This is a genomic window from Bradyrhizobium sp. Ai1a-2 (assembly GCF_000426245.1).
Classification (GTDB): Bacteria; Pseudomonadota; Alphaproteobacteria; order Rhizobiales; family Xanthobacteraceae; genus Bradyrhizobium.
This window is the reverse complement of record NZ_AUEZ01000003.1, coordinates 1-217,988: the sequence shown is the minus strand read 5'-3', so window position 1 is coordinate 217,988 and position 217,988 is coordinate 1. Positions and strand designations below refer to the sequence as shown.

The 217,988-nt window shown below is 63.1% G+C and carries 194 protein-coding genes, 6 tRNA genes and 1 pseudogene; 82 read left to right on the top strand and 119 right to left on the bottom strand.

What is annotated here, in order from left to right; translation table 11 throughout:
- Positions 1 to 413 precede the first annotated feature (413 nt).
- A complete protein-coding gene (locus tag K288_RS0103895; protein ID WP_043159280.1) occupies positions 414 to 968 on the top strand; it encodes a CAP domain-containing protein in 555 nt (184 codons plus the stop codon).
- A gap of 446 nt (positions 969 to 1,414) precedes the next feature.
- Here K288_RS0103895 and K288_RS0103890 read toward each other — a convergent pair whose 3' ends face one another.
- The gene (locus K288_RS0103890) at positions 1,415 to 1,708 is read right to left on the bottom strand and encodes a hypothetical protein (protein WP_027578390.1); all 294 of its coding nucleotides are present in this window, start codon (positions 1,706 to 1,708) and stop codon (positions 1,415 to 1,417) included.
- 105 nt (positions 1,709 to 1,813) lie between these two features.
- Between K288_RS0103890 and K288_RS0103885 the strand changes: the two genes are divergently transcribed.
- From K288_RS0103885 to K288_RS0103870, 3 genes are all read left to right on the top strand, one after another.
- Complete coding sequence (locus K288_RS0103885) at positions 1,814 to 2,779, top strand: helix-turn-helix domain-containing protein (RefSeq protein ID WP_027578389.1); 966 nt, start codon at positions 1,814 to 1,816, stop codon at positions 2,777 to 2,779.
- Between the two features lie 164 nt (positions 2,780 to 2,943).
- Complete coding sequence (locus tag K288_RS0103875) at positions 2,944 to 3,312, top strand: hypothetical protein (RefSeq protein ID WP_152535364.1); 369 nt, start codon at positions 2,944 to 2,946, stop codon at positions 3,310 to 3,312.
- Positions 3,313 to 3,652: 340 nt separating this feature from the next.
- The gene (locus tag K288_RS0103870) at positions 3,653 to 6,808 is read left to right on the top strand and encodes a P-loop NTPase fold protein (protein ID WP_084799461.1); all 3,156 of its coding nucleotides are present in this window, start codon (positions 3,653 to 3,655) and stop codon (positions 6,806 to 6,808) included.
- A 771-nt stretch (positions 6,809 to 7,579) separates the two neighbouring features.
- Here K288_RS0103870 and K288_RS53475 read toward each other — a convergent pair.
- The 3 genes from K288_RS53475 to K288_RS54610 all read right to left on the bottom strand — a co-directional run bounded on the left by K288_RS53475 (position 7,580) and on the right by K288_RS54610 (position 8,065).
- Complete coding sequence (locus tag K288_RS53475) at positions 7,580 to 7,735, bottom strand: hypothetical protein (RefSeq protein WP_160168918.1); 156 nt, start codon at positions 7,733 to 7,735, stop codon at positions 7,580 to 7,582.
- A tRNA-Ser gene (locus K288_RS0103860) sits at positions 7,708 to 7,797 on the bottom strand. The genes K288_RS53475 and K288_RS0103860 overlap by 28 nt, the downstream gene beginning before the upstream one ends.
- A gap of 46 nt (positions 7,798 to 7,843) precedes the next feature.
- Positions 7,844 to 8,065: a tyrosine-type recombinase/integrase gene (locus tag K288_RS54610; protein ID WP_043159278.1), complete on the bottom strand. Its 222-nt coding sequence runs from the start codon at positions 8,063 to 8,065 to the stop codon at positions 7,844 to 7,846.
- A 639-nt stretch (positions 8,066 to 8,704) separates the two neighbouring features.
- On the opposite strand from K288_RS54610, the gene K288_RS50345 reads away from it, so the two are divergent.
- A complete protein-coding gene (locus K288_RS50345) occupies positions 8,705 to 8,989 on the top strand; it encodes a YMGG-like glycine zipper-containing protein (protein ID WP_084799460.1) in 285 nt (94 codons plus the stop codon).
- 147 nt (positions 8,990 to 9,136) lie between these two features.
- Entirely contained in the window at positions 9,137 to 9,610 is a 474-nt protein-coding gene (locus K288_RS50340; protein ID WP_343207735.1) for a DUF992 domain-containing protein, read from the top strand.
- A 276-nt stretch (positions 9,611 to 9,886) separates the two neighbouring features.
- Here K288_RS50340 and K288_RS0103850 read toward each other — a convergent pair whose 3' ends face one another.
- Positions 9,887 to 11,080, bottom strand: coding sequence for a succinylglutamate desuccinylase/aspartoacylase family protein (locus K288_RS0103850; RefSeq protein WP_027578385.1), 1,194 nt, complete (start codon positions 11,078 to 11,080; stop codon positions 9,887 to 9,889).
- A 978-nt stretch (positions 11,081 to 12,058) separates the two neighbouring features.
- On the opposite strand from K288_RS0103850, the gene K288_RS0103835 reads away from it, so the two are divergent.
- From K288_RS0103835 to K288_RS0103805, 7 genes are all read left to right on the top strand, one after another.
- Entirely contained in the window at positions 12,059 to 12,952 is an 894-nt protein-coding gene (locus K288_RS0103835; protein WP_043159277.1) for a septal ring lytic transglycosylase RlpA family protein, read from the top strand.
- Positions 12,953 to 13,192: 240 nt separating this feature from the next.
- Positions 13,193 to 14,452, top strand: coding sequence for a D-alanyl-D-alanine carboxypeptidase family protein (locus tag K288_RS0103830; protein WP_051334334.1), 1,260 nt, complete (start codon positions 13,193 to 13,195; stop codon positions 14,450 to 14,452).
- 1 nt (position 14,453) lies between these two features.
- Positions 14,454 to 15,140, top strand: coding sequence for a dTMP kinase (gene tmk / locus K288_RS0103825; RefSeq protein ID WP_027578382.1), 687 nt, complete (start codon positions 14,454 to 14,456; stop codon positions 15,138 to 15,140).
- Positions 15,137 to 16,177: a DNA polymerase III subunit delta' gene (locus tag K288_RS0103820; protein WP_027578381.1), complete on the top strand. Its 1,041-nt coding sequence runs from the start codon at positions 15,137 to 15,139 to the stop codon at positions 16,175 to 16,177. Before tmk ends, K288_RS0103820 begins: the two co-directional genes overlap by 4 nt.
- Before the next feature lie 56 nt (positions 16,178 to 16,233).
- A complete protein-coding gene (gene metG / locus K288_RS0103815; protein WP_084799458.1) occupies positions 16,234 to 18,249 on the top strand; it encodes a methionine--tRNA ligase in 2,016 nt (671 codons plus the stop codon).
- Between the two features lie 14 nt (positions 18,250 to 18,263).
- Positions 18,264 to 19,055, top strand: a complete 792-nt coding sequence (locus K288_RS0103810) for a TatD family hydrolase (protein ID WP_027578379.1) — start codon at positions 18,264 to 18,266, stop codon at positions 19,053 to 19,055.
- Entirely contained in the window at positions 19,052 to 19,858 is an 807-nt protein-coding gene (locus K288_RS0103805) for an MBL fold metallo-hydrolase (RefSeq protein ID WP_027578378.1), read from the top strand. The genes K288_RS0103810 and K288_RS0103805 overlap by 4 nt, the downstream gene beginning before the upstream one ends.
- A 205-nt stretch (positions 19,859 to 20,063) precedes the next feature.
- Here K288_RS0103805 and K288_RS0103800 read toward each other — a convergent pair whose 3' ends face one another.
- From K288_RS0103800 to K288_RS0103785, 4 genes are all read right to left on the bottom strand, one after another.
- The gene (locus K288_RS0103800) at positions 20,064 to 21,713 is read right to left on the bottom strand and encodes an acyl-CoA synthetase (RefSeq protein ID WP_027578377.1); all 1,650 of its coding nucleotides are present in this window, start codon (positions 21,711 to 21,713) and stop codon (positions 20,064 to 20,066) included.
- A gap of 27 nt (positions 21,714 to 21,740) precedes the next feature.
- Positions 21,741 to 23,639, bottom strand: coding sequence for a TRAP transporter large permease subunit (locus tag K288_RS0103795; RefSeq protein WP_027578376.1), 1,899 nt, complete (start codon positions 23,637 to 23,639; stop codon positions 21,741 to 21,743).
- 45 nt (positions 23,640 to 23,684) lie between these two features.
- Entirely contained in the window at positions 23,685 to 24,713 is a 1,029-nt protein-coding gene (locus K288_RS0103790) for a TRAP transporter substrate-binding protein (protein WP_027578375.1), read from the bottom strand.
- A gap of 544 nt (positions 24,714 to 25,257) precedes the next feature.
- Complete coding sequence (locus tag K288_RS0103785; protein ID WP_027578374.1) at positions 25,258 to 26,349, bottom strand: catalase family protein; 1,092 nt, start codon at positions 26,347 to 26,349, stop codon at positions 25,258 to 25,260.
- Between the two features lie 566 nt (positions 26,350 to 26,915).
- On the opposite strand from K288_RS0103785, the gene K288_RS0103780 reads away from it, so the two are divergent.
- The 4 genes from K288_RS0103780 (at position 26,916) to K288_RS0103760 (ending at position 31,611) form a co-directional block, all read left to right on the top strand.
- On the top strand, positions 26,916 to 27,278 hold the full coding sequence (locus K288_RS0103780) for a response regulator (protein WP_027578373.1): 363 nt from the start codon (positions 26,916 to 26,918) through the stop codon (positions 27,276 to 27,278).
- Positions 27,279 to 27,804: 526 nt separating this feature from the next.
- A complete protein-coding gene (locus K288_RS44545; RefSeq protein WP_043159276.1) occupies positions 27,805 to 28,029 on the top strand; it encodes a hypothetical protein in 225 nt (74 codons plus the stop codon).
- 1,135 nt (positions 28,030 to 29,164) lie between these two features.
- Positions 29,165 to 29,554 (top strand): PRC-barrel domain-containing protein, encoded by a 390-nt coding sequence (locus tag K288_RS0103765; RefSeq protein ID WP_027578371.1) that lies wholly within the window; start codon positions 29,165 to 29,167, stop codon positions 29,552 to 29,554.
- A 179-nt stretch (positions 29,555 to 29,733) separates the two neighbouring features.
- On the top strand, positions 29,734 to 31,611 hold the full coding sequence (locus K288_RS0103760; protein WP_027578370.1) for an autotransporter domain-containing protein: 1,878 nt from the start codon (positions 29,734 to 29,736) through the stop codon (positions 31,609 to 31,611).
- Between the two features lie 86 nt (positions 31,612 to 31,697).
- Here the strand turns inward: K288_RS0103760 and K288_RS0103755 are convergent, their stop codons facing one another.
- The 3 genes from K288_RS0103755 to K288_RS0103745 form a co-directional block, all read right to left on the bottom strand.
- Positions 31,698 to 32,060 carry a hypothetical protein gene (locus K288_RS0103755; protein WP_152535362.1) on the bottom strand — a complete coding sequence of 121 codons (363 nt, stop codon included), beginning with the start codon at positions 32,058 to 32,060 and terminating at the stop codon, positions 31,698 to 31,700.
- Positions 32,061 to 32,173: 113 nt separating this feature from the next.
- Positions 32,174 to 33,604: a S8 family serine peptidase gene (locus K288_RS0103750; protein ID WP_027578368.1), complete on the bottom strand. Its 1,431-nt coding sequence runs from the start codon at positions 33,602 to 33,604 to the stop codon at positions 32,174 to 32,176.
- Positions 33,605 to 33,975: 371 nt separating this feature from the next.
- Complete coding sequence (locus K288_RS0103745; RefSeq protein ID WP_152535361.1) at positions 33,976 to 34,434, bottom strand: hypothetical protein; 459 nt, start codon at positions 34,432 to 34,434, stop codon at positions 33,976 to 33,978.
- A 460-nt stretch (positions 34,435 to 34,894) separates the two neighbouring features.
- Here K288_RS0103745 and K288_RS0103740 point away from each other — a divergent pair, with 460 nt between their 5' ends.
- On the top strand, positions 34,895 to 35,920 hold the full coding sequence (locus K288_RS0103740; protein ID WP_051334339.1) for a histidinol-phosphate transaminase: 1,026 nt from the start codon (positions 34,895 to 34,897) through the stop codon (positions 35,918 to 35,920).
- Positions 35,921 to 35,939: 19 nt separating this feature from the next.
- On the opposite strand, the gene K288_RS0103735 is transcribed toward K288_RS0103740, so the two are convergent.
- The 3 genes from K288_RS0103735 to K288_RS52085 all read right to left on the bottom strand — a co-directional run bounded on the left by K288_RS0103735 (position 35,940) and on the right by K288_RS52085 (position 39,394).
- Positions 35,940 to 36,779 (bottom strand): universal stress protein, encoded by an 840-nt coding sequence (locus K288_RS0103735; protein WP_027578365.1) that lies wholly within the window; start codon positions 36,777 to 36,779, stop codon positions 35,940 to 35,942.
- 91 nt (positions 36,780 to 36,870) lie between these two features.
- On the bottom strand, positions 36,871 to 39,243 hold the full coding sequence (locus K288_RS0103730; protein WP_027578364.1) for an HAD-IC family P-type ATPase: 2,373 nt from the start codon (positions 39,241 to 39,243) through the stop codon (positions 36,871 to 36,873).
- Complete coding sequence (locus K288_RS52085; protein ID WP_043159275.1) at positions 39,206 to 39,394, bottom strand: hypothetical protein; 189 nt, start codon at positions 39,392 to 39,394, stop codon at positions 39,206 to 39,208. The genes K288_RS0103730 and K288_RS52085 overlap by 38 nt, the downstream gene beginning before the upstream one ends.
- 231 nt (positions 39,395 to 39,625) lie before the next feature.
- On the opposite strand from K288_RS52085, the gene K288_RS0103720 reads away from it, so the two are divergent.
- The 4 genes from K288_RS0103720 to K288_RS49395 all read left to right on the top strand — a co-directional run bounded on the left by K288_RS0103720 (position 39,626) and on the right by K288_RS49395 (position 45,046).
- A complete protein-coding gene (locus tag K288_RS0103720) occupies positions 39,626 to 40,717 on the top strand; it encodes an HlyD family efflux transporter periplasmic adaptor subunit (protein ID WP_051334333.1) in 1,092 nt (363 codons plus the stop codon).
- Positions 40,714 to 43,455, top strand: coding sequence for a ribosome-associated ATPase/putative transporter RbbA (gene rbbA / locus K288_RS0103715; protein WP_027578361.1), 2,742 nt, complete (start codon positions 40,714 to 40,716; stop codon positions 43,453 to 43,455). The genes K288_RS0103720 and rbbA overlap by 4 nt, the downstream gene beginning before the upstream one ends.
- Positions 43,456 to 43,459: 4 nt before the next feature.
- The gene (locus K288_RS0103710) at positions 43,460 to 44,587 is read left to right on the top strand and encodes an ABC transporter permease (protein ID WP_027578360.1); all 1,128 of its coding nucleotides are present in this window, start codon (positions 43,460 to 43,462) and stop codon (positions 44,585 to 44,587) included.
- A gap of 117 nt (positions 44,588 to 44,704) precedes the next feature.
- The gene (locus K288_RS49395) at positions 44,705 to 45,046 is read left to right on the top strand and encodes a hypothetical protein (RefSeq protein ID WP_051334332.1); all 342 of its coding nucleotides are present in this window, start codon (positions 44,705 to 44,707) and stop codon (positions 45,044 to 45,046) included.
- A gap of 2 nt (positions 45,047 to 45,048) precedes the next feature.
- On the opposite strand, the gene K288_RS0103700 is transcribed toward K288_RS49395, so the two are convergent.
- On the bottom strand, positions 45,049 to 45,855 hold the full coding sequence (locus K288_RS0103700) for an enoyl-CoA hydratase/isomerase family protein (RefSeq protein ID WP_027578359.1): 807 nt from the start codon (positions 45,853 to 45,855) through the stop codon (positions 45,049 to 45,051).
- Between the two features lie 80 nt (positions 45,856 to 45,935).
- Between K288_RS0103700 and nthA the strand changes: the two genes are divergently transcribed.
- The 3 genes from nthA to K288_RS0103685 are packed head-to-tail and all read left to right on the top strand — an operon-like array spanning position 45,936 to position 47,598.
- Positions 45,936 to 46,562 (top strand): nitrile hydratase subunit alpha, encoded by a 627-nt coding sequence (nthA, locus tag K288_RS0103695; protein WP_027578358.1) that lies wholly within the window; start codon positions 45,936 to 45,938, stop codon positions 46,560 to 46,562.
- Positions 46,559 to 47,218, top strand: coding sequence for a nitrile hydratase subunit beta (gene nthB, locus K288_RS0103690; RefSeq protein ID WP_027578357.1), 660 nt, complete (start codon positions 46,559 to 46,561; stop codon positions 47,216 to 47,218). Before nthA ends, nthB begins: the two co-directional genes overlap by 4 nt.
- On the top strand, positions 47,218 to 47,598 hold the full coding sequence (locus tag K288_RS0103685) for a nitrile hydratase accessory protein (protein ID WP_027578356.1): 381 nt from the start codon (positions 47,218 to 47,220) through the stop codon (positions 47,596 to 47,598). The genes nthB and K288_RS0103685 overlap by 1 nt, the downstream gene beginning before the upstream one ends.
- A gap of 132 nt (positions 47,599 to 47,730) precedes the next feature.
- On the opposite strand, the gene K288_RS0103680 is transcribed toward K288_RS0103685, so the two are convergent.
- Genes K288_RS0103680 through K288_RS44530 form a run of 3 tightly spaced genes read right to left on the bottom strand, consistent with a single transcriptional unit; the run spans position 47,731 to position 52,597 of the window.
- Positions 47,731 to 50,895, bottom strand: coding sequence for an ATP-binding protein (locus K288_RS0103680; RefSeq protein ID WP_027578355.1), 3,165 nt, complete (start codon positions 50,893 to 50,895; stop codon positions 47,731 to 47,733).
- Entirely contained in the window at positions 50,895 to 51,629 is a 735-nt protein-coding gene (locus K288_RS0103675; RefSeq protein ID WP_027578354.1) for a hypothetical protein, read from the bottom strand. Before K288_RS0103675 ends, K288_RS0103680 begins: the two co-directional genes overlap by 1 nt.
- Positions 51,626 to 52,597: a DUF559 domain-containing protein gene (locus tag K288_RS44530; protein ID WP_152535360.1), complete on the bottom strand. Its 972-nt coding sequence runs from the start codon at positions 52,595 to 52,597 to the stop codon at positions 51,626 to 51,628. Before K288_RS44530 ends, K288_RS0103675 begins: the two co-directional genes overlap by 4 nt.
- Before the next feature lie 320 nt (positions 52,598 to 52,917).
- Between K288_RS44530 and K288_RS49390 the strand changes: the two genes are divergently transcribed.
- A complete protein-coding gene (locus tag K288_RS49390) occupies positions 52,918 to 53,667 on the top strand; it encodes a hypothetical protein (RefSeq protein ID WP_152535359.1) in 750 nt (249 codons plus the stop codon).
- A gap of 149 nt (positions 53,668 to 53,816) precedes the next feature.
- The gene (locus K288_RS0103660; protein WP_027578353.1) at positions 53,817 to 53,996 is read left to right on the top strand and encodes a hypothetical protein; all 180 of its coding nucleotides are present in this window, start codon (positions 53,817 to 53,819) and stop codon (positions 53,994 to 53,996) included.
- A 5-nt stretch (positions 53,997 to 54,001) separates the two neighbouring features.
- Here the strand turns inward: K288_RS0103660 and queC are convergent, their stop codons facing one another.
- Complete coding sequence (queC, locus tag K288_RS0103655) at positions 54,002 to 54,730, bottom strand: 7-cyano-7-deazaguanine synthase QueC (protein ID WP_027578352.1); 729 nt, start codon at positions 54,728 to 54,730, stop codon at positions 54,002 to 54,004.
- A 128-nt stretch (positions 54,731 to 54,858) separates the two neighbouring features.
- Between queC and mazG the strand changes: the two genes are divergently transcribed.
- Positions 54,859 to 55,680, top strand: a complete 822-nt coding sequence (gene mazG, locus K288_RS0103650) for a nucleoside triphosphate pyrophosphohydrolase (protein ID WP_027578351.1) — start codon at positions 54,859 to 54,861, stop codon at positions 55,678 to 55,680.
- 30 nt (positions 55,681 to 55,710) lie between these two features.
- Here the strand turns inward: mazG and K288_RS0103645 are convergent, their stop codons facing one another.
- The 8 genes from K288_RS0103645 to dusB all read right to left on the bottom strand — a co-directional run bounded on the left by K288_RS0103645 (position 55,711) and on the right by dusB (position 66,247).
- Positions 55,711 to 56,544, bottom strand: a complete 834-nt coding sequence (locus tag K288_RS0103645; protein ID WP_027578350.1) for a DUF2272 domain-containing protein — start codon at positions 56,542 to 56,544, stop codon at positions 55,711 to 55,713.
- Positions 56,545 to 56,765: 221 nt separating this feature from the next.
- Positions 56,766 to 58,142 carry a GTPase HflX gene (hflX, locus tag K288_RS0103640; RefSeq protein ID WP_027578349.1) on the bottom strand — a complete coding sequence of 459 codons (1,377 nt, stop codon included), beginning with the start codon at positions 58,140 to 58,142 and terminating at the stop codon, positions 56,766 to 56,768.
- An 11-nt stretch (positions 58,143 to 58,153) separates the two neighbouring features.
- Positions 58,154 to 58,402, bottom strand: coding sequence for an RNA chaperone Hfq (gene hfq / locus K288_RS0103635; RefSeq protein ID WP_027578348.1), 249 nt, complete (start codon positions 58,400 to 58,402; stop codon positions 58,154 to 58,156).
- Between the two features lie 261 nt (positions 58,403 to 58,663).
- Positions 58,664 to 60,034: a sigma-54 dependent transcriptional regulator gene (locus K288_RS0103630; RefSeq protein WP_027578347.1), complete on the bottom strand. Its 1,371-nt coding sequence runs from the start codon at positions 60,032 to 60,034 to the stop codon at positions 58,664 to 58,666.
- A gap of 15 nt (positions 60,035 to 60,049) precedes the next feature.
- Positions 60,050 to 62,419 (bottom strand): PAS domain-containing sensor histidine kinase, encoded by a 2,370-nt coding sequence (locus K288_RS0103625; protein WP_027578346.1) that lies wholly within the window; start codon positions 62,417 to 62,419, stop codon positions 60,050 to 60,052.
- A 202-nt stretch (positions 62,420 to 62,621) separates the two neighbouring features.
- The gene (gene ntrC / locus K288_RS0103620) at positions 62,622 to 64,064 is read right to left on the bottom strand and encodes a nitrogen regulation protein NR(I) (RefSeq protein WP_027578345.1); all 1,443 of its coding nucleotides are present in this window, start codon (positions 64,062 to 64,064) and stop codon (positions 62,622 to 62,624) included.
- A gap of 9 nt (positions 64,065 to 64,073) precedes the next feature.
- Positions 64,074 to 65,249 (bottom strand): nitrogen regulation protein NR(II), encoded by a 1,176-nt coding sequence (locus K288_RS0103615; protein WP_027578344.1) that lies wholly within the window; start codon positions 65,247 to 65,249, stop codon positions 64,074 to 64,076.
- Positions 65,246 to 66,247 (bottom strand): tRNA dihydrouridine synthase DusB, encoded by a 1,002-nt coding sequence (gene dusB, locus K288_RS0103610; RefSeq protein WP_027578343.1) that lies wholly within the window; start codon positions 66,245 to 66,247, stop codon positions 65,246 to 65,248. Before dusB ends, K288_RS0103615 begins: the two co-directional genes overlap by 4 nt.
- A 289-nt stretch (positions 66,248 to 66,536) precedes the next feature.
- On the opposite strand from dusB, the gene K288_RS0103605 reads away from it, so the two are divergent.
- Positions 66,537 to 67,733 (top strand): bifunctional 2-C-methyl-D-erythritol 4-phosphate cytidylyltransferase/2-C-methyl-D-erythritol 2,4-cyclodiphosphate synthase, encoded by a 1,197-nt coding sequence (locus tag K288_RS0103605; RefSeq protein WP_027578342.1) that lies wholly within the window; start codon positions 66,537 to 66,539, stop codon positions 67,731 to 67,733.
- 1 nt (position 67,734) lies between these two features.
- Positions 67,735 to 68,337 (top strand): CinA family protein, encoded by a 603-nt coding sequence (locus K288_RS0103600; protein ID WP_027578341.1) that lies wholly within the window; start codon positions 67,735 to 67,737, stop codon positions 68,335 to 68,337.
- Between the two features lie 107 nt (positions 68,338 to 68,444).
- Here K288_RS0103600 and K288_RS0103595 read toward each other — a convergent pair whose 3' ends face one another.
- Together K288_RS0103595 and lipA are read right to left on the bottom strand one after the other, a co-directional pair.
- Complete coding sequence (locus K288_RS0103595; RefSeq protein WP_027578340.1) at positions 68,445 to 68,912, bottom strand: ubiquinone-binding protein; 468 nt, start codon at positions 68,910 to 68,912, stop codon at positions 68,445 to 68,447.
- 7 nt (positions 68,913 to 68,919) lie between these two features.
- Positions 68,920 to 69,879, bottom strand: coding sequence for a lipoyl synthase (gene lipA, locus K288_RS0103590; protein ID WP_027578339.1), 960 nt, complete (start codon positions 69,877 to 69,879; stop codon positions 68,920 to 68,922).
- Positions 69,880 to 70,011: 132 nt separating this feature from the next.
- On the opposite strand from lipA, the gene K288_RS0103585 reads away from it, so the two are divergent.
- Positions 70,012 to 70,623, top strand: a complete 612-nt coding sequence (locus tag K288_RS0103585; protein ID WP_051334329.1) for a DNA-3-methyladenine glycosylase — start codon at positions 70,012 to 70,014, stop codon at positions 70,621 to 70,623.
- A 255-nt stretch (positions 70,624 to 70,878) separates the two neighbouring features.
- Positions 70,879 to 73,128, top strand: a complete 2,250-nt coding sequence (locus tag K288_RS0103580) for a carbohydrate-binding domain-containing protein (protein ID WP_027578337.1) — start codon at positions 70,879 to 70,881, stop codon at positions 73,126 to 73,128.
- 57 nt (positions 73,129 to 73,185) lie between these two features.
- On the opposite strand, the gene K288_RS0103575 is transcribed toward K288_RS0103580, so the two are convergent.
- The 11 genes from K288_RS0103575 to K288_RS0103520 form a co-directional block, all read right to left on the bottom strand.
- Complete coding sequence (locus K288_RS0103575) at positions 73,186 to 76,074, bottom strand: valine--tRNA ligase (RefSeq protein WP_027578336.1); 2,889 nt, start codon at positions 76,072 to 76,074, stop codon at positions 73,186 to 73,188.
- A gap of 230 nt (positions 76,075 to 76,304) precedes the next feature.
- Positions 76,305 to 77,060, bottom strand: a complete 756-nt coding sequence (locus K288_RS0103570; RefSeq protein ID WP_027578335.1) for a DUF2497 domain-containing protein — start codon at positions 77,058 to 77,060, stop codon at positions 76,305 to 76,307.
- 403 nt (positions 77,061 to 77,463) lie between these two features.
- Positions 77,464 to 78,843, bottom strand: a complete 1,380-nt coding sequence (locus K288_RS0103565) for a TolC family outer membrane protein (protein ID WP_027578334.1) — start codon at positions 78,841 to 78,843, stop codon at positions 77,464 to 77,466.
- A gap of 327 nt (positions 78,844 to 79,170) precedes the next feature.
- Positions 79,171 to 79,836, bottom strand: a complete 666-nt coding sequence (locus K288_RS0103560) for a protein-L-isoaspartate O-methyltransferase (RefSeq protein WP_027578333.1) — start codon at positions 79,834 to 79,836, stop codon at positions 79,171 to 79,173.
- A 130-nt stretch (positions 79,837 to 79,966) separates the two neighbouring features.
- A complete protein-coding gene (locus K288_RS44520) occupies positions 79,967 to 80,146 on the bottom strand; it encodes a hypothetical protein (RefSeq protein ID WP_043159273.1) in 180 nt (59 codons plus the stop codon).
- A 228-nt stretch (positions 80,147 to 80,374) separates the two neighbouring features.
- A tRNA-Asn gene (locus K288_RS0103545) sits at positions 80,375 to 80,449 on the bottom strand.
- Positions 80,450 to 80,610: 161 nt separating this feature from the next.
- Complete coding sequence (locus K288_RS0103540) at positions 80,611 to 80,994, bottom strand: RidA family protein (RefSeq protein ID WP_027578332.1); 384 nt, start codon at positions 80,992 to 80,994, stop codon at positions 80,611 to 80,613.
- Positions 80,995 to 81,010: 16 nt separating this feature from the next.
- Complete coding sequence (locus K288_RS0103535; protein WP_027578331.1) at positions 81,011 to 83,359, bottom strand: acetamidase/formamidase family protein; 2,349 nt, start codon at positions 83,357 to 83,359, stop codon at positions 81,011 to 81,013.
- Between the two features lie 132 nt (positions 83,360 to 83,491).
- Entirely contained in the window at positions 83,492 to 84,733 is a 1,242-nt protein-coding gene (locus K288_RS0103530; protein ID WP_027578330.1) for an acetamidase/formamidase family protein, read from the bottom strand.
- 52 nt (positions 84,734 to 84,785) lie between these two features.
- The gene (locus K288_RS0103525; protein ID WP_027578329.1) at positions 84,786 to 86,414 is read right to left on the bottom strand and encodes an amino acid ABC transporter permease/ATP-binding protein; all 1,629 of its coding nucleotides are present in this window, start codon (positions 86,412 to 86,414) and stop codon (positions 84,786 to 84,788) included.
- A complete protein-coding gene (locus tag K288_RS0103520) occupies positions 86,414 to 87,316 on the bottom strand; it encodes an ABC transporter substrate-binding protein (protein ID WP_027578328.1) in 903 nt (300 codons plus the stop codon). Before K288_RS0103520 ends, K288_RS0103525 begins: the two co-directional genes overlap by 1 nt.
- Positions 87,317 to 87,866: 550 nt before the next feature.
- On the opposite strand from K288_RS0103520, the gene K288_RS0103515 reads away from it, so the two are divergent.
- Entirely contained in the window at positions 87,867 to 88,049 is a 183-nt protein-coding gene (locus K288_RS0103515; RefSeq protein ID WP_027578327.1) for a hypothetical protein, read from the top strand.
- 43 nt (positions 88,050 to 88,092) lie between these two features.
- Here the strand turns inward: K288_RS0103515 and K288_RS0103510 are convergent.
- The 6 genes from K288_RS0103510 to K288_RS0103485 all read right to left on the bottom strand — a co-directional run bounded on the left by K288_RS0103510 (position 88,093) and on the right by K288_RS0103485 (position 98,161).
- A tRNA-Cys gene (locus K288_RS0103510) sits at positions 88,093 to 88,166 on the bottom strand.
- A gap of 57 nt (positions 88,167 to 88,223) precedes the next feature.
- Positions 88,224 to 88,946 carry a tRNA-uridine aminocarboxypropyltransferase gene (locus tag K288_RS0103505; protein WP_027578326.1) on the bottom strand — a complete coding sequence of 241 codons (723 nt, stop codon included), beginning with the start codon at positions 88,944 to 88,946 and terminating at the stop codon, positions 88,224 to 88,226.
- Positions 88,947 to 88,980: 34 nt separating this feature from the next.
- A complete protein-coding gene (locus K288_RS0103500; RefSeq protein ID WP_043159271.1) occupies positions 88,981 to 92,091 on the bottom strand; it encodes an efflux RND transporter permease subunit in 3,111 nt (1,036 codons plus the stop codon).
- The gene (locus tag K288_RS0103495) at positions 92,091 to 95,219 is read right to left on the bottom strand and encodes an efflux RND transporter permease subunit (RefSeq protein WP_027578324.1); all 3,129 of its coding nucleotides are present in this window, start codon (positions 95,217 to 95,219) and stop codon (positions 92,091 to 92,093) included. The genes K288_RS0103500 and K288_RS0103495 overlap by 1 nt, the downstream gene beginning before the upstream one ends.
- A gap of 106 nt (positions 95,220 to 95,325) precedes the next feature.
- A complete protein-coding gene (locus K288_RS0103490; protein WP_027578323.1) occupies positions 95,326 to 96,759 on the bottom strand; it encodes an efflux RND transporter periplasmic adaptor subunit in 1,434 nt (477 codons plus the stop codon).
- The gene (locus tag K288_RS0103485; protein ID WP_043159295.1) at positions 96,749 to 98,161 is read right to left on the bottom strand and encodes an efflux transporter outer membrane subunit; all 1,413 of its coding nucleotides are present in this window, start codon (positions 98,159 to 98,161) and stop codon (positions 96,749 to 96,751) included. Before K288_RS0103485 ends, K288_RS0103490 begins: the two co-directional genes overlap by 11 nt.
- A gap of 551 nt (positions 98,162 to 98,712) precedes the next feature.
- On the opposite strand from K288_RS0103485, the gene K288_RS0103480 reads away from it, so the two are divergent.
- Positions 98,713 to 99,747, top strand: coding sequence for a cysteine synthase A (locus K288_RS0103480; RefSeq protein ID WP_027578321.1), 1,035 nt, complete (start codon positions 98,713 to 98,715; stop codon positions 99,745 to 99,747).
- Between the two features lie 53 nt (positions 99,748 to 99,800).
- On the opposite strand, the gene K288_RS0103475 is transcribed toward K288_RS0103480, so the two are convergent.
- From K288_RS0103475 to K288_RS0103460, 4 genes are read right to left on the bottom strand one after another with little or no spacing between them, the layout of a single operon-like run.
- Positions 99,801 to 100,541, bottom strand: a complete 741-nt coding sequence (locus K288_RS0103475; protein WP_027578320.1) for an amino acid ABC transporter ATP-binding protein — start codon at positions 100,539 to 100,541, stop codon at positions 99,801 to 99,803.
- Between the two features lie 11 nt (positions 100,542 to 100,552).
- Complete coding sequence (locus K288_RS0103470) at positions 100,553 to 102,076, bottom strand: amino acid ABC transporter permease (RefSeq protein ID WP_027578319.1); 1,524 nt, start codon at positions 102,074 to 102,076, stop codon at positions 100,553 to 100,555.
- On the bottom strand, positions 102,076 to 103,278 hold the full coding sequence (locus K288_RS0103465) for an ABC transporter permease subunit (protein ID WP_027578318.1): 1,203 nt from the start codon (positions 103,276 to 103,278) through the stop codon (positions 102,076 to 102,078). The genes K288_RS0103470 and K288_RS0103465 overlap by 1 nt, the downstream gene beginning before the upstream one ends.
- Positions 103,279 to 103,296: 18 nt before the next feature.
- On the bottom strand, positions 103,297 to 104,313 hold the full coding sequence (locus tag K288_RS0103460) for an amino acid ABC transporter substrate-binding protein (protein ID WP_027578317.1): 1,017 nt from the start codon (positions 104,311 to 104,313) through the stop codon (positions 103,297 to 103,299).
- A 309-nt stretch (positions 104,314 to 104,622) separates the two neighbouring features.
- Between K288_RS0103460 and metC the strand changes: the two genes are divergently transcribed.
- The 5 genes from metC (at position 104,623) to K288_RS0103435 (ending at position 110,329) form a co-directional block, all read left to right on the top strand.
- Positions 104,623 to 105,816: a cystathionine beta-lyase gene (gene metC / locus K288_RS0103455; RefSeq protein ID WP_027578316.1), complete on the top strand. Its 1,194-nt coding sequence runs from the start codon at positions 104,623 to 104,625 to the stop codon at positions 105,814 to 105,816.
- A 206-nt stretch (positions 105,817 to 106,022) separates the two neighbouring features.
- Entirely contained in the window at positions 106,023 to 106,820 is a 798-nt protein-coding gene (gene cpaB, locus K288_RS0103450) for a Flp pilus assembly protein CpaB (protein ID WP_027578315.1), read from the top strand.
- 14 nt (positions 106,821 to 106,834) lie between these two features.
- Positions 106,835 to 108,298, top strand: a complete 1,464-nt coding sequence (locus K288_RS0103445) for a type II and III secretion system protein family protein (RefSeq protein ID WP_027578314.1) — start codon at positions 106,835 to 106,837, stop codon at positions 108,296 to 108,298.
- Between the two features lie 16 nt (positions 108,299 to 108,314).
- On the top strand, positions 108,315 to 109,049 hold the full coding sequence (locus K288_RS0103440) for a CpaD family pilus assembly protein (RefSeq protein WP_043159270.1): 735 nt from the start codon (positions 108,315 to 108,317) through the stop codon (positions 109,047 to 109,049).
- Positions 109,046 to 110,329, top strand: coding sequence for an AAA family ATPase (locus K288_RS0103435; RefSeq protein WP_027578312.1), 1,284 nt, complete (start codon positions 109,046 to 109,048; stop codon positions 110,327 to 110,329). Before K288_RS0103440 ends, K288_RS0103435 begins: the two co-directional genes overlap by 4 nt.
- An 8-nt stretch (positions 110,330 to 110,337) precedes the next feature.
- Here K288_RS0103435 and K288_RS44515 read toward each other — a convergent pair whose 3' ends face one another.
- Together K288_RS44515 and K288_RS0103425 are read right to left on the bottom strand one after the other, a co-directional pair.
- Positions 110,338 to 111,162 (bottom strand): tetratricopeptide repeat protein, encoded by an 825-nt coding sequence (locus K288_RS44515; RefSeq protein ID WP_051334328.1) that lies wholly within the window; start codon positions 111,160 to 111,162, stop codon positions 110,338 to 110,340.
- Between the two features lie 164 nt (positions 111,163 to 111,326).
- Positions 111,327 to 111,572 carry a PilZ domain-containing protein gene (locus tag K288_RS0103425; protein ID WP_027578311.1) on the bottom strand — a complete coding sequence of 82 codons (246 nt, stop codon included), beginning with the start codon at positions 111,570 to 111,572 and terminating at the stop codon, positions 111,327 to 111,329.
- A gap of 282 nt (positions 111,573 to 111,854) precedes the next feature.
- On the opposite strand from K288_RS0103425, the gene K288_RS0103420 reads away from it, so the two are divergent.
- The gene (locus K288_RS0103420) at positions 111,855 to 113,549 is read left to right on the top strand and encodes a Na/Pi cotransporter family protein (RefSeq protein WP_027578310.1); all 1,695 of its coding nucleotides are present in this window, start codon (positions 111,855 to 111,857) and stop codon (positions 113,547 to 113,549) included.
- 189 nt (positions 113,550 to 113,738) lie between these two features.
- Here K288_RS0103420 and K288_RS0103415 read toward each other — a convergent pair whose 3' ends face one another.
- Both K288_RS0103415 and K288_RS0103410 read right to left on the bottom strand, forming a co-directional pair.
- Positions 113,739 to 114,629: a cation diffusion facilitator family transporter gene (locus tag K288_RS0103415; protein ID WP_027578309.1), complete on the bottom strand. Its 891-nt coding sequence runs from the start codon at positions 114,627 to 114,629 to the stop codon at positions 113,739 to 113,741.
- Positions 114,630 to 114,852: 223 nt separating this feature from the next.
- Complete coding sequence (locus K288_RS0103410; RefSeq protein WP_027578308.1) at positions 114,853 to 115,152, bottom strand: hypothetical protein; 300 nt, start codon at positions 115,150 to 115,152, stop codon at positions 114,853 to 114,855.
- Between the two features lie 444 nt (positions 115,153 to 115,596).
- Between K288_RS0103410 and K288_RS0103400 the strand changes: the two genes are divergently transcribed.
- Entirely contained in the window at positions 115,597 to 117,288 is a 1,692-nt protein-coding gene (locus tag K288_RS0103400) for an arylsulfatase (RefSeq protein WP_027578307.1), read from the top strand.
- 145 nt (positions 117,289 to 117,433) lie between these two features.
- On the opposite strand, the gene K288_RS0103395 is transcribed toward K288_RS0103400, so the two are convergent.
- The 3 genes from K288_RS0103395 to K288_RS0103385 form a co-directional block, all read right to left on the bottom strand.
- A complete protein-coding gene (locus K288_RS0103395; protein ID WP_027578306.1) occupies positions 117,434 to 119,014 on the bottom strand; it encodes a class I adenylate-forming enzyme family protein in 1,581 nt (526 codons plus the stop codon).
- A gap of 289 nt (positions 119,015 to 119,303) precedes the next feature.
- Positions 119,304 to 119,759 (bottom strand): carboxymuconolactone decarboxylase family protein, encoded by a 456-nt coding sequence (locus K288_RS0103390; RefSeq protein ID WP_027578305.1) that lies wholly within the window; start codon positions 119,757 to 119,759, stop codon positions 119,304 to 119,306.
- A 24-nt stretch (positions 119,760 to 119,783) separates the two neighbouring features.
- A complete protein-coding gene (locus K288_RS0103385) occupies positions 119,784 to 120,200 on the bottom strand; it encodes a cupin domain-containing protein (RefSeq protein ID WP_027578304.1) in 417 nt (138 codons plus the stop codon).
- A 90-nt stretch (positions 120,201 to 120,290) separates the two neighbouring features.
- Between K288_RS0103385 and K288_RS0103380 the strand changes: the two genes are divergently transcribed.
- The gene (locus tag K288_RS0103380) at positions 120,291 to 121,703 is read left to right on the top strand and encodes a PLP-dependent aminotransferase family protein (RefSeq protein ID WP_027578303.1); all 1,413 of its coding nucleotides are present in this window, start codon (positions 120,291 to 120,293) and stop codon (positions 121,701 to 121,703) included.
- A 49-nt stretch (positions 121,704 to 121,752) separates the two neighbouring features.
- Here the strand turns inward: K288_RS0103380 and K288_RS0103375 are convergent, their stop codons facing one another.
- The 7 genes from K288_RS0103375 to K288_RS0103345 all read right to left on the bottom strand — a co-directional run bounded on the left by K288_RS0103375 (position 121,753) and on the right by K288_RS0103345 (position 133,973).
- On the bottom strand, positions 121,753 to 122,091 hold the full coding sequence (locus tag K288_RS0103375) for a lipid-A-disaccharide synthase N-terminal domain-containing protein (RefSeq protein ID WP_027578302.1): 339 nt from the start codon (positions 122,089 to 122,091) through the stop codon (positions 121,753 to 121,755).
- Positions 122,091 to 122,936: a glycosyltransferase family 2 protein gene (locus K288_RS44510; protein WP_084799455.1), complete on the bottom strand. Its 846-nt coding sequence runs from the start codon at positions 122,934 to 122,936 to the stop codon at positions 122,091 to 122,093. The genes K288_RS0103375 and K288_RS44510 overlap by 1 nt, the downstream gene beginning before the upstream one ends.
- 19 nt (positions 122,937 to 122,955) lie before the next feature.
- Complete coding sequence (locus K288_RS0103365; RefSeq protein WP_027578301.1) at positions 122,956 to 123,801, bottom strand: phosphatase PAP2 family protein; 846 nt, start codon at positions 123,799 to 123,801, stop codon at positions 122,956 to 122,958.
- 10 nt (positions 123,802 to 123,811) lie between these two features.
- Positions 123,812 to 125,557 carry a glycosyltransferase family 39 protein gene (locus tag K288_RS0103360; protein WP_027578300.1) on the bottom strand — a complete coding sequence of 582 codons (1,746 nt, stop codon included), beginning with the start codon at positions 125,555 to 125,557 and terminating at the stop codon, positions 123,812 to 123,814.
- 171 nt (positions 125,558 to 125,728) lie between these two features.
- A complete protein-coding gene (gene pbpC, locus K288_RS0103355) occupies positions 125,729 to 127,813 on the bottom strand; it encodes a penicillin-binding protein 1C (protein ID WP_244443053.1) in 2,085 nt (694 codons plus the stop codon).
- 23 nt (positions 127,814 to 127,836) lie between these two features.
- Positions 127,837 to 133,044 carry an alpha-2-macroglobulin gene (locus tag K288_RS0103350; protein ID WP_027578298.1) on the bottom strand — a complete coding sequence of 1,736 codons (5,208 nt, stop codon included), beginning with the start codon at positions 133,042 to 133,044 and terminating at the stop codon, positions 127,837 to 127,839.
- A gap of 269 nt (positions 133,045 to 133,313) precedes the next feature.
- On the bottom strand, positions 133,314 to 133,973 hold the full coding sequence (locus K288_RS0103345; RefSeq protein ID WP_027578297.1) for a hypothetical protein: 660 nt from the start codon (positions 133,971 to 133,973) through the stop codon (positions 133,314 to 133,316).
- Between the two features lie 408 nt (positions 133,974 to 134,381).
- Between K288_RS0103345 and K288_RS0103340 the strand changes: the two genes are divergently transcribed.
- Positions 134,382 to 134,458 (top strand) — tRNA-Arg (locus tag K288_RS0103340).
- A 712-nt stretch (positions 134,459 to 135,170) separates the two neighbouring features.
- Here K288_RS0103340 and K288_RS0103330 read toward each other — a convergent pair.
- Positions 135,171 to 135,620, bottom strand: a complete 450-nt coding sequence (locus K288_RS0103330; RefSeq protein WP_027578296.1) for a low molecular weight phosphatase family protein — start codon at positions 135,618 to 135,620, stop codon at positions 135,171 to 135,173.
- 260 nt (positions 135,621 to 135,880) lie between these two features.
- Here K288_RS0103330 and K288_RS0103320 point away from each other — a divergent pair, with 260 nt between their 5' ends.
- Positions 135,881 to 136,219: an H-NS histone family protein gene (locus K288_RS0103320; RefSeq protein ID WP_027578294.1), complete on the top strand. Its 339-nt coding sequence runs from the start codon at positions 135,881 to 135,883 to the stop codon at positions 136,217 to 136,219.
- A 499-nt stretch (positions 136,220 to 136,718) separates the two neighbouring features.
- Entirely contained in the window at positions 136,719 to 136,985 is a 267-nt protein-coding gene (locus K288_RS44505; protein WP_051334326.1) for a hypothetical protein, read from the top strand.
- A gap of 616 nt (positions 136,986 to 137,601) precedes the next feature.
- Here the strand turns inward: K288_RS44505 and K288_RS0103310 are convergent.
- From K288_RS0103310 to K288_RS54020, 4 genes are all read right to left on the bottom strand, one after another.
- Complete coding sequence (locus K288_RS0103310) at positions 137,602 to 138,723, bottom strand: helix-turn-helix transcriptional regulator (RefSeq protein ID WP_027578293.1); 1,122 nt, start codon at positions 138,721 to 138,723, stop codon at positions 137,602 to 137,604.
- Between the two features lie 172 nt (positions 138,724 to 138,895).
- Positions 138,896 to 139,258: a hypothetical protein gene (locus K288_RS0103305; RefSeq protein ID WP_027578292.1), complete on the bottom strand. Its 363-nt coding sequence runs from the start codon at positions 139,256 to 139,258 to the stop codon at positions 138,896 to 138,898.
- A 177-nt stretch (positions 139,259 to 139,435) separates the two neighbouring features.
- The gene (locus tag K288_RS0103300) at positions 139,436 to 139,669 is read right to left on the bottom strand and encodes a hypothetical protein (RefSeq protein WP_027578291.1); all 234 of its coding nucleotides are present in this window, start codon (positions 139,667 to 139,669) and stop codon (positions 139,436 to 139,438) included.
- A gap of 102 nt (positions 139,670 to 139,771) precedes the next feature.
- The gene (locus K288_RS54020; protein WP_201449640.1) at positions 139,772 to 139,948 is read right to left on the bottom strand and encodes a hypothetical protein; all 177 of its coding nucleotides are present in this window, start codon (positions 139,946 to 139,948) and stop codon (positions 139,772 to 139,774) included.
- Between the two features lie 298 nt (positions 139,949 to 140,246).
- Between K288_RS54020 and K288_RS0103290 the strand changes: the two genes are divergently transcribed.
- Entirely contained in the window at positions 140,247 to 140,462 is a 216-nt protein-coding gene (locus K288_RS0103290) for a hypothetical protein (RefSeq protein ID WP_027578290.1), read from the top strand.
- A 209-nt stretch (positions 140,463 to 140,671) separates the two neighbouring features.
- Positions 140,672 to 141,028: a DUF6481 family protein gene (locus K288_RS0103280; protein ID WP_027578289.1), complete on the top strand. Its 357-nt coding sequence runs from the start codon at positions 140,672 to 140,674 to the stop codon at positions 141,026 to 141,028.
- Between the two features lie 110 nt (positions 141,029 to 141,138).
- On the opposite strand, the gene K288_RS0103275 is transcribed toward K288_RS0103280, so the two are convergent.
- Complete coding sequence (locus K288_RS0103275) at positions 141,139 to 141,369, bottom strand: pentapeptide MXKDX repeat protein (protein WP_027578288.1); 231 nt, start codon at positions 141,367 to 141,369, stop codon at positions 141,139 to 141,141.
- A gap of 326 nt (positions 141,370 to 141,695) precedes the next feature.
- Between K288_RS0103275 and dctP the strand changes: the two genes are divergently transcribed.
- Genes dctP through K288_RS0103260 form a run of 3 tightly spaced genes read left to right on the top strand, consistent with a single transcriptional unit; the run spans position 141,696 to position 144,624 of the window.
- Positions 141,696 to 142,718: a TRAP transporter substrate-binding protein DctP gene (gene dctP, locus K288_RS0103270; protein ID WP_027578287.1), complete on the top strand. Its 1,023-nt coding sequence runs from the start codon at positions 141,696 to 141,698 to the stop codon at positions 142,716 to 142,718.
- On the top strand, positions 142,715 to 143,266 hold the full coding sequence (locus K288_RS0103265) for a TRAP transporter small permease (RefSeq protein WP_027578286.1): 552 nt from the start codon (positions 142,715 to 142,717) through the stop codon (positions 143,264 to 143,266). The genes dctP and K288_RS0103265 overlap by 4 nt, the downstream gene beginning before the upstream one ends.
- The gene (locus tag K288_RS0103260; RefSeq protein WP_027578285.1) at positions 143,266 to 144,624 is read left to right on the top strand and encodes a TRAP transporter large permease; all 1,359 of its coding nucleotides are present in this window, start codon (positions 143,266 to 143,268) and stop codon (positions 144,622 to 144,624) included. The genes K288_RS0103265 and K288_RS0103260 overlap by 1 nt, the downstream gene beginning before the upstream one ends.
- A gap of 95 nt (positions 144,625 to 144,719) precedes the next feature.
- Here the strand turns inward: K288_RS0103260 and K288_RS0103255 are convergent, their stop codons facing one another.
- Genes K288_RS0103255 through K288_RS0103245 form a run of 3 tightly spaced genes read right to left on the bottom strand, consistent with a single transcriptional unit; the run spans position 144,720 to position 149,232 of the window.
- On the bottom strand, positions 144,720 to 145,619 hold the full coding sequence (locus K288_RS0103255) for a hydroxymethylglutaryl-CoA lyase (protein WP_027578284.1): 900 nt from the start codon (positions 145,617 to 145,619) through the stop codon (positions 144,720 to 144,722).
- The gene (locus tag K288_RS0103250; RefSeq protein WP_027578283.1) at positions 145,619 to 147,625 is read right to left on the bottom strand and encodes an acetyl-CoA carboxylase biotin carboxylase subunit; all 2,007 of its coding nucleotides are present in this window, start codon (positions 147,623 to 147,625) and stop codon (positions 145,619 to 145,621) included. The genes K288_RS0103255 and K288_RS0103250 overlap by 1 nt, the downstream gene beginning before the upstream one ends.
- Before the next feature lie 2 nt (positions 147,626 to 147,627).
- Positions 147,628 to 149,232, bottom strand: coding sequence for a carboxyl transferase domain-containing protein (locus K288_RS0103245; RefSeq protein ID WP_027578282.1), 1,605 nt, complete (start codon positions 149,230 to 149,232; stop codon positions 147,628 to 147,630).
- A gap of 318 nt (positions 149,233 to 149,550) precedes the next feature.
- Here K288_RS0103245 and K288_RS44495 point away from each other — a divergent pair, with 318 nt between their 5' ends.
- Together K288_RS44495 and K288_RS0103235 are read left to right on the top strand one after the other, a co-directional pair.
- Positions 149,551 to 150,201 carry a TetR/AcrR family transcriptional regulator gene (locus K288_RS44495; protein ID WP_051334325.1) on the top strand — a complete coding sequence of 217 codons (651 nt, stop codon included), beginning with the start codon at positions 149,551 to 149,553 and terminating at the stop codon, positions 150,199 to 150,201.
- Between the two features lie 26 nt (positions 150,202 to 150,227).
- A complete protein-coding gene (locus K288_RS0103235) occupies positions 150,228 to 150,737 on the top strand; it encodes an Lrp/AsnC family transcriptional regulator (protein WP_027578281.1) in 510 nt (169 codons plus the stop codon).
- A gap of 191 nt (positions 150,738 to 150,928) precedes the next feature.
- On the opposite strand, the gene K288_RS0103230 is transcribed toward K288_RS0103235, so the two are convergent.
- A complete protein-coding gene (locus K288_RS0103230) occupies positions 150,929 to 151,237 on the bottom strand; it encodes an ETC complex I subunit (protein WP_043159268.1) in 309 nt (102 codons plus the stop codon).
- A gap of 223 nt (positions 151,238 to 151,460) precedes the next feature.
- On the opposite strand from K288_RS0103230, the gene K288_RS0103225 reads away from it, so the two are divergent.
- A complete protein-coding gene (locus tag K288_RS0103225; RefSeq protein ID WP_027578279.1) occupies positions 151,461 to 152,609 on the top strand; it encodes an OpgC domain-containing protein in 1,149 nt (382 codons plus the stop codon).
- Between the two features lie 155 nt (positions 152,610 to 152,764).
- Here K288_RS0103225 and K288_RS0103220 read toward each other — a convergent pair whose 3' ends face one another.
- Positions 152,765 to 154,576 carry a carbamoyltransferase C-terminal domain-containing protein gene (locus K288_RS0103220; RefSeq protein WP_027578278.1) on the bottom strand — a complete coding sequence of 604 codons (1,812 nt, stop codon included), beginning with the start codon at positions 154,574 to 154,576 and terminating at the stop codon, positions 152,765 to 152,767.
- A 366-nt stretch (positions 154,577 to 154,942) separates the two neighbouring features.
- On the opposite strand from K288_RS0103220, the gene K288_RS44490 reads away from it, so the two are divergent.
- Complete coding sequence (locus K288_RS44490) at positions 154,943 to 155,221, top strand: hypothetical protein (protein WP_051334324.1); 279 nt, start codon at positions 154,943 to 154,945, stop codon at positions 155,219 to 155,221.
- Between the two features lie 158 nt (positions 155,222 to 155,379).
- Here the strand turns inward: K288_RS44490 and K288_RS0103205 are convergent, their stop codons facing one another.
- Entirely contained in the window at positions 155,380 to 156,156 is a 777-nt protein-coding gene (locus tag K288_RS0103205; protein WP_027578277.1) for a cyclase family protein, read from the bottom strand.
- Between the two features lie 176 nt (positions 156,157 to 156,332).
- On the opposite strand from K288_RS0103205, the gene K288_RS0103200 reads away from it, so the two are divergent.
- The 6 genes from K288_RS0103200 to K288_RS0103175 all read left to right on the top strand — a co-directional run bounded on the left by K288_RS0103200 (position 156,333) and on the right by K288_RS0103175 (position 161,868).
- Positions 156,333 to 156,572 carry a hypothetical protein gene (locus K288_RS0103200; RefSeq protein ID WP_027578276.1) on the top strand — a complete coding sequence of 80 codons (240 nt, stop codon included), beginning with the start codon at positions 156,333 to 156,335 and terminating at the stop codon, positions 156,570 to 156,572.
- A 289-nt stretch (positions 156,573 to 156,861) separates the two neighbouring features.
- Entirely contained in the window at positions 156,862 to 159,270 is a 2,409-nt protein-coding gene (locus K288_RS0103195) for a phosphoketolase family protein (RefSeq protein WP_027578275.1), read from the top strand.
- Between the two features lie 31 nt (positions 159,271 to 159,301).
- The gene (locus tag K288_RS0103190) at positions 159,302 to 160,483 is read left to right on the top strand and encodes an acetate/propionate family kinase (RefSeq protein ID WP_027578274.1); all 1,182 of its coding nucleotides are present in this window, start codon (positions 159,302 to 159,304) and stop codon (positions 160,481 to 160,483) included.
- Positions 160,484 to 160,658: 175 nt separating this feature from the next.
- Positions 160,659 to 161,009: a hypothetical protein gene (locus K288_RS0103185; protein ID WP_027578273.1), complete on the top strand. Its 351-nt coding sequence runs from the start codon at positions 160,659 to 160,661 to the stop codon at positions 161,007 to 161,009.
- Between the two features lie 187 nt (positions 161,010 to 161,196).
- Positions 161,197 to 161,355 (top strand): hypothetical protein, encoded by a 159-nt coding sequence (locus K288_RS53470; protein ID WP_160168917.1) that lies wholly within the window; start codon positions 161,197 to 161,199, stop codon positions 161,353 to 161,355.
- Positions 161,356 to 161,538: 183 nt separating this feature from the next.
- Complete coding sequence (locus K288_RS0103175; RefSeq protein WP_027578272.1) at positions 161,539 to 161,868, top strand: hypothetical protein; 330 nt, start codon at positions 161,539 to 161,541, stop codon at positions 161,866 to 161,868.
- An 808-nt stretch (positions 161,869 to 162,676) separates the two neighbouring features.
- Here the strand turns inward: K288_RS0103175 and K288_RS52075 are convergent.
- The 3 genes from K288_RS52075 to K288_RS0103155 all read right to left on the bottom strand — a co-directional run bounded on the left by K288_RS52075 (position 162,677) and on the right by K288_RS0103155 (position 164,398).
- Positions 162,677 to 162,889, bottom strand: coding sequence for a hypothetical protein (locus K288_RS52075; RefSeq protein WP_152535357.1), 213 nt, complete (start codon positions 162,887 to 162,889; stop codon positions 162,677 to 162,679).
- A gap of 691 nt (positions 162,890 to 163,580) precedes the next feature.
- A complete protein-coding gene (locus K288_RS0103160; RefSeq protein WP_027578270.1) occupies positions 163,581 to 163,850 on the bottom strand; it encodes a hypothetical protein in 270 nt (89 codons plus the stop codon).
- Complete coding sequence (locus K288_RS0103155) at positions 163,850 to 164,398, bottom strand: hypothetical protein (protein ID WP_027578269.1); 549 nt, start codon at positions 164,396 to 164,398, stop codon at positions 163,850 to 163,852. The genes K288_RS0103160 and K288_RS0103155 overlap by 1 nt, the downstream gene beginning before the upstream one ends.
- Before the next feature lie 23 nt (positions 164,399 to 164,421).
- On the opposite strand from K288_RS0103155, the gene K288_RS44485 reads away from it, so the two are divergent.
- The gene (locus tag K288_RS44485; RefSeq protein WP_051334323.1) at positions 164,422 to 165,132 is read left to right on the top strand and encodes a tyrosine-type recombinase/integrase; all 711 of its coding nucleotides are present in this window, start codon (positions 164,422 to 164,424) and stop codon (positions 165,130 to 165,132) included.
- A 53-nt stretch (positions 165,133 to 165,185) separates the two neighbouring features.
- On the opposite strand, the gene K288_RS0103145 is transcribed toward K288_RS44485, so the two are convergent.
- The 5 genes from K288_RS0103145 to K288_RS0103125 form a co-directional block, all read right to left on the bottom strand.
- Positions 165,186 to 165,262 (bottom strand) — tRNA-Pro (locus tag K288_RS0103145).
- A 77-nt stretch (positions 165,263 to 165,339) separates the two neighbouring features.
- Positions 165,340 to 165,822 carry a DUF192 domain-containing protein gene (locus K288_RS0103140; RefSeq protein ID WP_027578268.1) on the bottom strand — a complete coding sequence of 161 codons (483 nt, stop codon included), beginning with the start codon at positions 165,820 to 165,822 and terminating at the stop codon, positions 165,340 to 165,342.
- A 126-nt stretch (positions 165,823 to 165,948) separates the two neighbouring features.
- The gene (locus K288_RS0103135) at positions 165,949 to 166,614 is read right to left on the bottom strand and encodes a cold-shock protein (protein WP_027578267.1); all 666 of its coding nucleotides are present in this window, start codon (positions 166,612 to 166,614) and stop codon (positions 165,949 to 165,951) included.
- 196 nt (positions 166,615 to 166,810) lie between these two features.
- Positions 166,811 to 167,572, bottom strand: coding sequence for a Sir2 family NAD-dependent protein deacetylase (locus K288_RS0103130; protein WP_027578266.1), 762 nt, complete (start codon positions 167,570 to 167,572; stop codon positions 166,811 to 166,813).
- A 116-nt stretch (positions 167,573 to 167,688) separates the two neighbouring features.
- Positions 167,689 to 167,925 (bottom strand): hypothetical protein, encoded by a 237-nt coding sequence (locus K288_RS0103125; RefSeq protein WP_027578265.1) that lies wholly within the window; start codon positions 167,923 to 167,925, stop codon positions 167,689 to 167,691.
- Between the two features lie 215 nt (positions 167,926 to 168,140).
- On the opposite strand from K288_RS0103125, the gene K288_RS44480 reads away from it, so the two are divergent.
- Entirely contained in the window at positions 168,141 to 168,341 is a 201-nt protein-coding gene (locus K288_RS44480) for a hypothetical protein (RefSeq protein WP_051334337.1), read from the top strand.
- A 215-nt stretch (positions 168,342 to 168,556) separates the two neighbouring features.
- On the opposite strand, the gene K288_RS44475 is transcribed toward K288_RS44480, so the two are convergent.
- Together K288_RS44475 and K288_RS0103105 are read right to left on the bottom strand one after the other, a co-directional pair.
- The gene (locus K288_RS44475; protein ID WP_043159264.1) at positions 168,557 to 168,928 is read right to left on the bottom strand and encodes a hypothetical protein; all 372 of its coding nucleotides are present in this window, start codon (positions 168,926 to 168,928) and stop codon (positions 168,557 to 168,559) included.
- Positions 168,929 to 169,279: 351 nt separating this feature from the next.
- The gene (locus K288_RS0103105; protein WP_043159262.1) at positions 169,280 to 169,468 is read right to left on the bottom strand and encodes a hypothetical protein; all 189 of its coding nucleotides are present in this window, start codon (positions 169,466 to 169,468) and stop codon (positions 169,280 to 169,282) included.
- Between the two features lie 368 nt (positions 169,469 to 169,836).
- Between K288_RS0103105 and K288_RS53465 the strand changes: the two genes are divergently transcribed.
- On the top strand, positions 169,837 to 170,001 hold the full coding sequence (locus tag K288_RS53465; protein ID WP_160168916.1) for a hypothetical protein: 165 nt from the start codon (positions 169,837 to 169,839) through the stop codon (positions 169,999 to 170,001).
- A gap of 21 nt (positions 170,002 to 170,022) precedes the next feature.
- Here K288_RS53465 and K288_RS0103095 read toward each other — a convergent pair whose 3' ends face one another.
- Positions 170,023 to 170,238, bottom strand: a complete 216-nt coding sequence (locus tag K288_RS0103095) for a hypothetical protein (protein WP_027578263.1) — start codon at positions 170,236 to 170,238, stop codon at positions 170,023 to 170,025.
- Positions 170,239 to 170,729: 491 nt separating this feature from the next.
- The gene (locus K288_RS0103090; protein ID WP_027578262.1) at positions 170,730 to 170,939 is read right to left on the bottom strand and encodes a hypothetical protein; all 210 of its coding nucleotides are present in this window, start codon (positions 170,937 to 170,939) and stop codon (positions 170,730 to 170,732) included.
- Positions 170,940 to 171,146: 207 nt separating this feature from the next.
- Between K288_RS0103090 and K288_RS0103085 the strand changes: the two genes are divergently transcribed.
- Positions 171,147 to 171,599, top strand: coding sequence for a VOC family protein (locus K288_RS0103085; protein ID WP_027578261.1), 453 nt, complete (start codon positions 171,147 to 171,149; stop codon positions 171,597 to 171,599).
- A gap of 384 nt (positions 171,600 to 171,983) precedes the next feature.
- A complete protein-coding gene (locus K288_RS0103075; RefSeq protein ID WP_027578260.1) occupies positions 171,984 to 172,625 on the top strand; it encodes a glutathione S-transferase in 642 nt (213 codons plus the stop codon).
- 7 nt (positions 172,626 to 172,632) lie between these two features.
- Here K288_RS0103075 and K288_RS0103070 read toward each other — a convergent pair whose 3' ends face one another.
- Together K288_RS0103070 and K288_RS0103065 are read right to left on the bottom strand one after the other, a co-directional pair.
- Positions 172,633 to 172,881, bottom strand: a complete 249-nt coding sequence (locus K288_RS0103070) for a hypothetical protein (protein ID WP_027578259.1) — start codon at positions 172,879 to 172,881, stop codon at positions 172,633 to 172,635.
- 31 nt (positions 172,882 to 172,912) lie between these two features.
- Positions 172,913 to 173,170: a PilZ domain-containing protein gene (locus K288_RS0103065; protein WP_027578258.1), complete on the bottom strand. Its 258-nt coding sequence runs from the start codon at positions 173,168 to 173,170 to the stop codon at positions 172,913 to 172,915.
- Between the two features lie 225 nt (positions 173,171 to 173,395).
- Between K288_RS0103065 and K288_RS0103060 the strand changes: the two genes are divergently transcribed.
- A tRNA-Glu gene (locus K288_RS0103060) sits at positions 173,396 to 173,470 on the top strand.
- A 309-nt stretch (positions 173,471 to 173,779) separates the two neighbouring features.
- On the opposite strand, the gene K288_RS0103055 is transcribed toward K288_RS0103060, so the two are convergent.
- The 12 genes from K288_RS0103055 to K288_RS44460 all read right to left on the bottom strand — a co-directional run bounded on the left by K288_RS0103055 (position 173,780) and on the right by K288_RS44460 (position 183,653).
- Positions 173,780 to 173,965, bottom strand: coding sequence for a hypothetical protein (locus K288_RS0103055; RefSeq protein ID WP_027578257.1), 186 nt, complete (start codon positions 173,963 to 173,965; stop codon positions 173,780 to 173,782).
- Positions 173,966 to 174,282: 317 nt separating this feature from the next.
- Complete coding sequence (locus tag K288_RS54015; RefSeq protein ID WP_201449639.1) at positions 174,283 to 174,492, bottom strand: tRNA 5-methylaminomethyl-2-thiouridine synthase; 210 nt, start codon at positions 174,490 to 174,492, stop codon at positions 174,283 to 174,285.
- A gap of 99 nt (positions 174,493 to 174,591) precedes the next feature.
- Positions 174,592 to 175,287: a Crp/Fnr family transcriptional regulator gene (locus K288_RS0103045; RefSeq protein WP_256378811.1), complete on the bottom strand. Its 696-nt coding sequence runs from the start codon at positions 175,285 to 175,287 to the stop codon at positions 174,592 to 174,594.
- A gap of 281 nt (positions 175,288 to 175,568) precedes the next feature.
- Positions 175,569 to 175,736 (bottom strand): hypothetical protein, encoded by a 168-nt coding sequence (locus K288_RS53460; protein WP_160168915.1) that lies wholly within the window; start codon positions 175,734 to 175,736, stop codon positions 175,569 to 175,571.
- A 181-nt stretch (positions 175,737 to 175,917) separates the two neighbouring features.
- Positions 175,918 to 176,607 carry an autotransporter outer membrane beta-barrel domain-containing protein gene (locus K288_RS55490; RefSeq protein ID WP_051334320.1) on the bottom strand — a complete coding sequence of 230 codons (690 nt, stop codon included), beginning with the start codon at positions 176,605 to 176,607 and terminating at the stop codon, positions 175,918 to 175,920.
- Positions 176,604 to 178,529, bottom strand: coding sequence for an autotransporter outer membrane beta-barrel domain-containing protein (locus K288_RS44465; protein WP_160168914.1), 1,926 nt, complete (start codon positions 178,527 to 178,529; stop codon positions 176,604 to 176,606). Before K288_RS44465 ends, K288_RS55490 begins: the two co-directional genes overlap by 4 nt.
- Positions 178,530 to 179,074: 545 nt before the next feature.
- The gene (locus K288_RS0103030) at positions 179,075 to 179,413 is read right to left on the bottom strand and encodes a hypothetical protein (protein ID WP_027578255.1); all 339 of its coding nucleotides are present in this window, start codon (positions 179,411 to 179,413) and stop codon (positions 179,075 to 179,077) included.
- A 157-nt stretch (positions 179,414 to 179,570) separates the two neighbouring features.
- On the bottom strand, positions 179,571 to 180,344 hold the full coding sequence (locus tag K288_RS0103025) for a class I SAM-dependent methyltransferase (protein WP_027578254.1): 774 nt from the start codon (positions 180,342 to 180,344) through the stop codon (positions 179,571 to 179,573).
- A gap of 152 nt (positions 180,345 to 180,496) precedes the next feature.
- On the bottom strand, positions 180,497 to 180,856 hold the full coding sequence (locus K288_RS0103020) for a hypothetical protein (RefSeq protein WP_027578253.1): 360 nt from the start codon (positions 180,854 to 180,856) through the stop codon (positions 180,497 to 180,499).
- Positions 180,857 to 180,965: 109 nt separating this feature from the next.
- A complete protein-coding gene (locus tag K288_RS0103015; RefSeq protein ID WP_027578252.1) occupies positions 180,966 to 181,253 on the bottom strand; it encodes a hypothetical protein in 288 nt (95 codons plus the stop codon).
- Between the two features lie 107 nt (positions 181,254 to 181,360).
- Positions 181,361 to 182,794 carry a multicopper oxidase domain-containing protein gene (locus tag K288_RS0103010; protein WP_027578251.1) on the bottom strand — a complete coding sequence of 478 codons (1,434 nt, stop codon included), beginning with the start codon at positions 182,792 to 182,794 and terminating at the stop codon, positions 181,361 to 181,363.
- A gap of 589 nt (positions 182,795 to 183,383) precedes the next feature.
- Positions 183,384 to 183,653 (bottom strand): hypothetical protein, encoded by a 270-nt coding sequence (locus K288_RS44460; protein ID WP_051334317.1) that lies wholly within the window; start codon positions 183,651 to 183,653, stop codon positions 183,384 to 183,386.
- A 251-nt stretch (positions 183,654 to 183,904) separates the two neighbouring features.
- Here K288_RS44460 and K288_RS0103000 point away from each other — a divergent pair, with 251 nt between their 5' ends.
- The 4 genes from K288_RS0103000 (at position 183,905) to K288_RS0102980 (ending at position 189,205) form a co-directional block, all read left to right on the top strand.
- On the top strand, positions 183,905 to 185,137 hold the full coding sequence (locus tag K288_RS0103000) for a Zn-dependent hydrolase (protein WP_027578250.1): 1,233 nt from the start codon (positions 183,905 to 183,907) through the stop codon (positions 185,135 to 185,137).
- Between the two features lie 1,086 nt (positions 185,138 to 186,223).
- On the top strand, positions 186,224 to 187,258 hold the full coding sequence (locus K288_RS0102990) for a PrsW family glutamic-type intramembrane protease (RefSeq protein WP_027578249.1): 1,035 nt from the start codon (positions 186,224 to 186,226) through the stop codon (positions 187,256 to 187,258).
- A 70-nt stretch (positions 187,259 to 187,328) separates the two neighbouring features.
- Complete coding sequence (locus K288_RS0102985) at positions 187,329 to 187,907, top strand: DUF308 domain-containing protein (protein WP_027578248.1); 579 nt, start codon at positions 187,329 to 187,331, stop codon at positions 187,905 to 187,907.
- Positions 187,908 to 188,119: 212 nt separating this feature from the next.
- Positions 188,120 to 189,205: a 3-deoxy-7-phosphoheptulonate synthase gene (locus tag K288_RS0102980; protein WP_027578247.1), complete on the top strand. Its 1,086-nt coding sequence runs from the start codon at positions 188,120 to 188,122 to the stop codon at positions 189,203 to 189,205.
- Between the two features lie 49 nt (positions 189,206 to 189,254).
- Here K288_RS0102980 and K288_RS0102975 read toward each other — a convergent pair whose 3' ends face one another.
- The 3 genes from K288_RS0102975 to epmA all read right to left on the bottom strand — a co-directional run bounded on the left by K288_RS0102975 (position 189,255) and on the right by epmA (position 191,717).
- Positions 189,255 to 189,506: a hypothetical protein gene (locus K288_RS0102975; RefSeq protein ID WP_027578246.1), complete on the bottom strand. Its 252-nt coding sequence runs from the start codon at positions 189,504 to 189,506 to the stop codon at positions 189,255 to 189,257.
- Positions 189,507 to 189,576: 70 nt separating this feature from the next.
- A complete protein-coding gene (locus tag K288_RS0102970) occupies positions 189,577 to 190,668 on the bottom strand; it encodes a lysine-2,3-aminomutase-like protein (protein ID WP_027578245.1) in 1,092 nt (363 codons plus the stop codon).
- On the bottom strand, positions 190,665 to 191,717 hold the full coding sequence (epmA, locus tag K288_RS0102965; protein WP_027578244.1) for an EF-P lysine aminoacylase EpmA: 1,053 nt from the start codon (positions 191,715 to 191,717) through the stop codon (positions 190,665 to 190,667). Before epmA ends, K288_RS0102970 begins: the two co-directional genes overlap by 4 nt.
- 355 nt (positions 191,718 to 192,072) lie before the next feature.
- Between epmA and efp the strand changes: the two genes are divergently transcribed.
- Together efp and K288_RS44455 are read left to right on the top strand one after the other, a co-directional pair.
- Positions 192,073 to 192,639, top strand: coding sequence for an elongation factor P (gene efp, locus K288_RS0102960; RefSeq protein ID WP_027578243.1), 567 nt, complete (start codon positions 192,073 to 192,075; stop codon positions 192,637 to 192,639).
- Between the two features lie 40 nt (positions 192,640 to 192,679).
- Positions 192,680 to 194,262, top strand: a pseudogene (locus K288_RS44455) (M23 family peptidase).
- A gap of 81 nt (positions 194,263 to 194,343) precedes the next feature.
- On the opposite strand, the gene K288_RS0102950 reads toward K288_RS44455, so the two are convergent.
- Together K288_RS0102950 and K288_RS0102945 are read right to left on the bottom strand one after the other, a co-directional pair.
- The gene (locus K288_RS0102950) at positions 194,344 to 194,841 is read right to left on the bottom strand and encodes a cupin domain-containing protein (protein WP_027578242.1); all 498 of its coding nucleotides are present in this window, start codon (positions 194,839 to 194,841) and stop codon (positions 194,344 to 194,346) included.
- Positions 194,842 to 194,891: 50 nt separating this feature from the next.
- Positions 194,892 to 195,374, bottom strand: coding sequence for a carboxymuconolactone decarboxylase family protein (locus K288_RS0102945; RefSeq protein WP_027578241.1), 483 nt, complete (start codon positions 195,372 to 195,374; stop codon positions 194,892 to 194,894).
- A 50-nt stretch (positions 195,375 to 195,424) separates the two neighbouring features.
- On the opposite strand from K288_RS0102945, the gene K288_RS44450 reads away from it, so the two are divergent.
- Together K288_RS44450 and K288_RS0102935 are read left to right on the top strand one after the other, a co-directional pair.
- A complete protein-coding gene (locus K288_RS44450; RefSeq protein ID WP_051334336.1) occupies positions 195,425 to 196,012 on the top strand; it encodes a MarR family transcriptional regulator in 588 nt (195 codons plus the stop codon).
- A gap of 57 nt (positions 196,013 to 196,069) precedes the next feature.
- On the top strand, positions 196,070 to 197,302 hold the full coding sequence (locus K288_RS0102935; RefSeq protein WP_027578240.1) for a lytic murein transglycosylase: 1,233 nt from the start codon (positions 196,070 to 196,072) through the stop codon (positions 197,300 to 197,302).
- 126 nt (positions 197,303 to 197,428) lie between these two features.
- On the opposite strand, the gene K288_RS0102930 is transcribed toward K288_RS0102935, so the two are convergent.
- Positions 197,429 to 198,238: a glucose 1-dehydrogenase gene (locus tag K288_RS0102930; RefSeq protein ID WP_027578239.1), complete on the bottom strand. Its 810-nt coding sequence runs from the start codon at positions 198,236 to 198,238 to the stop codon at positions 197,429 to 197,431.
- Positions 198,239 to 198,259: 21 nt separating this feature from the next.
- The gene (gene recJ, locus K288_RS0102925; RefSeq protein WP_027578238.1) at positions 198,260 to 200,101 is read right to left on the bottom strand and encodes a single-stranded-DNA-specific exonuclease RecJ; all 1,842 of its coding nucleotides are present in this window, start codon (positions 200,099 to 200,101) and stop codon (positions 198,260 to 198,262) included.
- Between the two features lie 371 nt (positions 200,102 to 200,472).
- Here recJ and K288_RS0102920 point away from each other — a divergent pair, with 371 nt between their 5' ends.
- A complete protein-coding gene (locus tag K288_RS0102920) occupies positions 200,473 to 201,567 on the top strand; it encodes a methyl-accepting chemotaxis protein (RefSeq protein WP_027578237.1) in 1,095 nt (364 codons plus the stop codon).
- Between the two features lie 128 nt (positions 201,568 to 201,695).
- On the opposite strand, the gene K288_RS0102915 is transcribed toward K288_RS0102920, so the two are convergent.
- The 5 genes from K288_RS0102915 to K288_RS0102895 form a co-directional block, all read right to left on the bottom strand.
- On the bottom strand, positions 201,696 to 202,415 hold the full coding sequence (locus tag K288_RS0102915; RefSeq protein WP_027578236.1) for a haloacid dehalogenase type II: 720 nt from the start codon (positions 202,413 to 202,415) through the stop codon (positions 201,696 to 201,698).
- Positions 202,416 to 202,541: 126 nt separating this feature from the next.
- Entirely contained in the window at positions 202,542 to 203,540 is a 999-nt protein-coding gene (glpX, locus tag K288_RS0102910) for a class II fructose-bisphosphatase (protein ID WP_027578235.1), read from the bottom strand.
- A gap of 75 nt (positions 203,541 to 203,615) precedes the next feature.
- Entirely contained in the window at positions 203,616 to 204,935 is a 1,320-nt protein-coding gene (locus tag K288_RS0102905) for a homoserine dehydrogenase (protein WP_027578234.1), read from the bottom strand.
- 20 nt (positions 204,936 to 204,955) lie between these two features.
- Entirely contained in the window at positions 204,956 to 206,176 is a 1,221-nt protein-coding gene (locus tag K288_RS0102900; RefSeq protein WP_027578233.1) for an LL-diaminopimelate aminotransferase, read from the bottom strand.
- 275 nt (positions 206,177 to 206,451) lie between these two features.
- Complete coding sequence (locus K288_RS0102895) at positions 206,452 to 206,721, bottom strand: hypothetical protein (protein WP_027578232.1); 270 nt, start codon at positions 206,719 to 206,721, stop codon at positions 206,452 to 206,454.
- Between the two features lie 286 nt (positions 206,722 to 207,007).
- On the opposite strand from K288_RS0102895, the gene phaC reads away from it, so the two are divergent.
- Both phaC and K288_RS0102885 read left to right on the top strand, forming a co-directional pair.
- Positions 207,008 to 208,813 (top strand): class I poly(R)-hydroxyalkanoic acid synthase, encoded by a 1,806-nt coding sequence (phaC, locus tag K288_RS0102890; RefSeq protein WP_027578231.1) that lies wholly within the window; start codon positions 207,008 to 207,010, stop codon positions 208,811 to 208,813.
- A gap of 95 nt (positions 208,814 to 208,908) precedes the next feature.
- On the top strand, positions 208,909 to 209,307 hold the full coding sequence (locus tag K288_RS0102885) for an MAPEG family protein (protein ID WP_027578230.1): 399 nt from the start codon (positions 208,909 to 208,911) through the stop codon (positions 209,305 to 209,307).
- Positions 209,308 to 209,368: 61 nt separating this feature from the next.
- Here the strand turns inward: K288_RS0102885 and argC are convergent, their stop codons facing one another.
- From argC to K288_RS0102865, 4 genes are all read right to left on the bottom strand, one after another.
- Positions 209,369 to 210,349 carry an N-acetyl-gamma-glutamyl-phosphate reductase gene (gene argC, locus K288_RS0102880; protein ID WP_027578229.1) on the bottom strand — a complete coding sequence of 327 codons (981 nt, stop codon included), beginning with the start codon at positions 210,347 to 210,349 and terminating at the stop codon, positions 209,369 to 209,371.
- On the bottom strand, positions 210,346 to 211,011 hold the full coding sequence (locus tag K288_RS0102875) for an FMN-binding negative transcriptional regulator (RefSeq protein WP_027578228.1): 666 nt from the start codon (positions 211,009 to 211,011) through the stop codon (positions 210,346 to 210,348). Before K288_RS0102875 ends, argC begins: the two co-directional genes overlap by 4 nt.
- A 333-nt stretch (positions 211,012 to 211,344) precedes the next feature.
- A complete protein-coding gene (locus tag K288_RS0102870) occupies positions 211,345 to 212,334 on the bottom strand; it encodes an MBL fold metallo-hydrolase (protein ID WP_027578227.1) in 990 nt (329 codons plus the stop codon).
- A gap of 128 nt (positions 212,335 to 212,462) precedes the next feature.
- On the bottom strand, positions 212,463 to 212,993 hold the full coding sequence (locus K288_RS0102865) for a DedA family protein (RefSeq protein WP_027578226.1): 531 nt from the start codon (positions 212,991 to 212,993) through the stop codon (positions 212,463 to 212,465).
- Positions 212,994 to 213,113: 120 nt separating this feature from the next.
- Between K288_RS0102865 and K288_RS0102860 the strand changes: the two genes are divergently transcribed.
- The 5 genes from K288_RS0102860 to K288_RS0102840 form a co-directional block, all read left to right on the top strand.
- Entirely contained in the window at positions 213,114 to 213,539 is a 426-nt protein-coding gene (locus K288_RS0102860) for a hypothetical protein (RefSeq protein WP_244443048.1), read from the top strand.
- Between the two features lie 142 nt (positions 213,540 to 213,681).
- The gene (gene parE, locus K288_RS0102855; RefSeq protein ID WP_027578224.1) at positions 213,682 to 215,739 is read left to right on the top strand and encodes a DNA topoisomerase IV subunit B; all 2,058 of its coding nucleotides are present in this window, start codon (positions 213,682 to 213,684) and stop codon (positions 215,737 to 215,739) included.
- A 208-nt stretch (positions 215,740 to 215,947) separates the two neighbouring features.
- A complete protein-coding gene (locus K288_RS0102850; RefSeq protein WP_027578223.1) occupies positions 215,948 to 216,727 on the top strand; it encodes an outer membrane beta-barrel protein in 780 nt (259 codons plus the stop codon).
- Between the two features lie 168 nt (positions 216,728 to 216,895).
- Positions 216,896 to 217,672, top strand: a complete 777-nt coding sequence (locus K288_RS0102845) for an SDR family oxidoreductase (protein WP_027578222.1) — start codon at positions 216,896 to 216,898, stop codon at positions 217,670 to 217,672.
- A gap of 69 nt (positions 217,673 to 217,741) precedes the next feature.
- A partial coding sequence (locus K288_RS0102840) for a transposase (protein WP_027578221.1) occupies positions 217,742 to 217,988 on the top strand: 247 nt, incomplete at its 3' end.

The following is a 217,988-nucleotide window of genomic DNA, read 5'->3' as shown; positions in this document are numbered from 1 at the left end:
CTGGCTGGAGCTTTTGTTGCACCAAATCCTGGTCAGGCTCATCCTCCGATTTCAGCTCGTCCCAAGCTGAAATCAGACTTCTTCACGGGCGACTCGTTATTGCGCGGTCGCGGCTGCAAATATTCTTCAAGTATGCCTTGGGCATCACGAACGGCCTGAAGAGCTAGCTGCTCATCCGTCATTCTAGTGGCCTCCCGCAGTGGTGAATGCAACCCAACACAATTGAGCAAAATACAGTTCCATTTTTCTTAATCCGCGTTTGGATGCGCCTTGCCGGCGCCCCGGTTAGCGCGTATCGACACCGCGTTCCCAAAATCGAGTTGGGGTACAGCACAGTCTGGAATAACAAAATCAATGGCTTACGGGCTTTTCTGGTTTCTTTGCTGCCCTGGAAAACCGATTTGGGAACTTGGATGAAATCCCTCCTTTCACTCTGCCTCTGGCTTGCGGCCTGCTGTTACCCGGCGCTTGCGCAAGCGGAATCTCCCGCGACCATGATCTCCGGCTATCGCACCCAGCACGGGGAGGGACGAGTGGTGCTGGATGCGACGCTCACGCGAATTGCGCACGAGCAGGCCGTAGCGATGGCGGCAAAGGACCGACTCGATCACGACGTCCTCGGCCCATTCAACTCGCGCATCAGCCCAGCGGGTGCGGGCCGGGCGGCAGAGAACATCGCGTACGGCTATGACAGCTTCCCAAAGACGCTCGACCAGTGGATCAATTCATCAGGACACCGACGAAATCTCCTGCTGCACAACGCCTCGCGTGTCGGCGTCGCCAGCGTCAAGAGTTCGACCGGGCGCACCTATTGGGCAATGGTGATTGCCGGCGACTATGAACGTCCCAAGGCAACGAAGACCGCAACAAAGACCGCAACGAAGAGCTCAAAGCAGGCAACCGTCGCCAAGCGGAAATCTCACGCTGAGGAGACCTGTCGTCTGAAAATTCTGAGTATCTGCCTCTGATCTCGGTCTACCCGCATATCAACCTCCACCAGGCGAACACGCCCACGAGAGGCGGCGGAGATGTCTGGGAAATTGCCGCGGCTTTTGCGTAGTTGTCGGCGATTTCGAGCATGCCGCTGCGCGGCTCATCGGCAAGGCACAGTGCAGCCTGTTCCCGCGCTATTCCCTCCAGTCGACGAAGCTCTCTTGCCTCATTCCGGGCGGTCCAACTCTGAGGCAAAAGAAGCATTTCCAGATGGTAGATGGGTAGGTCAACCGTACTGTCATAAATCTATCATGAAGCTTCCTCGGGTTCCCAATCTCTTTTTCGTGTTGGATATCGTCCCTTGGGGCACGGGACGATCGGGGCAACCGCGGAGCGGCCGGAAGCAAGCGTGATTTTCATGGCGCCCGTGGCGCCGCCGATGAGGACCGGGCTGCGGTCGTATCGACGGCGCCTCCAGCGCTTACTTGCCCTGGATCAGGAGGCCCAGCGGTGCGAGCGGGCCGACTTGCTGGAAGTCGTACTGCGCGAAGCCCTCAGTGACGAGCGGTAGAGCCTCCACCTTGGACTTGGCCTGTTCGATCGACTCGACATTCATCAGAAAGACCACCCCGGGCTTGTCCTGGCGGAACCAGAACTGCTCTATCGCGCCGTCGAGATAGAGCTTGAGGGTGTCGGGCACTTCCTTTGGCATGATCTGCTGCCGCTGTTCCGGCGAGACCGGCTTAACGATCGATCCAATCGCGAGCACCTTCATGAGTAAACTCCTCGTTTGAGCTGTGATGTCTGACGAGGCCGTATCTAGCGACCGAACCCGAAAGGCGGTATCGTCGTAAATGCCAACTTTGAGGTCATTTACGCCATGCGTATCGCCGTGCTCGCGCTTGAGGGATTGTTCGACACGGGGCTGACCGTGCTTCTCGACGCCTTCGGGCTTGCGAACAAATTCTCAGCCGGACAAACGGGCGGGGCGCCTCGTTTCGAGGTGTCGGTCGTCGGCGTGCGGAAGAAGGTCCGGACCGGCCACGGACTGGCAGTGCCCGTGCAGGTCATAACACCAGACTTGAAGCTGGACTGGGTGATCGTGCCGGCACTGAACACCGGGACGCCGGAGCAACTGGTCCCAGCACTCGAGCGGCCGGATGTAAGGAAGGCCAAGGCGCAACTGCTGAGATGGCACGCCGAAGGCGTGCAGATCGCCGCGTCCTGCATCGGGACGTTCCTGCTGGCAGACACCGGACTGCTCGATCATCGGGAGGCGACGACGACGTGGTGGCTCGCCCCGCTGTTTCGACAACGCTACCCGAAGGTCCTGCTCGACGAGTCCCGCATGCTGGTGCCGTCAGACGCCGGTGTTACGGCAGGCGCCGCGATGGGGCATCTCGATCTCGCCCTCTGGCTGATCCGCAAGGCCAGCCCGGAATTGGCAACCGTCGTCTCCCGCTATCTGCTCGCTGACATCCGCTCCTCGCAAGCGCCCTACATCATCCCCAATCATTTGGCGCAGGCGGATCCTCTCATTCTGCGTTTCGAAAAATGGGCGCGAGACCATCTCAAGACAGGGTTCTCGCTGCAGGACGCGGCCAGTGCGCTGGCGACGAGTGCGCGGACATTGCAACGTCGCTGTGAAGCGGTGCTCGGCAAGTCGCCGCTTTCCTACTTCCAGGACCTCCGGGTCGAGCGCGCGCAATCTCTTCTCCATGGCAGCGGTCTCGACCTCGACGCCATCGCGGCCGAGGTCGGTTACGTCGATGGAGCGACGTTACGGACGCTCTTGCGCGAGCGCCTGGGGCGAGGCGTACGCGAGCTTCGAGCCGACCTGCGCTGACGGGCGCCAGATGAATTTATTATGACGGCTGAGGAAAGAAAACTTGAAGAGCTGCGCGGTCTGGAGCCCGAGCAAATCTACCGGCGCTGTCGTAAGATGGCTGAGCTTCGCAGCGAGGATTTTGTTTAGACGAGAATATCCGCTGACGCCCGATGAGGCTTTTCATGGCCTCGAATTTCGAGAGTTACATCACAACCGATCTTGTGATGCGGGCGCGCAAGGAAGAGATCGATCCCCATGGTCCGCTCATCGTTGGTGTCGACCCCGCAGGCAAAGGCGCAGACTCCACGGCGATCGCGTGGCGTCGCGGTCACCGCATCGTCAAGGCCGAGCGTCGCCGCGGCCTTGATACGATGGAGGTTGCGGGTCGGGTTGCTCAGATTGTCCGCAAGGACAAGCCGGCCAAGATCACTATCGACGTTGGCGGCCCTGGCATTGGCGCTTATGACCGGCTGATGGAGCAGGGGGCTCAGTTTCAGCAGGCACGACGCAGGAGTTTGCTTGGGGCCGCGGCAGCTGTCTCACGATGGTGACCGATAGTGGCTAGGCGCTCCAAGCCAGATAACCGGCACGCGATCCTCGATGCCTCGCTAGGCGCCGCACCGTCCGGTCCAGGCCGCGGTTGTGAGGTAGGTTACATGCACGTCGGGCGCTGATGCGCTAATCTTAGCCGGCCAGCAAGGACGGAGTGCGCCCGGTTTCGGCGAGGTATCCTAAGATCGCCAGGCGAGGCGGTTCCTCCACGGTCGCGTCAGCATTGGACTCCATCTCCGGCAAGCTGAGCAGGCCGCGCAGCAGCCGTCTGGAAGCACGAGGGCACCAGAAGGGATTGCAAGGCGCAGAGGGCCGCAAAGCAGTCCAGGGAGCGAGAACATGGTCGATCCCGTCGCATACACCGAGAGTATTTTGAAGCAATATGGCCCGGGCGGGACAGCCTATAAAAATGAGCGCACCGATACAACGACCGAGAATATCCGAAGCCGGCAGGAACGGGCCGCGCCGGACGAACCAGCTTTGGAGGGTGTCGGCACAGTTCTGGAGGACGCCATTGCCCCTCCGCCCGACCCGTTGGGTCCGGCGCGTGATCGCGGCGCGCGGCTCGACGATCTTCTCGCCTTCACTTGGCCCGAAACACAGGAGCCTTATCTCTCGACCAACCTCGAGCAGCTGCTCCGGATCGCTGCAACCCAGGTCGGCGAGGAGAAGATTCTGCGGCCACGACACGTTTTCGATGCTCTGCTGCATGAGGAGACCGGACGACGCCAGCAGGGCAGGAGGCCAACCCTGCCTAAGATGCGCGACCTCCTGCGCACAGTCGCCGGCGCGGGCGACACCCCGCTCGGTCACTTCGAGTTTCCCTCCGAACAGCTGATTGCGGCGACCGCAACCGGGGTCGCCATCGGCCCAGAGTTGGTGGCCATTCTCTTACGCACGTCGTTGCTGCGTAGAAAGACGAATGCATCGTATCGCGACGCCGGAGTGCGCCACTTCCTTTCCGCGCTCCTGCTTGAGGAGATTGGCCGCGTTGCCTTCGATGCCGCCGGGCTGGCGCGGCCGAGCTTCGCCGACTTGCGCGACGCCTTGACCAGGATGATCGAGAACGACGTACCGTACTATGCCGAGCTCAGCGACGATCCGCAGTCGTGGCTCCCGATCGTTGCCGAGATGCGCGAGGTGTCCCTGCCGCGCCGCCACGCTGGCGAGACCCATGCCTTCACTAACGACCGCACCGATGTCGACTTGCTCGGCACCAGGCGCGATGCCGCCGCGCTGGCCGACCTGCTGTTGCTCGACGACCTCGCGCCGCCTGTCGCAGTCGGCGTTTTTGGTGCGTGGGGCTCGGGTAAGAGCACGCTCATGCGCCTGATCCGGCGGGAGATCGAAGGCCGTACCGCAGCGATGGAGAGAGAGTCCGCTGCGTCCAAGGTGGTGCAGATCAACTTCGATGCCTGGAGCTATGCCGATGCCGAGAACCTTTGGGCCTCCCTCACGGCCGAACTGTTCGAGCAACTCGCCGACAACATTGAAGGCCGCGAGTCGGACGGAAAGCTCAGGACTGGGCTGATCACCGAAATTGCCAAGCGGCTGCGCAAGGACGCGGAAGCTTCGCCGCAGGCAGCGGCCGCCATCGAGTCGCAGCGCTCAGCGGTGCAAGATGCCGAGGCCAAGCTCACCCGCCTCGAACACGAGCCGGTGGCGGCGACGGTGGCGGGCGAGTTGGCCCGGGAGCTCATTGCCAAAGCGACGCCGAAGCCGCTCAGCGAAGATGACAAGAAGAAGCCGGACAAGGTACGCGAGGCCAAGGAAGCCGAAGAGAACAAGAAGCGGCTCGACGAGCTGCTGCAAGCGGTCGGGATGCCGAAGGGCGAGCGCGATCCGGAAAAGCTAGCGCCGATTTTATCGGGCCTGTTCGACCTGCCAAGCCAAGCCACGCTCTTGTTCGTTCTCCTGCGCCGCAGCATCGGGCGCGGGACCGCTTGGGGCATCCTCGTGGTCGCGGCCCTGCTCGCCATCGGCGCCGCGGGAGCGTGGCGGTCTCTCGGCTGGCTCGATATTTGGGCCTATGTCGTCAGCCTCCTTCCGTCGCTCGCCGTGCTCGGACCGCTGATCGGTGGAGCGGTAGCCGTGTTGCGCAGTGCAGCACCGATCTTGCAGCTCGCCGCCGAGTTCCTCGCCCGCAAGGAGAAGCGTGCAGCCGAGCTAAACAGCAAGCGGCGAGAGGCGGCCGAGACCGTTAAGACGCAGCGAGAGAAGCTCGACGCCATGATCGCTGAGCAGAAGAAAGCAACGGAGTTCGCTGCGACCTACAGCGCCGCCGCGGAAGGTCGGTCGCGCGAAGGTCTGCTGCGCTACTTCATCAGCTTTTCGCCCGAGCTTGCCGAGGTGCGCAAGAAGCTCGGCCTGCTCGCCACAGTTCGGCGGTGCTTCGAGACCCTTCAACAGATCATGAACGAAAAGCGCGCAGCGACGCCGGCCTCGGGCGAGCCGGCCGCAGGTACGGCGATGAAGCTCGCCCACGTCGCCGACGTACGGCGCATTATCGTTTATATCGACGACCTCGACCGCTGCTCTGAGCAACACGTTGTGCAAGTGCTCCAAGCTATCTACCTTCTCCTCGCCTTCGAGCTCTTCGTGGTCGTCGTCGCGGTCGATGCCCGGTGGTTGCATCGCGCCGTAGGCCAGGTCTATCGCGGCCAGCTTTCCGAACCTGACCAGCCCATCCAAAGCGCCGGCGCCACTGTCGCGGATTACCTGGAAAAGATCTTCCAGTTGCCCATCTGGATGCGTCCGATTGGTAATCCGGCTGAGGTCTGGCGATTTATCGACGGCATAGACAAGCCCGAGGAGTTCCCCGGCCCGGCGCAGCAAGGCGCCGCGAAGGAACGGGACCGGCAAAGTGGCGGCTCGATTGCGGCAATTGACATCAAGTCCGACCCTGCGCTTCTTCGGAGCGCGGCGCAGCGTCGCGCCACGCTATCGGAGCCGGAGCGACGGGTGCTGGCCTCCATGGTGCAGCTCGCCGGCAAGTCACCGCGCGGATTGAAGCGTCTGGTCAATACCTATCGCCTTATCCGGGTGATGCGCGGTCCGGTCGGTATCGCCGATCTCGAGCAGGGCAGCGCGGGTAAGTCCCCGCTCTATCCTTACCTGCTGTTCGCCCTTGCCTGCGAGGTGGGGCTCAAAACCGAAACCGCGGGGCTGGTCGCCGAGATGGCTCGCCGCAGCGCGCCGCACGGCCAATTCCACCCGCTCGTTGTCTGCCTTTTCCCTGACGGACAACGTGATGACACACAAGCACGATTGCACGGGCATCTTGTCGCCAGCGGGGCCCGGGTCGCGGTTCTCGCCGCGCTGCGAGCGGTCTACATAGCTGCCGCGGGCCGCAATTCGTTCGAGACCACTTTGGACTATGAGGCCGCGTTACCGGGGGAAGATGCGGCCTTCGCGGATCGCGACGCCGCGAGCGAGCGCTTCGCCGAAGCTTTCGCTGAAGCGGCCCGGTTCACCTTCCGTCCTCGCATCCGCTGATCTGCTATGGGCGGCATCGGGCCAACGCCGTTGCGATATGGTGCCGGCGTTGGCGGCTCGCGCCGGCTACTGGCCGGATGATCCAACGCTTGACAAGTGACCCTCGCAGCGCAGTGTTTGCGCCCGACGGCAATCATTCGAAATCATGCCGCCTCTTGCGGGCTCGAGTCCGGCGCCTCGCGGACATGAATGCTCTCACGGCGTAGCCAACCACAGCGCCGACAAAAAAGACGACGACCAACAAAGCCGGTGCAGGCAACTCCACGGGATGGATCCCTGCTGAGTGGCGACAACTGACTAACGGCCGATACGCGCCGAAATTCCGCGCACGCGAGAATTGTACCAAACCAGTGAGATTCTGTCTGTCGTGTGGATGACTTAGTCGTCGTGCCAGTCAATCACGCTCGGGCATCGGTGACCGTGTCGGCCTGACTGAGAGGTCGGCAACCGATGCGCTTGATGCAGTTGCTGACGATAAATCTTCGCCTGCGTGCCATCCGCTGCTGGCTCCGTCTGATGCTTGCGGCGAGGCGGATGCTGCTCCAGTCGTCCCAGAAAGATACGCCGCCGGGCTTGAAATGTGCTGTCCCGGCGGCGCCCTGTTTCAGGCTGGGGCGCTGAAATCCCCATGACGATGCCATCGCAAGCAGCGTGCCGAGTCGAAGCACCAGGCTGGCACCCCGTGCGGCGGTCCTCACTCACATGACGTCGACGGGAGCAAATCGCCGATCAACCAGCGATTCAAACGCTGCTTAGTAGCGTGAGGCCGCGTCAGCTTGCAGCCTTGTTCTCGGTCGGATCTGGCAACGCGCGGCGGATGATCCCGCGCAGTATGCCCGCTGCGATGCCGGCTAGCACAAATCGCAATAACGAAAAAAATTCAATGATTTCAATATGTTTGGCGGAAGGGGTGGGATTCGAACCCACGGTACCCTTGCAGGCACGCCGGTTTTCAAGACCGGTGCCTTAAACCACTCGGCCACCCTTCCTAACCTTGAAATTGTTTAGCTTTTCGTCGCGGCAGAGAGAACAAATCTAGATCGCTGCTACCGCTTTGCTACCCAACGTCGTCGGCCGCTTGTTTATGGCTGCACGCATGACGCCGTCAACCGCTTCGGCGGCTTCTCCCTGCATGTTTGGCAATAGGTGGCTGTAGATGTCCATTGTGATGGCTGTCGAGGAGTGGCCGAGGCGTTCCTGGATGACCTTTGGATGGATCTTGGCCGCCAACATATGGCTGGCATACATGTGGTGCACTGTGCGGGGGCCGATAAACCGCCTTTGCCAACCCGACGGCAGCGTTCGATCGACGTGCCGTAGGCCTCGCTAATCTCGATGGGCTGGTGCTTGGAAAGAAGTTTGGCGCCGATTGGGGGGCGATGTTCCTGCAGAGAAGGTCGCTATAGCGCTCGTGAGTTCTCTTTGAGACGTTAGCCAGCGGTCAAAAAATTGCGGCAGCGTAAGCTTCGAAGGATCAACATGGCTTCCGCCACTGATCTCCGAGATCAACCGCGCGCATTCGACTCGGGCTTGTCGCTTGGTGCCCTTGAATGAATGGGACTTCTAACGATCCTGATTCATTCAACGCCAAAGATGCCAACTCGACGTGGCGACGGCGCCCTCGTTGGAAATACGTTGCAGCTACATCTTGCTCGCGCATCCTGCTCGGTTCGGCGGCGACTGGTTGGACGCTTCGGACAAGATTGACCTTGTCGCCCTGCACGAGAGCGTGAGCGGGAGAAATCATCATGTTGTTGCCTGTCGGCAGAAGATGGCTTGCGTCAGTTCTCGCGTTGGGATTTGGTAGTGCTGCGAACGCAGACAACCCGGCCATTGATCTGTCGTGTGGAAGGGCAGTGCGATTGTTGATCTCACGGTGAAACGGAAAGCATAAAAATGAAAAAATGCCGGGTTACGCTGTTTGTGGTTGGTCTTGCGATACTGGTGCCCTTGGGAGAAACTTACGCGCAAAGCAGCGCGGGGCGGGGCGCCGTATCTGGCGCAATTATTGGCGGTGCCGTTGGAGGCCGACGGGGCGCGGCTATCGGAGCCACGGCCGGGGCGATTGCTGGAGCCAACCGGCACCGGCATTGGCATAACTACTATTGGCGCCATGGAGAGTGCTGGTACCGCTCGCGCAGTGGCAGATCTCACCGCGTATCTCATCGGTACTGTCGTTGAGCCATAAATGGTGGCGGGTGCCGCACCATTATATTTTCTCTAGCGACGAACAAGCTTTAGACGACCGACGCCTGTTGGCTCGCGAGCAAGCGCAGAGCCCGGGTAACTGTACTCAGGTGAACCATAGCCGCCTCGGCTTACTTGGAGATGATGATGTCGAATGTTTATCTTTCAGTGGGTGTCTGTGTTCTTGGACTTAGCTTGGCCTCGCCGGCATTCGCACAAACACAGCCTGTTCGTGTGGGTGGGCTCACATGCGATACCGGTCCCAGAGTCGGATTGCTTGTCGGTTCGAGGCAGCGAATGAGCTGCGTCTTCCGCTCAAATACGGGACGAGTCTATAACTACTCCGGCCGGATAACCCGTTTGGGGCTGGACCTTGGCGTCACTGGTGGCGGGAGGCTGTTCTGGGGCGTGTTCGCGCCGACATCGCATATCGGTCCAGGCGTACTGCGCGGGAATTATGTGGGCGCAAGCGGAAATGCAGCAGTGGGAATTGGTCTCGGCGCCAATGTGCTGGTGGGAGGATCCAACCGCACGATCTCGCTGCAACCGTTGTCAGTCGAGGGCCAATTCGGCGTCAATTTGGCGTTAGGTGTAGCGGGCCTGACGCTTCGTTAGCAGTTCCCGAGAACAATGGAGCATGCAAAATGCATCACGTGCAGGGCGTCGTCCTGCACGTGAGCGACTTCGAAGGCAGCGTGCGCGGGTGCAACGCTGGAGTCGTGGCTTGAGCGCTCTGATACAGTTCGATCGTCAGCCCCATCGTGAAGCCCGTCGATCAGCGATCTTCAGGCCGCCATCAGGCGCTTGCTCGACGACCACAATGCTTCACCGCAAACCCTTCAGCCGGGTCGCCGACCTGAACAAGATCAGACGCGGGCACCAAGTGCTGGATTACTCGGGATAAGTCTCACCGCCATTCAGCGTCGCCTTGTGGAAAAGGATGAATGTCAGGGGGTCGCCGGGCTCGGACATCGCGTCGCTACGCTGGCCCGTTACCTCTCCGGCCACGCTGCTTGTATATTCCGCAACCACTTCGCCGAAACTGTTCCGCTGAATGGCCACCTTCTGTCCTGGTTCGACCTTGTCGTTGAGCTTGACCAGATGCTCGACGAGTCCTCCCTGGGTTGCAAGGATCGGGAGCGCACTGTTACCGATGAAGACACCCACGTCCTTGCTTGTGCGTCCCATTGGCCCGGCCAGGATGCCGAAATGTTTGAGGACGTTCATTGTGCCTTCCACGAACAGCGAGATCATCTCGATGTTCAGGACGCGTGCAGCTCCGATCTCCGGCGTGAAGGAGGGGATGCCCACGTCGACGAACGCATTGTGCAGGACACCGGGATATACATGATTGTCGAAGATCTGGCCGACGGGGTAGAGTTCCGCCATCGCCTTGATCTCGGGCACATCCATGCCGGCGATATTGAATGCGGTGACATCGAAGCCGGTGGTCCCGGTGTGGAAGTCGATCGCGGCATCGGCGTTCGGCCGCAGCAGGCGGTTGAACAGGAGGCCAGCGTGTCGGCTGGGTGCGGTGGGGCCGTTCTCGTTCCCGGGCCATTCCCGGTTCATATCGATCAGATCATTACCCCTGCCGAAGTTGGGCCATCTGCGCTGCAGGCCTTCCATAGCCGGGCGGGACACGTCCGCAACCGCCATCACCGTGCCGGACATCTCCGCCGGATCGAGTTGGTTCATCACGGTCTGGACCGTATGCACGGAACTCATCTCGTCGCCATGCACGCCACTGACGAGCACGACGCGCTTGCCAGGCTTCGCTCCCTTGGCGACTGTCACCGACACATACCAGTGCTGTCCGGTGGGCATCTGCACGCCTTGAAAATACAAAAGGTGCTTCTTGCCAGGCTCCAGGTCTTTGACGTTGAGCGCGCTGACGACCTTTTTGCCCTGGATCGTATCGCCAGTGTAGACCGTTCCTGATGCCGGATCGGCAGAGACTGTCGCGGCAGCCTGGGCATTTGCAGCCCCAGCGGTAACGGCGAGGGCAGCCGATGCGCTGGCCGTTGCAATTGACGCGATCATGAAGTCGCGGCGATCGAGGCGCTCTTTTGGCCCGTTTGACATGACTGAGGTCCTTACCGTGTGAACCTCGCGAGCTTGCGATTTTGCCGGGTCGTTTGGCAATGCCCGTAGCGGGCGACCTCGAGGGTCTCTACGAGCAGGCGGATGTTCGGGAAGGAGCCATGGCATGAAGACGTTCACGCCTCCGGCAGAAGGCATGTTGGTCGAGTCTTTCGCTGCATGAGGAAAGAAACTGGCGAGGGCAGGCAACGCCGCCGCGACTTCGATCACAATCTCGTTGCAGAAAAGCGAACGTCGGCTTGTACGCATTCGGCGGACATTGACAGCGCAATGCCCGCAATCTTCAGGAGCCGTAAGCGGCCCGTGCTAGCCTAGCTCAGCGCGAAGGCCAGCAGGCTCGAGCAGAGCAGCACGAAGCTTGCTGCTGTGAGTGTCAGGAATCCGTCGGAGACCAAGTCGTGTTTGCGCATGATGCACCTGCTAAACTCCGATGCTCGTCCGAATCTATTAAAGCTTTACCAATAGGCCTTTCTCGAAAGAGGTGATGCGTCTTTCGTTTCGCGTTGGGCTTTTACGCCCGGGTGCGAAAACCCTCGTAGGCATGGGCCAGAAAGATCCCCGCGCTCACCAGGCCCATCACCGCCGTTACCGTCTCGATCATTGCAGAACTTCCTTTGCGTCCCCTGCGCACGGGGGAGAGAACGACTGCGGCCTTGCACAGTCAAAAGAATCCTGCGGGCAAGGCTGCGATCCGGCGTGAAGTGATGATTTGCTGCAACAGATTGTGTGAAAGCGGGACAGCTTTCGCCCGTGGAATGCCGGGAGGGCGCAACTGAGAATTTACCATGGTACGGCTCTCCCCATTTCCGCCGTGTTCCGGTTGCGATATCCTCACGTTTTGATGCGGAGGTGGGCCGCATCGTGGGGATTCAGTGACGCGAAGGGGCCTCGCAAGTGGGCACGCGTCCGGTAGCGTGGTAGTTGGGGTCAATGGGGAAGCGGCAATATCCGATTCGGGCGATGGCGCGGGGCGCGGCTGCGGTCGCAACCTGCCTTGTGCTTGCCAACTGCGCCTCCTCGAACAAGTTCGCGAGCCGCGTCGATCCGAAATACGGCGTTTCCGCAAGCCCGCGCGTGGTCGCCTTCGGCGAACCAGTGCCGAAAGGTGGCGGCACCTACCGTGTCGGCAAGCCCTACATGGTGGGCGGGCGCATGTATGTGCCCGAGGAAGATGTCAACTACCGCGCGGAGGGGCTCGCCTCCTGGTATGGCGATGATTTCCACGGCCGGCTGACCGCCAATGGCGAAGTGTTCGACATGGCCTCGCTGACGGCGGCGCATCCGACGCTACCGATGCCGTGCTATGCGCGGGTGACGAATTTGCGGAACGGCAAGTCGCTGGTCGTGCGCGTCAATGACCGCGGGCCCTATCACGCCAATCGCCTCATCGACGTCTCCAACAAGGCCGCCGAACTGCTTGAATTCAAAGGCAATGGTGTTGCCCGCGTTCGCGTCGAATATGTCGGACGGGCGCCTCTGGAAGGCTCCGATGACCGCCAGTTGATGGCAACGCTGCGGACCGGCGCGCCGGCGCCGTCGCCGTCCGCGGTCCGGATCGCCTCGGCGAGGCCGTTCGTGCCTGACATGTCCTCCTCGACCGGCCACATTCGCGGCGAAGTTCCGCTGCCGGAGGGGCGGCCCTATTCGCTGGGCAATACGTCGGCCGACTACGCCTCGTCCAATGCGACCTCGGAGATGTCCGCCTCCAGCCGTGGACGCGGGCGGGGCACCGGGAATCTGCGGCAGGTGTCGTATGACGCCAATGGCCGCTATGAAAACGATGCCAGCTCGGCCTATGTGCCGATTGATCCGCGCGGCCCGGCGGAAGTGCTGAGCGGTCGCGGGCTCTACTGAATCAACGACTTCAGGCGCTTATCTTAAGAAACCTGATCAGCGCCGGCTGCAGCTTTCGAGCCCTTCAGGCGTACGCGTTTCCGCCGTCTTTGCCGGATTTGCTGCGAGAGACCGGCGGGGTTCCGCGATAGGATCATTTTCACTGTGGGAGAGGCGCGCCGGCTCTGGCCTTGCGGCCAAAACCTCAGTTGTTTGCGATACTTCCAGCTGGTAGAACGCCCTCGTTTCAGGACATCGCCGATGATCGCTGCTTCTCGATCCGCTTTCCTGGCGCGCAGACCTTGGTATTCGCCTTGGCGCGCGCTGACGGCGGCTGCGATCGCGCTTGCGATCGGCTTCGGCACGGCGGTCTATGCCGCCAACAACAGCGTGCAGGGCGCCAAGAAGGAAGAGGGCGGCTTTGACGGCGACGCGCCGACCGCGATCCTGATCGAGGCGTCCTCGGGCAGCGTGCTGTTCGAGAAGAACGCCGACGAGCTGCGCGCGCCCTCGAGCATGATGAAGCTGATGACGGCGGAAGTCGTCTTCAACGCCCTCAAGAAGGGCGACATCAAGCTGACCGACGAATACCGGATCAGCGAGTACGCCTGGCGACGGGGCGGGGCGCCCTCCGGCAGTTCGACGATGTTCGCCGCGATCAACAGCAAGGTCTCGGTCGACGACCTCCTGCACGGGGCGATCATCCAGAGCGGCAACGACTCCTGCATCGCGCTCGCCGAAGGCATCGCCGGCAACGAGCGCGAGTTCGCATCGAACGTCATGACCAAGCGCGCCTGGGAGCTGGGCCTGACCAAATCGACCTTCGCCAATTCCAACGGCCTGCCCGACCCCGGGAACAAGATGACGGTTCGCGAATTGGCGAAGCTCGCGCGCTACATCATCCTGACCTATCCCGACATGTACAAGCTGTTCGGCGAGAAGGAATTCACCTGGAACAAGATCCGCCAGCTGAACCGCAATCCGCTGCTGAACTCGCTGAGCGGCGCCGATGGCCTGAAGACCGGCTACACCAAGGAAGGCGGCTACGGCATGGTCGGCTCGGCCGTGCAGAACGACACGCGGCTGATCGTGGTGGTCAACGGCCTGGAGGACGCCGAGGACCGCGCGAGCGAAGCCAAGAAGATGCTGGAATGGGGCTTCCGCAGCTTCGAGACCCGCATATTGATTGCCGCCAACCAGACCATCGGTTACGCCCGGGTGTTCGGCGGCGAAAGCCGCTCGGTGAAGCTGACGAGCCCCGAACCGATCAAGGTGATGGTATCGAAGAACGGCAACGAGCGGCTGCTGGCGCGCGTGGTCTATAACGGCCCGGTCCGTGCGCCGATCCAGGCCGGTCAACAGATCGGCTTCGTCAGGGTCTGGCGGAGCGGCAATCTTGCCGTGGAAACGCCGGTCTACGCGGCGGAAGCGATCGGCACCGGATCGACCGTGCGCCGGGCGCTCGACGGCGCCCAGGAGCTGGTCATCGGCATGTTCCGCGCGGGCGTCGAGAAGCTCTGACATGGCAAAGGCTCGGGTCAAGCGACGACCGTCGCGCGGACACTTCATCACGTTCGAAGGCGGCGAGGGGTCCGGAAAATCCACCCAGATCCGCCGGCTCGCCGAACGCCTGAACGGAGCCAAGCTGCGCACCATCGTCACCCGCGAGCCCGGCGGCTCGCCGGGCGCCGAAATCATCCGGCATCTGTTGCTGTCGGGCATGGGCAAGCTGCTCGGGCCCGATGCCGAGACGCTGCTGTTCGCGGCCGCGCGCGATGATCATGTCCGCACCGTGATCCTGCCGGCGTTGAACCAGGGCACCTGGGTGCTCTGCGATCGCTTCTTCGATTCGACGCGGGTCTATCAGGGCCGGCTTGGGCAGGTGCCGCCCGGCCTCGTCAGCGCCATGCAGCGCGTTACCATCGGCGACCTCAAGCCGGATCTCACCTTCATCCTCGACGTGCCCGTCGAAGTCGGCCTGAAGCGGGCTGCGGCACGCCGCGGCAGCGCAGCCCCCGATCGCTTCGAGGCCGAGAACGTCCAGTTCCATCAGGATTTGCGCGAGGCCTACAAGCAGCTCGCGGCCGAAGACCCGCAGCGTTGCGTCCTGATCAATGCCGATGCCGACGCCGATGCGGTCTCCGAACGCATCTGGAATGTGCTGCGCGAGCGTCTCCTCGCGACAGTTCCGGCCGCGAGCCACGCATGAGCCCGCGCAAGGCCGAGCAGGAGATCGCGGTCCGGCATCCGCGCGAGACGTCCGACTTCTTCGGGCATCGCGAGGCGGAGGGAGCATTGCTCGCCGCCTACCGCTCCGGCCGCATCCCGCACGCCTGGCTGATCGGCGGCGCGGCCGGCATCGGCAAGGCCACGCTGGCCTATCGCATGGCGCGCTTCGTGCTGGCGCACCGCGATCCGCTCGCGCCTTCCGTGCAGCAGGCGGAGACCCTGGCGGTCGATCCGCAGGATCCGGTGGCACGGCAGGTTGCGGCCGGCGCCCATGGCGGGCTGTTGGTGCTGGAGCGCGGGCTCAATGACCGTGGCGTGCTGCGGACGGTGATCACGGTCGACGAGACCCGCGAAACCATCTCGTTCTTCGGCTCGACCGCGGCGGTCGAGGGCTGGCGCGTGTGCATCGTGGACACCGTCGACGAGCTCAATCCGAATGCGGCCAACGCGCTCTTGAAGATTCTCGAGGAGCCGCCGCAGCAATCGCTGTTCCTCTTGGTCAGCCACGCCCCGTCGCGGGTGCTGCCGACGATCCTCTCCCGCTGTCGCAAATTGCTGCTCAGGCCGCTCGATACCAATGATGTGATCCGCGCCGCTTCCGCGGCCGCCGAAATGTCGCCCGACGATCCGGCGCTGCTCGAGACCGCCGGCGCGGCGGAGGGCAGCGTGGCGCGGGCGCTGAACCTGCTTGGCGGCGACGCGCTGAAGCTGCAGCAGAAGACCGCGGCGCTGCTCGCGACATTGCCGCAGGTGGATCCACGCGAACTGCATGCGCTCGGGGATGCGCTCGGCCTCAGCGATCGCGTCGCGCTCGCGGCTTTCATCGAGGGCGTCGAGCGATGGATCAGCGAAAAGCTGCGCACCGGCGATGCCAACGCCAACCTGCCGCGCCTTGCACGGCTGGCAGAGGTATGGGAAAAGATCGTCCTCGCCGCGCGCGATACCGAATCGTACAATCTGGAACGCAAGCCGCTGGTGTTCTCGGTGTTTTCGATGCTCGCGGAAGCCGTGCGGTAATCCGCCGTTTCACCAATCCCGATAATCTTCGCTAGAACGTATCTAAGGAATTCGTTGTGGCCCGGAAAGCTTCCAAGAAGAAAAAGACGAAGAAGGCGTCGCGCGGCGCCGCCAAGGCCGCGGTGAAAACGCGCGCGAAAAAGAAGACCCCTGCGAGGAAGGCGAAAAAGACGGTCAAGAAGGCTGTGAAGAAAGCGGCCAAAAAGAAAGCTGCAAAGAAGAAAACGGCTGTCAAGAAAGCCACGGGCAAGAAGGCGACTGCCAAGAAAGCGGGTACCAAGAAAGCAGCTGCCAAGAAAGCGACTGCCAAGAAACCGACTGCCAAGACCAAGAAGACCGCGAAAAAATCGGTAAAGAAAGCCCCGAAGCAGGCTGCGCCGGAAAAGCCGATTGCTGCTCCGGAGCAGGTCAGCACGCCTGCGCCCGCGCCGGTAGTGAAGCCGGCGGTGAAGAAGGCGCCGAAACCAAAGCCGAAGCCGGCCCAAGCCGCTCCCTTTGCCACGTCCGCGCCTGCACCGACCGCTCGCGGCAACCTGTTCTACATCACGACCGCGATCGCTTATCCGAACGGGCAGCCGCATATCGGCCACGCCTATGAGGCGATCGCGACCGATGCGCTGGCGCGCTTCCAGCGGCTCGACGGCAAGGACGTGTTCTTCCTGACCGGCACCGACGAGCACGGCCAGAAGATGATCCAGACCGCGCAGGCCGAGGGACTGACGCCGTCCGAGCTCGCCACCCGCAACGCCGCCCGCTTCAAGGAGATGGACGAGCGGCTGAACGTCTCGTTCGACCGCTTCATCCGCACCTCCGAACCGGCGCATCACCGCTCGGTGCAGTCGATCTGGAATCGCATGCAGCAGAATGGCGATATCTATATCGACGTCTATGCCGGCTGGTATTCGGTACGCGACGAGGCCTACTACGCCGAGGACGAGACCGTTGTCGGCGAGGACAATGTCCGCCGCGGCCCGCAGGGCACGCCGGTCGAGTGGGTCGAGGAGAAGAGCTACTTCTTCAAGCTATCGGCGTACCAGGACAAACTGCTTCATCTCTACGAAAGCCAGCCCGATTTCATCGGGCCGGACTCGCGTCGCAATGAAGTGATGAGCTTCGTCAGGAGCGGACTGAAGGATCTCTCGATCTCGCGCACCACCTTCGACTGGGGCGTCAAGGTGCCCAACGACGCCGAGCATGTGATGTATGTCTGGGTCGATGCGCTCACCAACTACATCACCGGCGTCGGCTTTCCCGATGAGGATGATCCGAACTGGCGTTACTGGCCGGCGGATGTGCACATCATCGGCAAGGACATCATCCGCTTCCACGCGGTGTACTGGCCCGCTTTCCTGATGTCGGCCGGCATCCCCGTGCAAAAGCGCGTCTATGCCCACGGCTTCCTGTTCAGCAGGGGCGAGAAGATGTCGAAGTCGGTCGGCAACGTCGTCGATCCCTTCGACTTCGCCGACCAGTACGGGGTGGACCAGCTGCGCTACTTCTTCCTGCGCGAGGTGCCGTTCGGACAGGACGGCAACTACAGCCACGAGGCCATCGTCGCGCGCATCAATGCCGACCTCGCCAACGATCTCGGCAATCTGGCGCAGCGCTCGCTGTCGATGATCGCCAAGCAGCTCGGCGGCGTGCTGCCGGAGCCCGGCGAGTTCTCCGAGAATGACAAGGCGATCCTGGCGCAGGCAGACGCGATGCTGGAGGCGTCGCGAAGTGCGATGGCGACCCAGCAGATCCATCAATGGCTGAACGCGGTGTGGGCCGTGGTGGCCGAAGCCAACCGCTATTTCGCGGGCGAGGCGCCGTGGGCGCTGGCCAAGACCGATCCCATCAGGCAGAAGACGGTGCTGTATGTGACCGCGGAAGTCGTGCGCCAGATCGCGATCCTGACGCAGCCGGTGATGCCGGAAGCCTCGGCCAAGCTGCTCGATAGTCTGGGCATCCCGACGGATGATCAGTCGTCGCGCCAATTCGCCGCCTTTGGCGAGCGGCTTAGACCGGGCGTCCAATTGCCGCCGCCGGTCGGCGTGTTTCCGCGCTACGTCGAACCAAAGGCCGATTGAGCGGTTGGAAGGACATGCTGGTCGACAGCCATTGCCATCTGGATTTTCCGGATTTTGCCGAGGATCTCGACGCCATCGTCGCGCGCGCCGAGAGCGCGGGCGTGGGGCGCATGGTCACGATCTCGACCCGGGTCCGGCGGCTCGATGCGCTGCTCAAGATCGCCGAGCGTTTTCCGAACGTCTATTGCTCGGTCGGCACCCATCCGCATGAGGCCGACCAGGAAGACGGCATTCCGCCCTCCGAACTGATCGAGCTGACCAGGCATCCGAAGGTCGTGGCGCTCGGCGAAGCAGGGCTCGATTACTTCTATCAGCACGGTTCGCGCGAGGCGCAGGAGCGCGGCTTTCGCGCGCATATCGCGGCGGCGCGCTCGACCGGCCTGCCGCTCGTGATCCATACCCGCGAGGCGGACGAGGATTGCGGCCGCATCCTGGAAGACGAGGTGGCGAAGGGGCCTTTCAAGGCCGTGCTGCATTGCTATACCGGCGGGCGCGAGCTTGCGATGAAAGCTATATCGCTTGGCCTGTCGATCTCGTTCACGGGCATCCTGACCTTCAAGAAATCGGAGGCGTTGCGGGCGCTCGCGGCCGAGCTGCCTGATGATCGCATCATGGTCGAGACCGACTCGCCATATCTCGCGCCCGGCAAGTTCCGCGGCAAGCGCAACGAGCCGTCCTACGTGGTCGAGGTCGCAAAGGTCCTCGCCGAAACGCGCGGCGTTTCGCTGGAAGAAATCTCGCGGCAGACCACTGAAAACTTCTTCCGGCTGTTCTCCAAAGTGCCGGCTCCGAAAGAGGCGGCATGACGATCACATTGACGATTTTGGGCTGCGGCTCCTCCGCCGGCGTGCCGCGCCCGGCGATCGGCTGGGGCGCCTGTGATCCGAACAATCCGAAGAACCGCCGCCGTCGCTGTTCGCTGCTGGTCGAGCGCAACGGCGCGCACGGCACCACGCGGATCGTGGTCGACACCTCGCCCGACCTGCGCGAGCAACTGATCGACGCCAATGTCGATCACATCGATGCGGTGTTCCTGACGCATGAGCACGCCGACCAGACCCATGGCATCGACGACCTGCGCTCGGTCGTGATGCATCAGCGCCGACGCATTCCGGTCTACTTCAATCAGTCGACCGCCAAGGACATCATGGCGCGGTTCTCCTATTGCTTCATCTCGCCCGAGGGCAGCGACTATCCGCCGATCCTGACGCGTCATGGGATCGAGGCGGGCGAGAGTCATACGACCGAAGGGAAGGGCGGTCCGGTCAAGCTTTCCGCCTTCCTGGTTCAGCACGGCAGGATTCCCGCGCTCGGCTTTCGCGTCGGCAATGCCGCCTACACGCCCGATCTGCACGACATTCCCAAGGAAAGCTGGCCGGCGCTGCAGAATCTCGGTCTCTGGATCGTCGACGGATTGCGCTATGTGACGCATTCCAGCCATTTCAGCGTGGCCGATGCGCTGTCATGGATCAGCCGCTTCAAGCCGAAGCGTGCCGTCATCACCAACATGCACGCGGACCTCGACTATGAGGTGCTGCGCAAGAGCCTGCCCGCCGGCGTGGTGCCGGCCCATGACGGCATGCGGCTGGTATTGGACAAGGCAGGGTGAGGCCGTAGGATAGGCAAAGGCGCGCTTGCGCCGTACCCACCATCAAACACTCCGCTCGCGATGGTGGGCACGCTTCGCTTTGCCCCCTACGAATCGGCGCAAAACCTCCACCGTCATTGCGGGCGAAGCGAAGCAATCAATGTCTCCGCTTGCGCCCGCGGTTGGATGGATTGCTTCGCTTCGCTCGCAATGACGGTGGCTGCGGCTACGCCGTAATAGCCTTTGCTGATCCGACCTGGTCGCGCAGCATGAATTTCTGGATCTTGCCGGTCGAGGTCTTCGGGATCGGGCCGAACACGACTGCTTTCGGCGTCTTGAAGCCGGACATCTGATCGCGGCAGAAGGCGATGATCTCTGCCTCCGTCGCGGTCGCGCCTTCCTTCAGCTCGATGAAGGCGCAGGGCACTTCGCCCCATTTCGTGTCGGGCTTTGCCACCACTGCCGCAAACAGCACCGCGGGATGCTTGTAGAGGATATCCTCGACCTCGACGGAGGAGACGTTCTCGCCGCCGGAGATGATGATGTCCTTGGAGCGATCCTTGATGATGACGTAGCCATGCTCGTCGAGCACGCCGAGATCGCCAGTGTGGAACCAGCCGCCGGCGAAGGCCTGCTTGGTGGCGTTCTCGTTCTTCAGATAGCCCTTCATCACGATGTTGCCGCGGAACATCACCTCGCCGATGGTCTCGCCGTCGCGCGGCACGGGCTGCATCGTTGAGGGATCGAGCACAGTGACGGCCTCTTCGAGCGGGTAGGGCACGCCCTGCCGCCGCTTCATCTGCGCGCGCTGCGCAGCGGGCAATTCGTCCCAGCCGGGCTGCTCGGCGCAGACGGAGGCGGGGCCGTAGACCTCGGTCAGGCCATAGACATGGGTGAGTTTGATGCCGATCCGCTCGGCGCCTTCGAGCACGGCGACCGGCGGCGCGGCGCCCGCGATCAATCCAATCACGGGTCTTGCGCGCTCACCCTTCGGCGCGTCCGGCGCGTTGATGAGCACGTTGTAGACGATCGGCGCGCCGCACATATGGGTGACGCCGTGCTTTGCGATCAGCTCGAAGATCTTGGTGGGCTCGACCTTGCGGAGGCAGACGTTGACGCCGGCCGCGGCCGCCATGGTCCAGGGGAAGCACCAGCCGTTGCAGTGGAACATCGGCAGCGTCCAGAGGTAGACCGGGTGCTGACCGAGATTGCCGGCGAGGATGTTGCTGACAGCGTTGAGATAGGCGCCGCGGTGATGGGTCACGACGCCCTTGGGGTTGCCCGTGGTGCCCGACGTGTAGCTGAGCGCGATCGCTTCCCATTCGTCGTCGGGCCGACGCTCGACAAAATTAGGGTCGCCCAGAGCGAGCGCCGCTTCATATTCGATCTCGCCGATGCGATTGCCGGCGCCGAATGACGCGTCATCGACGTCGATGACGAAGGGCTTTGGCCCTTTCATCTGCGTCAACGCGTCGGCGATGACGCCGGCGAATTCGGGATCGACCAGGATGATCCTGGCGCCGCCATGATCGAGCTGGAATGCGATCGAAGGCGCGTCGAGGCGGATGTTCAACGTATTCAGTACCGCGCCGGTCATCGGCACCGCGAAATGCAGTTCGTTCATCGCCGGGATGTTCGGCAGCATCGCCGCAACGGTATCGCCGACCCCGATGCCGCGGCTGGCGAGATAGGACGCGAAGCGCCGGCAGCGGTCATAGGTCTCGGCCCACGTGAAGCTGCGGCCCTCATAGACCGTGCTGACATGGTCGGGATAGATCGCGGCCGAACGCGCCAGGAAGCTGAGCGGCGTCAGCGGCACGTAGTTGGCCGGCGTCTTGTCCAATCCGATATTGTACTGGTTCTGGGCTGCGCTCATGGCTCGATCCCATCAAAGATTAAAGTCTCACAGGAACCCGATGGAAATCCACGGGAAGACGGCGACGATGATCAGGCCGACCATCAGTGCCAGAAGATAGCCCCAGATCGGTCTGATGCCTTGCGCCGGATCGACGCGCCCGATGGCGCAGGCCGCATAATAGCCGACGCCGAAGGGCGGTGCGAACAATCCGATGCCCATCGCCAGGATAATGATCATGGCATAATGGACCTCATGGACGCCGACGGCGCGCGCGATCGGAAATAACAATGGCCCGAACAGCACGATCGCCGGTATCCCCTCGAGCACGCTGCCGAGGATCACGAATGCCAGGATCGACACCGCGATGAAACTCGCCGAGCCGCCGGGCAGGCCGGTCATGGCGGTAGCGAGCGCCCGGGAGAAGCCGGACTGGGTGAGCCCCCAGGCCATCCCGGTCGCCGTGCCGATGATCAGGAGGATCGCCCCCGACAGGCAAGCCGTCTCGACCAGCATTGGCATGAGCCGTCGCCACTCGAAATTGCGATAGATCAAGAGGCCGTAGATAAAGAAGCCGACGATGAAGGCATAGACGATGCCGATCGTGGAGACTTCCGTCGCGGTGGCAATGCCCTCGATCACGGCGTAGCGGATCACGAAAGGCAGCGCCAGCGCGGGCAGGGCGATGATGAGCGCCCGCCAGATCTCGGCGCCGCTCGCCCTTTTCACGTGACTCAGGTCCTCCTTGCGGTAGCGCCACCAGACCAGCGCGGACAGCGTGATCGCCAGCACCACGCCCGGCAGCAGGCCGCCGGTGAACAGCGCGGCAATCGAAACGCCGGTGACCGAGCCGATCGTGATCAGCACGAGGCTCGGCGGGATGGTTTCGGTCTGCGCGCCAGTGGCGGAGAGCAGGGCGACGAGGTCGCCGGGACGCGCGCCGCGCGCCTTCATCTCCGGAAACAGCACCGGCGCGACGGCCGCCATGTCGGCCGCCTTGGAGCCGGAAATGCCCGAGACCAGGTACATCGCGCCGACCAGCACGTAATGCAGGCCACCTCTGACATGGCCGAGCAGGCTCGCCAGGAAGGCGACCATCGCCCGCGCCATGCCGGTCATCTCGATCAGAAGCCCCAGGAAGACGAACAGCGGCACCGACAACAGGATCAGGTGGCTCATGCCCTCGTCCATGCGGCCGACCAGCACCATCAGCGGCGTGCTGGTCGTCAGCGCCAGATAGCCGTAGGTGGCGAGCCCGAAAGCGAACGCGATAGGCACGCCGGCAAAGACCGAGAAGCCGGTGACGCCGACGAAGAAGATGATGAGATTGAGATTGCCGAGCGGCCGCAAACTGCCCTTGAGCAGCCAGAACACCGCGATCACCACCGCCACCGATGCGATTGCGGCGAGCACCGTCCGCACATTGGCCGCGCGGGCAAGCCGCAGCAGCGCGAACAGCGCCATCAGGCCGATTCCGGTCGGCAGCGCCGCCGCCCGCCAGCTATTGAGGATCTGCAGCGCTGGCGTAGTGATGTAGCTTTCCTCGTAGGCGTATTCGTAGGCCGGCCAGGCGATCAGAAGCAGGAACGCCAGCGCCGCGGCGGTCGCGACGAGATCGAGATAGGCCCGCAGCGCCGGACGCGCATTGGCGACGATCGCGGTCATCCGCATGTGCTCGGCGCGGCGGAACGCGACCGCGGCGCCCAGCATCGCCAGCCACAGGAACAGGATCGATGCCAGTTCGTCCGACCAGATCAACGGGCTGTGCAGCCCATAGCGCGCGACCACGCCGGCGAACAGGATCACGATCTCGGCCACGACCAATAGCGCCGCCGGGATCTCGACCATCCTTCCGAGCGCGTGTTCGACCGACTCCATGAACGAGCGGCGGCGAGGGGAGTGATCCGCCTCGCCGGCCATGATCTCGCTCAGTTCGGCATGAGCCATAACGGCCCCCTGCACTAGAGATTATTGAGTTGGCGCGCTGGGAGCTTACGACAGCTTGCCGACGGATTTCTCCAAAAGCTCCCAGGCCTGGTCGCCATACTTGCCCTTCCATTCGGCATAGAAGCCCGCGGCGCGCAGCTTCTCGCGGAACGGCGTGATGCCCGGCTGGTTGAAAACCAGGCCCTTGCCGGCCAGTTCCTGCTGCAGGCTGGCGTTCAGCTTGGCGACGTCGGCGCGCTCGTTGACGGCGGCGGCGTTGACGTTCTTGGCGACGATGGTCGTGACGTCCTCAGGCAGCTGCGACCAGGCGCGGCGGTTGGCCAGGAACCAGAAGCCGTCCCACATGTGGTTGGTCAGCGAGCAGTATTTCTGCACCTCGTACAGCTTGGCAGTCGAGATGATCGCCAACGGGTTCTCCTGACCCTCGACGATCCTGGTCTGCAGCGCAGAATAGACCTCGCTGAAATTGATCGAGGCGGGGGCGGCATCGAACGCCTTGAACATCGAGGTCCACAAGGGCGAGACCGGCACGCGGATCTTGAAGCCCTTGTAGTCTTCCGGCCCATTGATCGGCTTGGTCGAGGACGTGGTCTGGCGGAAGCCGTTGTCCCAGATCTTATCCATCACCTCGAGGCCGGCCTTCTTGATCTCGCCGCGGACATAGGCGCCCAGCCCGCCGTCCATGGCCTTCCAGACCGTGTCATAGTCCGGGAATGCGAAGCCGATGCCGTTGATCGATGCCGCCGGCACCAGCGTCGACAGGATCAGGCCGGACAGCGTGAAGAACTCGACGCCGCCGGAACGGATCTGGCTCAGCACATCGGTGTCGGAACCGAGCTGGTTGTTGGGGAAAACCTGCAGGTCGAACCGGCCATTGGTCTCGGCCTTGATCGCCGCCGCCATCTCGCGGGCGCGGACGTTCATGGGATGGCTGTCCGGGAGATTGTTGGCGTATTTGTAGGTGAACTCGGCGGTCTGCGCGCGGGCCACCAATGGCGCGCCAAGGCCGCCCAAGAGGGTCGAGCCGGCCGAGGCAGCCGATGCCTTCAGCAGCGCGCGTCGTGAAAAGCTCATCTGGTTTGCTCCCTTTGAGAGGCTTGTTGTTGTCGGTGCCGTGGGGTCGGCAAGCGATCTCGCCGGCGCTTATTGCAGCGTCTGGAGCCCGCGGCAATATCGGCTTTCAGACGGGGCAGCGGACGGGTGGATGCTCGCATGCGGATGAGCCAATGCGGTCGCTCCGGATCGCCCGACGGGAGGCTTTGCGCTGACGCCGCAAATTGCCATTTCTATGAGGAATTTCACCTAAATATTTGATCTGATTGTATATATAAACATTCCATAATATACCTTATGCGAATTCGATCAGGGCCACCCTGGGCTCCGATGTCGTTTCTGGTTGGATCCGAGTCATTCATGCTCTATTCGAGTCTAGGGCGTCCGGACGGTCCAGATTCGTGTGCCGCAAACGGAGCTGGCTCACCTCCTCGGCCCCTTAAGAGCGAAGCTTCCACCCTCGGGCGGAATGTGGACTGACGACAGGTTCGAAGAATTTGACGTCGCCATTCCGCTTCGTCGTCGGGAGCGTCCATCACGCTGAACGAGATCCCTCACGCGTCGCTCAGTCCGGAATGTCGCCGATCGCCGCTGGCTCGATGCGCGGCTGCACATTCATATCGTGGCGAAAGCGGCTCGATTGCTCGTAGACTGACCTTCTCACGCGCATGATGGCGCCCAGCGGCCGATGCTCTTCGATGCCGTTCCATGGGCTGAACGAGAGAACGTCGTCACCAAAGACGCGACGTGCCGAAGAAAACGCCTCTTGTGCCGGAATGCGCAGCGTGGCGACGGGCTGATGTGGCGACAGTTCCTCGGGCCAGAGTACGGTCGCGTCCTCGATCGGCATGCGATCCAGATCGACGCATAGCTGCGCGCGCAGCTGATATTCCGCACCTTCGTGTCGGAAATGCTCAACGACGAGATCGCGCATGGTCGAGTCGCCGACGTCGTCGATCCCCTTGCCCGTCAGCGCCTTGACATTGGGCGAAAGCGGGGCCGCACTGATCTTGGCCATGTGAACGCCGAAGCGGATGGGCGCCGCGGAATGATATGTTTCTCCAAGCAGATTGGCATTGTCGCGCGCAAGCTGCTGCACCACTGCTGAAGGTTCAACACCAACAGCCTCTTCTGCGGCTTCAACGCCGCACGCCACTGCAGCGATGGCACGCTGGACGAACGCCGGCGACCCGCCAATCTTGTTGCCCGTGTTGATGCCGTCCTTATAAAGCGGCAGCGTTCCCAGGGCGAACACCGGGATATTGATGAGCACGAAATCCTGATTGTGCCCCGTATGGTCTGGTAGCAGCCGTACGCCATCAACGCCGATAAGCTTGATCGCCATGCCGCGGGATGCCGGAATCGTGTCGCTGACGACATCGCCGGGACCCGAGGATAGACGGACAACGACTTGATACGTTGCAGCGCGACTAAAAACACCCTGTCGCAAATGCCCAGGCAAATCCCTGGGAACGCTAAGCTCTCCCTTCAAAAAGCCGTGGCTCTTTGCAAAAGCGTCCCGGAACGCATGACGGCGAAGGTCGAAGGTACGCTGGCTGGTCGCTGCCATTTCCTTCAGTATATCGCTTGTCAGCGCGGCCTCGTTCGGAGCGACCACCTCGATTTCTGGCGCATATCTCAGATATTGTAGTTTCATGTTGGCCCTGCTTTGCTGTGTAAGCTCGTTAAGTTACCGAGCCACGCTTGAGAGTCGGCACCGGACTTTGAGAACGATTCTTCTACGCCTTGAAGCCGCTGCGGTTTTCTCCTGACTCCGATTGGATGCGCCCTGGACCGGGATCAATCGCACGCGGCTGCGTCGACGCCCACAGTTGACTCTGCACGGCGCCACGCGACGAGGCTGATTAAAACACGGCCTGAGTGCCCGAGCGTGACCGCTTGCTGGCTTTTGGCTACGTGTGAAACAAGATGACGAACCTTTTGAAAACTTCCGACCTGGTCCGACGACGATCACATCTTTGCAGTGATCGAGACTCTCGCGGAATCAGTTGCAAGCTTGACTCCGATCCGGAGCTGCGCGTGTTTTAAGCCGGCTCACTCGATCCCGCAGCTAAGCCGGCGTGCAGCTACAAAACAGCCTTTCCCGGATATGCCTAATATTCCCGCAGCAGACCGGGAACTTTTCGCTTCTGTGCACTTTGTAGCGTTTTGGCTATTGCCGGCGGGCGTTGTCGTTCGTTGGCTCAGTCATCGGAGCGGGGTATGAGGCAGTCATCAATACTCATTGTCGAAGACGAAGCGCTCATTCGGATGATGCTTGTCGAAATGATCGAGGGCCTCGGGCACAGGGTCGTCGCCGAGGCTGGGAATGTCGATCAGGGCCGGTCCCTCGCAGAAATCGAGGATTACGATTGCGCGATCCTCGACATTAATTTGCAAGGCGACAACGTGCGGCCTGTTGCCGAGATAATTAAGGGTCGAGGGCTTTCCTTCTTTTTCTTGAGTGGTTACGGCCCGGCAGGTTTGCCTGACGGCTTCCAGGAAACGCCCATTCTCACTAAACCCTGCACCCCCGAAGCGCTCAAATACACACTCGACTCTGTACTGCCGAATGATGAGGCCTAAGCTCATGCAGCGGCCCTGCCCGCGCAGCTCGGCGCTCTACCTATGCAGCTAAGCCGGCTGAAATGAAGAGGCCCGGCGGGGACACCACCGGGCCTCACCAAGCGGGATCAGGGTGGTCACCGATCGACCAGGCCTTGGCTGCGCAGAGATTATGTGAATCCGCCGCCTACGGTCGCAACCTATGTTAAGCCGGGTTCGCGCCCCGGCCCGGCGCGATAGTGGCGTCGACGCCGGGGCCCGTTCTCCTCGGCAGAAATTCATCAACGCGTCGTGTGCAGGGTCTTTACATAGTTGAATGTACGCTGGCAGAGCGAGGCTAAGCTCTCGGTATGGGCAGCAAACGAAAGCGCAATCGATCCAAGGCGATCGGGTCATTGCACGAGCGACTGATCAGCTCGGCGCAACGGGCGCGTACGCGCGCCAGAAATCTGTCACCGGGCGCCGAGCGGGAGAAGCTTCTCCGCCAAGCGCGGCAAATCGAGCAGGCCGCCGAGCTGAGTGTCGCTCTAAGTTTGGGCGCGCCAAAATGAAAGACATGCGGGCGCACCTGGAGAGGCTTCGGAATGAAGCCGAGGAGTGCGAATTAATCAGCAAGCTTGCGACCAATGCGACGAAGAAAGCATTGTTTGCCAAGCTCGCTGAACACCACCGAGCGCTCGTCAAGGAACTGGAAGAAGCCGTCGCAACCTCTTCTCTTAGTCCAGGTGATGATCGGTCCGCATCCGGGCGAGGTGGATCCCTGGACGCCTGAAAATCAGTGGGGCGGATTGGGATCGACAATGGTCTTCGATGCCCCGCCGGGTGCAGGCTGCATCGGCGGCGGCGTGCCGCCTTGCGGACTTTCAGCCGGTGCGCCAGCGGATTCGGTGTCAAGAGGGCCAGTCCAACCCTGGGGCTGCAGTTGTCCCCTGTTATCGGGCAAAACCGTTCGACCTGTGCTCCATTGAGAGTCATCAGGTTTTTTCTCGTCGTTTCGCGGCTGAGCCGCGGCGATCGAACTGCAGATACCGAGGCACAGTAGCGTGAGAAGAAGCCGCATAGGCAGTTTTGTGATTTGCATGAGATCGGCACTCGCAAGTAGGCCCGCAGCAACGGGCGACCTATTTTTTCATAGTGCCACCCGGTGACGCCCCTTGACCTTTCTTGTCTACGGCACCGGCAGTGCCTGCTCCCTGCGAACTCGGTTCTTTGGTGGACGGCGTCGAACTGTGCGCGGCCGGGTTGGCGCCGCCCCTGCCGGCAGCCGATGAGCCGGCAGGTCCCCCGGCCGAACCGCCGCTCGCGCCTCCAGCACCACCACCACCGCCGCCTCCCTGAGCGAACGCAATCGAGGTCGAAAACGCAAGCGCGGCCGCCAAACCCATCGTAGCTAACTTCATGCAACTGTCCTTTCGGGCTAGAGGCGCATCAACCGCTGGCGCGTGCCAGCGTTCCTAGACTGTACAAACCTGCATCCGCGCTCCGAGGCTGGCGACATCAAGAGCAGCAATTTCCGTGCGACCATTTGTTCAAAAGTGCACAGAGGCCAAACAAAAGTTGGCGCAAGATGAAGCAGCCTGATTCCGGCACTAGCTGGCGGGTCCGGCAACCAAGAGCGCCGCGATAGGCCCCAGCTCTTAATCGAGCTGGGGCCGTTGGCTTGCAACCTATTGCGCGAGAGATGCCGGACGGCTCCAAGGTCGAGGCGATCAACGACGATGGCGCTTGGCGATCGCCACACTGCATGCGGATGACACCCTCCAGATAGCAGGCGAGCGAAAGCGGTCGGCCTCAAATGTATCTTCTTGAACATTCGGGTCCGGACATGAAGCGCTACGATGATTCATCGAGGAACATCGCCACCGTTTTCTAGTTGCATGTGTCCAACAACCACCTTGGAGGAGCATATGAAGAAGCTTTTGGCTGGATGCGCTGTGGCCGTTAGTTTGATCTCTGGCGCGAGTGCCGTCGAAACGATGTCAAGCGCGCCGGCAGAAAGTTGGACAGTGACGAACTATTACAAGCAGGCAGTTTATGATCCGAAGGAATCCAAGATTGGCGACATAGATGACGTGCTGGTGGACAACGCGGGTAAGGTCACCGGCCTTGTGATCGGCGTGGGAGGATTTCTTGGAGCCGGAGAGAAGAACGTGATTGTCCCCTACTCGGCAGTCAAGAAAACGAAGAAAGACGACAAATGGTGGCTTACCCTCAATGAAACGAAGGACGATTTGAAGAGTGCCCGGGGGTTCAAGTACGACAAGGCGAGCACCACCTGGGTGCCTGACACCAAATAACTAGACGACCTCGGCATCGAGGGCGCGATGAGGTTGACGACATCGTGACCACATCGTCGCGCGAAGCTCATAACTTGTGAGCATGGTCGGCCGACCGCGTGACGTCGAAATATGGTATCGACGCATGGCAGCACTTTCCTCCTCACCCATGAAGTTCTGGCGATCTGGGAGTGCGTTCCATGCACAGAGCCACAATGATTTGCGGGGCGCTGTTTTTGGCAGAAGCAGCGCTTCCGTTCACCAGTGGTGAAGCGAATGCGCAGGTCGCATTCACGCGAATTCAGGCATTTGGCGACAGCTACGCGGACATCGGAAATCTTTTCAGGCTCACCGGAGGCTTAGGACAGCTTCCGCTTTATCCGACCGGGCGTTTCAGCGGCGGCACCAACTATATCGACACGACGTCGGCCCTGCTCGGCATTCCGCAAAACAACCACGCGGTTGGTGGCGCGACGAGTGGCGCGTTCAACGACACGGTTCCCGGTGCTCCCGGCTTTACGCAGCAATGGCAGAGCTTCCTGGCCTCCGGCCAGACCTTCGCACCGTCCGATCTCGTCGAAATGAATATCGGCGGAAACGATGCGCGGGATTATTATCAGGGTGGCGGCACCCTCGCCGGCGTTCCCACGGCAGCCGCAACCAGCGCCGAACAGACGATGGACGGCATCAATGCGATGGTGGGTGCCGGTGCCCGCACCATCGTGTTCAACGTCGGTGACGTCAGTGCGGCTCCGGAAGCGGCCGGCAATCCCAATGCGCCCATTGGCTCAGCCTTCAGCCAGACCTACAACAACCTCATGCAGATCGCGCTGGCGAACGTAGCCCGCTCGGGTGTCCGGGTCGAATTCATCGACATCGGATTGCTCGAAAGCCTCGTCAAGGCCAACCCCGGGCGCTACGTTTTTGCGAACGTGGGTGCATGTACGGTGGCATGCATCGGCAATCCTGCGCTGCAGAACCAGTTTCTGTTCTATGTCGACAATCTGCATCTGACATCGCACGGCTTTGCCGTGCTCGGCGAATATATCGTCAACCGGCTCAACGCGCCGCTCACCATCGCTCCGCAGGGAGACATTGGCCAGATATCGGCGATGGGCTTCGCCTCCACGCTGTTCGGCAGGCTCGATCTGTTCCGCGAGAGTTATGAATATGCGGTGCCGGCCGCGGACGCTTACGCGGCTAACGCGCGGACGCCATATACGAAGGCGCGGCCGCTCTCCCTCGTCGGCCCATGGTCGTTCTACATGCAAGGCAATGGCGGCGTCAGCGACCGGCAGGCAACGGTCGCCTCCGACGGCTTCAGGCTGGATAGCGTCGGCGGCACGATCGGGGTCGAGTATCGCATCAGCGCCAATTCCTTTATCGGGGCGGCGTTCGACTATTCGAATCCGAAGGCGCATCTGTTCAATAACGCCGGTACCACCGAAGCGAATTCCTATCAGTTGGGTATCTACGGTGGCTGGGCGGATGAGCACTTCTTCGCCCAGGGGCTCGCCACCATTGGTCATCAGGACTATCGCAACGCGCGGTTCGGCGTGGTCGACACCATCACCTCGAATCCCGACGGATCGACCTTCGTGGTCGGCGGCAAGACCGGCTACCTGTTCGACGTCGAATCAATCCAGCTCGGTCCGATCGGTGGCCTCACCTACGCCCGCGCGCGGGTAAACGGTTATACGGAGTCGGGCGATCCCGTGCTGACTCTCAACGTCGGCCGGCAGACCGAGGAGGCGCTGATCGGCAGCATCGGCATGCAGATCCGCACGCCGTTCACCATCAATCGACAGATCATCAACCCCTATCTCAATCTGACGGCAGAGGATGACTTCATCGGCAACGGCCGCATGGTTCAGTTCGGCGCGACATCTGCGCCGCTGATCGTCAACAACTGGAATATCCCGAATGGCGCGTCGCAGGACGTGTATGGGCGCGTGACCGCCGGCGTCGTCGCGCCGGTGTTGAGCAACGTATCATTCACCGCCAATGTGTCGCGCTCTTTTGCCCGTCAAGGTGGCGATGATTTCTTCGGCACGGGCGGGCTAAAGATCTCGTTCTGACTGGCACATTTGGGGGCGGTCAGCTCCATGAAAGCGCTGCCGCACCCCTTGGGCGACTTGCAGGCAGCAGATCGCCCTACCCGTTTCTAAGGCACGTCCTTCACGTTCTTCGGCTTCGGCAGGATATCCGGCTGCACCGATTCCAGGATCGACTTGACTTCACCTCGTTTCGCTATCGCATCGAAGACCTCAGGCACCTCGGTCGAAAGCGAAAAGGATTTTGCGGACCGAAACACCTTCCCAAGCTTGACCGCTTCCGGTGGGAGATTGAGGCTTTCGCGTGCTTGCGTGACGATTTCCTTCGCTTTCTCCGGCAACTCGCTCGCCGGAACTTCATCGGTCAGGAAGACCTGAACCGCCGAGGGTTGCCCCGGCGACGTCGTCTGGCGCAAGCGCTTGACGACAGCCTCAGGCTCCCATTCGGGCGAGGCCTTGGTCTCGTCATTCATCACCACCTCCTGTGTCGTGACGTCTCACCTCCGTATATATAAGCATATATAAGCGCTCGCCGAGGATTAAGCTCCTCGGCGACGCTCCTGTCTTGGGTCCTCGTCCCTGCCGCCTAACCCTTTCGGGATTTGCGAGCTGCTTTTCGCTTGGAGCCGCCCGATGCGGCCACCTTGGGCCGGCGCGCGGCCTTTTTGGCTCTGTGTGCGACCACGCGGCGCGGTGCTTGCCTGCCAACCGATCGCTTGGGAACGGCACGTCGCGGCGTCGTGCCGACAGTGAGACCGGCCGGCAGCTGGGTTCCGGTCAGAAGCTGGAAAGCGCGCACAGCGTCGGGGACACCAAGGTTGGCGCGGGGCTCGGGCATGCTGGCCGGGCGCGTGCAGGAACCGACGATCGCCGACTCGATTTGAGCCGCCGTTGCAGTCGGCTGAGCCTGCAACAATAGCGCCGCAAGGCCTGCGACGTGCGGCGTTGCCATCGAACTGCCGTCCATGGTCTTGTATTTTGCGCCCGGGACGCAAGACAGAATATCCACGCCAGGCGCCACCAGCGCAGGACACAGCGGATTGATTGGCCGATTGAATCGCTGGCTGCTGGAGAAGTCTGCTACCTGATCGTCTGAGTCCATCGCGCCGACGGATAGAACATTCGCATAGTTGCCCGGCGATCGGCTGGTGTTAGGGCCTTCATTGCCGACAGCGAAGACGGGAAGGACATTGGCGGCCCGCAGCGAGTCGACAACGGTCTGGAACGCGGGCGTGAAGCCGCGGAGGCCCAGCGACATGCTCAAGATGCGAACCCCCTCGCCGATCACCCAATCCATTCCGGCCAGGATCCGATCGACCACCTGGCCTCCTTCGATCACCATGGCGCTTGCGAGTTGGGCTTCAGGCGCAACTCCGAACCGGCCCCTCGACACGGCACGGCCGGCGATCGTGCCCGCCGTGTGGGTGCCGTGTTCGTCGCTGTCGCGCGGCTGTGCGCCCGGAACCTGATCGCCTGCCATATCGAATTCGGCAAACTTTGCGATCGCGCCGTTCAGGGCGGGATGAGTACCGTCCACCCCGGTATCGAGATGACCAACCAGCACACCCTTGCCGGTGAAGCCGGCATTCCAAAGCCGATCAGCTTTCAGCCGCTTGATGCCCCAAGTGGGCCCCGTCCCGAGCCTGCCCGGCTCGGCAACAACCGGCCGAATGAGGCTGAGCTCTGGCGCCTTGTCGATCTTGCCAACCTGTGGATCGGCTTCCAGTGAGGCAAGTCCGCCTGAATTGATATAGCCTACGGCCAGGCCAAGATGACGATAGATGCGCACACGGCGCACGCCGACGTCCCCCGGACGCTTGAGCTTGCGGCCTGCGGAGCGGCGCGCGACCAGCGCAAGGCTTTCCGCTTGCGCCTCGTCTGGTACCATAAAATAGTTTGCAATGTTGTCTTCGATGTGCGGAGCCATCGCTGCGGCCGCTTGTGTGTCGTTCAGCTTGGCTATTACCTTCACATACCCGATCGCGGCCAATGTATCTTCGATGCTGGATCTCGACATCTGGCTTGCTCCAAAAATGAATTCGCGACTAACATGAAAAATGAAATAACGCGCCAGGATTGATCGTCAGCACGACTGACCAATACTCGCTGTGGTTGAGGTTACCTCATTCTCGCACGCTTGCAAGGCGAGAACCCGAAGTATTTGGCAGGATTCGCGGTCGCGGTCACCGCACCGATGCCGGGGATCGCTGAGGTCGGAGGTCCGTGCGGATCGACGAGCCGCTGCACGCCCCACAGACAGCATTCCCGCAAGATGCCGTGCGCATCAGGCCAGTTCTGCCGCACCGCCTCGCCGAGGATGCTTGCGATATTGAGGGACGCGCCCTGGAATCAAGGCGCGCCGCTCTGCCTATCTGCCGGGTTCGTCATTTAGTTCGCTAGTTGGATGGTGATCACATCCATCGGTCGCCAGTACGTTTCAAATCCGTCAGTGTAGTCGCTACGAACCGTGCCTATGTTGAGCTTGCACTGGCCCGTCTGCCGATAGATCGGCTTCACAAGCCCATCTTCCACCCATGCGCACACGTGCCTGCCAAGGCGAATTGCACCTAATGAACGATCGTAGACAAGGCCAGCAACCCTAATTTTGTAACTGTTGTATGGTTTGCACTGGGACGCGGCCCAATCTCCAGTAACATATTTATCGCAGAGGGTCGCTGACACCCACGCGCGATTTAGATCAGGGTTGGAACGGAATTCCAGGAACGCTGCCCCGTTGGGCGTGCGCCAAACGCTGGGCACTTTTGCAACAAAAACAGACTTGGAATAGGCATTCGCAGGTACGACCAGCACGAAGATCGTCGACAATAACGCAATCACTGTCTTCATTCTTGCCTCCTTTAGCATGTGCTCAAGGTCGAAATGTTCGCAGCAGTTTGCGCCGGACAAAAATAAACTCAGCGTTTATATTCGCCGGTGTGTGTCGATTTTCGTTCGATCCGAGAATCCTTTTCGTTATCGGTCACGACGACACAATCATTCGCCTTGGCGATAGCGGCAATGAGCGTGCCGAGCGCAGGGAGAAGGCGTGTAGGCACCTCGGATTGTATCCGAGATCGGCACTGCAGACAACGTGAGCCGCCCGCTTCTCTTCACCATGCGTAACAATCGCGCGACGGTGCAGTCCGACGCGCTCCCAATCGTCCCGATGGTCGCTTATAGTGAGTGCCGACAGACGCAATTCTTGCGACCGCGATCGGCGGCAAGGAGCAGCACCCTGACGGAGCTTTCTCGACGCGATTGGCTGCTGATCAGTGCGGCCGCAACCAGCAGCCTCCTGTATCCAGCCATGGCCGATGCATCGAAACAAGACCGAATTCGTCTCTCCTTGAATGAAAATCCGTTCGGTCCCTCGCCTCGCGCGTTGCAGGCGATCAAGGCGCACCTGAGCGGCCTCAGCCGCTATACCGGCGATGAACTCGCTGAGCTGACGCAGACGATAGCCGCGCGCGAGACTGTTGCCGGCGAGCAAATCGTCCTCGGCGAGATCCTTGACGTGCTCGGCCTCTATCTGTCGGCCCGCGGCGGTACGGGCGGCGAGTTCATCTATTCCGAGCCCGGCTATACTGCGCTGGTCGATGCCGTCTCGCCCGCCGGCGGCATTGTCGTCGGTGTCCCCCTCAACGACCAGCTTCAGAACGATCTCCCGGCCATCGCCGGCAAGGCCAATGGACGGACACGTGCGGTCTATCTCGTCAATCCGCACAATCCGAGCGGCACGGTGAGCGAGCAGGCGCAGTTCATCGAATTCGTGCGCGATCTCTCCAAGCGCGCGCTCGTGATCGTCGATGAGGCCTATCTCGAATTCACGCCGGATTTCGAGAAGCGAACCGTCGCCGGCCTCGTCCGCGACGGCCATCAGGTCGCCGTCTTCAGGACATTCGCGAAAATCTACGGGCTCGCCAGCCTTGCCATCGGCTACACGCTGGCACCAACCGAGTTGGCCAAGTCGGTGAAGCAGCTCGGCATCGGTGCCTTTTTCGGCCTCAATCAGCTCAGCCTCGTCGCCGCAAATGCCAGTCTGCAAGACACAGACTATATTCCGTCCGTTCGCGCGAAGGTCGCGGCTGAGCGCGACGCCTGGCACGAGCTGTTCCGGACACGGAAAATCCGCTTCACGGAATCACAGGGCAACTTCGTGTTCTTCGACTCCGGCCGGCCGCAACAAACCGTCGCGTCCGCGCTCGCGGCACAAGGCATCGACATCGGCCGCGGCTATCCGCCGCTCGACACCTGGGTGCGAATTTCGATCGGCCTGCCCGAGGAAAACGCGATCGCCCGACGGGCTGTCGCGGACTTGTTGCGGACGACGTAGTGCGGTCCTCGCAGGACCTTCAATGCGCGATCAACAATGGAACGGTCGCGTCCCGCAATAAGGCGCGGGTCACCCCGCCGAAGATCATTTGGCTCGCGCGCGCGTGGCTGTAAGCGCCGACCACGACCAGATCGCTGGTGTGTCGCCGGGCAAAACCAAGGATGGCGTCAGCGACTGAAGCGCCGTTCGACCAGATCCGCTCGACGGCCACCTTTACGCCATGGCGAGACAAATACAGCCCGACGTCGGCGCCGGGTTCTTCGCCATGCCGGGTATTCTTATGCGAGTCCACCAGGAGGACGGTCACCGACTGCGCGGCTGCAAGCAGCGGCAGGGCGTCCGTGATTGCACGGCGCGCCTCACGGCTGGCGTTCCAGGCGACCACGATGTGCTCGGCCGCGGTCCCACTCCAATCCGTGGGCAGCAGGAGGACGGGCACACCGGTGGCAAGCAGCAGCGATTCCGCCGACCACTCGTGCGGCAGGCCGCCTGACCGCGGACTGCCGACGATCACGAGATCGGAATGAAGCGCGTTCAGCGCCGCTCCCTCACTGGCTTCGCCAGGACGAATGCAACGAAACTCGCAACTGATGTCCTCGCGGGTGGAGACGGTCGCAAAGCTTTGGCTCGCGGCTTTGGTCGCGGCCAGTTCGCTCGCCGTATGGCGTTGAATGAGTTCGCGAACCGCGGCCTGCCCTCGAACGAACGATTCCGAGGGATTGCCATCCCAGCCGAACGGCACCACGAAGAGTCCGACCAGATGCGCGCGGTGACGAAATGCGAGCTTGACGGCATAGTCGGCACGCGCCTCGCCGGCAGGCGACGGATCGAAGAAGACGGCTATCGTTCTCAGCGGCACGGAGAAGCTCCCCAGCGAAGTGATGAAGAGACACGTACCGCGCAACAGGATAACCATGGTTGACCTGGATCAAGCGCGCCTTGCAGGGCGCTCATTCCATCGCCAGCGTGCGGAAGATGAGCGCCTTGGCGGCGTCGAGGATGAAGGCGAGCACGACCGCTGCCGCAAAGACGGTCAGGATGACGCAGAGCCGCAGCGGCACCATCAGGATGCCGGCATACGCCATGCTCGGCACGATCAGGAGATCGGCAAGCGATGAGATCAGCACGATCGTGCTCGGCCTCGAGGACCAGATGCGGCGCCGTTCGCGAACGGCATAGTAGATGGCCTGCCCGCTGAACACGAGATTGACCATGGTCAGCGTCTGCAACGGCTCGAGCTCCAGGCGGAGATAATTCTTCCCCGTGAGGAGAACGCCGACGCAAAAGACAAGATCGACCAATCCCAGGATCACGCCCGCGATCGTGAGGTCGCCGACCTGCCACGTGTTCGGTTTCTCGGATGGACGCACATTGTCCGTCGTCGAGGACATCGCCAGAAAATCGCCTGTGATCATCGAGATCACGACCAGCATCGGCGTCAGGATCGCATGCCGGGTGACGGCAAGCCCGACCGCGAGATAGCTGACCTGCCTGACCTTGTGCACGATCGAGCGGAGCGTATAGGTCAGGATGCGCTGGAACGCGACGCGGCCTTCGGTGACCGCACCGACAATGCCGCTGAGCCCGGGCTCGGTGAGCACGAGGCCTGCGGCTGACTTGGCAACGTCGGTCGCCGTCGAGACCGCAATGCCGAGCTGTGCCTGGCGTAGCGCGGGGGCGTCGTTGGCGCCGTCGCCGCACATCCCGACCGTGTACCCTGCCCGCTGAAACGCTTTGACCAGCGTGTATTTGTGCTCCGGAAGCACGCCGGCGAACACGGCATAGTCATCCGGATGAACCGTGTCGGTTATCGCATCCGCTGACGCGATGCGGCCTTCCAGACCGACCGCGCGCGCAACAGCACCTGCAGTCGCTGGGGCGTCTCCGGTCACCATGACGACATGCACGCCCATCGCGCGCAGCTCCGCAAGACAAGCTTTTGCCTCCGAGCGCGGCGGATCGCTGAGGGCGATCAGCCTGACGACGTCCAGCGCCGTGGACGAACCGATCGCGACGCCGAGCACCCGGTAGCCCTCCTCCTCTAGCTCGGCCGCCCGCGCCGCCGCCTGCTCGGAGGGGTTTGCGGCGGCGATCACATAGGCGAAGGCGCCTTTCACCACGCGGCGCTTGCCGTCCTGCCCGTCGACGACGGTTGCTTCCGCCATCTTTGCGGCGGGGTCGAACGGAATGAACTGGTCGCGTCTCGGCATGGCGGCAAAGGAGTAGCGACCGGCAGCGGCACGCACGGCCGCATCGACCGGATCCAACCCGCCATCGGAGCTCGCGAGCCGTGCCCACATCAGCACTTCGGATTCGGTACGTCCGTTGAGCGGCACGACGGCCGCCACGGCGAGTTCGCTGCTCGTCAGCGTGCCGGTCTTGTCGACGCACAGCACGTTCATGCTCGCGGCTTCATCCACCGCTGACAGCCGCGTCGGCAGCACGCCGCGCTTGCCGAGCGCCTGCGCGCCGATTGCGGTCGCCAGGGTAAAGGTCGCGGGCAGCGCCACGGGTACCGAAGCGAGAATGGCGATCAGTGCCAGCGGAATGATCTCCGCGAACGGCAGGTGGATATACCAGGCGTAAGCGACCAGAAGGAATGCCAGGGCGCCGTTGATAGCAGCCAGATAGAGCACAACGCGCAGCACCGCCTTCTGCTGGGTGCTGGTGACGCTTGCGGTACGCACGAGCTCGGCGGTGCGGCCGAACCTGGTATTGGCTCCGGTGGCGGTCACCTCGGCGACGGCTTCGCCACGGCGCACCAGCGCGCCGGCAAGCGCCTCATAGCCGGGGCCGGCTTCGACCGGCATCGCCTCACCGGTCAGCATCGATTGATCGAGCTGGACCGCGCCTTCGCCGATCCGCACATCGGTGGCGACCACGCTGCCGAGCGTCAGCTTGACGATGTCACCCGGCACCAGATTGGCCGATGGAACGACGGACCAGACGCCGTCGCGCAGGACGGAGGCATTGAGGGCAAGCCGCGATTTCAGCGCCGCAAGCGTCGCCTTCGCCCGCCCCTCCTGGAAGAATCCGAGCGCCGCGTTGAAGACCAGAAGCACGCCGATGACGGAGGCTTCGATATATTCCCCCAGCACCAGCTGCAGGACAATCGCAGCTTCGAGCAGGCACGGGACCGGCGCGATGAACTTGCCGAGCAGCACGCGCCACGCCGGCGGTTCGACATCGACGGTCGCGTTGGCGCCGTACTGATTCAGCCGGCGGGCGGCCTCGTCACTGGAGAGCCCGCCTGTCCAATCCACGTGACCCGCAACCGTTTCCGCCTCAACCTTGCGAGGGAGGCGTTGTCTCGTCGCGCTCATGGAGGAGGCCCAGGGCTTCTCGCACTTCGTCATCTTCCAGACAATCGAGGATCCAGCTCTCTTCCTGCTTCGCCTGCTGGTCTTTGCTCTGGAGGCCCTTTTGGGTGCCTGTCCCGGGTTCGGTGGCAACCGCGTTCTTCTTGTCAGCCATGGATTGTCCTCGGTGAAAGCGCGACGTCTTGCTGCGCAACTGAACGGAGCATGGGGCATTCGCCGCGCCGCGAGTTGAGCGAAATCAACTTTGGCGCGCGGATCGGCTTGGAACCTGTGCCGAAGCACGGCTTGCGGAACCGTCACCGACAGAATTTGCGTTACGTCAACAGCCTGCGGATGCGGCGGTGCAAGATTTGCGGACAAGTTCTGCAACCCAAGGCACTGACCGATGCAAGATCAAATCGAAGAGATCAAAGGAGGCGCGCAAGCCCCCGATGCGTCTCATTTGCCCTCGCCTGCTCCCGTACCGCATCTGCCCGTGCCGGTCCGTCGAAACGGCAAACGGCGCGGTTTGCGGATCACGGCAGCGCTCCTCCTCGTGGTGCTCGGCGCCGGTGGCGGCGGCTATTACATCTGGAAACAGGCGCATCCGCCGCTGCCTGTCGGTATCAGCGTCGGCAACGGCCGCATCGAAGCCGACGAAATCGACATCAGCACGAAGTATGCCGGGCGGGTGTACGAGCTGTTGGCCGATGTCGGCGACAGGGTCGCGCCCGGGCAGGTCGTGGCGCGGATGGATACCCGCGATCTCGAACAATCGCTCTCGAAATCGGTTGCACAGGGCCGGCAGGCGCAGTGCGCCATCGAGGAAGCCGAGGCGGTGCTTACCCAGCAGCAGGCGCAGAAGACCCTGGCCGAGCAGGAAAACCAGCGGACGGAGTACCTCCACAAGAACGGCTGGGCGACCAAGGAATTGCTGGACCAGCGCAAGCAGCAGCTTGACGCCGCCAATGGTGCGCTTGCCGCAGCTCAAGCCAGGGTGCTCGAAACGCAGCACGCGCTGGAAGCGGCCCAGCACGATGCCGGTCTCTACAGGGTACAGATCGCCGACAACACGCTGGTGGCGCCGAAGGCGGGCCGGATTCAGTACCGCCTGACCAATATCGGCGAAGTCCTTGCGGCCGGCGGCAAGGTCTTCACGATGCTGGACCTGACCTATGTCTATATGGACCTCTATTTGCCGACGACGGAAGCCGGCAAGGTCAAGGTCGGCGCCGACGCACGCATCGTTCTCGACGCCTATCCCGATCATCCGATTCCGGCGAAGGTCTCCTTTGTCGCGAGCCAGGCGCAGTTCACGCCGAAGACGGTGGAGACCAAGACCGAGCGCGACAAGCTGATGTTCCGCATCCGGGTCCGCATCGACCCTGAACGCCTGCTTGCGCGTGCGGACGCGGTCAGAAGTGGGCTTCCCGGTGTCGCCTATGTCCGCTGGGATTCCGCGATTGCATGGCCGGCGAAGCTGCAGGGTGCCCCATGAACGGCAGCGACGACCCGGTCGCAATCGTTCGAGCCCTCTCCCATCGCTACCGCTCGGTGACGGCGCTCGACTGCATATCGACCGACATACCCGCCGGACGCCTCGTCGGCCTGATCGGGCCGGACGGCGTCGGCAAATCCTCCTTGCTCGCGATCCTCGCCGGCGCGCGGAAGATCCAGGAGGGCGCGGTCGCCGTTCTCGGCACCGACATCTCCAAGGCGGCCGAGCGCGCCCTGATCTGTCCGCGCATCGCCTATATGCCGCAGGGGCTCGGCAAGAATCTCTATCCCGACCTGAGCGTTAAGGAGAATGTCGAGTTCTTCGCCCGGCTGTTCGAGCAGTCGCGCAAGGAGCGCGAATGGCGCATCAATGAGCTCCTGCAAAGCACCGGGCTTGCGCCGTTCGCCGACCGGCCGGCCAGCAAGCTGTCGGGCGGAATGCGGCAGAAGCTCGGGCTCTGCTGCTCGTTGATCCACGATCCCGATCTCCTGATCCTCGACGAGCCCACGACCGGCGTCGATCCGCTGTCACGCCGCCAGTTCTGGGATCTCATCGACCGTATCAGAGGGCGCACCGCGAGAATGAGCGTGCTCGTCGCAACCGCCTATATGGAAGAGGCCGAGCGGTTCGATTGGCTGATGGCGATGAACGAGGGAAAGATCCTCGCGACCGGCTCGCCCTCCGATCTCAAGCAACAGACTGGCACAGAATCGATCGAAGACGCCTTTGTCGCCCTACTCCCGCAGCGACAGCGTGACGGTAACGAAAAGCCGATCGGTCCGCCGCTCGACGGTCACGCCGAGCCTGTCATTGTTGCAAAGGACCTGACCTGCCGGTTCGGCGATTTCACCGCGGTCGACCGCGTGAATTTCACGATCCGCCGCGGCGAGATATTCGGCTTCGTCGGTTCGAATGGATCGGGCAAGACGACGACCATGAAGATGCTCACCGGGCTGCTGCCGCCATCCGAGGGCGAGGCGCTGATCTTCGGCGAGGTACTGCGCGCCGGCGACCTCGAAGCCCGCCGCCGTGTCGGCTATATGTCGCAGTCCTTTTCCCTCTACGGGGAGCTCACGGTTCGCCAGAACCTCGTCCTGCACGCGCGCCTGTTTCACCTGCCCCCGGCGTTTGCCGAGGCGCGCATCGCGGAGCTGATCGAGAAATGCGACCTCGCCGATTATCTCGATGATCTCGCCTCTTCACTCCCGCTCGGGATCAGGCAGCGGCTGTCGCTTGCCGTCGCCGTCGTCCACAAGCCGGACCTCCTGATCCTTGACGAACCCACCTCAGGCGTCGACCCGCTGGCGCGCGATCAGTTCTGGCAGCTCCTGATCGACCTGTCGCGCAATCAAGGGATGACCATTTTCGTCTCGACGCACTTCATGAACGAGGCGGCACGCTGCGATCGGCTATCGCTGATGCACGAAGGACACGTGCTGGCCACGGACAGGCCGGCCGGACTGATCAAGGCGAGAAACGCCAAAAGCCTGGAGGATGCCTTCATCAGCTTCCTGGAGCAGGAAAAACCGGGCACGCCATCGGCCGTGACTCTCGACCAGCCGCAGGCGATCGCCGCCGAACCAGAGAAGATCGCTGGGCGCGACCGGCGCAGCTTTTTCAGCCTGCGACGGCTGTTCGCCTATACGATCCGCGAGGGCCTTGAGCTGGTGCGCGATCGCATCCGGCTGATGTTCGCCCTGTTCGGCACGGCGCTCCTGATGATCGTGTTCGGCTTCGGCATTTCGGCCGACGTCAACAATCTCAGCTTTGCCGTGCTCGATCGCGATCAGACGCCCGAAAGCCGCGCCTATCTGTCGGAGCTGAGAGGATCGCCCTATTTCCTCGAAAAGCCTCCGCTGAAAGACTATGCCGATCTCGATCGCCGCCTGAAGAACGGCGACATCTCGGCCAGCATCGAGATCCCGCCGAACTTCGGCCTCGACATCAAGCGCGGGCGGCCCGCCTACGTGTCGGCGTGGATCGACGGCGCCATGCCGTTCCGCGCCGCAACCATTCGGGGTTACCTGCAGGGCATGCACCAGCTCTATCTGAGCGATCCCGTGCTGAACACGACGCAGGCAGCTTCCCCCCTGCCCGCCAATATCGAAGTCCGGTTCAAGTACAACCAGGATTTTGACAGCATCTACGCCATGGTGCCGTCGACGCTCGCGATGATGCTCGCGTTGTTTCCGGCCATCCTGATGGCGCTCGCCGTCGTGCGCGAGAAGGAGCTCGGCTCGATCACCAACCTCTACGTCACCCCGGTGACGCGGCTTGAATTCCTCGTCGGCAAGCAGCTGCCTTACGTCGCCGTCGCGCTGATCAATTTCATCATCATGTTCGCGATGGCGGTCTTCATTTTCAACGTGCCACTGAAGGGCAGTTTCGTGGCGCTGCTTGCCGGTACGGTGATCTACGTTTTCACCACGACCGGCTACGGCATGCTGATCTCCACCTTCTGCACCACCCAGATCGCCGCGCTGTTCGGCACTGCGATCCTCACCATCCTGCCTGCCCAGCAGTTTTCGGGCATGATGACCCCCGTATCGTCGCTTTCGGGCTCGGCGCAGCTGATCGGGCTGTGTTTCCCGATGAGCTATTACCGCCCGATCAGCGTCGGCGCCTTCACCAAGGGACTGGGGCTTGCCGATCTCGGTTCGAGCATCCTCATGCTCCTCGTCTTCGTCCCCGTGCTGACGTCGCTCAGCATGATGCTGCTCCCCAAGCAGGAGCGATGAGATCATGCGCTCGCTCTCCAACATCTTCTGGCTCGGCACCAAGGAACTGCGCAGCTTCTTCAGCGACTGGGTGCTGCTCGGCTTCGTAATCTACTCGTTCTCGCTTGCCATCATCAGCCAGGCGCAAAGCAATGCCCAGGAAGTGTTCCATGCCTCGATCGGGGTGGTCGACGAAGATCATTCGGAATTGTCCCGCCGGATCACGCATGCGTTCCTGATGCCCTATTTCAAGGAGCCTGTGGCGATCGCGCAGGCCGACATCGAGCATCTGATGAACACCGGCAAATACACTTTCGTCATCGATATCCCGCCGAACTTCCAGCGCGACGTATTGGCGGGACGCCAGCCGGGACTGCAGATCAATGTCGACGCCACTGCGATGATCCAGGCCGGGCTGGGATCGGGCTACGCGCAACAGATCATCAATACCGAGATCGCCCAGTTCGTGTCCCAGGTGGAACGCGTGCCGGAATCGCCGGTCAACCTGGCAGTCAGGATCGCGTTCAATCCCAACGTCATGACTGCCTGGTTCTCCAGCGTCATGGGCATCATCTCGAGCGTCACCATGCTCGCCATCATCCTCGCCGGCGCTGCGCTGGTGCGCGAGCGCGAGCATGGCACGATGGATCATCTCCTGGTGATGCCGCTAAGCCCGTTCGAGATCGCGATGTCGAAGATCTGGGCCAACGGGTTCGTCATTGCGGTCGCGGTCGGCCTGTCGCTCTATCTGGTGGTCCGCTTGCTCCTGAAGATCCCGATCGCCGGATCGATCCCGCTCTTCATGTTTGGAGCGATCCTCAACCTTTTCTTTGCGACCGCGATCGGACTGTTCCTGGGCACGGTCGCGCGGTCGATGCCGCAGCTCGGCCTGCTCTACATGCTGGTCGCCGTGCCCATGAACGTCCTGTCCGGCGGCGCCACGCCGCTGGAGAGCATGCCGACCTGGCTCGCCACCCTGATGCAGGCCTCGCCTTCCACTCACTTCGTCTCGTTCGCGCAGGCGATCCTCTATCGCGGCGCCGGCCTCGACGTGGTGTGGCCGCAATTCCTCGCCGTCGCCGGCATCGCCTCACTGTTCCTGATGCTGTCGCTGCTGCGCTTCCGCTCCACGCTCAGCTCGGCGTCAAACTAGAGCGTTTCATGCTCGAGCGCTGCGCATGATCACGTTCACGTGCTCGGCCTCCGGCTTGATCTTCGTCAAAATCGAACGAGCTTGTCTAATGATAATCGGTGCGACCGGAGGTCGAACATGCGAAGATTCATCGTTTTTGCCGCACTCGGCGCGGTAGTTTTAATCACTTCATCTCATGACGTGCACGCAGCGGACGCCGTGCCGAAGTTTGACATCGCCCGGATCTGCAAGGCAGAGACGGCCGAGACGGTAGGGATCGGAGAGACCCTGGCGTCATGTACGAAGGCCGAGGAGCAGGCCCGAACGCAGTTGGCCGGGCAATGGAGCAAGTTCACGGCGAAAGACAAAGCGTCATGCATCGGCGAGTCCAGCATCGATAGCACGCCGAGCTATGTCGAGCTCCAGACCTGCCTCGAAATGGCCGCTGACGTGCACGCCACGACGGGGTCACGACGATAGCGCTATCGTCCCCTGAATCGCGGCTTCCGCCGTTCCAGGAATGCCGCGACACCCTCCTTATGATCCTCGGTCAGACTTGCCAGCGCGAACTGATCGACGTCCATGTGGCTAGCCAGATCATCGAGCGCGTGCGCGAGGCGGTTGACCGTGAGCTTCGTCATAGCAACCGAGATCGGCGGCTGCGCGGCGACCTTTGTCGCGAGCGCCATGGCGGCCTCAAACGCCTTGCCCGGATCGGCCACCTGCTCCACCAATCCCCATTCATAGGCCTCTGCGGCCGAGATGCGCTCGTCCGCGAGGATCACGGCCTGCTTGGTCCGTGCCGGTCCCATCAGGTGCAGCATGCGCGGCACGCTCTGCCAGCTCATGTTCATGCCGAGCCCGATCTCGGGCACGCGCATATGGGCGTCGCGCGCCATCACGCGGAAATCGAGCGCGACCGCCAGCGCCACCCCACCGCCGATGCAAAAGCCCTCGATCGCGCCGATCGTGACCTGTTCCATGTCCTGCCAGGCCCGCGACAGCCGCGGCCCCAGTTTCAGGTGGCGGCGCAGCGTGCCCATGTCCATGCTGCGGCGCGAACGACCTTCGGCATCCTTGAGGTCGAAGCCGGCGCTAAAGGATTTTGCGCCGCCGGTGAGCACGACGACGGACGTCGCGCCATCATCCTCGAAGCTGCGCGCGGCATCGGTGAGCTGGCGAAGCGCCTCCGGTGACAGCGCATTGATTCCGTCGCCCCGGTCAAAGCGCACGACCGCGACGCGGCCTTCCGGACCCAGGCCTTTTTCGATTTTTATGTATTCAGCCACGATTGCCTCCCTGTCATGGCGGAAATGCTAGCAGAATCCACGCCTCGACAGAGTCGGCTTTTTTCGCCTATCTTCACGCCATGAGCGATCACGATCATCATCACGACCACGACCATTCGGAACTGTCGGAGACCGAGCTGCGCGTGCGCGCGCTCGAGACGATCCTGACCGAGAAGGGCTATGTCGAGCCGGCCGCGCTCGACGCCATCATCCAGGCCTACGAGACCCGGATCGGCCCGCATAACGGCGCGCAGGTCGTCGCCAGGGCCTGGACGGATCCTGCCTTCAAGAAGGCGCTGCTGGAGGACGGCACCAAGGCCGTCGGCTCGCTCGGTCATGTCAGCCGCGTCGGCGACCATCTCGTGGTCGTCGAGAACACGCCGGCGCGCCACAACATGGTCGTGTGCACCCTGTGCTCCTGCTACCCCTGGGAGATGCTCGGTCTGCCGCCGGTCTGGTACAAGGCCGCGCCCTACCGCTCGCGTGCGGTGAAAGACCCGCGGGGCGTGCTCGCCGATTTCGGCGTGACCTTGCCGAAGGAGACCGAAATCCGGGTCTGGGACTCGACAGCCGAGACGCGCTTCCTCGTGCTGCCGATGCGGCCCGACGGCACTGAGGGGTGGAGCGAGGCGCAGCTTGCGGACCTCGTGACGCGCGACTCCATGATCGGCACCGGATTTCCGAACCGGCCGGGAGCGCCGTCATGAACGGCGTGCACGACATGGGCGGCATGGACGGGTTCGGCAAGGTCGAGCCCGAGCCGAACGAACCGATGTTCCATGCCGAGTGGGAAGCACGGGTGATGGCGATGGTGCGCGCGATGGGCGCTGCCGGCGCCTACAACATCGACATCTCGCGCTTTTATCGCGAGTCTTTGCCGCCGCACATCTATCTCGCGAGCTGCTACTACAAGAAGTGGCTGCTGGGGCTCGAGGACCTGTTGCTGGACAAGGGGTTCATTGCGCAAGAAGAAGTCGTAACTGGCCATGCGGTGCAGCCGCCGAAACCGCTCAAGCACGGCAAGTTCGGGCTCGATGACGTCGAACGCGTGATGGTGCGCGGCAGGTTCGGCCGCACGGCGCCAGCGCCGGCAAAGTTCAAGCCGGGCGACAAGGTGCGCGCGAAGAACATCCACCCGCTCACGCACACCCGGCTGCCCCGCTATGTGCGCGGCCATGTCGGCGTGGTCGAGCGCGACCATGGCTGTCACGTATTTCCAGACTCCGCTGCAGTAGAAGCCGGCGAGAACCCGCAGTGGCTCTACACGGTAGTGTTCGACGGAACCGAATTGTGGGGAGCGGATTCGGATCCGACCGTCAAGATTTCGGTCGACGCCTTCGAGCCATATCTGGAGCGCGCCTGATGGACAGCGCCGCAGCCGCGCGCGCCACCGCCGCCGTATCGAGCATCCCGCGCGACGATGAAGGCCCGGTGTTCCGCGAACCCTGGGAAGCGCAGGCGTTTGCGATGGCGCTGACATTGCATGAGCGCGGCCTGTTCACCTGGAACGAATGGGCCGCAGCCCTGGCCGACCAGATCAAGCGCGCGCAGGCAGATGGTGATCCCGACACCGGCGAGACCTATTACCGCCACTGGCTCGCGACGCTGGAACAGCTCGTCGCCGAAAAAGGCGTCGCCACTGCCGAGGCTCTGCACCACTACCGCGACGCCTGGGATCACGCCGCCGACCGCACCCCGCACGGCAAGCCGATCGAACTGCGGCCGGAGGATTTTGCCGGTTAGCGTCGGGCGGCCAGCCGGCCGCCCCTAGAGCATTTTCGGTTCTGATTGAATCAGAACCGAAGCTCTAGATTCTTGTTTTGACGCGTTTTCTTTACGCGAACCGGTATCCACTTCGCTCGAAAACGCTCTAGCTCATTCCCCCCGCCGCGCTCTGTCCACGACCTCCGCCGCCGTGAGCGGATTGGCCGGATGCCATGTCAGGCAGATAGGCGTGCGAATGCGCATCGGGCGCGGAACCGCCTCGGTCGAAAAATAGAATTCCCCGCGGATCAATCGCGCCACGTCCTCCCCGCCGCCGCCCCCTTTTGCTTCGAGGAGGCCGCGAGTAGCCGCGATCGTCGCCGGCGAACTCATGCGACCATAGAAATGAGTGGTGCAGTTCGAGACGATCTTGTTGTCGATGCCGGTAGGCGTCTGCGTCGCAAAGATCATCCCCAATCCGTATTTGCGGGCCTGGGCCGCGAGCGCCAGCGTGCTTTCCTTGCAGGGCGTCGTCTTCTGCGAGGGCGCAAAGTTCTGCGCTTCGTCGAGCACCAATAGCCGGCCGGTCGGGCTCGGATGACGCTTGATCCAGGTGAACAGCGACATCTGCAACTGATTGACAAACGACTGCTTGGCCTCGTCGCTCGCCAGTCCCGAGAAGTTAATGACGGAGATCCTGATGCTGCCCGGATCAGTGCCAAACAGGATTTCGGGATCGAGCGGGACGCCGCGCGATTGCAATAGCGGATTGGTCGCAATTGCTGCCCGCAACAAATTCGCCATACCGGCCGCGAGCCTTGGCGCGCCGTCGATCTGGCTGACCTCCTCGGGAAGCTCCGACAAGGTGTCGATCAACCGCTCCAGGCTTCCGCCGCCTTCCCTCGCGAACGTCCGCAGGGCATCCGCCAAAACCCCCTCCTTCAATTGCGCGTTCGCCCCTCTCGCCCCGATGAACGGCGCCAGCGTCGCACGCGCCATCTCGATCGCCTGGGTGCGCTCGTCCTCGTCGTCACCAAGACCGGCGAAGTCCGGCAACAGCGCCAGCGACATCGGACGGCCGGCGTTGCGGCCGGGCGTCCAGATCGTGACATCGACGTCACGCCCGTACCTGGCGGCTTTGCCTGCGTCCTCCTCGGTCCAGCCATCCGGCGGCGCGGGCCATTGGTCGCCCAGTCGCGCAAGGTCGTTGTTGGTGTCGAGCACGATTGCAGGAATACCCAGCAGCGCGGCTTCCTCAATGATGCGGCGCAGCAGGACGGTCTTCCCAGAGCCGGTACCGGCCAGGATCGCAACGTGCCGCGGCAGGAGATCGGCCGCGAGCTTCGCGGGCGTGCCAGCGGTGCCACGGTCGTAGCGATGGCCGAGCGGGATATCGCGCCGGGCGGCGGTCTGTTGCGGCTCCGGCCCGGGAGGATTGGTCGATGCTGTTGGTCCCAGCATTGGCTTGGGCGACGGCGACGGCGGAGTAGGCGCGCTTGGCGGTGGCGCAGACGGCAGGAACGCAGGCGGCGCAAGGCCTGCCGCACGGAACAGTGACGTCTCGAACAATGGCTTGCTCTCGCGTAGCCAGGCATCGAACCCCTCCGGCTTTCGCTCCGCCATGGCGTTGAGCGCCATGAAGGTCCGCAGATCGTCGTCGCTGAGAGCGACGAACTTGCCGCCGGCCTGTTCAAACTTTTCGACCAGCTGCTTGGTTTTCGCGCCGCTTGGAGCCGCATTCTTGCGCAGAATAAACAGATGCCTAAACCCAAGTGCTCGATCGACGCCGGAAGCTGTCATTGCCGCACGCAGGCGGCCTTGGAATGCGATGGCGTTTGCGTGCGAAATGATCCGAAAACAGTAGTGCTGTTCGCGGTCAGCCTCACTGCGGAAGGTGAACGTCAGTCGTCCGTGCAGCGACGGCCGGCGCTGGTCGGGATCCCGTTGCGAGACGACATCGATATCGTCTGGAAGCTCGAGCTGCCTGGCATAGATATTCAGCATTTCCGCCAGAACGGCCGCCAACCGCTCTTCGTTGTCTGGATCGAGCAAGGGCGCGACCACTGCGGCGCGCTGTTCCCGCCCAAACACGTCCTGTAGACCGAGATGCAACTTCAGTGATGGCAGCGGCTCCGTGTTGCTGAAAGTCTTGCAGATCACCACTTTGCCCGCGGCGATACAGCGCCGCCGATGATCTTCGCACGCTCTTAGCAATTGGCGCGGAGAGAATCCTATCGCCGTCTCGAATGCTTCGGGCGCAAACGGCCAGGTTTCGGAGGGAGGCGAAAAACCCGCGGTCGCGTAAACAGGCATCAGGCGAGCGGCGACCAGCATCTGCGCCACCTGGGGCTGCGACAGCGCGTTAAGACGGGTTGGCGAACGATAGCGTGCGTCCACCGCGACGGTCGCGCGTGCCTTCAGCACCTCCCAGGACACGTCGAGGCTCGAAATGACCGTTACGGCTCGCTGCTTTACGTCGTGAAGGCCCATCAACCCTTCAACCAGCTTTTCGATGATCGATTGAGTCTCCAATTGCTCGTCGCCGGAGGTCGCATACGATTGCGGCCTTTCGAGATGCGCTTGGCTGACGATTGCATCGATCTGATCGATCGCGATCATCGTTGGCCCAACAAGGCTCAACAGCCATGAAATGCCACGCACGATTTCAATTGCCGGCTTACGCAGCGCCACAAAACCAAGGTCACGTAGATCTGCTGCGTCCAATTCCATACCTTGCAACCAGGCATGGGCAATGCTGGCGCATTCCAGGTCGTCGGAGATCAACAGCACGAGCGCGCGTACAACATCGCTATGCTGCAGCGCTTTCGGTCGATCTGTTTGAGTGAGCGCTGTGATGAACGTCTTGACTAACTCAGGTATCAACTCGCGTGGCCGCCCTCTGTAGCGCGCGGCGATCGCACTCAATTGCGACTGCACCTTCAGGAACGAGGTGAGCTTGTGCATAAGCCGATGATATTGCGTCTGACGCTCATCGACCTTGATCTGAAGTGAGTTGAGAAAGCCGAGTGCCGCCGATGCCCAAAAATCCGTAACGCCAACAAGATCGATCAGAATGAATGTATTGTCCCCCGCCCAAACCCGCCGTCTGAGTTCCCCGATGAGATGGGTCTTGCCGTGCCCTGCCGCGCCGAGGATGACACGTCCAACCGGTTCGTTCTCGGGTTCCGGATCGCGCGTGCCCTTGAGAAAATACGTCATGACGTCCTCAAGGACGTCCTGGTGAAGCGGCACGCTATAATGTTGATCGCGCCAGACGCTTCGCAACTGACGCGTCCAGTTGAAATCGACTTCACGCAAAATATCTAATTCGGTCATTACGCTGATATCCAGATGATATGCCTGGGTTCGTTGCCAATCTGCAGCGAAGCGGCGCGGTCCTCGTCTGTGACGTCGGGGCGATAGTCGAGCTGCATCAATGATGCCTCGCCGTCGCGGACCATCTGCATCAGTGCAGAGTCCACCTGTTGGCGGTCGAGGTCAGCAAGACGCGGGCGCAGGTCGCGGAGCAGCAGGCGACGATCAAAACCTCCTGCAACCTCCTGATACGCCGCCCGAATACGCTCGCGCAGCTCGGCATGTTCCGGCGGGTGTTGTGCAGCCGGTTTGTCGGGAGACGGAACGGATTGATCGAGGAATAAATCAGACAGACGAAAGCCACGTACCTGCAAAAAATGAGATAGGCGTGTAAGCCATGCTCGAAGTACGAAGGTACCGCCAAAGTTTTTTTCCGGTAATGGTTCATTCAGGTGCTGCTCAGCCCAATCCCAGCCCTTGTCAGTGGTGCTGAGCCAAATCGCCCCGTTTTTTTGTTTTGTTTTGTGGATCAAACCCAGCTTCAAGAGCGCTTCGCGCTCGGCTTTTTTGATCTCTGGCTTCAATTTTCCGCCATAGGCCTCGCCGCCCTCCCCCAACAACGCCCACATCGCAAGCGCCTGTTTCTCCGCATTCTTCTGTTCGCGGGTCCTGGGCGGATGTTTGGTCGCGACGCCTCGGTCTTTTTCTACCTGATTAGTCGGTTTATTTTTCTTCGCCACTGCTGCCTCGCTCATTTGATCCGGCCGCGGCAAAGCCGGACGATGTCCCGGATTTTCTCAACCGCTTTCCCGACGTCCTGCGCAACCTCGTCGTTGGCAAGACGCAGGACCGTGTATCCACTCAACGTAAGCTCGTAGTCGCGATTCCGATCCTGGATGAAAGCGGTGCGATTGCCGTGGCTGCCATAGCCAACCAGCTCGATCACCATCCGGCCCTGCGTCCAGACGAAATCCACCTTCGGCCGTGAACCGCGAATGGTCTCGATGAACTGGTTGCAATCGAACAGGCGCGCCAATTCCTGGTCGGCGCGCAGTGCTTTCTCAAGGCGCTGCTCGATCTCGCTGAGCGGATGTGGTGAACCCATCCAGGGCGCGAGCCAGACCGTTTCAGCTGAAGGCGCTGGTATCTCTGTCTGATCAACCTGCTCTTCCACCACAAGCACGCGGGCGCCGTAGAGGATGCGGTCGAACGGAGGTCGATGTGGCGGCAGCGCGCGAAACAATGCGACCACAACGCATTGGGTGAGCTGAGCAATCCATTCCAGCGTGTACACGATGGCGGCAGGGTTGGAATCCGCGCAGGCCTGCTCGGCATCGATGACCAATGCCAGGCCGTGCCGGCTGATCGCGAGCGCAAGCTGCGCCACTTCGACCTCGGCAGGCACGTTCCGAACGAGCGGACGTCTTTGATCCAACGCAAGTTTGGTTGCAGCCTCCGCCCAAGTCATCTGTAAGTCACGGATATCGGCCGCAGCGCGGCGCACGATCGCAGATGCGGCGAGTTGACCCAGTGCGTCAGATCGGCATCCAGAAAAACTGACGTCAGTGAACCAAACGGGCCATAGCCGGTGTGCAGTGTCTGCAAGCTGATCCGTCAGTTGTTGAACCGCGGCCTCCGTCGTCTGCGCCCGTGACAGCCGCGTGAACAACGCACGACGAGAATCCGACTTGGCCTCGAGCTGATCTATCAGACGGCCGAGCATGGCTCCGTCCAGCCCGGCGAGAACCAGTACCGTTCCCGGCGTCGCGTTCAATACGACGCGGCCGATTGAATCTTGTGTAACGGTCTCCCCAGCCACGGTCGATCAGAGCCAACAAAAATACCGTTACAACCGGACCGCGAACGTCAAGTATGACGATCACAAGACAAAACGGCCGATAAATGCGGTGAAAAAAGGTAATCGATTAGTTCGGTAGCCTGCCCCATTAAGAACAACACGAATTCATCTCAATTTCAAATTGAATACAGAAAAATTTTGAAATAGCGTCGCGAAATCCCAACGGTGGGAGTGAGGGGGATATAATGTCTGAAGTTGTCTCTTTTGGTAATATTGTGAATTCGCTTCGCTCTGTGCGCAACGAATACAACGAGCATCTGAAAGCCGTTCCGCAGTATTCGGCTTTCCTGCTGGTGGAAAGTTCGACGCAACAGGTCGCTGATACCTTGCAGGGTCTGGCGGCCGCGCAGTCGATGGCTGCGGAAGTCGTTGAAGCATTGGAAGCCGCGAAGGCGAAGTGTCAGCAACATCTTGCAAGCGTCCCCGAATTCCGGGCGCTGCTCGCGATCGACAAGCTGATCAGCGATGTCTCGGCAGACCTCGGCCTGCAGACCGTCACTCAACCGCAGACGCAGACCGAGCAGGCTGCACCAGAGTTGAATGCGGCAGAGTTGAATGCGACGTCGGCATCTGCCGAGCCCGAAACGACGGCGGCGGATCAGGTTGTCGTTGCGGAAACAGCGCCGGCTGTCCATGCCGAAGCTCAGCCGGAGATCACACCTCATATCGAGACTGCAGAGCAGATTGCCGCGCCCCTCGCCACGGCTGCGTCACCCGACGTGCAGGCCGAGCAAGCGTCCGCGGACGCTATTTCGCAGGTGCAGAGCGCGCTCAGTTCTATGGAAGATTCAGCGGAGGTAGCGAGCTCCTCCAGCTCACCCGAGGCGGCGGAAGGCGCGCCGACCGATTTAAATCCGCCGGGCGGCGTCGCGACAGAGCCCCATTCGGACAGTTCGTCGCCGCCACAAACATTCGAAGCCGAAAAGGCCGCCTAGAGGATCGCTTCCACTGTATCAATGCCACGCTCGAAAGAGCGTGGCGTTTTTATTGGCCTGTACGGCGTGCCGCATGGATCAACGCGACTTAACATCTCGTTAACTCTCATTCGGTTACCAATGCCTTAAAGGCAGAGGGAGCCGAGTCGATGATCGAAGACGCCGTCGCCAAGATCCAGGCTATCGAGCAAGCGCTGAAGGGCAAGACCCTGGTCCAGCTGCAGGCGCGCCTCACCATCCGCGGCGGCCTGAAGGAGCTCCGCGACATCTCCGCTCAACTTGAGCCGATTAAGGTTGCAGCAGGCGACAGGCGCTCACCGGTATACTAACGGCTTTACGGGCGCGAGACGGCATCACGCTCCGCATATTCCCGCCATCCCTTTTCTCGCAGCGTGCACGCCGGGCATTCGCCGCAGCCGTAGCCCCAGTCGTGGGGCGCGCCGCGTTCGCCGAGATAGCAGGTGTGAGAGTGTTCGCGGATCAGGTCGACCAGGCCAGTGCCACCGAGCTCATGGGCGAGCTTCCAGGTCTCGGCCTTGCTCAGCCACATCAGCGGCGTGTGCAATTGGACATCCCTGGCCATCCCGAGGCTGAGCGCCGACTGTAGCGCCTCGATAGTGTCGTTGCGGCAATCAGGATAACCGGAATAGTCGGTCTCGCACATCCCGCCGATGATGTGGCGGATGCCGCGCCGATAGGCCAATGCGGCCGCGAAGGTGAGGAACACCAGGTTGCGGCCAGGCACGAAAGTATTGGGTAGGCCATCCGCGCCCATCGCGATCGCGACGTCGCGCGTCAGCGCCGTGTCGGAGATTTCGGCGAGCGTCGGGATTTCCAGCGTGTGGCTCTCGCCGAGCTTTGACGCCCAGTCCGGTTGCAGCGCCTTGATGCCGGAAACCAGCCCCTCCCGGCACTCGAGCTCGATCGCGTGGCGCTGCCCATAGGCAAAGCCGAGCATTTCGACGCGCGCAAAATGCTTGAGCGCCCAGGCAAGGCAGGTGGCGGAATCCTGGCCGCCGGAGAACAGCACCAGCGCGGTTTCGGTCGAGAAATCTTCGCTCATGGCGCGCGCTTTAGCACCGCCAGCGACGGCGGCCAACCGGTGGAAATCGGCATATTTCGGCGCGTTCCGCTGGGATCGGGACGTTGCTTGCGGCATAAAGCGGGACAAGCAGAATTCTGGTGCCCCGCATGACCCCTTCCCGCGATATTTCACGCCTCCTTGAGATCATGGCGGCACTGCGCACGCCGGTGACCGGGTGCCCCTGGGACCTCGAGCAGAACTTTGCGACGATTGCACCCTACACCATCGAGGAAGCCTATGAGGTGGTGGACGCCATCACCCGCGACGACCTCGACGATCTCAGGGAAGAACTCGGCGATCTCCTGCTGCAGGTCGTGTTCCACGCCCGCATGGCGGAGGAGCGGAACGCCTTTGCGTTCGGCGACGTCGTGGAGGCGATCACCAGGAAGATGATCCGCCGGCATCCGCACGTATTCGCCGACAAGAACGGCAATCTTGCCCCCTCCCACGTCAAGGAAGTCTGGGATCGCATCAAGGCTGAGGAGAAGGCCGAACGTGCGGCTCGCCGCCCGCCGGAAGAAGCCGCGCACAAATCGTTGCTTGCCGGCGTCAAGGCCGGCCAGCCTGCCCTCGCGCGCGCCATGGAATTGCAGCGCAAGGCCTCGACCGTCGGCTTTGACTGGAACGACCCGCGCGCAGTGTTGAAGAAGATCCGCGAGGAGGCTGACGAGATAGAGGCGGCACTCGACGGCGCCGATGCCGATGAACTGGCCGAAGAAACCGGCGACCTCCTGTTCGCGGTGGTCAATCTCGCGCGGCATGTCGGCGCCGATCCGGAAACCGCGCTCCGCGGCACCAACGCCAAATTCGAGCGCCGCTTCGCCTATATCGAGCGCGCGCTGGAGGCGCGTGGCCGCTCGCTGCAAGACGCCTCGTTGGAGGAGATGGACGCGCTGTGGAACGAGGCGAAGTCCGGCGAACCGCGCTAACGGTTCACCAGATCAGCATCTACCAGACGGTCAGGCGAGTACTGGCTCGATAAATCGTGAGAATACAAAGCCATCCCTCACGCCGTCGCCCTCGAGGTCTACAAGTGCCCAGCGGCCGCTCGACACATCATCGAACGCCAATACATCGAGTGTCGTACCATCCTCTAATGACTTGATGATCGGAAACTCGGCACCTGGGCCGCCTCGAAGCTTGAGGTCGGTGCGAACACGTACAACATAGGGCCCCAGCGGCATGGCCACTATCGGTGCCCCATCCTCCAGCTGGTTCTCAACTACGCAGATGAGTTTCGGCCCGATAGCGGACTGATCAAGCAAGCCGTTTGCCCGAAGCGCAAAGCGTTTCCTGCCGACTGTGCCCGAACCTCCCGAGAGAAATTCATTGCCGCCGATCGTGAGCGCATGGCGCACACCGTTGGTGGTTTCGAAGTCCACCACAATGGCGCTGTGGGATGGGTAGCCTGTATGCGTCCGGGCAAAATCGAAGCTAAGGGAGCCTCCGCTTCGATTGTGATGAATCAGATCACCCAGTTTCGGAGAATATGCGCTGATCGGATGTCCTCTGAACACGCCGCGGTCGGCGTCCGCGTTTGCAATGGCCGCTTGAACGAACACGGAATGGCTAAGATTGAATTTGAACTGATCCCGTGTTGCGCCGGATTGCTTGACGCAGAACGAAATAAACGCTGCCGACCAAGCATTTTCGTCGCGGGTCGGGTCCAGGTTTCGACTCCCTCCTCCCGCCTCGTAATAGTCGGCGATCCGTCCCCGCAAGGGTTGGTTACCCTCGTTGATCCCACCGAACCGGTCGAACTCGTCCTTAGCGACGGTTATGATTGAGCGCATGTTGTTTCCCGAAGGCCCCTGCAATGCGATGCACCCAGTCCTTCAGAGAGACATTGGTTGCAGAGCCAAAATGAGCTTGGGACCAAGGCGCTGCAGCAACCAAGACCGGGAGCAATCGACCAGTGAAATAAAATTTTGCGGCAATACAACTTTAGGATGATGATATAGATATTCCTTTCCCAACGACGGTTCAAGCACAAATTGTCGGGAGAGCTAAAGTGTCACGCCACGTGCGGCACGGCATCGAAGCGTGACACGACGATATCGCGCTTGGTCTCGTCGACACGCACGGTCATGTCGAAGCGGCCGTCATGCAGCTTCTTGTCGAGCACCTCGGAATTGCGGTGCAGCCAGCTGATGCCGGCACCGTCGGAGGCGTCGATCGACAGATCGAGCGTCATGCGCTTTGCCGCCAGCCGATCCTCGATTGCGGCGAGGAGTTCGTCGACTCCCTCCCCGCTCCAGGCGGAGACCAGGAAGGCCGGCCGCTCCGGCGGACGGCGGGCAGCGATGTTGTGCAAGTTCGCGCGCTCTTCGGGATCGAAGCGGTCGATCTTGTTCCAGACTTCGATGATGCGCTGGCCGCCGTCGGCATCGGGATCGATCCCGAGCTGGCGCAGCACTGTCTCGACGTCGCGCTCCTGAGCCTCGGCATCCTCGTGCGAGATGTCGCGGACGTGAAGGATGAGATCGGCTTCCAGCACCTCTTCCAGCGTGGCGCGGAATGCCGCGACGAGTTGCGTCGGCAGATTGGAGATGAAGCCGACGGTGTCCGACAGCATCGCCTTGCCACCATGCGGCAGATGCAGCGCGCGGAGCGTCGGATCGAGCGTCGCGAACAGCATGTCGGCGGCCTGCACATCGGCGCGGGTCAGCCGGTTGAACAGCGTCGACTTGCCGGCATTGGTGTAGCCGACCAGCGCCACCACGCGGTACGGCACACGCTGGCGGCCGGCGCGGTGCAATCGCCGCGTCGCCTGCACCTTCTTCAGTTCGCTTTCGAGCTTGGTGATGCGCTCGCTGATCAGTCGACGGTCGGCTTCGATCTGGGTTTCGCCTGGGCCGCCCATGAAGCCGAAGCCGCCGCGCTGGCGCTCCAGATGGGTCCATGACCGCACCAGGCGACTGCGCTGGTAATTGAGATGCGCGAGCTCGACCTGCAGCGCGCCTTCCCTGGTCTTGGCGCGCCGGCCGAATATCTCCAGGATCAGGCCGGTGCGATCGAGCACCTTCGTGTTCCAGGCCTTCTCGAGATTGCGTTGCTGGATCGGCGACAGCGCGCAATCCATCACCACGAGCTCGATGTTGTGGCCGGCAACGAGGCCGGTGATCTCCTCGACCTTGCCCTTGCCGAGATAGGTCGCCGGCCTGATCTGGCTGACGGGGGCAATCACGCTGTCGATCACCGTGAGGTCGATGGCGCGCGCAAGCCCGGCCGCCTCCTCGATCCGTCCCTCGAAGTCGCGCACATCCATTTGCGCCTCAGCCTCGCCGCGGCGCATGCGCATATACGGGCCGATGACAATCACCCGCCCGCTTTCAATTCCCTCCGCCGACCGTGGCCGGTCGGCGGCCCCTTCACGATTACGGGGCTCCAATCAGTTCACTCTCAACCCTGTGTATCCTCACCGCCTTCAAACAACTGGATCGGTGCGCCCGGCATGATGGTCGAGATCGCGTGCTTGTAAACAAGCTGCGAATGACCGTCCCGCCGGAGTAAAAGGCAGAAATTGTCGAACCAGGTGACAATGCCCTGCAGTTTCACGCCATTCACCAGAAAGATCGTCAGTGGCGTCTTGGTCTTACGAACATGATTTAGGAAGGTGTCTTGTAGATTTTGAGCGCGGTCTGCCGCCATTTTTTTTGTCCCGCCGTCTTGTGGTTCTTCTTATTGGAATGTTGGGACCGGTTGGAGCCCTCTGACGGAGCCTTTCCCCGGTCGCCGGCCTGTCCTGAGTTCCCCCTCTGACAAGCGCGGCGGTAGGATTAGAGGGCAGGCCCGCCCATTAGGCAAGCCGGTTCGCGAGCCACCCATGAACAAGAATCGGCAATTGCCGCAAAAGCATGGGGAAAAAAGCGATCATTCCCAGTCAATTGCATGGATGTGCGACCGGATGGCTCAGCCGACCCCCAACGCCTTGAGCTTGCGATGGAGCGCGGACCGCTCCATGCCGACGAACTCCGCCGTGCGCGAGATATTGCCGGAAAACCGGCTGATCTGAGCAATCAGATAGTCGCGCTCGAACACCTCGCGCGCCTCGCGCAGCGGTAGCCCCATGATGTGCTCGCCGTTGCTGCTGGTCGGCATCGCCGGCACCATCGAGCCAACGTCCTGCGGCAACATGTCCGCGGTGATGATCGCCTCCGGGCCGCCGCCGGCCAGAATCATCACCCGCTCGACATTGTTGCGGAGCTGGCGGACGTTGCCCGGCCAGACATGGGACTGCAGCACCGCCATCGCGTCCTGGCCGATCTGACGCTTCGGCAGGCCGGTCGCCGCCGAGATCTGGTCCATGAAATAATCGATCAGTTCGGGGATATCCTCGCGCCGCTCGGACAGCGGCGGCACGCGGATCGGGACCACCGAGAGGCGATGGTAGAGGTCCTCGCGGAAGTGGCCGGCCGCAATCTCCTCCTCCAGGTTGCGCGCCGTGGACGAAATGATGCGCACGTCGACATGGACCTTTGCGGTGCCGCCGGAGCGCTGAAACGTCTGGTCGACCAGCACGCGCAGGATCTTGTTCTGGGTTTCGCGCGGCATATCGGCGATCTCGTCGATGAACAGCGTGCCGCCGTGAGCCTCTTCCAGCGCGCCCGGCTTGCGCGGCTGCTCGCCATTGGAAGCCTCGATGCCGAACAGCTCGACCTCCATCCGCTCGGGCGTGATCGCGGCCGCGTTGATGACGACGAACGGCCCGTCGACCCGGCTCGAGGCCTGGTGCAGCGTACGCGCCACCAGCTCCTTGCCGGAGCCCGCCGGCCCCACGATCAGGATGCGGCTGTTGGCCTTGGCGGCGCGCTCGATGGTCTGCCTCAGCTGGTTCATGCAGGCGGAGCGGCCGGTCAAAACGCTCGCAGTTGGAGCCTGTTGCTTGAGTTCTTTAACCTCGCGCTTGAGGCGTGAGTTCTCCAGCGCCCGGGTCGCGACCAGGATCAGCCGGTCCGACTTGAACGGCTTCTCGATGAAGTCATAGGCTCCGCGCTTGATCGCTGCGACCGCGGTCTCGATGTTGCCGTGGCCGGAGATCATCACGACCGGCAGGTCGGCATTGTCCTTCTTGATCTGCTCCAGGAGCTGCAGCCCGTCGAGCTTGGAGCCCTGCAGCCAAATGTCGAGGAAGACCAGATGCGGGCGGCGGTTGGCGATCTCCGCCAGCGCCGAATCGCTGTCCCGCGCGGTGCGCGTGGAAAAACCCTCGTCTTCCAGGATGCCCGCAACGAGGTCGCGAATGTCTGCCTCATCGTCGACAATCAGAATGTCACTTGCCATGGTTACACCTGCCTGTCAGTCGCCTGTAGCTGCTTTGATTTTTGGTTGGATATTGGTCGTGGATGCCGGGTCGCTGGTCGCGGCTACCGGCGGATTTTTTTCTTCGCCCGGCCCGCTTGACTGCTGCGACTCGGGGCCGGTCGTCGGAGGTGGTTCCTTCGCCTCCGCCTTTGGCGGCTGCCCGGAGACCGCGAATCGAAGCCGCATCCAGGCGCCGCGCTGCCCGGGACGGAAGTCGGAGGCGTCCTTGAGCTCGATGCGGCCGCCATGGTCTTCGAGCACGCGGCCGACGATGGCGAGCCCGAGCCCGGTGCCCTTCTGGCGCGTCGTGACATAGGGTTCGAGCAGCCGTGCGCGCGCAACCTTCGGCAGCCCGATGCCGTTGTCGATCACGTCGATGATGATCTCTTCGCCTTCGCGCTGCGCGACGACGTCAATCCGCCCCTTGCCGAGCTCTTCCGGCGGCACCTGCTCGATCGCCTCGGTCGCGTTCTTGATGATGTTGGTCAGCGCCTGCGAGATCAGCCGGCGATCGAACTGCGCCCGCAGCGGGTCCTGCTTGATGTCGGCCTCGATATCGAGCTCGGGGTGCGCGACCTTCATCAGGAACACCGCCTGCCGCACGGTGTCGGCGACGTCCTCGCCTTCCATCACCGGCTTCGGCATGCGGGCAAAGCGCGAGAATTCGTCGACCATGCGCCTGATATCGTCGACCTGGCGCACGATGGTGTCGGTGCATTGCTCGAAGATCGACTTGTCCTTCGGCTCGGTGATGGTCTTGCCGAATTTGCGGCGGATGCGCTCGGCCGAAAGCTGGATCGGCGTCAGCGGATTCTTGATCTCATGCGCGATGCGGCGCGCGACATCGCCCCAGGCCGAGGTCCGCTGGGCCGAGACCAGCTCGGTGATGTCGTCGAGCGTGATGATGTAATTATCCCAGGAGTGGCTGGTCTTTTCGGCGGAGATGCGGACCGACAGATTGCGCTCGTAGCCGTCGCGGGTGATGGTGATCTGGCCCTGGACCAGACGCTGGGTCCCCTCCCGCGCCGTCTTCATCATCTCGTCGAGCTCGGGAAGCACGTCCGACAACGGATGGCCCAAGGTCTCCGACTCGGCGTGGCCGATCAGCTTTTCCGCCGACCGATTGAGGATGCCGACGCTGCCGGACGCATCGACGCCGATGATGCCGGCGCTGGCCGATGACAGCACCGCCTCGATAAAGCGCCTGCGGCTGTCGATCAGCTCGCTGGCACTGACGAGTTCGTCGCGCTGGGTGCGCAATTCCTGCGTCATCTTGTTGAAGGTCTGACCAAGCTGGGCGAGATCGCCTTCCGATTTATGGACAGGAACCTGGATGCTGAGGTCGCCTGTGGACACCTGGTTGGCGGCGCTCATGAGGCTGCGGATCGGCGACACCAGCCAGTTGGCGAAGTTAAGCCCGATCAGCACCGACGCCACCAGAATGGTCAGCGCAATCACGGCAAACACCAGCGCGAAGGTCACCTGGATGCCGAGCCTCTGCGACTCGATCGCGGCATATTCGGCAGCGCTGGCCTCGGTCTGCTTCAACTGGCTGATCACCCGCGGATCGAGCAGCCGTGCGACATACAAAAAGGTGTCGGTGAATGCGCGGAGACGAATGACGGCGGCGACATAGTTCGCTTCCGGGAAGACCGATATCTCGGGCTTGTCTTCGCCGACATCTTTGAGGAACTCCTCCGGTGGCGTCGTAAAGTCCAGGCGGATACCGGTCTGCGCCAGGATATTGCGATCCTTGTCGATCAACATTGCGCCAGGCAGATTGCGCGCCGAGGCGCTCGACTCGAGGATTTCCAGGAAGCTGCGGCGGTCCTGATCGTACAGCGGCCGGGCGCGGGCGATGTCGTTGGCCATCCCCAGGATGTCGCCGCCGATAAGCTGCGCGTGGTCGTTCATATAAGCCCGCGCGACGGTGAGCGAATTCTGGATCGCCACCCGCGTCGGCCCCGAAAACAGCCGGTCGAGGCCGCGGTCGAGCATGACATTGGCGACAATGGCGACGACCACCGCAGGCAGCACCGCAACAATGGAAAACAGGCTGACGATCTGGACGTGAAGCCTTGCCGCCGCGCGGCCACGGCGTCGGGCCTGAATGACCTGCCAGATTTCGCGGATGATGATACCGACCAGCAGCAGGATCGTGCCGGCGTTGATCGCCAGAAATGAATAGACGACGTGCTTGGTCGGCTCGACCGGGGTCAACCCCGTCAGCACCACGAACGTCAGGAATGCCGAGAGCAGAGCAATCGCGATCGCAAAGGGCGCCAGCCACTTCGCAAGCGGCACTCCCCTTTCTTCGGTACGTGAAGGTTCGTACGGCTGAGCCGTGGTCTCTGGGCTGGTCATTCCGGCAAGGATGAACTGAAGGCCTCAATGTCCGCTGATCGAGCGGACTGATGCAATCATATCACAATGTTGCCGAATTGCGACAATTCCGCGGCGTCGGCTTAAGAATGAACAGGAGGTCCACAGGCCATCCACAACCCTTGGGTCTCGTCATTCCGGGTTCGCGCTGCGCGTGTCCCGGAATGACGGGTCGGGGTCGGGGTCAGGCCCCGCTCCGATAGACCTGAATATCGAGGTCCCTGATCTTTTTGCGCAGCGTGTTGCGGTTGAGGCCGAGCAAGTCGGCAGCACGGATCTGGTTGCCGCGGGTGGCCGCGAGCGCGGCCGTCAGGAGCGGTACCTCGATCTCCTTTAGAATACGGTGGTAGAGGCCCGGCGGCGGTACGCCGTTCGGGAAACCGGAGAAGTGCGAGGATAAATAGGCCTCGACCGCGCCACCGAGATTGTCCACCCCGAGCTGCGTGTTGCCGCCGGAGGTGACGGCCGGCGGGGCCAGTTCGCCGTCGATGACGGACGCGGTGATCACATCCTGTGGGTAAAGCGCCGCCAGCCGGCGTGCGAGGTTTTCCAGTTCACGGACGTTGCCCGGCCAGCGGTGCTGTTTCAGCCGCTCCAGCGCCTGGGTGTCGAGCTTCTTCGGCGGCAGGCCGTCCTTCTCGGCGAGCGCAAAGAAGTGCCTGATCAGGTCGGGCAGATCCTCGATCCGCTCGCGCAACGGCGGCAGCCGCAGCGGCACCACGTTCAGACGGAAGAACAGATCTTCACGGAACAGGCCCTGCTGGATCAGGATGCGCAAATCCTTGTTGCTCGCGGCGACGATGCGCACGTCGGTCTTGATCGGGGTGCGTCCGCCGACGGTGGTGTACTCTCCCTGCTGCAGCACGCGCAGCAGCCGGGTCTGCGCCTCCATCGGCATGTCGCCGATCTCGTCGAGGAACAGCGTGCCGCCCTCCGCCTGCTCGAACCGGCCGGAGGCACGGGTATTGGCGCCGGTGAACGCGCCGCGCTCATGGCCGAACAATTCAGACTCGATAAGATCGCGCGGGATCGCCGCCATGTTGACGGCAACGAAGGGGCCGTTCCGCCGCTTGCCATAGTCGTGCAGCGCGCGGGCCACCAGTTCCTTGCCGGTGCCGGATTCGCCCGAGATCATCACGGTCAGGTCGGTCTGCATCAGCCGCGCCAGCACGCGGTAGATTTCCTGCATCGCCGGCGAGCGGCCGACCAGCGGGATCGAGTCGAACTCCGCGTCGTCGGCCGCGCTCGACACCCTCTCCTTCGGCTCGGCGAGCGCTCGGCCGACGATGGTGATCAGCTCCTTCAGGTCGAAGGGCTTCGGCAGATATTCGTAGGCGCCGCGCTCGGAGGCCCTGATCGCTGTCATGAAAGTGTTTTGCGCGCTCATGACGATGACAGGCAGGTTCGGCCGCATCTTCTTGATGCGCGGCAACAGGTCGAACGCGTTCTCGTCGGGCATCACCACATCGGTGATGACGAGATCGCCCTCGCCCTGGCTGACCCAGCGCCACAGCGTCGCCGCGTTGCCGGTTAACCGCACCTCATACCCGGCGCGTGACAGAGCCTGGTTGAGAACCGTCCGGATGGCGGTGTCGTCATCAGCAACGAGAATACTACCTGCGGGCATTGTCTTTCCTCATCTTGCGTCCTGAGAGGCATGCGACGGCGTACCCGGAACGTCCTCGCGGCTGCTTTGGTCGATTTGTTTGGCGGGGTTGTACATCGGCATCAGCACGCGGAAGGTGGTCTTCCGCGGCTGAGATTCGCATTCGATGATGCCGCCGTGATCGCCGACGATTTTGGCGACGAGCGCAAGCCCGAGGCCACTGCCGGTCTGTTTTGTGGTGACGAAGGGATCGAACAGGTTTGGCAACAGGTCTTCCGGCACGCCGGAGCCGTTGTCCCTGACGCAGAATTCCAGCGGCAGCGACACCCGCGATTTTTTCCCGGGCACCGAGAGGCGGACGCCCGGACGGAACGCGGTGGTGAGCTGGATTTCCGCATCGGTGCCGAGATCGGCTACCGCCTCGGCAGCGTTCTTCACCAGATTGAGGAACACCTGGATCAGCTGGTCCTGGTTGGCGAGCACCGGGGGCAGCGACGGATCGTAGTCCTCGATGAAGCGGACATTGCGCGCGAAGCCGGACTGCGCCAGCCGTTTGACGTGGTCGAGCACCGAATGGATGTTGACGGGGCCGCGGGCGACCGGCCGGTCGTCGCCGAACACTTCCATGCGGTCGACCAGGGTGACGATGCGGTCGGCCTCGTCGCAGATCAGCCGCGTCAGCATGCGGTCGTCCGAGGAGGCCTGCTGCTCCAAGAGTTGCGCCGCGCCGCGGATGCCCGACAGCGGATTCTTGATCTCATGCGCCAGCATCGCCGCCAGTGCGATCACCGAACGCGCAGCGCTGCGATGGGTGAGCTGCCGGTCCATCTTGTCGGCGATGGTACGCTCCTGCAGCATCACGACGATATGCCCCGGTCGCTCCGTGAGCGGCGCCACATGCAGATCGACCTGGCGGTCGCCGCCGATCCGGGGCGTGCCGAGATCGACCTTGTACTCGTTGACTGGCGAGCCACTGCTGCGCACCTGCTCGATCAGCGCGAGCAGCGGGCTGCCGAACGGCACCAACTCCTTCAGCGACTGCCGCTGCAGGAACTGCGTCGAGATCTCGAAAAACGATTCGGCGGCGATATTGGCATCGACGATGCGGCCATCGGGCGCCACCAGCAACACCGGGTTCGGCAGCGCGTTGAGGATGGCGTCGCTGTCGGACGGCATGCGCCGGCGAGTGTCTGCGAGTGATGTCATGCAGCAGCACTCCATGCAAAATCGTCGTAAGCATTCTGAAGCGATTGATGCACGCTTGAGGGCTCCTCGGAGGTCAGGATCCTCTGCCGCCAGCCCTTCAACGTCGCGGCCGGTGCACAGCTGTAGTGGGCGGCGATCTCCAGCGCCCAGCCGAGATGTTTTCGCGCATGCTTGAGCCCGATACGGACCCCGTAATGGCTCAGGACGGCGTCATAGAGTTCGCGGATATGGCCGAGCTGTTCGGCGAGCGGGGGTGCCTGCTCAGCGATGCCGGTCTCGAGCCGCCGGCCGATCTGCCCGGGCAGCCAGGGCTGGCCCTGCGCGCCGCGTCCGATCATGACCGCGTCGGCACCGGACTCGTCGAGCGCGGTCACCGCGCGCTCGAAGGAGGTGATGTCCCCGTTGACCACGAGCGGGATCGAGACGGCGTCCCTGACTTCCCGCACGGCGGCCCAATCCGCCTCGCCCTTGTAGAACTGGCAGCGGGTGCGGCCATGGACCGTCACCATCTGCACGCCGGCGGCTTGCGCACGGCGCGCCAGTTCCGGCGCGTTGCGCGAGCGGTCATCCCAGCCGAGCCGCATCTTCAGCGTCACCGGCACCTTGATCGCCGCGATCGTCGCCTCGATCAGGCTTGTCGCGTGATCGAGGTCGCGCATCAAAGCCGAGCCGGACTGGCCGCCAGTCACATGGCGGGCCGGACAACCCATGTTGATATCGATGATGTCGGCGCCCGCTGCTTCCGCGATCCTCGCGCCCTCGGCCATCCAGCGGGTCTCGCACCCTGCCAGCTGGACCACATGTGGCCCGATCCCGGCCGCCTCGCAGCGCAAGAGCGAAATCGGCCTGCCCTGCGCAAGATCGTCGCTTGCGGTCATCTCGGAGACCACAAGCCCCGCGCCGAGACTCGCCGCGAGGCGCCGAAATGGGGCATCGGTCACGCCGGACATGGGGGCGAGAAGCACCGGGTTGGCGACGTCAATGTCGCCTATTTTCAACAGTTTACGACGTGTTCTTGCGAGGCCGGTCACGGGCTTCTCGTTCTAAGGGCGGCAGCCTCATCGCGCCGCTGCCCTATATTTTGAGCACAATTCTTGTGCAGTCAAGCTCTATGCCTACGGTTTAGACATTTCTATCAACTTGCGCAAGTGCACCGCAACAAGAACTGCTTTTCCCACAGAGGATGGGAATAGCTCTGTCATTGCGCATCCAGCATGGTAAGGGCTGTGCGCCGGCGAATAGCCTGGCGCCCCTCTCCACAACCCGATTCGTATACAGTTTCGCCCAATGCCCAGACCTGAGCGTACCGCCGCCATCCTCGTCGCAGCCGGCCGCGGGCTTCGCGCCGGCGCAGGCGGGCCGAAGCAGTACCGGGTGATCGGCGGACAGACGGTGATCTTCCGGGCGATGGAGCCGTTCAGCCGCCACCCCGATGTTTTCGCCGTGCAGCCGGTCGTCAATCCCGACGATGCCGCCCTCTTCAACGAAGCCGTGGTGGGCCTTCGCCACCGGCCGCCGACAAACGGTGGTGCAACCAGGCAGGCGTCCGTGCGAGCGGGTCTCGAGGCGCTTGCAGGCGAGAAGCCGGACATCGTGCTGATCCACGACGCCGCGCGGCCCTTCGCGACGCAGGCACTGATCTCGCGCGCGATCGACGCGGCCCGTCGTACCGGCGCCGCCATTCCCGTTGTCCCGGTCACCGACACCATCAAGCTAACCGGCGCGAACGGCGATGTCGAAGCGACGCCCGAACGTGCGCGGCTGCGAATCGCGCAGACGCCACAGGTCTTTCGGTTTGACGTGATACTGGATGCACATCGCCGCGCCGCGCGCGAGGGCTTGAGCGATTTCACCGACGATGCCGCGATTGCTGAATGGGCGGGATTGACGGTGGCGACCTTTGAAGGCGATCCTGCGAACATGAAACTCACCACACCCGAAGATTTCGTCCGCGAGGAAGCCCGCCTCGCCAGCCTGCTCGGCGATATCAGGATCGGCACCGGCTACGACGTGCATGCTTTCGGCGAAGGTGACCACGTGATGATCTGCGGCGTGCGCGTGCCGCACACCAAGGGCTTTCTCGCCCACTCCGATGGCGATGTCGGCCTGCATGCGCTGGTCGATGCCATTCTCGGCGCGCTTGCGGACGGCGACATCGGCTCGCATTTTCCGCCTGTAGATCCGCAGTGGAAGGGCGCCTCTTCCGACCGGTTCCTGAAATATGCCGTCGATCGCGTCACCGCGCGCGGCGGCCGCATCGCCAATCTCGAGGTGACGCTGATCTGCGAGCGGCCGAAGATCGGCCCGCTGCGCGACACCATGCGGGCAAAGATCGCCGAGATCTCGGGCGTGGACATCTCGCGCATCGCGGTAAAGGCGACGACCAGCGAGAAACTGGGCTTCACCGGCCGCGAAGAAGGCATCGCGGCCACCGCGAGCGCCACCGTCCGTCTTCCTTGGAATGACAAAGGCTGGAGCGCGTGACATGAGCGGCAGCGACGCGCGCGCCCTCTCCCGCTCGCTGCTCGACCTGTGCCGGATGCGGAAACTGACGATCGCGACGGCGGAGTCCTGCACCGGTGGGCTGGTCGCGGGGGCCCTCACCGATATCCCCGGCTCCTCCGACGTCATCGATCGCGGCTTCGTCACCTATTCCAACGAGGCCAAGCGGGCGATGCTCGGCGTCAACGCGCTGACGCTTTCGACCTTCGGCGCGGTCAGCAAGGAGACCGCGACCGCCATGGCTGTCGGAGCCCTGGAGCGCGCCGGCGTCGATCTTGCAGTCGCCATCACCGGCATCGCCGGCCCCGGCGGCGCCACCCCGGGCAAGCCGGTCGGCCTGGTGCATTTCGCCGTCGCCGCCCGCGATGGCCGGATCATGCATCGTGAGCACCGCTTCGGCGCGATCGGGCGTAGCGCGGTGCGGCAACGCTCCGTGGTCGAAGCCTTGCGCATGCTGATGGAACTGGCGCGCGGCCCGCAGGCTGCGGCCAAGCCGCGCCGCGAAGCTGTCAGCCGCCTGCGTCCCCGCGTCGCGCGGTCCCCCCGCCGCAGCGCCGTCAAGCGGCGAAGACCGCCACGCACGTAGCAGCCCTCGCTCCGTCATTGCGGGCGCAGCGGAGCAATCCATCTCTCCCCACGTGTGGACAGGTGGATTGCTTCGTCGCGTCGCTCCTCGCAATGACGGGGATAAATTTACGACGAAATTGCCGGCTTGCCGTAGACTTGGTCCGCACGCTTTTCGAACGCGGCCGCGAAGCGTTGAAACGCGGCATCGAACATCGAACCCATCAGTATTGCCAGCATCCGGCTTCTGAACTCGTATGAGATAAAGAAACCGACGTCGCATTCGGTTTCGGATTTCGCCTCAAAGGTCCAGCGGTTCTCGAGGTTGCTGAAGGGGCCGCGCAGATATTCGACGATGATCTTCAGGTTCGGCCGGTCGAGGGTGACGCGGCTGGTGAAGCTCTCGCGCACCAGCTTGAACGACACGGTCATGTCGGCAACGAGGACCTCGGTACCGTCCTCTTTCGGTGTGCGCTGCCGGATCTTCAGCGCCTGGCACAGCGGCACGAATTCCGGATAGCGCTCGACGTCGGCGACCAGATCGAACATCTGCGACGCAGAGTGGCGGACCCGCCGCTTGCTGGAATACCTCGGCATGTCTGGCTCAGCGGGATAGAGCTGCCCGCGCCGCTTGCAGTTTGGCGAAATCGTCGCCCGCATGATGGGACGAACGCGTCAGCGGACTCGCCGACACCATAAGAAAACCCTTGGTATAGGCAACCTTCTCGTAGCCTGCGAACTCGTCCGGCGTGACATAGCGCATCACGGCGTGATGCTTCCGCGTCGGCTGCAGATATTGTCCGATGGTGAGGAAATCGACATCGGCCGAGCGCAGGTCGTCCATCACCTGCAGCACCTCGTGCCGCTCCTCGCCCAGGCCCACCATGATGCCGGACTTGGTGAAGATCGTCGGATCGACCTCCTTCACCCGCTGCAGCAGCCGGATCGAGTGAAAGTAGCGCGCGCCGGGCCGCACGGACAGATAGCGCGAGGGCACGGTTTCGAGATTGTGGTTGAAGACGTCGGGCTTGGCCGCGGCTACGACTTCAAGCGCGCCGTCCTTGCGCAGGAAGTCGGGGGTGAGGATTTCGATCGTGGTCTTCGGGCAGCGCGCGCGGATGGCACGGACGGTCTGGGCAAAATGCTCGGCGCCACCGTCGGCAAGATCGTCGCGGTCGACCGAGGTGATCACGACATGGGAAAGCCCAAGCTTGAAGGTCGCCTCCGCCACATGCTCCGGCTCGGCGGCATCGAGGGCGCCAGGCATGCCGGTTTTGACGTTGCAGAAGGCACACGCCCGGGTGCAGGTGTCCCCCATGATCATGAAGGTGGCGTGCTTCTTGTCCCAGCACTCACCGATATTCGGACAGCCCGCCTCCTCGCAGACCGTGACGAGCCCATTCTCCTTCACGATCTTGCGGGTATCGGCATAGCCGCGCGTATTCGGCGCGCGCACCCGGATCCAGTCCGGCTTGGGCGGCGACAGCGCGTCGGGCCGGTTCACCTTTTCGGGGTGGCGCGGGCGCACCGGATTGGCTGAAATGGTGTCGATCAGGGTGACCATGGGAAATCTACGGATCTTTGAGACTGTTAGCTAATCCGTATTGCCCGAACCCGCAACCCGGCTCGCGCATGCTAACAGAACGTGCAACATATGGGCAGAATTCCCCAGCGTTCCGCTCTGATTCCCACCAAAATGGTTCAAAACCCCACAGTGCCGGGCGAAGCACCGATCCGCCTTGGCAAGGCGCTCAAACGCTCATTCTTTGGCCGCAGCGTGCATGAGGTTGCACCCGACCTGATCGGCGCGACCCTGCTCTTCAATGGCGTCGGCGGCCTCATCGTGGAGGTCGAGGCCTATCACCACACCGATCCGGCCGCCCATTCCTATCGCGGGCCGACGCCGCGCAACCAGGTGATGTTCGGCCCGCCCGGCTTCGCTTATGTTTATCGCTCCTACGGCATTCACTGGTGCGTGAATTTCGTCTGCGAAGAAGAAGGATCGGCGAGCGCCGTGCTGATCCGCGCGCTGGAGCCCACCCATGGTATCGCAACGATGCGGCGGCGTCGTCACCTCAAGGAAGTGCGTGCACTCTGTTCCGGTCCGGGCAAGCTGACCGAAGCACTCGGCATAACGATTGAGCATAACGCGCTGCCGCTCGATCAGGCACCGTTCTCGCTGCACGCGCGCGTCGGCAGTGTCGATGTTGTCGCAGGTGTGCGAATCGGAATTACCAAAGCAATCGATCTGCCTTGGCGCTACGGCATGAAGGAATCGAAATTCCTGAGCAAGCCGTTTTCAGTTTGAGTTGAAGTTGAATTGCCTTCGCAACGCGGTTCGCATCAACAATCGCAACATCGACGCAATCCTGTCACGACACGCCCACGTTGCGTATGCAAACTGAGCGCGCGTTGCTTCGCTGCACGCGTGTGAACTGCTCATAAATTGTGCTCTGCTGAAAGACGGAACACAACGCAGGTGAACAAGTCCTGCGCAAATGCTGGGCCACCGAAACAGCGAAATAGAAAACATAGAAACTATAGAAACTAAAGGAGCTGTACGATGGCAGGCCCGTTTACTGTCGAAGGATTCGGATTCCCGTCCAACTACAATGGTGCGTTCGTCACGAGCGCCGCGCACGATGCCATGCAGGCAATCGCTGACACCAATGCAAATTCGATCGAGCTCGCGCCGCGGCTCTTCATGAACAGCAGGAATTCGAATGACGTGTTCGCCGATCCCGGCAAGACCGAGAGCGACGCCAACATTCTTCAGACCATCGCGGATGCGAAGGCGCTCGGCCTTTCGGTGTCGTTGAAACCCATGGTCTCGGCCCTCGATGGCGCGCTTGCAAACTCGCTGACACCGAGCGATCCCGCGGCCTTCTTCGCGTCCTATAAGACCGAAATCGTTCACATGGCGGAACTCGCCCAGCAAGGCGGCGTCAGCACGTTGGTGATCGGGAACGAGCTCAGCAAGCTCTCCGGACCTGAATATCGCGACGATTGGGTGGACCTCATCAATGCGGTGCGTGCCGTGTATCACGGCGAGATCACCTATGCTGCCGCCACCGACGAAGCCATCAATGTCAGCTTCTGGGACAAGGTCGATGTCATCGGCATCAACGCCTATCCGCCATTGACGACCGATCGCGATCCGACTGTCCAGGAAATGGTCAACGCGTGGAACACCATGTCCACCGATGACTATTGGGCGAAGGTGATGGATCACAAGTCACCGGTCGATTTCTTCCACTCCCTTGCCCTTCAATACGGCAAGCCGGTGTTCTTTACGGAAACCGGCTATCGCAGCGTCGATGGCACCAATATCAACCCGGGTAACCCGCCGAGCTCAACACAGGACGTCCAGGAGCAAAATGACGCGTTCAACGCCTTCTTTCAGGTGTGGGCATCGGAAGGCGGAAGCTGGTTCAGGGGCGCTTCGATCTGGAACTGGGATGCGGACAACAAATATTCACCAACCGGCTACTCACCGGAAGGGAAACCGGCTCAGCAGACCATCACGGAATGGTACGGCGGCCAGCATCAGCCGCCTGGCCAAACGCTGACCGGATCTCCGGCCGCCGATCTGATGGATACCGGCGGGGGCAATGACGTGCTGTCGGGCGGGGTCGGCAACGATACGATCAAGGCCGGCGCGGGCGACGACACCATCACCGGCGGTCCAGACACGATTCCGAAATTGGCGCAAACCACGGTCACCGTGACCGGCTACGGCTCCGTGGTCGACGGCATCGGCGCCCAGATGCAGCTTCTGATCAATGGCCAGCAGGTCGGCAACACGGTCGAGTTCCACAATGCGACCGACGCATCGGGTTTCCAGACCTTCACTTTCACATTCGCCAATCCCGCGACGATCTCGAGTCTCGATCTCGCCTTCATCAATGACATCGCCAATGCCGGTGGCGACCGCAACCTTTACATCAAGGACATCACGGTCAATGGCCAGCATCTATCGGTCGCCGATGCGGTCAATCCGAGCTCGCCGGGAACCTGGAATCTCTATCAGAACAAGGCGATCCACTATGACATGAGCGGCCACCAGGACCTGTTCTTTGGCGCGTCGACCGACAACGACACCATCGACGGCGGTCCGGGCAACGATGTGATCAACGGCGGTGCGGGTGCCGACGTGATCCATGGCGGCGCCGGCGACGATTCGATCAATAGCGGTCCCGGCATTGCCACCGCGACCGATCAACTCTATGGCGACGATGGCAACGACATCATCAAGGCCGGCAACGGTGATACAGGCGCCCTGCTCGACGGTGGCGCCGGCAATGACCAGCTTTATGGCGGATGGGCCACCAACGTCATCAATGGTGGCGACGGTAATGACTACCTCTCCAGCGGCGGCGGGAACGACACCCTCTCCGGCGGCGCCGGCAACGACTCGTTCAAAGGTGGCCAGGGCCTGGCGCAGATGTCCGGCGATGACGGCAACGACACGCTGATGGGCGGAACCGGGAACGAACTCCTGTACGGCGGCAGCGGCGACGACAGGTTCAACGGCGGCGGGGGTAACGACACTTTGTCAGGTGGCGCAGGCAACGACACCTTCATGTTCGCCTCCGGCTTCGGCAAGGATGTCATTGTCGACTTCCAGAACACCGGCGGCGCACAGGACGTGATTCAGTTCAACCGCACGGTGTTTGCCGATTTCAATGCCGTCCAGTCGCATATGGCGCAGAGCGGGACGAGCGTCGTGATCACCTTCGACAACAACAATTCGGTCGAGATCAAGAACACGACTGTGGACCAGCTCCACGCGACCGATTTCACGTTCGTGTAGGCGGCACCACAGATTGTAGGGTGGGCGGAGCGAAGCCTGCCCACCCTACGGCTTCCATCAAGAGGCTTTCTTCAGCCGCTCGAGCGCCTCGAGGATCTTTGCCTTTCGCTCCAGCGCCGCCTCGCGCTTTTCCTTTTCTTCCTCGACGATCTCTTCCGGCGCGTTGGCGACAAACTTCTCGTTGGAGAGCTTTGCATCGACGCGCTTGATGTCGGCATCGGCTTTCGCGATCTCCTTCTCGAGCCGCGCGCGCTCGGCGGCAAGATCGATCACGCCCTTGAGCGGCAGCGCCGCGACCTCGCCGCGCACCAGTAGCTGCACGGCGCCTTCGGGAGCGGCATCGGCAAAGGAGATGTCCGCGAGCCGCGCCAGCCGCTTGGCGACATCACTCCAGCGCTGCGCCCGCGCCTTCGTCTCATCGGAAACGCCCGCAAGCACCAGCGGGGTCAGCGTGGCCGGCGGGATGTTCATCTCCGCGCGCACCGAACGGATCTCGCTGACGAGGTCGACCACCCAGCCGATCTCGGCCTCGGCTTCGGGATCGCTGAACTCCTCGGTGTCATCTTCTTCCAGCTCGGCTTCCACGGCTACGATCCCGGGCGGAACGAGCCCGTCGGCCGGCCCGGCCAGCGAAAGCATGCCGATCTGCTCGGGCGTCAGCGCGCGCGCCTTGCGCGGCCATGGCGCAAGCACCAGAAGGCCCTCCCGCTTTGCCGTGACCGCCCAGAGTTCCTCGGTGATGAACGGCATGAACGGGTGCAGCAGCTTCAGGATCTCGTCGCGCGCCCATGCGATCATGGCGCGCGTCTCCGTCTTCGCCGGCCCATCCTCTCCCATCAACAGCGGCTTGGTCAGCTCGACATACCAGTCGCAGAATACGTTCCAGACGAAGCGGTAGACCGCGCCTGCCGCATCATTGAACCGGTACGCCTCGATCGCTTCGGTCACCTCACGGGACGCACGCGTCGTCTCATGCATGATCCAGCGATTCAGTGTCTCCTTCGCCTTGGCCGGATCGAACCCTGCCGGCACGGCAGCGCCGTTCATCTCGGCAAAGCGACAGGCGTTCCAGAGCTTGGTCGCGAAACTGCGATAGCCGTCGACGCGGCTTTCGGCGAGCTTGATGTCGCGTCCCTGCGCCGCCATCGCCGCCAGCGTGAAGCGCAGCGCGTCGGCGCCGTATTTGTCGACGAGATTCAAAGGATCGATGACGTTGCCTTTCGACTTCGACATCTTGGCGCCCTTCTCGTCGCGGACCAGCGCGTGGATATAGACGGTCGAGAACGGCACCTCCTTCATGAAGTGAAGGCCCATCATCATCATCCGCGCGACCCAGAAGAAGATGATGTCGAAACCGGTGACGAGCGTATCAGTCGGATAATAGCGCTGCAGCTCCGGCGTCTCGTCCGGCCAGCCGAGCGTCGAGAACGGCCATAGCGCGGATGAAAACCAGGTGTCGAGCACATCCTCATCACGCGTGATGAAGCCTTCGCGCTTGGCGGGATCCTCCGCCATGTCGTGGCCCTGCTCCGGCGTGATGACTTCCTGCTCGACGTAATAGCCGAGCGCGTTGCCGACGGCTTCTTCCTCGGTCTCGGCGACGAAGACCTTGCCGTCGGGCCCGTACCACGCCGGGATCTGGTGGCCCCACCAGAGCTGGCGCGAAATGCACCAGGGCTGGATGTTCTCCATCCACTCGAAATAGGTCTTTTCCCAGTTCTTCGGCACGAAGCTGGTTTCGCCCGCGCGCACCGCAGCCATTGCCGGCTGCGCCAGCGTCTTGGCGTCGACATACCATTGGTCGGTGAGGAACGGCTCGATGACCACGCCGGAGCGGTCGCCATGCGGCACCATATGCGTGTTCGGCTCGATCTTCTCGAGGAAACCGAAATCCTCCAATCGCGCGACGATCTGTTTTCGCGCAGCAAAGCGCTCAATGCCGTGGAATTCTTCGGCGAACTCCAGCGCGCCCTCGGGCAGGCCGCGCAGATAGTCCTCGTTGCCGACGAGCGAGAGCTTGCCTTCCTGGTCGAGCACGCTGATCTGCGGCAGGCCGTGGCGGATGCCGACCTCGAAGTCGTTGAAGTCATGCGCCGGCGTGATCTTCACAGCGCCAGAGCCCTTCTCCGGATCGGAATAGTCGTCGGCCACAATCGGAATCCTGCGGCCGACCAATGGCAGGATCACGTGGCTGCCGACCAGCGCCTCGTAGCGCTCATCGTCCGGATGCACGGCAACTGCCGTATCGCCGAGCATGGTTTCGGGACGCGTCGTCGCGACCACGATGAAGCTTGTGGGATCATCGGGGCTGAACGCCCTGCCCTCGATCGGATAGCGCAGGTACCAGAGATGGCCCTTGACCTCGACCTGCTGCACCTCGAGATCGGAGATCGCGGTGAGCAGCTTCGGATCCCAGTTGACCAGCCGCTTGTCCTTGTAGATCAGCCCCTCGCGGTGGAGCTCCACGAACACTTTCACGACGGCGCGCGAGAGGCCCTCGTCCATCGTGAAGCGCTCGCGCGACCAGTCGCACGAGGCGCCCAGGCGCTTGAGCTGGTTGATGATGGTGCCGCCGCTCTCGGCCTTCCATTGCCAGACCCGCTCGAGGAATTTGGCGCGGCCCATCTCGCGCCGGCCTGGCTCCTGCCGTTCCATCAACTGCCGTTCGACCACCATCTGGGTGGCGATGCCGGCATGGTCGGTACCGGGCTGCCAAAGCACGTCGCGCCCGCGCATGCGCTCGAATCGGCAGAGGATGTCCTGCAGCGTGTTGTTGAGGGCATGTCCCATGTGCAGCGAGCCCGTCACGTTCGGCGGCGGGATCACGATGGTGAACGGGGCGGCGTCGCGCCGCTCGGGGCGGCCGGCCTTGAAGGCGCCGCTCTCCTCCCAGACGCGGGACATCCGGTTTTCGATATCGGCTGGCTGGTAGTTTTTCTCGATCATGGCACTACAAATGGGGATGTTTGAGAGCACGAGAGCGTTTTCGAGCGAAGCCGGCACCGGTTCGCGTGAAGAAAACGCGTCAAAACAGGAATCTAGAGCTTCGGTTCATCTGAACCGAATATGCTCTAGAAAGCCGCCCGAACACGCCAAGTCAACCGGACCGGCGCGTCCAAAACGCCATAACACCCGTTCGGGATGGCTGAATTGAGGGCTGCCCGCCCGACGGGCGGCTAGCGCCCGCGGGAAACCCGCTCGATCTCGGCTTTCACGATCCGCTCGACCAACCCCGGCAGGTTGTCGTCCAGCCAGGATTTGAGCATCGGCCGCAGCATTTCCTTGACCAGATCCTCCAGCGTCCGCGCGTTGTTGCTGAGGACGGTATTGGCCAGCGAATTGAACGCGCTTTCAACCGAGCTCATGGTCGAGCGCGACAGGATCGGCTGCTGGCCAAAGGAACTCTCGGTCGCCGGCTCATAGACCGGTTGCCGCGGTGGAGGCGGCTTGGTGGCTTCCGTGAACTCAATGTCGTCCTGCGGCTCAACCTTCTGGAAGGTCGGTAGCGGCGGCTTTGGCGTCGGTGCTGGATCCGGCAAAGCCATTTCGTCGGTCAATTCGAATACGTCGCCATCGGGTTGCGGCGGCCTGACCTCGGCTTGCTCCGTCGCCTCGTCGAGGCTCGCCAGCATGGCATCGATGTCGTCCTGGCTGTTGGTTTTGGGTGGTGGCACCGGCGCAGGTTTTGGCGCTGGTGTCGCCGCTGGCTTCGCCGCCGCAGGAGTCGGCGTCGACGGAATGTCCTTCACCACCGGCTTGGCAGCCGGCGCGGCGGCGACCGTCGGTTTCTCCGGCGCCGCTACACTTGCCGGCCTGTCGTTTGCTGGCTTATCGGCGGAAGCGGGCTTCGCCTCATCATCTGCGATGATGCGACGGATCGACGCCAAAATCTCCTCCATCGAGGGCTCTTGGACCTTTGCAGGCTGCGTCATCTCCGACTCCACATCGAAATTTATCCTACACCAAGCCGCACGAGATTCGGCGGTTCCGGATGCAGCGGCCGGATTTTTTCATCGCTCGAGTCCGGACTTGTCCCCAGATCAACGGTCACCCGATGCCTCGCACGGGGCCGTTCGCCCTCACGGCAACCGATCAGCAGCGATGGACGCAAAAAGCCGTTGCGAATCGTTCTATTGCCTATGGGAACGGTATGTCAGGGCAACAATCGATTGCAAGCAACGCGCGCTTCGAAGTTTTGCGGCATCTTCATGACCGCCGCGCGACATTATGGACTCGGCGGAAGCGCGCAAGACAAACGAGTGCTCAGAAATGCATTGGGCCCGCTGCTGACGGGCCCAATTATTTGTTCACAGTGCGATGATGCGGGAGCGACGATCAGCGACCGTCCGGCGTTCGAACCCCGGCCCAGCTATCACGCACCTGCTGGTAGTGAACGCTCGCATCGTAGGTTTGGGTCGGCAGGTTGAGCACCTGCGGCTGCAGCCGACCCACCGACTGCAGCACACTGTAGGAAGCGACGACACGATCATGCTGCGCAACGACCAGGGCATTACGGGCGTTGACCAGCGCCTGCTGCGCGTTCAGCACGTCCAGCGTCGTGCGCTGCCCGGCCTTGGCTTCCTCACGCACGCCGTTGAGCGCAATCTCGGATGCCGTCACCTGCGCCTGCGCCGAAGACACCTGGGCTTTACCGGCCACCAACTGGCCCCATGCCGTGACGACATTGGCCCGGGCCTGATCGCGCGTCTGTTCGAGCACGAGACGCTGCTGGGCCAGCGATTCCTTGTTTTGGCGGATCAGCGAATACTCGGCGCCGCCCTGGTAGATCGGTACCGTGATATTCGCTAGCGCCGACGCCTGGAACTGGCGCTGAATGACCAGCGTCTGTTCGTAGGACTGCTGCGCGGTAGCCTGCAGCGTCACGCTCGGGAAGAGCGCACCTTCGGCAATCTTGACGTTGAGAAAGTTGACGTCGACGCCGAACATCGCCGCGGTCACGTTCGGGTTCTGCGTAAGCGCGAGTTCGATGGCGGCACTGATGGTCCCCGGCAGGAAACGATCGACCGGCGAGCCCGGCGCAAGATTCGTCGGCTCGCTGCCGATGATGCGCCGGAAGTTCGATCGCGTCGTGGTCAGGTTGGATTCGGCCGTAAGCTGCTGCGTGCGGCCGGCAGCAAGTTGCGCTTCCGATTGCGCAACGTCGGTGCGGGTCACCTCACCGACATTGAATCGGTCGCGGGTCTGCTTGAGCGTCTGTTCGAGCACGCGCGTGTTGCTGCGCTGAACCTCGACGATCGCCGCATCGCGCAGGTAATCCATGTAGATCGAGGCGGCGCTGAACAGCACGGTCTGTTCGATATTCCGGAGCGCTTCGCGTGAGCCGGAAACCTGGCTCTCTGCAGCCCGCGTTCGGTTGCCGGTCTGAAATCCATTGAACAAAGTCTGCGAAATCGTGGCGCCAACGGCGCGCGGAACCTGCGCTCCGTGCGCAGCCACTCCACCCGAGATCGCATCGGTGTACTGATAACCGCCACTCGCCGTGATCGACACCCTCGGCCGATAGCCTGACAAAGCCTGCGGCACGTTTTCGTCGGTGGCGCGCACGAAAGCGCGCTGCGCGTTGAGCTGCGGGTTGGTCTGATAGGCACGAACCAATGCGGCCTCGATCGTGTCGGCCAGCGCCGGCGTCGGTCCCATGCAAGCCAACAAAAGGACCGCTGCCGCGGCTCCGGTGACAACCTTCACCCCACGCATCCCCAATAATCCATCCATTGCTATTCACCACCCGGCTCGAGAACATGAACCGGGCGCCGCTTCGATCGAAGTGAGTCCCGCCTCACCTTATTCCGCAGCTAAGCCAGACGGAACTACCCCGCAACGGAACCCGGTCGAAACTCTTCACGTGGGGCAAACGGGCCACACTTCTGATTCAGAACGGGATTTTAACGCATGGATTCGCCATTAACCCCTCTCGATGCCGGGTTCCTCCGCTCAAGCGACGGCCGAATCCCTCGCTTGGTATGAATCGGCATTCGCCGGAAACGCCCGAAAGGAGGCTTTCCTCCCCCCGGACAATCCGCCTCAGAACACGAAAGCCGGCACGCGCTCCAGGCCCGGCAGGAGCGGCGCCACGGCATCGAATAGCGGCCGATGCCCGAAATCCCCGTGGGTATGCGTCACGATGGTGGCCCGCTGCGGCTGCGACAGAGCGAATACCCCGACCAGCCGCCCTCCCTCGCGGAGTTGCTCGTAGAGTTCCTGCGGAATGATCTCGGTGGCACCATTGAGGAAAATGACATCGAACGGCGCGTCCGCGGCATCGCCCTTGGCTGCCGGCGCGGCACGGACCGTGACGTTGGCGGCACCAAGCCCGGCGAGCGTGGCCTTGGCCAGATCGGCGAGTGCGGGCTCGCCTTCGGTGGCAAACACCTCTCCGGCGAACTGAGCGACCATGGCAGCCGCGTAACCGGTGGCGCAGCCGACGACCAGAACGCGGTCAGTCGAAGCGATCTCGGCCGCCTGCAGCATCTTGGCCATCACGGCAGGCTGGATCAGGTAGCGCTTGGTGGCCCCGCCCTCGCTGACATCGAGGTCGAGGTCGAGATAGGCCAGCGCGCGCTTGCTCTCGGGAACGAAGGCCTCGCGCGGCACGGCAAGCATCGCATCGAGGATTCGCGCGTCGGTGACGTCACTGGTGCGCACCTGGCTATCGACCATTTTCTGGCGCGCAGTCGAGAAACCGGACATGGCCTGAAACCTGCAAGTCGTGCGGCGCGGCCGCGACGGAGTGAAGACCGCCCGTCTTTTGGAACAAGCAGGACCAAAACGCAACACGCCCGATAGGCTGTACCAGCCTCCGGAGGATAGGGAACGCAGCCTATTCGATCACGGCGGCCAGCCGACCGATCAGCCTTGCAGCCTCGTCGAGATGTGCGGAATCGTGTTCTTGGACGATCTGCGCGAGCCGCCGCAGGCACTCATCGTCGCTCATGGTCGGGATATCGCTCGGGACGATCGAGGGTGTGGTTTTCGGCACCTCAGTGTCGAAGACAGGCATGGAATCACCTCGCAAGGAACCCTGCCCCTGCAAGCATTGACGCGGAATGAGTCGATTTGGCGGCTGTCCGCACCGAGCCCGCGAAGCGCCACGCGGATGTGATTGAGTCGCGCCGGTCAGGACGGCCTGATCTGGACGACGGATACGGATCCGACCGTGCCGAAGCCGCGCACGCGCCAAACAAAGAGCTTAAGGAGCTCGGCTAATCACTTGATTTGACTGAGAGATTGGCTCCCCGGGCTGGATTCGAACCAGCGACCATTCGATTAACAGTCGAATGCTCTACCGCTGAGCTACCGAGGAATAGGCGAAACCGGCGTTTCGCTTGCGGTCAGCCCTATAACAAAGCCTTCCCGGCTTGCAAAGGACCAAATGGACCGCGCGGCACGGTCCGAAAAGATAACAGGGCCAGCGATCGGATCGCCCTTTGGGGATCTGGTTATGCGATCGCTCGCGCACACCCATTACGGCCGGCGGCATACCAGATCGATCTCGATCAGCGCATCGTAGGCAAGCCCCGTGACGCCGACGCAGGTGCGCGCCGGCAGGCGGTCTGGCGGGAAATAGCTGCGATAGGTCTCGTTCATCGCGGCGTAGTCTTCCTTGAAGCGGGTGAGATAGATACGCGACATCACGATGTGCTCGAAGCCGAGGCCAAGGCCCTCGAGCACGACGCGCAGATTCTCCATCACCGCCTTGGTCTGTGCGACGATGCCACCAGGCAATACGCCGGGGGTTGCGGGTGTGTCCGGCATCTGACCGGTGACGAAGACAAAGCCGTCGGTCTCGACTGCGTGGCTGAAGGGCGCCACGGGCTTCGGCCCGCCGGCGATCATGTGGAATTTCAATCTCGGTATCCTTCTGTTATCGCGATGCCGCGTCCTCGAACAGCCGCTTGCTCAGGATTGCGTGCACGCCCCAATTGCCGTCGACGACCTGGGTGACGCCGAAATCGACCGCGGCCGACATCAGCGCAATCGCCTCGTCCTCGGTGAGACCTTTGATGTTCATCAGGAAGCGCCGCATCTTGCGGAAGGCGTCCTTCATCGCAAGGTCGAGCGAGGACGTGGCGTAGACCTCGCTCTGTCCCTGCGCGCCGAACTCGGCGAGATAATTCGGATGGCTGAAGCCGGTCAGCACCCAATCGGTCGCGGTCTCGATCAGGGGATAGCTGAGATCGGCAAACGGTTGGCCGGCCAGATTGCTTTTCTTGTGCAGGATCACCTGGAAGGTGCCGGTCATCGAGCATTCGATCGCAGTGCCGCTCAACTCGCCGTCGCCTTGGGCTGCGTGGGGATCGCCGACCGAGAGCAGCGCGCCTGATACCGAGACCGGCAGATAGACGGTCGCCCCCTTGCCGAGCCGCCAATTGTCGAGATTGCCGCCGAAATAGGACGGCGGCACGGAATCGACGAAATCGAGCTCGCGCGGCGCCACCGCGATCACGCCGAAATGCGGCCGCAGCGGAATACGGATGCCGTCGAGCACGGCATGCCGGCGCCTCACCGAACCAGGCGCGACGGGAATGCCGGGATAGTCGTAGGCGGTATGGACCACGCCGAACGGATCGGTCTGCGGCTCCCAGCGGTAGGAATAGAGCGCACGCGCATGCGGCGTCTCGTCCTGGTCAAATATCTCGTAGATCGTCACCACCTCGCGCGGTTTGGGGCCGGCGAGGAACTCGTTGTAGTGATAGCCCCACCACGCCGCGACGCTCGAGCCGAATACCCTGCCCTCGCAGTGCTGATTGGCGCTTGGCCGCGGCACGATATCGAGGATGCGCACCTCCAGGACATCGCCGGGCTGTGCATCCTTCACGGCGATCGGGCCGGTGCAGATATGCACGCCGAAGCCCTCGCCGGCGCCACGCCCGAACACTGAAGCATCCATCGGACCGGCGCCGCGCCGGTCGACATTCTTGCGGTCCCGGGTCCAGCCGAACACGCTTTCGGCGCCAGGATCGCCCACGATCATTCTTTCAGGGTCGTCAGAGGCATGCTGCGTCAAGGTTTCGACCGTGATCGTGTCGCCGGAATTGATCTCGGCCTGTGGCGCGAGCGTGCGGCTGAAATAGCCCCAATGCACCCGGTTCGCGTCAACGGAGAGATGGTGGTGAGCCGGGTGATGCTCCCGCTCACCTTCCTGCGCCGGCTCAGTCGTGACGGCGGCCATATTCCTTTCGACGCTCGATGGCTGATGCGCACGCGATTGCGCAAGCGCCTCCAGCGGCCAGCCGCGTTGGCCGGCGGCAATCGACGACGGCGCCGCGCGTTCCGCCTCCTGCTGGCGAAACTCGCGCGGCGACAGACCAAAGCGATGACGGAACGCGCGGCTGAAATGCGCGGAGTCGCTGAACCCGTAGCGATAGGCGATCTCCGAGATCGATCGATGAGCCTCCGCCGGATTCGACAGATCGGACCAGGCGCGCTGCAGTCGTCGCTCCCGCACATAATGGGAGAAATTGTCGCCGACGCTCCCGAACAATTTTTGCAGGTAGCGCTCGGAAATCCCTTCGGCCTGCGCGACGCGCAAAGGCGCCAGCTCGGGATCGTCGAGGTTACGCTCGATGGTCTGGCAAATCCGGTGCAGGATCGCGGCCTGCGTGGCCGTGGCGGCGACCTCTGACGCGGGAGAGGCGGACTGGTGCGCGAGCGTCAAGAGGAGATCGACCAGGCTTTGCGCGATGGTCGCCCATTCGACGTCGCTCAGCGTCTCCAGGGAGCGCGAGGTTGCATCGAGCAACCGCGAGAACACGTCGGCAAGACCGGCGGGCGCGACGACCCGGGCTTCGGATGCGATCGGCCTGCCGATGAGGCGGCCGTGCCGCGCTTCGGCTGTGACGGAGAGGATGATCGCGCGCATGTCGCGCTGGAACATCAGGCTCCAGTCGCCTTGGCGCGGCAGCAGCAGGAGATGTCCGACCGGAACGATGCGGTGGCTTGCGCCTTGCCGCAGCATCGCACCGTCCTCGATCGGGAGCAGCGCGATCGGCAATCCCTCGCCCGATTGCGGCAGCGGCGCGATCCCCTGCGATCCCGCGGCGATCCGCGTCAGCGCCACGCCGGTGGCGCTGCGGTGCGACGCCGTCGCATGACCGTCGTCGAATGAGCTTGCCAAGGCTGGCTGCAGGCCAACCGCGGCCAGGACGTCCCGCCAGGCCTCCAGGCGGTCGTCGCGCGCATAGGATTCACTCGTGAACGGACGGAAGCTCATCGGTTCGACCCAATCAGGGCCGATCGAAGCAACCCGCGTGCCAGACAAGCGTCATCCTCCCCGGAAATGGCGGCGTCAAAACGACGCCGAAGGGTGCTAGGCGATGATCAAAAGCCGCTCTTGCTCAATGCATTAGTCGCACCTGAAGACGTTCTTTCTGATCGTGCCGTGGACGCCCCAATTGGCGTCGACCACCTGCGTGACGCCGAAATCGGCGCCGACCGACATCAGCGAAATCGCCTCGTCTTCGCTCAGCCGATGCACGGTCATCAGGAACCGCCGCAGCTTGCGGAACGCATCGCGCATCGCACGGTCGAGGCTCGAATGGTTGGCAATCTCCGTCTGCGCGTCGACGCCGAGCTCGGCGAGATAGTTCGGATAGGTGAAGCCGTAGACCGACCAGGCATGATCGGTCTCCAGCATCGGATGCGTGAGGCCCTCGAGCGCGGTTCCGCCGAGATCATTCTTCTTGTGCAGGATGAATTCGAAATCCCCGGTCAGCGAGGTCTCGATCGCGGTGCCGCCGAGTTCGCTGTCGCCTTGCGCGGCGTGGGGATCGCCGACCGAGAAGAACGCGCCGGGGACCGCCACCGGATAATACATCCGCGCTCCCTTCCCAATGCGCCAGTCGTCGATATTGCCTCCCGTATAGCTCGGCGGAATCGAGCTGACGTAGTCGGCCTCCGAAGGAGCAAGCCCCATGGTGCCGAAATGCAACCGCGCCGGCACCTTGACGCCGGTGAGGATGTTCTCGCGCTTGCGGATGGTCGCATGGTCGACCCGCACGCCGGGATAGTCGATGGTCGCGTGCACGATGCCGTCGGGGTCGGTCTGCGGCGTCCAGACGTAGTTGTAGACGGCTTTCGCGAACGGCTCGCCCGAGGTGTCGAGCTCGAAGATCGTGATCACCTCGCGCGGCTTCGGCTCTTCGATGAGATCATGATAATGGAAGCCCCAATTTGCGGCGGCGTTCGAGCCGAAGCAGCGGCCGGCGTGGCAGGCGCTGCAGCTCGGACGCGGCTTGATGCCGAGTATGCGCACCTCCAGAACATCGCCAGGCTCGGCGTCTTCGATTGCGACCGGTCCGGTCAAGAGGTGCACGCCAAGCCCCTCGCCCGCACCGCGGATGAACGGCCCCTCGGTCGGGCCCGAACCGCGACGCGCCACGGCCTTATGCTCGCGCGTCCATTGGAACACGCTCTCGGCACCAGGATCGCCCGCGATCATCCGCTCGTAATCGTCATTGGCATGATGCGTCAGCGTCTCGATGGTGGCACGGTCGCCCGAGCGCAGCGTCAGCGCCGGTGCGACCTTCTTGCTGAAGTAGCCCCAGTGAACGGTGGCCGGCGAAACCGGCAGGGTAAAGTGCCTCATGCAAGTGCCTCTTCAGGGAATCGGAATGATCGAAGTTCTGGGGCGTGACGCTTCATCTCACCGGCTCCGGCGTCTTGTCGGCTTCCATCACGCTGAGGAAGCGCGCGGTGACGGGGTTGCGCGGGTTGGAGAGCACTTCGTGTGCGGGCCCCTCCTCCAGGATCCTGCCGCCGCTGAGGAAGGCGACACGGTCGGCGACCTCGTCGGCGAAGCGGATCTGATGCGTCGAGATGATCATGGTGAGCCCGTCGTCGACGGCGAGCCGCCGGATCACTTCCAGCACTTCGTTGACAAGTTCGGGATCGAGCGCCGAGGTCGGCTCGTCCAGCAGCAGTACGCTCGGATTTGGCGCCAGCGCGCGGGCGATTGCCACCCGCTGCTGTTGCCCGCCCGACAGATGCCGCGGCAGCGCATCAGCGCGATGGCTCAAGCCCACGCGGTCAAGCAACTCGCGCGCGCGACGGTCGGCGTCAATTCGCGTCATGCCATGGACCCAACGCAACGGGCCGGCGACATTCTCTTTCGCCGTCAGATGGCTGAACAGGTTGAACTGCTGGAACACCATGCCGACGCCGACATTGGCGCGCTCATTGGCAATCGCGCGCGGCGACAACGGCTTGCCGTCGTCATCGAAGCCGAGCCGCCGTCCTCCAACCCGCACCGTCCCGGCATCCCAATTCTCCAGATGGTTGATGCAGCGGAGCAATGTGCTCTTGCCGGAACCGCTCGGCCCGAGCAGCGCGATGACTTCGCCGACGCGAACGGTGAGGTTCAGCCCGTCGAGCACGTTCTGCTGGCCATAGGTCTTGCTGAGGTCCTTCACCTCGACCGCGACATTGTTGCGCGCGATCGTCGCGGTGCGTCTGGCACGCTCCTCCGGCGTCAGCGTCCTCGCCGGCGGCGCCGGACTATCCGGCTCCAAGCCTGCCACAACGTCGATCGGCGGCGCGTTCTTCTCCGCAAGCTCCGGCTTGGTCAGGAGATCGACCCGGCGCCAGGGCAGATAGTCGGCAAGTTTGCGTTCGCGCGAGGTGCGATCGAGATCGAGCAACCATTCCAGGGCAAGCTGGATGCCGCTGATCGCGCCGGTCAGCACGAGATAGATCAGGCCGGAGGCGAAGAAGATCGAGAAGAAATCGAAGGTCGAGGACGCAAGCTGCGTGCTTCGCAGCGTCAACTCCTGGACCGCGATCACGGAAGCCAGCGACGAATTCTTCAACGCGCTGACGGACTCATTGCCGAAGGCCGGGATCATGGTGCGGATCGCCTGCGGCGCAATCACCCGGCGCATCAGCACTGCCGGCGTCATGCCGAGCGCCTGTCCCGCGGCGATCTGTCCGCGCTCGACGCCGAGCACGCCGGCGCGCAGCATCTCGGCAATGAATGGCGCCTCGTTGCAGGCCAGCGCCAGACCGGCCGCGAGCACGGCCGGCAGTTTGATGCCGATATGCGGCAACGCGTCGTAGGCGAACACCATCTGCAGGATCAGCGGCGTGCCGCGGAAGATCACGGTATAGCCGCGCGCGATCGCCGACAGCCACCAAAACCGGCTGAGCTGCATCCAGGCCAGGATCAGGCCGAGGATCAGCCCGCCTGCGAGCCCGAGGGCGGTCACCTCCAGGGTGAGCTCGATGCCCGCGAGCAGGTAAGGCAGGCTGAGATAGTGCAGGAACAGGGACATCAGTTGACGGTGAGCAGGCCCGGTTCCTTGAGATTGTCGGGATCAAGTCCCCACTTCTTGAGTAGCGCGAGCTGGTCGCCGGATTTGTAGATCTCCGTCAGCGCGGCCGTCACCGCCTCGCGAAACTTCGGCTTGTCCTTGGGCACGGCGATGCCGACTGAATACGGGATCGTCACCGCGATCGCCTTCTCCAGTTTGTCCGGATAGGCCTTCACCGCGTTGTCGACGGTGTTGACGTCGTTGATGTAAGTGTCCGCGCGGCCGGCGAGGATCGCCTGGATGCAGTTGGCGTTGTTGTCATAGAGCTGCAGCGTCGGCTCGGGCTTGCCGGCAGCCTTGCACTGAGGAACGAGGGCCTGCACCAGCGGCACCTCGACGAAGCCGGTGTTTTCGGCCGCCGCTGCTCCACACAGCGATAGGTTGATACCGTTGATGCCCTTCGGATTGCCCTTGGCGACCAGCACGCCGTCGAACACCTTCGAATAGGTGATGAAGTCGGCCGCCTTGGCGCGCTCCTCCGTCGCGTAGATGTCCGAGATCACGATGTCGGCCTGCCCGCTGGCCAGCGTCGTCAGCAATGCGGCGAACGTCACCGCCTTGTAGGTCAATTTGAAGCCAAGGCATTCACCGATCATCTCGCCGAGATCGATGTCGAAGCCGACATATTTGCTGGGATCTTTCGGATCGATCGATTCATAGCCCGGCGTGTGCGGGTTGATCGCATTGACCAGCGTCTTGCCCTTCCAGTCCGGATATTTCTCCTGCAGCGCCGCGCATGGCGCCGGCGCCGCCGCCTGCGCGCTTAGCGGCGCCAGAAATCCGGCGGCGACGATGGCGCCCAGAATCGCCCGACGCCACGGAAGTGACGCGCGCCGTGTTTCCCCACAAGGCCATTTCTGCATGATGCCAGCTCCTCCGACGTTGTCATGGCCACGGCCATGTTCCAAATCTCGAAGGCAAGGCTACGGGGAACCGCTCCGCAAAAGCTTGTCTGGCGGCGTACAAAAAATTGGATGGAGCGGGCCTGCAGTTTGGGCAAAGGCTGCTCAAATTGTGTTCGGGCGTTGGGCTGGCGTTCACATTGGGGATTTCGCCGGCACACAGCCGCTAGACGTCGGGCGTACAGGCTCAGCGCTGCTCAGGCGAGCCGCGTGCGGGAGGCCGAACCGGTCGCGAACCGCTTCAAGCTTGCCTTCATGGCCGCGTCTCCGTAAACTCTAAGTTGCGCCGCTCTACTGCGGGCGTGATTGAGACTTACTAGAATTCATTTTGGTCAAATGTGATTTCTCTCACAGTGCGGTCGGACCGCCAGCAATAGCGTTCATACGGCACTATCAAGACTCTGGTAACCAAGTGATGGGGCGGTTGCGGGATCGCTAAAATTAGAGCAATCCGCTCAATCCGCCCACAAAGCCATTTTGCGACGTTGCGCTCACAAAACGGGAGAGCGCGATGAGCGAAGTCGAATTTGATCTGGTGTTGGACGCCGTGCGAGCAGCCGTCGCCCCGACTCCGCAGGAGGATTTCATGGCTCAGCCGTTGCCGCGCTTCCAGCCGCCGCCACGCCCCGCGAATGACAACAAGGCGGCCTGGCCGCTCATCCCATTTCCGGATGGTTGGTTTGCCGCCTGCTGAAGCGATATCTCATCCATCAGGCGTAAGCCATTGATTGGATGAGTGGAGGCCACGACCAGAATTGAACTGGTGTACACGGTTTTGCAGACCGTTGCGTAACCACTCCGCCACGTGGCCCCATCGGGCCGCACTCATATACGGCCTCTTCCCGATAGGCAACCAAGCGGATCGCTCTTAAGGGCGCTTCCGCCGCCGGAAATCACGCTTTTTCGGTTTTGGGGCGAGTTCCGGCGTCGTGCGCTGCACCTGGCGATATCTTGCCAGCATCCGCTCGAAGCTGGCGTTCAGGGTTTCGGCAATGTCCGGCCGCTTTTCGAGCGCGGCGAGCAGCAGGCCGGCCGCCTCGATGGTGGAAAGTCCGTCGCGGCGCGGTTCGCGGCGAAGCTGGCCGTAGCGTGACGGCTGGCGGGGCCCCAGAATCACCCGCTGGCATTTGAGCATCCAGGGATTGCGCCACCACAGCGCCTTGGCCTGGCTCCAGGTGCCATCGAGCAGCACGATGCCCTCGATGCGTCCGAGGATGCTGCGCTGGTTCGGCTCGAGTTCGCCTTTGCGGTCGATCGCGACGACCTCGGCCTCGGTGTCGAGATCGGCGACCTTGGCGGAGCCGAGATAGAGCACCGCCCAGCGTGACGGGTCGGCCACAGGTTGCCCCAGCGCCTTTGACAGGCTCGGCCAGGACAGCCCGATCCGCACCACCGCATCCTCGAAATGGCGCGCGGTCAGCCGTGCGGTGCCGAGTGCCCTATCCTGCTCCTGCGGATGCTGCAGGATCAGCACCTCAATCCGATTCTGAATTGGCGTGACACTGTCGCAGATGCACAGCGGCATCGGCTTGCCGCAATGTGGGCATTCCGCGACCGGCTCGGCGAGGATCGTCTGATCTGGTTCCGTCATCCGCCCGCTATACGCCTCGCGGCGGCCAATTCAACTACTCCGCCGGCGCCGCCAGCGCCGCAGGTTCGGGACGTCGCCGCAACCGGTCGATCAACAGGTAGATCACCGGCGTCGTATAGAGCGTCAAGATCTGCGAAACGATCAGGCCGCCGATGATGGTGATGCCGAGCGGCCGGCGCAGTTCCGTCCCGGGACCGGTGGCGAGCGCCAGCGGAATGCCGGCAAACAGCGCCGCCATCGTCGTCATCAGGATCGGCCGGAACCTCGCGCTGCAGGCCTCGAAGATCGCATCCGCAGAGGACAGGCCGCGTTGCCGCTCGGCGTCCAGCGCGAAATCGACCATCATGATGCCGTTCTTCTTGACGATGCCGATCAAGAGGATGATGCCGACGAAGGCGATCACGGTCAGCGGCGTGCCGGTCACCTGCAGCGCCAGCAGCGCGCCCAGCCCTGCTGACGGCAAGGTCGAGATGATCGTCAGCGGATGCGCCAGGCTCTCATAGAGCACCCCGAGCACGATATACATCGCGACCAACGCGCCCAGGATCAGGAGCGGCTGCCTTCCGCTGGTCTTGCTGAAGTCGCCGGCGTTGCCGTCAAAGCTGCCACGAATGCCTTCAGGCATGTGCAATTCATCGACCGCGCGCTGGATATTCGACGTCGCCTCGTCCAGCGGCACGTTCGGCAGCAGATTGAACGAAACCGTGGTCGAGGGGAACGACTGCGTGTGGTAGACGGCGAGCGGCGCCAGCCCGCGCTGGTAATGGACGACGGCCGACAGGGGCACCTGAACGCCGTTGGCGCCGGCCACGTAGATGCGCTCGAGATTGGCCGGATCGGTCTGGAATTTCGGATCGATCTCCAGCACCACCATGTATTGGTTGCGCTGGGTATAGACGATCGAGATCTGCCGCTGCGAGAACGCGTTATTGAGCGCGTTGTCGATATCCTGCACTCGGACACCGAGGCTCGAGGCGGTCTTGCGGTCAATCACGAGATTGAGCTGCAATCCGCCGGGGTCGCGATCGCTGGAGACGTCGGTGATACCTTCAACGGTTTCCATGCGCTTGGCGACGATCGGCGCCCACTTCTGCAACAATTCGAGATCGGCGCTCGAGAGCGTGTATTGGTAGTCGGAATCGCTCTGTCTGCCGCCGGCGCGGACGTCCTGGGCCGCAAACATGAACAGGCGGATGCCCGGCACCGTGAAGAGGTTGCGGCGCAGGCGATCGATCACAAGCTGCGTCGAAACCCCGTCCCGCTCCTCAGGCGATTTCAGGCTGATGAACATGGTGCCACGGTTGGCGCCGCCACCGCCAGGCCCGCCGCCGCTGCCGATCGAAGAGCCGATGCCGGCGACCGCCGGATCGGCCATCACGATGTCGGCCACCTGCTGTTGCAGCTTGAGCATGGCCTGGAACGAGATGTCGGGCGATGCCCGCGTCGCGCCGATGATGAAGCCGCTGTCGTCAGTCGGGAAATAGCCCTTCGGCGTCTTGATGTAGAGCGTCACGGTCAGCGCGATCGTGGCGAAGAACACGAGCAGGGTCAGGAACGGAAAACCGAGCACGCCGCGCAGCGTCCACGTATAGAAGCGCACGATGCGCGACAGGGTTCCCTCGATCAGGCGGTCGAACCAGGTGGCGCGGTCGGAGGTCGCCTCCTTGATGTAATGCGCACAGATCATCGGGGTGATCGTCAGCGACACCAGGGTCGAGACCAGGATGGCGAAGGTCAGCGTCAGCGAGAATTCACGCAACAGCCGGCCGACGATGCCGTCCATGAAGATCAGCGGCGTGAAGGCGGCGATCAGCGACAGCGAGATCGAAACCACCGTGAAGCCGATCTGCTTGGCGCCCTCGAGTGCCGCCGGATAAGGCGCCATGCCATGCTCGAGATTGCGGTACATGTTCTCGATCATCACGATCGCGTCGTCGACGACGAAGCCGACGGAGATGGCCAGCGCCATCAGCGACAGATTGTCGATCGAGAAACCGGCAAGCCACATGCCGGCGCAAGTGCCCGCCAGCGCCAGCGGCACCGAGACGCCCGCCGCAATCGTCGGCGTCATGCGGCGCAGGAATACGAACACCACGACCATGACCAGCACGCAGGTGGCAAGCAGCGTGAGCTGCATGTCGAGCACGCTGGCGCGGATGGTGCCGGTGCGGTCCACGAGGGCGGAAATCTCGAGACCGGCGGGAATCCACTCCTTCAGCTCCGGCAGCATCGCCGTCACCCGGTTGACGGTGTCGATGACGTTGGCATCGCCCTGCTTGGTGATCTGGATCAGGACCGCGGGCTGCTTGTTGAACCAGGCGACCGAACGGACGTTACGCACGCTGTCTTCGATTTCGGCGACATCCGAGAGGCGGACAAAGTTGCCGTTCGAGCTCTTGATCAGGATGTTGCGGAACTCGGCGGCGGTCCGCATCTGCGGATTGATCGAGAGCGTCTCGCTCTGGCGGCCACCATTGAAGATGCCGACCGGCCCGAGCGGATTGGCGTTGACGATGGCCAGGCGGACATCCTCGGTGGCAATGCCGGCATTCGACAGCGCCACCGGATTGAGCGAGATCCGCACCGCCGGCTGATCGGCGCCCGAGACCGTGACCTCACCCACTCCCGGCACCTGCGAGATGCGCTGGGCGAGCACCGTATCCGCAACATCGTACATCGCGCTGGTCGACATCGTCTTCGACGTCAGCGCCAGCACGAACACCGGCGCGGCTGCGGGATTGGCCTTCCTGAAGATCGGCAATGTCGGCAGGTCGGTCGGCAAATCCGCCATCGAGGCATTGATTGCCCCCTGCACGTCGCGGGCGGCGCGATCGATGTTGCGCCCGATCGCGAACTGCACCTGGATGCTGGTGGTGCTGAGCGAGCTCGTCGACGTGATCTGCTCGACCCCCGCGATCTCGCCAAGCCGGCGCTCCAGCGGCGCCGCCACCGTCGCCGCCATCACCGACGGGTCGGCGCCCGGGCGCGTGGCGGACACCCGGATCATCGGGAAATCGACGTTCGGAACCGACGCCACCGGCAGGAACTCATACGCCACGATCCCGACCAGGAAGAGCCCGATCGCCATCAGCGTGGTGCCGACCGGACGGCGGATGAAGGGCTCCGAGATCGAGATCGATGCCATCACTGCATCCCCTCGGTCGCCCCCGCGACCGGCGGGCCCTGCGGACCCGGGTCCGGCAGCGCGTGCTCGATCCTGCGGTTCAGCCGGTCGAGCGCAAGGTAGATCACGGGCGTCGTGTAGAGCGTCAGCAACTGGCTGAGCAGGAGGCCGCCGATGATGGAAATGCCGAGCGGAAAGCGCAGCTCGGCGCCGGTGCCGCTTTCGATCGCGAGCGGCAGTGCGCCGAACAGCGCCGCCAATGTCGTCATCATGATCGGCCGGAAGCGCAGCAGGCAGGCCTGCACGATCGCATCATAGGGCGACATGCCCTGGTGCCGTTCGGCCTCCAGCGCGAAGTCGATCATCATGATCGCATTCTTCTTGACGATGCCCATCAGCAGAATGATGCCGATCAGGCCGATGACCGAAAGGTCCTGCCCGAACAGCATCAGCGCCAGGATGGCGCCGACACCCGCCGAAGGCAGCGTCGACAGGATCGTGATCGGGTGGATGTAGCTCTCATAGAGCACGCCGAGCACGATGTAGATCGTGATGATCGCAGCAAGGATCAGCCAGGGCTGGCCGGCCAGCGATCTGGAAAACTCAGCGGCATCGCCGGAATAGACGCCGACGATGCTGTTGGGCATGCCGATCCGGGTCTCGATCGCCTTGACCGCTGCAACGGCGTCGCCGAGCGCCTCGCCGGGCGCGAGGTTGAAGCTGAGCGACACCGCCGGGAATTGCGCCTGGTGCGAGATCGCGAGCGGCGCGGTGGTGCGCGTCAGCGTCGCCACCGCCGACAGCGGCACCTGCGCGCCGTTCACGCCGGGCAAATACAGCTTGTCGAGGATCGACGGATCGCGCTGGTACATCGGCAGCGCCTCCAGCACGACGCGGTACTGGTTGGCCTGCCCGTAAATGGTCGAAATCTGCCGCTGCGCGAATGCGTCGTTCAGCGTGTCATTGACGGCCTGCAGGTTAACGCCGAGCTGGCCGGCGCGCTGACGATTGATATCGAGTGCCGCCCGCAGGCCGGCGTCCTGCGCCTCCGACGAGACGTCGCGGAACATCGGATCGCGCCGCATCTCGGCGACCAGCTTGCCGGCCCAGAGCGACACCTCCTGCGCGTCGGTTGCGGTCAGCGTGTACTGGTACTGCGACCGGCTCGACTGGGTCGAAATCTGCACGTCCTGCACCGGCTGGAAATAGATGGTCATGCCGGGGATCGACGCCGTCTTCTGCTTCAGCCGCGCAATCACCGTCGAAACGTCGTCGCGGCGCTCGCCGAGCGGCCTGAGCGTCATCACGAGCCGGCCGACATTGGTGGTCGGGTTGACCGAACCGGCGCCGATCACGGAAACCACGCCGGTCACGTCCGGGTCCGACTTGATCAGGTCCGCCGCCTTGGTCTGCCGCGCCTGCATTTCGGCAAACGAGACGTCCGGGCCGGCCTCGGTCACCGCTGTTATCGAGGACGTATCCTGCAGCGGCAGGAAACCCTTTGGCGCGATCACATACATGAACAGCGTGAGCGCGATGGTGGCGAAGGTCACCAGCAGGGTCGTACGCTGGCGCTGCAGCACCCACAGCAGCGTGCGATGGTAGAGGTCGACCATGCGGTCGATGAAGCGGCTGATGGCGCCGAGGCCCGGCAGCACGAATTCTTCGCCGACATGCTTCAAGAGGCGCGAGCACATCATCGGCGTCAACGTCAGCGAGACCACCGCCGACGTCACGACCGCGATCGTCAGCGTCAGCGCAAATTCGCGGAACATGCGCCCCACCAGCCCGGACATGAACAACAGTGGGATGAACACCGCGATCAGCGACATGGTCAGCGAGATCACGGTGAAGCCGATCTCGCTCGCGCCCTTGAGCGCGGCTTCCATCACCGTCTCACCCTCCTCCATGTGGCGGACGATGTTCTCGATCATGACGATGGCGTCGTCGACCACGAAGCCGGTGCCGATGGTCAGCGCCATCAGCGACAGATTGTCGAGGCTGAAGCCGGCAAAATACATGATGCCGAAGCTCGTGATCAGCGACAGCGGCAGCGCGACGCCCGCGATCAGCGTGGCGCGCAGGGAGCGCAGGAACAACAACACCACCAGCGTCACCAGCACGACGCTCAGGATCAGCGTGAACTGCACATCGCGGACGGAGGCGCGGATGGTGACGGTGCGATCGCTCACGACGGTCAGGTTGACGCCGGCCGGAATCAGTCGCTGCAAGCGCGGGATTTCGTCGCGGATCTGGCGGACGACATCAATGACATTGGCGCCCGGCTGGCGCTGGATGTCGATGATGACGGCCGGCGTACCTTGATACCAACCGCCGGTACGGTCGTTCTCGAGCCCATCCACGATCACGGCCACGTCGCCGATCGTCACCGGCGATCCGTTGCGATAGGCGATGATGATCGGCTTGTACGCCTCGGCCGCCGCGATCTGGTCGTTGGCGGCGATGGTGTAGGCCTGCTGTGCGCCGTCGAGCGATCCCTTCGGGCCAGAGACGTTGGCGCCGGCAATCGCGTTGCGCAGATCCTCCATCGAGATGCCATAGGCCGCAAGCCGCGCCAGATCGGCCTGCACCCGCACCGCCGGTTTAAGCCCGCCGAGCACAGCGACGCGGCCGACGCCGGAAATCTGGCTCAGCCGCTGGCCGAGGATGGTGTCGGCGAGGTCGCTCATCGCGCGCAGCGAGATCGTCTCCGACGTCAGCGCCAGCGTCATGACCGGCGCATCCGCTGGATTCACCTTGGCGTAAACGGGCGGGTACGGAAGGTTCTTCGGCAACACGCCCGCAGCTGCATTGATCGCGGCCTGGACATCCTGGGTCGCACCATCGATGTCGCGGTTGAGATCGAACTGCAGCGAGATCTGGCTGACGCCGAACGAGCTGGTCGAGTTCATCGACGACAGCGACGGAATCTGCCCGAGCTGGCGCTCCAGCGGTGCGGTGATCAGCGACGCGATCACGTCGGGGCTGGCGCCCGGCAATTGCGTCGACACCTGCACTGTCGGGAAGTCGACCTGCGGCAGCGCCGAGACCGGCAACGCGAAATAGCCGAGCGCGCCACCGATCAGAAGCGCGATCCCGAGCAGGGAGGTCGCGATCGGCCGGCGGATGAACGGTTCAGAGACACCCATGGCTTTGCGTGCTCATCCTTGCGAAGTCAGACATTACTTTGAGCATGATCTTTTCGGAAAACCGGTTTCCACTTTTTCCGGATCATGCTCTAGGCGGATCGTTTGGTCATGGCTGCGACTTCGCTGCGCCGCCTGATGTTTCACCCCCCGTTGCCGCCCCGCTCGAGCCCTTCTGATCACCCTCGCTTTGCGTGCGCTCGCGCCGCGAACGATGCTCGCCATCCTTCGCCTGGCCATCTTTGGCCTGACCGTCCTTGGATTGGCCGTCCTTGGTTTGGCCGTTCTTCGCATCCGGGCTGCGGCTGCGCTTGCGCGGCGCAAGATCGGCGGTCGGCGCGGCGTCGTCCTTGCCGATGATGACCTTCGATCCATCGGCGAGATTGGCAAATCCCGTCGTGACGACGCGGTCGGAAACCGCGATCCCCTTGCCGATGACGGCGTCATGCTCGTTCTGCTGGACGACGGTTACCGGCCTCGCGCTGACGACATTGTCCTCGCCGATGACATAGCTGAATGTTCCGGCAGGCCCGCGCTGCACGGCCGAGGTCGGCACCACGATCGCCTTCGGCAGCGTCTCGACCTTCAGCCGCACATTGACGAATTGGCCGGGCCAGAGCTGGAAAATACCGTTGGGAAATTCCGCTTTCAGCTTCAGCGTGCCAGTGGTCGGATCGACCTGGTTGTCGATCCCGGTCAGTTTGCCGGTATCGATCACGGTCACGCCGTCATTGCCGAACACGTCGACCGCAAGCGTGCCCTGGGAGGCCGCGGCGTTCACCCGCACGATCTGCTGCTGCGGCAGGCTGAACCACACCGCGATCGGCTGCAACTGGGTGAGAACGACGAGGCCGGTGGTGTCGGAGGCGTGGATGATGTTGCCCTGGTCGACCTGGCGCAGGCCCGCGCGACCCGCGATCGGCGCGACGACCTTGGTGTAGCCCAGCGTCGCCGCCGCATTGTCGATCGCGGCCTGATCGGCCTTCACCAGCGCTTCCTGCTGCGCAATAACCGCCTTCTGGGTGTCGTATTGCTGCTTCGAACCGGCGTTGGTCTGGGCGAGCTGCTGGTAGCGGGCGAGGTCGATCCGCTGGTTGGCGAGCAGCGCCTCATCCTGCGCCTTCTTGGCGACGGCCTGATCGTACTGCGCCTGATAGATCGCGGGATCGATTTCGGCGAGCACGTCGTCCTTCTTGACGTCCTGTCCCTCGACAAAGTTCACCTTGATCAGTTTGCCGTCGACCTGCGAGCGAACGGTAACGGTATTCAGCGCGCGCACCGAGCCGACGCCGTCAAGATAGACCGGCATGTCCTGCACGCGCGGCATCGCCGCCAGCACCGGCACCGGCAGGTCCGGCCGGGCGTTGGCGTTGTGGCCGCCGCCCTTCTGCTGCAAGGCCAGCCAGCCGATATAGCCAAGGCCGCCGAGGATCACGACGGCAATGGCGAGCGACACCATCCGCTTGAGCAGGCGCGACAACAAGCCCGGCTTCTTCACCTCCGCAGCCTTCGCGTTGTCCTTTGCTTCCGGCTTAAAGAGCATTGACCGGTCTCTCCACCTTTGGCTCCCAGCCGCCACCCAGCGCCTGATACAGGCTGATGATCGCCTGCAGCCGGGCCAGTTGCGCCTGCCACAGCGCGTCTTCGGCCTGGAATAGAGTCTGTTGAGTTTGTAGCACAGTTACGATGTCAGCAGTTCCGGCCCGCAACTGCTGCTCCGCCAATTGGAATGCCCGCTGTGATGACGACACGACGTCACGTTGCAGCCTCAGCCTGATCGTGGTCTGGCGTATCGCCACCAGCGCGTTGTCGACGTCGGCGAAGGATTGCACCACCGTCTTGCGATAGGTTTGCAGCAGTTCATCCTGCTGTGCCTTTGTTAACTCGAAATTGCCGAGGATCCGCCCGCCGTCGAAGATCGGCTGCGTCGCGCTGCCGACCAGGCTGAAGAACGCCGCGTGCGGCTGGAACAGCGCCGATAGCGCCGAACTCTGGTAGCCGCCCTGCCCGGTCAACTGGATGCTCGGAAAGAACTGCGCGCGGGCGCTGCCGACATTGGCTGTGGCAGCGGCGAGCTGCGCCTCCTGTCGCCTGATGTCGGGACGCTGCGTCAGCACTTCCGACGGCAGGCCCGGCGTTACCCGGGGAATGGCAATGTTGTTGAGCGAGCCGCCGGTGATGCGCACGCTCTCGGGCGGCCGCGACACCAGAGTCGCCAGCGCATTGATATTCTGGTCGAGGGTCTGCCGGAGCGGCGGCACCAGCGCGCGCTGGTTGGCCACCAGGCTCTCCTGCTGCGCGACGTCGAGATCGGTGCTGGTACCGGCATTGAAGCGATCCTTGATCGCGTTGAGGACACGCTCGGCGCTGGCAATGTTGCGCTGGGCGGTGCGAATCCGATCCTGCGACGTCAGCACCTGGAAATAGGCATTGGCGACGGCGGCCAGCGTGGTCAGCGCCACCACCTCGCGATCAAAGCGGCTGGCGACCGCAGTCTCTTCCGCCGCCTGCGCGGCATCGCGGTTCTGGCCCCAGAAATCGAGCTGATAGCTCGCCGCAAGCGAGGCATTGTAGTTGACCACTTCGCGCCCACCGATGCTCAAGCCGCTCGCGCTCGAGCCGGAGGTACGTGAATAAGTCTCGGATCCAGTGCCGGCGAGCGTCGGCAGCAAAGCCGCACCGGTGATGCGCGCCTGCGCGTCCGCTTGCTGGAAACGCGCCACTGCCGCCGCAATGTCCAGATTGACCCGCTGGGCTTCTTCCATCAGCGTCGTCAGCTCCGTCGAGCGAAAGCCGCGCCACCAGTCGAGCGTCGGCGTCGCGTCGGAGGCCTTTGCCTGCCGTGCCGCCTTGTAGCCGCCGGGAATATCGAGCCCGGGGTCGGGAAGGTCCGTGGTCAGGATGCAGCCGGCCGAACTCGCGGCGACCACAAAACCCGCAAGCATGCGCAAGGCACCCCGCAGGCCGGGCGCAGGCGCGCGCAGCCGTTCGCCGACAACAGCCCGCCGGATGCGCTGGGTCACCTCCGTCCTCCTCCGCGCGCCGAATCAAGTCGCGATGAGTTCGCAACGCGCTGGGGGATGGTCTGTAGAACCTGCACGGACTGATGCATCCAATGGAACCGACCCCCGATACTACTCCGGCTGCATGGCAAGCGGACAGTCCCACCGACCCGGTGGGAGACTGTGGCCAACGCAAGCAGGGAACCGTCGGAACGCCAAGTTATGCTTATTTTACGGCCTTTACTTCAATTCCGTCAGCACCGGAAGCCGCCCGAATCTTACAAAGATTTCATGGGGATTTCCGAGCCCCTGTTGCCACAAATCCCCAATGCGCCGACGCTCCATTTCGCGGGCCGCGAGTCGCGAGGCAGATTACCGCAGGCCAGGCTTTCGATTCGGGCCCGCTCGCACCGCGGCGCAAGGGCCTTTCCCTTTTGCCGCCCCCGCACTAGGGTCGGCCGGGAGCGAAATAACCGGCAAAGAATACCCCCGACATGACCATCAACAACGACGTCGTCGAAGCCATCGGCAATACGCCGCTGATCAAGTTGAAGCGCGCCTCCGAGCTGACCGGATGCACCATCCTGGGCAAGGCCGAGTTCATGAATCCCGGCCAGTCGGTCAAGGACCGCGCTGGCAAATGGATGATCCTGGAGGCGGAGAAACGCGGCGCGCTCAAACCGGGCGGGCTGGTGGTGGAATCGACCGCCGGCAATACCGGCATCGGGCTTGCGGTGGTCGCCAGCGCCCGTGGCTATCGGACCCTGATCGTGATTCCGGATACCCAGAGCCAGGAAAAGAAGGACATGCTGCGGCTGTGCGGTGCCGAACTGGTCGAGGTGCCGGTATTGCCCTATGCCAATCCGAACAACTATCAACATGTCGGAAGGCGGCTCGCCGACCAACTCCGCAAGACTGAACCGAACGGCGTGTTGTTCGCCGACCAGTGGAACAACCTCGATAACGCCAAGGCGCACTATGAGTCGACCGGACCGGAGATCTGGCAGCAGACCGGCGGCAAGGTCGACGGCTTCATCTGCTCGGTCGGCACCGGCGGCACGCTCGCCGGCATCAGCCGCTACCTGAAGGAAAAGAACAACGGTATCGTCGTCGCCTGCGCCGATCCGCAGGGCTTTGCGATGTACGAACTGTTCAAGCATGGCGAGGCCAAGTCGACGCCGGGCAATTCGATCACCGAGGGCATCGGCCTTGGCCGCGTCACGTCCATCATCGAGACCGCCAAGGTCGACGACGCCTTCCTGATTTCGGACGAGGAAGCGGTCACCGTGATCTACGAACTCCTGGAGCACGAGGGCCTCTGCCTCGGCGGCTCGACCGGCATCAACATCGCCGGCGCGATCCACCTGGCAAAGCAGCTCGGCCCCGGCAAGACGATCGTGACGATCCTCGCCGACTCCGGCAACCGCTATCAGTCCAAGCTGTTCAATCCGGATTTCATGCGCTCGAAGAACCTGCCGGTGCCGGCGTGGCTGGAGAAGCGCACCAAGATCGACTTGCCGTTTGTTTAGGACGCGAATGGCGAATAGCGAATGGAATGCCCTATTCGCTACTCGCCATTCGCTCATCTCAAGATCTGACTGAGGAACAGCTTCGTCCGCGCGTGCTGCGGGTGGGCGAAGAATTCCTTCGGCGTGTTCGACTCGATGATCTGGCCGGCGTCCATGAAGATGACACGGTCGGCGACCTCGCGGGCAAAGCCCATTTCATGGGTGACGACCGCCATGGTCATGCCCTCCTTGGCGAGGTCGACCATGGTGTCCAGGACCTCCTTCACCATTTCCGGATCGAGCGCCGAGGTCGGCTCGTCGAACAGCATGACCTTGGGATTCATGGTGAGCGCGCGTGCGATCGCGACGCGTTGCTGCTGGCCACCGGACATCTGGCCCGGATATTTGCTCGCCTGATGCGGGATTTTCACCCGCTCCAGGAACTTCATCGCGGCGGCTTCGGCATCCTTCTTCGGGATGTTTCGCACCCAGATCGGCGCCAGCGTGCAATTTTCGAGCACGGTCAGATGCGGGAACAGATTGAAGCTCTGGAACACCATGCCGACCTCGCGCCGGACCTCGTCGACGCGCCGCAGGTTCGGACCAAGCTCGATGCCGTCGACGATGATCTCGCCTTCCTGAAACTCCTCCAGCGCGTTGATGCAGCGGATCAGCGTCGACTTGCCGGAGCCCGAAGGGCCGCAGATCACGATGCGCTCGCCCCGGCCGACCTCGAGATTGATGTCGCGCAGCACGTGGAACTCGCCGTACCACTTGTTGAGGGCTTTGATGCTGACGATCGGATTCGAACTCATGGCGTATGCACTCAGTTGCGCCGGTGCGCGTTCAGCCTGTTCTCGACGAACAGAGAATAGCGCGACATGCCGAAACAGAAGACGAAATAGATCAGCCCGGTAAAGGCAAAGCCAGTGAAAGCCGTGGTCGGCGTCGCCCAGGTGGGATCGCTGAAGGAGGCCCGCAACTGGCCGAGCAGGTCGAACAGCGCGACGATCGACACCAGCGAGGTGTCCTTGAACAGCGCGATGAAGCTGTTGACAAGGCCAGGAATGACGTGGCGCAGCGCCTGCGGCAGGATGATCAGTGCTGTCATCTTCCACCAGGACAGGCCGAGCGCACTCGCCGCCTCCCCCTGCCCGCGCGGGATCGCCTGCAAGCCGCCCCTGATGACCTCGGCCTGATAGGCGCCGGCGAACAGCGCGATGCCGATCAGCGCGCGCACCAGACCATCGATGGTGAAACCGGCCGGCACGAACAGCGGCAGCATGTAGGTCGCAAAGAACAGCACCGTGATCAGCGGCACACCGCGCCAGAACTCGATGAAGGCGATCGAGAAGATGCGGATCAGAGGTATGGTCGAGCGCCGGCCGAGCGCCAACGCAATGCCGACCGGCATCGAAGTGACGATGCCTGTCACCGAGACGACCAGGGTCACCAGCAAGCCGCCCCATAGCCGGGTGTCGACCAAGGGGAAGCCGCCGCGGTCAAGCTTCATGACCGATATCACCAGGCCAATGCCGGCAAAGGTCGCGAGACTGACGACCAGCGGCCGCCAGCCGGTGCGGAAGCCGCCGCCGAGGAAGAACAGCAGCAGCGAGACGACCACGGCGGTGATTGCAAAATCGATCCAGACCGGCTGACCGGTGCTCTGTAGTTGCTCGCGCAGCCATTGCAGGGGCAACAGTACCCACGAGATCGCCGTGCTGATCAGGACGATCAGCTTTCCGAGCACCCAGAGCAGCGGCCCGATCACGGCGGTGGCCTCGCCCGCTGCGGCGAGCTTGCGCCCGCCATCGCCGATGCTGTCGTTGAACCCCGATAACAGCGACGTGATCCAGCTCACGGCAAAACCATCGAGCCCGCCGCCACGCAGCAGGAAGAAGGCCACCACCGGGAAGGCCAGGAAGAACAGGCCGGCATTGATGCCCTTGGCCGGAAGCCGGGGAATCAGCAGCGGCAGCAGCAGCACAGCCGCCAGGAAGAAGGTCAGGTTGACCCGCCAGCGCTCCGGCTCCGGATAGAATCCATAGATGAACTGGCTGAGCTTGGCCTGGACGAACGGCCAGCATGCGCCGACCGGATGCCCGGCATTCTCGGCCAGGCATGCGGCGCGATCCTTGCCGGTCCAGACCGCGTCAACCAGCAGGAATCTGACCGTGGGAACGAGCACGAACCACAGCAGGAGCACGCTGACGATCGTGATCAGGATGTTGGTCGGCGAATTGAGCAGCCGCGTGCGCAGGAATCCCACGAGACCCGTGGTCTTCACCGGCGCCGGCCGCTGCGGAACCAGCTCCTCGCGGACGAAAGTTGAAGCGGCGATATCGCTCATCAGCCCATGCTCCGACTGATCCGCCATCCGTAGAAGTTCATGATCGCGCTCGTCACCAGCGAGATCAGGAGATAGACGCCCATGGTGATTCCGATGATCTCGATCGCCTGGCCGGTCTGGCTCAGCGTCGTTCCGGCGAACACCGACACGAGGTCGGGATAGCCGATAGCGACCGCGAGCGAGGAGTTCTTGGTGAGGTTGAGATACTGGTTGGTGAGCGGCGGCAGGATCACGCGCATCGCCTGCGGGATCACGATCAGCCGCAGCACATCACCGCGGTGCAGCCCGAGCGAGGAGCCGGCCTCCATCTGTCCCTTGTGCACGGACAGGATGCCAGCGCGCACGATCTCGGCGATGAAGGCGGCGGTGTAGGTCGACAGCGCAACCGTCAGCGCCACGAACTCCGGAATGAGGCGCGAGCCGCCGGCGAAATTGAAGCCCCTTAGCACCGGCATCTCGAAGCTCACCGGCGGACCGAAGATCAGCGCCGTCACCAGCGGCAGGCCGATCAGGAGCCCGAGCAGGTAGGGCCAGATCGTGATCATCCTGCCGTATTGATAGAGCTGCCGCCGCGCGTAACGCCAAAGCACCAGCGCGGCCACAATTGCAATCAAGACTGCGACGACAAACGGCTCGAAGCCGGGATCGCCGATCGGTCTCGGAACCACCAGGCCGCGGTTGTTGAGGAAGAACATCCCGAACACCGAGATGCTCTGCCGCGGACTGGGCAATGCCGCGAGCACCGCGAGATACCAGAACAGGATCTGGAACAGCACCGGCAGGTTGCGCACCAGTTCGACATAGCCGCCGGAAATCCGCGACAATAGCCAATTCGGCGACAGCCGCCCGAGCGCGACGATGAAGCCGATCACGGTGGCGAAGAAGATGCCGATCACCGACACCAGCAGCGTATTCAGCAGGCCCACGAAGAAGACACGGGTATAGGTGTCCGAACCCGTATACGGGATCAGGTTCTGGCTGACGTCGAAGCCGGCGGTGTTCTGGAGGAAGCCAAAGCCTGCGGTGATCCGCTGCGCCTGCAGGTTGGCGCGGGCATTGGCTACGATCTCATAGGCAATCCAGGCGAGCACGGCGACGAACAGGAGCTGGAGGACGAAGCCTCCCCACCCTGCGCGGCCGCCGAGCGTACGTTGCAGCTTGATTACAAGCTGCGACGGTGGTTTCCGGGGCTCGATGGCCATCGCCGCACGCCTGTCGGATCAGCGAATCGGCGGCGCGTACTGGATACCGCCCTTATTCCAGAGATTGTTGAGACCACGGGCGATGCCGAGCTTCGAGCCTGCGCCGACATTGCGATCGAACGCCTCGCCGTAATTGCCGACCGACTTCACGATCCGTGAGAACCAGTCCTTGGTCAGGCCGAGCTGCTCGCCGAGATTGCCGTCGGTGCCGAAGGCGCGCTTCAGCTCCGGCTTGTCGGATTTCGCCATCTCGTCGACATTCTTCTGGGTGACGCCGAGTTCCTCGGCATCGACCATCGCAAACAGCGTCCATTTCACGATGTCGAACCATTGGTCGTCGCCATGGCGGACCATCGGGCCGAGCGGCTCCTTGGAGATCACCTCGGGCAGCACGACGTGGTCGGCGGGATTGGCGAGCTTCAGGCGCTCGGCATAAAGCTGGGAAACGTCGGAGGTGAAGACGTCGCAGCGGCCGGATTCATAGGCCTTCACCGTCTCGTCGGCGGAGGCGAACGCGATCACCTCATACTTCATGTTGTTGCCCTTGAAGTAGTCGGCGAGGTTCTGCTCCGTCGTGGTTCCGGTCTGCACGCAAACCGAGGCGCTGTTCAACTCCAGCGCGGAATTGACCTTCAGCGACTTCTTCACCAGGAAGCCCTGCCCGTCATAATAGGTCACGCCGGTGAAGTTGGCGCCGAGCGAGGTGTCGCGCGACAGCGTCCAGGTGGTGTTGCGCGACAGCACGTCGATCTCGCCGGACTGCAGCGCGGTGAAGCGGTCTTTCGCCGACAGCGGCACGAACTTGACCTTGGTGCCGTCGTTGAAGACCGCCGCCGCGATCGCGCGGCAGATGTCCACATCAAGCCCGGTCCAGTTCCCCTTGTCGTCCGGGGACGAGAATCCCGGCAGGCCCTGGCTGACCCCGCAGGACAGCATGCCCCGGTCCTTGATCGTCTTGAGGGTTTGCGCCGAAGCGCCCTGTGCCGACAAGCCGGTGGCAAGGGCAAGTGTGAGAACCAGCGATACGCGTTTCATGACGGGGCCTTTCAAGGGGTCGACCGGGAAGGTTTGCTTGCGGTCGCCTCAAACGTTAACGGACGGACCGATGATCCCCAGCGAATCGCCGATCTGGCCTGCATCTTGCGTGCCAATCAGCCAAGCATTGGGTCGCGGCAGGCCCCTCAACGTGCGGCGACTTGAAGTTGGGCGCATCACATAGTGACTGGCGAGCCGGGTCAAGGGGTTGACGTAGCTCTTCCCTGTCCTGTTATTAAAAACCCGGCCCGGGCCCGCTTCTTCCGAAGCGCCACGGCTGCTGCGGCAAAAAGTCTTGACGGCGAGCGCATGAGCTTTTCCAACGACGGACCGGTCCACCCACAACAGCCCGAGACCCGCCTGGTGACCGCGGGCCGGGACGCCGAGGCCCAGAAGGGCTTCGTCAATCCGCCAGTCGTCCACGGTTCCACCGTGCTCTATCCGACCGCGGACGACCTCCATGCCCATCGCGGTGAGTATCAGTATGGCCGCCACGGCACGCCGACGACGCGGGCGCTGCAGGACGTGCTGATGGCGCTCGAGGGGCCGCAATGCGCCGGCGTCGGGCTGACGCCATCGGGCCTCGCGGCGATCAGTACGGCACTATTATCGGTGCTCAAGGCGGGCGACCATCTGCTGGTCTGCGACAACGTCTACCGCCCCTCGCGCAATTTCTGCAACGGCCTACTGGCGCGCTACGGGGTGGAGACCACCTATTTCGATCCGCTGATCGGCGCCGGCATCGAAGCGCTGTTCAAGCCGAACACCCGCGCGGTGCTCACCGAAGCGCCGGGATCGCAATCCTTCGAGATGCCCGACATTCCTGCGATCGCTGCCGTCGCGCATGTGCGCGGCGCGCTTGTGATCGACGACAACACCTGGGCAACCCCGCTCTATCACCGCTCGCTCGGGCAAGGCGTCGACATCAGCATCCAGGCCGCGACCAAATATATCGGCGGCCACTCCGACATCATGTTCGGCACAATTTCGGCCAACGCCAAGGCGTGGCCGCTGCTCGCCGAGGGCATCCGCCTGCTTGGCGTATGCGCCGGGCCCGATGACGTCTATCTGGCGCTGCGCGGCGTCCGCACGCTGTCGGTTCGGCTGGCGCAGCACTACCGTTCCGGACTGGAGATGGCGCGCTGGCTGCAGACGCGTCCGGAGGTGGCGCGGGTGCTGCACCCCGCAATCGAGACCGATCCCGGCCATGCGATCTGGAAGCGCGATTTCACCGGCGCGTCCGGCCTGTTCAGCATCGTACTGAAGCCGGCCCCACAGAAAGCGGTCGACGCCCTGCTCGACACCGTCAAGCTGTTCGGCATGGGCTATTCCTGGGGCGGCTTCGAAAGCCTGGTCATCCCCTTCGACTGCGGCGACTATCGCACGGCCACCAAATGGGCGCCGGGCGGTCCGACGCTGCGGCTACATATCGGGCTCGAAAGCATCGACGACCTCAAGGCCGATCTCGATCGCGGCTTTGCTGCGCTCAAGGCGGCGATGTAAGCACACAACCACCGGTATTTTTCGGGCTTTCGGCGCGGCCGATAAACCGCGCGTTCACCATGACGAAGGACTCCAAATCCTCGTCAGGCAAATCAGCCCGCTCATCAAGTTCCCTTACACCTTTGCTGCCTTAGTCATGCGCCCGGGTTGGGCTGCCATCGCCCTGCGGCGTCGGCAGTCTGGGGTAAGCGTAAGCAGTCAAGCGTATGAAGACCGCACAAATCGTCGTCCTGGCCATCGCGCTTGGTGCTGGCGGCATCGCCGCCTATTTGGCCAGCCAGCCTGAGACCAAGCCTGGTCCGGCCGCGCCGGTCGCGCAGCAACTGCCGACCGTCGAAGTTCTGGTGGCGCAGTCCGATATCGGCCTCGGCCAAATGGTCAAGCAGGAGAACCTGCAATGGCAGGCCTGGCCAGCCGCGACCGCAAGCAACAATTTCATCCGCCGCAAGGACAGGCCAGATGCCATCAAGGACGTGATCGGCTCGATCGCGCGCACGCCGCTCATCGCCGGCGAGCCGGTCCGCGAGCAGAAGCTCGTCAAGGCGGACGGATCAGGTTTCATGGCTGCCATCCTGCCCTCGGGCAGCCGCGCAGTCTCGACGGAAATCTCGGCAGAGACCGCTGCCGGCGGCTTCATCCTGCCGAACGACCGCGTCGACGTCATCCTTACCAGGCGCGAAAAGAACCCGGACCACAACGGCGCCGATCTCGTCCGTTCGGAGATCATCCTGAACAATATCCGCGTGCTCGCCATCGACCAGGCGCCGAAGGAAAAGGACGGCGCCAATTCCCTGCTCGGCAAGACCGTCACGCTTGAACTGAAGCCTGAGCAGACGGAGACGCTGGCGCGGTCACGCCAATCCGGCGTGCTGTCGCTCGCGCTGCGCAGCATCGCCGACGTCAACGTCGCCGACAACGCCTCCCAAGACCAGCCCCTGAAGCGGGGCCAGAGCATCAACGTGGTTCGCTACGGCGTCCCAAGCTCGACAACGACACAGAAGTGAGAAGGACGCCTGCCATGAAATGCGGTCGAACCAAATTTGCGGTGCGGTCATCGCTGATCCGCATCGCGTCGCTTTCGGCCGTGGCCGCTCTGACGCTCGCGCCGGTCATCGCCGCCGATCCCGACACCGAGGGCGTACAACCGGTTGCCAGTTCGCCGGCGAAGACCCGCTTCTTGCCCCGCTTCCTGGCGCTCGGCGTCGGCAAATCCGTGATCGTCGACCTTCCGCGCGACGTGAAGGACGTCCTGGTCGCCGACCCCAAGATCGCCAACGCCGTCGTTCGCTCGGCGCAGCGTGCCTACATCATCGGCGCGGCGGTCGGGCAGACCAACGTCGTGTTCTTCGATGCCGACGGCCAGCAGGTCGCTTCCTATGACATCGCAGTGAAGCGCGACCTCAACGGCGTGCGCGCCGCACTGAAGCAGACGCTGCCGGGCGTCCAGATCGAAGGCGTCGGCGACGGCGTGATCCTGACCGGCTCGGTGTCGTCCCCGGTCGAGGCCCAACAGGCCGGCGACCTCGCCGCACGACTGGTGGGTGGCGCCGACAAGGTCGTCAACTCCATCACGGTCCGCGGCCGCGACCAGGTGATGCTGAAGGTCAATGTTTCGGAAGTGCGGCGCGACATCGTCAAGCAGATGGGCGTCGATCTGTCGGCCAACATGAACTACGGCACGGCGATCGTGAACTTCAACAACTCCAATCCGTTCACAGCCTTTGGCCGTCCGCTGGTGCCAGACAATGGCGGCACTGTCGCCGCGGTTGCCAAGGGCATCCCGACCGTCACCGCCACCTTGCGCGCGATGGAAAGCGCGGGCGTGGCGCGGACGCTGACCGAGCCCAACCTGACCGCGATTTCAGGGGAGTCCGCGACCTTCATCGCCGGCGGCGAATTCCCGATCCCCGCCGGCTATTCCTGCGATCCGGTCACGCATGTCTGTACGACCCAGATCCAGTACAAGAAGTTCGGCATCTCCCTCAACTTCACCCCGGTCGTCCTCACCGAAGGCCGCATCAGCCTGCGCGTGATGACGGAGGTGTCGGAGCTCTCCAGCGACAACGCGATCACGCTGAACCAGGCCGGCACGTCGCTCACCGTTCCTTCGATCACGACCCGCCGCGCCGAGACCACGCTGGAAATTCCCTCCGGCGGCTCGATGGCGATGGCCGGCCTGATCCAGCAGAAAACCAAGCAGGCCATCAACGGCATGCCCGGCGTCGACCAATTGCCGATCCTCGGCGCGCTCTTCAGGAGCCAGGACTTCGTCAACAACGAGACCGAGCTGATGGTGATGGTGACGCCCTATGTCGTCCGCGCCGTCGCCCAGAAGGAACTGTCGCGGCCCGATGACGGGTTCGCGCCAGCCGCAGATTCGCAATCCACGCTGCTCGCCCGCATCAACCGCATCTATGGCGTGGCGGCCCGCGCCGAGCCGGTCGGGGCCTATCCCGCCAATTTCGGCTTCATCATTGACTGACCTTGGGGGCGCGACGATGACGGGCAACGCACATCACCATCGCACATTGTACCGGCTGGGCGCCCTCGTCGGCCTGTCGGTCGCGCTTGCGGCCTGCCGCAGCGGCGGCGACGACCTCACGACCGCGACCGTTCCCAACGACTACCGTCTGCGGCATCCGATTGCCATTACCGAAGCCGACCGCGCGATGGTGGTCTTTGTCGGATACGGCCGGCCCGGCCTGACCGCCGCGCAGCGCGCCGACGTGATGGGACTGGCGCGAACCTGGACCCGCGAAGGCACCGGCGCGATCATCGCCGAGGTGCCGGTCGACACGCCGAACGCGCGGGCGGCCGGCGCGACCTATCAGGAAATCCGCTCGCTTCTCACGGCCGGCGGCGTTCCCGCGCGCGCCGTCACGTTGCGCAATTACCATCCCGACGATCCGCGCACGCTGGCGACGATCCGCCTGAGCTACCCGAAAATCACCGCGGTCGCTGGTCCCTGCGGGTTGTGGCCGGAGGATCTCGGCCCCTCGCTCGACGACTACGGCTACAACCAGAACAAGCCGTACTACAATCTGGGCTGCGCCACCCAGCGCAACCTGGCGGCGATGATCGACAATCCCGCGGACCTCGAACAACCCCGCGCCGAGACGCCGGCCTATTCGCCGCGGCGTGACGTGGCGTTCGAGAAGTACCGGAAGGGTGTTTCGACCACCACCACCTATCCCGAAGCCGACAAGGCCAAGCTCAGCGATACAGGCAAATGATCAGCCGCGCCCAACATCCTGATAACGAGACCGACGCCGCGCCGCATGCGAACGACTATATCGCCCCTGCCCCGCGCGTATCGGTGCAGGCATTCTGCGCGACGGTGGCGACCGCGACCACCGTGAAGGCCGCGAGCGAGGACCGACGCCTCGCCAAGGCGCATCTCTCGGTGCATATGGGCGGCATCGCTGCGGCGATCGACGCCTATCATACGGCGCCGACCCCGAATGTCATCGTGCTCGAGACAGAGAGCGGCAGCGATTTCCTCGTCGGGCTCGACGAACTCGCAGCCGTCTGCGATCCCGGCACCCGCGTCGTCGTGATCGGCAGGGCCGACGACAAGGCGCCGTATCGCGAACTGGTGCGCCGCGGCGTCAACGACTATGTGGTCGGCCCCGTCGAGGTGCTCGACGTGGTGCGCTCGATCTGCGGCCTGTTCTCGGCGTCCGAGGCGATCACTGTCGGCAGGATGATCGCGGTGTGCGGCGCCAAGGGCGGCGTCGGCGCGTCCACGGTCGCGCACAACATCGCCTGGGCGATCGCGCGCGACGTCGGGCTTGACTCGGTCGTGATCGATCTCGACCTCGCATTCGGCACGGCCAGCCTCGATTACAACCAGGACCCGGTGCAGGGCATCGCCAACGCGGTGTTCCAGCCCGAGCGTCCGGACAGCGCGCTGATGGAGCGCCTGCTTGCCAAATGCACCGACCATCTCAGCCTGCTGGCCGCGCCGGTGACGCTGGAGCAGGTCTATGACTTCGGCGCCGACGCGTTCGATGCGATCTTCGACACGCTGCGCATGACGACGCCCTGCCTCGTGCTCGACGTGCCCCACCAATGGACCGCCTGGACGCGCCGCGCCCTGATCGGCGCCGACGACATCCTGATCGTCGCCGAGCCAGATCTCGCCAACATGCGCAACACCAAGAACATGATGAACACGCTGAAGGCGGCGCGGCCCAACGACCGCCCCCCGCTCTACTGCCTCAACCAGGTCGGCATGACCAAGCGCCCGGAGATCGAGGTGCGCGCCTTCGCCAAGACCATCGACAGCCAGCCGATCGCAACGATTCCCTTCGATTCGAAGCTGTTCGGCACCGCCGCCAACAACGGCCAGATGATCGCGGAGATCGCCGCCAGCCATCGTGTCACCAAGACGTTCCTGCAGATCGCGCAACGGATGACCGGCCGCGCCGACACAAGGCCGCAGCGCAATTCGCTGTTGTCGCCGATCATCAAGACATTGCGCGCGGTCGGCGCCCGCTCGAAATCAGCTTAGGCATCGCGTCAATCGGAGCCGCCAGCCACCGCCACCGGAATATTCCCACCGCGCTGCGGCCCCTCCTTGCGGGCCAGCACACGCTTCAATGCGGCGACATTGGCTGCGGCTTCCTCCGGCGGCAAATCGGCCTTCACGATGCTCTCCGCCTCGCCGAGGCGGCCTTGCAGCCCGATCGCGAGCGCCAAATTGGCCTTGATGCGCTGATCGTTCGGCGCCCGGCTGCGCGCCCTCCGCAGCGTTTCTTCGGCCAGCGGCAATTCCTTCGACAGCACGTAGGACAGCCCGAGATTGGACAGTACCGACGGCTCATCGGGTGCAATCTTGAGCGCGCTCGCATAGTATTGCCGCGCCTCGTCATGACGGTCGAGCTGATCGAGAGCCGCTCCCTGCGCGGACAGGATCCGCCAATCCGGATCGTCCGGGCTGTGGGCGCGGCCGAGCACGTCGAAGGCCTGCTGGAAATTACCGTTGTCGGTGAGCGCGCGCCCATAGCCGGCGAGCAGCGCCTTGTTGTTCGGCTGGCCCATCGAGGCCTGCTCGAGGATCGCGACCGCCTGCGCGCGCTGCCCGGTGGCGCGCAGCGCCTTGGCGTATTGTAACGCTGCGGCGGCATCCTTCGGATTGGCCTTGAAGCGCTCTTGATAGGTCTCGAGCTCGCGCCGCGGGTCAGCGGTTGGCCGGCTCGCCTCGGCCGTGTCGCCGAGCGATCCCGTGATGTCGGAAAGGCTGGAGGTCTGGCAGCCGCTAAGCGCAAGCACAAGGGCCGCCGATGCTGCCGCGCCGGCGAGAAGCCTTGCGGCGGGAGATCGGTGAAGCAACTTCTGGGACATGTATCCTGACCACGGTCGGCGACTTGCCCGGAATGCTTCGCAGCTTAACCCTAAATCCGGGTTAAGGACGCGCGCGACTTAGGATGTTCGAAGCGATATCGAACCATCTTCGCGCCCTGCTGCTACCGACGACACGCATCGCCGACAGCGGCACAACTTGCAGTCTAGTCGACGAACTGTGCGCCGAACTCGCAGCCGATTCGCCAGGCGAGGCGGCATTGGCGCGGGCTGCCGTTCGACAGTATGATGGTAAATTCAGGGGGGATTTCCGGATATTCGGCGATCACCTTGACGCCGCCGTCAGAGATGTCCGTGATCATGCAGTCCCGCGGCAAGGTGCCGGTACCGAACTGGATCTTGGCGAGACTCCTGCACAGACGACGCTCGCTCTTACGTCGATTGACGAACATATCGACCCCCGGCCCCAAGTTCATTGATTAGCCCGCTTCTGCATCTGCTGTAGCGAGAAATCGTTGGAATCTAGCTAGCGGGACTGCTCGCAGTTGAACTGAACCCTTCAGCATCCGTTTACTCGCTCTGCGCGCTTTTTCCTCGAAATGACGCAATGTCGGGCGAACAGCGTCCACAACGCCGGTGAATTCCTACCTCTGTTCTCGGGAACAAACCGGTTGATCCGCCGTCGTTTGGCGATAGCCTGACCCTTTGTCCGGACTCCCGGGAAGCTAACGAGCATGGGAAGCATGGTACTCCTCGATCTGATGGGCGGCGTGGCATTGCTGCTGTGGGGCCTGCATATGGTCCACAGCGGGATTCTGCGCGCGTTCGGGCCAGATCTGCGCATCCTGCTGGCAAAAGCGCTGAAGAACCGATTCACTGCTTTCGCCGCGGGCCTCGGCCTGACCGCCCTGCTCCAGAGCTCGACCGCCACGGCCCTGATCACAAGTTCGTTTGCTTCCGACGGGCTCGTCAGCCTGGTTCCGGCGCTGGCGATCATGCTGGGTGCCAATGTCGGCACTACGCTGATCGTGCAGGTCCTGTCGTTCAACATCGCCGCGATCGCCCCGCTCCTTTTCATCATCGGGCTCGTCGCCTTCCGCAGCGGACCGCGCTCGCGCATCAAGGATATCGGGCGCGTCTCGATCGGGCTCGGGCTGATGCTGCTGTCGCTGCACATCCTGCTCGACACGCTGGCGCCGGCGGAGAATGCGCCCGGCGTGCGCGTCGTCATGAATGCGATCACCGGCGATCCCGTGCTCTGCATCTTCATCGGCGCCGTCGTCACCTGGCTCGTGCATTCCAGCGTCGCCAGCGTGCTCCTGGTGATGTCCCTCGCCTACTCGCAATTCATCACGCCTTATGCGGCGTTCGCGCTGGTGCTCGGCGCCAATCTGGGCAGCGCGATCAATCCGCTGTTCGAAGGCGCGCGACGCGACGATCCGGCGAGCTACCGGTTGCCGCTCGGCAATCTCTTCAATCGCGTCGTCGGCATCCTCCTGGTCGCGCCGTTCCTTGGCCCGATCGCCACGCATCTGCATGCCTTCCAGCCCGATCTTGCCAAGGCGACCGCGCTGTTCCACATCGCTTTCAACGTCGCGACAGCGGTCCTCTTCATCGGCGTGCTCGACAGTCTGGCACGGCTGCTCAAGATGCTGCTGCCCCGGCGCGTCCGCGATGCCGATCCGGCCCAGCCGCGCCATCTCGACGAGAGCGCGCTCGAGACGCCGTCGCTCGCGCTCGCCGACGCGGCGCGCGAGGCGCTGCGCATGGGCGACATCGTCGAGGAGATGCTGCGCAAGGTGATGGCGGCGATGATGACGGATGACCGCGTGCTGGTCGACCAGGTGTCGCGGATGGATAACAGCGTCGACAGCCTTGACGAGGCGATCAAGCTCTATGTCACGAAACTCACCCGCGGCAGTCTCGACGAACGCGAAGGCCAGCGCGCGATGGAGATCATCTCGTTTGCGATCAACCTCGAACATATCGGCGACATCATCGACAAGAATCTGAGCGAGCTCGCCACCAAGAAGATCAAGCGCCGCCTGCAGTTCTCGCCTGAAGGCACCGAGGAGTTGCAGGCCTTCCACAAGCGCACGCTGGACTCGCTCCGGATCGCGTTCGGCGTGTTCATGTCGGGTGACGTCAACGAGGCGCACAAGCTGGTTGCGGAAAAATCCGCGCTGCGCAACGCCGAGTTCGCCGCTACCGAGCGGCATCTCGAACGCCTGCGTGAAGGCCGTCCCGAAACCATCGAGACGACGTCGCTGCATCTCGACGTGCTGCGCGACCTCCGCCGCATCCATTCGCACATCTGCTCCGTTGCCTACACCGCACTCGTCTCGGCCGGCGAACTCGCCGCCGACCGCAGCACCGAACACGATGTGGCCACGTTGCCCGGGACTGTGGCGCAACCGACGCCACGATAGTCGATCGCTGCGTCAAGCCCTACGCCGCTCACTATCACTCCGACGTCGTCCTGCGAAAGCAGGACCCATAACAACAGGGAGGTGTTGTGGCGCGAGCAAGCGGTTGCAGCGGAGCAAACGACAAAGGCGTGGTTATGGATCCCGGCGCAAGCCCGGGGGACGACGGGGAGAGCTCGAGATGTCCGCTCCTCAGACGAGGCGAACACTTCCTGAATGCTTTGCCTTCTCCTCGGGCTCGACATGGATCGATATCTTTGCATCGGCAATTTCGTGGTGCAGCGCGGCTTCGATGCGGTCGCAGAGCGCGTGAGACTCCGACACCGTCATCGCTCCGGGCACGACCAGGTGGAAATCGATGAACGTTGCTCGTCCAGCCGCCCGGGTTCGGACGTCATGAGCCTCCAGGGCGCCCGTTGCGTGCTTCGAGATGATGTCCCTGACTTTCGCCAGGGTTTCCGCCGGAATGGCCTCGTCCATCAGTCCGCCGACAGACTCTCGCACCAGATTCCATCCGGACCACAGGATATTTAGAGCCACCAGCGCGGCGACGATCGGATCCAGGCGAAGATAGCCGGTCCAGGCCACCAACCCCACGCCGACAAGCACGCCGGACGACGTCAAGACGTCCGTCCAGAGGTGCCGGGCGTCGGCCATCAACGCCATGGACCGCCACGCGCGCCCATAATGCATCAGAACGAAGCACCATATCGCGTTCAATACGCTGGCGCCGGCGTTGACGAGCAATCCCTGCACCGGCGCATCAAGAGGGCGAGGTGACACGAAGCCGCGATAGGAGGCGACGAGGATGGAAATGGCCGCAACGCCGATCAGGACGCCCTCCAGAACGGCCGAGAGATATTCGGCCTTGTAGTGCCCGTAGGGATGGTTGGCATCTGGGGGAGCCGCGCTGACGCGAACTGCAACGAATGCGACGATGGCGGTCGCTACGTTGATGATGCTTTCGAGCGCATCCGAGTACAGCGCCACGCTGCCGGTCAAGACGTAAGCCAGATACTTTATCCCGAGCACCACCAAGCCAATGATGATGCTGCCGAGCGCAAGCTTGTCGACGCGATCCATGATTGCCCAAAACTCATCTTTATGCGTCGGGCAATAGTGTCTGTCTCGACTGCAGGCAACGATGATGTTTGCTAACGCGAGTTATTCGCAATCAGGAATCGGAAAGCGCTCGGGGATCTTGGAACCTCGACTGGTATCGGGCCCCGATACCGATCGGATCGGCGCGCCGAAAGGCCGCCGGCTTAAGTCCGGCGGCCTCCGCGCTTAACGTTGTTTGCTGGGACTAGAGATCGACGCCAACAGCGATGTTACGGCCCTGTAGTTCGGCTATCTTCATTCCTTCAGCCTGAAGCTGCGCGAACTCCGGGTCCTTTGCCACGGCCTCCTGCACTTTGCCGTAGACTTCCCAACTGGCGTAGCGCGTCGTAACCAGCCACTCTCCTGCCCACAAGCCAGTGTGGAAACGGGACAGCCGAAGAAATTCGGCACCGTGCTTTTCAAAGATCTTCTTCGCCTGCCGGGCAATCTGGATCATTTCCTCGGTCTTGTCGGTTTTAAAACGAGTAAATTGCACGATCGACATGGGGCTACCTCCATCGTGATGAAAAAAATGTCCAAGAGGCATGTATCGAGCTGCGTTTGGGGAGCAAATCTCAATGCAAGCTCGATGAAGGTTTGTCTTCTTCGACTTGATCTTGGTTCAGGGTTCGCAGCGACAACAACACTGTCCCATCTCGGCGCATGGGCTCTGCTGCCGGTTTGATGGACGCACTAAGCTGGTGCCCGGGATTATTACGTTCAGATGACTACCGCTCGCGGTGAACGATCAAGAATAGATCGGATTTGCCCAGCGCTTCCGGCATCGATCCCTCCCTTGGCGCAATCTGCCGGAATTGCATAGCCGCCGGTGCCGCTTCCCGTAAGCTGCAAAGGTGAGAGAAGGCGCACGACGGCCTTCGCGGATGAACGATGGTCCGAGGGTCTGGCGTTGCAAGTCATCGACTAACAAATTCGGAGGAAACCGATCATGAACGTCGTAAGGAGTCTCTCGGCAGGGATGCTCGCGCTGTTCGCTGCCGTGATGGTGACGTGCCCGCAAGCGACCGCGCAGCAACAGCAAAAGCCACCCAACATACTCGTCATCATGGGCGACGACGTCGGCTGGTTCAACGTCGGCGCCTATCACCGTGGAATGATGTCGGGCAAGACGCCAAACCTCGACAAGCTGGCGTCTGAAGGCATGATGTTCACCGATTACTACGCCGAAGCGAGTTGCACGGCGGGCCGCGCCAACTTTATCACCGGCGAATTGCCGATCCGTACCGGATTGACGACCGTCGGTCAGGCTGGCGCCGATGTCGGTATCCCCGATCAAGCCGTGACACTCGCGACCGTACTCAAATCGCTCGGCTACGCGACCGGGCAGTTCGGCAAGAACCACCTCGGCGATCTCAACAAATATCTGCCGACGGTGCACGGCTTCGACGAATTCTTCGGATACCTGTATCACCTCGACGCGATGTCCGACCCGTACTGGTACTCGTTCCCGGCCGACCAGGACTACTACAACAAGTACGGCCCGCGTAGCCTGATCCACAGCTACGCGACCGACAACGATGATCCCACCGAAATGCCGCGCTGGGGCAAGATCGGCAAACAAAGGATCGTCGACGAAGGGCCCCTGCCGCCATTCCCCGATATGTCGAACGTGCCGAATATGCACGATCTGCCGTTCCTGAAGGCAAAGTACGACATGACCACCTTCGACGAGGTGTTGGTCAAAGCCTCCAGTGATTTCATGGACAAGGCCAAGCGGGACGGCAAGCCCTTCTTTGTCTGGCACAACACGACGCGCATGCACGTCTGGACGTTCCTGTCGAAGAAGTACAGCGCGATGCAGAACCACGAGACGAACTTTGGTCTCGAGGAGGCCGGCATGGCTCAGCTCGACGACAGCGTCGGCAGCCTGCTCAAGCATATCGACGACATCGGCGAAACCAACAACACCATCGTCATCTTCACGACGGATAACGGCGCCGAGGTGTTCACCTGGCCGGATGGCGGCATGACCCCGTTCAAGGCCACCAAAGGGACCAGCTACGAAGGCGGCTTCCGCGTACCGGCCATCATCCGCTGGCCGGGCCGCGTCAAGCCGGGTTCAGTAGAAAACGGGATCTTCTCGGGGCTCGATTGGTTCCCGACACTGACCGCTGCAGCGGGAAATCCGAACATTACCGACCAGCTTCTCAGGGGCGTCGCGCTGCAAGGCCGCACCTACAAGAACCACCTCGACGGTTACAACCAGATGGATCTTCTGACGGGCAAGGGCCCCACCGCTCGCCATGAGATCTTCTATTTCGCCGGTCCGCATCTCGGTGCGCTTCGCCACGATAACTTCAAGTTCCAGTTCTTCCAGCAGCCATACGGGTGGCCAGGCGAGAAGGACACCACCGACATGCCCACGATCATCAATATCCGCCAGGACCCGTTTGAGCGGACGCCGATCACGCGGGGTGAAAGCCTGAACAACGCCGGCGGAGGCTACATGAACGATTTCATGGGTCGCGAATTCTGGCGGTTCGTGATCGTTCAACAGGAGGTCGCGAAGTTGGCGCAAACGGCCATCGAGTTTCCTCCGATGCAGGCGCCGGCGAGCTTCAACCTTGAAGCCGTAAAAAGGGAGGTTGAGCAAGCCATCAAGGCACATCAAGGGCAGTAGTCGGCCCCGATGTTTCGACTCTAGAGCGTTTTCTTCACGCGAACCGGTATCCACTTCGCTCGAAAACGCTCTAAGGCGGAACGAGATACGGCAATGGAAGGGAGCCCAGCCATTGCCGTATCCACTTGGTCTTTCTGCACGGCTATCACGTTGCGACGCGACGTGCGGGCCGTTCGCCGCTTGCGCGCGAAGGCGCTGGATCGGGCCGCGGGCCAGCGCTCTCAACTTCGCCGATCATTCTCTCCAACGCCCTGCGGTCGACCTTGCTCAGCGCGTTGCGCGGCAACGCATCGATCACCCGCAGACCTTCCGGAACCTTGTATGGTGCGAGGCGTCCCGCGACGTTCTGAAGAATCTCGGAAACAACGTCTTCCTTCGCACCAGCCGCGAGCTTGATGAAGGCGAACACGCGCTGGCCGAGCACCGGATCGGGCTTGCCGACCGCTCCCGCCTCCACCACTGCCGGATGGCAGGCAACCAAGGCCTCCTCCACCTCGGTGGGCGAGATATTGGTTCCGCCACGAATGATGATGTCCTTCTTGCGCGACACGAACCAGAGCTCATCGCCCTCCCCGCGTCGCATCAGGTCACCGGTGTGATACCAGCCGTTCTTCAGGTTCTGCGCAGTCGCCGTCGGATCATTCCAGTAGCCGACGAAAACATTCTTGCCGCGGATCAGGAGTTCGCCGATCTCACCATGGGCAACATCGGTACCTTCCTCGTCCACCAGCCGAATTTGCGCATCCTCAGTGAGGCGGATCACGGGTCCGGGTTGCAGTCCGAAGCTCAGCTGGCCTGCGACCTCGGTGGCGCCCCAGACGTTATAAAGCGGCGCTTTCAAGACTTCCGTGAACCGCTTCTGCAGATCGACCGGACAAGCGTCAGCTCCGGTCAGACAAACCCGGAGCGATGACACGTCGCGCGGCTTCGCCTGCTGGGCCTCGAGCATTCCGGCATATTGGTTTGGAAAACCGAGAAGCCAGGTCGCCCGAAAGCGTTCGATATTGTCGAGGACCAGGTCAGGGTCGGCGCTCGGGAGCATGATGAACGGCGCGCCACTTCGGACAAAGCTCAGCGAGCAAAAGAGGCCGCTGCCATGTGCCAGTTGCAATGGCGAAACGATGACGTCATCCGCTGAAAAGCCGAAATGCTTGCTGAGGAGATGCGTCCCTGCCGCAAGCGTATCCTGCGTATGCGTTACGAATTTCGGCTGGCCCGTGCTGCCGGAGGTGTTGATCAGCACTGCGGGCTCGTTTGAGGCCGGAATCGGCAGATCCGCATGCCCAGACTGTTTCAGCGCCTCCCACGATTGCACACCGTGCGCATCGGTTTCATCGAGGATGACGCGCTTCTCGCGGGGAAGGATCGCGGCATCGACGGCGGCGACATTGGGGTAGAGCGAGGACTCGCCGATATAGAGCGCAGGCTGCAGCCGCTGCAGCATGGGCGCGAGCTCGGCAAACCTGAACGCGGTGCGAAGTGGCGCTGCGACCGCACCCAGCCTGAAACACGCATAATAGGCTATCAGCATTTCGGGCCGGTTCGTCATATGCAGCACGACACGATCACCGGCCTTGACGCCATGCGCCGCTAGACCTCGCGCGACGCTCTCGGATTCTTGAGCGCACCTCTGATACGTCCACACGTCTTCTTGAAAGACAAAAGCGGTGCTTTCAGGCCGCGATTCTGCGCGCTGCATCAGCACTTCGGTCGGAAGGACTGTCATTGGAATCTCCTCGGGGTGTTAGGAGATTCCAGAACTGATCAGGTCCCGTTACCACTCGATTTCAATCCGGTGGAAGAGGATTGCAGCCGTAAGGAACGCGCGTGGTGTCACTCATATATGACATCAGGAAGTCGGGGCGGCCAACTTCGCGCGCATTGTGCGCATCGCCCCCAGCCCCTGCTGGACCGATTGAGTTAGCCTTGCCGCCGGCAGCGCAAAGCCGAGCTTTGCTTTGGCTCGGCTATGAGCTCCGTGACTCCCTCCGCTCCAACGCAATCGGTCGGCCCGTTCAACTTTCGAGTACTGCCCGTGGCGTGTTGCGGAAGCCGATGGCCAATCGGTTGTAGACATTCATCAAGCCGATCGCGATCGTGAGATCGACCAGCTCCTTTTCCTCGAAGACTGCGCGCGCGGCCTGGAACGCTGCATCCGGTATGCCGGTTTCTGACACGCGGGTCACCGTTTCGGCCCAGGCAAGCGCGGCACGCTCACGCTCGCTGAAGAGATGGCCGGCTTCCGCCCAGGCCTGCACCAGCGCGAGCTTCTCGATCTTCACATCCTTCTTGATGAGGTCGCGGGTGTGCATGTCGAGGCAATAGGCACAGTTGTTGATCTGCGAAACCCGCAAGTAAACAAGATCAACCAGCTCGGCCGGAAGGCCGCTCTGCATGATATAGCCATAGACGCCGCCAAGAGCCTTTACTCCGTTCGGAGCGATCTGGTTGTAATCGAGACGCTTGGTCATTGTTGGTCTCCCGATCTTCAGATTTTATTTGACCGGTGTGGTCAGTGCCTTGTCGTCGGTATCGACCACGAAGACCGCGAGCAGCTTGGCCGGCTCGGTCGTGCTCGCGTTGCGGCTGATGGGATGGCTGGCGCCGGGTGGTTCGGACCAACTCTCGCCCGCCTTGTAGACCCGCGTCGTACCATCGTTCACCTTCGACTCGATGCTTCCGGAAACGACGTAGGCGTAGATGAAGGACGATTTTGCGTGGGTATGCGCAGCCGAGGCCCCACCCGGCGGATAGTCGACGATAAAAGCGATCAGCGACTTGCCGGGAATGTTGGGTATCGCCTGCTCGAAGTTGGTCGTGACCTTGTCGCCGACATCATGGGCGGGAGCGGGCGAAGCAGATGCAATGGCAATAGCAGCGGATGCTGCGCCGATGATTGTTCGTAGCTTCATGGTTCTTCTCCTTTCGCTTGATTTAAATGTCCTCCTCTTGGGTCGGATAAAAGCACCAAGAACGCACAAAAATCGTGTACTACGATGCGCGTGACCAAGCCGTTTCAACTGAAACTCGACCGCTCTGCGAAGACGCCGCTGGCCGAGCAGATCCGAAAGGGTATCGGCGCGGCGATCGAGAGCGGCGTCCTCGCACCCGGCGCGCGCCTGCCGTCCTGGCAGGACCTCGCGGCGCAGCTTGGCGTCGCGCGTGGCACGGTGCGCGCGGCTTACGAAAAGCTGGCCGCAGCGCAGCTCATCGTCGCATCGCGTGCGAACGGAACCCATGTTGCCGAGCGGCCCCGCGCAGTCATCCGCTCCGAACAGCCGCCCGATCCGGGCTCGTTCATGGAGATGTACCTGGAAATGACCCAGGGACCGGCCGTCTTTCAGATGGGGGTTCCTGCAAAGGAGACATTTCCGGCCACGCTGCTGGCACGAATCCGCGCCCATGCCATTCGCACTGAGGCACGCGCAGCGCCCATCTATCCGGACCCTCGCGGTGAACTAGAACTGCGGCGGGAAATCGCCGCCTATCTTGCCATTGCCCGCGGCATCGAATGTTCGCCCTCGCAGGTCATCATAACCGGGGGATATAGCAGCGGCCTGGGACTGGCGCTCCGCGTGCTTGGCCTCGAGGGGCAGAAAGCCTGGACAGAGGACCCCTGCTTCCCGTTCACCCGTCGGGGCCTGGAGCTCGCAAGATTATCGCTGACACCTATACCAGTCGACGCCGGCGGCATCGACGTCGACCATGGACTGCGCCATGCCCCGGATGCGAAGCTGGTTGTCGTGACCCCGGGGCAGCAGGCGCCGCTCGGGGTCACTCTGTCGCTGGAACGTCGATTGCGTCTGCTCGATTGGGCCGCGCAAGCAAGCGTGTGGGTGATCGAGGACGACTATCTGAGCGAACTTCAACTCAAGGGACGAGCCGCGCCGGCGCTCGCCTCGCTTGATCGCGCTGGGCGCGTCATCCATATCGGCTCCTTCAGCAAGACCATCAGTCCGACGTTGCGGCTCGGCTTCCTCGTCGCACCCGGTTCACTGCTGTCCCGCTTCGCGGAGGTCGCGGCGTGCCTTGCGCCGCCGCCAGGGCCGTCCGTGCAGCTCGCGACCGCCGAGTTCATGCGCGAAGGCCACTACCTGCGCCATCTTCGGCGTACCAAGCGGGCCTACTCCGCTCAGCGCGATGCCTTGCTGGAGTGCCTGCGGCTGCACGTCGAAGCTGCCAGCGCCACAACGGCGGGATTGGCGGTGCTGCTGCGATTGCCCGACGGCGCGCCAGACACATCCATCGCCAGGGAAACCCTGGCGTTTGGAATGGCGCCAGCCCCATTGTCGATGTGGTATGCCCGGCCGGCTTCCGCGCTATCGGGGCTTCTTCTGGGCATCGCGACGGTGCCGAACAAGCATCTGGCGAGGTCCTGCGAGCGTCTTTGCGGGATCGTTGAGCGGTTCGCGTGAGGTCCTTGTGCTTACCGGGCTCCCTCAGCCATTGGTGCGGGCAACGCCGTCAGCGATCCAGCGTCCTCGATCCCTGCCCGCGGTTCTTCACGATCAGCATGATGTTTCTGACATAGATGATCGTGGCCAGTCCCTGGCCAAGAATGATGACCGGTTCGCGCTTGGCGATGCCATAGATCAGCGTCATCAATCCGCCGCCCATCGAGAAGAACCAGAATGCCATGGGCACCACGCTCTGTCCGGCGCGCTCGCTGGAAATCCACTGCACCAGGAAGCGCGCGGTAAACAGCAATTGCGCGACCAGGCCGAATGCGAGCCAGAAATCGAACTTGGCGACGAACACGTCGTAGAGGTAGTTGCCGAGGGCCTCACCGTATTGAATCAGCATCAATGCTCCTCGGTCACTACGGTCGCCTCAGCGACTTCGGTCACTTCAGTGGTCGCGGGCGTCGGCCTCTTGCGGCGGATCAGCCACCAGACACCAGCGAGATCCATGATCCCGATCCAGAGCCGGTCGAAGAAGCCGTAGTTCGAGACGCCGGAATGGCGCGGACGGTCGATCACGTCGACATAGGCGATCTCAAAACCTTCGCGACGGACCAGCGCCGGCAGGAAGCGATGCAGCCCGTCGAAATAGGGCATCATCAGGAAGACCTCGCGCGGGAATGCCTTCAATCCACAGCCGGTGTCGCGGGTGCCGTCGCGCAGGATCGAGCCGCGCACGGCATTGGCGATGCGCGATTGCAGTTTCTTGAAGCCGGTATCCTTGCGCCCTACCCTTTGGCCGGCGGCAAGCCCGATGCGGCCAGCGCCGCTCTCGACCGCGGTAATCAGATCCGGCAGGAAGGAAGGATCGTTCTGGCCGTCGCCATCCAGCGTCACGACGATCGTTCCCCGCGCGGCGCGCACGCCGCTGCGCACCGCCGCCGATTGCCCAGACGAGACCGTATGCCGGAGCTGGCGCAGGTTGGAGCGCTCCTTCATGGCCGCGCCGATTCGCGATGCGGTTGCGTCGGTCGAGCCGTCATCGACATAGATGATCTCGTAGACCCAGCGCCGGCCGAGCGCGGCGACGATCTCCGCAATCAGCGGCGCGATGTTCTCGGCTTCGTTGCGCACGGGCACAACGATGGAGACGGCCACCGCGGTCTGGTCGGAAGAAGGCAATTCGGCACTCTTGTTGGTTGGATTTTTGGCTCTCTGGACGGCCTTGCGGCCGGAACCGCCAGACATGGCGGGACGGCGCCCGCTTTTATGGGGCTGAAGCGCCCCCGGCAACCCTTTTGAGGTGCTCCAGCGAGGGGCCGGCAAGCGGGTAGATCGTGCCGTCGCGCTGGATCGCAAAGCCGAGCCGGCGCGCCGCAAGCCAGTAGCGCACCGCCATGGCGCCGATCACGCCGACCAGTGCGCCGCCGACCACGTCGCTCGGGTGATGCGCCAGCAGCACCAAGCGGGTGGCGCAGATCACCAGCGCATAGATCAGCATCACGAACCGTGCGCGCGGCCACAGCGCCGAGACCGCAAGGGCCAGCGCAAAGGCGGTGGTCGCATGCCCGGAGGGAAAGCTGGCATAGGCCTCGCTGCCGGCGAAGTGCGAGAAGTTGAAAGCGTTGGGCTCGCCGCCGACAAACGGCCGGCCGCGCCCGACAATCCATTTCAGGAGGTCGCCGACCAGGACCGGGAACAACACCGCGAAGAACAGGAACTGCAGCCGCGTTCCCATTCCGAGCAACAGGGATCGTCGAATGCCGTGTAACGCCGGCGCAATGATCGCAACCAGGATCAACAGTCCGGCCAGGGTCCACAGCACATAGGCATCCTTGCCGAAATCGGTGAGGATGCGGACCCACCACAGGCTTGTGGTGCCGCGCGGCGGCATCAGTTTGATCTCGGGCACATCGAACACAAGCATCAGCCCGATGATGGCGGCGCCGATGATCGCGATCAGCAAGAGCCCGTGTCGCGCTGCGCGTCGGCCAGCCTCCGCCCGCCGCGAATGCGACGGCGCACGCACGAGCTGGGCAAGCGACCGCCCGGTCAGCGTGGCCAAGCGCACCGGATAGGTCGCGGATTCGTGGCGGATGACCGGCGCAGACATTCTTACCGCCTTACTGCGGATCCTCGGAGCGATAGATCGCGATCGAAATCGGCCTGCCCTGCGAGATGTTGTAGCCGTCGATTCGCGCCGCTGCGTTGTAGCGCAAACCGATCGCGTCCGCCCGCTGCACGAAATTGCGCTCTGAACGCGCCTCCACCAGCGCAAACCGGCATGGGCCCTGCCCGAGGAAATCTGCGGCGCCGGAACCGTCCGTCAGGACGATCGAGGTGTGGGTCAGAAAGACCAGACTAGGCTCGTGGTAGCCGGCGGAGGCCAGCTTCGGACCCGGGCAATTGGCGTAGCGCAGGAGGTACCCGACCTCGGCGCTTGGAAACAGCGGCCTCAGTGACGGCACCACCAAGCCGTAGACGGCGATCGCAAGCAGCATCGCCGCGATCACCGCATTCAGGAGCGAGCGCTCGGCACGGCTGTCCTCGAACATCCACCAGGCAACGAGGCCGAAGATCATCGCACCCGCCAGGATCGGCCAGGCCGGAAATGCCGGCTGATGCGTCAGCTTGATGGCGCCGGCCACCGCAATGACGGCGGTGATCGCGGGGATCGCGAACCACCAGGCCGAGCCACGGATCAGCCAGATCGACCGCGACAGCACGCGCCGTTCCAGCGCGCCGACGGTCAGGATCGCGATGGCGGGATAGAGCGGCAGCACGTAATGCGGCAGCTTGGTCAGCACCACCTCGAACACGATCCAGGACGGGATCAGCCAGGCCAGCAGAAACTGCGCGCCGGGCTCGCGTCGTGCACGCCACACCGCCGGTGCCGCCATGCCCGCCAGCGGCGCACCCGGCCAGAACGTGATCCAGAACAGGACAAGATACAGCCCGGGCGGCGCGCCGTGGGATTCCTGCGCGCCGAGCTTGCTCAGCATGTCGCCGCCGACGGAGTCGGCGAAAAAGGTCTCGCCCGCGCGCAGGAAGATCAGGACGAACCACGGCAGCACCAGCACCAGGCACCACATCAGGCCCCAGACCGGGCGCATCCGCGCAAACCACTCCAGCGAGCGGTCGAGGGCCGCCAGGACTGCGATGGCGAGCCCGACGAACATCAGGATCAGTGGCCCCTTCAGCAGGATGCCGCCGGCCAGCGCAGTCCAGAAGATCACAGGCGCAGACCACGGCGGATGCGCGGGATCCTCGCCGCGCTGCCAGGATAGATACACCCGCGCCAAGGCTCCCATCGCGGCAGTGACAGTGAGCAGCAGCATCGCGTCGGTCTTCGCCAGACGCGCCTCGACGCCGAGCAGGACACAGCTCGCCATCATCAGCGCCGCCAGCGCCGCGCCGCGCCGCGTGACGAAGGCCAGCGCGGTCCAGTAGGTCAAAAGCACGGCGCCGATCGCACCGATCAGTGACGGCACCCGGTAGAGCCAGATCCGCGCCTGCGCGCGCGGCATGCCGAGGGCGGACGCCGTTTCAACGACTGCGGCCTGCAACCAGTAGATGCCGACCGGCTTCTTGTAGCGGACGTCGTCCTGGAACCGGATGTCGACGAAATCGCCGCTCTCGACCATCTGCCTGGTCGCCTGCGCGAAGCGTGCCTCGTCGCGGTCGATCGGCGGCGTCGCGAAGAACCCGGGCAGGAACAGGATCAGGCAACACAGGATCAGGAACAGCACTGCGCGCCCATGAGTGGCGGTCGCGAACTCGAACGCGAGCACCAGCCTGCGGCTGGAATGCGCAGGTTTTACAGGCTGTTGCCCTGCTCCGAAACGCCTGACATTGACGGTTTCAACCATGGGCTTCGCATACGATGAAACCGTAGGCCAAACAACCGCACAGGTTCCGTTTTGTTCTGAGTGTGGCCCCGGCGCCGTAGCCCGGGTGGAGCGCCAGCGCAACCCGGGGCCACTCGCGACGCGGCGGCAGGTTTCCCGGGTTACGCGTTCCGCTCCACCCGGGCTACAAGGTCACTGCACCCGGATGACCACCGTATCAGCGGCTCCGGTGGCGTCGATTACGGTCAATCGGGCAAAGCCGGGTCCCGGCGGATCGATCAGGCGCTGGCGGCGGCTATCGAGATCGCCGACCGCGACACCATTGACCAGCATGGTTAGCGGCAGGACACCGCCGGCGACTTTGACCGGCATCGGCGTGACCTCGCTGCCTGCAGCGCGATCGACATCGATGCGCGAGCCGTTGATCGGGAACTGGATGTGCGGCGCCTGATCACCGCCCGTGCGCACCAGTTCCCCCATCGGACGGAAACGGCGGAGCGGCAGCGGCAGTTTCGCATTGCTTGCGACCAGGGTTCCCTTGGGCGCCTTCGGCAGCGCCGCCGGAATCCTGCCGGTCCGCGCGAAGGCATCGAACAGGATCGGTGCTGCCGCGCCGCGCCCGATCAGCCCCGGTACCGGCGCGCCATCGGGACGCCCGACCCAGACCGCGATAGTGATGCGGCCATCGAAGCCGACCGACCAGGCGTCGCGGTAGCCATAGCTGGTGCCCGTCTTGAACGCGATCCGGTTGTGCACACCGTTTTCCGGCGGCGGCGTGCCGATCAGGACATTGCCGACCTGCCAGGCGGCAACCTGGTCCATCAGCCGCATCGGCTCGCGCGCGTCTTGTTCGAGCATGATCTCGCGCGGCGGCTTTGTGGTGCCGAGCCGGGGGAATCCCGCATAGAGCTGCGCCAGATCCTGCAAGGTGATGCCGACGCCCCCTAACCCCATCGCCAGTCCCGGCGCCTCGTCCTTCGGCAGCACGAGGCTGGTGCCCGCCTGCTTCAGGCGCGACGACAGCCGGCTCGCGCCGACGCGGTCGAGCAACGCGATCGCGGGCACGTTGAGCGACAATTGCAGCGCCTTGCGCACCGGCACCGTGCCCTGGAAAGTCATGTCGAAATTTTCCGGAGCGTAGGAGCCAAAGCGGATCGGGCGATCGTCGATCAGGCTTTCCGGATGCACAAAGCCGTCCTCGAAGGCGAGGCCGTAGATGAACGGCTTCAGCGTCGAGCCGGGCGAGCGCACCGCACGGGTCATGTCGACCTGCCCTGCCCGGCGCTCGTCGAAATAGTCGGGCGAACCGACGCGCGCGAGGATGTCGCCGCTTTCGTTGTCGACCGCGATGATCGCGACCGAGATGTTTGGACCTTGTGCGATGGCACGATCGCGGGCGAGCGATTCCAGATTCTTCTGCAGCGTGGAATCGAGCGTCAGTCTGATGAGGCGCGCATCCTTCATCGTCGCAAGCGCCTGGTCGGCCGAATGCGGCGCCAGGATCGGCATCGGCTTGCGATATTTCGGCACGGCTTCCGATTTGGCTTGCGCGGCGTCCTCCGCCGACAGCACGCCCTCCTCGACCATGCGATCGAGCACGCGGTCGCGCCCCTCGCGCGCGGCTTCCGGATAGCGATCGAGCCGCCGCCGCTCCGGCGATTGCGGCAGCGCCACCAGCAGCGCCGCCTCGGCTAATGTCAGCCGTTTCGGCTCCTTGCCGAAATAAGCGATCGATGCCGCGCGCACGCCTTCGAGATTGCCGCCGAACGGCGCCAGCGCGAGATAGAGGTCAAGGATCTCATCCTTGTCGAGCTGCTGTTCGATCTCCACTGCGCGCACGATCTGGCGCAGCTTGGCGTAGAGCGAGCGCTCGCGCCGCGGCTCCATCAGCCGCGCGAGTTGCATCGTGATGGTCGAGCCGCCGGAGACGATATGGCCGGAGGTGACGAGCTGGAATGCGGCGCGCGACAGCGCCAGCGGATCGACGCCACCGTGGGAATAGAAGCGGCGATCCTCGTAGCCGAGCAACAGCTTCAGATAGGTCGGATCGACTGATGTCTTCGCGTCGACCGGCAGCCGCCAGCGGCCATCCGCCATCGCGTAGGCACGCAGCAGTTTTCCATTGCGGTCGACGATGGTGGTGGAGACTTTTCGCGCTTCTACAAGCGGCAATGGGCCGAGGGAGATCGCCCAGGCGATGAAGGCGCCCGTCACGACCAGACCGGCGACGGCCGCAATTGCGACCGCCTTCCCGATCCATCGCCAGCGAGGCCTCATGGCCGATATGGTCGCCATCCCACTCATTTCGCCGCCCGGACCTCCACCGCGCCGGTGCCGGTGCGGCCGTAGCGCGAGGGGTTGTACATGTCCTCGACATAGGCCTGCGGCAGCACGTATTTGCCCGGCGAGACCGCGCGCACGACATAGGCCACCGTGAACACCGACTTGGCGTCGCTGGCACGGTCGATCGCCGCGGTGAAGCGGTCGTCGCGGAACTCGGTATGTTCGGGCTCCTCGCCATCCTCGATCCAGTCGAGCGTGCCGGAGTCACCGGAGGACACGAGGTGCGGGTTGTCGATCTCGAGCCCGGCCGGCAGATAGTCCGACACGATGATGTGCCCGTATTCCGGCTTGGCTTCGGTGATCTTCAGCACCACGGCGAAACGATCGTTCTGCCTGGCCCTGCCGATGTCGGCCTGCTTGCCGTCGAGCGTGAAATAATTGCGCTCGATCTTGAAGCCGTTGGAAGCAGCCGGCTCCGGCGTCACCGGCGAGCCCGACACGGAGACCACGACCTGCACCGGCGCTTCACCGATGTTGGTGATCTTGACCGGCTTGCCGGCCACTGTCTCGGCCTTGTAGCTGCGGAACACCGCGGTCTTGATCGGCTGGTCGTCGATGTCGAGGCTCAGCGTTTCCTTGGCGAGTGCGCGGGCGGCCAGTACGAGCCAGGCGTTCTCCTGGGTCGAGGTATAGGGCGTCAGCCCTCGCGCCGCCTCGACGCGCTCGACGGCGCCGATCATGGTCGCGCGCGGCGCATTGCCTTCGCCGGCGAGCGAGACCAGCGCAGCCGCATCACGCAGCGCCGAGCCGTAATCGGTCCGGCCGAACTCGAGCACCGGCTTTGGATTGAGCGAGTCAAGCGCGGCACCATAGACCCGCTCCGCCCTCGCTTTGTCGCCAACCAGCGCCAGCGCAGCCGCGAGCTGCGATTTCGCAATCGGAGTCGCAAGGTTGTTCAGCTTGGTGTCCGCGAGGTAGCGCAGGTCTCCGATCGGCGCCGCGCCATTGCGGGCGAGCACGTAGAGGCCGTAAGCGAGATCGCGGCCGCCGTCCTTCTCCGGCTCGTTGGCATTGACGACGGCGTTGCGGATGCGGTCGAGCGCGCTCTTGAACAGCACATCCGGCACCACAAAGCCCTTCTCGCGTGCGCGAGTGAGGAAATCGGTGACGTAGGCATCGAGCCAGGCGTCGTCACCGCCGGCCGACCACAGGCCGAACGAGCCGTTCGAACCTTGGCGGGCGAGCAGCCGTTCGATCGCATCCTTGATGCGCTGGTCGACCGCGCTGTCCATGGCCAGATGCGCACCCGCGGCGAGATCATTGACATAGAGCAGCGGCATCGCGCGGCTCGTGATCTGCTCAGAGCAGCCGTACGGATAGCGGTCGAGTGCCTTGAGGATGGTGGCGGCGTCGAGCGCGGTCGACAGGCTCGCCGACACCGACACGCCGCCGGTGCCCTGCACGAGATCGGTGAACATATCCGACGTCAGCGTCAGGCTGTCGCCCTTGGCGAGCGTACGGACCGAGCGGCGCGCCAGCACCTGCGTCGCCGGCTTGACGTCGAGCGCGTAGTGGCGCGCCAGCGTCAGGCCGTTCGGGCCATTGATGTCGACATCGAGATTGGCCGCGCCGGCGCCGCCGGCGTCCAGCGCCAGCGATAGCGAAGTGCGCTGCCTGGCGGCGAGCCTCACCGTTGTGGCAGGATTGCCCGAGAGCTTCACCGGACCGGACGCCTTCACGTTGATGATGTAGTCTCCGGCAGCGCCCTCGACATTATCGATGTCCATGCTCATGGTGCCGCGGTCGCCATTGAGCAGGAAGCGCGGCAACGTCGCGGTCAGCACCACCGGATCGCGCACAGTGACGTCGGTGGTGGCGCGGCCAAGCTTGGTGGCGCTCCAGGCCACCGCCATCACCCGCGCGGTGCCGGCAAATTCCGGAATGTCGAAGCTGATCTCGGCGGTGCCATCGGCGCCGACGGTGACGATGCCGGAATAGAGCGCGAGCGGCTTCTGCGTGGGCGGCGAGCCCTGCAATTCGGCGCCGCCGGAATCGCCGCCGGTCCTGATCTGGCCGCGCGTGCCCTGCATGCCGTCGATCAGCTGGCCGTAGAGGTCGCGGATCTCGGCCGTCAGCCGGCGCTGGCCGAGATAGTAATCGTCAGGCGCCGGCGGCTTGTAATTGGTGAGGTTGAGGATGCCGACATCGACGGCGGCCACCACGACCTTGGCGTCCTCGCCGGGATTGAGCCCGTCGAGCTTGACCGGGATCTTCAGCGCCGAGCCCGGCCGCACCAGTGGCGGCGGCGAGAGCGTTACCGCGAGCGTGCGGGCCTTCTTGTCGATGCCAAACCATTTCAGGCCGATCGCGCGGCCCGGCATGCGCTGCGCGGCGGTATCGAGCGGACGGCGCAAGGTCGTCATCACGTAGGCGCCGGTGCCCCAATCCTTACCGACCGTGAGCCTGACCTGCTGGGTGCCTTCCTTGACGTCGATGCTTTGCGTGGTCAGGAGACGATCGCCGAGCACGTTGACGGTCAGCCGGCCGGCCGAGCGGGCGTTGACCGAGACCACCATGGTGTCGCCGGACTGGTATTCCGGCTTGTCGATCGAGGTCTCCAACAGGTCCGGCGTGTCGGCGCTGCCGTCAGAATACCAGCCGACGTCGAACTGCACCGAGGTCAGCGGCCCGTCGGCATCGTTCGACTTGACGTCGAGGCGGTAGCGGCCCGGCTGCGGCGCAAACGACAGTCGTGACGGCTTGTCGGCGACGAGACTGACGTCGCCATCGGCGACGCGGCTGGTCGACTTCAGCGGTTCATAGTCCCAGGACGAACCCTGGCGGTACCATTGATAGCGCGACTCGATCTTCAGCAGTTCGTAGCGCAGACCGTCGCGTGCAAGCTGCCTGCCGTCGGGGTCGACGAACACGACGTCGAACTCGGCCTTGTCGCCTTCAGCCACGCTCTTGTCGCCGAACAGCGGCTTGACGCCGATCAGCGAACTCGCCGGCGCCACGGGGAGCACGATCTTCCGCTCGACCGAGCGGCCGCCGGTCTCGGCCATGCGGATGAAGATCTGCGCTTCCTGCGGCCGGGTCGAGGTCGGGGCCTTTTCCAGCCTCACCGGGAAGACGGCCGTGCCCTTCGCGTCCGACTCCGGCAGATTCTCGATCGGGGTGCGCTCGTTGCTGGCGCTCTCCTCATCGGCGACGCCGAACTGGTAGCCGGGATAGCCCGGACGTCCCGAGGCGGCCGACGTTACCAGCATGTCGCCCTCGAGCTGCAACCCGGACGCCGGTGCGCCATAAAGGAAATGACCGTCGACCTTAAGCTCCACCGGAACTTCAGCTTTGATGACCTTGTCCTTGGCCGTCAGGTCGAATTCGATCCGCTCGGGGATGTAGTCCTCGACCATGAAGGTGGTCTCGCCGACCGAAGAACCCTTCGGATCGATGAAGGCGCGCACCCGCCAGGTGCCGGTCGGCACCGCCGAATTCAGTGCGACGGCCGTGGTCCGGCCGCCGGCACCCTGGTCGGGCAGCACGGCGCGGCGGAATTCAACGCCGTCGGGGCGTTCGATGACGAGCGTCAGCGGTCCGCCGGTCATGGCGTTGCCCTGCCCGTCCCGCAAAAGCGCGGTGAGATAGACGGTCTCATTGGAGCGGTAGACGCCGCGCTCGGCATAGACGAAGGCATCGGCGCCTGCGGGCACCGCGCGACCCGCGACACCGCGGTCGGTCAGGTCGAAGGCGTTGCTCTTCAGGCTCAGGAACGCATAGTCCGACTTCTCGCTCATGACGGTGAGCAGCGCCGGCGACAGCCCGCCTTCGCCCCGCGCCAGCCCGGCCTCGAACAGCACATGGCCGGTGTCGTCGGTCTTGCGCGTGGCCAGGATCTCGTTGTTGCGGGCGACCAGCTTTACTTCGGCTTTGGCGACCGGCTCGGTGGACGCCAACGAATTGACGAAGACATGGATGCCGTCATTGCCGGAGAATGCCGTCAGCCCCATGTCGGAGACGATGAACCATTGCGTCGCCAGCGTGCCATCATCGTCGCTGCTCGTTCCCTTGGCGGCGGCGGTCATGACGTAGACGCCGGGCTGCAGATCGCCGAGCGCCTGGTCGACCGGGAAAGCGGTGACAACGTCCTGGTTCAGGGTGGCGGCTGTCGCGAGCTCGCCGGACCAGACTTTCATCCCGCGCTGGTCGCCGAGGTCGGAGAGCTGATAGCTGCTCAGCGTGCGCTGGAAGTCGCTGTCGATCACCGTGTTGATCAGGTTGCGGTCGCCGATGCGGAACACGCTGATGGTCACGGCCGGCGTATTGACGCTGACGACCGGGATGCCGCGCTGGCCAGTGCGCGGCAGCACATAGGCGCGGCCGGTGAAGCGTACGAAGGGCTTGCGGTCGCGGACATAGATGTTGAACTCGGCCGACTTCGGCAGCACCTCTTTCACGGTCGACGGCAGGCCGGCGCGCAGGTTGATGTTGTAGCGCTCGCCGTGCTTCAGCCCGTCGACGCAAAGCTGCTTGCCCTCGGTGGTGAGCGCCGGCTTGTCGTTGCCCGCAAGCGCCACGAACGGCGCGAAATCGACGCGCTTGGCCAATTCCTCGGAGAACTGGAAGCAGGCCCGTGGCGTAGCGCCATCGGAATCCACGCTGTAGTCGAGCAGCCGGAAGCCGTGCTCGTCGCGCATCTTCTCATACTGGCCGCGGACCTCGGCGACCTCGCGCATGTCGAGCGACATGCGCAGCGCATCGAGCGCCGGCCGCCACAATTTGCGATCCGACAGCGCCCGGCCGAGCACGGCCAGCGCATCGGCCTCCTCCGCCTGGTTGCCGGCACGCTGGTAGGCGATATAGGCGGCGGTCGAGGCACGCTCGAGCAGGAAGGTCTGCTCCGTCGTGGTCGACGTGCGGATCTGGAAGATGGTGCGGGCAAGCCGCAGCCAGTTGCCGCTGTCCTCCGGCGTAGTGGCGGCGATCTGCCCCAGGATCTGCAACCCCGTGCGGAAATCGGCGCGGCGGAAGGCAGCGTCCGCATCGGTCTTCAGCGTCGCCGTGCTCTTGGCGACCGGCCCCGCCTCGCTCTTGATCTGCGCCTCCAGCTTGATCGCGGAATCGGCGAGGTCGTCGCGCTTGAACGCCTTGTCAGCCGCCTGCGCGCTCGCGAGGCCAAGCGCCAGCGCTGCGCAAAAAGCTGCGGCACGAACCAAACCAATCATGACGGATCTCCCGGGCGCGGACAAAGGCCGCGTGACGAATAAAAGTGCGCGAAAAGGTGACGGACTGATGGCGCGGAAACAACGTAGCGAAGAGGTCGCAAACAGGCATTGCCAAACCAGTCGTTATGCCTGCCCGGCGAAGCGCCGGTGCGGCAGGCGGTGACCGTGGACCGCAACCCGCGCTCCACCCGCACGCCTTTGTCGCCCGATGTCAGAAAATGGTTCGGACCGGGGCGCGGAAAACTGGATCTTTCACATCGACGGCCGCCCTAGTGTCGAACGAAGCGGAACTGCTGGGTACCGTGCTCGCGCGGATCCGGGCTGCGCTCGGCAACGCGATAGCCCTGGTGCGCAGCCAGGAATGCTTGCGCCGGAATCCAGCTCCGCGCGTACCTGACGAGCTTGTCCTTCGACGTCGGCAGCGCTCCCGGTCCGTTGTCGCTGAGGAAGGATGTCTGCACCTCTGCTCTGGCATCGGCGTCGCTGATCGGCACCCGATACCATGTCATCGCGGCCGGCCGCGTGGCGCACAAAGTCCCGATGGTCTCAATTGCTTCCGGAACGTATTGGATGGCGCCGTTCGAGTGCATCAGCTCGATCTCTCCGAGCCAGTCAGCGGCTTCGCGGATATCGCAAAAGAACATCAGCCGATTGGTCGCCAACTGACGAGCCCGGCGCACCATGGCCGGCGTTTCCACCACCGCCCAGCGGATGTCCGGTGCCTGCTTGCGAGCGAGCTTGTAATGCAGGCCAGCGCCGCCTCCGAAATCAAGCACTGAGTTGATCCCGGCCACGAGCGGCCAATCCCCGGTGGGATCGTAGGCGATGGTCTTATGGAAGATCGTCTCGACCAGCTCTTCGCTCTCATAGCCCTCGATGATTTCGCGGGGCGGAAACAGCTTGCGTTTCAGTTTCTGGATCAAGGTCATCGACGCTCCCCAAGCTTTTTCTCGGCTGCGCCTACCTCCTTACCGCCAGAAACATTTGGAAACAAATTCGGCCGGGTGCGAATTACGGTCGCGCTCCTCACCTGCGCCATCCGAGCATAGCCAGTCGGGCCTCGGGCACTCAGGCTTCACAGTGACGCCTGGAGCTGGGGCAGCAGACCGGCCTTGATGTCCGGGCGCCATTTCCAGCAAATGGGTCGACGCAGCGATTCGGCCCTGTCAGTTCGCCCTGGGTGGGTCGCATCCCGCGGCCCGGATGGTCCGCGCCCGCCGGAGCCCCGGTAGGTATCCCAGCCTTATGTTTTTACTGTTATTTTGCAATCTGCCATGCTGGCGACAGGCCGATGATTATATTATTGAGAGGCCAGATGGCCGATGCCTCGCCAAGACGGTCCCATAGCTCAACTGGATAGAGTAGCGGATTTCTACTCCGCGGGTTGCAGGTTCGAATCCTGCTGGGATCGCCATCTCGGATCGAGCAAGAGTCCCTTGTAAATGCAAGGAATTTTGACCACGCTCCGTGCGGCAGCATTCACCAACCGCTTGGAAAAGATGCGGACGAAAGCCGCCATTTGACGCCGCTTGCGGCGCCAAATTGCCGGACTGATTTCTCACAGGGAAACGCAGCGCTGGTGGCATGCCAACCGCGCTCCCGCCGGAATCAAAAGCTGGGCTACCACGCAAGAAGATCAGCCCGGTCGCTCCGAAGTTATCCGGTCGCTCAACCGTCGAAGCTCATCCTTAGGTAGTGGCCGTGGTTTCCCGGATATATCGCGATCACAGCTCAGCGTAAGGAGGTATTCAGAGAATGCACGCGTGCTTATAGGAGTTGCGTAAGTGCGGCAGAGGCTCCGGATTTCCAGGAAACGACGTTCATTACTAGAGTTATTTTCACCAGATTTGCTCGAACAGCTCGCCGAATTGGAGTGGCTGAGAGAGCAGGTTAGGCAAGCGGAAAAGCCGGATCCTCAGCAGATCTTGGCTCAGTTCAAAGCTTACCGGCAGGAGAAAACAACCAAGGCCAAGCGGACCGCGCATTAACCGTCCGCACCCGCGCGGGCCAGCGGCCTCATCTCCGTTTGGCCGCCTTCGGACGACGGCCACGCCCATTGTTTAGTGACAAATATAACGCCAGCGTCGAACCCGCTGAGCGGGTGGCCAAAACGCACGTGCTCAGCTTTAGGACACCCGAGCGTCCGAAAGCGACGTCAATAGATCTTCGACCAGTTGGTCGATCAAGGCCAAGGCAATGGCAGGCTTGGCGACGTCGATATCGTCCACGTGCCAGTATCTCACCCGACCCGACATCTCCGGGAAACGCCGCTCGATAAGAGGCCGGTGCTCTGCTTCCTTCAGCGCGATGATGATATCCGCGCTCTCGAGGTCAGGCAGAATACAGGGTTGAGGGTACCGCAAGTTTCCGGCCGGCGGGATGCCCTTGGCCTGGAGACCTTCCAGGGCAAAAAGCGACATGGGGCCGACGTTGTTGGGCGATCCCCTTTCCGCGGCCCCTCTGGAAAAGGCGCGCCAGTTCAGGCCGGCCAGCCCTGCGCGGTGATTGAATAGCTCTTCTGCATACCGACTGCGGTAGTAGTTGCCCGTGCAGAGGAATAACAAATGACGTGCCATCGCGGAGCATCAGGACCTTGAGGGATGGCGCAGCGGCCATCTCGATTGATACCGATGCTCACTTCCTCGCACAATTGCGCGACGTGGCTGTGGCTGCACAGAGCACAAGGTACGAATTTGATCATCAATTCGTCTTGCAGACGATGCTGCACGCTTACACGGAATCGTCATTGTCGAGGCACGTTTTGTCGCAGCCCGCCCCAGCGGGCGTGGATGGATAATGAACGATCATAAGCTGGGATCGTGATGGAGTTATTGTCATGAAACGAGCTGAACTCAAGCGGATGAGCTCGGACAACCTGTGGACGCTGCATCTCGAACTTTCTGACGTCCTGCGCCGCAAAATTCAGTTGATGAAGGCGCGGTTGGAAGATCGTCTGAAGAAGCTCCGGGCTCCAGCTGCGGCGCGCCGGCCATATCCCGAGGTGCGGCCCAAATACCGCAATCCTGATCAACCCACAGAAACCTGGGCTGGTCGAGGCAAGAAGCCGCGGTGGTTGATCGCGCAGCTCAGGTTGGGCAAACGGATCGACGATTTCAGAATCAAGGTTCGGAAAAAGAGCCGGATCGCCGAGCGCCTGGCGCGCTCCAGCGGATAGTGTCCGGCGTGCCGGGACTGTCCGCATTTCAGAGCAAAGCAGACGGCGCACTTTAGACGATTAGGCCCTCGCCGGATCATCAGGCGATTCGAAATTCTCTCCCAAGCCCGTTTCCCGGACAGCGTTGGTCGATCCGCGAAGGGCAACGCGGTCCACGGACCCGTAAAACCATCGTCCCGGCCACGCCGAGGAACGAAACCGTGGGGCCAGAGTCGAATCCTAGCCTCCGGTCGAACGCCCCCTACCCCCACCGGCCGGAGGAAAACCTCCAAGGTTGGCGGCCCCAGCGCACCTGGGGCCGTTTCACGAGTCTGGGGCTCGGACCGCCAGCCTCCGAACGCTCTGCTGCGCGGCTCCCGCGACCGCCGGAGAGGCAGGCGGCACGCCGGCATGGTTAATCCTCGATTGCCGGATTTGGCAAAGGTCTTGCTAATCGCTGGTCCGACACCGCAGTCCTCGATGGGGCTGCACCGAGTTGGATCAAGCGGGAGCAATGCCCATGGGTGCCGCGTCTCAGACTGGGAATTCCAGCATCACTGCGTTACGTGACGTCCTCGTCATCCAGACGATGCTGGAGGATCTGCAAAGGTCCGTCCGTATCCTCGATTGCGATATCGCGACAGAAGAAGCCGCCGGAAGGGTCAGCAACGCCGCGGATCCGCGGTATCCGTTGCTCGCCAGAACCCTTTCGACGCGCCGGGACAATCTCAAATCGACCATCCGGGCGCTGAAGGAGCGGCTGGGACAACTGACGGTAGCGGCGTAGTTACTGTTTGCGCCATGCCAACTTGCAATCAAGCGGCATGATGTTACCCGCTCGTGGGCGGGTGTGGAGATTGGCAGGCCTGCGCGTTGCGCCTTGCTGGCGCCGCCGCCATGCCTTAAGGCTCCCAGAATCCCGTCCACGAATCACTGGAACTCGATGCGTAAACTACTTGTCACGCTCTCGGCCGCCCTTCTGGTCGGGGCAAGCCTTCTGATACTCCGGAATGAGCTGCACGCGAAGCCCGCCACACAGTGCGGCTTCTGGGGCGAGATGGAAGCTGGAATGTCCTGCCGCTGAAATTAACCGCCGTCAGCGGCCCTAGAACAAAGGGGGCGGAAGCTGACGCGAGCGGCGAAGATCAATGCCGCCGCGTGGTTTGGCCCCGCCAACCACGCCCCGAGCAAAACCCGGGCGCGCCAATTCCCACAAGCCTGGTTTCGTTGCAATCGTCGGAGACGAGGTGTTGGATCGCGCTCTGCCTCATCCGACCGTCGTTCGGCGTGATGTCTTCACCGGTCGCGGGCGCGCCGACATTCCCCAAATGGGAACTGTCCGCTGATTTTCTCTGGGATTCGACGGTGATATGGCCGGTCTGCCGCGCCTTGCGCGGGCAGCGTTATCTGAGTACCAGCCGCGCCAACAATGCGGCGAGTTCGCCCTGCCTGGACACGCCCACCTTCGAGAATACGCGCTTGAGGATGGTCCGGGCGCTCTCCTCGGTGATGCCGAGCTTGTCAGCGGCATCGCGCGGCGACTGGCCGGTGCCCACCAGCGCCGTCACCCTCGCCTCGCCCAGCGTCAGCCCTAGCACATCACGGATCAGCGACGGGTCGGGCGGGCTGTTGTTGTCGGGGTCGACGACCAGCACGAGCAGCCTGGCCTGGGTCAGGAACTGGTTGATGCTGTTGGCCGCCATCGAGACCGGCAGGACATAGAGCGCAAGCGGCCGCCCCGACGTCCGCCGGTGCACGATGATCGGCTTTTCGCCCGCCAGGAGATCCTCGGCGCGATACGCCGCGAGACGTTTCATCGCCGCCGAGGCCGGCGAATTGAGCGCCAACGATCCAGCGGCCAGCTTCTCCTCCACGATCTCGAGACCATCGCCGAGCAGCGATTCCGCCTTGGGATTGGAAAAGATCACGCGGCCGACTGAATCCAGCACGAAGACCCCGGTTCCCAACCGCGCCAGCGCGGCGCCGAGGCCAAGCTTGCTCAGTTCCGAGTCCATCAGGCGAATGCCAAGGCGGAGCGACCGCTCGACGTGGCGGCCGAGCTCGGCCACGAGATCGAGCTCGGCGTCGCTGTAGACCGGCTTGCCGCTCGCGCGCTGAATGCTCATCGCCACCTCGATCTTTGCATCCGGCGAGACCGTTGCGGCGGCGAAATATTTCAGGCCGTGTTTCCGAAGCAGCACGGAATAGAACGGGTCCGTGACCATGTCCTCTTCGGAGACGACGTCGCGATCGGTCACGACATCACGATTGAAGAAATAGCCGCGCTCGCGCGCGCGGATCGCGCGGATATCCCGAAAAGTCCACTCGCGCATGTATTCTTCCGCGATCGCATCGAGCGACGCGGATTGAATGGCGCCAAAACTTCCATCATCCCGGCCGTACAGCAGAATCGCGCCGACATCTTCGAGGCAATCGGCAATGGCCTGCAGGGCCACCGGCCAGTGCGACGGTTCCGCCGCGGAGTGATAGATGGCGTCGATGGCCTTCAGCAGGTGATGCGACATTGCAAACGACAACTCGAGTGACCAATCAACGCGGGGCGATCAATCTCACAGGGATTGAACGCAATACAGTTGAATGACAGGAAACGATAACGGGCAAGTCCGTACGACCACGGCCTTTGCGTGGTAAGCGCAACCACTGACGGCCGATCGCGGTCGGCCTGTGAAGCGCCGGTCACCGCTTGGCGAACGGGATGTATTGCTGATACTGCCTCGGCACTGAGCTGCGATAGCGGGCCGGCACAGTTCCGGTTTTGATGGAATGCTCGACCTCCTGCTGCCGCGGTCGCTTCTTTGCGGCTGTCTTTTTCTTCTTCGGCGCAGCTTGCTCGGTAGTAGGCGGACTCGCTTCCGGCTGGGTGGCGGCTGGTGGAGTTGTGGTGCCAGGCTCCGTGGTTGCCGCAGGCGGCGCCGTGCTCGTCGCCGGCGGGGCGGTCTCGGTTCCGGTCGTGGGAGTGGCCTGGGCCAGTGCGCAACTCGAGTAAGACATCAGCATGAGCGCCGCGGTGGCCGCAGCAAGGCTGGAAAGCTTCTTCATCTGAAAACTCCAGTGTCGAACGCCGAGGCGATCGTGCAATGTGGAGCAATTAGACCATGAAACCCCGCCTCGCGCCAACGCGGACGGGCCGCACGTCTTGAGAGTACAGCGATCGTGCCCGCCGCTATGTTGCCGCGGTCACACTCGATGCGCGCTGACCTGTCAGCAGAGGGGATCCTAGCCGGGCGACGGCTGCTCCGCATGCGCACGTGCGCGCTCCGGCCTTGCATCCCTGGTGCAGGTCGTCACGACGAAGGCAATGCGGCTGCACTGCCACCCCGGCCCGAGCGCCGCGCTCGCCACCGTCTCGTGAGAGAGGCTGCCGGCTGAAAACATCGCAATGCCAAAGCCGATGACGACGATGGCGGCCAGCAGCGCAAATCCCTTGCGGCTAATGAGTTGGTGGATCATCCGATCGTTCCTGTTCAGTTTGCGCGGAGCATAGGCCCGGGTCGCCTCTCTCCCTGTAATCGACATCACAATTGCCCGCGACGTTTCAGCGCTGGCCCCGGCCTATTGCGCCGGCTGGATCACGTTGCAGTTGGTCCGTCCCGACATCAGGCAGTCCTGCATCTTGCTCGCCGCCGTCAGCTCGCGCGCCAGCCACAAGCCGGCCGCCAGCATGGCGGCCGCAATCAGCAGACCGGCTATAGCACCGCGGCGGCTCCCGCCTTCCCTCGGGTCGGTCATGATCGTGTCGGTTCCCACGCCGTCATCGCAGAGATCGTGGTTGCAATACCTGCTTCGCAAGTGCCCGGGTGATCACATCTGCAACAGAGCATATTCCAGAAAAGTGGATACCAGTTTTACGAAAAGATCATGCCCAAACAAGACGATAAGATCGTGTTCCAATCGAGCCTGACCCCTATCGCGATCAAGAGAGATCAAATCTGCAAAGCCTGGGCATAAGTGTCGCAAATCCATTGCACGCGTCTGCGCACTGCTCAACACTGCGCACCTTCCGGGAAGCGCGTGTGCGGAGCGTGCCATGGGCAAACAAGAAACGGCCTACGACTATCATCGATACAAGAAACTGCTGGCGGAAGCGGTCGACGAGAGCAAGCGGCTCGAATTGATCGAGCTTCTGATCCACGAGAAAGCCCGGGACAAGCTCGAAGCGCAGCGGACCTCTGATCGCGTCGCCATGACGGCGCAGACGGTCGCCAGGGTGCTGGGAACCTCCCGCCACCGCGACAGCTTCTAGCTCGGCTAGAATTTTAGCGAAGTTCGACGCGTATTGCCGGATTGCCCTCGGCAATCATCGGCTCGGCTGCGCTGCGCATGCATTGCGAACGCGGCTGTTTGGCATGCCAATTGGACGCTGGCATTTTGCCCTCGTTTCACTTATGTGCTGCGCCGAACCCGATTTTCATCATTCCTCCAATCAGCAGTGAAGATAACAAGGCTCTCTCGATGAGCAGCTTCAAAGAACCGAACTTTTCCGACCGCCAGAAGGCGGCGCAGCAGTCCCGGCAGAACATTCTGGAAAAATTCCGTTCCCGCCCCGGGCCCAATGATCCCCAGGTGCAGGCGCGCGCCGCCGAGCGCGCGGCAATCGCGGCCAATCGCGAGCAGGCAAGGCTTGCGCGGGAGACCGCCAAGGCCGAGCAGAAGCGTCTCGAGGAAGAGGCTGCCGCCGCGGAAGCCTCAAGAATCGCGCGCGAAAAAGAAGAGGAAACCGTGCGGCTCGCTGCCCTCGAGGCCGAACAGAAGGCCAAGCGCGACGCGCGTTACGCCGCTCGCAAGGAGCGCGGCAAGAAAAAGAGGTGACGCGTTTCCGCGCCACGTTCGAGACCGGCAAAGCCTGCGCTCGGCATTCCAGATAAGAGGACTCTCCAGGAGCACCGCTCGCGGCGAGTCCTCTTCAGAAGAGACGGCGATCAGTTCTTCTTCATGCCGTCTTCTTTTTTCATCGCGTCATCCTTCTTCATCATCCCCTCGCTTTTCTTCATCCCGTCATGCTTCGACATGGTGTCCTTGGACATCGTCCCTTTCTTCATGGCATCGTCCTTGCCCATCTTGTCCTGGGCAAAGGCTGCGGGTGCGAGGGCGACGCTGACGGCAATGAGGGCGGCGGAGACGCCGAGGCCGATACGGGTCGAGAAGGTCATGGTGGTCATCCTTACTGAGGGTTGAGCATGAAGCGACGGCTGCCGCTCTTGTCACGACGCAGCCGGAATGGCCGTCGTTACCCTCTCACAAAGTCGTGAAAGAGCGCGCGGGACTGGCGCTGCCTAGCAATCCGGCGCCAAATGCCATCGCCGGCCGCATTGTGCAGCGCAACAATGCCGGCCTTGGTATGACGCTTTGGCGTCAAGCGATAAAGCTGCCTCAAACTATCAGCCTAGAGAAAATTCTGGCAAAGTTCGCCTAAATGCGGCCGTCAAGTTCCGCCTTATCGCCAATCAAGAACAGTGTTCCAACGGGAGAAACTTTTATGCTCACTCGCCGCCACGTCCTTGCCTCGGCGCTTGCCGCGCCCGCGGTCCTGCGCTTCGGTATCGGTACCGCCCATGCCGCGACCACACTGAAAATCTCGCACCAGTTCCCTGGCGGGACCATCGAGAAGGGCGATTTCCGCGACCGGCTGTGCCGGATGTTCGCCGCCGAGGTGGCAAAGCGCTCGGGCGGCGAGATCGCGGCCGAAGTCTATCCGAATTCCTCGCTGATCAAGACCAACGCGCAGTTCTCCGCCATGCGCAAGGGCGCGCTCGACATCAGCCTCTACCCGATGCCCTATGCCGGCGGCGAGTTGCCGGAGACCAATATCGGCCTGATGCCCGGCCTGGTCACGACCTACGACCAGGGCCTGCGCTGGAAGAAAGAACCGGTCGGCAAGGCCCTCTCCAACTTCCTGGCCGACAAGGGCATCATCCTCCTGACCTGGGTCTGGCAGGCCGGCGGCGTCGCAAGCCGCTCCAAGCCGATCGTGGCGCCCGAGGACGCCAAGGGCATGAAAGTGCGCGGCGGCTCGCGCGAGATGGACATGGTGCTGCAGACCGCCGGAGCGGCCGTGCTGTCGGTGCCGTCCAACGAGCTCTATGCGGCCATGCAGACCGGCGCCTGCGACGCCGGCATCACCTCCTCCACCAGCCTGATCTCGTTCCGCCTGGAAGAAGTCGCAAAATCGCTGACCTCCGGTGCCGGCACCTCCTACTGGTTCATGCTGGAGCCCCTGATGATGTCGAAAGCGATCTTCGACAAGCTGCCGAAGAACCAGCAGGACATCATCCTTGCCGTCGGCTCCGAGCTCGAAGCCTTCGGCAAGAAGGGCGCGCAGGACGACGACGTCGAGGTCGCCAAGGTCTACGAGAAGGCCGGCGCCAAGGTCAGCGCGCTTGACGCAGCCACCGTCAACAAGTGGCGTGACATTGCGCGCGATACCGCGTGGAAGGACTACGGTGCTAAGACTGCGACAGCAGCCAACCTGTTGAAGCTCGCAAGCGACGTCGCCGCATGATGCATGGTCCGGTCGCGGATCAAGCCGAACGCCAGACCGCCGTCACGGGCAATGCGCTCGTGGCGGTGCTGTCGCGCGGGCTTGCCATCTGTAACAACATCATCGTCGTTTTCGCGTCCATCGCGCTGATCGCGGCCTGCGTGATCCTGAGCTACAGCGTGCTCGGCCGCGCGTTATTTCACAGCCCGAACTACTGGCAGGACGAGGCCGCGGTGTTCCTGCTGGTCGGCGCGACCTTCATGACCGCGGCCTATGTGCAGGGCCAGCGCGGCCATGTCAGCATCGAAGCGTTTGTCGGGCTGATGTCGCCGCTCGCCAACCGTATCAGGCTGTGGCTTGTCGATGTCGCGAGCCTGGCCTTCTGCGCCTTCTTTGCCTGGAAATCCTGGACATTGGCGCATGAGGCCTATGTCGACGGCCAGGTCTCGAACTCGATGTGGTCGCCGCCGCTCGCGATCCCCTACGTGCTGATGGCGCTCGGCATGACGCTACTCTGCCTGCAGCTCCTGCTGCAGATCATCATTCCCCTGATGCGTGGCGCGCGCTGATGGGTGTACTTGGCATTGGCATCAGTTACGGGCTTGCCACCCTGTTTGCGATGTTCTCGGGCATGCCCATTGCTTTTGCTTTGGGCGCGGTCGCGGTCGTGTTCATGGCGATCTACATGCCGACCGCCTCGCTCGATACCGTGACGCAGAACGTCTACGAGGAGATGGCCTCGATCACGCTGCTGTCGATCCCGCTGTTCATCCTCAAGGGCGCGGCGATCGGCAAGTCCCGCGCGGGCCAGGATCTCTATTCGGCCCTGCACGCCTGGCTGCATCGCGTGCCCGGCGGGCTCGGCGTCGCCAACGTGTTCGCCTGCGCGCTGTTTGCGGCGATGGCGGGATCCTCGCCCGCCACCTGCTCGGCGATCGGCTCGGCCGGCATCCCCGAGATGCGCAAGCGGGGCTATTCCGGCGGCTTTGCTGCAGGGATCATCGCAGCCGGCGGCACGCTCGGAATCCTGCTGCCGCCGTCGATCACCATGATCCTGTTCGCGGTCGCGGCGGAGAAATCGCTGGGGCGCCTGTTCCTCGCCGGCATCGGACCGGGCCTGTTGCTGGTTACGCTGTTCGGCGTCTACGCGATGTTCCGATTTCGTAAAGAGTATGCGGCCGCCCGCGCCGCCTATGACGCAACGGGTGCTGATGCCGCGATCCTGCAGCGCGACGAATTCACGATGGCCGACCGCTTCAACGCGCTGCCCCGGGTGCTGCCGTTCGTGCTGCTCCTGACCGGCGTGATGATCGCGCTCTACGGCGGCTATGCGACGCCGTCGGAGACCGCCGGCCTCGGCGGGCTATTGGCGCTTGGGCTGATCGCGGTGATCTACAGCGTCTGGAAGCCGAGCGACCTCGAGCCGATCCTGAAATCCACCATCCGCGAGTCGACCATGCTGATGCTGATCATCGGCATGTCCCTGCTCTATTCCTACGTGATGAGCTACCTGCACATCTCGCAGTCGGCCGCGGAAGCGATCGTCGCGATGCACCTGCCGCGCTGGGAGCTGCTCGTGGCGATCCTGCTCATGGTCATCGTGCTCGGCTTCTTCCTGCCGCCGGTCTCGATCATCCTGATGACCGCGCCGATCATCCTGCCGCCGCTCCGCGCCGCCGAGTTCGACATCATCTGGTTCGGCGTGGTGATGACCATCGTGATGGAAATGGGCCTGATCCATCCGCCGGTCGGATTGAACATCTTCGTCATCCGCAACGTCGCGCCGGATATCCCCTTGAGCGAGGTGATCTGGGGCACGCTGCCGTTCGTGCTGCTGATGATGCTGGCGGTGCTGCTGCTCTGCTTCTTCCCTGGGATCTCGACCTGGCTGCCGGATCTGGTCATGGGGCCGGAGGGCGTGCGGTGATGCTCCCGTAGGATGGGTAGAGCGAAGCGAAACCCATCACTTTCGGAGCAAGCCGCGAATGGTGGGTTTCGCTTCGCTCTACCCACCCTACGAAGCTAGCGTTTCTTCTTCGCGTTCAGCGCATTGGCGACACGGCTCACCGGCCGGCGGCCGAGCAGGCGGCTGACCTCGTTGGTCGCGGCGAGCAGCTTGTCCATGTCAACGCCGGTCGCAATGCCCATGCCTTCGAGCATGTAGACGACATCCTCCGTAGCGACATTGCCAGTCGCACCGGGCGCGTAGGGGCAGCCACCGAGACCGCCGGCGGCGGAATCGATGACGCGGATGCCCTCCTCCATGCCGGCGTAGAGGTTGGCGAGCGCCTGGCCGTAGGTGTCGTGGAAATGCATCGCGAGATTTTGTGCCGGTACCTTGCCCGCAACCGCCCGCATCAGATGCTTCGCCTTGAGCGGCGTGCCGACGCCGATGGTGTCGCCGAGCGAAATCTCGTAACAGCCGAGATCGAACAATGTCCTAGCGACGTCGACAACCGCCTGCGGCTTGACCTCGCCGTCGAAGGGGCAGCCGAGCACGCAGGAGATATAGCCGCGCACCTTGATGCCATCGGCTTTGGCGCGCGCCAGCACCGGCTTGAACCGTTCGATCGATTCCGCGACCGAGCAATTGATGTTGGCGCGCGAAAAGCCTTCGGAGGCCGAGGCAAACACCGCGATGACCTTGGCGCCAGCCGCTTGCGAGGCCTCATAGCCCTTCTCGTTCGGCACCAGCACGTGGAATTCGCCATTGAGGTGGCTGACGCCGCGCAGCACCTCGGCCGAGCCGACCATCTGCGGAATCGCCTTCGGCGACACGAAGGCACCGACTTCGACGGTCGGCAGGCCGGCGCCGATCAGACGCTCGATGAAGGCGATCCGGTCGGCGACGCTGATCGGCGTCTTCTCGTTCTGCAGCCCGTCGCGCGGGCCGACCTCGACAATGCGGACAGTGTCGCTCATCACGCGGCCGTCGGCTCGACTTCGGCGAGTTCGACGCCCTCGCCGACGATATCGCCCACCTTGCATTTCAGCTTCTTCAGCACGCCGGCATACGGCGCGCGCAACGTCTGTTCCATCTTCATCACTTCCAGCGTCAGGATCGCCGCGCCCTTCTCCAAGATCGCGCCCTCCTCGGCAAGCAGCGCGACCACGGTGCCCGGCAGCGGCGCCACGATCTTGTCCTCGCCGACCTGCTCCTCGGTCTCGCCCCCGAACGGATCGACCCAGTGCAGGTCGAAGCGGCCGTTGCGAGTGCGCAAGTAGAGCTCGTGACCTTCAATCACGGCGACGACACGGGATTTCGTGCCATCAAGCGTCAGGTCAAAGCCGCCGTCCGCGGCCGCTGCCAGCGCCAGCACGAACTCGCGATCTCCGACCGACACCGTCGACGGCCCACTGCCGTAGCGCAGCGTCACCTTCTGTTCCGCGCCCTGCCCCTGCCGGAACGAGAACACCCGCTGCCGCTGCCCAACCGGCATCCAGCCAAATGTCTGCCACGGCGAATGCGCCTCTTTCCGTGCAGTCCTCTGTTCCTCATTCAGGATCGCAGCCACTGCGGCGCACAGCTCGAACGCACCGGCGGCACCACGTTCTGCGGTCAGGCTCTTCAGCTCGCGCTCGATGAAGCCAGTATCGATCGCATTCGCGACCACGGCGGGATGCGTCACCAGCGCCGACAGGAACGGGATGTTGGTGACGATGCCGCGGACGTCGGTCTGTTCCAGTCCGCGATTGAGCTTCTCGATCGCGATCTCGCGCGTCGGCGCCCACGCGATCACCTTGGCCAGCATCGCGTCGTAGTACGGTGAGACGTTATCGCCGCTGCGATAGCCGGCATCGATACGCAGGCCGTCGCCCTCCTCCGGCGTGCGCCAGGTCTTGATGCGTCCGACCGACGGCATGAAATTCTTCTGCGGATTTTCCGCATAGACCCGCGCCTCGATGGCATGGCCGTTCAGTTTGATTTCGTTCTGGCTCAGCGGCAGCTTCTCGCCGAAGGCGACGCGGAGCTGCCATTCCACGAGATCGACGCCGGTGATCAGCTCGGTCACTGGATGCTCGACCTGCAGACGCGTGTTCATCTCGATGAAGAATACGTCCTTGCCGTCGGAGACGAATTCGATGGTGCCGGCGCCGACGTAATTGACCGCCGCGGCCGCCTTCCGCGCCGCGGCGCAGACGGCGTCGCGCTGGGTGGCATTCAGCGTCGGTGACGGCGCTTCCTCGATCACCTTCTGGTGCCGGCGCTGCAGCGTGCATTCGCGCTCCCACAGCGAGAGCAGGTTGCCATGGCTGTCGCCGATGATCTGCACCTCGATGTGGCGCGGGTTCTGGACGTATTTCTCGATCAGCATGCGGTCGTCGCCGAACGCCGCCTTGGCCTCGCGCTTGGCGCTGACGATCGCAGCCGACAGCTCGGCCGCCGAATTCACCACGCGCATGCCGCGGCCGCCTCCGCCCGCGGAGGCCTTCACCAGCACCGGAAACCCAATACGCTCGGCGGCGTTCGCCAGCGTCGCCTCGTCCTGCGCCTCGCCGTGATAGCCCGGCACCAGCGGCACACCTGCCTTCTCCATCAGCGCCTTGGAGCCTGACTTCGAGCCCATCGCATTCATCATCTCGGCCGTGGGGCCGACGAACACCACCCCTGCCTCAAGGCAGGCTTGCGCGAATTCTGCATTCTCGGACAAGAAGCCGTACCCGGGATGGATCGCCTCCGCGCCGGTCTCGCGCGCCGCTTCGATCACGCGCTGGATGTTGAGATAGCTGTCGCGCGCCCGCGCCGGTCCCAGCAGCACGGCCTCGTCGGCCAGCGCAACATGCAGGGCGTCGCGGTCGGCTTCGGAATAAACAGCGACGGTGCGCAGGCCCATGGCCTTGGCGCTGCGGATCACGCGGGCTGCGATCTCGCCGCGGTTGGCGATCAGCAGGGTGCGAAAACGCCGATAGAGTTTTGAGCGGTCCATCGTCACATCCTGAACAGGCCAAATTTCGTCGGTTCGATCGGCGCATTGGCGGCGGCCGAGAGGCCGAGGCCGATCACGAGGCGCGTGTCGGCAGGATCGATCAAGCCGTCGTCCCAAAGCCGCGCGGTCGCGTAATAGGGATTGCCTTGGCTCTCATATTGCGCGCGGATGGGCGCGCGGAACTTATCCTCTTCCTCCGCCGACCAAGTGTCGCCCTTGGCCTCGATATTGTCGCGCCGGACCTGGCTCAGCACCATCGAGGCCTGCTCGCCGCCCATCACCGAGATGCGCGCATTCGGCCACAGCCAGAGGAAGCGCGGACTGTAGGCGCGGCCGCACATGCCGTAATTGCCGGCGCCGTAGGAGCCGCCGATCACGACGGTGAATTTCGGCACGCCGGCTGTCGCGACGGCGGTGACGAGCTTGGCGCCGTCGCGCGCGATGCCGCCGGCCTCGTATTTCCTGCCGACCATGAAGCCGGTGATGTTCTGCAGGAACACCAGCGGGATGCCGCGCTGGCAGCACAGCTCGATGAAATGCGCGCCCTTCAGCGAGCTCTCACTGAACAGGATGCCATTGTTGGCGATGATGCCGACCGGAAAGCCCCAGATATGGGCAAAGCCGCAGATCAGAGTCGTGCCGTAGAGCCGCTTGAACTCGTCGAACTCCGAGCCGTCGACGATCCGCGCGATGATGTCGTGGACGTCGAACGGCTTGCGGCCGTCGGAGGAGACCACGCCATAGATCTCCTCGGCCGGATAGACCGGCTCCCGCGGCTCGCGCATGTTGAGCATGGCGCGCTGCGACGGCTTCAAGGTCGCGACGATACGCCGGGCGATGCCGATCGCATGCGCATCGTTCTGCGCGTAATGGTCGGTGACACCAGATTGCCGCGAATGGACGTCGGCGCCGCCGAGTTCCTCCGCGGTGACGACCTCGCCGGTCGCGGCCTTCACCAGGGGCGGGCCGCCGAGGAAGATCGTGCCTTGATTGCGCACGATGATGCTCTCGTCCGACATTGCCGGCACATAGGCGCCGCCGGCGGTGCAGGAGCCCATCACGATCGCGATCTGCGGAATGCCCTGCGCCGACATCTGCGCCTGGTTGTAGAAGATGCGGCCGAAGTGCCGCTCGTCCGGAAAGATCTCGTCCTGCATCGGCAGGAAGGCGCCGCCGGAATCGACCAGGTAGACGCAAGGCAGATTGTTCTGCCGGGCGATATCCTGGGCGCGCAGGTGCTTCTTCACCGTCATCGGGTAATAGGTGCCGCCCTTGATGGTGGCATCATTGGCGACGATGATGCATTCGCGGCCCGCAATGCGTCCCACCCCGGTGATCACGCTCGCCGAATGCACGTCGCCGCCATAGAGGCCGTTGGCCGCAAGCGGCGACAATTCCAGGAACGCGGTCCCCGGATCGACCAGGAGGTCGACGCGGTCACGCGCGAGCATCTTGCCGCGCGAGGTATGCCTGATGCGGGACGCCTCGCCTCCGCCGCCCGCAACCTGGCTGAGCTTGTCGCGGAGCTCGGCCACCAGGTCGCGCATCACCTCGGCATTGCGGGAAAATTCCTCGGACTTGGGATCGATCGTGGAATGAAGCTGCATGTTGCGCTTTTCTGCCGCGTGTTTCGACAATCTTCAAATTAGAGTATCGCGGCTGATCGCGCGATAGGCTCAGGCGCCGGGGCCGGATGATCCCGTCCTGCGGAATTGACCACCACCGTCGGGTTCGAAGCCATGATTCCTCCGATCGCCTTGGATTTTATAACGAACGATCATACGTTTTTTTAACGCAGTCTCAAGAGGTTCGGTCTTGGGCAAACACCTACGCTATAGCACGTTGTTTTCGCTTGATTTTCCGGCTATAAACATACGATCGTTCGCTTGTTTCCTTGCTCCTCAACGCTCCTGCGAAGGTCCCCGATGGCGCGCACGATCGGCTCACACGGCCCAACAACGCTGGAGGCGATCCGCAAAGCCGGAACGCGCCTGATCTTCGAGCATGGCTACGAGGCCATGAGCCTGCGCCAGCTCGCCGCCGAGGTCGGCATCCAGGCGGGATCGCTCTACAACCATATCAGCACCAAGCAGGAATTGCTGTTCGACCTGGTGCAGCACCATATCAACGAACTGCTGCGCCAGCTTGACCTCGCGCTCGACGGCAAGAGCGGGCCGGAGGAAAAGCTTCGCGCCTTCGTCGCCTTCCACGTCAGCTACCACATGACGCGCAAGCGCGAGGTCTACATCGCCAATTCCGAGCTGCGCAGCCTGGATCCGAAGAATTATGCGGCGGTCATCGCCTTGCGCGAGTCCTATGAGCGGCGTCTTGCCGCCATCCTCGAGGAAGGCGCTGCGCAGGGCGCCTTCGAGCTGGTGGATGTCCAGGTCGCGACCTTTGCGATCCTGGCGATGTTGACCGGGCCCTGCACCTGGTATCGTCCGGGCGGCCGGCTCTCGAAGGAAGCCATCATCGCGACGCACGAAAAACTGGTGCTGTCAGGCATCGCGCCGCAGGCAGCCGCTCCCCCTGCCCGCGTCAGTCGCAGGGCGACACGGCGTGTCGCCGCGGGATAATTCGTTCGTCAACGCACGAGGCATTCATGACAGAGCGCGTCGAGCTCGACGAGATCGACCTGAAGATTTTGTCCGAGCTGCAGCGGGACGGCCGGCTGCGCTACAACGACATGGCGCAACGAGTCGGCATTTCAGCGCCGGCCTGCCGTCGCCGCGTCCGCGCGCTGCGGAGCCGCGGCGTCATCAGGGACGTCCGCGCGAGCCTCGACGAGCGGTCGCTCGGCTATGAGGTGACGTCCTTTGTCTTGATTCAGTTGACCAGCCAGAACCAGGCGACGCTGGAGGCGTTCGAGGCATCGATCGCCCGCCTGCCCCTGGTGCAGCAATGCTGGCGCATCTCAGGCGAAGCGGACTTCCTGCTCAAATGCGTGGCGAGAAGTGTGCAGGGCATGCACCAGCAGCTCCTGCAGTTCTCTGTGATGCCAGAGGTGCGCACCATCAGAAGCTTTCCGGTGCTCGGCGTCTCCAAGGACGCACCGCTGCCACTCCCCGACATTCCGATGGTGGCAGATCCAGCGCGATCGCGCGACCAGTGATCGTGCCCTAGCCCGACGCTGTCTGGGCTCCTTCCCCCTGAACGGGGAAGGCTGGGATGGGGGTCAGCCCCGGGCACCGGTGCCAATGGAGAGAGAATCCCCACCCGGCTTGCGCGTGACACGCGCAAACCGCCCCCCTTTTCAAGGGGAGGTGAAATGCAGCCAGAGCCCGCAGGACCCTGCTGCGGGCTTCAGTGCGTCCAGGGCTCGCCGCGCCGGAACGAGAAATTGTCGGCGTAGGCGATCTGCCGGTGGAGCGATTCCTTCGGCTCAAGCACCTGGTAGGGGATGCCCTTGCGTTCGCAATAGGCGATCGCCTCTTCCTTGGTGTGGAAGCGCAGCGTGAGCTGCTGCTTCATGTCGCCGGACGAGGTCCAGCCCATCAGGGGCTCGACCATCCGCGGCTGTTCCGGCTCGTAGTCGAGCTGCCATTCCTTGGTTTTGGCACGCCCCGATTGCATCGCGTTTTTGGCGGGCTTAAAGATGCGTGCTGTCGTCATGGATCGTCGAACCTTCGGAGATATGCGACATGGAGCGAGTGGAGGGAACGCCCCGGATAGTATAAAAACACCTTTCACGGACGTGATGGGTGATTCCTGAACCCGGATGTTACCTTCCCGTCCGGTATAGCCATTCTACCGCGCTGTGACAATCTGGCCGCGGATGGTCGCCAGCGGCCTCGCGGCGCGGCCTTCTCGAAAGCATCACTTCGAAGCGGGACCCATGAAAATCAACGCCACCCTGCCCGAAAAGGGACGCGACCTCCGGCTCGACCTGTTTCGCGGGGTCGCGAACTGGGCGATCTACCTCGATCATATTCCTGACAATGTGGTGAATTGGATCACCACGCGGAATTACGGCTTCAGCGACGCCGCCGACCTCTTCGTCTTCATCTCCGGCTATACCGCCTCCTTCGTCTACGCCCGGATGATGCTGGAGCGTGGCTTCGTTGTCGGCGCGACCCGGCTGACCAAGCGCGTCTGGCAGCTTTACGTCGCCCATATCATCCTGTTCGTGATCTATATCGCCGCGATCAGCTACCTGGCGCTGCGCTTCGGCGATTCCAACCTCATCAACGAGTTCAACGTCGCCGGCCTCGTCGACAACGCGACCGAGACCCTGCGCCAGGGCCTGTTCCTCAAGTTCAAGCCGGTCAACCTCGACGTGCTGCCGCTCTATATCGTGCTGATGGGGCTGTTCCCGCCGGTGCTCTGGTTCATGCTGCGGCAACCGAACCTGACCATGATCGCCTCGATCGTGCTGTGGCTGTTGTCGCGGCAGATGGGCTGGAACCTGCCGGCCTACCCGGCTGGTGTCTGGTACTTCAACCCGTTCTGCTGGCAGGTTCTGTTCGTGTTCGGCGCCTGGTGCGCGCTCGGCGGCGCACGCCAGAATGCCGACATCATCAACTCGCCCTATACGCTCTGGTTCTGCGTCGCCTATCTGATCTTCGCGCTGATCATGACCATGGCCGGCCGCTTCTCGGATTTCGGCGCCATGTTCCCAGACTGGCTCTATTCGGCCTTCAACCCGAACGACAAGACCAACCTCGCGCCCTACCGCTTCATCCACTTCGCGGTCATCGTCATTCTCGTGATCCGCTTCATCCCGAAAGACTGGGCGGCGCTGGAATGGCGGGTGTTCGATCCCCTGATCGTCTGCGGCCAGCAGTCGCTCGCGGTGTTCTGCGTCGGCGTGTTCCTGTCCTTTGTCGGACACTTCGAGCTGTCGATGAGCTCGGGCTCGCTGCTCGCGCAGATCTTCGTCAGCGTCACCGGCATCGCGATCATGACGATCGTGGCCTACTACATCTCCTGGTCGAAACGGCAGGACAAGCCGGTGAAGACGCCGACGCCTGCGAAGGCCACTTAGCGCCTCTCCCTCGCCCCGCCCTTGCGGGGAGAGGATCGGGGTGAGGGGCTGCTTCCGCAAAAACGGTGAGAGTGTGACTCGCGGAGACCCCCCTCACCCGGATCGCATCTGACGATGCGATCCGACCTCTCCCCGCAAGCGGGGCGAGATAAATCTCAGGACGGCGGCGGGGCGGTCGAGGCCACGATGTTCGCGACATCGCCATAGGTCCTGACCAACGGCGCGACCACCTTGTGCATCCGGCCCTTCGACACGACGGTGTCGTGCAAGATCAAATTGTCGACCCCGGTGGCGAGGAAACAGTTCACCGCATCCTCCGGCGTCTCGATGATCGGCTCGCCCTTGACGTTGAAGGAGGTGTTGATCAGCACGGGCACCCCGGTCAGCGCTTCGAACTCCTTCAGGAGCCGATAGAGCCTCGGGTTGGTCGCCTCGCGCACGGTCTGCACGCGCGCCGAGCCGTCGACGTGGACGATCGCCGGGATCTTGTCGCGCCACTCGGGACGGACAGGCTTGGCGATCAGCATGAACGGCGAATCCTCCTCGCCTTCGAAGACCTCCGTCATCCGCTCGGCCAGCACGATCGGGGCAAACGGGCGGAACGCCTGCCGGTGTTTGACGCGGCTGTTGAGGATGTCCTTCATTTCGGCGCGGCGCGGATCGGCAATCAGGCTCCGATTGCCGAGCGCGCGCGGCCCGAACTCGGACGGCCCCTGGAACCAGCCGATCACGCGCTGGTCGGCCAGCAGCTTGGCGGTGTCGCGGCAGATATCGTCGCTGCGCCTGGTGTCCACCTGGACGCGCACCAGAAACTTCTGCAGCGCGGCTGCGGCCTCCGCATCGCTATAGGGCCTGCCGACATAAGCATGCTCCATCACGAAGTTGCGCCGCTGCTTCAGGATCTCGAGCCAGCCATAATAGGCGCAGCCGATCGCGGTGCCGTCGTCGCCCGCCGCAGGCTGGATCCACACGTTCTCAAAGCCGGCTTCCCGTGCAATCCGTCCGTTGGCAACGCAGTTCAGCGCGACACCGCCGGCGATGCAGAGGTTCTTGGCGCCCGTGGTCTCGCGCAGCCAGCGCGCGCGGGCGAGCAGCACGTTCTCGGTGTCATCCTGCACGCGCCAGGCAATGTCCTCCCAGTGTCGCATCGCCGGGCTCTTCTCCCAGCTGCCGCTGTCGAGCAGATAGGGCTCGCGGAATTCGCTGGTCCAGGCCGGCACCTCTAACTTGCCGTCGCTCATGTCGAGGAGATGCTTGACCTGCTCGCGACGGCCGTAGGGCGCGAGGCCCATCAGTTCGCCGCACTTGTTCCAGTCGCCGAACACGTAGGACGAGACGCGGCTATAGAGCGCGCCAAGGCCCGGCATGTTGTAGAATTCATCACTGAGCATGCCGCGCGAAGGCTCCATGAAGACCTTCTTCAGGCACTCCAGCTTCTCGCCCTCGAACCGGTAGTAGCTTTCGGATTCGCGCGCGAGCGGCGACGCCGCGTCGGCATTGGGATATTGCTCCATGACGTCGGACTGATAGTTGCCGACACCATCGACCACCATCACCGCGCCTTCATCGAACGGCGACACCGCAAATGCGCTGTAGGCATGCGCCAGATGGTGGGAGACCGACGCCACCTTGCCCGAGGTCGAACGAAACAGCGGATATTTGGACGCTTCCTGCCGTTCGGGATACGGAAGAAAGCCTGCCATGTCCTGATAGATCAGCCGCTCTTCCAGCTCCGGCACCAGCAGGATGTAGCAATTGCTGACGACCAGATCGACGTCATCGAGCGTGATGCCCTCGGCCTTGAGGCAATAGTCGATCACCTCCTTGTAGAATCCGGATGCGTGCTTCTCGCGTGTGATCCGCTCCTTGGCGATCGCAAAGGCGATCGCGCCGTCGCGCAACAGGCAGGCGCTGACGTCATGGTCATAGGTGTTGAGGCCGAGGACGTAGGTGTGCTGCTTGGGCATGGGGACTCGTCAGGCAGGAATCATCGCGTGGCTTAGGAATGCGATCGTGTCGAGATCAAGTTCTCTGCGGAATTTTGTCGAAATCTTTTTCGCCATGTTTCTCTAACGCACAAATCATTGGATACGACAAAGATGAACAAGATGAACGACGGATGAACAGCAGGACAAAGGATGCATTTCTGCAGCCAGGACAGTAGCTTGACCTCACCCGACCTGCCCAATAGAGTTTTTGCGAAGCGCAAGAACATTCGACAAAAATTCGTCTTAGTGCATCTGAACTAGTGGCTGTCTCAAACGTCTAAGTCTTAGACGTCCAAGCAAGACAGTGGATTGTTTGGATGTCTGGAAGTCACCGGGAGTTCCTGAATGGTTAAACGCTACAATTTCCTAACCCGCTGCCTTGCTGCGGTGGCATTGCTGTTCGTCTACGTGGCCAGCACCTCTGCGGTACTGGTCGGCGCGACCACATCGCCGGCGCAGGCCTATCGCGGCGGTTGGGGTTATCGTGGCGGCGGATATCGTGGTGGATGGGGTTATCGCGGCGGTGGTTATCGCCGCGGCTGGCATCCCCGCGGCTACGGTTACTACGGCGGTGGCCGGCGGTGCTGGTGGAGCCCGCGCGGCGTTCGCGTCTGCAGGTGGTGATATCGGACCGCTGACATTACTGCATTCGATCGAATGAAAAAATCAGGTGCGTCGGAAAACGGCGTACCTGATTTTCTTTTGGTTCGAGCAGCTCTCCGAGCCAGAGCTTCGCTCTGATTGAAGCAGGCATGCTTCGCTCGAAAACGCTTGCGCGTGGCTCAGCTCTCGAGGATCGCGACCGCCCGTGTCCACCCGGCTGAGGCGCGCTCGATCTTCACCGGGAAGCACGACACCATGAATCCGGTCGAGGGCAACAGTTCGAGATTGTGCAGCTTCTCGAGGTGGCAATAGCCGATATGGCGGCCGGCCTTGTGCCCTTCCCAGATCAGGCTCGCGTCCTTCGTCTCGGCATATTTCTTCGCGGTGTAGACGAATGGCGCATCCCAGCTCCAGCCGTCGGTGCCGGTCAGCCGCACGCCACGCTCCAACAGATACATCGTCGCCTCATAGCCCATGCCGCAGCCCGAGACGACGTAATCCGGCCGACCGAATTTGGCGCCGGCGCTGGTGTTGACGACGACAATCTCGAGCGGCTTCAGCATATGGCCGATGCGCTTGAGCTCCGCTTCGACATCCCTGGCGGTGGCGACATAGCCGTCCGGCAGATGCCGGAAGTCGAGCTTGACGGCAGGCTGGAAGCACCATTCCAGCGGCACCTCGTCGATCGTCCAGGAACGCTCGCCACGGTTCATGGTGGGATGGAAATGCCAGGGCGCATCCAGATGCGTGCCGTTATGGGTGGAGAGGTTGACCTGCTCGACCGCCCAGCCCTGCCCATCCGGCAGATCTTCTGCCTTGAGCCCCTGGAAGAATTCCAGCATGCGCGGCAGGCCCTGCTGGTGATCGATATACTGGATGGTCGGGTGGTTGCCCGGCGGATCGGCCGGCACGTCGTTTTGCAGGGGGACAGAGATATCGATCAGTCTGCGCGGCATGGTGCTTCCTCGCTGAATTCTTGACCCGGCGCCGAATGGCCGGGCTTTCCATTTCGATACGTCAGGGATCGCGCGACCGGAAGTCAAAACCGCGCGCAATTTACCAATGGTTAGCTTTACCGATGTTGCCACAGGAACGTCATTCACCAGCCTTCATTGACGTGCACAGGAGTCGGATGAAGAACGAGTTCGACAAGATCGACCGGACGCTGGATGAAATGCTGGTGAACCTGGGCGCCATCGTGCTCAAGCTCGCCGCAGTGTCAAAGACAGCCCCGGAGCTGCGCGCGCTGGCCCAGTCGGTCCATCAATACGCAGTCTGCGCCGAGCGCTCGAACGATCCGAGAGTCCAGCGCCTGCGGGTGGAACTCGAAGCGGCCCTCCAGCCTTCGCTGAGGCTGGTCTCCAGCCGATAGCTGCGCTGCACCCTGCCCGGTTTGGCCGCACGCCCCGGTCAAGAGCGCGGCATCGCAGTTTCGTCAAACGCCGCCACTATAATTGGCATTTCCTGCGCCGGAACGGCGCTGATCCGCGCCCATTGTCACGGACAAGTGGCGCGGCGAGCGCATGCGCGTGGCGCCGGGATCGGCGATGGCTGGATACGGTTGACTTGGGTCAACACCGGAACCGCATTGGCATGGACAGTGGCGCGTCCGACAAGGCCATCACGATTGGCAACGTCGCCAAGAAACAACGAGGCGTTCTATGCAACATGCAAGCAGCCCGTCCGCCGTTCTCGATAGCAACGAACTCGATCTGCTTGATCGGTACTGGCGCGCCGCCAACTACCTCTCGGTCGGCCAGATCTATCTGCTCGACAATCCCCTGCTCCGCGAACCGCTTCGCAAAGAACATATCAAGCCGCGTCTGCTCGGCCATTGGGGCACCACGCCCGGATTGAACTTCGTCTATGCCCATCTCAATCGCCTGATCAAACACCGCGATCTCAACGTCATCTATATCTGCGGCCCCGGCCATGGCGGGCCCGGCATGGTCGCCAACACCTATCTCGAAGGCATCTACACCGAGATCTATCCGAGCATCACGCGAGACGTCGACGGCCTGCGCAAACTGTTTCGGCAGTTCTCCTTTCCCGGCGGCATCCCAAGCCACGCTGCGCCGGAGACACCGGGCTCGATCCATGAAGGCGGCGAACTCGGCTATGCGCTCGCCCATGCCTATGGCGCGGCGTTCGACAATCCCGATCTGCTGGTTGCCTGCGTCATCGGCGACGGCGAAGCCGAGACCGGCCCGCTCGCCGCCTCCTGGCATTCGAACAAGTTTCTCAACCCTGCGCGCGACGGCGCGGTGCTCCCGATCCTGCATCTGAACGGCTACAAGATCGCCAACCCGACCGTGCTCGGACGGATGAGCGACGAGGAAATCCGCAATCTGTTCCTGGGATTCGGCCACGAGCCGATGTTCGTCGAGGGCGATGATCCCAAGACGATGCACCGGCAGATGGCAGCCACCCTGGATGCCGCGACCGATCGCATCCGCGCTATCCAAGAGGCCGCACGAGGCGCCTCGTCGTCCGAGGGGCGGCCGCGATGGCCGATGATCGTGCTGCGCAGCCCAAAGGGTTGGACCGGCCCGAAGGAAGTCGACGGCCTCAAGGTCGAAGGATTCTGGCGCGCACACCAGGTGCCGGTTGCCGAAGTCCGCAGCAATCCAGGCCACCTTGCCATACTCGAACAGTGGCTCCGCGGCTATGAGCCAGAGAAGCTGTTCGACGAGCAAGGCAGACTCGTTCCGGAGTTGCAGGCACTGGCGCCGGCAGGCGCGCGTCGGATGGGCGCCAACCCGCACGCCAATGGCGGGACGCTCAGGCGCGAACTCGAAATGCCCGACTATCGCGACTTCGCCATCGAGGTCGCCACGCCCGGCGGCGTCATCGATGAAGCCACGCGAACGATGGGCAAGTTCCTGCGCGACGTCATGACGCGCAACGAGAGCACTCGCAATTTTCGCATCATGGGTCCGGACGAGACCGCCTCCAACCGGCTCGATGCCGTGTTCGAAACGACCGATCGCGTCTGGATGGAGGAAATCGAGCCCTACGACGTCCATTTGTCCCGGGACGGCCGGGTGATGGAGATCCTGAGCGAGCATCTCTGCCAGGGATGGCTTGAGGGCTACCTGCTCACCGGGCGACATGGATTGTTCTCCTGCTACGAGGCATTCATCCACATCGTGGATTCCATGTTCAACCAGCATGCCAAATGGCTGAAGGTCTCCCGCGGCCTGCCCTGGCGGCGCCCGATCGCTTCGCTGAACTATCTGCTCACCTCACATGTCTGGCGGCAGGATCACAACGGCTTCAGCCACCAGGATCCGGGCTTCGTCGATCTCGTCGCCAACAAGAAGGCGGACATCGTCCGCGTTTATTTCCCGCCGGACAGCAACACGCTGTTGTGGATCACAGACCACTGCCTGCGCACCTACGACCGGATCAACGTCATCGTGGCCGGCAAGCAGCCCGCGCCGCAATGGCTGACGATCAAGGGGGCCGCGGTCCATTGCGCGGCCGGGATCGGCGCGTGGTCGTGGGCCGGAACGGAAACAGCCGATGGCGACGTCGACGTGGTGATGGCCTGCGCCGGCGACGTGCCGACGCTGGAGACGCTCGCCGCTGTCGACATTCTCCGCAAGCAGATCCCGGGTCTCAAGATCAGGGTCGTCAACGTCGTCGACCTCATGGCCCTGCAGCCGCGCGAACAGCATCCGCATGGCCTCACCGACCGCGACTTCGACACCTTGTTCACCCGCGACAAGCCGGTGATCTTCGCCTATCACGGCTATCCCTATCTGATCCACCGCCTCACCTATGCGCGCACCAACCACTCCGGCATCCATGTGCGCGGCTTCAAGGAAGAGGGAACGACGACGACGCCGTTCGACATGGTCGTGCTCAACGAGCTCGACCGCTTCCATCTCGCGATCGAGGTCATCAACCGCGTGCCAGGACTTGCGGCGTCGGCGGCCGCCGTCAAGCAACATTGCCTCGACCGCCTGATCGAGCACCGCAAATATGTCTGCGAGCACGGCGAGGACATGCCCGATATCCGCGACTGGTCCTGGCCGTACGGCACCGCCGCGAACGCCGGCGATTGATGCCTGACTCCAAGCGTTGAGGCCCAAGAAGATGCCGAACGCCCTCCTCGTCCTCAACGCGGGATCGTCAACGATCAAGCTGGCGCTGTTTGCGAGCGGCGGGTCGGGCGATCCCGCGCTGCTCTGCAAGGGCATGCTCGACCATCATCAGCATCAGCCGCAGATGATCGTGAAGGACCTGCACGGCAAAGTGCTGTTCGAGCGGCACGCCGCGACGGAGGCGGACGACGAAAGCTTCTTTTCCGATCTCCTGCATTGGATCGACGAATTCCTGGCAGGTGGAGCCCTCGTCGCGGTCGGTCACCGCGTCGTCCATGGCGGCCTGAAATTCTCTGAACCGGTGAAGGTGACGCCGGCCATCCTGCAGGCGCTGCGCGAGCTCACCCCACTCGCGCCGTTGCACCAGCCGGTCTGTCTCGCGCCGATCGAGGCGATGCAGAAGCTGCGGCCGGACCTGCCGCAGGTCGCCTGCTTCGATACCGCCTTCCACCACAGCATCGCGCCGCCGATGAGCCGCTTCGCGCTGCCGCGGCATTTCGAACAGGAAGGCGTGCGCCGCTACGGCTTTCACGGGCTCTCCTACGAGTTCATCGCCCGCCGTTTACGCGAGATCGCACCGGATCTGGCGATGGGGCGGATCGTGACGGCCCATCTCGGCAGCGGCGCCAGCCTGTGCGCAATGCGCAACGGGCGCAGTATCGACACGACGATGAGCTTCACGACACTGGACGGGCTGATGATGGGCACGCGCTGCGGCGCGATCGATCCCGGCCTGCCGCTCTACCTGCAGCAGCAGCGCGGGCTTTCGGCTGACGAGATCGAGCACGTGCTCTATTACAAATCCGGACTGCTCGGCGTGTCCGGGATCAGCGCCGACGTGCGCGTGCTCACCCGGAGCGACGATCCCCGTGCCGCGGAAGCGCTCGAACTGTTCGCCTTCCGCGCCGGCGCGGCGATCGCCGCGATGACCCACAGCCTGGGCGGCCTGGACGCGATCGTCTTCACCGCGGGCATCGGCGAGAACAGTCCCGAGGTGCGCAAGCAGATCTGCGCGGGTCTTGGCTGGCTCGGCGTCGACCTCGATGATCACGCCAACAGCGCCAATGAACTCCGGATCGGCGCAAGGACTGCGCGCGTCGCAACCCTGGTGGTCCCCACCGACGAGGAAGCGGCCATCGCCGCCCACACGAAGGCCTTGGTTACAAATCGTTGAGACTCATGAACGGCATCGCCGTCGCTCTCGTGGCCGCGATCCGGCGCGAGGCCTCGCGCCAGAGGATTTGATGAGCGCGAACGCATTGCGCGGGACCGCAATGCCTACATCCTGTTTGTGCTGGCGCCGCCCGAATGGATCGGCCGCGCCGTCTCGCGAAGACAGGAGTCTCGCCATGAAGAAACTATCCCTTCTCTGCATCGCCCTCGCCGTCGGTCTCTCGACCGCCGCAGCATTCGCGCGCGGCGGCGGAGGCGGCATGGGCCACGGTATGGGAGGCATGGGCATGCACGGAGGCATGCCGATGAGCAGCGGCCTGCCCACAAGCGGTGGCCTGCCGGTCACCGGCGGCGCTTTTGGAACCAATCCTGCCACGCCCGGCACCAACTCGCTCGGAACCGCGCTTTCGTCCGAAGGCATTGCCAACGGTCCCCAGAAAGGTCCGCTGCTTGGCACCGATCCCACGCTCGATCGCGAAGACGCCAAGGTCGACAAGATGATCGGATCGATCTGTCGCGGATGCTGAAGCGGCCACAGGACCACGACGGCCACCGCCGCACAGCGTTAAGGTTGATCGGTTAGGTTAAGATCAAGCTCATCTTGAGCACGGTGGCCGCGATGCTAAAGCGGATTCACCGTACCGGATCCCCGGCCCAAGACCCAACCGGCCAAATCGAGCTTTCGTTGCGAGAGCCAGGATTGCAGGCGACATCATGTGGAACGGCCGCAAGAACGCAATCATCGGGCTCAGCGCACTCCTCGCATTCATCCTGCTTGAATTGTCCGCGGCAATCGCTGCGATCGGTGCCGTCCTCGAATTGGCCATCGGCATCGACGTGCCGGTACTGCCGTTCCTTACGTCAAACGACTGAGGTTTCTGCCTCTCCGCTGACTGTCCGACAGATCGCAGCAGCCCCGGGGCACGACATCGTCCGGACTGACGATTCGACGTGCGCTTCGGCAACCACAACCGTTGCTAGCGAACCCTGACGGCACCTACTATGCTCCCCCTGCAAGTCCCGCCGCGATTTCTTGAATCCCTTTCGGAGCCATCAATGTTCAGAACCTCCTTGATAATTCTGTCATCTCTTGCCTCACTGTTTGCTTCGGCCGCCGCCGCCCAGCCTGCCGCGCTCGCCTGCAGCGGCTCCCTGTTCGATCCGACCGCATCCGCGCCCTCGACAAAAACCGTGACGCTTGCCCTCGGTCCGCCGGTTTCGATCGATACCGGGAACGGCCCGCAGCGCGCTTCGGTCGTCAGCAACAACAAGATTCAACTAAGGTTCAGAACCAAGGATTTCACGGGCGAGTATTTCCACTACACAGGCGATCTTTTCCTGATCTACCGATCAGGACATCTCGCGCGGTTGACGTGTTCGCGTTGAGCAAGGAGAGCGGTGTGATCGCGCCGACGCTTGACGACACGCCCGACCATGCATCCGCGACGAGCAAAATGCGGAATTCCCGCGATCAAACGCATACCTGAACTCATCCAGGCAATGTAGATTCAGGTAGATTGCGGTTGCGGAGTTACGAAAATGCCAGTCAAACCGCCTCCTCCCATTGCTCTGTACGAAGACATGGAGCGCGCTCGCCAAATAGCGCGCTCATGGAAGCCACTCGACCAACTCTCTCCCGCTGACGCCGAGAGTGTCGCGAAGGCGATCGCCGAGGGCATTGCGCGGGGGCGCCGGCACGGATTGGAGATGGGGCAGCAGGCGCACCCCGAACCGTAAGCGCGGAGCGGCTTCGGGCCTAGCCAAGCCGGCATTTGCCACGCCATTTCAACGGCTTGATCCGGGGACGAGCACCAATTTCATCGATCTGTGAATAGAGAGAGGGCCTGTCCCCATTTGGGAACAGCGCCCGGCGATGGTATTCCCTAGTCCGCCGAAGGTGCTTAGGTACTTATTCCTCTATTCCTAGTCGATATGTGTGTTTGAATGATAATCAAAAGTTGTCGTGTGATTTCAGCCGGAGCTCTGCGCAAGAAGGTCCGGGTAATGACCCAACGAATGGCTGAACTTCATAATCTCCGCAGGCGGGTCCTGGCGGCAGAAGCCAGAACGCTTACCAGCCGGCGAAAGAGATCGCGCGAGGCAAGGCGAGCCGTGCGGGTCGTAAGCGGGCCACTCGCCCGCTGCAGCCTTCCGGGCCAATCGCTGTAACCATCGCTCCGATCGGCGCCGCGGCTCAGTTGAGCGAAAACCCGCGTGGCCGCGGCCGCTTGAAGCCACGGGGAAGCAGCCGGTGATGAGACTGAAGAGAAATCTTCAGCTCGTAGGCTTTCGCGATCACACCACTGGGCGATCGATGCAGCATCTGCGCGATGCTTTGTGCTGGGTAATCGCAACGAGCCATTCGTTTGAGATCGTCAATGTCCAGATCAGACCAACGGCGTCCCATGAACCCCTCGAAATAACTTTGAATACAGAAACGAGCGTAAAATCATGCGCTTCGGGGGACTGGATAAAAATGCTTGCCATCCTGAAAAAGGTACCGGCTCCGTCCCTCTGACAGTGGTACCACCCCAGCTGTCCCCGTTCTCCCCCGGAAAACTACGGGCCCCCGCGTGCGGAAAGGTGAAGCATGCGCCTTGGTGACGGGTAGCCGGTTCGGCGGAAGCGGCATTTCGAGGTGCGGATTGGCGGCTCGGTTCTCGCGCCGTCGCGCTCACCGAAGCCGCACTGACACTGACTTGGTCGGCTTCACCGCTCGAAGCGTGTTTCGGTTCGTCATCAACCGGAAGCCATCTAGGAATTCGACAAGGCAGCGGTTCTTGTTGCCGCGGACGACCAGGCGGCAACATTGTCCCTTCCGTTCTTCGCAGCGACCGCGATAGATGTGTGTTAGCGCTTTGTTAGGCAGCAAAATTGCCTTACCTCTTCACGCCAGGTTCAGAAAATGGCCTTGGCCGGGCCGCCGGGACCGCTCAGGCGCTCCAAAAATGCGCAAGCGGTCGGCGTTGAATGCTAACTCCGGGGACTTGCCTTTTTGAACCTACCTTTTCGGGTATAGCGCGCCACTGCAAGTCCGCGCTGGTTAGCAAATACCGTAATGAAAAGCGCCAAGAGGCTCGCGGTGAACAGCGCCACAGCTACATTCCAGGTGAGAGGCCGATACCAGAATTCGACCGAATACTGACCTGCCTGCTCAACGGCGACGCCACGAAACACTCCGTCGACGCGACGCAGATCTTGCTCCTTGCCATTGAGACTGAGCCCTCGATCATGTCGCGGATCAGGGTGACGTCGTGATCGTCACCGAAGGCTTCGCCGAGCTGGTATTTCAGCGCGGCGGCCGCGGCCAATTCCTTCTCCATGTCGCGCCGGGCGTCGGGGGCGGGCGCTCTCTTAGGGGCGGCCATCAGAGCGTCTCCCCCTGCATCTGCTCACCCAGATGCACGAGGCGGTCCAAGAGGAATTCCTGCATGCCGCGGGTCTCGTCTTCATATTTGTAGCGGAGGTGGATGAACTCCTCGATCAGCGTGCCGGCGACACGCTTGGTGCCCTGCATGAACGCAAGGCGCGAAGCGTAAATCCGTCCGTTCTCCGCCATGCCGAGGATGTTCGGACCGAGCGCATCGGTGACGATGATCGGATATTCGTCGACCGGGAAGCCAAGCCCGCGCGCGAACGCGACGGCCTTCTGCAGGATGTCGGCCTCGACGCCGACAAGCGTCGCGGTCGCCGGCGCGAGCTTCTCGCGCTTTGCCGTCCGGTAGACCATCTGCGCGCTAAGGCTAGTCCGGCCGGCCGCGTGTTGCGTCAGCTTCTCGACCGTCTTGAGGAACGGCGTGCCCGGCTTCGTGCCGTAGACCGTGTCCTTGAAGTCGAAATGGTGCTCGTAATATTTGTTGTCGACCGCGAGCACCTCATTGAGGAAGGAATCGTCGTCGCAAGCGAGGATGCGCACTGCTCGCTGACGAGCTCCACAAGGTGCAATTTGAGCGCGAAGGGGCGCGCGAGCAGGAGCTGACCTATCAGCATGTGCGGTCCTTCATAAAGACCGCCTTCGAGCTTGCGGACAAAGACAAGATGCCGCGCGAACGCGCGCTCTACATGTCGATCGGCACCGCCTCGCAATTCGAGCTGATGCTGCGCCAAAAGGACATCATCGGCGACTGGGCGCCTCGCAAAGCCGACGCCCGCTTCCCGACCGGGATCACGGTCCTGCATCTCGACGATGAAACCTGGTCGGGCTTCTACACTTGGGAAAGCGTACCGGGCTGGCGCTGGCGCACGCGGACATCGAAATCGAAGTACCGAGCGGCGGCCGAGTTCGATCTCACGATCTACGACCTGTTGATGCCACTCCTCGAGATGGTCCCGATGGAGGAGCGGAAGGGCGCGATCGTGAAGGGCGAGCATGGGCTGCCGATCCGGTACCGCTCCTACGCGAAATGGTGGCGCCAGATCGCCCAGGCCGCCGGCATTCCGTTCGACGTCAAGAGCATGGACGCCCGCGCCGGCGGCGCCACCGAGGCGGAGGAAGCCGGGGCCAACCTTGAGGGCATCCAGGCCAACCTAACCCACACCAAGAAGGAGATGTCGCTGCGATACATCCGCAGGCGGAACAAGAAAATCGTGGCCGTCGCCGAGGCCCGCAAGCAGTCGCGAGCGGTCGGAGAGGACGGCGGAACAGCGTAAGAACCGAGCGTCAGAACCGCTTTTGAAAAGGTGAGAAAAATCAGATGATTAGTTGGTCGGGGCAGCTGGATTCGAACCAACGACCTGCAGTACCCAAAACTGCCGCGCTACCAGGCTGCGCTATACCCCGAGCAATCCGCAAGGCGATGTCGATACACGGTTAGGCGGGCGCCAGCAAGGCGCGCTCGCCGTGCCGCCTGTTTGCGCCTACTTAGCGTTGAACAGCGGGTGCGCCACCCGGTCGCCTGGCTGGATGCCGTATTTTTGCGCCGTGCCCGCGACCACTTCCAGCACGCCCTTGGCGAGCCCGCCGGACGAGATGATCTTGGTCGACAACGGCTCGGTGTTCTCGGCGATCCGCAGGATGCGGCCGTCGGCGCGGATGAAGATCATGTCCAGCGAGACATAGGTGTTCTTCATCCACATCGACACCTGCTGCTCCGGCGAGAAGTCGAACAGCATGCCTTTGCCGTCCGGCAGCTCCTTCCGGTACATCAGCCCCGTCGTCTTCTCCTCCTCGGTCGTCGCGAGTTCGACGGAGAAGACATGCACGCCGTTCTTGGTGACGATCTCGAGCGGCTGGACCGTCGCGGCCTTTGCGGCCGGGCTCGCGATCACACCAAGCAGGAGGACGAACGACGCAAACAGGCCAACGAGCAGGCGATGCCCGGCGACACGATCGAAAGTCATGGCAATAGCACTCACGGCAAAATCAAACCGCGGCGAACCTAGCCCGAGCGCAGCGCCGATGGCCAGAGGACAAAGACATGACGGGCGCCATCCGGCTCACGTTTCCGTTAGAGCTTTAGCGGGAAATCAGTGCGACGACAGCGCAGACGGGCCGGTCTCCGGGTGGATCTCGGCGGCCATCATGCCCTTGGAGCCGGGCCCGAACCGCACCAGCACATATTGGCCGGGGCGCAGCTCGGTCATGCCGAAGCGCCGCAGCGTTTCCATGTGCACGAAGATGTCGGGTGTCCCCTCGCCGCAGGTCAGGAAGCCGAAGCCGCGCAGCCGGTTGAACCACTTGACCTGCGCCCGCTCCAACCCGCTGGTCGCGGTGACCGTGACATGGGTCCGCGGCGGCAGCATCTGCGCCGGATGGATCGCCGTCGACTCGTCCATCGAGACGATGCGGAACGCCTGATAGCCCTTCGCACGCTGCACGCACTCGACCAGCACGCGCGCGCCTTCATACGCTGTCTGATAGCCGTCGCGGCGGAGCACCGTCACATGCAGAAGCACGTCGGGCCAGCCATTGTCGGGGACGACGAAGCCATAGCCTTTCGAGGCATCGAACCATTTGATGACGCCGGAAATCTCGACGAGACTTGCCGCTGCATCGCCAAGGCCGGAGAAGGCATCCGCCGCCGGATCGCGCGGCGCTCTGTCCGAATATTCACCTGGCCCAAGCCTGCCCTGCCCGGCACCGCCTGGTGGCGACGCGCCGAGCTTCTTGGACTCAAATCCGTCCGACCCCATGACCCCGGACCCCGCACATCATCTGCAACCCGTCTCTCTGCGACGGTACCTACCAGTGCGTTGTTGCACGACCGCTCATGAACAGCGCACGCGAATCTCGAATCAAAAGATAACACTCCCGCTTGCGTCGCATAGATAAAAAACGAATCCAACGGGAACTATGAACAGGCTTGCACAACCGCGAATCAATTGTGCATCAATTGCCCACGAACGGCCCAAGGGTCTCGCCGATGTCGTGGCGGATCACGAGATCCGCAATATCGTCCTGCTCGGTCGGCTCGTTGTTGATGATCACAAGCTTGGCACCGCAGTTCTTGGCCATCATCGGAAATCCCGCCGCGGGCCACACCACCAGCGAAGATCCGATCGCAAGGAACAGGTCGCAGTGCTGCGCAAGTTCCGTCGCCCGTCGCATCGCATCCTCCGGCATCGCCTGGCCGAACGAGATGGTTGCGGTTTTGATGGGGTCGCCGCAGTCGGTGCAATCCGGCGCACTGCCGTTCTCGTCGAAGCGCTGCTTGACCCACGGCAACTCGTACGCCTTGCCGCAACTGATGCAACGCGCATACGTCGTGTTGCCGTGCAGCTCGACCACGTGATCCGAGTTGAAGCCGCTCACCTGATGCAGATTGTCGATGTTCTGCGTGACGATCGCCGGAACCTTCCCTGCGCGATAGAGCGAGGCGAGCGCACGATGCCCGCGTCCGGGCTTCGCCGCAGCAAACGTCGGCTCCATCGCAAAGCGCCGCCGCCACGCCTCGTCGCGCGCGTCCGAGCTTGCAACGAACTCGTCGAAGGGAATTGGTCGGTTGCGCGTCCACAATCCGCCGGGCGAGCGGAAGTCGGGAATCCCGCTCTCGGTTGAAATGCCCGCACCCGTGAAAGGAACGATGGTGGAGGCCTCGGCGATCAAATTGCCGAGCGCCTCGACACCGGTGCGCAGATCTTTTGCAATCACGTGAGAAACCCGAGTTGGCCGTGATGACTATAGCACGGCCAGCGGGAGCGAGGGATCGCACTTGCCATGCAGGTCAGGCCGCCTTTGTCACGCTGCCTTGGTTCAAGCCGCCCTGGCTATGCCGCCCTGGCGACCGGCTCCTTCGTCTCCTTCACCTCATCGCTCTTCTTCGCCTTCGCGACGGGAGCGGCATCGGACTTCTTCACCGGCTTGCCGTATTGAGCCAGCCTGTCCAACTCCGCTTCGAGTTCGGCGCGGCGCGCCGCGACCTTTTCGAACAGCTTGTCGCTCGCATGCTCGCGCAAGCTTGCGAGCTCTTCGATGCTCAGTGAATCCAGATCGATCATTGCCATGCAGGCCTCCCCAGTTTCTCTTTTTGGCTAGCGGGCTCGCGGAGAGGCGACAAGCAGCGTACGCGCCTTATCCACCGCCTTCGCTGCCCATCATCTCACCACAATGCTGCACCGGCTGCTCCCCATTGGCGCCCCAATGGGAAGGCGAATTCAGCCAGATGACACTACGATTACAGGGATGGGCCTTGACTGAAAACGCCATGACAGAAAATGCCATGACCGAAAACGCTGAGACCGAAAACGCCGAGACCGAGAAGGAAGAGCGGCTTGCGCGCGAACGCGAAGAGATCGCCGCTCGCATCGCCAGCTTCAAGGCGACCCAGCAAAAGTTCGAACGCGAGCGCCAGGAGTATTATGCCAACACACTGGGCGGCGCTTGGCACGGCTATCAGGAAGCGCCGGTCGAGACCGACTAGCGCGTTCGAGCCATGCTCTCGGACTTGATCCGAGGGTGGACACCGGATCGCATAGCAATCAAGTCCACGCAGATTGCGTAGACTTATCTGCGCAGACAACGCTTCAAAGAAGAATCCAGAGCTTCGGTTCTGATTTCATCAGCACCGAAAATGCTCAGGGGCTCGCAGCAGCGGGTGAGTCAAAAAGCCCGGGGCGCATCGCCCCGGGCTTTTTGTTACCAATAGCCGGGGCCCCAGTAGGCGCGCCGATAGGGTCCGCCCCAGTAGGCGTAAGGACCACCACCGCCGTAATAGCGTCGATACCCGTAGCCGCCGTAATAGGCTGGGTAGCCGCCGCCATAGTAGCCATAACGCGGGCCGTAGTAGCCCGGATAACCGCCGTAGCCGTAGCCCGGCCCGTAATAATAGGGGCTGGACGCTGCGGCGGCGCCCGCAATCAGTGCGCCCGCGGCGAGACCGAATGCCAGGCCCGGACCCGCGCCTCGCCAACCCCAGCCGCCGCCGCGCCAGTACGCCTCGGCCGGCGAACTCATCGTGGTCGCGCCGAGGGTGGCGACCGTAGCCAAAACTGCGAGTGCCTTTTTCATCCTCGCCTCCTCACACATTCATCCGCCGCTCCAACGCAGCACCCCCCGATTGGTTGCATCGGGAACCGGCAGGCATATTGCCGCAAAGGGCCACGTTCGCTGCGCTTGGGCGAAGGCCTCCACCCTCGAGCTTATTCCCGTCGAGCTATGCAACTCGGCCGGATCACCCATGGATCGGGCGCAGGAACAAAACGCGATCTCTGGGCGTATTGTGCTGCGGAAGGGGTATGGCCATGCCGGTCTGGCTGGAAATTCTGATCAACATCATCGGCTATGGCGGGTTCATCGCCATCGCGATGTATCACCGCTCCTCAAGCGAGAAATTGCCGGGACAGGATCCGCGTTAGCCCCTCAATGGGCCTTGCGCGGTTCGCCGGCGGTGCGCACCAGGCGGTCGGCCTTCACGAGCACGCGTCCATCGTTGACCTGCGGCCGCAGCGAAAGGCTGACGGCAACGAAGGCGAGGCAAAACAACAGCCCCACCACCATCACGCGTCGGTGAGTCGGCCTGTCCGCATTGTGAAACGAAGGGATCATCATGGCTCGGGTTCCGCACCCGATCCGTATGCGCAACCTCCGGTGATCGCAACGCGATCCTGCTCTTAACCTAACTGAATAGCGTTATCGGTCGTGCTGAAAGGGACCGTTAGGGCACGCACCGCGCGGACGCGCTCATAACGGTAAATAGTTGCCTTTTATCCCCTGGTTATCCGCAGCAAATCCACAGGCCTCCGATCAGCCTTTGTGAAACGATTTCGTCATCTTGCTGCGCAGCTAACCACATCCGCCCAAGCCTGCTCGCGATCGGAGTTCCCGGACGTTCGGACAACCGAATTCGCGCGCATTAACCGAACCTCTTTAGAAAACGTAAATGCGAACCTGAGAATTTTAGGCAGGAGGTTGCCGTCATGGTCATCTACCCCGTCCCTGCCGCGGTGACGCAGGCGAAGGTTCAGCTCGTCATCGACGAGACTGCCAAGGCACCGCCGCACCAGATCAATGCCGACGTCCGGAATGTCATCAACGCGCAGGCCCAGGCCGAGCGCGAGGCGCTGCTGGACCGCAAGGCGTGACAGCAGCGCCGCCGCTCGCGCCTAGTCGTTCGATTTCGGCCCGCCATGGTAGCGGTGGGCGTCGGCATCGGTCATTTGCGGCGCCATCTCCTGATCGAACGCATTGAACGCGTCGTAGGCCCGCTGGTCGGCGGCGGTGGCTTCCTGTCGCGGTGTTGCGGCCAGCGAACGTGCGAACGCCTGTCCAGAGACGGCGGTCAGTGCCACGATCGCGGTGGCCAGAATGATCCTTTTCATGAATCTGCTCCTTGCTGGGTGCCCTCCCTTCGCTCGACATGCGCTTGACGGCATAGGAATGCGATGCAGGCTCAAATGTTTGTGTAAAAAGGTGAGAGCAGACGTCGGCACCTCGTGTGACCGCAATTCCCGCGGGAACGCTTTTGGTCGTCACGAATTGAATGAGCATCAGGAAGTGCCGGCAGGAACACTCCCCCTGCCGCCTGCCGGCTAAGAAACCCCGCGATGCCCCATCGCGGGGTTTTCTTTTGAACCTATTTGCACGCCAACAGACATAGTGGAACTGGGGATTTCAGGGCCCAGTATTTCGCGGCAGCGTCGCCTGGAGAACATACTCCTCTAGGCGGCGCTGTTGCTTTTTCAAAGTTCAACCTTAAGTTAACATGTGAAGCTGGCGGCTCGCGCCCTGAATCCCCAGTCCGTCAGCCTGAAAGCCCCGTGCCCCCACGCGCGGGGTTTTCTTTTTTCTGACTTCGGCAATTCACCTGCGGTCACGACAGCATGGCGACAATCGGCTGTACCTGCGCAGATGCCGATGCGACCAGGCCATCGAAGGATGTTTGGCCGTGGGCTGCGGCCTTCAGAATACATTCGGCCACAGCCGCCTTGACGCCGAACACGGATTGATCGGCGGGAATTTTCGACATCACCGCTTCCAGAGCGGCCCGCATGGTCTCGACGAGTTCAGGACTGTATGGCATCGCGTCCTCCCCGCGCGGCAAGATAATCGGGGCGCCGTTACCCGCCACTCACAAGCCTGAGACTCACGACCATGTGTCGTTGCGTGTTTTTAATGAACGTCGTGCCGAGATCGTGAGAGGGCTGCCCCGTCATACGATTTGCTGCTATTTTCCGCCGCGTCGTGCCGAAAAGGCGGAAATTCTCACAAATCTCTGAGGGACAAGAAAATGCGTTATCTCCACACCATGCTGCGCGTGCGCAATCTAGACACCGCAATGAAGTTCTACCAGGACGCGCTGGGGCTGAAGGAAGTGCGCCGGATCGACAACGAGAAGGGTCGCTTCACGCTGCTGTTCCTGTGCGCGCCCGAGGACGTCGACCAGTTGAAGAACCTGCCGAGCACACGCGGCGCGCCGCTGGTCGAACTCACCTACAACTGGGACGAGGAGAAATACGGCGAGGATCGCCATTTCGGCCATCTCGCTTATGAGGTCGACGACATCTACGCGACCTGCGACCGGCTGATGAAGCTCGGCATCACCATCAACCGCCCGCCGCGCGACGGCAACATGGCGTTCGTGCGCTCGCCGGATCTGCATTCGATCGAGCTGTTGCAGAAGGGCGATCCGAAGCCGCCGGCCGAGCCGTGGCTGTCGATGCCGAACACCGGCCACTGGTAGACCTCGCGCAAACGCCGCGCACATATCCGATCACAGCATGAGCGCCGCGATCCATTTCGGAACGAGCCGATGGATCGCGCGTTTCCTCACCGATACGAATGGAGGAGGAAACGATGGCAAGAGGACTCTTGCTGTGGCTGCTCGGCGTGCCTATCCCGGTGATCATCCTGTTGTGGCTGTTCTTCGGGCACTAGGGTTTGACGCGTTTTCTTTACGCGAACCGGTATCCACTTCGCTCGAAAACGCTCTGAGCACACGTAGGCCGCGACAACAAAATCAGGCGCCGCTCGGCGGGCCTGATTTTTTGTTTGTGCGGGATGATCGCGAGCGCACTTTCTGCTATTCGGCCGTCAACGCGAGCAGCAAGCGACGGGAGAGAGACGCGTGGCGGAAAAATATCAACTCACGGTTTGGGGCCGGGCCAACTCGGTCAACGTGCAGAAAGTGCTGTGGTGCCTCAGCGAGCTCGAGCTGCCCTATCATCGCATCGATGCAGGCATGCAGTTCGGCAAGAACGACCAGCCCGAATATCTCGCGATGAACCCCAACGGCCGTGTGCCGACGCTGGTCGACGGCAGCTACACGCTGTGGGAATCCAATTCGATCATGCGCTACCTCTGCCTCGCCTATGGCGAGGGCTCACCGATCTATCCGGCCGCGCCGCGCCAGCGCGCGAGCGTCGATCGCTGGCTCGACTGGACGCTGTCGACGCTGCAGCCGGTCGACCGTCCGGTGTTCTGGGCGCTGGTGCGCACGCCGCCGGAAAAGCGCGACATGGCCGCGATCCAGAAGGACGCCGATGCCGAAGCTGTGGTGTGGCGGATCGCCGACGCGCATCTGGCGAGCCGGCGCTTCATCGACGGCGACGGGTTCACCATCGCCGACATCGCGATCGCCGCCTTTGCGCGGCGATGGTTCGGCGTCGAGGGCATCACCAAGCCGAGCCTGTCCAATCTCGAGCGCTGGTTCGCCGAGATTTCAACGCGCCCCGGCTTCGTGCAATTCCTGGCGCGGCCGATGTCGTGAGCTGATCTCAGCGGCCGCCGCCGATCGAAACGCCGCCGCCAATATCGATGGCGCCGCCGATCTTGATGCAGGTGTCGGAGCCTTCCATCTTGACGAAGCCCGCGCCGTACTCTGCGCACGCATTGGGCCGCGCGGCCCCCTTCAGCGGGAGCGACTTCGTGGAAGCCGGAGCCTTGCCGGATTTCGGTCGGCTCGGCTGCTCCGCCAGCGCGATTGCCGGCAGCAGCGCGAGGATGAGGATCAGCGTCTTTCGCATCCGGCCTTCTATCGCGCGAAAGCGGGAACTGCTAGCTCACGAACTTGACGCCCACGGTCCGGCCGCGGCGCCAGACCACCTCGCAGGGCCGTCCGGTGCGCGCGTCGCGCGAGAACGCCAGGCGCAATTTTCCCGGCAGCGTGTTGGGATCGTCGATCGTGACCTTGGCGCCGGTGGACGACATGTCCTGGACCACGCAGGGCCGCGCGGCGAATCCGCCCTCCAGCGTGATCCAGCCGGGCTGATGCATCGATTTGCGCGTCTCGCGCTTCTTGCTGCTGAACGCCATGGCCGACGCCTACGGCATCCGGCTTTACGAAGCGTTGCGAAACCATCGCGGTTTTCGGGTATCGGCCGCGCGCGGAGCCATCCGGGGATGGCTGCAAAAAGCGCCATCCTGCGGCTTGCCCCCCCATCCAATCACCACTATACGTTCGCTCCGTCGCCGCCACTAACCGTCGGCGGCCAATCCGGCATATCTCACGCCTAACGCGTTGATTTGCCGATTGTTTTTGCTCCCTTCGTCTATCGGTCAGGACGCCACCCTTTCACGGTGGAGAGAGCGGTTCGATTCCGCTAGGGAGCGCCAAAATGCATCACATTCAAATACTTAGCTCGCGCGCCCGGCCTGATCCGCGAAACGCCTGATAGCCACGCGTCGACGATCTCTCCGCCACGGTCTCCACATTCGATCCGAACCCGGCAATCGCCGGAAATGCCATGGGATCATGCAGCCGAACGCAAACCCAGCGTCGGTGCTTTGCGACTTTTGGTTGAGCCAAACTCGCACGCAACGGATGGAGCCATTGCTCCCCCTCCGCGACGATCCTCACACACTTCCGTCCCCAAGTTCAGCGCACCAAGGCTTCGCTGGCGAACTGCCATGCAGTCCTGGAGATCAATGAGCTTTACGTTTGCCGCGAGAGGGGACACGCCGATCGATCGAGGCGCGGACCTCGCGCGCGCGGCGCGTGGCTGCCAGCTCGGCATCCGCGACACGCTTGCGAAGGGCAAACAAGGCCGTCACCTCGCGCTGAAGATCGTACAGGTTGGTTGCGCTGAGGTAAAAATGTGCCTCGGACATCAGAGGCCCGCATGGTCGTCGCATTGGGTCCGCCTCCCCTGCGAAACGCTGCTAAGTTTTCCCACGAGGCAGGACCTTTGCAATAACCCATGTGATTCCAGATTTCCTGAAATCGCATGCTCTTGAGCGCACCCTACGTTATGCAGATCGTGCGGTGTGTGCACTTTTAAACAGAAGCAGTGCGGCAACGCGTTGGGCCTGCCGCGATGAAGGCACGCGCTCGATAGGGTTCTTGCTGCAGTTGCAGCCGCCTTCTGGAGCATGATCCGGCAAAGTGGAGACCGGTTTTCCGAAAAAGATCATGCTCAAACAAAGAGCTAAAGCGCTTTCGAGCGCTTCATCATCTCGGCGGGACCGCGGTCGCGCCCGATCCGCAAGTCTGCAGTCGCGAGATTGATGCGAAAAATCGTCGTGCCGTCTTCAACGACGTCCAGCGACCAGCTTTCGCCCGGTTGCAGCGCACCCTCGACGTCGCGCACCAGTCGCAGGGCTTCTGCCCAGGCAGTTTCAGCATCCGGCAGTTCCATACCCTCCCCGTCATGGAAGGGCCTGAGCCCGCCGATGTGAAACTGATAGATATGCATTTTGCGCCAACGCGAGGTAGCTCCCTCTCGTTCCGCAAAACCTTATTGCTGGTGCAGGTAAGTGTCGCTGAAGCCGCCGATCTCCACGAGTTTGGCGATGTCGCTCAGCTTCACCATGTTCTTCTGGATGTCGAGCACACCCTCCGCGCGAAAGGACTGGAGCACCCGGTTGACATGAACCGCGCTCAGTCCCAGCGCCTCCGCGAGTCTGGATTGGGTGATCGGAAATTCGAACTCGTCATCGGCGGCCAGCCCCATTGCGGTCAGCCGCTGACGAAGTTCGGCGATGAGATGGGCCATGCGTCCCGCGGCCGTTCTTGTGCCCAGGCTCACGATCCACTCTCTGAATACCGCCGCGTCGACCAGCGTTTCGCGCCAGAGCGCCTGCGCGATCGACGGCTGCGCTTCGATCAGTTGATGGATGGAGCGATGCTCGATGAAGCCGATACGCGCGCGCGACAGCGTCACCAGATCATGGTCCATTCGGTCAAGGAAAAGACCCTGCAGGTCCGGCATATCGCCTGCGGGATGGAACGACAGGATCTGTCGCTTGCCGTTCTCTGCCACCTTGGCGCGGTAGGCAAAGCCGCTCAGGATCACGCCGCAATGCGTCGCACGTTCGCCTTCGCGAACGACGACTGTTTCTTCAGGAAATTCCTTTACCTGAACACGCAGGGAGCGAAGCGCGGAAACGTCATCCTCGCTCAATTTGGAATTGACCCGCAGCCTGCGGATCATCATCTCGCCGGGCATTGTCCAAACCAAAGCCAGGTCCAATTGCAATAACGCGTGAGAGTTGTCGCCCTTTTGCCCCTCAGCGGTAAGATGAAAAGCCTACGCCTCCTCGCCGGGGTTAGCTAGTCATTGTTCCCATGGCCTCAAGACGCCCGGGCTGCACCGCCCTCCAGCCTGGCACTCCTCGAGGCCGTCGAGCGTCAGCTCCAGCCGACCATGACATTCCCTGCGAGGCCGCGCACTCTACCGGCTGTTTCCGAAGGCTGGCTGCCACGGGCGATCACCTAGTGATCGGTCGATTCCTCGTTGCGCACGCGCTGGTGCTCGACCGCGAGTGTTCGGTAATGCGCAGCCATCTCGCGGTAATGCGCCCGCGAGATCGGATCCTTCGCCTCCTCGGCGCGCCGCTCGAACATTTCCGCTCGCTTCCGAAGTTCCACAGCGTCGGCCATCGATCCTCCGCCATTCGCCTCATTGAACCTGACAAGGATATGGTCGCCCGCGGGGCCAATACCAGAGAGATCAGGATTACAGTGCGTTCACGATTAGCGCGGCTTGCTTGCCCGAGGCTGCGGCCTGCAGCCGCGACCTGCGCCCGGCACAGCTCGGCCCGAGCGGTTCGAAAGCCGCCGATCACCAGGTGATGCGGAAGCCGCCCGTGCCCCTGTAGCTGTGGTTCTCGCCAGCGTCTTCGAGGCTCGCGCGATAGGTGATCTCGCCGAACACGGCGTAGCGGCCGCTCGCCCAGCTATAGGTGCCGCCACCGCGGACACTGCCCCACAGCCGGTCGTTGCCATTGGCGAAGCCGGTGCCTGCGACATCGATCCTGGTGCCGTTGAGGAACTCGTAGTGCAAATTGCCGATCGCGTAGACGTCGGAGCGGACGATGCCCGAGCCGTCGCTCCAGACATTTTCATGATTGAGTGACAGCCCGACGCGGCCGAGCAGGCTGTCGGCACTACCGAGCGAGACGAGCGCGCCGAAGCGATCGGCGAAGGCATCGAAGTCGACCTTCGCATAGGAAAGCTGCGCCTGCGGCGTCAGCGAGAAGCCGTTGCCAACCGCGATCCGCTTGCCGCCTTCGACGCTGAACGTATAGCCGAAGCCTTCATTGCCATGCGTCATGTTGCCCGCAAGCGCCGATGACAGGTCGCTGTGATAGAACATGGTCTGCGCCTGGCCGTCGACATAGAAGCCGTCATAGCCATACCAGGTCGCGGTAGCACCCACGCCCGTTCCTTCGGCGCGGATGCGGCCGTTGCCGAAGAACGAATTGATATAGGCCGTCGTCAGGCCATATTGCGCGGTGAGACCTATGATCAACGGCCGCGGTCGTTGTCGAGCGCAATCCCGTCGAGGCCGGTCTGCGCTTTCATCTCGTCGGAGCTATAGGTCGAGCCTGTGGTGTTCGACGGCCGCAGCTCGGCCTGCCCGCCCTCGATGCGGCCCCAGAACGCCGATTGCGTCCACGAACCATCCGTCGCCTGTGCCTTGTTGATGCCGGCGCGCGCCATCGCCTCGCTGCCGCCCCAGTAGCGGTTGCCGACACGCTGCTGCAGGCTCGGCGCCTGGTTCATGCTGAGCAGCACCTGACCATAATTCTCGTAGAGGGGAACGCCGGGCTGGTAGAGCGGCCCGGCAGGCGCCGGCGTGCCGCCTGATGGCGCTGCCGGCGGATTGATGAGACTTGAACGCAGATACCAATCGCCATCCGTCGGCGTACTGACTCCGTTCTTCTGCAGCGTATAGGCATAGGCGCCGGCGACCATGGCCTGCTGGCCCTGCAGCACGTAATCGCCTTGCAGCGCAAAGATGCCATTCGAGGCGCCGGCGACGTCGATCACCTTGATGCCGTTGGCCGTCTGCGCGCCAGCGCCGCCGCGATTCAGCACGCGCACGGTCGTTGAGCCTGCCGTGTTGCCGGTGACCACAAGGCGATCCGTTGCCGAGGCATCGCCGCCCAGCACGGTTTCAAGCTCCAGAGCGCCACCGTTGCCGGTGTAGTTGCCGGCAACCGTCAAAGTGCCGATCGAATTGCCCGGAGCGATCACGCCGGCATTCGTTGTGGTGCCGACCGTACCGATGCCCTGTAGCCGTCCGGCGGACAAAACGCTGAGCGTGCCTCCGAGATTGCCGTTGACCGCAAGCGTTCCGGCTTCGACCGAGGTCGTACCGGTGAAAGCCGAATTGTCACCGCTCAGGTTGGTCAGGCCGCTGCCGATCTGCCGGATCAGACCACTGCCGGTGACCGTTCCCGCGAAATCCAATCGGTCGGCACGGTTGAAGGCGAACGTGCCGTTGTTGGTCACGTTGCCGATGATGCTGCCCGAAGTGCCGCCATTGCCGATCTGCAGCGTACCGCCGGTCACCGTGGTCGCGCCGCTGTAGGCGTTGGCACCTGACAGCGTCTGCGTGCCGCTCGTGAGCGTCAGCCCGCCGGTGCCGTTGATGCTGCCTGCGAACGTATCGTTCGCATTGGTGATGATCAGGTTCTTTGCGCCAAGGGTGACCATGCCGCTTCCTGCCAAGCTCTTGATGTGCGAGCCGGCGCCGGCGATGGCTGAAATATCGAACGTTGCGTTCGCAACCACCCGGCTCGAATTGGCGAGGGCATCATTGGCGGAGGCTGCAGGGCCTGCCAGCGCAAGCGTGCCCTGCTGGATCACCGTTTCGCCCGTATAGGTGCTGGCGGCGCCCAGTGTAAAGGTCCCGGCGCCGATCTTGGTCAATCCGCCGACACCGCTGAGTCCGAGCGCACGGACCGTGAAGCCGTTCGTATCGACTGTCAGTCCGCCCGCGGCAATATTGGTTTGGTTGCCCGCTGAGCCCAAAAAGGCGGAGCTAATGGCCAATGCTCGGACAGTGGCGTTGTCAAAGTTTATTTGCCGCGTTCCCGAGCCAAGGTTTATGCCCGTCGTCTCCAGGACGCCACCACTTCTGACATTGAGCGTGGCGGAACTCCCGGCGTTGTTCGCGAGTCTGATTCCGCCTTGCGCGACGACGGTCGCTCCGTTCTCAACGTTGAGCGTACCGTTGCCGGCGACGCCGACGACCAACTGGGAGCCTGATAGATTCCACCGCGATCCGGCTCCGGTCACCGTGACGATGCCGGTATTTCCCACGTTCTGGCCAATTTGAAAGGTCGCCCCAGTGCTGGAGAGCGTGCTGCCGTTCTGGATCGTCAGGTTACCCGATGCTCCTCCACCGCCTACGGCAACACCAACGTTCCCAGTCGTACTGGTCACCGCACCGGCCACACCCAGAATGGTCGGGTTCGGGGAAATCGAATTAATAGTGACTGCACCGCCAGCCGGCGCCGTTCCACCGGACCAGTTCGAGCCTACGGCCCAGTCGTTGCTCGTGGCACCGGTCCACGTTTGCGCCGGCGCTGATCGCGGCAACAGAGCCGATAGCGCGGCAACCGAGACACTCATCATCAGCAGCAGGCGATGGAATTCAGTTCGTTTGCGCGCGGAAGGTGGCCTAGTCCCACGCAGACTCGCTCTCTCCGTGCGATCCGATTGCGGTCGAACCAGCACAGCCCCAATGCATTCGCGCATCGTCCCTCAGCCCCTCAACGATCGCGCTTCACGAACGACAGGTTGTACTCCCACCTGTGCTCGCGGAATGCGAAATGTTATCAACTGTTACGATAGTTGAGTCACATTAAGCCGGTCAACGAACGTGCAGATTGTGCCAAGCGAAACAAGGAGCGGTGTGCTCTCGATGCAACGTGAGCGCGATCGAATTAACAGATCGGCAACCAACCGCCGCGTGCATCACACCGGGATTAGCGACTGGCGACGCGCGATCCGTCAGGCTGCTCTGCTGTCGCCGGCGGCTTGATGCAGCCGCGGCAGATCACGAGCTTGCTGGCGAGCTTGCGATCGGCATCTTCGTCAGAGACCTGCTCCTGCTCATCCGCCGATGGTTCGATCGCCCGAGCCACATTCGCTGAGTGCCTGGGCGCGCGCCGCGGCTGGTTCGGATCCTCTCCCGCTCCGTCCCAGGCGTACGTTCTCGCCCCGGTCGAAGCCGTATTCATCACGCCATACTGCGCGCAGGCGCCAAGCGCGAGCGGAAGAAGCAGGATGGCGACGCGGCTGGCGTGGTTCCGAACATGACGCATGACGATACTCTGACTCAACTGATGCTGCGAGCTAAGAACAGAATGGATAACAAATCGTTTTAGCTAGATGCTCATCGATCAGAGCAAAAAGATGGCCGCAGCGGCGATGGAAGGAAGAAGCGCAAGCCCGTGAGATACAACCTTAGCGCCGGGCCACTTACCGACGGCGCGCGATCTTCGCAGTCGATACAACGAACTCGGTGAGCACACCGTCCCGGCTCAGTGGCATCAAGCGCGCCTCGACATCGCGCAGCATTGGCTCGACCTTCTCGCCCAAGGCGGCCGGCGAGGAAGACGAGAAGGTCAGCATGCGTTGCGCCAGGTCAGCCACGCTGGTTTGCTTCACGCTCTCGACCCGGATCACCTCGGCGGCCTGGAATGTGGTGTCTTGCAGCAGCAAGGAAAGCTCGCGACGCGCACGCTGACCCGAGCGCGACTGGGACCATAGTTTCTGGTCCGACCAGTCGCGCCGCGCTTGGGCGTATTCGTCAAGCCAGGCATTGCGCCCGTCTGTCGCGGAGGAGGACGCGCATATGGCGATGGCGCCACCCGGCGCCACCAGCCGTTCGAACAGCGCGCCCAAGGTGCTTTCGTCCAACCAGTGCAGCGCCCGTCCGATGGTAACGAGATCGAAGCGCCCGATGCTTTCCGGCAAGTCCTCCGCCCTGCCTTCGACGAACGTCACGTCTCGTCCGGCCTGCTTGGCCGTCTGTCGCGCGGCCGCCAGCATGTTCGGCTCGGGATCGACGGCGACAATGCGTCCGACATAGTCCGCAAAACCGAGCGCGAGCAGGCCCGGCCCGGTGCCGATATCGATCAGCGCATGCTGTTTGGTGAGCGCCAGGCGCTGGGCGACCTCACGGAAGAAAGCGACAGGATAAGGCGGCCGGAACTGCTCGTAGAGGTCAACCGTCGTTGCAAAACGTCCCATCTGCAGACCCAACTCATTTGACTGTGTGCAGCAAAAGTAGCCCGCTGCACCGGCGCGTCACCTTAAATTTGGATCACATTTTCACGCGCGCGTCGTCGTTGCCGAAGCGTTCCGGCGTGGCTGCCTACCGCGGTCTTTGAGCAATGGGCCAATCAGCCGCAATTCCAGACCGGCCCGATCGGCGTCCGCGTCCAGCAAGGGCCGAAGCTGCCGCCATTGTAGCGACCGCCGTAGAAGCCAGGCCGGCCGAAATAGTGCCAGTCGCCATCCCACCCGTAATAGCTTGGGACTGGATCGATGTACCAATGGCGCCGGTCGCGGCGCGCCATGCGCGATGCCAAAGCTTTCTGCTTGAAAAGGGGAAGGCTGTTGTTCGGTGGCTGCTGATAGCCCGGAAGGAAACCATAGCCGTGCCAGCGTGGCGGCGCTCGTTTGTGGACCGGCGCAGCCGGCGCTACGACCGGCAGCAATGACAGGACGATGGCAATCAGCAAACACATCAGGCGCGACATAAGCACAGCATAAACGTCCGTCTGCTCAGAAGCGACTCAAATCCGAGTGCATGGTTTCAGCGCAGTTGCTCCCGATATTCTCTCATCGATTCGGCAAGCGGAGGTAAGGCTAAGCCCCAGGCGCCGGCGCAACGATCCCAAAAAGGCGAGCCAGCCAAAGCAGCTCTGCGTGGTAAGCACCCACGAGTGTGTAGCCATACCAGATCAGAAACAGACCGATCAGACGAAGCATGATCGGCGCCACCTGCCGACCTTCTCTGACTTCGGGCAACAGAGCAAAGTTCGTGTTCAGAAATCGCTGCAATCGCTTCGGCCACAGCAACGCCCAACAGCCCAGTGCGGTCACTCCCACACACACGAAAAGCTGAACAAACAGCACTATGATGCCGCGCGGCATGAGCGAGAACCCTGTTGCTCACGGGTAAGCGTACGGACGTCCGGCGACGACACCGACTGCGACAGGTGCGCGAACAGTGTCCCGGAGACCACAACCAAGACCCCTGGTCATCCATACGTGATCAGTCCCGCGAAGCCCTCGTCCATGTGGTCCTGGTGATGGCAGTGGAAGAAAGTCGGGCCCGGGTCGTCGGCTACGAAGTCGACTTCGGCCGTCGAAAAGCGAGGCAGGCTGATCGTGTCCTTGATCACACCGGACGTCGGCTTGTCGCCGACCTTCGTGATCTCGAAGGAGTGCCGGTGGAGGTGCACCGGGTGCTCGTCGCCGCTGTTGTTGTTCAGAAGGAGGCGATACCGCTTGCCTTGCTCGACGGCGAACAAGGGATTTGTGTCGGGCCAGGACTTGCCGTTGATGGTCCACCGGTTATACCCACCGCGTCCGCCCGGGATTTTCTCGAATTTGAGGCTGATGGTTTCGTCGGGAGCTACGGCGGCCGCGCCGGCCCGACCGAAGACGGTGTAATCCCATTTGGAGTTCACAGGCGCTGACCAGGTCGGCCCGCCGCGTCGATTGGCATATTCGACAACCACGCCCATGCCCATGTTGCGGTCTTCGTCATCCGTCGAGCCGAAGACCCAGACGCCGGGATTGCTCATCTCCACGATCACGTCGGCACGCTCGGCTACGTCCAGCTTCAACACATCGACCGTTGCGGGCGTCGGAACGGGGTTGCCATCGAGCGCGAGGACCTTGAAACGATGCCCCGACAGCGCGAGCGAGATACCCATGTTGCCGCTCGCGTTGAGCACGCGAAACAGCACGCGCTCGCCTTCGTGCACCCGGATCGGCTCGCCGTGGCCGAGCATGCGATCGCCCAGGGTGGCCGCGTGATACATGACTTCGAGGCCGTTGTCCGGTGGCGGTCCCTTCTTGATATCCTGCATGCTGACCCAGTGGCCTTCCCAATGATGGGCGGCAAGCAACACCTCGCGATCGTAGCTGCCGGGATCGCCAGCAGCAGGCTCGACGATCAGAAAGCCGAACTCGCCCGAATAAGTGCTCTTGGCGAGATCGGTCATCGCCATCGCGTGGCTGTGGTACCAGCGCGTCCCGAAAGGCTTCGGAACGTACGAGTATGTCAGCGACTTTCCTGGCTCGATGATCGGCGATCCTTCTTCGACCGCGCCGTCCTGAAGCGCAGGAATCATCAAGCCGTGCGAGTGGACCAGGTTGGGGTACCCTGAATCGTTGGTGACGTCGATCCGTACCGGCCGCCCTTCCTTCAGGCGCAGCACCGGGCCAGGGACGGTCCCATTGTAGGCCGTGGTCTTGATCACCTTCCCCGGCGCGATTTCCACCGAAGTTGGAGCGATCCGGATCTTATAATCGGCCGCCTCATCCGGCGGCGTCTGAGCGCGCGCAAGCGGCATGGTTCGGGCCGCCACAAGCGAGAATGCGCCGGCTTGCGCGCCGCGAAGCAGCGCCCTGCGACTGAGGAGCGACCGCGTCCGGCTTTCTTCGTGTCGACCGAGCTTTGCCATTGCGCACTCCCGCTAGAGCGTTTTCGAGCGAAGTGGACACCGGTTCGCGTGAAGAAAACGCGTGAAGAATCTAGAGCTTCGGTTCTGATTCTATCAGAACCGAAAATTGCTCGAGAGATATGCACGTTGAACTAACACCAGTCGCGTGTACGGAGACAGCCAGGCACGGAAACAAATGAAATTGATGCTCAGGACATTCAATTCAGGAAGGTTCGCGCTCTCGCCACGAGTTGCGCAATAGGTCGCTCACTGCCGACCCCTACAACACTATTCAAAACAGAAGAAAGGTCCCGATCAGGATGCCTGCAGCAAAGGACCAAAGTCCCAAGGTGCAGGCTGAAACAACACGGACGAGGTTGCGAAGCTGCTCCTCGTGCTCCTCTTCTGCTGTCTTAGGGAAATGAGCCGTCATTGGCGCTGCTTTTGCCCATGCTTTGCTCGGCGTTCATGGGATTTATGGTCCAAATCATGGTGAAGGCAGGGCAATTTTCCCGCGGGCGATGCCGATATTGTGATCATGCTTAAGGCCCGGGGCCGCAGCGGGAGCGCCATCCTACACCGAGCAGCGCCTTAGGACGTATGCCTATGTTTAGTAGGTCGAGAAGGTCTGCTTGGGGTCATGATAGCCGTGCAATAGATCGTCCGGCACATTGCCGAACGCGCGCAGCACGGTCGTCGTCGATTCCGGATAGCCGACGCGGACGAACGCGACGGCTCCGGCATGGCCCAGGATCTGCCAAAAGCCCTTCGCGCGCTCGATGGCCGCCGCAGGGCTCGCGCACTTGAAGGGTTCGCCGGCGACGAGACCATCATCGGTTAGGTCGAATGGCATGGCGACAAAGTGAGTGATCTCGCCCATGGCCGTCTCCCCGATTATTTTCGCTGCCCGTCTGATGGGGCTATTCGTGTATTGAAAGCAAGTTCGGGTGGTCCCGGCTTGCGCCAAATCAATATAGCTTCGGCAATCCATCATTTATGCATTTGGGCTGCGCGGACCAGAGGTCGGCTTTGTCCCCTGATTCCTGCCGAAGGCGACGGCAGAGCCGGCTTTCCCTGTCGCGCGGTGTATGCGAGCCTGCGCCGAAGAAACCACCAACGGGTGCATCCGCCATGCCCGATCCAGACCTGCCCGTCGACGGCGCCCGCGTTCTCGCCGATCTCAATGTGCTCCGCGCCATCGGCGCGTACAAGACTGGCGTACACAAGCCGACGTTTTCCGAACCGCATATGCGCTCGATCGAGTGGCTTGCCGCCAGGCTTCCCGAAGCCGGCCTCGCCCCCACAATCGACGGCATCGGCAACGTTCTCGGCACCAGCGCAAAACTGGGCCCGAAACTCCTGGCCGGCTCGCATCTCGAAAGCCAGAATTTCGCGGGCTGGCTCGATGGACCGCTCGGCGTCGTCTATGCGCTCGAAGCCGCCCGCGTCATCAATCCCTATGCAAACCTCAAAGGCGCCGTTGAGGTCGCCGCGTGGTGCGACGAGGAAGGACATTTCGGCCACTTCCTCGGCAGCCGGTCCTACGTTGGCACCGTGACGGACGCGGAGATCGACGCCGCGCGCGACCGCAGCAGCGGCCGTCCCATGCGTGAGGCGCTAGAGAGCGCCGGGCTTGCCGGCCGCCCGCGCGTCACTGCCGAACGCGGGCGGCACATCGGATATCTCGAGGCCCATATCGAGCAAGGCAGGACGCTCGAGGACGGCGGCCTCAAGATCGGCATCGTCACCTCCATCGTCGGCATCTGGCAATATCGCATCACGTTCACCGGCGAGCAGAACCATGCCGGCACCACGCGGATGGCGATCCGCCGCGATGCCGGGCTTGCGCTCGCCAAATTCTGCGTCGCGATCGACGACAGCTTCCCTGCCCTGTGCGGCCCGCGCACGGTGTGGACCACCGGCCGCATCACGCTCGACCCCGGCGCGCCCAGCATCATTCCCGGCCGCGCGGAAATGCTGTTCCAGATGCGCGACGACGACCCCACCGTGATCGAACGCCTGGAGGCGCATTTGCGCCGCATGGCCGCCGAGGTCACGGCGGAAGGCCGCTGCAGCGTCGAGGTCGCGCGCATCCGCACCGGCGCGCCGGCGATGATGGATGCCGCGTCCCAGGACGCGATCGAAGCTGCAAGCGCGCGTCTTGCCGACGGCAAGTCGATCCGGATGCCAAGCGGTGCCGGCCATGACGCCCAGGTCCTCGCCACCATCATGCCATCCGGCATGCTGTTCGTACCCTCGATCGGCGGCATCAGCCATCACTGGAGCGAGAACACCGACGACGCCGACATCGTCACCGGCGCGAAAGTGTTCGTCGAGACATGCCGGCGCCTGCTCGTGCGGTGAGCGCGCGCCGCGGATCTCACTCTCCGTCATCGCGAGCGAAGCGACTTGTCCGCCGTAGCTCAACGAGCGAAGGCGGAAGCAATCCACGTCTCCACAAGCGGCGTTATGGATTGCTTCGCTCCGCTCGCAATGACGATGTGGTTGGTTTGGGTGCGACAAATCAACCCGACGGGCAAATCAGCCAAAAGACTGTCCAGCCCTCGCGTCAAAAACATTCCGCTTCCGTCGTCGGGCAAATCAGTGATTTAACTCCGCGCGTCTCACCCGAATGAGGGGCGGCTCGCGATCGTCACGAACGTTGCGGTGAGATGCGGTGGACGCGATGGGTGTGACGGACGAGCACACACATCACGGACGGCGAAGTCGTGTGGTCCTGGCGCCCCGACGCTGGCGCTAAGCTCGCGAGCAGCAAGAGCTGCCGCGGGTGACGGTGGCAAAAGAGCCCGGTCACCGGGGAGAGCACGAAGTAAGCCGTAAACCATCGCGCAGGGAAAGGCGGAATGCTTCGGTTGAACCTGTGGTCCTACCCCCGTGCTTTTTGTTGCACGGGACCCACGGGTGCAACCAGCACCCGGCTTTCCCTGCGCCCTCTGATTTCGAGGAGGGTGAAACGAACGCAAACCTCGGACGCAAAGCGCCGCGAGAATGCGGACTCGCATCCTCTCCTCAACTCCACCGTCATGCCCCGCGAAGGCGGGGCATCCAGTATCCGGCGGCCTCTCGGCTCAAGCACTGCCGGCTCTGGAATACTGGATCGTCCGCCTTCGCGGACGATGACAGCGGAGAGCTATTCGCGGGGACGACACCGGTGCGAGGCGTGAGGAAATCGTAGGATGGGTAGAGCGCAGCGAAACCCATCATTGGCACAGCTTGCTCCATCGCGATGGGTTTCGCTGCGCTCTACCCATCCTACGGGCTCCGGGGTGCCCCCTCCGCGAGAACGACACCCAACCAATGCCATCGTGCAATGCGACAAAAAGCCGTGAATGTGGCGCACCGAACCTTTCGCAAAGCGGTTACGTTGTCTTGCCAAGCGCTGGCTTTGTGGCCATTTTCCTGAACAGTACCCGGTTTGATTGCCTGTAGATGCTGTTGCTCGAGTCTCTCCCAACCGTGATCGGCGCCGCCGCCATTGCGCCGGCGCTTTTGATGCTCTGGCTGGTCATCGCTGCCGATGAACGCCCGGGCCCGCCGGCGCAGGTCTGGCTCGCTTTCGTGCTCGGCGCGGCCAGCATTTCGCTGCTTGGGCTGGTGCGGGCCCCGTTCAACGCATTGCTGGCGATACCGGAAAACCCCTGGATGACGCTGGTGCTGCGTTCGCTGTTCGGCGTCGCTTTGCCCGAGGAGATCGTGAAGATCGCGGTGATCATCGCCGTGTCGTCCCGGCGCCGCGCCTCGGCCGACCCGATGGACCCGGTGGTTTACGGCGCCGCCGTAGGGCTCGGTTTCGCCGCATATGAGAACCTCGCCTACCTGGTTCAGCACGCCGAGATGTGGCGTGCGCTGGCCGTGCTGCGCAGCGTGCTGACGGTGCCATTTCACGGCGCCCTCGGCATCATTGCCGGGGCCTATGTCGCGATCGCACGCTCCGGCACCGCGCTCGGCGCACACCGCCAGAACCGCGCCTGGGCCCGGTTTTCGAGCTGGGCAATGGTGCTGGTCGCCCCGGTCCTGCTGCATGCCGCGTTCGACTTCCCGCTCCTGACCCTGCAGCGGGGCGGCGATCTCGGCTCCACACTGCGGATGATCCTGGGCTCGGCCAGCGTCCTGATCGGATTCAGCTCGATCGGCTTCGCCATCCGCCTGGTCTACCGGGTCGGCCGCCATCACGCCCCGCGCACCGCGCTGGCGCGTGAACGGCTGAGCCAGTTGCGGCGGATGTGGGCCGTGCTCGTCCTCGGCAGCGGCGCCGGCTTCCTGGGGCTGGCCTTCGTGCTGACGTCGATCCGTCGCTGGCTGGTGAATCCCGAGCACAATCCGGCGGCGATCCTGGTCCCGGTCGCGGCGATCTCCATTGTGATCGGCATAGCGCTCTTGATCGCGACCACCGCGATCTACATTTTCGGGCGGAATCGAATTCGCACGACATCGGAAGGCTTTTCGGCGCCGGGGCCGGGCTAATCTGATATAAGCAAGACTGAATATGCTCTAGGATTGAGGGTGCAATTACGCATCTGCCGGGAGCGCTGCGATGACCCTTCCAGACAACCTCGACAAGCTGCGGTCCGAAATGAACGCCTCAGTGAAGGCGCATTGGAAGGCCTTGCTGTTCGAAGGCATTCTGCTCGCGGTTCTTGGTCTCGCCGCGCTGATCCTGCCGGCCTTCGCAAGCCTCGCCGTGACCATCTTCCTCGGCTGGCTATTCCTGATCTCAGGCATCGGCGGATTGATCCTCACCTACTGGGCACGCGAGATGCCTGGCTTCTGGTGGTCGCTGATCTCGGCGGCGCTTGCCGTGCTCGCCGGCCTCATCCTGCTGGCGCGGCCGATGCAGGCCGTGCTGACGCTGACCATCGTGGTCGGAGCCTATTTCCTCGCAGAGGGCGTCACCAGCATTATGTATGCGCTGGAGCACCGGCGCGAATTGACCGGGCGCTGGTCGTGGCTCCTGATCGCAGGACTGATGGACATCCTGATCGCCTTCATCATCGTCGCCGGCCTGCCCGGCTCGGCGGAATGGGCGCTCGGGCTCCTGGTCGGCCTCAACCTGTTGTTCGGCGGGGCTACCCTGATCGGCGTGGCCCTCGCCGCCCACAGCACCGACCCGTGATTTATAGGGGTGACAAGGTAGGATCCATCCGCTATAGAGCCACCCATGATCAACGCCGCCACCAGCTATTTTTGGTACTTTAGCTACGACAGCTCGCTGGCGGCGGGAGGATCGCGCTCAATTTAGTGAAATTGCAGCAAGACGTCCGAACAGCCGCCAGACCTGGCGGCTTTTTTGTTGGCCGGCAGGTTCGAAAATCAAAGGAGCCCGCCGTGTTGAGTACCACTGACGATCTTCGAATTAGAGAACTGAAAGAGCTGAGTACCCCTGAAGAGGTGATGCGCGAGGTCCCGCGCACCTTGACGGCGACGCGGGTGGTGATGGCGGCGCGCAACGCCATCCACGCCATCCTGAACGGCAAGGACGACCGTCTCCTGGTCGTCGTCGGCCCCTGCTCCGTCCACGATCCCGAAGCGGCCATCGATTACGCCGAACGCCTCGCGACCTTGCGCGAGACACTCTCTGACCGGCTCGAGATCGTGATGCGGGTCTATTTCGAGAAGCCGCGCACCATCGTCGGGTGGAAGGGGCTGATCAACGATCCCAACCTCGACGGCAGTTTCGACATCAACAAGGGCCTGCGGCTTGCCCGCAACGTGCTCTCCGCCGTCAATAATCTTGGCCTGCCCGCCGGAAGCGAATTCCTGGATATGACGACGCCGCAATATATCGCTGATCTCGTGAGCTGGGCCGCGATCGGCGCGCGCACCACCGAGAGCCAGATCCACCGCGAGCTTGCTTCCGGACTCTCCTGCCCCGTCGGCTTCAAGAACGGCACCGACGGCAATGTGCGCATCGCCTCCGACGCCGTGAAGTCCGCCTCCCACCCGCACCATTTCATGGCGGTCACGAAGGGCGGGCGCTCGGCGATCGCGGCGACCAGCGGCAACGAGGACTGCCACATCATCCTGCGCGGCGGCCGCGCGCCGAATTATGATGCGACAAGCGTCGATGCCGCAGCAAGCGAGTTGGCGCGCTCAGGCGTCAACCAGCGCATGATGATCGACGCCAGCCACGCCAACAGCAACAAGAAGTCGGAGAACCAGCCGCTGGTCGTCGCCGACATCGCCAGCCAGATTTCCGGCGGCGAGATGCGCATCATCGGCGTAATGATCGAGAGCAACCTCGTCGCCGGGCGGCAGGATGTGGTGCCGGGAGTTGCGCTCACCTACGGGCAGAGCATCACCGATGGCTGCATCGATTGGGAGACGACGGCCTCCTCGCTCAACGTGCTCGCCGATGCGGTCGAGGCACGCCGCAAGGCGCAACGCCGCGATGTCCGGGAACGGTTGGCCTAGACGCTTGTGGTTACGGGCCGCTGGGCGTCGCAGCGCCCGGCGGCTCGCCTTAGCAACCCCTGCAGATGCTCTTGATCTTGCGATCGAGGGCAGCGTCTTCCTTGTTCACCGGATTGTTCGGATCGCTGATATTGCCTTCGGTCGGCACGTCGCCGCGGCGCGGCTGACGGTGACCGATCGGCGCTTCCGGAATCGGCCTGGCGTCGGGACTGCTTTTCGGCACTGTCGTGGTTCCACCCTGCGCAAAGGCAGGCGCACTGATCAGGGTCACAAGTGCCATCGACAAGATTGTTTTCCGCATCCTGATTCTCCTGCCTCTCAGCCCACTCTATCGCGCCCATCCGGGCGCGTCGACATTCGTGCATCTGCGATCACACCTTAGGTGGATAGAGATGCACGTCACCGCAATAATCGACGACACGGTAGCGTGTTTCATTAACTCCTTCACGTTGTCGGGGATTGTCCTGCGTCAAATAGCCCGGCCCGATCGGCGCCTTGCCGTGGCCGCCAGGGATGTCGAGCACGTAATCCGGCTGGCACAGGCCGGAGACGCGGCCTCGCAACGATCGCATCAGTTCCTGCCCCGCTTCGATCGTCGTGCGCAGATGCGCGGTGCCCGGCGCGAGATCGCCGTGGTGCAGGTAATAGGGCTTGATCCGGCATTCCACGAAGGCCCGCATCAAAGCCTCCAATGTGGCGACATCATCGTTGACGCCCTTGAGCAGCACGGTCTGGCTCACCAGGGGAATGCCGGCATCCGCCAGCCGCGCGCAGGCGTGACGCGCCTCGGGCGTCAATTCGCGCGGATGATTGGCGTGGATCGCGATCCAGCTCGTCGCGCCCTCCACACGCAGCGCGCGGGCCATCTCTGGATTGACGCGGGCCGGATCAGCCATCGGTACGCGCGTGTGCAGGCGGATGATCTTGACGTGATCGATGGCAGCGAGATCGGCCATGATCTCGGCGAGCCGCCGCGGCGACAGCATCAGTGGATCGCCGCCGGTCAGGATCACCTCCCAGATCTCCGGGCGCGAGCGAATGTAGGAGAGCGCGTTGCGATAGGCATCTTCCGACAGCCCGGTCGCCTTGCCCGGCCCGACCATCTCGCGGCGGAAGCAGAACCGGCAATACACCGCGCAGACATGCACGAGCTTGAACAACACCCGGTCCGGATAGCGGTGCACGATACCTGGAACAGGCGAATGCGTATCGTCGCCGATCGGATCGGCGTTCTCGCCGGGTTGGGTGACGAGTTCGTCCGCGGCGGGGATGAACTGCCGCGCGATCGGATCGTTCGGATCGTCCGGGTCGATCAGCGCCACAATGTCAGGCGTCACGCCGATCGCATAGCGCGCAGCGACCTGCTCGAGATCGGCAAGCGCCGCCTGCCGCGCAAGGCCGCGCTCGATCAGTTCGGAGGGCTGGCGCAACGTTGCGGTCAGCTTTCGGTCGATCCGGTTCATGTCTCACCTGCCGGCGGCGTCCACACCACCTGGTCGATCCGCAGCGCGCCGCTTGCCAGCATCACCAACCGGTCGAAGCCGAGCGCCACGCCGCTCGCCTCGGGCATTTCGCCGACGGCGGCGAGAAAATCCTCATCCAGCGGATAACGCTCGCCATAGCGGCGCTCTTTCTCGTCCATGGCAGCGGCGAAGCGACGGCGCTGCTCGGCGGCGTCGGTCAATTCGCCAAATCCGTTGGCGAGCTCGACGCCGCAGGCATAGACCTCGAAGCGCTCGGCGGCGCGCGGATCGGACGGTTTCGCGCGCGCAAGCGCCGCTTCCGGAACCGGATATTCGAACAGCACTGTCAGGCGCTCCTGCCCGAGATGCGGCTCGACATGCTCGACCAGAACCTTGCTGAAAATATCCGACCAGGTGTCATCATCGGCGATCCGTATCCGTTCCCGGGCCGCGTCCGCAAGCGCCACACGGTTGCCCTCACCGTCAGCGATAGTGGCCAGGAGATCGATCCCGGCAAAGCGCTGAAAGGCCGATGCGACCGTCAGCAATTCAGGCTCGGCAAAGGGATCAGCGGTCTTACCGCGGAACGAGAACCGCCCAATGCCTGTCGCCTGTGCGGCGTGGGCGATAACAACGACCGTGTCGGCCATGACCGCGTCGTAGGCCGCATTGGCGCGGTACCATTCCAGCATCGTGAACTCGGGCAGATGCAGGTCGCCGCGCTCGCGATTCCGGAATACCCGCGCGAACTCGAAGATCTTTGTCTCACCCGCGGCAAGCAGCTTCTTGCAGGCAAATTCGGGCGACGTGCGCAAGTAGCGCGGCACGCGGCTTCCATCGGCCGCCATCAACTCCGTGCGGGGCGCGTGCAAATGGGTCTCGTTGCCGGGCGAAATCTGCAGAACGCCCGTCTCGACTTCCGAAAATCCTTGCTCCTCGAACCAGGCGCGGACCGCCTTGGTCACAACGCTGCGCGCGGCGAGAAACGGCCTTCTGTCGGCATGTCGGGCCGGATTCCACCAGGGCGAAGGGCGGTCGACGCCACTCATGGCTGCGCTCCCGTGAGGGCACGCTTCACACGATGCGCTGGACGATCCATCAACAAGTTGAGAAAATCGGTAAAGATCATTGAAATCGCTTGATTTCCTCCGCGATCGGCAAGCCCTTGTGCCTCACGGCGAATGCCTTGTCCACATGGCGACGACTGGAGCCACGCTCCAGCCCCACAGTCGCCTGGTTGACAGCGCGCACGCGGTGCCACACCTGTCAGCAACCTGCCGAAACCGGCCGCAAAAGGCTGGCATCTCGGGGGCAAATCAGTATGTTGCAGCCCGAAACTGCCGCCAGGCCGCCGAGCGCATCAGTCGAGCCGAGCCGGCGGCCGAACCATTCAGGAAAACCACTTTGAGAGTCATCGCCAGTTCCATCCGCAAGGGCAACATCATCGAGCAGGATGGCAAGCTTTACGTTGTCCTTTCCGCCGAAAACATCCACCCCGGCAAGGGAACCCCGGTCAGCCAGATCGAAATGCGGCGCATCGGCGACGGTGTGAAGGTTTCGGAACGCTACAAGACCACCGACCAGGTCGAAAAGGCAACGGTTGAGGATCGCAACTTCAACTATCTCTATGAGGACGCCGACGGCTTCCATTTCATGAATGGCGAGACCTACGACCAGGTCCAGGTGTCGAAGGACATCGTCGGGTCGTCCGCGCCGTACCTGCAGGAAAACATGACCGTGAAGCTCTCGATGCATGAGGGCAATCCGGTCGCGATCCAGTTGCCGCAGCGCGCCACGCTGGAGGTCGTCGAGACCGAGCCGGTGACGAAGGGCCAGACCGCCTCCTCCTCCTACAAGCCCGCCGTGCTGTCGAACGGCATTCGCACCGCCGTGCCGCCGCACATCTCCACCGGCACGCGCATCGTGGTGATGACCGAAGACGGCTCCTACGTCGAACGCGCCAAGGATTAGCCGATCGAGCTAAGGGGGTACCGCGCCGGGGGACGTCGCGTTGAAAGTGAAAGCTGTCAGCTTTGTGGCACCTTGGCTGGCAGCTTTCGCATTGCTCTTTGCCGGTCCCTTCGCCGCTTCTGCCGACGAATTCCGCACCCCTTCGATCTCGGCCGTGCGCGTCGAATGGCGCGCGGTGCTCGATCAACTCCGCGCCGAGATCAATAGCCAGCCTTCGATCGCTGCAAACTTCACCTTTGCGAGCCAGCGCCGCGTGCCTTCGCACGATCCGCGCTCGAGGCCCGCACTGGTGCAATTGAATGCGATCACCTCGGAGCTTTTCCTTGGCATCGGCCGTAGCCCGATCCCGGTGCTCTTGCCGTTCGATGCCGCAAGCTATCTCGTGGCACGGCAGAGCGGCACGCCGGAAAGCTTGCCGGTTTCACGCTATCAGGCGGACTTTCGTCCGGCCGATCTCTTCCATGCGGGAGCCTCCGGGTATGACGCGATGTTCGCACTCGAGCCCGGCGCAGGAGACGGCATGCCGCGGCGGACATTGCAAGACCGGTCGAGGTGCATATCACCGGCTCGCTGCTTCTCTATGATCTCAACGATCGGCTCGGCGGCAAAGGCGAACCGGTCAAATCGCTCTCAGCACAATATCCCGATATCCGCCGCGTCATGCGCGAAGGCTATGTGCGCTACGCCTTCACCCGCTTCGGCGTGCCGTATGTGGTCTCAATTCACTGCCTCGATAGCACGCCGCGGCCGCGGCGGCTGGCCTGCCGCGAGGCATATCCGGTCGCCGAGCGTTTCCTGAAGGCGCTGCGCATCGCCGGCGGACAGCCCTCGCGGCTGCGGCGGGACATCGCCTCGGTCAGCGCCGAGCGGCCCGCCACCGCTTCAGCCGACTTCACCTACCGGCCGAGCGGCGACATCGTCGCCAATAGCGGTTACCACAAGCAGGCCGGCCGCACCGACCTGACCGTTTATTCGCAAATCCGCTTTCCGCTGGCGAAGGCAACGGCCTTCGTCCATTCGCAATCATTCGGCAAGCGCGCCGACCAATATCCCTGGCAGGACAGTTTTTGCGAGGCGCGCAGTTTCGAAGTCGGCCAATGCGCCAGCGGCTTTGGTCACCAGGGGCAGGATATCCGCCCGGCCGCCTGCCCGCCCAACCAGGACGGCGGCGAACCCTGCGATCCGAAGCGGCAGGCGATCGTCGCGGTGCGCGATGGCGTCGTGATCCGTTCACCGGGCCAGCAGGGGGTGACGCTGCAGGTCAACACCCAGACCGAACATATTCGCTTCCGCTACATGCATATGAATCCGTCAGCGATGGATGCGGACGGCCTTCTCAACGGACGCCGCGTCACGGAAGGCGCAAAGATCGGCGTGGTCTCGAACTATCTCGATCATCCCAATGGCACCACGCGCCACCTGCATTTCGACGTCCAGGTCTTCACGCGCGACGGCTGGCTCTGGGTCAATCCCTACACCACGCTGGTCTCGGCCTATGAACGCCTGATCCGCGGCCGGGGCCGCGAGATCGGCCCCGAACCGCCGGCGGCCGCGGCGGTCGCACACGCGCGGCCGGAAGACGTGATCCAACGGCTCGATCCGCACGAAGGCGGCGGCAACTAGTCCCGAACCGTAAGCGGATAAAGGCGCTGCAAAATTTCGCGTGCGGGGCGCACTCTCTCCACGTCGTGGTACTCGATCCTGTTACTCGATCAAGGTGGTGAGCTGCGCGCCCTCATCCGCCACGAACACGGCAATCAACTCCGCGGGCTCGGTGTTGCTCGCATTGGCTGAGACCAGGTGCGTCGCGCCCGGCGGCTCGAAGAAGGACTGACCGACCTTGAACGTCTCGAGCGGTCCGCCGCCAAGCTGCGAGCGGATTTCGCCCTTGGTGATATAGGCCGTCACCGAGCCCGCATGCCGATGCGCGCGCGTGAAACCTCCGGGGCCGTAGAACACGCGCACGATGGTGACCCGCTTGCCCGGCACGTTTGGCAGGGCATACGAGCCGATCGGCTCGACCTTGTCGAGCGGCGATCCCTCGGCAGCATTCGCGCAAAGTGGCGCGATGGCGCCGGATAGCGTGTCCATCATCGCCGGCAACGTCTTTGCGGTGACCAGGGCACAGGCAAGACCAGCAATGACCGCAAGCGAAATCGGTCGCGTGGGTGCAAAAGGAGTTGTCGCCAGCATCGATGTCATGTTGCTCTCCTTTGGAGAAAGACGTTATTCGCCCCCTCCGCCTTTCGGTTTCATGATGCGGCCGCGCCGACCGCCGATGGCTTCCGCGCCGGCGGCGTCCAGCGATAGGCGACGCCGTACCTGTTCCAGACGTTGATCGCCGCGATCGCCGAAGTGAGATAGCTTAGTTCCTGCTCGGAGAATTCCGCGCGCGCCTCGGCATAGACCTCGTCATTCACGCCATCGCCCAGCTTCGTCAGCGCTTCGGTCCACGCGAGCGCCGCCCGCTCCCGGCTTGAGAATTGCGGAGCGTCGCGCCAGACCACGACAAGATTGAGCTTGTCGGCTGATATGCCGAGGCTCTCGGCCTGCAGGATATGAAACTGCACGCAGAAGGCGCAGCCGTTGATCTGCGAGGCGCGCAGCTTGACCAGTTCGAGCAACTGTTTGTCGAGCCCTGCCTTGGCCGCCATCCGACCCAGCGCCCGCACCGCATCGCAAACATCGGGTGCAAGCTTCTGAAAGTCGGCGTATTCGGTTCTCGCCTGTGACATCAGTATCGCCCCATGTTATCAGTATGCTGATACATTATCAGAGCACTGATATGGCGCGCAAGGCTGCACGATCCACCGGCAAGAAATCGGTCACGGTTCGTAAAACGTCAAAAGGCGGAAAATCGAAAAATCCCGCTCGGAACAGGAAAACGCGCGCCGAGAAAGATCCGGCGCTCGCGACGAGCCGTCCGCCGCCGCCCGGCCAGGGCAAGCGCGGCGAGCAAGGCTATCTCGCTTACCTCCTGCGGCAGGCTCAGGCGGCGACGCGCCTGACGATGGAACGGGCGCTGGGCACGCTCGGCGTCACCCCGCCGCAATTCGTCGTGCTGACGATGCTGCGCGCCTATCCCGGGCTGTCCGGCGCAGATCTCGCGCGGGTGGCGCTGCTGACGCCGCAGACCGTCGGCGTCATCATCCGCAATCTCGAACGCGACGGCGCGATCAGGAAGACGCCGCATCCGGTCCACGGCCGCGTCCTGCAGTGGACGCTAACCCGGCGCGGAACGGCGCTCCTGGAAAAATGCCGCCGCCACGCCCATGCCGTGGACCGGCGCCTGGCGAAGGGGCTCACCCCCAGGGCGGAACTAATCGTGCGGCGCTGGCTGTCCAAAATCGCCACAGACCTGCAGGATAGCTAGGTTCCCGCGGCGTCATGCCCTTTTGGTACGCGCTGGTGGCATTGCTAGATTGAGATCATGAAGCAGCTTGATTCTTTGAAATCCCTTACGCGCCGGGCTTTCCTGCAAGGCAGCATCGCGGCTGGCAGCCTGCTTGCCGGTCCGTTCGCGGCGCTGGCCGCAGCACCACCCGGCTTCGACCAATGGCGCGACAATTTCCGCGCCCGCGCGCTCGCCAAGGGAATCTCGGCGGCGACCTGGACGCGGGTGATGGGCCGCATCGAGCCCGACATGAGCGTGTTCCGGCAGATGCAGAAGCAGCCGGAATTCAATGAGCAGATATGGCAGTACATCAACCGCCGCGTCTCCGACTGGCGCGTCGTCAATGGCCGAGAGGCGCTCAAGAAGAACGAGGCGCTGTTCGCGCGGATCGAGAAGGATTTTGGCGTCGAGCGCGGCACGCTGCTGGCGTTGTGGGGCGTGGAATCCGCCTACGGCGATCCGCTGGTGCAACAGAACCACATGAAGCCGGTGTTCCCTGCGCTCGCCGCGCTCGCCTGGAATGAGCCACGTCGCAAGGCCTATTGGGAGACCGAGCTGATCAACGCGCTCAAGATCGTCGACCGCGGCTGGAGCACGCCGGAGGAGATGCGCGGCTCCTGGGCCGGCGCCATGGGGCATTCGCAGTGGATGCCGGAAGTGTGGCTCAATGTCGGTTTCGACTATGACGGCGATGGCAAGGTCTCGCCATTCGGCCGGCCGGACGATGCACTCGGATCGACCGCGAAATACCTCGTCAACCGCGGCAAATATCACCGCGGGGAGCATTGGGGCTATGAGGTCCGTACCAATGGCAGCACGAGCGGCAGCCGTACCTATGCGGCCTGGGCCAGCGCCGGCGTCACCCGCGCCGACGGCCAGCCATTCCCGCAGCCGAATGCATCGGCGCAACTATGGATTCCAGTCGCGGGCGGCCCCGCCTTCCTGTTGGGTCCGAATTTCTATGCCGTGCGCAGCTACAACCCCTCGATGAACTATGCGCTGGCGATCTGCCACCTCGGCGACCGCATCCTCGGCGCACCGCCCTTCCACCAGCCCTTCCCCGGCTCCGAGCGCGCGCTGACGCTAGCCGAAGTGCAGGAAATGCAGACGCGGCTGACAAAGGCCGGCTTCGACACCGGCGGCACCGACGGCCGGGTCGGCAATGACACGATGAAGGCGATCCGCGATTATCAGACCAAGATGAGCCTGCTGCCCGCCGACGGTTATGGCGGGCTGAAGGTGCTGGCGCGGTTGAGACAGGGCAGTTGACGCGCCGTCATTGCGAGGAGCGAAAGCGGCGAAGCAATCCATTGCTTCCACGTATGGAGGGTTGGGCTGCTTCCGCCTTTGCTCGTTGAGCTACGGCGAACAAGTCGCTGCGCAATGACGCGTGCGTCACGCCTTGCGTGTTATGGCACCTGCATTCATGCCACCGTCGATGACGAGCTCGGTCCCCGTCACATAGCGCGACGCATCTGAGGCCAGATACAGCACACCGGCCGCGATCTCCGCCGCCTGGCCGGCGCGGCCGAGCGGAGTTGCAAGCTTCGCGCGCTCTTCCGGGTCGATCGGCGCGTTCGCCCGGTTCCCCGTCGCCTCCGCCGGGATCTTGCCCCAGATCGGGGTGTCGATGATGCCGGGATGCACCGAGTTGACGCGGATGCCGTCTCCCGCCGCGGCGCATTCCATCGCGACCGCCTTCGCAAACAGCCGCACGGCGCCCTTAGTCGCAGAGTAGCCGGCAAGACCTGCCGCGCCGCGGAGGCCCGCGAGCGAGGACATCATGACAAACGATCCGCCGCCAGTTTTCCGCATCAGCGGCAGGCCATATTTCACCGAGAGAAAAACGCCGTCGAGATTGATGGACGTCTGCCGGCGCCAGTCGCCAAACGTCATGTCGACGATCGAGGGAACAGCGATCGCGATGCCGGCATTGGAGACCAACAGATCGAGCCGGCCGAACCGCTGCTCGATGTCCGCAATGACCTCCACCCAGCGGGCCTCGCTGGTCACGTCCTGCTGCAGAAACACAGCTTTGCCGCCGGCCTTGTTGATGCCAGCGACGAGTTCCGGTCCGCGGAGCTCGTCGATATCGGTTGCCACGACCGTGGCCCCCTCCTGGGCCAGCAATTCCGCGATCGCCGCGCCAATGCCCGAGGCTCCGCCGGTGACCAGGGCCACCTTGCCTTCAACCTGTCCTGCCATGTGCTCTCCCCGACTGTTTTCTTATCTGATCACCGTGGGCCCCTGATCGGGGACCGCGACGTCGAGCACACGCAATTGCACACGTTCGGTGCCTTGCCAACGGTCGATCGCAAGCGAGCCTGCGACATGGAGCGGCTGGCCGCGATTCTGGACCAGCGCATTGCCGAGCTTTTGGCCGACGGAACGGAAGGCCATGCCGTTCACGATCGAGCCGTCGCCCGATTTGAAGCGCAGCCGCAAATGCGCCTGCCCGACTTCATCGGCATAGACGAGCTGGTGTGACGGCAGCGCGATCACCGGCTCCGGATTGCCGCTGCCGAACGGGCCGGCGCGGTTCAGCATCGCGGCAAATTCCACTGTTACGGCGCGTGCGCTCACGGCGCCGTCGATGAACAATTCATTCTCGTGACGCGAATTGGCGACGTCGGCGGCGAGCACGCTTTCCAGATAGGCGCGGAACTCCGCCAGCTTTTCCTTTCGCAGCGTTATGCCCGCGGCCATCGCATGGCCGCCGCCCTTGACCAGCAGGCCGTCCGCCACCGCCTGCCGCACCGCCTTGCCGAGATCGACGCCACCGATCGAACGACCCGAGCCGGTGCCGATGCCGCCCGGCTCGAGCGCGATGGCAAAGGCCGGCCTGCCGAATTTCTCTTTCAGGCGCGACGCTACAAGACCGACAACGCCGGGATGCCAGCCCTCGGCGGCCGTGACGATGACGGAGCCCTTGTCTTCCAATCCGAGCGAGGCCAGCGCCTCCGCCTCGGCCTGCGCTTCGGCGGCCTGCTCGATGAGGCGCCGCTCGCTGTTGAGGCGGTCGAGCTCGGCCGCGATCCGCGCTGCCTCCGAGGTGTCGGCTTCCAGGAGCAGCCGCACGCCGAGGTCCGCGCGGCCGATCCGGCCACCGGCATTGATCCGCGGCCCCAGCATGAAACCGAGGTGCCAGGCCTCCGGCGGCCCGTTGAGCCGGGCCACGTCCATCAGCGCGGTGTGCCCGACATGGTCGCGTCTGCGTAGCGCGATCAGCCCCTTGGCGACCAGGGCGCGGTTGAGCCCGATCAGCGGCGCAACGTCGGCCACTGTCCCAAGCGCGACGTGATGCAGCATTCCCAGCAGATCCGGCTCCGGCATTTCCGAAGTCCAGAAGCCGCGCTGGCGCAATTCCCGATTCACCGCGACGAGCGTCACCAGCACGAGGCCGACGGCTGCGAGATGGCCGAGGCCAGAGAGATCGTCGGGCCGGTTCGGATTGACCAGCGCGTCGACCTCAGGCAGCACCTCGCCGCATTGATGGTGATCGATGACGACCACGGACATGCCGAGCCGCCGCGCCTCCGCCAGCGGCTCCAGGCTCGTGGTGCCGCAATCTACGGTGACCAGCAGCGTCGCCCCCTTGGCCGCGAGCGCACGCACAGCCTCCGTGTTCGGGCCATAGCCCTCGAACAGGCGATCGGGAATGTGGATCAGCGGATCGAGCCCGCAATGCCGCAAGTGCCAGGCGAGTAGCGCTGCCGAGGTCGCGCCGTCGACGTCGTAGTCGCCGAAGATCGCGACCTTCTCATTGCGCGTCGCCGCATCCGCGATCCGCTTTGCCGCCACCTCCATCTCGGTCACGGTGAAGGGATCCGGCATCAATTTGCGGATGGTCGGATCGAGGAAATCCGGCACGTCATCGATCGCGACGTCGCGGCCCGCGAGCACCCGCGCCAGCATTTCCGGCAGTTGGTGGCGCTGCGCGATCGCGAGCGCGCGCGCAGCACCCCGCGCGTCCAGGCGGTCGCGCCAGAATTTGCCGGTGAGCGAGCGCGCTACGCCGAGAAAGGCCGGCGGCATCTCCACAGGCAGGATGGGTGTGTGCAGCGTCATAACGGTCCCGACGACGAATAGCGCTGGCAAGCGAGCGAATCAGTGTTGCCATCCTCGACCCTGAGCGCGCGATCGCGAAGCGCTGCGAGGCGGTTTTGCCCACTTTTCGCAGGGGACCGACCGGCGCTGACCTGGCGCTGACTTGGCTTGCAGGGGTGTCGACGTTTCGTCGGGCGGTGCCAGGAGGGGGAACACAACTGGAATCAGCGAAGTGCCAAAATAAAGTGCAGCGCTACATAGGCGGCAATTTCGGAAATTAAGCCGACGTTAGCCGAAATCCCCGAGAAAGGATGTGTGTTTAATGTGCGATTTCTTGGTTCCGTTCGGTCCGCTTGCAGCGGTCAAAGGCATAACGCAGGGGAAGTCCGCCCATGTCCATCGCGCTCCCGCGCGCGAAATCAATCGCGAGCGAATCGGCGGTCTCGCCCGACATCGACGATGAATCCGACATCTCGGCGTTGATCGCGCGACTGACTGCTGAGGTCAACCAGATCGCCTGCGAGAAGACCAGGTCGATTCAGAAGATCACCAACCAGATGAAGATGCTGGCGCTGAATGCGCTGATCGAAAGCTCGCGCGCCGGCGCGCAAGGCGCGGGCTTTGCAGTAGTGGCGCAAGAGGTGCGCGGCGTCGGCCAGCAGGTCGAAACCATCGCGCGCGAGCTCGAGACGCAGCTGACGCGGCGCACCGGTAGTCTCATGAGCTCGATCGAGCGCATGACCGACCGCTCGCGCGGCGAGCGCATGATGGACCTGTCGCTCAACGCGATCGAGCTGATCGACCGCAACCTCTATGAACGCACCTGCGACGTGCGCTGGTGGGCGACCGACTCCGCCGTCGTCGACTGCGCCGCGTCACCGCAACCGGCAGTCGTCGCGCACGCTTCCGATCGGCTCGGCGTGATCCTTTCCGCCTACACCGTCTATCTCGATCTCTGGCTTTGCGACCTCGAGGGCAATGTGCTCGCCAACGGCCGCGCCGATCGCTTCAAGGTGATCGGCCAGAACGTCGCGACCACGAAATGGTTTCGCCAGGCGCGCGACCTGCGCTCGGGCGACGACTATGTCGCCGGCGACATCGAGAGCCAGCCGCTGCTCGGCAACGCCCAGGTCGCGACCTATTGCGCCAGCGTCCGCGAGGGCGGCAAGGCTCACGGCAAACCGACCGGCGTGCTCGCGATCCATTTCGATTGGGAGCCGCAGGCGCGCGCCATCGTCCGGGGCGTGCGCGTCGGCGCCGCCGACAAAGCGCGCGTGCTGCTGATCGATTCCAATTTCCGGGTGATCGCGTCTTCCGACGGCAAGGGCCTTCTGACCGAGCACCTCTCGCTGTCGCTGAACGGCCAGCGCAGCGGTTTCTACCAGGACCGTTCCGGCCCGTTGGTCGCCTTCCACGCCACGCCGGGCTACGAGACCTACAAGGGCCTCGGCTGGTACGGCGTCATTCTCTGCGGGGCGGCGTCCTAGAGCGTGATGACTTTTCTTCGAATCGTCATCCCGCTCTAGCTCTTTGTTTGAGCATAATCTCCGCGCAAACGCTTCGCGTTTGTCGCGAGGGAAAACCGGTTTCCACTTTTCCGGATCATGCTCTAGCGCTAGCAGCCCATACGATCGGCGATCGCGCCGAAATCCTTGGCGACGATGTCCCAGTCGCCGGTTGCTTCGAAGTCGACTTTCTGCAGCGGGCCGTATTCGGTCGGACGCGCCACAAAGGCGGTCTTCAGGCCGTTCTGTTGCGCATGCTTGAGGTCGCCGTTATGCGCGGCCACCATCATCACCTGCTCCGGTGGCAGGCACAGCAATTTCGCGGCGCCAAGATAGGTTTCGGGATCGGACTTGTAGTGCTCGAACAGTTCGGCCGACATGATGAGGTCCCAGGGAAGGCCTGCGAACTTCGCCATGTTGGTCAAGAGCGCAACGTTGCCGTTCGAGAGCGGCGAGATGATGTATTTCGTCTTCAGCCGCGTCAGCCCCGCAACGCTGTCGGGCCACGGATGCAGGCGGTGCCATCCCATCGTCAGGTAATGCAGGTCCGCGTCCGTCAATCCCTTGATGCCCTGCTGCTCGACCAGCTTCTCCAGCGAGCGGCGGTGCAGCGCGTCGAGGATGACATAGCCGCGTTCGGGATGTTTGCGCACCTCGTCCATCGAGGCGACATAGACCGCCCGCCAGCCGTCAACGAGGGCGGTCCAGTCGGCTTCGATGCCGCGCGTCTTGGACCACTTCGTGAAGTCGTTGATCAGGCTGGTGCGCCAGTCGACGACGGTGCCGAACACGTCGAACACCAGCGCCTTCACTGCCGAAAGATCGGCCATGCTTGCCTCCGTTTTGTTCTTGTCATTCCGGGATGCGCCGCGAGGCGCGGGCCCGGAATCCATTTTTGCCGCATGGTTATGGATTCCGGGTTCGCGCTTCGCGCGCCCCGGAATGACGGCTCCGCCTCAGTCGAGATGGAACTTCTCGAGCTGGCGGTGCTCCGCCTTGATGTAGCGCACGGTGCCGGTGACCGAGCGCATCACCACGGTCTCGGTCTCGATCGTGTCCTTCTTGAACTTCACGCCCGTCAGCAGCGAGCCCGTGGTGACGCCGGTGGCTGCGAACAGACAGTCGCCGCGCGCCATGTCCTCGATGCCGTAGATCATCTTCGGATCGGTGATGCCCATTTTATGCGCGCGCTCGCGCTTCTCCTCGCTGTCGAGGATGAGGCGGCACTGCATCTGGCCGCCGATGCAGCGCAGCGCGGCGGCCGCCAGCACGCCCTCAGGCGCACCGCCGGTGCCCATGTAGATGTCGACGCCGGTTTCATCCGGGTTGGTGGTGTGGATCACGCCGGCCACGTCGCCGTCGGTGATCAGGCGCACGGCGGCGCCGGTCGAGCGGATGCTTGCGATGATGTCGGCATGGCGCGGACGATCGAGCACCAGCGCTGTTATCGCCGATGCCGGCACACCCTTGGCCTTGGCGAGCCGCTGGATGTTGTCGGCCGGCGACGCGTCGAGCTCGATCACGTTCTTGGCGTAGCCTGGACCGATCGCGATCTTTTCCATGTAGACGTCGGGCGCGTGCAGCAGCGTGCCGCCATCGGCCATCGCCATCGTGGCGATCGCGCCCGGCATGTTCTTCGCGCAGAGTGTGGTGCCTTCAAGCGGGTCGACGGCGATGTCGACCTGCGGCCCGGCGTTGAGCCCGACTTTCTCCCCGATGAACAGCATCGGCGCCTCATCGCGCTCGCCCTCGCCGATCACGACGGTGCCCTCGATCGGCAATTTGTTGAGCTCGCGGCGCATCGCGTCGACCGCGGCCTGGTCGGCCGCCTTCTCCTGGCCGTGGCCGCGCAGCCGCGCGGCCGACACCGCCGCCCGCTCCGTGACCCGCACGATTTCGAGCGTGAGAATGCGCTCGAGCAAGAGCTGCGGCGGGACGGAAATATGGGTCGACATCTCAGCACTCCTTCAGCCTTCGGGCCCCTCGCCCGCATTCAATCATCTAACGTAGAAGGCGTTCGCTATCGCACACTAATTTTTCTCAATTCGGATCACCTGTGGGCGACCACTGATGACCCTGTCACGCTGCACCGCCTTGAGCGCCCGATGAACCGCGTCTTCAGTGGTCGCATAGGTAATCAGAATGACCGGAACTGGTGAAGCTTTTTTGGCCGAACCGTTAACATCGCTGCCATTGCGGTGGCGCTGCACGATGGATTCCAGCGAAATCTTCTGTTCCGCGAGCCGTGTTGCGATGGTCGCGGCGGTGCCGGCGTGGTCGCGGGCCAGAAGGCGGATGTAATAGCCGCCCTCATGGCGCTCCATTGGCGCCTTTGTTGTCGCACGCAGGCTTTCGACCGGCCGGCCGAACGGCGTTGCGCGGATGCCGCGCGCGACGTCGGCGATATCGGCAACCACGGCGGATGCGGTCGCCGCCCCACCCGCGCCCGGCCCGACCAATGTGATCGGCGGAATGCCCTCGCCGTCGATCGTCACGGCATTGGTCACGCCCATCACTTGGGCAATCGACGAAGATTTCGGCACCATCGTCGGATGCACACGCTGCTCGATGCCCTTTGCAGTTCGAACCGCAACGCCGAGCAGCTTGACGCGATATCCGAGTTCCTCCGCCGCACGCAGGTCTTCGGGCGTGATCGAGGAAATGCCTTCGACATAGACAGCGGTTTGCGCGACCTTGGTGCCGAAGGCGAGGCTCGCCAGGATCGCGAGCTTTTGCGCGGTGTCGTGGCCATCGACATCGAACGACGGATTGGCTTCGGCATAACCGAGCCGCTGCGCGTCCTTCAAACATTCCTCGAACGACAATCCCTCATGCTCCATCCGCGTCAGGATGTAGTTGCAGGTGCCGTTGAGGATGCCGTAGACGCGGTTGACGCTGGTGCCGGAGAGCCCCTCGCGCAGTGTCTTGATCACGGGAATGGCCGCGCCGACCGCGGCCTCGAAATTCAGCGCGCCACCGTTCTGCTCGGCGGCCTTGGCGAGCTTCAACCCGTGCTTGGCGATCAGCGCCTTGTTGGCTGTCACCACCGACTTGCCGGCCTTCAGTGCAGTCTCGATCGCCGAGAAGGCGGGATCATCGGCGCCGCCCATCAATTCGACGAAACAGTCGACATTGGAATCCTCGGCCAGCGCCTGCGGGCTTTCAACCCAGTCGATGCCGCGCAAATCGAGCCCGCGCTTCTTCGCCTTCGACCGCGCGGTGACCGCGACGACGCGCACGCCACGGCCGCTGCGCGCCGCCAGGGTGGCTCGCTGCTGCTCAATCAGGCGGACGACTTCGGCGCCAACGGTGCCGAGCCCCGCTATGCCCACTTTAAGCGGTGCAACCATTACAAAACCTGCTGGAAGGATTAGCGCCGGTTGGCGAGAGGAACCACGTTGTGCAACGTTTCGATGCCGCTTTCAAGGAAGCGGCGCACGCCGCGCGCGGCCTGGCGAATACGTTGCTCGTTTTCCACCATCGCGATGCGGACAAAGCCTTCGCCGTGCTCGCCGAAGGCAACGCCGGGCGACACCACCACGCCGGACTTCTCCACCAGCAGGGTTGCGAACTGCATGCTGCCGACTTCCTCGAACGCTTTCGGAAGCGGCGCCCAGGCGAACATCGATGCTTGCGGCGGCGGGATATCCCAGCCGGCGCGGCCGAACGCTTCCACCAGCGTGTCGCGCCGGCGGCGATAGGTCTCGCGCATTTCCCGGATACAGTCGTCCGGCCCGTTCAGCGCCGCGGTCGCGGCTACCTGGATCGGCGTGAAGGCGCCGTAATCGAGATAGGATTTCACCCGCGCCAGCGCCGCGATGATGCGCTCGTTGCCGACCGCAAAACCCATGCGCCATCCAGCCATCGAATAGGTCTTCGACATCGAGGTGAACTCGACGGTCACGTCCATCGCGCCCGGCACCTGCAACACCGACGGCGGCGGATTGTTCTCGTCGAAATAAACTTCGGCGTAAGCGAGATCCGACAGGATGAATATCTCGTGCTTCTTCGCGAACGCGACCAGATCCCTGTAGAAGTCGAGATCGGCGACATAGGCAGTCGGGTTGGACGGATAGCAGACCACGAGCGCGAGCGGCTTGGGGATCGAATGGATGATCGCGCGCTCCACCGCCTCGAAGAATTGCGGCGTCGGCTCCGACGGCACCGAGCGGATCACCCCGCCCGCCATCAGGAAGCCGAAGGCATGGATCGGATAGCTCGGGTTGGGACACAGGACGACGTCGCCGGGCGCGGTGATCGCCTGCGCCACATTGGCAAAGCCCTCCTTGGAGCCCAGCGTCGCCACCACCTGGGTGTCCGGATTGAGCTTCACGCCGAAGCGCCGCCCGTAATACGCAGCCTGCGCCTTGCGGAGGCCGTTGATGCCGCGCGAGGCCGAATAGCGGTCGGTCCGTGGCTTGCCGAGGGTTTCCTTGAGCTTGTCGATCACATGTGGCGGCGTCGGCAGGTCCGGGTTGCCCATGCCCATGTCGATGATGTCGGCCCCGGCATTGCGCGCGGCTGCCTTGGCCTGATTGACCTTCTCAAACACGTAAGGCGGCAGACGGCGAATGCGATAAAACTCTTCCATGGGACCTTTGCTCCGACGGCCGGCACGACAGAATCGCGGGCGTTCACGCGTTCTGCCGAAACCAAGCCCGGTTTGGCCCGGAAATTACGCCCAATCAATGACTTAGGGCGTCTCCAGACGCAAAATCTGGGCTCGGCGACCGGATATGCGGTTGAATTCAAGCTGTTTTAGCATGTAGCGGTGGCAGCGCCAGTGATTAGAGCGTTTTCGAGCGAAGTGGACACCGGTCCGCGCGAAGAAAACGCGTCAAACCAAGAAGCCAGCGCGCAGCCCCGTCACTTGCCGGCGTTTTGCGCCGCCGCAGCCTGGCGCGCTCGCGCGGCGATCAGCTCGGCCTCGATCTTGGCCTGCTCCGCCGGCTTCATCGGCGCTTCCTCACGATCCGGCGGCATGTCGTGGACAGGGAGATAGCCGTTGGCCTCCTTCGGACGCGCCGGGGCATCGGCCGGCAGTCCGACCCCGGGAAGATCCGCAATCGACGTGGAGCAGCCGCCAAGCGCAATCGCCGACCCGATCAGCGCACCGATCGCGAGCAGCCTTGTCATTCGATCGACACGCATACGTCCGGAAGTCCCCACTTGCCGGTAACTAATCACTGGTACGAGCCTTGCGGCGACAAATCGTCTGATAGCGTCAGCCCTGTCTCCTTTCAAACCATTGTCGCCCGAAACGACTAAGCGTGAACAACAAATCCGATTGATGCGGCTTCAATGTGTCGGAACTGGGAGGAATTTGTCGCAGTGCAACAATGCAAAACCCTAGAAAAATCCTACATCGTCCTTGCCGCACCGCGCGATGACGCGGCCGAATTGAAGCGATAGTGTCGACTGCATGAGCGACGTTAGCATCGAAACCCAGGCCGCGAACAAGTTCGACGGCGAAGCTTTCGCGATGAACCTTGCGCGCGCGCTGGAGAGCTCTGGCCAGGCGCTTGCCGCCTATCTGAAGCCGCGCGAGGGCGCTGACATCAAGGAGAAGACGGGAGGCGAGTTTGCCGAGGTGATCAAGACCTTCACCACGGTCGCCGAATACTGGCTCTCCGACCAGGATCGGGCCACCGAACTGCAGACCAAGCTCGGCAAGGCCTATCTCGACCTGTTCGGCTCCGCCGCCCGCCGGATGGCCGGCCAGGAAGCCAAGGCCGCGATCGAGCCACCACCGCGTGACAAGCGCTTCGCCGACCCGGAATGGCGGTCGAACCAGTTCTTCGACTTCATCCTGCAACTCTATCTGCTCACCACGCAATGGGCGCAAGACCTGGTGCGCAACGCCGAGGGCGTCGATCCGCACACCCGCAAAAAGGCAGAGTTCTACGTCCAGCAGATCACCAACGCGCTGGCGCCGTCGAATTTCGTCCTGACCAATCCCGAAGTGCTGCGCACCACGGTGGAGACGAACGGCGACAACCTCGTTCGCGGTATGAAGATGCTGGCCGAGGACATCGAGGCTGGCCACGGCACGCTGCGGATCCGCCAGTCCGACCCGACCAACCTTGTAGTCGGCGTCAACATGGCGATGACGCCGGGCAAAGTGATCTATCAAAACGATTTGATGCAGCTGATCCAGTACTCGCCGACCACGGAGACGGTGTTGCGCACGCCGCTCCTGATCGTGCCGCCCTGGATCAACAAGTACTACATCCTCGATCTCAGGCCGGAGAAGTCGTTCATCAAGTGGTGCGTCGACCAGGGACTGACCGTTTTCGTGATCTCCTGGGTCAATCCCGATCGCGAACTCGGCAAGAAGACCTTCGCCGACTACATGACCGAAGGCCCGCTGACCGCGATGGACGTCATCGAGAAGGTGACGGGCGAGATGAAGGTTCACACCGTCGGCTATTGCGTGGGCGGCACCCTGCTCGCGGCGACGCTTGCCTGGCTCGCCGAGAAACGCCGGGTGCGCGCCACGTCGGCCACGTTCTTCGCGGCCCAGGTCGACTTCACCCATGCCGGCGACCTCCTGGTATTCGTCGACGAGGACCAGATCTCCGCGCTCGAGCGCGACATGGAGCAGCGGGGCGTGCTCGAGGGCAGCAAGATGGCGATGGCCTTCAACATGCTGCGCTCGAACGACCTGATCTGGTCCTATGTCGTCAGCAACTATCTGAAGGGCCAGCCTCCTTCCTCCTTCGACCTCCTGCACTGGAACTCCGACGCGACGCGGATGCCGGCGGCGAACCATTCCTACTACCTGCGCAACTGCTATCTGGAAAACCGGCTGTCCTCCGGCAGCATGGTGCTGGACAACACGCTGCTCGATCTCTCCAAGGTGAAAGTGCCGGTCTACAACCTCGCGACCCGCGAGGATCACATCGCGCCGGCCGAATCGGTGCTGTACGGCTCACAGTTCTTCGGCGGGCCGGTGAAATATGTGCTGTCCGGTTCCGGCCATATCGCCGGCGTGGTCAACCCGCCTACGGCCAACAAGTACCAGTACTGGACCAACGACAACATCAGGGACGCCAAGCTTTCCGACTGGCTGAAGAGCGCCAAGGAGCACAAGGGATCGTGGTGGCCCGATTGGCGCGAATGGCTGGCAAGCATCGATGCCGAGACAGTCCCTGCCCGCGCGGTCGGCTCGGAGGCGCTGCCGCCGATCGAAGAAGCCCCCGGCAGCTATGTCCAGGTGCGCGCATAGCGCGATGCACGCACCTTCGGTATAGTCAAGCGTCCGCCTGGAGCAAAAAAATCATCACGCTCTAGACGCGACGCGGATCAATCGAGGGGAAACCAATGACGCGTGAACTGTTCTGGCTGACGCTGACGGTAATTCTGACCGGCGTGCTGTGGGTCCCCTACATGATCAACCGCTGCCAGGTCCGCGGCCTCACGGGCAGCATGGCCAATCCGTCGCGCAACGACAAGCCTCAGGCCGAATGGGCGAACCGACTGATGTTCGCGCACGACAACGCGGTCGAGAACCTCATCGTTTTCGCCCCGCTGGTCCTGATCCTCAACGCAATCGACTATTCCAGCACATGGACGGTGCTCGCCTGCGCCGTCTATTTCTGGTCGCGCGTCGCACATCTGATCGTCTACACGCTCGGCCTGCCGGTGTTCCGCACCCTTGCCTTCGTCATCGGCTTCCTCGCCCAAGCCGTGCTCGCCCTTGCGATCTTCAGGGCGTTCTGAGCAGCGCTAGACGCCGTCATGGCCGGGACGAGCCTGGCCATGACGCCAACAAGTGTCAGCGCTACTTCTCGGGCAGCCCCAGCATCAGCCGCATGTTTTGCACCGCCGCGCCCGAGGCACCCTTGCCCAGATTGTCTAGGCGCGCGACCAGCACGGCCTGATGGTGCTTGTCGCTGGCAAAGACGTACAGCTCGAGCATGTTGGTCTCGTTCAGCGCTTCCGGCTCGATCCGCCCGCTCTTGGCGGCCTGGTTGTCAAGCGGCATAACCGAGACGTAGCGGCTTCCGGCATAGCGTTTCGCCAGCGCAGCGTGGAGGTCGGCCGCGCTGGGTTTGCCCGGCAGCGTCTCGAGCTGCAACGGTACCGACACCAGCATGCCCTGCCGGTAGTTGCCGACCGACGGCACGAAAATCGGCCGCCGCGTCAGCCGCGAGTAAAGCTGCATCTCCGGCACGTGCTTGTGCTCGAAGCCGAGACCATATAGTTCGAAAGCTGGCGCCGTGCCGTCCTCGAAACTTGTAATCATCGACTTTCCACCACCGGAATAGCCGCTGACGGCGTTGATGGTGACCGGGTAATCCGCAGGCAGCAGGCCGGCGTCGACCAGCGGGCGGAGCAGCGCGATCGCGCCGGTCGGATAGCAGCCGGGGTTGGAGACCTTGCGAGCGGTGCGGATCTTGTCCGCCTGATCCGGCGCGAGCTCCGGAAAGCCGTAAGCCCAGTCGCTGGCCACACGAAACGCCGTCGACGCGTCGAGCACCCGGGGTGCCGCGGCGCCCATGCTGTCGATCAGCGCAACGGTCTCCTTCGCGGCATCGTCCGGGAGGCAGAGGATCACGAGATCCACCTCTTCCATCAGCGCACGCTTGGCGCCTGCGTCCTTGCGTTTTTCTTCGGCAATGCTTTTCACCACCACATCGCTCTGCAGCCGAAGCCGCTCGTTGATGCCGAGGCCCGTTGTCCCACTGGCACCGTCGACGAACACGGCGGGCTTGGCGGAGCTGCCGACGGTCGCGGATGGCTTGACGTCAGAAAGGCTCATGGCTCGCTCCTTTCGAGCTTGTTCGGTTCAGTTGCAAAGACCTGCGGCCGCGCTTGCCGCATCAGATGGGCAATCTGCCGCGCGTCCGCATCGGCCTGCGAGGCGAGCGCGCCCGCCACCGCCACGTAGTCGGTTTCGGATTTGTGCTGGTTGAGCTTGAAGCTACCCTCGACCTCTTCAACCGTCATCTCAAGGCCCACGATTGCCTTCTTCATCGCTTCCAGCCGCGCGGCGGTCATCTTCGACGACGTCCACGGCTTCTTCGGCAGCAGCCGATTCTCGAACTTGGCGCTGAGCGTATCGATCTGCACCGCAAGCTCATCATCCGACAGCGGCCGCACCGGACCGCTCAGATGCACAGCCTGATAAAGCCAGGTCGGCACCTGATCCGGCGAGACGTACCAGTCCGCCGACACATAGGCATCCGAACCGGTGACGGCCAGCAGCCAGGACGAAGTCCCCGCAAGCTTTATCAGCGGATTATGACGGGCAAGATGAAACACCGCGCGCGGCGTGCCGTCCGCGGCATAGGACAAATAGAACGGCAGCAGCGAGGCGATCGGCTTGGCGCCGTCCCAGGCGCAGACAAGGCCGAACCCGCGCGCTTCCGCAAAGGCGAGACTTGCGGCGCGGTCAGGCTTGAACGGCGGTGGCGTATACATGTCGAACTCCGGAGGTGGCTAGGAGCCGCCAGATCGACCGCGTTTCTTTTTTGAGGAAAGATGCCGCGGAAAGTGATCCGGCGGCAGAGGCGATGATCTTAAACGCAGACGACCGCCCATACCGCGCGAGCGCGGCGGCGGCGAACGATGGGGTTGGTCGCGACGTGGATCATGCGTGAGGCTATAGGGGTGCGGGGCCTGATCGTCAAGGCGCAACGCTGTCATTCCGGGGCGACGCGGCAGCGTCGAACCCGAAATCCCGCGCCATAACTTCTGGATTCCGGGTTCGCGCGCTAAAGGCGCGCGCCCCGGAATGACCAGTGTGGGGCCAATTCAGATCACCGGATTCCACGGCGCCGGGATCACCCGGTAGCCATTGCCGTCCTTCTCGATATTGGCGAGGCCGGGGAATGGATAGTGGAAGCCCTGCAATTGCAGCTTCTCTGCGGCCACCATGTCGTAGATCCGGCGACGGGTCTTTTCGGCCATGTCGGCGTCCTGGTCGAAGAAGGCGTGCCAGCCCGGATTGGTCGCAAACGGATTCGGATTGTTGGTGACGTCGGACTGGACGAATACCTTCCCCGAACCCGACGACAACACGTAGGAGGTGTGGCCCGGGGTGTGACCGACGGTCTCGACCGCGAGCAGTCCCGGCGCGACCTCCTTGCCCCATTCGTAGGGCGTCACCTTCTTCTGAAGGCTCGCCTCGAAGATGCTGCGGTTGTTCTTGAAAAGGTTCTGCATGCGACCGGCCGGGGCGCGGCTCATCTCGCCATCGTCCATCCAGAACTTCCACTCCACCGCAGGCACCAGCACCTCTGCGTTCGGAAACGCCGGCGTGCCGTCCGCCGTCAACAGGCCGTTCACATGGTCGCCGTGGAAGTGCGAGATCACGACCATGTCGACCGCCTTGGGATCGAATCCCGCCGCAGTCATATGGTCGATGAACAATCCGTTGGCGCCTTTGCTGTTGACCTTGGCCGCGGGGCCGTTGCCGGTGTCGAGCACGATGAGCTTGCCGCCGCTGTTGATCACCAGCGGGGCGAAATGGATCGTGAAGACATCGCGCGGCAGGAACGCCTTTTCCAGTGCCGCATTCACTTCGTCCTTCTTCGCATTGAGGATGAAAGAGTCTTCCAGCTTGAAGACGTTCTTGCCGTCGGACACCACGGTGACCTGGATGTCACCGACCTTGTAGCGGTAGAAGCTCGGCGCCTGCTTGTCCGCGAGCGGCGCCGTGGCCTGTGCGGGAATGTTCGGCAACAGTGGCGCAGCAGCAATGGCAGCTGCGCCCGTGAGGGCGTGACGACGTGTGATTTCCATGATGCTCTCCCAGTGAAACGATGACCGCGGTATGTCCGCGTTGGCCTCCTGCAGGGACCTATCTACCGGAAAATGGAGCGCCCGGTATCGTCGGGGCTAACCCCCGCCTCGGCCGCTTATTCCACGCTTCACACCGTTCGCCACAACCACTCGGCGATGTGCGCCATCACGTCGCCGAACAGCAGCAGTACCGCGGACCACACCAGCGCCGAGACGAAATTGGCGATCTGGAACGGCCAATATGACATCTCGAAGATACCGGCTGCGAGCGGAACCGAGGCGCGCAAGGGCCCGAAGAAGCGACCGATGAAAATGCTGGGCACGCCCCACTTGCGCACGAAGGCCTCGCCGCGCGGCAGGATCTCCGGATAGCGCGATAGCGGCCACATCTGCGCGACCTTTTCCTTGTAGCGGTAGCCGAACCAATAGGAGACCCAGTCGCCGAGCGCCGCGCCGATGCCGCCGGCGACCCAGACCGGCCAGAAGTTGATACCGCTCACCCCAATCAGCGCACCGATCGCCACTAGCGCGCCCCAGGCCGGGATCAGCAGCGAAACGAAGGCGAGCGACTCGCCGAAAGCCAGCACGAGCACGATTGGCGCGGCCCAAATCTGGTGGTGGCGCACGAAATCGGCCACGGCACGCGCAAACTCTTCCATATATTGAATGCCTTCCCCGCCCCGCTTCTACGGCTTGAACCTTTCTGCGGGTTCATAGCCTAAGGACAGGTAAGCCAGCCCCTTGCGTGACAATCAAGTCACAAAGCCGAAGGAAGGGGCGTGATTTCAGCTCCGGCCCCAAAGGGCCACGCGTTTTCCCAGAAGATGAGGTTTTTGATGATTGGTTCGTTGATGATGTGCGTGAGTGCTGTCGTTCTGCTGCTCGGAATGCTCGGCGGCATTGCCATGGGCATCCAGCAAAACTTCACCCTGGCGCCCGCCCACGCGCATCTGAACCTCGTCGGCGGGGTGCTTTTGTTCCTGTTCGGGCTCTACTACCACCTGATTCCGGCCGCCGGGGCGACGATGCTGGCGCGGATCCAGGGCTGGATGCACATCCTGGGCGCGATCCTGTTCCCCGCGGGCGTGGCCGTCGTGCTCCTGAAGGGATCCTCGTTCGAGATCGCACCGGTCGCAGGCGCTTTGCTGGTGGTCGCCTCGATGGTGCTGTTCACCCTCATCGTGTTCCGGACCTCGCGCGCCTGACCAAGGGTTCCTATCTACCTCTGTGACGGCCGGATGAAGGGGATCGGTTGCTCTCCTCCCGGCCGTCACTTTTTAAGCCTATCCGTGGCATAGTCAGATTGACCGATTCGCTGCGCGCCGTTCGCGCAACCTATGAAGAGCCATGTCCAAATCACTGAAATCCGCTGCAAAAACGAAGTCCAACAACGACCTGTTTACCGGTGCCGACCCCAAAGGCCGGGCGCCGCTGAAGGTCGCTGCGCGGTCGGGTTCCGGCGAGGCTGACTATACCGCTGCCGATATCGAGGTGCTCGAAGGGTTGGAACCAGTCCGACGGCGACCCGGCATGTATATCGGCGGCACGGACGAAAAGGCGCTGCACCATCTGTTCGCCGAAGTCATCGACAACTCCATGGACGAGGCGCTGGCGGGGCATGCCACCTTCATCGAGGTGGAATTGACCGCAGACGGGTTCCTGACGGTCACCGACAATGGCCGCGGCATCCCGATCGATCCGCACCCGAAATTCCCGAAGAAGTCAGCGCTCGAAGTCATCATGTGCACGCTGCATTCGGGCGGCAAGTTCGACTCCAAGGTCTACGAGACCTCGGGCGGCCTGCACGGCGTCGGCATTTCCGTGGTCAACGCCCTCTCTTCGCGGCTCGAAGTCGAGGTCGCGCGCAGCCAGAAGCTCCACCGCATGACGTTCGAGCGTGGCCACCCCAAGGGCAAGCTCGAAGACCTCGGCAAGGTCAGCAACCGTCGCGGCACGCGCATCCGCTTCAAGCCTGATACCGACATCTTCGGCGCCAAGGCCACGTTCAAGCCGCAGCGGCTGTTCAAGATGACGCGCTCGAAGGCGTATCTGTTCGGCGGCGTCGAGATCCGCTGGCACTGTGACCAGGAGCTCTTGAAAGGCGTTGAGGATGTGCCGGCGGAAGCGACCTTCCACTTCCCCGGCGGCCTGAAGGACTACCTCGCTGCCGCGATCCATGCCGACACGCTGGTGCATCCGGATATCTTCTCGGGCAAGTCGGGCCGCAACGGCGCCCACGGCGCCTGCGAATGGGCGGTGGCCTGGACGGCGGACGCCGACGGCTTCCTCTCCTCCTACTGCAACACGGTTCCGACTCCCGATGGCGGCACCCATGAATCCGGCATGCGCAGCGCGCTGCTGCGCGGCCTGAAGGATCACGCCGAACGCGTCGGCCAGGGCAAGCGGGCTGCATCCGTCACCTCGGAAGACGTCATGGTCGGCGCAGCCGTGATGCTCAGCGTGTTCGTGCGCGAGCCGGAATTCCAGGGCCAGACCAAGGACCGGCTGGCAACCGCGGAAGCCCAGCGCATCGTCGAGCAGGCGATCAAGGATCCGTTCGATCACTGGCTGTCGGGCAACCCGGTGCAGGCCAACAGGCTGCTCGATTTCGTGATCGAGCGCGCCGAGGAGCGGTTGCGCCGCCGCCAGGAGAAAGAGGTCGCGCGCAAGACCGCGGGCAAGAAGGCCCGCCTGCCCGGCAAGCTCGCCGATTGTACCGACGCCGGACTTGCAGGTTCCGAGCTCTTCATCGTCGAAGGCGACTCGGCCGGCGGCAGCGCCAAGCAGGCGCGCGACCGCAAGTTGCAGGCCGTGCTGCCCCTGCGCGGCAAGATTCTCAACGTCGCCTCTGCCGGCAAGGACAAGCTGATGGGCAATGTCCAGCTCAGCGACCTCGTGCAGGCGATCGGCTGCGGCACCGGCGCGCAATATCGCGAAGAGGATTTGCGTTATCAGCGCATCGTCATCATGACCGACGCCGACGTCGACGGCGCCCATATCGCGTCGCTGCTGATCACCTTCTTTTACCGCCAGATGCCGCGGCTGATCGACGAGGGGCACCTCTATCTGGCGGTGCCACCGCTCTACAAGCTCACCCACGGCTCCAAATCGGTCTACGCCCGCGACGACGCGCACAAGGACGCGCTGATCAAGAGCGAGTTCAATGCCAACGCCAAGGTCGAGGTCAACCGCTTCAAAGGCCTCGGCGAGATGATGCCGGCCCAGCTCAAGGAAACCACCATGGACCCGGCCAGACGCACCCTGCTCCGGGTCGTTCTGCTGGCCGACGACCGCGAGGGCACCGCCGATTCGGTCGAGCGACTGATGGGCACCAAGGCCGAGGCGCGCTTCGCCTTCATCTCGGACAAGGCGGAATTCGCCAGCGACGATCTGCTGGACGTCTAGCCTCCGCGTAACCCTATGTACGCGCGGCGGATTTCGACCCTACCGCGGTACCCGCGCCTTCCCCGGGGGCGAACAATACCGGAGCGTTTTCAGGTGAGTGTGCCTGTCCCGCAACAGCATTTACGGGTGAAATAGCTATAGTTTGCCCAGCTAAGAATGGAATCGACGCGGCCGTCAGGCGTTCGTCTAGCAAGTTGGGGAACTACACATGAAGAAATTGGCGCTCGCTGTGGCTACGGTTGCAGCACTGACGGGGTCGGCCTCGGCAGCTGATCTTGGCGCTCGGCCGTACACGAAAGCGCCCCCGCCGGTGGCGCCCGTCTACAACTGGACCGGCTTCTACGTCTTTGGCGGTGGTGGCGGCGGTCTGTGGGATGCCGACAGCAACATTGAAACCACCGTTGGCCAGATCCCCCTGTCGCGCGACACGCGGCTCGGCGGCGACGGCTGGTTCGGTACGGTCGGTATCGGCTACGACTGGCAGTTCAACGGCCGGTGGGTTGCCGGCGTGTTCGCCGACGGCCAGTTCGGCAGCCTTCACGGCTCGCTGACCGATCCGATCGGCAACATCGAGGGACGCGAGAAGCTTCGGACCAGCTACGCGGCTGGTGTGCGCCTCGGCTATCTCGTCGCACCGAATGTCTACTCCTATGTCAACGGCGGTTATTCGGGCTCGGAATGGTCGGGTACGACCATGAACGACCTGGCCGGGAACCCGACCGGCGTGACCACGGATTCGTTCCGTCGTGATGGCTGGTTCGTCGGTGGCGGCGTTGAGAACAACCTCGACATCTTCGGCATCAGCGCACCCGGCTGGTTCATGAAGACTGAATACCGCTCTGCGTTCTACGACCGCATCTCCCTGCCGGAATCGTTCCTCGGTGCGCCGACCGGAATTTCGACCACCTTCAAGCCCTGGGTGCAGACCATCAGCACCTCGATCGTCTATCGCTTCAACTGGGGCACCCCGGTCGTCGGCAGGTACTGATCTCTGCTAAACCAGCAGGCAAAAGCCCCGGCATTGTCCGGGGCTTTTTTGCGTCTGCGGCTTGTGCTCGTTGCAAGACTGACACGTCTGCGACAGCCGGGGTTGGCAAAGGCCGGGCCGAGTCGGCATCTTGCTCCTATCTCGGACAACAGAAGCGGAAAACAAACAATGGGAACGCCCCTCTTCGACCTTACGGGCAAGGTTGCGATCGTCACCGGCGGCAATGGTGGAATCGGGCTCGGGATGGCGCGCGGGCTAGCGGATGCCGGCGCGGCGATTGCCGTCGTCGGCCGCAACGCGGCGAAATCGGCGGCCGCGGTCGCTGAACTTGAGCAGCGCGGCGGCAAGGCCATTGCGGTCGCCGCCGATGTCGCCGACGGCAAAGCCGTCGCCGACCTGGTGGCGCGCGTCAAAGATGAGCTGGGCCGGATCGATATCCTCGTCAACAACGCCGGCATCAATATCCGCAAGCCGCCGGATGCGCTCGATATCGGCGAATGGGACAGCGTGATCGCGACCAACCTCACCAGCGCCTTCCTGTGCTCGCAGGCGGCCCATCCGGCGATGAAAGAGGCCGGCGGCGGCAAGATCATCAATATCGGCTCGATGATGTCGATCTTCGGCGCCAGCTTCGCGCCGGCCTACGCCGCGAGCAAAGGCGGCATCGTGCAGTTCACGCGCTCCTGCTCCTGCGCCTGCGCCTGGGCGGCCGACAACATCCAGGTCAACGCGATCCTGCCCGGCTGGATCGACACCGACCTGACCCGGCGCGGCCGCAACGAGATCGCCGGGCTGCATGAGCGGGTGCTGGCGCGTACGCCGGCGGCGCGCTGGGGCGATATCGGCGATCTCTCAGGGATCGCGGTGTTCCTCGCCTCGCCGGCTTCCGATTTCATCACCGGCACCGCCATCCCCGTCGATGGCGGCTATTCGATCATGGGCTAGGCTGTGTGGACTCTTGGGATTCTCAAATCAGATGGAACGTGATTCAAGGCTTTCTTTTAGGAGGAAGCCTTGGGCGTTACGGATCGGCTCGTTCTGAGCGACACGCAATGGGACCGTATCTCCGGCTTGATCATCGGTCGGCCGGACCAGCGTGGTTCGACAGGCCGCGACAACCGGATGTTTGTCGAGGGCGTGTTATGGATCGTGCGAACCGGTTCGCCGTGGCGTGATCTGCCCGAAGCGTTCGGCGAATGGAACAGCGTCTTCCGACGTTTCAGCCGGTGGAGCGCCAAGGGGGTCTGGCTAGGTATGTTCG

What these genes read in the sequence shown, in the direction of transcription:
- K288_RS0103895 (WP_043159280.1), top strand. Translation starts at nt 414, where the DNA reads ATGAAATCCCTCCTTTCACTCTGCCTCTGGCTTGCGGCCTGCTGTTAC.
- K288_RS0103890 (WP_027578390.1), bottom strand. Translation starts at nt 1,708, where the DNA reads ATGAAGGTGCTCGCGATTGGATCGATCGTTAAGCCGGTCTCGCCGGAA.
- K288_RS0103885 (WP_027578389.1), top strand. Translation starts at nt 1,814, where the DNA reads ATGCGTATCGCCGTGCTCGCGCTTGAGGGATTGTTCGACACGGGGCTG.
- K288_RS0103875 (WP_152535364.1), top strand. Translation starts at nt 2,944, where the DNA reads ATGGCCTCGAATTTCGAGAGTTACATCACAACCGATCTTGTGATGCGG.
- K288_RS0103870 (WP_084799461.1), top strand. Translation starts at nt 3,653, where the DNA reads ATGGTCGATCCCGTCGCATACACCGAGAGTATTTTGAAGCAATATGGC.
- K288_RS50345 (WP_084799460.1), top strand. Translation starts at nt 8,705, where the DNA reads ATGAAAAAATGCCGGGTTACGCTGTTTGTGGTTGGTCTTGCGATACTG.
- K288_RS50340 (WP_343207735.1), top strand. Translation starts at nt 9,137, where the DNA reads ATGATGATGTCGAATGTTTATCTTTCAGTGGGTGTCTGTGTTCTTGGA.
- K288_RS0103850 (WP_027578385.1), bottom strand. Translation starts at nt 11,080, where the DNA reads ATGTCAAACGGGCCAAAAGAGCGCCTCGATCGCCGCGACTTCATGATC.
- K288_RS0103835 (WP_043159277.1), top strand. Translation starts at nt 12,059, where the DNA reads ATGGCGCGGGGCGCGGCTGCGGTCGCAACCTGCCTTGTGCTTGCCAAC.
- K288_RS0103830 (WP_051334334.1), top strand. Translation starts at nt 13,193, where the DNA reads ATGATCGCTGCTTCTCGATCCGCTTTCCTGGCGCGCAGACCTTGGTAT.
- tmk (WP_027578382.1), top strand. Translation starts at nt 14,454, where the DNA reads ATGGCAAAGGCTCGGGTCAAGCGACGACCGTCGCGCGGACACTTCATC.
- K288_RS0103820 (WP_027578381.1), top strand. Translation starts at nt 15,137, where the DNA reads ATGAGCCCGCGCAAGGCCGAGCAGGAGATCGCGGTCCGGCATCCGCGC.
- K288_RS0103810 (WP_027578379.1), top strand. Translation starts at nt 18,264, where the DNA reads ATGCTGGTCGACAGCCATTGCCATCTGGATTTTCCGGATTTTGCCGAG.
- K288_RS0103805 (WP_027578378.1), top strand. Translation starts at nt 19,052, where the DNA reads ATGACGATCACATTGACGATTTTGGGCTGCGGCTCCTCCGCCGGCGTG.
- K288_RS0103800 (WP_027578377.1), bottom strand. Translation starts at nt 21,713, where the DNA reads ATGAGCGCAGCCCAGAACCAGTACAATATCGGATTGGACAAGACGCCG.
- K288_RS0103795 (WP_027578376.1), bottom strand. Translation starts at nt 23,639, where the DNA reads ATGGCTCATGCCGAACTGAGCGAGATCATGGCCGGCGAGGCGGATCAC.
- K288_RS0103790 (WP_027578375.1), bottom strand. Translation starts at nt 24,713, where the DNA reads ATGAGCTTTTCACGACGCGCGCTGCTGAAGGCATCGGCTGCCTCGGCC.
- K288_RS0103785 (WP_027578374.1), bottom strand. Translation starts at nt 26,349, where the DNA reads ATGAAACTACAATATCTGAGATATGCGCCAGAAATCGAGGTGGTCGCT.
- K288_RS0103780 (WP_027578373.1), top strand. Translation starts at nt 26,916, where the DNA reads ATGAGGCAGTCATCAATACTCATTGTCGAAGACGAAGCGCTCATTCGG.
- K288_RS44545 (WP_043159276.1), top strand. Translation starts at nt 27,805, where the DNA reads ATGAAAGACATGCGGGCGCACCTGGAGAGGCTTCGGAATGAAGCCGAG.
- K288_RS0103765 (WP_027578371.1), top strand. Translation starts at nt 29,165, where the DNA reads ATGAAGAAGCTTTTGGCTGGATGCGCTGTGGCCGTTAGTTTGATCTCT.
- K288_RS0103760 (WP_027578370.1), top strand. Translation starts at nt 29,734, where the DNA reads ATGCACAGAGCCACAATGATTTGCGGGGCGCTGTTTTTGGCAGAAGCA.
- K288_RS0103755 (WP_152535362.1), bottom strand. Translation starts at nt 32,060, where the DNA reads ATGAATGACGAGACCAAGGCCTCGCCCGAATGGGAGCCTGAGGCTGTC.
- K288_RS0103750 (WP_027578368.1), bottom strand. Translation starts at nt 33,604, where the DNA reads ATGTCGAGATCCAGCATCGAAGATACATTGGCCGCGATCGGGTATGTG.
- K288_RS0103745 (WP_152535361.1), bottom strand. Translation starts at nt 34,434, where the DNA reads ATGAAGACAGTGATTGCGTTATTGTCGACGATCTTCGTGCTGGTCGTA.
- K288_RS0103740 (WP_051334339.1), top strand. Translation starts at nt 34,895, where the DNA reads ATGGCCGATGCATCGAAACAAGACCGAATTCGTCTCTCCTTGAATGAA.
- K288_RS0103730 (WP_027578364.1), bottom strand. Translation starts at nt 39,243, where the DNA reads ATGAGCGCGACGAGACAACGCCTCCCTCGCAAGGTTGAGGCGGAAACG.
- K288_RS52085 (WP_043159275.1), bottom strand. Translation starts at nt 39,394, where the DNA reads ATGGCTGACAAGAAGAACGCGGTTGCCACCGAACCCGGGACAGGCACC.
- K288_RS0103720 (WP_051334333.1), top strand. Translation starts at nt 39,626, where the DNA reads ATGCAAGATCAAATCGAAGAGATCAAAGGAGGCGCGCAAGCCCCCGAT.
- rbbA (WP_027578361.1), top strand. Translation starts at nt 40,714, where the DNA reads ATGAACGGCAGCGACGACCCGGTCGCAATCGTTCGAGCCCTCTCCCAT.
- K288_RS0103710 (WP_027578360.1), top strand. Translation starts at nt 43,460, where the DNA reads ATGCGCTCGCTCTCCAACATCTTCTGGCTCGGCACCAAGGAACTGCGC.
- K288_RS49395 (WP_051334332.1), top strand. Translation starts at nt 44,705, where the DNA reads ATGCGAAGATTCATCGTTTTTGCCGCACTCGGCGCGGTAGTTTTAATC.
- nthA (WP_027578358.1), top strand. Translation starts at nt 45,936, where the DNA reads ATGAGCGATCACGATCATCATCACGACCACGACCATTCGGAACTGTCG.
- nthB (WP_027578357.1), top strand. Translation starts at nt 46,559, where the DNA reads ATGAACGGCGTGCACGACATGGGCGGCATGGACGGGTTCGGCAAGGTC.
- K288_RS0103685 (WP_027578356.1), top strand. Translation starts at nt 47,218, where the DNA reads ATGGACAGCGCCGCAGCCGCGCGCGCCACCGCCGCCGTATCGAGCATC.
- K288_RS0103680 (WP_027578355.1), bottom strand. Translation starts at nt 50,895, where the DNA reads ATGACCGAATTAGATATTTTGCGTGAAGTCGATTTCAACTGGACGCGT.
- K288_RS0103675 (WP_027578354.1), bottom strand. Translation starts at nt 51,629, where the DNA reads ATGAGCGAGGCAGCAGTGGCGAAGAAAAATAAACCGACTAATCAGGTA.
- K288_RS44530 (WP_152535360.1), bottom strand. Translation starts at nt 52,597, where the DNA reads ATGCTCGGCCGTCTGATAGATCAGCTCGAGGCCAAGTCGGATTCTCGT.
- K288_RS49390 (WP_152535359.1), top strand. Translation starts at nt 52,918, where the DNA reads ATGTCTGAAGTTGTCTCTTTTGGTAATATTGTGAATTCGCTTCGCTCT.
- K288_RS0103660 (WP_027578353.1), top strand. Translation starts at nt 53,817, where the DNA reads ATGATCGAAGACGCCGTCGCCAAGATCCAGGCTATCGAGCAAGCGCTG.
- queC (WP_027578352.1), bottom strand. Translation starts at nt 54,730, where the DNA reads ATGAGCGAAGATTTCTCGACCGAAACCGCGCTGGTGCTGTTCTCCGGC.
- mazG (WP_027578351.1), top strand. Translation starts at nt 54,859, where the DNA reads ATGACCCCTTCCCGCGATATTTCACGCCTCCTTGAGATCATGGCGGCA.
- K288_RS0103645 (WP_027578350.1), bottom strand. Translation starts at nt 56,544, where the DNA reads ATGCGCTCAATCATAACCGTCGCTAAGGACGAGTTCGACCGGTTCGGT.
- hfq (WP_027578348.1), bottom strand. Translation starts at nt 58,402, where the DNA reads ATGGCGGCAGACCGCGCTCAAAATCTACAAGACACCTTCCTAAATCAT.
- K288_RS0103630 (WP_027578347.1), bottom strand. Translation starts at nt 60,034, where the DNA reads ATGGCAAGTGACATTCTGATTGTCGACGATGAGGCAGACATTCGCGAC.
- K288_RS0103625 (WP_027578346.1), bottom strand. Translation starts at nt 62,419, where the DNA reads ATGACCAGCCCAGAGACCACGGCTCAGCCGTACGAACCTTCACGTACC.
- ntrC (WP_027578345.1), bottom strand. Translation starts at nt 64,064, where the DNA reads ATGCCCGCAGGTAGTATTCTCGTTGCTGATGACGACACCGCCATCCGG.
- K288_RS0103615 (WP_027578344.1), bottom strand. Translation starts at nt 65,249, where the DNA reads ATGACATCACTCGCAGACACTCGCCGGCGCATGCCGTCCGACAGCGAC.
- K288_RS0103605 (WP_027578342.1), top strand. Translation starts at nt 66,537, where the DNA reads ATGCCCAGACCTGAGCGTACCGCCGCCATCCTCGTCGCAGCCGGCCGC.
- K288_RS0103600 (WP_027578341.1), top strand. Translation starts at nt 67,735, where the DNA reads ATGAGCGGCAGCGACGCGCGCGCCCTCTCCCGCTCGCTGCTCGACCTG.
- K288_RS0103595 (WP_027578340.1), bottom strand. Translation starts at nt 68,912, where the DNA reads ATGCCGAGGTATTCCAGCAAGCGGCGGGTCCGCCACTCTGCGTCGCAG.
- lipA (WP_027578339.1), bottom strand. Translation starts at nt 69,879, where the DNA reads ATGGTCACCCTGATCGACACCATTTCAGCCAATCCGGTGCGCCCGCGC.
- K288_RS0103585 (WP_051334329.1), top strand. Translation starts at nt 70,012, where the DNA reads ATGGTTCAAAACCCCACAGTGCCGGGCGAAGCACCGATCCGCCTTGGC.
- K288_RS0103580 (WP_027578337.1), top strand. Translation starts at nt 70,879, where the DNA reads ATGGCAGGCCCGTTTACTGTCGAAGGATTCGGATTCCCGTCCAACTAC.
- K288_RS0103575 (WP_027578336.1), bottom strand. Translation starts at nt 76,074, where the DNA reads ATGATCGAGAAAAACTACCAGCCAGCCGATATCGAAAACCGGATGTCC.
- K288_RS0103570 (WP_027578335.1), bottom strand. Translation starts at nt 77,060, where the DNA reads ATGACGCAGCCTGCAAAGGTCCAAGAGCCCTCGATGGAGGAGATTTTG.
- K288_RS0103565 (WP_027578334.1), bottom strand. Translation starts at nt 78,843, where the DNA reads ATGCGTGGGGTGAAGGTTGTCACCGGAGCCGCGGCAGCGGTCCTTTTG.
- K288_RS0103560 (WP_027578333.1), bottom strand. Translation starts at nt 79,836, where the DNA reads ATGTCCGGTTTCTCGACTGCGCGCCAGAAAATGGTCGATAGCCAGGTG.
- K288_RS44520 (WP_043159273.1), bottom strand. Translation starts at nt 80,146, where the DNA reads ATGCCTGTCTTCGACACTGAGGTGCCGAAAACCACACCCTCGATCGTC.
- K288_RS0103535 (WP_027578331.1), bottom strand. Translation starts at nt 83,359, where the DNA reads ATGAGCTTCCGTCCGTTCACGAGTGAATCCTATGCGCGCGACGACCGC.
- K288_RS0103530 (WP_027578330.1), bottom strand. Translation starts at nt 84,733, where the DNA reads ATGAGGCACTTTACCCTGCCGGTTTCGCCGGCCACCGTTCACTGGGGC.
- K288_RS0103525 (WP_027578329.1), bottom strand. Translation starts at nt 86,414, where the DNA reads ATGTCCCTGTTCCTGCACTATCTCAGCCTGCCTTACCTGCTCGCGGGC.
- K288_RS0103520 (WP_027578328.1), bottom strand. Translation starts at nt 87,316, where the DNA reads ATGCAGAAATGGCCTTGTGGGGAAACACGGCGCGCGTCACTTCCGTGG.
- K288_RS0103515 (WP_027578327.1), top strand. Translation starts at nt 87,867, where the DNA reads ATGAGCGAAGTCGAATTTGATCTGGTGTTGGACGCCGTGCGAGCAGCC.
- K288_RS0103505 (WP_027578326.1), bottom strand. Translation starts at nt 88,946, where the DNA reads ATGACGGAACCAGATCAGACGATCCTCGCCGAGCCGGTCGCGGAATGC.
- K288_RS0103500 (WP_043159271.1), bottom strand. Translation starts at nt 92,091, where the DNA reads ATGGCATCGATCTCGATCTCGGAGCCCTTCATCCGCCGTCCGGTCGGC.
- K288_RS0103495 (WP_027578324.1), bottom strand. Translation starts at nt 95,219, where the DNA reads ATGGGTGTCTCTGAACCGTTCATCCGCCGGCCGATCGCGACCTCCCTG.
- K288_RS0103490 (WP_027578323.1), bottom strand. Translation starts at nt 96,759, where the DNA reads ATGCTCTTTAAGCCGGAAGCAAAGGACAACGCGAAGGCTGCGGAGGTG.
- K288_RS0103485 (WP_043159295.1), bottom strand. Translation starts at nt 98,161, where the DNA reads ATGCTTGCGGGTTTTGTGGTCGCCGCGAGTTCGGCCGGCTGCATCCTG.
- K288_RS0103480 (WP_027578321.1), top strand. Translation starts at nt 98,713, where the DNA reads ATGACCATCAACAACGACGTCGTCGAAGCCATCGGCAATACGCCGCTG.
- K288_RS0103475 (WP_027578320.1), bottom strand. Translation starts at nt 100,541, where the DNA reads ATGAGTTCGAATCCGATCGTCAGCATCAAAGCCCTCAACAAGTGGTAC.
- K288_RS0103470 (WP_027578319.1), bottom strand. Translation starts at nt 102,076, where the DNA reads ATGAGCGATATCGCCGCTTCAACTTTCGTCCGCGAGGAGCTGGTTCCG.
- K288_RS0103465 (WP_027578318.1), bottom strand. Translation starts at nt 103,278, where the DNA reads ATGGCCATCGAGCCCCGGAAACCACCGTCGCAGCTTGTAATCAAGCTG.
- K288_RS0103460 (WP_027578317.1), bottom strand. Translation starts at nt 104,313, where the DNA reads ATGAAACGCGTATCGCTGGTTCTCACACTTGCCCTTGCCACCGGCTTG.
- metC (WP_027578316.1), top strand. Translation starts at nt 104,623, where the DNA reads ATGAGCTTTTCCAACGACGGACCGGTCCACCCACAACAGCCCGAGACC.
- cpaB (WP_027578315.1), top strand. Translation starts at nt 106,023, where the DNA reads ATGAAGACCGCACAAATCGTCGTCCTGGCCATCGCGCTTGGTGCTGGC.
- K288_RS0103445 (WP_027578314.1), top strand. Translation starts at nt 106,835, where the DNA reads ATGAAATGCGGTCGAACCAAATTTGCGGTGCGGTCATCGCTGATCCGC.
- K288_RS0103440 (WP_043159270.1), top strand. Translation starts at nt 108,315, where the DNA reads ATGACGGGCAACGCACATCACCATCGCACATTGTACCGGCTGGGCGCC.
- K288_RS0103435 (WP_027578312.1), top strand. Translation starts at nt 109,046, where the DNA reads ATGATCAGCCGCGCCCAACATCCTGATAACGAGACCGACGCCGCGCCG.
- K288_RS44515 (WP_051334328.1), bottom strand. Translation starts at nt 111,162, where the DNA reads ATGTCCCAGAAGTTGCTTCACCGATCTCCCGCCGCAAGGCTTCTCGCC.
- K288_RS0103425 (WP_027578311.1), bottom strand. Translation starts at nt 111,572, where the DNA reads ATGTTCGTCAATCGACGTAAGAGCGAGCGTCGTCTGTGCAGGAGTCTC.
- K288_RS0103420 (WP_027578310.1), top strand. Translation starts at nt 111,855, where the DNA reads ATGGGAAGCATGGTACTCCTCGATCTGATGGGCGGCGTGGCATTGCTG.
- K288_RS0103415 (WP_027578309.1), bottom strand. Translation starts at nt 114,629, where the DNA reads ATGGATCGCGTCGACAAGCTTGCGCTCGGCAGCATCATCATTGGCTTG.
- K288_RS0103410 (WP_027578308.1), bottom strand. Translation starts at nt 115,152, where the DNA reads ATGTCGATCGTGCAATTTACTCGTTTTAAAACCGACAAGACCGAGGAA.
- K288_RS0103400 (WP_027578307.1), top strand. Translation starts at nt 115,597, where the DNA reads ATGAACGTCGTAAGGAGTCTCTCGGCAGGGATGCTCGCGCTGTTCGCT.
- K288_RS0103395 (WP_027578306.1), bottom strand. Translation starts at nt 119,014, where the DNA reads ATGACAGTCCTTCCGACCGAAGTGCTGATGCAGCGCGCAGAATCGCGG.
- K288_RS0103390 (WP_027578305.1), bottom strand. Translation starts at nt 119,759, where the DNA reads ATGACCAAGCGTCTCGATTACAACCAGATCGCTCCGAACGGAGTAAAG.
- K288_RS0103385 (WP_027578304.1), bottom strand. Translation starts at nt 120,200, where the DNA reads ATGAAGCTACGAACAATCATCGGCGCAGCATCCGCTGCTATTGCCATT.
- K288_RS0103375 (WP_027578302.1), bottom strand. Translation starts at nt 122,091, where the DNA reads ATGCTGATTCAATACGGTGAGGCCCTCGGCAACTACCTCTACGACGTG.
- K288_RS44510 (WP_084799455.1), bottom strand. Translation starts at nt 122,936, where the DNA reads ATGTCTGGCGGTTCCGGCCGCAAGGCCGTCCAGAGAGCCAAAAATCCA.
- K288_RS0103365 (WP_027578301.1), bottom strand. Translation starts at nt 123,801, where the DNA reads ATGTCTGCGCCGGTCATCCGCCACGAATCCGCGACCTATCCGGTGCGC.
- K288_RS0103360 (WP_027578300.1), bottom strand. Translation starts at nt 125,557, where the DNA reads ATGGTTGAAACCGTCAATGTCAGGCGTTTCGGAGCAGGGCAACAGCCT.
- pbpC (WP_244443053.1), bottom strand. Translation starts at nt 127,813, where the DNA reads ATGAGGCCTCGCTGGCGATGGATCGGGAAGGCGGTCGCAATTGCGGCC.
- K288_RS0103350 (WP_027578298.1), bottom strand. Translation starts at nt 133,044, where the DNA reads ATGATTGGTTTGGTTCGTGCCGCAGCTTTTTGCGCAGCGCTGGCGCTT.
- K288_RS0103345 (WP_027578297.1), bottom strand. Translation starts at nt 133,973, where the DNA reads ATGACCTTGATCCAGAAACTGAAACGCAAGCTGTTTCCGCCCCGCGAA.
- K288_RS0103330 (WP_027578296.1), bottom strand. Translation starts at nt 135,620, where the DNA reads ATGGCACGTCATTTGTTATTCCTCTGCACGGGCAACTACTACCGCAGT.
- K288_RS0103320 (WP_027578294.1), top strand. Translation starts at nt 135,881, where the DNA reads ATGAAACGAGCTGAACTCAAGCGGATGAGCTCGGACAACCTGTGGACG.
- K288_RS44505 (WP_051334326.1), top strand. Translation starts at nt 136,719, where the DNA reads ATGGGTGCCGCGTCTCAGACTGGGAATTCCAGCATCACTGCGTTACGT.
- K288_RS0103310 (WP_027578293.1), bottom strand. Translation starts at nt 138,723, where the DNA reads ATGTCGCATCACCTGCTGAAGGCCATCGACGCCATCTATCACTCCGCG.
- K288_RS0103305 (WP_027578292.1), bottom strand. Translation starts at nt 139,258, where the DNA reads ATGAAGAAGCTTTCCAGCCTTGCTGCGGCCACCGCGGCGCTCATGCTG.
- K288_RS0103300 (WP_027578291.1), bottom strand. Translation starts at nt 139,669, where the DNA reads ATGATCCACCAACTCATTAGCCGCAAGGGATTTGCGCTGCTGGCCGCC.
- K288_RS54020 (WP_201449640.1), bottom strand. Translation starts at nt 139,948, where the DNA reads ATGACCGACCCGAGGGAAGGCGGGAGCCGCCGCGGTGCTATAGCCGGT.
- K288_RS0103290 (WP_027578290.1), top strand. Translation starts at nt 140,247, where the DNA reads ATGGGCAAACAAGAAACGGCCTACGACTATCATCGATACAAGAAACTG.
- K288_RS0103280 (WP_027578289.1), top strand. Translation starts at nt 140,672, where the DNA reads ATGAGCAGCTTCAAAGAACCGAACTTTTCCGACCGCCAGAAGGCGGCG.
- K288_RS0103275 (WP_027578288.1), bottom strand. Translation starts at nt 141,369, where the DNA reads ATGACCTTCTCGACCCGTATCGGCCTCGGCGTCTCCGCCGCCCTCATT.
- dctP (WP_027578287.1), top strand. Translation starts at nt 141,696, where the DNA reads ATGCTCACTCGCCGCCACGTCCTTGCCTCGGCGCTTGCCGCGCCCGCG.
- K288_RS0103265 (WP_027578286.1), top strand. Translation starts at nt 142,715, where the DNA reads ATGATGCATGGTCCGGTCGCGGATCAAGCCGAACGCCAGACCGCCGTC.
- K288_RS0103260 (WP_027578285.1), top strand. Translation starts at nt 143,266, where the DNA reads ATGGGTGTACTTGGCATTGGCATCAGTTACGGGCTTGCCACCCTGTTT.
- K288_RS0103255 (WP_027578284.1), bottom strand. Translation starts at nt 145,619, where the DNA reads ATGAGCGACACTGTCCGCATTGTCGAGGTCGGCCCGCGCGACGGGCTG.
- K288_RS0103250 (WP_027578283.1), bottom strand. Translation starts at nt 147,625, where the DNA reads ATGGACCGCTCAAAACTCTATCGGCGTTTTCGCACCCTGCTGATCGCC.
- K288_RS0103245 (WP_027578282.1), bottom strand. Translation starts at nt 149,232, where the DNA reads ATGCAGCTTCATTCCACGATCGATCCCAAGTCCGAGGAATTTTCCCGC.
- K288_RS44495 (WP_051334325.1), top strand. Translation starts at nt 149,551, where the DNA reads ATGGCGCGCACGATCGGCTCACACGGCCCAACAACGCTGGAGGCGATC.
- K288_RS0103235 (WP_027578281.1), top strand. Translation starts at nt 150,228, where the DNA reads ATGACAGAGCGCGTCGAGCTCGACGAGATCGACCTGAAGATTTTGTCC.
- K288_RS0103230 (WP_043159268.1), bottom strand. Translation starts at nt 151,237, where the DNA reads ATGACGACAGCACGCATCTTTAAGCCCGCCAAAAACGCGATGCAATCG.
- K288_RS0103225 (WP_027578279.1), top strand. Translation starts at nt 151,461, where the DNA reads ATGAAAATCAACGCCACCCTGCCCGAAAAGGGACGCGACCTCCGGCTC.
- K288_RS0103220 (WP_027578278.1), bottom strand. Translation starts at nt 154,576, where the DNA reads ATGCCCAAGCAGCACACCTACGTCCTCGGCCTCAACACCTATGACCAT.
- K288_RS44490 (WP_051334324.1), top strand. Translation starts at nt 154,943, where the DNA reads ATGGTTAAACGCTACAATTTCCTAACCCGCTGCCTTGCTGCGGTGGCA.
- K288_RS0103205 (WP_027578277.1), bottom strand. Translation starts at nt 156,156, where the DNA reads ATGCCGCGCAGACTGATCGATATCTCTGTCCCCCTGCAAAACGACGTG.
- K288_RS0103200 (WP_027578276.1), top strand. Translation starts at nt 156,333, where the DNA reads ATGAAGAACGAGTTCGACAAGATCGACCGGACGCTGGATGAAATGCTG.
- K288_RS0103195 (WP_027578275.1), top strand. Translation starts at nt 156,862, where the DNA reads ATGCAACATGCAAGCAGCCCGTCCGCCGTTCTCGATAGCAACGAACTC.
- K288_RS0103190 (WP_027578274.1), top strand. Translation starts at nt 159,302, where the DNA reads ATGCCGAACGCCCTCCTCGTCCTCAACGCGGGATCGTCAACGATCAAG.
- K288_RS0103185 (WP_027578273.1), top strand. Translation starts at nt 160,659, where the DNA reads ATGAAGAAACTATCCCTTCTCTGCATCGCCCTCGCCGTCGGTCTCTCG.
- K288_RS53470 (WP_160168917.1), top strand. Translation starts at nt 161,197, where the DNA reads ATGTGGAACGGCCGCAAGAACGCAATCATCGGGCTCAGCGCACTCCTC.
- K288_RS0103175 (WP_027578272.1), top strand. Translation starts at nt 161,539, where the DNA reads ATGTTCAGAACCTCCTTGATAATTCTGTCATCTCTTGCCTCACTGTTT.
- K288_RS52075 (WP_152535357.1), bottom strand. Translation starts at nt 162,889, where the DNA reads ATGGGACGCCGTTGGTCTGATCTGGACATTGACGATCTCAAACGAATG.
- K288_RS0103160 (WP_027578270.1), bottom strand. Translation starts at nt 163,850, where the DNA reads ATGGCCGCCCCTAAGAGAGCGCCCGCCCCCGACGCCCGGCGCGACATG.
- K288_RS0103140 (WP_027578268.1), bottom strand. Translation starts at nt 165,822, where the DNA reads ATGACTTTCGATCGTGTCGCCGGGCATCGCCTGCTCGTTGGCCTGTTT.
- K288_RS0103135 (WP_027578267.1), bottom strand. Translation starts at nt 166,614, where the DNA reads ATGGGGTCGGACGGATTTGAGTCCAAGAAGCTCGGCGCGTCGCCACCA.
- K288_RS0103125 (WP_027578265.1), bottom strand. Translation starts at nt 167,925, where the DNA reads ATGGCAATGATCGATCTGGATTCACTGAGCATCGAAGAGCTCGCAAGC.
- K288_RS44480 (WP_051334337.1), top strand. Translation starts at nt 168,141, where the DNA reads ATGACCGAAAACGCTGAGACCGAAAACGCCGAGACCGAGAAGGAAGAG.
- K288_RS44475 (WP_043159264.1), bottom strand. Translation starts at nt 168,928, where the DNA reads ATGAAAAAGGCACTCGCAGTTTTGGCTACGGTCGCCACCCTCGGCGCG.
- K288_RS0103105 (WP_043159262.1), bottom strand. Translation starts at nt 169,468, where the DNA reads ATGATGATCCCTTCGTTTCACAATGCGGACAGGCCGACTCACCGACGC.
- K288_RS53465 (WP_160168916.1), top strand. Translation starts at nt 169,837, where the DNA reads ATGGTCATCTACCCCGTCCCTGCCGCGGTGACGCAGGCGAAGGTTCAG.
- K288_RS0103095 (WP_027578263.1), bottom strand. Translation starts at nt 170,238, where the DNA reads ATGAAAAGGATCATTCTGGCCACCGCGATCGTGGCACTGACCGCCGTC.
- K288_RS0103090 (WP_027578262.1), bottom strand. Translation starts at nt 170,939, where the DNA reads ATGCCATACAGTCCTGAACTCGTCGAGACCATGCGGGCCGCTCTGGAA.
- K288_RS0103085 (WP_027578261.1), top strand. Translation starts at nt 171,147, where the DNA reads ATGCGTTATCTCCACACCATGCTGCGCGTGCGCAATCTAGACACCGCA.
- K288_RS0103070 (WP_027578259.1), bottom strand. Translation starts at nt 172,881, where the DNA reads ATGCGAAAGACGCTGATCCTCATCCTCGCGCTGCTGCCGGCAATCGCG.
- K288_RS0103065 (WP_027578258.1), bottom strand. Translation starts at nt 173,170, where the DNA reads ATGGCGTTCAGCAGCAAGAAGCGCGAGACGCGCAAATCGATGCATCAG.
- K288_RS0103055 (WP_027578257.1), bottom strand. Translation starts at nt 173,965, where the DNA reads ATGTCCGAGGCACATTTTTACCTCAGCGCAACCAACCTGTACGATCTT.
- K288_RS54015 (WP_201449639.1), bottom strand. Translation starts at nt 174,492, where the DNA reads ATGGAACTGCCGGATGCTGAAACTGCCTGGGCAGAAGCCCTGCGACTG.
- K288_RS0103045 (WP_256378811.1), bottom strand. Translation starts at nt 175,287, where the DNA reads ATGATCCGCAGGCTGCGGGTCAATTCCAAATTGAGCGAGGATGACGTT.
- K288_RS53460 (WP_160168915.1), bottom strand. Translation starts at nt 175,736, where the DNA reads ATGGCCGACGCTGTGGAACTTCGGAAGCGAGCGGAAATGTTCGAGCGG.
- K288_RS0103030 (WP_027578255.1), bottom strand. Translation starts at nt 179,413, where the DNA reads ATGCGTCATGTTCGGAACCACGCCAGCCGCGTCGCCATCCTGCTTCTT.
- K288_RS0103025 (WP_027578254.1), bottom strand. Translation starts at nt 180,344, where the DNA reads ATGGGACGTTTTGCAACGACGGTTGACCTCTACGAGCAGTTCCGGCCG.
- K288_RS0103020 (WP_027578253.1), bottom strand. Translation starts at nt 180,856, where the DNA reads ATGTCGCGCCTGATGTGTTTGCTGATTGCCATCGTCCTGTCATTGCTG.
- K288_RS0103015 (WP_027578252.1), bottom strand. Translation starts at nt 181,253, where the DNA reads ATGCCGCGCGGCATCATAGTGCTGTTTGTTCAGCTTTTCGTGTGTGTG.
- K288_RS0103010 (WP_027578251.1), bottom strand. Translation starts at nt 182,794, where the DNA reads ATGGCAAAGCTCGGTCGACACGAAGAAAGCCGGACGCGGTCGCTCCTC.
- K288_RS44460 (WP_051334317.1), bottom strand. Translation starts at nt 183,653, where the DNA reads ATGGGCGAGATCACTCACTTTGTCGCCATGCCATTCGACCTAACCGAT.
- K288_RS0103000 (WP_027578250.1), top strand. Translation starts at nt 183,905, where the DNA reads ATGCCCGATCCAGACCTGCCCGTCGACGGCGCCCGCGTTCTCGCCGAT.
- K288_RS0102990 (WP_027578249.1), top strand. Translation starts at nt 186,224, where the DNA reads ATGCTGTTGCTCGAGTCTCTCCCAACCGTGATCGGCGCCGCCGCCATT.
- K288_RS0102985 (WP_027578248.1), top strand. Translation starts at nt 187,329, where the DNA reads ATGACCCTTCCAGACAACCTCGACAAGCTGCGGTCCGAAATGAACGCC.
- K288_RS0102975 (WP_027578246.1), bottom strand. Translation starts at nt 189,506, where the DNA reads ATGCGGAAAACAATCTTGTCGATGGCACTTGTGACCCTGATCAGTGCG.
- K288_RS0102970 (WP_027578245.1), bottom strand. Translation starts at nt 190,668, where the DNA reads ATGAACCGGATCGACCGAAAGCTGACCGCAACGTTGCGCCAGCCCTCC.
- epmA (WP_027578244.1), bottom strand. Translation starts at nt 191,717, where the DNA reads ATGAGTGGCGTCGACCGCCCTTCGCCCTGGTGGAATCCGGCCCGACAT.
- K288_RS0102950 (WP_027578242.1), bottom strand. Translation starts at nt 194,841, where the DNA reads ATGACATCGATGCTGGCGACAACTCCTTTTGCACCCACGCGACCGATT.
- K288_RS0102945 (WP_027578241.1), bottom strand. Translation starts at nt 195,374, where the DNA reads ATGTCACAGGCGAGAACCGAATACGCCGACTTTCAGAAGCTTGCACCC.
- K288_RS44450 (WP_051334336.1), top strand. Translation starts at nt 195,425, where the DNA reads ATGGCGCGCAAGGCTGCACGATCCACCGGCAAGAAATCGGTCACGGTT.
- K288_RS0102935 (WP_027578240.1), top strand. Translation starts at nt 196,070, where the DNA reads ATGAAGCAGCTTGATTCTTTGAAATCCCTTACGCGCCGGGCTTTCCTG.
- K288_RS0102930 (WP_027578239.1), bottom strand. Translation starts at nt 198,238, where the DNA reads ATGGCAGGACAGGTTGAAGGCAAGGTGGCCCTGGTCACCGGCGGAGCC.
- recJ (WP_027578238.1), bottom strand. Translation starts at nt 200,101, where the DNA reads ATGACGCTGCACACACCCATCCTGCCTGTGGAGATGCCGCCGGCCTTT.
- K288_RS0102920 (WP_027578237.1), top strand. Translation starts at nt 200,473, where the DNA reads ATGTCCATCGCGCTCCCGCGCGCGAAATCAATCGCGAGCGAATCGGCG.
- K288_RS0102915 (WP_027578236.1), bottom strand. Translation starts at nt 202,415, where the DNA reads ATGGCCGATCTTTCGGCAGTGAAGGCGCTGGTGTTCGACGTGTTCGGC.
- glpX (WP_027578235.1), bottom strand. Translation starts at nt 203,540, where the DNA reads ATGTCGACCCATATTTCCGTCCCGCCGCAGCTCTTGCTCGAGCGCATT.
- K288_RS0102905 (WP_027578234.1), bottom strand. Translation starts at nt 204,935, where the DNA reads ATGGTTGCACCGCTTAAAGTGGGCATAGCGGGGCTCGGCACCGTTGGC.
- K288_RS0102900 (WP_027578233.1), bottom strand. Translation starts at nt 206,176, where the DNA reads ATGGAAGAGTTTTATCGCATTCGCCGTCTGCCGCCTTACGTGTTTGAG.
- K288_RS0102895 (WP_027578232.1), bottom strand. Translation starts at nt 206,721, where the DNA reads ATGACAAGGCTGCTCGCGATCGGTGCGCTGATCGGGTCGGCGATTGCG.
- phaC (WP_027578231.1), top strand. Translation starts at nt 207,008, where the DNA reads ATGAGCGACGTTAGCATCGAAACCCAGGCCGCGAACAAGTTCGACGGC.
- K288_RS0102885 (WP_027578230.1), top strand. Translation starts at nt 208,909, where the DNA reads ATGACGCGTGAACTGTTCTGGCTGACGCTGACGGTAATTCTGACCGGC.
- argC (WP_027578229.1), bottom strand. Translation starts at nt 210,349, where the DNA reads ATGAGCCTTTCTGACGTCAAGCCATCCGCGACCGTCGGCAGCTCCGCC.
- K288_RS0102875 (WP_027578228.1), bottom strand. Translation starts at nt 211,011, where the DNA reads ATGTATACGCCACCGCCGTTCAAGCCTGACCGCGCCGCAAGTCTCGCC.
- K288_RS0102870 (WP_027578227.1), bottom strand. Translation starts at nt 212,334, where the DNA reads ATGGAAATCACACGTCGTCACGCCCTCACGGGCGCAGCTGCCATTGCT.
- K288_RS0102865 (WP_027578226.1), bottom strand. Translation starts at nt 212,993, where the DNA reads ATGGAAGAGTTTGCGCGTGCCGTGGCCGATTTCGTGCGCCACCACCAG.
- parE (WP_027578224.1), top strand. Translation starts at nt 213,682, where the DNA reads ATGTCCAAATCACTGAAATCCGCTGCAAAAACGAAGTCCAACAACGAC.
- K288_RS0102850 (WP_027578223.1), top strand. Translation starts at nt 215,948, where the DNA reads ATGAAGAAATTGGCGCTCGCTGTGGCTACGGTTGCAGCACTGACGGGG.
- K288_RS0102845 (WP_027578222.1), top strand. Translation starts at nt 216,896, where the DNA reads ATGGGAACGCCCCTCTTCGACCTTACGGGCAAGGTTGCGATCGTCACC.